Annotated in this window: 196 protein-coding genes, 2 tRNA genes, 4 pseudogenes and 1 riboswitch (1 of these 203 running past the window's edge); of the genes and pseudogenes, 114 read left to right on the top strand and 88 right to left on the bottom strand. The window is 71.2% G+C overall.

Annotation, left to right across the window (positions count from 1 at the left end; genetic code table 11):
- Positions 1–84: 84 nt before the first annotated feature.
- Positions 85–1,197, top strand: coding sequence for an epi-isozizaene synthase (cyc1, locus tag ACF062_RS13580; protein ID WP_392138845.1), 1,113 nt, complete (start codon positions 85–87; stop codon positions 1,195–1,197).
- Positions 1,194–2,573 (top strand): cytochrome P450, encoded by a 1,380-nt coding sequence (locus ACF062_RS13575; RefSeq protein WP_392137907.1) that lies wholly within the window; start codon positions 1,194–1,196, stop codon positions 2,571–2,573. Before cyc1 ends, ACF062_RS13575 begins: the two co-directional genes overlap by 4 nt.
- Positions 2,574–2,624: 51 nt before the next feature.
- On the opposite strand, the gene ACF062_RS13570 is transcribed toward ACF062_RS13575, so the two are convergent.
- The 8 genes from ACF062_RS13570 to ACF062_RS13535 all read right to left on the bottom strand — a co-directional run bounded on the left by ACF062_RS13570 (position 2,625) and on the right by ACF062_RS13535 (position 12,184).
- On the bottom strand, positions 2,625–3,647 hold the full coding sequence (locus ACF062_RS13570; protein ID WP_392137906.1) for a ribonucleotide-diphosphate reductase subunit beta: 1,023 nt from the start codon (positions 3,645–3,647) through the stop codon (positions 2,625–2,627).
- Positions 3,647–6,046: a ribonucleoside-diphosphate reductase subunit alpha gene (locus tag ACF062_RS13565; RefSeq protein WP_392137905.1), complete on the bottom strand. Its 2,400-nt coding sequence runs from the start codon at positions 6,044–6,046 to the stop codon at positions 3,647–3,649. Before ACF062_RS13565 ends, ACF062_RS13570 begins: the two co-directional genes overlap by 1 nt.
- 133 nt (positions 6,047–6,179) lie before the next feature.
- Positions 6,180–6,320, bottom strand: a riboswitch (cobalamin riboswitch).
- Between the two features lie 51 nt (positions 6,321–6,371).
- The gene (locus tag ACF062_RS13560; protein WP_392137904.1) at positions 6,372–6,875 is read right to left on the bottom strand and encodes a GNAT family N-acetyltransferase; all 504 of its coding nucleotides are present in this window, start codon (positions 6,873–6,875) and stop codon (positions 6,372–6,374) included.
- Between the two features lie 78 nt (positions 6,876–6,953).
- A complete protein-coding gene (gene mctP / locus ACF062_RS13555) occupies positions 6,954–8,582 on the bottom strand; it encodes a monocarboxylate uptake permease MctP (protein ID WP_392137903.1) in 1,629 nt (542 codons plus the stop codon).
- Positions 8,579–8,833: a DUF3311 domain-containing protein gene (locus ACF062_RS13550; RefSeq protein ID WP_223776675.1), complete on the bottom strand. Its 255-nt coding sequence runs from the start codon at positions 8,831–8,833 to the stop codon at positions 8,579–8,581. The genes mctP and ACF062_RS13550 overlap by 4 nt, the downstream gene beginning before the upstream one ends.
- 121 nt (positions 8,834–8,954) lie before the next feature.
- Positions 8,955–9,152: a YbdD/YjiX family protein gene (locus tag ACF062_RS13545; protein ID WP_263303356.1), complete on the bottom strand. Its 198-nt coding sequence runs from the start codon at positions 9,150–9,152 to the stop codon at positions 8,955–8,957.
- The gene (locus ACF062_RS13540; RefSeq protein WP_392137902.1) at positions 9,149–11,287 is read right to left on the bottom strand and encodes a carbon starvation CstA family protein; all 2,139 of its coding nucleotides are present in this window, start codon (positions 11,285–11,287) and stop codon (positions 9,149–9,151) included. The genes ACF062_RS13545 and ACF062_RS13540 overlap by 4 nt, the downstream gene beginning before the upstream one ends.
- A 114-nt stretch (positions 11,288–11,401) precedes the next feature.
- Positions 11,402–12,184: a GntR family transcriptional regulator gene (locus ACF062_RS13535; protein ID WP_356574716.1), complete on the bottom strand. Its 783-nt coding sequence runs from the start codon at positions 12,182–12,184 to the stop codon at positions 11,402–11,404.
- 286 nt (positions 12,185–12,470) lie between these two features.
- On the opposite strand from ACF062_RS13535, the gene ACF062_RS13530 reads away from it, so the two are divergent.
- The 4 genes from ACF062_RS13530 to ACF062_RS13515 all read left to right on the top strand — a co-directional run bounded on the left by ACF062_RS13530 (position 12,471) and on the right by ACF062_RS13515 (position 17,162).
- The gene (locus ACF062_RS13530; protein ID WP_392137901.1) at positions 12,471–13,745 is read left to right on the top strand and encodes an extracellular solute-binding protein; all 1,275 of its coding nucleotides are present in this window, start codon (positions 12,471–12,473) and stop codon (positions 13,743–13,745) included.
- Between the two features lie 97 nt (positions 13,746–13,842).
- On the top strand, positions 13,843–14,832 hold the full coding sequence (locus ACF062_RS13525) for a carbohydrate ABC transporter permease (RefSeq protein ID WP_392137900.1): 990 nt from the start codon (positions 13,843–13,845) through the stop codon (positions 14,830–14,832).
- The gene (locus ACF062_RS13520; protein WP_392137899.1) at positions 14,829–15,659 is read left to right on the top strand and encodes a carbohydrate ABC transporter permease; all 831 of its coding nucleotides are present in this window, start codon (positions 14,829–14,831) and stop codon (positions 15,657–15,659) included. Before ACF062_RS13525 ends, ACF062_RS13520 begins: the two co-directional genes overlap by 4 nt.
- Positions 15,660–15,665: 6 nt before the next feature.
- Positions 15,666–17,162: a glycoside hydrolase family 3 protein gene (locus ACF062_RS13515; protein WP_392137898.1), complete on the top strand. Its 1,497-nt coding sequence runs from the start codon at positions 15,666–15,668 to the stop codon at positions 17,160–17,162.
- 65 nt (positions 17,163–17,227) lie between these two features.
- On the opposite strand, the gene nagB is transcribed toward ACF062_RS13515, so the two are convergent.
- Positions 17,228–18,013 (bottom strand): glucosamine-6-phosphate deaminase, encoded by a 786-nt coding sequence (nagB, locus tag ACF062_RS13510; protein WP_223776681.1) that lies wholly within the window; start codon positions 18,011–18,013, stop codon positions 17,228–17,230.
- A 194-nt stretch (positions 18,014–18,207) separates the two neighbouring features.
- On the opposite strand from nagB, the gene ACF062_RS13505 reads away from it, so the two are divergent.
- Positions 18,208–19,281, top strand: coding sequence for an SIS domain-containing protein (locus tag ACF062_RS13505; protein ID WP_392138843.1), 1,074 nt, complete (start codon positions 18,208–18,210; stop codon positions 19,279–19,281).
- 94 nt (positions 19,282–19,375) lie between these two features.
- Here ACF062_RS13505 and ACF062_RS13500 read toward each other — a convergent pair whose 3' ends face one another.
- Positions 19,376–20,146, bottom strand: a complete 771-nt coding sequence (locus tag ACF062_RS13500; RefSeq protein ID WP_392137897.1) for an SDR family oxidoreductase — start codon at positions 20,144–20,146, stop codon at positions 19,376–19,378.
- Between the two features lie 94 nt (positions 20,147–20,240).
- On the opposite strand from ACF062_RS13500, the gene ACF062_RS13495 reads away from it, so the two are divergent.
- Together ACF062_RS13495 and ACF062_RS13490 are read left to right on the top strand one after the other, a co-directional pair.
- Positions 20,241–20,858, top strand: a complete 618-nt coding sequence (locus ACF062_RS13495) for a TetR/AcrR family transcriptional regulator (protein WP_392137896.1) — start codon at positions 20,241–20,243, stop codon at positions 20,856–20,858.
- A 306-nt stretch (positions 20,859–21,164) separates the two neighbouring features.
- The gene (locus tag ACF062_RS13490; RefSeq protein WP_392138841.1) at positions 21,165–22,631 is read left to right on the top strand and encodes a sensor histidine kinase; all 1,467 of its coding nucleotides are present in this window, start codon (positions 21,165–21,167) and stop codon (positions 22,629–22,631) included.
- Positions 22,632–22,856: 225 nt separating this feature from the next.
- Here the strand turns inward: ACF062_RS13490 and ACF062_RS13485 are convergent, their stop codons facing one another.
- Positions 22,857–23,114, bottom strand: a complete 258-nt coding sequence (locus ACF062_RS13485; RefSeq protein ID WP_016639615.1) for a WhiB family transcriptional regulator — start codon at positions 23,112–23,114, stop codon at positions 22,857–22,859.
- Positions 23,115–23,431: 317 nt separating this feature from the next.
- Positions 23,432–24,400 carry a diacylglycerol kinase family protein gene (locus ACF062_RS13480; RefSeq protein WP_223776685.1) on the bottom strand — a complete coding sequence of 323 codons (969 nt, stop codon included), beginning with the start codon at positions 24,398–24,400 and terminating at the stop codon, positions 23,432–23,434.
- Positions 24,401–24,480: 80 nt separating this feature from the next.
- Here ACF062_RS13480 and ACF062_RS13475 point away from each other — a divergent pair, with 80 nt between their 5' ends.
- Positions 24,481–24,939, top strand: coding sequence for a hypothetical protein (locus tag ACF062_RS13475; protein ID WP_223776686.1), 459 nt, complete (start codon positions 24,481–24,483; stop codon positions 24,937–24,939).
- An 18-nt stretch (positions 24,940–24,957) separates the two neighbouring features.
- Here the strand turns inward: ACF062_RS13475 and ACF062_RS13470 are convergent, their stop codons facing one another.
- From ACF062_RS13470 to ACF062_RS13460, 3 genes are all read right to left on the bottom strand, one after another.
- Entirely contained in the window at positions 24,958–25,989 is a 1,032-nt protein-coding gene (locus ACF062_RS13470; RefSeq protein ID WP_392137895.1) for an RNA polymerase sigma factor SigF, read from the bottom strand.
- Positions 25,986–26,399 (bottom strand): anti-sigma regulatory factor, encoded by a 414-nt coding sequence (locus ACF062_RS13465; protein WP_030780840.1) that lies wholly within the window; start codon positions 26,397–26,399, stop codon positions 25,986–25,988. The genes ACF062_RS13470 and ACF062_RS13465 overlap by 4 nt, the downstream gene beginning before the upstream one ends.
- A gap of 247 nt (positions 26,400–26,646) precedes the next feature.
- On the bottom strand, positions 26,647–26,907 hold the full coding sequence (locus tag ACF062_RS13460; RefSeq protein ID WP_205035363.1) for a UBP-type zinc finger domain-containing protein: 261 nt from the start codon (positions 26,905–26,907) through the stop codon (positions 26,647–26,649).
- 46 nt (positions 26,908–26,953) lie between these two features.
- On the opposite strand from ACF062_RS13460, the gene ACF062_RS13455 reads away from it, so the two are divergent.
- Positions 26,954–28,552 carry a Na+/H+ antiporter gene (locus ACF062_RS13455; RefSeq protein ID WP_392137894.1) on the top strand — a complete coding sequence of 533 codons (1,599 nt, stop codon included), beginning with the start codon at positions 26,954–26,956 and terminating at the stop codon, positions 28,550–28,552.
- Here ACF062_RS13455 and ACF062_RS13450 read toward each other — a convergent pair.
- The 3 genes from ACF062_RS13450 to ACF062_RS13440 form a co-directional block, all read right to left on the bottom strand.
- Positions 28,531–29,475: a 1-aminocyclopropane-1-carboxylate deaminase/D-cysteine desulfhydrase gene (locus tag ACF062_RS13450; RefSeq protein ID WP_392137893.1), complete on the bottom strand. Its 945-nt coding sequence runs from the start codon at positions 29,473–29,475 to the stop codon at positions 28,531–28,533. The genes ACF062_RS13455 and ACF062_RS13450 overlap by 22 nt on opposite strands.
- A 52-nt stretch (positions 29,476–29,527) precedes the next feature.
- The gene (locus tag ACF062_RS13445; protein WP_392137892.1) at positions 29,528–30,118 is read right to left on the bottom strand and encodes an N-acetylmuramoyl-L-alanine amidase; all 591 of its coding nucleotides are present in this window, start codon (positions 30,116–30,118) and stop codon (positions 29,528–29,530) included.
- Positions 30,119–30,257: 139 nt separating this feature from the next.
- Entirely contained in the window at positions 30,258–30,494 is a 237-nt protein-coding gene (locus ACF062_RS13440; protein ID WP_127911453.1) for a hypothetical protein, read from the bottom strand.
- Between the two features lie 260 nt (positions 30,495–30,754).
- Between ACF062_RS13440 and ACF062_RS13435 the strand changes: the two genes are divergently transcribed.
- From ACF062_RS13435 to ACF062_RS13415, 5 genes are all read left to right on the top strand, one after another.
- Positions 30,755–32,161 carry a family 2B encapsulin nanocompartment shell protein gene (locus ACF062_RS13435; RefSeq protein ID WP_392137891.1) on the top strand — a complete coding sequence of 469 codons (1,407 nt, stop codon included), beginning with the start codon at positions 30,755–30,757 and terminating at the stop codon, positions 32,159–32,161.
- A gap of 72 nt (positions 32,162–32,233) precedes the next feature.
- Complete coding sequence (locus ACF062_RS13430) at positions 32,234–33,325, top strand: family 2 encapsulin nanocompartment cargo protein polyprenyl transferase (protein WP_392138840.1); 1,092 nt, start codon at positions 32,234–32,236, stop codon at positions 33,323–33,325.
- Between the two features lie 289 nt (positions 33,326–33,614).
- Positions 33,615–34,229: a GNAT family N-acetyltransferase gene (locus ACF062_RS13425; protein WP_392137890.1), complete on the top strand. Its 615-nt coding sequence runs from the start codon at positions 33,615–33,617 to the stop codon at positions 34,227–34,229.
- Positions 34,230–34,933: 704 nt separating this feature from the next.
- Complete coding sequence (locus tag ACF062_RS13420; protein ID WP_392137889.1) at positions 34,934–35,893, top strand: hypothetical protein; 960 nt, start codon at positions 34,934–34,936, stop codon at positions 35,891–35,893.
- A 235-nt stretch (positions 35,894–36,128) separates the two neighbouring features.
- Positions 36,129–39,362 carry a BTAD domain-containing putative transcriptional regulator gene (locus tag ACF062_RS13415; RefSeq protein WP_392137888.1) on the top strand — a complete coding sequence of 1,078 codons (3,234 nt, stop codon included), beginning with the start codon at positions 36,129–36,131 and terminating at the stop codon, positions 39,360–39,362.
- Positions 39,363–39,385: 23 nt separating this feature from the next.
- On the opposite strand, the gene ACF062_RS13410 is transcribed toward ACF062_RS13415, so the two are convergent.
- Positions 39,386–40,150 (bottom strand): ABC transporter permease, encoded by a 765-nt coding sequence (locus ACF062_RS13410; RefSeq protein WP_392137887.1) that lies wholly within the window; start codon positions 40,148–40,150, stop codon positions 39,386–39,388.
- The gene (locus ACF062_RS13405; protein ID WP_392137886.1) at positions 40,147–41,085 is read right to left on the bottom strand and encodes an ATP-binding cassette domain-containing protein; all 939 of its coding nucleotides are present in this window, start codon (positions 41,083–41,085) and stop codon (positions 40,147–40,149) included. The genes ACF062_RS13410 and ACF062_RS13405 overlap by 4 nt, the downstream gene beginning before the upstream one ends.
- A gap of 114 nt (positions 41,086–41,199) precedes the next feature.
- Here ACF062_RS13405 and ACF062_RS13400 point away from each other — a divergent pair, with 114 nt between their 5' ends.
- Both ACF062_RS13400 and ACF062_RS13395 read left to right on the top strand, forming a co-directional pair.
- On the top strand, positions 41,200–41,841 hold the full coding sequence (locus ACF062_RS13400) for an HAD-IA family hydrolase (RefSeq protein ID WP_392137885.1): 642 nt from the start codon (positions 41,200–41,202) through the stop codon (positions 41,839–41,841).
- A 92-nt stretch (positions 41,842–41,933) separates the two neighbouring features.
- Positions 41,934–42,878, top strand: coding sequence for a sigma-70 family RNA polymerase sigma factor (locus tag ACF062_RS13395; RefSeq protein WP_392137884.1), 945 nt, complete (start codon positions 41,934–41,936; stop codon positions 42,876–42,878).
- Between the two features lie 12 nt (positions 42,879–42,890).
- Here ACF062_RS13395 and ACF062_RS13390 read toward each other — a convergent pair whose 3' ends face one another.
- From ACF062_RS13390 to ACF062_RS13380, 3 genes are all read right to left on the bottom strand, one after another.
- The gene (locus ACF062_RS13390; protein WP_392137883.1) at positions 42,891–44,978 is read right to left on the bottom strand and encodes a GTP-binding protein; all 2,088 of its coding nucleotides are present in this window, start codon (positions 44,976–44,978) and stop codon (positions 42,891–42,893) included.
- Positions 44,979–45,178: 200 nt separating this feature from the next.
- A complete protein-coding gene (locus ACF062_RS13385; RefSeq protein WP_392137882.1) occupies positions 45,179–45,916 on the bottom strand; it encodes a TSUP family transporter in 738 nt (245 codons plus the stop codon).
- 144 nt (positions 45,917–46,060) lie between these two features.
- Entirely contained in the window at positions 46,061–47,158 is a 1,098-nt protein-coding gene (locus ACF062_RS13380) for a CPBP family intramembrane glutamic endopeptidase (protein ID WP_392137881.1), read from the bottom strand.
- Positions 47,159–47,285: 127 nt separating this feature from the next.
- Between ACF062_RS13380 and ACF062_RS13375 the strand changes: the two genes are divergently transcribed.
- Positions 47,286–49,364: a sensor histidine kinase gene (locus ACF062_RS13375; RefSeq protein WP_392137880.1), complete on the top strand. Its 2,079-nt coding sequence runs from the start codon at positions 47,286–47,288 to the stop codon at positions 49,362–49,364.
- Positions 49,364–50,020 (top strand): response regulator, encoded by a 657-nt coding sequence (locus ACF062_RS13370; RefSeq protein WP_392137879.1) that lies wholly within the window; start codon positions 49,364–49,366, stop codon positions 50,018–50,020. Before ACF062_RS13375 ends, ACF062_RS13370 begins: the two co-directional genes overlap by 1 nt.
- A 96-nt stretch (positions 50,021–50,116) precedes the next feature.
- Here the strand turns inward: ACF062_RS13370 and sodN are convergent, their stop codons facing one another.
- The gene (gene sodN, locus ACF062_RS13365) at positions 50,117–50,512 is read right to left on the bottom strand and encodes a superoxide dismutase, Ni (protein ID WP_205038491.1); all 396 of its coding nucleotides are present in this window, start codon (positions 50,510–50,512) and stop codon (positions 50,117–50,119) included.
- 145 nt (positions 50,513–50,657) lie between these two features.
- Here sodN and sodX point away from each other — a divergent pair, with 145 nt between their 5' ends.
- Positions 50,658–51,092: a nickel-type superoxide dismutase maturation protease gene (gene sodX, locus ACF062_RS13360; RefSeq protein WP_392138838.1), complete on the top strand. Its 435-nt coding sequence runs from the start codon at positions 50,658–50,660 to the stop codon at positions 51,090–51,092.
- Here the strand turns inward: sodX and ACF062_RS13355 are convergent.
- A complete protein-coding gene (locus ACF062_RS13355; RefSeq protein ID WP_392137878.1) occupies positions 50,975–51,625 on the bottom strand; it encodes a CGNR zinc finger domain-containing protein in 651 nt (216 codons plus the stop codon). The genes sodX and ACF062_RS13355 overlap by 118 nt on opposite strands.
- 91 nt (positions 51,626–51,716) lie before the next feature.
- Here ACF062_RS13355 and ACF062_RS13350 point away from each other — a divergent pair, with 91 nt between their 5' ends.
- Positions 51,717–52,502 (top strand): class I SAM-dependent methyltransferase, encoded by a 786-nt coding sequence (locus ACF062_RS13350; protein ID WP_392137877.1) that lies wholly within the window; start codon positions 51,717–51,719, stop codon positions 52,500–52,502.
- Between the two features lie 129 nt (positions 52,503–52,631).
- Here ACF062_RS13350 and ACF062_RS13345 read toward each other — a convergent pair whose 3' ends face one another.
- The 3 genes from ACF062_RS13345 to ACF062_RS13335 are packed head-to-tail and all read right to left on the bottom strand — an operon-like array spanning position 52,632 to position 55,327.
- Entirely contained in the window at positions 52,632–53,393 is a 762-nt protein-coding gene (locus ACF062_RS13345) for an amino acid ABC transporter ATP-binding protein (protein WP_276573906.1), read from the bottom strand.
- Entirely contained in the window at positions 53,393–54,331 is a 939-nt protein-coding gene (locus ACF062_RS13340; RefSeq protein ID WP_223776712.1) for an amino acid ABC transporter permease, read from the bottom strand. The genes ACF062_RS13345 and ACF062_RS13340 overlap by 1 nt, the downstream gene beginning before the upstream one ends.
- Before the next feature lie 39 nt (positions 54,332–54,370).
- Positions 54,371–55,327 (bottom strand): ABC transporter substrate-binding protein, encoded by a 957-nt coding sequence (locus tag ACF062_RS13335; RefSeq protein WP_223776713.1) that lies wholly within the window; start codon positions 55,325–55,327, stop codon positions 54,371–54,373.
- 552 nt (positions 55,328–55,879) lie between these two features.
- Between ACF062_RS13335 and ACF062_RS13330 the strand changes: the two genes are divergently transcribed.
- The 4 genes from ACF062_RS13330 (at position 55,880) to ACF062_RS13315 (ending at position 59,027) form a co-directional block, all read left to right on the top strand.
- Positions 55,880–57,103, top strand: coding sequence for an NADP-dependent malic enzyme (locus ACF062_RS13330; protein WP_223776714.1), 1,224 nt, complete (start codon positions 55,880–55,882; stop codon positions 57,101–57,103).
- 120 nt (positions 57,104–57,223) lie between these two features.
- A complete protein-coding gene (locus tag ACF062_RS13325) occupies positions 57,224–58,186 on the top strand; it encodes a zinc-binding dehydrogenase (RefSeq protein ID WP_392137876.1) in 963 nt (320 codons plus the stop codon).
- An 80-nt stretch (positions 58,187–58,266) separates the two neighbouring features.
- Positions 58,267–58,476 (top strand): helix-turn-helix domain-containing protein, encoded by a 210-nt coding sequence (locus tag ACF062_RS13320; protein WP_127912196.1) that lies wholly within the window; start codon positions 58,267–58,269, stop codon positions 58,474–58,476.
- On the top strand, positions 58,476–59,027 hold the full coding sequence (locus tag ACF062_RS13315; RefSeq protein ID WP_392137875.1) for a Clp protease N-terminal domain-containing protein: 552 nt from the start codon (positions 58,476–58,478) through the stop codon (positions 59,025–59,027). The genes ACF062_RS13320 and ACF062_RS13315 overlap by 1 nt, the downstream gene beginning before the upstream one ends.
- Positions 59,028–59,107: 80 nt before the next feature.
- Here ACF062_RS13315 and ACF062_RS13310 read toward each other — a convergent pair whose 3' ends face one another.
- On the bottom strand, positions 59,108–60,217 hold the full coding sequence (locus ACF062_RS13310) for a helix-turn-helix transcriptional regulator (RefSeq protein WP_392137874.1): 1,110 nt from the start codon (positions 60,215–60,217) through the stop codon (positions 59,108–59,110).
- A gap of 1 nt (position 60,218) precedes the next feature.
- Entirely contained in the window at positions 60,219–61,157 is a 939-nt protein-coding gene (locus ACF062_RS13305; RefSeq protein ID WP_392137873.1) for a DUF4097 domain-containing protein, read from the bottom strand.
- Positions 61,158–61,338: 181 nt separating this feature from the next.
- On the opposite strand from ACF062_RS13305, the gene ACF062_RS13300 reads away from it, so the two are divergent.
- Positions 61,339–62,163: a hypothetical protein gene (locus ACF062_RS13300; RefSeq protein WP_392137872.1), complete on the top strand. Its 825-nt coding sequence runs from the start codon at positions 61,339–61,341 to the stop codon at positions 62,161–62,163.
- A 196-nt stretch (positions 62,164–62,359) separates the two neighbouring features.
- Here the strand turns inward: ACF062_RS13300 and ACF062_RS13295 are convergent, their stop codons facing one another.
- The gene (locus ACF062_RS13295) at positions 62,360–63,073 is read right to left on the bottom strand and encodes a TetR/AcrR family transcriptional regulator (RefSeq protein ID WP_392137871.1); all 714 of its coding nucleotides are present in this window, start codon (positions 63,071–63,073) and stop codon (positions 62,360–62,362) included.
- 185 nt (positions 63,074–63,258) lie between these two features.
- Here ACF062_RS13295 and ACF062_RS13290 point away from each other — a divergent pair, with 185 nt between their 5' ends.
- Positions 63,259–64,182 carry a TIGR03620 family F420-dependent LLM class oxidoreductase gene (locus tag ACF062_RS13290; RefSeq protein WP_392137870.1) on the top strand — a complete coding sequence of 308 codons (924 nt, stop codon included), beginning with the start codon at positions 63,259–63,261 and terminating at the stop codon, positions 64,180–64,182.
- 21 nt (positions 64,183–64,203) lie between these two features.
- On the opposite strand, the gene ACF062_RS13285 is transcribed toward ACF062_RS13290, so the two are convergent.
- Positions 64,204–64,386, bottom strand: a complete 183-nt coding sequence (locus ACF062_RS13285) for a DUF6104 family protein (RefSeq protein WP_003961784.1) — start codon at positions 64,384–64,386, stop codon at positions 64,204–64,206.
- Between the two features lie 209 nt (positions 64,387–64,595).
- Between ACF062_RS13285 and ACF062_RS13280 the strand changes: the two genes are divergently transcribed.
- The 7 genes from ACF062_RS13280 to fxsT all read left to right on the top strand — a co-directional run bounded on the left by ACF062_RS13280 (position 64,596) and on the right by fxsT (position 76,582).
- A complete protein-coding gene (locus ACF062_RS13280) occupies positions 64,596–64,982 on the top strand; it encodes a CU044_2847 family protein (RefSeq protein WP_392137869.1) in 387 nt (128 codons plus the stop codon).
- Complete coding sequence (locus ACF062_RS13275) at positions 64,975–66,993, top strand: trypsin-like peptidase domain-containing protein (RefSeq protein ID WP_392137868.1); 2,019 nt, start codon at positions 64,975–64,977, stop codon at positions 66,991–66,993. Before ACF062_RS13280 ends, ACF062_RS13275 begins: the two co-directional genes overlap by 8 nt.
- A gap of 268 nt (positions 66,994–67,261) precedes the next feature.
- Positions 67,262–68,263 (top strand): AAA family ATPase, encoded by a 1,002-nt coding sequence (locus ACF062_RS13270; RefSeq protein WP_392137867.1) that lies wholly within the window; start codon positions 67,262–67,264, stop codon positions 68,261–68,263.
- Positions 68,264–68,267: 4 nt separating this feature from the next.
- Positions 68,268–72,203: an SAV_2336 N-terminal domain-related protein gene (locus ACF062_RS13265; RefSeq protein ID WP_392137866.1), complete on the top strand. Its 3,936-nt coding sequence runs from the start codon at positions 68,268–68,270 to the stop codon at positions 72,201–72,203.
- The gene (locus tag ACF062_RS13260) at positions 72,200–72,385 is read left to right on the top strand and encodes a hypothetical protein (RefSeq protein WP_223776725.1); all 186 of its coding nucleotides are present in this window, start codon (positions 72,200–72,202) and stop codon (positions 72,383–72,385) included. The genes ACF062_RS13265 and ACF062_RS13260 overlap by 4 nt, the downstream gene beginning before the upstream one ends.
- Positions 72,382–73,599: an FxsB family cyclophane-forming radical SAM/SPASM peptide maturase gene (locus tag ACF062_RS13255; RefSeq protein WP_392137865.1), complete on the top strand. Its 1,218-nt coding sequence runs from the start codon at positions 72,382–72,384 to the stop codon at positions 73,597–73,599. Before ACF062_RS13260 ends, ACF062_RS13255 begins: the two co-directional genes overlap by 4 nt.
- A 94-nt stretch (positions 73,600–73,693) precedes the next feature.
- Positions 73,694–76,582, top strand: a complete 2,889-nt coding sequence (fxsT, locus tag ACF062_RS13250; RefSeq protein WP_392137864.1) for an FxSxx-COOH system tetratricopeptide repeat protein — start codon at positions 73,694–73,696, stop codon at positions 76,580–76,582.
- Between the two features lie 82 nt (positions 76,583–76,664).
- On the opposite strand, the gene ACF062_RS13245 is transcribed toward fxsT, so the two are convergent.
- The 4 genes from ACF062_RS13245 to ACF062_RS13230 form a co-directional block, all read right to left on the bottom strand.
- Entirely contained in the window at positions 76,665–80,477 is a 3,813-nt protein-coding gene (locus ACF062_RS13245; protein WP_392137863.1) for a multifunctional oxoglutarate decarboxylase/oxoglutarate dehydrogenase thiamine pyrophosphate-binding subunit/dihydrolipoyllysine-residue succinyltransferase subunit, read from the bottom strand.
- A gap of 275 nt (positions 80,478–80,752) precedes the next feature.
- Positions 80,753–81,841 (bottom strand): cell wall metabolism sensor histidine kinase WalK, encoded by a 1,089-nt coding sequence (locus ACF062_RS13240; RefSeq protein WP_223776728.1) that lies wholly within the window; start codon positions 81,839–81,841, stop codon positions 80,753–80,755.
- 13 nt (positions 81,842–81,854) lie between these two features.
- Positions 81,855–82,595, bottom strand: coding sequence for a response regulator transcription factor (locus tag ACF062_RS13235; RefSeq protein ID WP_055701842.1), 741 nt, complete (start codon positions 82,593–82,595; stop codon positions 81,855–81,857).
- Positions 82,596–82,660: 65 nt separating this feature from the next.
- Positions 82,661–83,359 carry a spermidine synthase gene (locus ACF062_RS13230; protein ID WP_392137862.1) on the bottom strand — a complete coding sequence of 233 codons (699 nt, stop codon included), beginning with the start codon at positions 83,357–83,359 and terminating at the stop codon, positions 82,661–82,663.
- Positions 83,360–83,540: 181 nt separating this feature from the next.
- Between ACF062_RS13230 and ACF062_RS13225 the strand changes: the two genes are divergently transcribed.
- Entirely contained in the window at positions 83,541–84,470 is a 930-nt protein-coding gene (locus ACF062_RS13225; protein WP_392137861.1) for a rhomboid-like protein, read from the top strand.
- Here the strand turns inward: ACF062_RS13225 and ACF062_RS13220 are convergent.
- Positions 84,415–85,479, bottom strand: coding sequence for a methyltransferase (locus ACF062_RS13220; protein WP_392137860.1), 1,065 nt, complete (start codon positions 85,477–85,479; stop codon positions 84,415–84,417). The two genes, ACF062_RS13225 and ACF062_RS13220, sit on opposite strands and share 56 nt — an antisense overlap.
- A 189-nt stretch (positions 85,480–85,668) precedes the next feature.
- Between ACF062_RS13220 and lon the strand changes: the two genes are divergently transcribed.
- On the top strand, positions 85,669–88,107 hold the full coding sequence (lon, locus tag ACF062_RS13215) for an endopeptidase La (RefSeq protein ID WP_392137859.1): 2,439 nt from the start codon (positions 85,669–85,671) through the stop codon (positions 88,105–88,107).
- Between the two features lie 74 nt (positions 88,108–88,181).
- Here lon and ACF062_RS13210 read toward each other — a convergent pair whose 3' ends face one another.
- Positions 88,182–89,024 (bottom strand): lysozyme, encoded by an 843-nt coding sequence (locus ACF062_RS13210; RefSeq protein ID WP_392137858.1) that lies wholly within the window; start codon positions 89,022–89,024, stop codon positions 88,182–88,184.
- Between the two features lie 259 nt (positions 89,025–89,283).
- On the opposite strand from ACF062_RS13210, the gene ACF062_RS13205 reads away from it, so the two are divergent.
- Entirely contained in the window at positions 89,284–89,772 is a 489-nt protein-coding gene (locus ACF062_RS13205; protein WP_392137857.1) for a MarR family winged helix-turn-helix transcriptional regulator, read from the top strand.
- Between the two features lie 31 nt (positions 89,773–89,803).
- Here the strand turns inward: ACF062_RS13205 and ACF062_RS13200 are convergent, their stop codons facing one another.
- Positions 89,804–90,649, bottom strand: a complete 846-nt coding sequence (locus tag ACF062_RS13200; RefSeq protein WP_392137856.1) for a protein phosphatase 2C domain-containing protein — start codon at positions 90,647–90,649, stop codon at positions 89,804–89,806.
- 478 nt (positions 90,650–91,127) lie between these two features.
- Between ACF062_RS13200 and ACF062_RS13195 the strand changes: the two genes are divergently transcribed.
- From ACF062_RS13195 to ACF062_RS13175, 5 genes are read left to right on the top strand one after another with little or no spacing between them, the layout of a single operon-like run.
- On the top strand, positions 91,128–94,430 hold the full coding sequence (locus ACF062_RS13195) for a nitrate- and nitrite sensing domain-containing protein (RefSeq protein ID WP_392137855.1): 3,303 nt from the start codon (positions 91,128–91,130) through the stop codon (positions 94,428–94,430).
- A gap of 8 nt (positions 94,431–94,438) precedes the next feature.
- The gene (locus tag ACF062_RS13190) at positions 94,439–94,945 is read left to right on the top strand and encodes a roadblock/LC7 domain-containing protein (protein WP_392137854.1); all 507 of its coding nucleotides are present in this window, start codon (positions 94,439–94,441) and stop codon (positions 94,943–94,945) included.
- A complete protein-coding gene (locus tag ACF062_RS13185; RefSeq protein ID WP_392137853.1) occupies positions 94,942–95,370 on the top strand; it encodes a DUF742 domain-containing protein in 429 nt (142 codons plus the stop codon). The genes ACF062_RS13190 and ACF062_RS13185 overlap by 4 nt, the downstream gene beginning before the upstream one ends.
- Positions 95,351–95,971: an ATP/GTP-binding protein gene (locus tag ACF062_RS13180; protein WP_223776740.1), complete on the top strand. Its 621-nt coding sequence runs from the start codon at positions 95,351–95,353 to the stop codon at positions 95,969–95,971. Before ACF062_RS13185 ends, ACF062_RS13180 begins: the two co-directional genes overlap by 20 nt.
- Positions 95,972–96,030: 59 nt before the next feature.
- Positions 96,031–97,269, top strand: coding sequence for a styrene monooxygenase/indole monooxygenase family protein (locus ACF062_RS13175; RefSeq protein WP_392137852.1), 1,239 nt, complete (start codon positions 96,031–96,033; stop codon positions 97,267–97,269).
- Here the strand turns inward: ACF062_RS13175 and ACF062_RS13170 are convergent.
- The 4 genes from ACF062_RS13170 to ACF062_RS13155 form a co-directional block, all read right to left on the bottom strand.
- Positions 97,239–98,390: an NlpC/P60 family protein gene (locus tag ACF062_RS13170; RefSeq protein WP_392137851.1), complete on the bottom strand. Its 1,152-nt coding sequence runs from the start codon at positions 98,388–98,390 to the stop codon at positions 97,239–97,241. The genes ACF062_RS13175 and ACF062_RS13170 overlap by 31 nt on opposite strands.
- A 444-nt stretch (positions 98,391–98,834) precedes the next feature.
- The gene (locus ACF062_RS13165) at positions 98,835–99,107 is read right to left on the bottom strand and encodes a hypothetical protein (RefSeq protein ID WP_392137850.1); all 273 of its coding nucleotides are present in this window, start codon (positions 99,105–99,107) and stop codon (positions 98,835–98,837) included.
- A gap of 24 nt (positions 99,108–99,131) precedes the next feature.
- Positions 99,132–99,857, bottom strand: a complete 726-nt coding sequence (locus ACF062_RS13160; protein WP_392137849.1) for a TetR/AcrR family transcriptional regulator — start codon at positions 99,855–99,857, stop codon at positions 99,132–99,134.
- 56 nt (positions 99,858–99,913) lie between these two features.
- The gene (locus ACF062_RS13155) at positions 99,914–100,852 is read right to left on the bottom strand and encodes a diiron oxygenase (protein ID WP_392137848.1); all 939 of its coding nucleotides are present in this window, start codon (positions 100,850–100,852) and stop codon (positions 99,914–99,916) included.
- A 138-nt stretch (positions 100,853–100,990) separates the two neighbouring features.
- Between ACF062_RS13155 and ACF062_RS13150 the strand changes: the two genes are divergently transcribed.
- Positions 100,991–102,097 carry a ferritin-like domain-containing protein gene (locus tag ACF062_RS13150; RefSeq protein ID WP_392137847.1) on the top strand — a complete coding sequence of 369 codons (1,107 nt, stop codon included), beginning with the start codon at positions 100,991–100,993 and terminating at the stop codon, positions 102,095–102,097.
- Between the two features lie 11 nt (positions 102,098–102,108).
- Here ACF062_RS13150 and ACF062_RS13145 read toward each other — a convergent pair whose 3' ends face one another.
- From ACF062_RS13145 to ACF062_RS13115, 7 genes are all read right to left on the bottom strand, one after another.
- Complete coding sequence (locus ACF062_RS13145) at positions 102,109–103,584, bottom strand: penicillin-binding transpeptidase domain-containing protein (protein WP_392137846.1); 1,476 nt, start codon at positions 103,582–103,584, stop codon at positions 102,109–102,111.
- Positions 103,581–104,948 carry an FtsW/RodA/SpoVE family cell cycle protein gene (locus tag ACF062_RS13140; protein WP_392137845.1) on the bottom strand — a complete coding sequence of 456 codons (1,368 nt, stop codon included), beginning with the start codon at positions 104,946–104,948 and terminating at the stop codon, positions 103,581–103,583. Before ACF062_RS13140 ends, ACF062_RS13145 begins: the two co-directional genes overlap by 4 nt.
- A gap of 93 nt (positions 104,949–105,041) precedes the next feature.
- The gene (locus tag ACF062_RS13135) at positions 105,042–105,497 is read right to left on the bottom strand and encodes an SH3 domain-containing protein (RefSeq protein ID WP_392137844.1); all 456 of its coding nucleotides are present in this window, start codon (positions 105,495–105,497) and stop codon (positions 105,042–105,044) included.
- A 96-nt stretch (positions 105,498–105,593) separates the two neighbouring features.
- Positions 105,594–106,898: an ATP-binding protein gene (locus ACF062_RS13130; RefSeq protein ID WP_392137843.1), complete on the bottom strand. Its 1,305-nt coding sequence runs from the start codon at positions 106,896–106,898 to the stop codon at positions 105,594–105,596.
- The gene (locus ACF062_RS13125; RefSeq protein WP_356574427.1) at positions 106,895–107,641 is read right to left on the bottom strand and encodes a hypothetical protein; all 747 of its coding nucleotides are present in this window, start codon (positions 107,639–107,641) and stop codon (positions 106,895–106,897) included. The genes ACF062_RS13130 and ACF062_RS13125 overlap by 4 nt, the downstream gene beginning before the upstream one ends.
- Positions 107,642–107,693: 52 nt before the next feature.
- A complete protein-coding gene (locus ACF062_RS13120) occupies positions 107,694–108,353 on the bottom strand; it encodes a class F sortase (protein WP_392137842.1) in 660 nt (219 codons plus the stop codon).
- Positions 108,354–108,403: 50 nt separating this feature from the next.
- Complete coding sequence (locus ACF062_RS13115; RefSeq protein WP_392137841.1) at positions 108,404–108,892, bottom strand: hypothetical protein; 489 nt, start codon at positions 108,890–108,892, stop codon at positions 108,404–108,406.
- A gap of 195 nt (positions 108,893–109,087) precedes the next feature.
- On the opposite strand from ACF062_RS13115, the gene ACF062_RS13110 reads away from it, so the two are divergent.
- Positions 109,088–109,897 (top strand): nuclease-related domain-containing protein, encoded by an 810-nt coding sequence (locus tag ACF062_RS13110; RefSeq protein ID WP_392137840.1) that lies wholly within the window; start codon positions 109,088–109,090, stop codon positions 109,895–109,897.
- A gap of 27 nt (positions 109,898–109,924) precedes the next feature.
- On the opposite strand, the gene ACF062_RS13105 is transcribed toward ACF062_RS13110, so the two are convergent.
- The 3 genes from ACF062_RS13105 to ligD all read right to left on the bottom strand — a co-directional run bounded on the left by ACF062_RS13105 (position 109,925) and on the right by ligD (position 112,300).
- On the bottom strand, positions 109,925–110,353 hold the full coding sequence (locus ACF062_RS13105; RefSeq protein ID WP_356574421.1) for a nuclear transport factor 2 family protein: 429 nt from the start codon (positions 110,351–110,353) through the stop codon (positions 109,925–109,927).
- 166 nt (positions 110,354–110,519) lie between these two features.
- Positions 110,520–111,407 (bottom strand): ATP-dependent DNA ligase, encoded by an 888-nt coding sequence (locus tag ACF062_RS13100; RefSeq protein WP_392137839.1) that lies wholly within the window; start codon positions 111,405–111,407, stop codon positions 110,520–110,522.
- Positions 111,404–112,300: a non-homologous end-joining DNA ligase gene (gene ligD, locus ACF062_RS13095; RefSeq protein ID WP_392137838.1), complete on the bottom strand. Its 897-nt coding sequence runs from the start codon at positions 112,298–112,300 to the stop codon at positions 111,404–111,406. Before ligD ends, ACF062_RS13100 begins: the two co-directional genes overlap by 4 nt.
- 124 nt (positions 112,301–112,424) lie before the next feature.
- On the opposite strand from ligD, the gene ACF062_RS13090 reads away from it, so the two are divergent.
- The 9 genes from ACF062_RS13090 to ACF062_RS13050 all read left to right on the top strand — a co-directional run bounded on the left by ACF062_RS13090 (position 112,425) and on the right by ACF062_RS13050 (position 134,576).
- A complete protein-coding gene (locus tag ACF062_RS13090; protein ID WP_392137837.1) occupies positions 112,425–113,663 on the top strand; it encodes a Ku protein in 1,239 nt (412 codons plus the stop codon).
- A 210-nt stretch (positions 113,664–113,873) separates the two neighbouring features.
- Entirely contained in the window at positions 113,874–114,080 is a 207-nt protein-coding gene (locus ACF062_RS13085; protein WP_392137836.1) for an MbtH family protein, read from the top strand.
- A gap of 1 nt (position 114,081) precedes the next feature.
- Complete coding sequence (locus ACF062_RS13080) at positions 114,082–115,494, top strand: MFS transporter (RefSeq protein WP_392137835.1); 1,413 nt, start codon at positions 114,082–114,084, stop codon at positions 115,492–115,494.
- The gene (locus ACF062_RS13075) at positions 115,487–119,110 is read left to right on the top strand and encodes an amino acid adenylation domain-containing protein (RefSeq protein ID WP_392137834.1); all 3,624 of its coding nucleotides are present in this window, start codon (positions 115,487–115,489) and stop codon (positions 119,108–119,110) included. Before ACF062_RS13080 ends, ACF062_RS13075 begins: the two co-directional genes overlap by 8 nt.
- Positions 119,095–120,258, top strand: a complete 1,164-nt coding sequence (locus ACF062_RS13070; RefSeq protein WP_392137833.1) for a MupA/Atu3671 family FMN-dependent luciferase-like monooxygenase — start codon at positions 119,095–119,097, stop codon at positions 120,256–120,258. Before ACF062_RS13075 ends, ACF062_RS13070 begins: the two co-directional genes overlap by 16 nt.
- A 17-nt stretch (positions 120,259–120,275) precedes the next feature.
- Positions 120,276–124,967 carry an amino acid adenylation domain-containing protein gene (locus ACF062_RS13065; protein ID WP_392137832.1) on the top strand — a complete coding sequence of 1,564 codons (4,692 nt, stop codon included), beginning with the start codon at positions 120,276–120,278 and terminating at the stop codon, positions 124,965–124,967.
- Entirely contained in the window at positions 124,964–129,019 is a 4,056-nt protein-coding gene (locus ACF062_RS13060) for an amino acid adenylation domain-containing protein (protein ID WP_392137831.1), read from the top strand. Before ACF062_RS13065 ends, ACF062_RS13060 begins: the two co-directional genes overlap by 4 nt.
- A 5-nt stretch (positions 129,020–129,024) precedes the next feature.
- Complete coding sequence (locus ACF062_RS13055; protein WP_392137830.1) at positions 129,025–132,390, top strand: amino acid adenylation domain-containing protein; 3,366 nt, start codon at positions 129,025–129,027, stop codon at positions 132,388–132,390.
- Entirely contained in the window at positions 132,387–134,576 is a 2,190-nt protein-coding gene (locus tag ACF062_RS13050) for a beta-ketoacyl synthase N-terminal-like domain-containing protein (protein WP_392137829.1), read from the top strand. The genes ACF062_RS13055 and ACF062_RS13050 overlap by 4 nt, the downstream gene beginning before the upstream one ends.
- Positions 134,577–134,604: 28 nt before the next feature.
- Here the strand turns inward: ACF062_RS13050 and ACF062_RS13045 are convergent, their stop codons facing one another.
- The gene (locus tag ACF062_RS13045) at positions 134,605–135,369 is read right to left on the bottom strand and encodes a thioesterase II family protein (RefSeq protein WP_392137828.1); all 765 of its coding nucleotides are present in this window, start codon (positions 135,367–135,369) and stop codon (positions 134,605–134,607) included.
- Between the two features lie 187 nt (positions 135,370–135,556).
- On the opposite strand from ACF062_RS13045, the pseudogene ACF062_RS13040 reads away from it, so the two are divergent.
- A pseudogene (locus tag ACF062_RS13040) lies at positions 135,557–135,976 on the top strand (SRPBCC family protein); the annotation flags it as partial.
- A 107-nt stretch (positions 135,977–136,083) separates the two neighbouring features.
- Positions 136,084–136,587 (top strand): hypothetical protein, encoded by a 504-nt coding sequence (locus tag ACF062_RS13035; protein ID WP_392138918.1) that lies wholly within the window; start codon positions 136,084–136,086, stop codon positions 136,585–136,587.
- A 20-nt stretch (positions 136,588–136,607) separates the two neighbouring features.
- On the opposite strand, the gene ACF062_RS13030 is transcribed toward ACF062_RS13035, so the two are convergent.
- Together ACF062_RS13030 and ACF062_RS13025 are read right to left on the bottom strand one after the other, a co-directional pair.
- Positions 136,608–139,202, bottom strand: a complete 2,595-nt coding sequence (locus tag ACF062_RS13030) for a DUF262 domain-containing protein (RefSeq protein WP_392137827.1) — start codon at positions 139,200–139,202, stop codon at positions 136,608–136,610.
- Between the two features lie 332 nt (positions 139,203–139,534).
- Positions 139,535–139,604: transfer RNA gene (locus ACF062_RS13025), tRNA-Arg, on the bottom strand.
- Positions 139,605–139,885: 281 nt separating this feature from the next.
- Between ACF062_RS13025 and ACF062_RS13020 the strand changes: the two genes are divergently transcribed.
- The 3 genes from ACF062_RS13020 to ACF062_RS13010 all read left to right on the top strand — a co-directional run bounded on the left by ACF062_RS13020 (position 139,886) and on the right by ACF062_RS13010 (position 142,358).
- Positions 139,886–140,248, top strand: coding sequence for a hypothetical protein (locus ACF062_RS13020; protein WP_392137826.1), 363 nt, complete (start codon positions 139,886–139,888; stop codon positions 140,246–140,248).
- Positions 140,249–140,806: 558 nt separating this feature from the next.
- Complete coding sequence (locus ACF062_RS13015; RefSeq protein ID WP_392137825.1) at positions 140,807–141,955, top strand: hypothetical protein; 1,149 nt, start codon at positions 140,807–140,809, stop codon at positions 141,953–141,955.
- 40 nt (positions 141,956–141,995) lie between these two features.
- A complete protein-coding gene (locus tag ACF062_RS13010; RefSeq protein ID WP_392137824.1) occupies positions 141,996–142,358 on the top strand; it encodes a mCpol domain-containing protein in 363 nt (120 codons plus the stop codon).
- Between the two features lie 213 nt (positions 142,359–142,571).
- Here the strand turns inward: ACF062_RS13010 and ACF062_RS13005 are convergent, their stop codons facing one another.
- The gene (locus tag ACF062_RS13005) at positions 142,572–144,173 is read right to left on the bottom strand and encodes a restriction endonuclease (RefSeq protein ID WP_392137823.1); all 1,602 of its coding nucleotides are present in this window, start codon (positions 144,171–144,173) and stop codon (positions 142,572–142,574) included.
- A gap of 646 nt (positions 144,174–144,819) precedes the next feature.
- Here ACF062_RS13005 and ACF062_RS13000 point away from each other — a divergent pair.
- Entirely contained in the window at positions 144,820–144,942 is a 123-nt protein-coding gene (locus ACF062_RS13000) for a hypothetical protein (protein WP_392137822.1), read from the top strand.
- A 920-nt stretch (positions 144,943–145,862) separates the two neighbouring features.
- Here ACF062_RS13000 and ACF062_RS12995 read toward each other — a convergent pair.
- The 4 genes from ACF062_RS12995 to ACF062_RS12980 all read right to left on the bottom strand — a co-directional run bounded on the left by ACF062_RS12995 (position 145,863) and on the right by ACF062_RS12980 (position 149,155).
- On the bottom strand, positions 145,863–147,452 hold the full coding sequence (locus tag ACF062_RS12995) for a hypothetical protein (RefSeq protein WP_392137821.1): 1,590 nt from the start codon (positions 147,450–147,452) through the stop codon (positions 145,863–145,865).
- 443 nt (positions 147,453–147,895) lie between these two features.
- Positions 147,896–148,276, bottom strand: coding sequence for a hypothetical protein (locus tag ACF062_RS12990; protein WP_392138836.1), 381 nt, complete (start codon positions 148,274–148,276; stop codon positions 147,896–147,898).
- Positions 148,276–148,701, bottom strand: coding sequence for an ATP-binding protein (locus ACF062_RS12985; protein WP_392137820.1), 426 nt, complete (start codon positions 148,699–148,701; stop codon positions 148,276–148,278). The genes ACF062_RS12990 and ACF062_RS12985 overlap by 1 nt, the downstream gene beginning before the upstream one ends.
- 46 nt (positions 148,702–148,747) lie before the next feature.
- Positions 148,748–149,155 carry an NUDIX hydrolase gene (locus tag ACF062_RS12980; RefSeq protein WP_392138835.1) on the bottom strand — a complete coding sequence of 136 codons (408 nt, stop codon included), beginning with the start codon at positions 149,153–149,155 and terminating at the stop codon, positions 148,748–148,750.
- 107 nt (positions 149,156–149,262) lie between these two features.
- Here ACF062_RS12980 and ACF062_RS12975 point away from each other — a divergent pair, with 107 nt between their 5' ends.
- The 4 genes and pseudogenes from ACF062_RS12975 to ACF062_RS12960 form a co-directional block, all read left to right on the top strand.
- Complete coding sequence (locus tag ACF062_RS12975; RefSeq protein ID WP_020274970.1) at positions 149,263–150,051, top strand: GntR family transcriptional regulator; 789 nt, start codon at positions 149,263–149,265, stop codon at positions 150,049–150,051.
- 176 nt (positions 150,052–150,227) lie between these two features.
- A pseudogene (locus ACF062_RS12970) lies at positions 150,228–150,332 on the top strand (SpdA protein); the annotation flags it as partial.
- A gap of 11 nt (positions 150,333–150,343) precedes the next feature.
- Positions 150,344–150,469: pseudogene (locus ACF062_RS12965) on the top strand (mobile element transfer protein); the annotation flags it as partial.
- A 17-nt stretch (positions 150,470–150,486) separates the two neighbouring features.
- Positions 150,487–150,869: pseudogene (locus ACF062_RS12960) on the top strand (site-specific integrase); the annotation flags it as partial.
- Between the two features lie 72 nt (positions 150,870–150,941).
- On the opposite strand, the gene ACF062_RS12955 reads toward ACF062_RS12960, so the two are convergent.
- Both ACF062_RS12955 and ACF062_RS12950 read right to left on the bottom strand, forming a co-directional pair.
- Positions 150,942–151,238: a hypothetical protein gene (locus tag ACF062_RS12955; RefSeq protein ID WP_392137819.1), complete on the bottom strand. Its 297-nt coding sequence runs from the start codon at positions 151,236–151,238 to the stop codon at positions 150,942–150,944.
- A gap of 360 nt (positions 151,239–151,598) precedes the next feature.
- Positions 151,599–151,670: transfer RNA gene (locus ACF062_RS12950), tRNA-Arg, on the bottom strand.
- 155 nt (positions 151,671–151,825) lie between these two features.
- On the opposite strand from ACF062_RS12950, the gene ACF062_RS12945 reads away from it, so the two are divergent.
- From ACF062_RS12945 to ACF062_RS12825, 25 genes are all read left to right on the top strand, one after another.
- Positions 151,826–152,350: a response regulator gene (locus ACF062_RS12945; RefSeq protein ID WP_392137818.1), complete on the top strand. Its 525-nt coding sequence runs from the start codon at positions 151,826–151,828 to the stop codon at positions 152,348–152,350.
- 401 nt (positions 152,351–152,751) lie between these two features.
- Positions 152,752–153,912 (top strand): ArgS-related anticodon-binding protein NrtL, encoded by a 1,161-nt coding sequence (gene nrtL / locus ACF062_RS12940; RefSeq protein WP_392137817.1) that lies wholly within the window; start codon positions 152,752–152,754, stop codon positions 153,910–153,912.
- 139 nt (positions 153,913–154,051) lie between these two features.
- Positions 154,052–155,443, top strand: coding sequence for a diaminopimelate decarboxylase (gene lysA / locus ACF062_RS12935; RefSeq protein WP_392137816.1), 1,392 nt, complete (start codon positions 154,052–154,054; stop codon positions 155,441–155,443).
- Positions 155,444–155,546: 103 nt separating this feature from the next.
- Positions 155,547–156,839 carry a homoserine dehydrogenase gene (locus ACF062_RS12930; protein WP_223776769.1) on the top strand — a complete coding sequence of 431 codons (1,293 nt, stop codon included), beginning with the start codon at positions 155,547–155,549 and terminating at the stop codon, positions 156,837–156,839.
- A gap of 6 nt (positions 156,840–156,845) precedes the next feature.
- On the top strand, positions 156,846–157,904 hold the full coding sequence (gene thrC, locus ACF062_RS12925; protein ID WP_392137815.1) for a threonine synthase: 1,059 nt from the start codon (positions 156,846–156,848) through the stop codon (positions 157,902–157,904).
- Between the two features lie 251 nt (positions 157,905–158,155).
- Positions 158,156–159,073 (top strand): homoserine kinase, encoded by a 918-nt coding sequence (gene thrB / locus ACF062_RS12920; RefSeq protein WP_392137814.1) that lies wholly within the window; start codon positions 158,156–158,158, stop codon positions 159,071–159,073.
- Between the two features lie 382 nt (positions 159,074–159,455).
- On the top strand, positions 159,456–161,558 hold the full coding sequence (rho, locus tag ACF062_RS12915; protein WP_392137813.1) for a transcription termination factor Rho: 2,103 nt from the start codon (positions 159,456–159,458) through the stop codon (positions 161,556–161,558).
- 307 nt (positions 161,559–161,865) lie between these two features.
- Positions 161,866–162,993 (top strand): LCP family protein, encoded by a 1,128-nt coding sequence (locus ACF062_RS12910; RefSeq protein ID WP_392137812.1) that lies wholly within the window; start codon positions 161,866–161,868, stop codon positions 162,991–162,993.
- Positions 162,994–163,174: 181 nt separating this feature from the next.
- On the top strand, positions 163,175–163,396 hold the full coding sequence (gene rpmE, locus ACF062_RS12905; RefSeq protein WP_030792109.1) for a 50S ribosomal protein L31: 222 nt from the start codon (positions 163,175–163,177) through the stop codon (positions 163,394–163,396).
- Positions 163,397–163,524: 128 nt separating this feature from the next.
- The gene (gene prfA, locus ACF062_RS12900) at positions 163,525–164,601 is read left to right on the top strand and encodes a peptide chain release factor 1 (RefSeq protein WP_223776774.1); all 1,077 of its coding nucleotides are present in this window, start codon (positions 163,525–163,527) and stop codon (positions 164,599–164,601) included.
- A 38-nt stretch (positions 164,602–164,639) separates the two neighbouring features.
- Complete coding sequence (gene prmC / locus ACF062_RS12895; protein ID WP_223776775.1) at positions 164,640–165,485, top strand: peptide chain release factor N(5)-glutamine methyltransferase; 846 nt, start codon at positions 164,640–164,642, stop codon at positions 165,483–165,485.
- A gap of 46 nt (positions 165,486–165,531) precedes the next feature.
- The gene (locus ACF062_RS12890; RefSeq protein ID WP_223776776.1) at positions 165,532–166,179 is read left to right on the top strand and encodes an L-threonylcarbamoyladenylate synthase; all 648 of its coding nucleotides are present in this window, start codon (positions 165,532–165,534) and stop codon (positions 166,177–166,179) included.
- On the top strand, positions 166,176–166,829 hold the full coding sequence (locus ACF062_RS12885; protein ID WP_223776777.1) for a protein-tyrosine-phosphatase: 654 nt from the start codon (positions 166,176–166,178) through the stop codon (positions 166,827–166,829). The genes ACF062_RS12890 and ACF062_RS12885 overlap by 4 nt, the downstream gene beginning before the upstream one ends.
- A gap of 50 nt (positions 166,830–166,879) precedes the next feature.
- Complete coding sequence (gene glyA, locus ACF062_RS12880) at positions 166,880–168,151, top strand: serine hydroxymethyltransferase (RefSeq protein WP_392137811.1); 1,272 nt, start codon at positions 166,880–166,882, stop codon at positions 168,149–168,151.
- A 130-nt stretch (positions 168,152–168,281) separates the two neighbouring features.
- Positions 168,282–169,607, top strand: coding sequence for an MraY family glycosyltransferase (locus ACF062_RS12875; protein WP_392137810.1), 1,326 nt, complete (start codon positions 168,282–168,284; stop codon positions 169,605–169,607).
- A gap of 281 nt (positions 169,608–169,888) precedes the next feature.
- Entirely contained in the window at positions 169,889–170,302 is a 414-nt protein-coding gene (locus ACF062_RS12870; RefSeq protein WP_356574372.1) for a hypothetical protein, read from the top strand.
- Between the two features lie 222 nt (positions 170,303–170,524).
- Positions 170,525–171,334: a F0F1 ATP synthase subunit A gene (gene atpB / locus ACF062_RS12865; RefSeq protein ID WP_392137809.1), complete on the top strand. Its 810-nt coding sequence runs from the start codon at positions 170,525–170,527 to the stop codon at positions 171,332–171,334.
- Positions 171,335–171,408: 74 nt separating this feature from the next.
- A complete protein-coding gene (gene atpE / locus ACF062_RS12860) occupies positions 171,409–171,657 on the top strand; it encodes an ATP synthase F0 subunit C (RefSeq protein WP_205036302.1) in 249 nt (82 codons plus the stop codon).
- Positions 171,658–171,698: 41 nt separating this feature from the next.
- The gene (locus ACF062_RS12855) at positions 171,699–172,244 is read left to right on the top strand and encodes a F0F1 ATP synthase subunit B (RefSeq protein WP_356574369.1); all 546 of its coding nucleotides are present in this window, start codon (positions 171,699–171,701) and stop codon (positions 172,242–172,244) included.
- Entirely contained in the window at positions 172,241–173,065 is an 825-nt protein-coding gene (locus ACF062_RS12850) for a F0F1 ATP synthase subunit delta (protein ID WP_392137808.1), read from the top strand. Before ACF062_RS12855 ends, ACF062_RS12850 begins: the two co-directional genes overlap by 4 nt.
- Positions 173,066–173,176: 111 nt before the next feature.
- Positions 173,177–174,769, top strand: a complete 1,593-nt coding sequence (gene atpA / locus ACF062_RS12845) for a F0F1 ATP synthase subunit alpha (protein WP_223776785.1) — start codon at positions 173,177–173,179, stop codon at positions 174,767–174,769.
- 20 nt (positions 174,770–174,789) lie between these two features.
- A complete protein-coding gene (locus ACF062_RS12840) occupies positions 174,790–175,707 on the top strand; it encodes a F0F1 ATP synthase subunit gamma (RefSeq protein WP_392137807.1) in 918 nt (305 codons plus the stop codon).
- Positions 175,707–177,149: a F0F1 ATP synthase subunit beta gene (gene atpD, locus ACF062_RS12835; RefSeq protein ID WP_223776787.1), complete on the top strand. Its 1,443-nt coding sequence runs from the start codon at positions 175,707–175,709 to the stop codon at positions 177,147–177,149. The genes ACF062_RS12840 and atpD overlap by 1 nt, the downstream gene beginning before the upstream one ends.
- A 132-nt stretch (positions 177,150–177,281) precedes the next feature.
- Positions 177,282–177,656 carry a F0F1 ATP synthase subunit epsilon gene (locus ACF062_RS12830; RefSeq protein WP_205036291.1) on the top strand — a complete coding sequence of 125 codons (375 nt, stop codon included), beginning with the start codon at positions 177,282–177,284 and terminating at the stop codon, positions 177,654–177,656.
- Positions 177,657–177,800: 144 nt separating this feature from the next.
- Positions 177,801–178,250, top strand: coding sequence for a DUF2550 domain-containing protein (locus ACF062_RS12825; protein WP_392137806.1), 450 nt, complete (start codon positions 177,801–177,803; stop codon positions 178,248–178,250).
- Positions 178,251–178,389: 139 nt separating this feature from the next.
- Here the strand turns inward: ACF062_RS12825 and ACF062_RS12820 are convergent, their stop codons facing one another.
- The 3 genes from ACF062_RS12820 to ACF062_RS12810 form a co-directional block, all read right to left on the bottom strand.
- Complete coding sequence (locus ACF062_RS12820) at positions 178,390–180,204, bottom strand: glycosyl hydrolase family 18 protein (protein WP_392137805.1); 1,815 nt, start codon at positions 180,202–180,204, stop codon at positions 178,390–178,392.
- A 235-nt stretch (positions 180,205–180,439) separates the two neighbouring features.
- On the bottom strand, positions 180,440–181,090 hold the full coding sequence (locus ACF062_RS12815) for a response regulator (RefSeq protein ID WP_392137804.1): 651 nt from the start codon (positions 181,088–181,090) through the stop codon (positions 180,440–180,442).
- Complete coding sequence (locus ACF062_RS12810) at positions 181,087–182,289, bottom strand: sensor histidine kinase (protein ID WP_392137803.1); 1,203 nt, start codon at positions 182,287–182,289, stop codon at positions 181,087–181,089. Before ACF062_RS12810 ends, ACF062_RS12815 begins: the two co-directional genes overlap by 4 nt.
- A 153-nt stretch (positions 182,290–182,442) precedes the next feature.
- Between ACF062_RS12810 and ACF062_RS12805 the strand changes: the two genes are divergently transcribed.
- On the top strand, positions 182,443–183,015 hold the full coding sequence (locus tag ACF062_RS12805; protein WP_392137802.1) for a hypothetical protein: 573 nt from the start codon (positions 182,443–182,445) through the stop codon (positions 183,013–183,015).
- Positions 183,016–183,021: 6 nt separating this feature from the next.
- Here the strand turns inward: ACF062_RS12805 and ACF062_RS12800 are convergent, their stop codons facing one another.
- Both ACF062_RS12800 and ACF062_RS12795 read right to left on the bottom strand, forming a co-directional pair.
- Positions 183,022–183,594, bottom strand: coding sequence for a cob(I)yrinic acid a,c-diamide adenosyltransferase (locus tag ACF062_RS12800; protein ID WP_392137801.1), 573 nt, complete (start codon positions 183,592–183,594; stop codon positions 183,022–183,024).
- Between the two features lie 61 nt (positions 183,595–183,655).
- The gene (locus tag ACF062_RS12795; protein WP_392137800.1) at positions 183,656–183,898 is read right to left on the bottom strand and encodes a DUF6411 family protein; all 243 of its coding nucleotides are present in this window, start codon (positions 183,896–183,898) and stop codon (positions 183,656–183,658) included.
- A 172-nt stretch (positions 183,899–184,070) separates the two neighbouring features.
- On the opposite strand from ACF062_RS12795, the gene ACF062_RS12790 reads away from it, so the two are divergent.
- On the top strand, positions 184,071–185,294 hold the full coding sequence (locus tag ACF062_RS12790) for a phosphatidylserine/phosphatidylglycerophosphate/cardiolipin synthase family protein (RefSeq protein WP_392137799.1): 1,224 nt from the start codon (positions 184,071–184,073) through the stop codon (positions 185,292–185,294).
- Between the two features lie 46 nt (positions 185,295–185,340).
- Here ACF062_RS12790 and ACF062_RS12785 read toward each other — a convergent pair whose 3' ends face one another.
- Both ACF062_RS12785 and ACF062_RS12780 read right to left on the bottom strand, forming a co-directional pair.
- A complete protein-coding gene (locus tag ACF062_RS12785) occupies positions 185,341–186,096 on the bottom strand; it encodes an ABC transporter permease (protein ID WP_392137798.1) in 756 nt (251 codons plus the stop codon).
- 18 nt (positions 186,097–186,114) lie between these two features.
- Positions 186,115–186,906, bottom strand: a complete 792-nt coding sequence (locus ACF062_RS12780; RefSeq protein ID WP_392137797.1) for an ATP-binding cassette domain-containing protein — start codon at positions 186,904–186,906, stop codon at positions 186,115–186,117.
- 71 nt (positions 186,907–186,977) lie between these two features.
- On the opposite strand from ACF062_RS12780, the gene ACF062_RS12775 reads away from it, so the two are divergent.
- From ACF062_RS12775 to ACF062_RS12760, 4 genes are all read left to right on the top strand, one after another.
- The gene (locus ACF062_RS12775; protein WP_392137796.1) at positions 186,978–187,619 is read left to right on the top strand and encodes a TetR/AcrR family transcriptional regulator; all 642 of its coding nucleotides are present in this window, start codon (positions 186,978–186,980) and stop codon (positions 187,617–187,619) included.
- A 158-nt stretch (positions 187,620–187,777) separates the two neighbouring features.
- Positions 187,778–188,626: a 3-hydroxyacyl-CoA dehydrogenase family protein gene (locus ACF062_RS12770; RefSeq protein ID WP_127909439.1), complete on the top strand. Its 849-nt coding sequence runs from the start codon at positions 187,778–187,780 to the stop codon at positions 188,624–188,626.
- 204 nt (positions 188,627–188,830) lie between these two features.
- Positions 188,831–189,154 (top strand): STAS domain-containing protein, encoded by a 324-nt coding sequence (locus ACF062_RS12765; protein WP_030792181.1) that lies wholly within the window; start codon positions 188,831–188,833, stop codon positions 189,152–189,154.
- Between the two features lie 216 nt (positions 189,155–189,370).
- A complete protein-coding gene (locus ACF062_RS12760) occupies positions 189,371–191,851 on the top strand; it encodes an ATP-binding protein (RefSeq protein ID WP_392137795.1) in 2,481 nt (826 codons plus the stop codon).
- 66 nt (positions 191,852–191,917) lie between these two features.
- Here the strand turns inward: ACF062_RS12760 and nucS are convergent, their stop codons facing one another.
- On the bottom strand, positions 191,918–192,589 hold the full coding sequence (gene nucS / locus ACF062_RS12755; RefSeq protein ID WP_125515138.1) for an endonuclease NucS: 672 nt from the start codon (positions 192,587–192,589) through the stop codon (positions 191,918–191,920).
- A gap of 254 nt (positions 192,590–192,843) precedes the next feature.
- Here nucS and ACF062_RS12750 point away from each other — a divergent pair, with 254 nt between their 5' ends.
- Positions 192,844–193,236: an SCO5389 family protein gene (locus ACF062_RS12750; protein ID WP_392137794.1), complete on the top strand. Its 393-nt coding sequence runs from the start codon at positions 192,844–192,846 to the stop codon at positions 193,234–193,236.
- Between the two features lie 84 nt (positions 193,237–193,320).
- On the opposite strand, the gene ACF062_RS12745 is transcribed toward ACF062_RS12750, so the two are convergent.
- A complete protein-coding gene (locus tag ACF062_RS12745; protein ID WP_392137793.1) occupies positions 193,321–194,355 on the bottom strand; it encodes an LLM class flavin-dependent oxidoreductase in 1,035 nt (344 codons plus the stop codon).
- A 314-nt stretch (positions 194,356–194,669) separates the two neighbouring features.
- Between ACF062_RS12745 and ACF062_RS12740 the strand changes: the two genes are divergently transcribed.
- Complete coding sequence (locus ACF062_RS12740) at positions 194,670–195,002, top strand: ATP/GTP-binding protein (protein ID WP_392137792.1); 333 nt, start codon at positions 194,670–194,672, stop codon at positions 195,000–195,002.
- 190 nt (positions 195,003–195,192) lie between these two features.
- Here the strand turns inward: ACF062_RS12740 and ACF062_RS12735 are convergent, their stop codons facing one another.
- From ACF062_RS12735 to mce, 7 genes are all read right to left on the bottom strand, one after another.
- Positions 195,193–196,035: an ABC transporter permease gene (locus ACF062_RS12735; RefSeq protein ID WP_392138833.1), complete on the bottom strand. Its 843-nt coding sequence runs from the start codon at positions 196,033–196,035 to the stop codon at positions 195,193–195,195.
- 122 nt (positions 196,036–196,157) lie between these two features.
- Positions 196,158–197,354 carry an ABC transporter ATP-binding protein gene (locus tag ACF062_RS12730; RefSeq protein ID WP_392137791.1) on the bottom strand — a complete coding sequence of 399 codons (1,197 nt, stop codon included), beginning with the start codon at positions 197,352–197,354 and terminating at the stop codon, positions 196,158–196,160.
- Between the two features lie 131 nt (positions 197,355–197,485).
- Positions 197,486–198,256, bottom strand: a complete 771-nt coding sequence (locus ACF062_RS12725; RefSeq protein ID WP_392137790.1) for an ABC transporter permease subunit — start codon at positions 198,254–198,256, stop codon at positions 197,486–197,488.
- A gap of 3 nt (positions 198,257–198,259) precedes the next feature.
- Entirely contained in the window at positions 198,260–199,258 is a 999-nt protein-coding gene (locus tag ACF062_RS12720; protein WP_392137789.1) for an ABC transporter ATP-binding protein, read from the bottom strand.
- A 122-nt stretch (positions 199,259–199,380) separates the two neighbouring features.
- Positions 199,381–200,316 (bottom strand): cellulose-binding protein, encoded by a 936-nt coding sequence (locus ACF062_RS12715; RefSeq protein WP_320589918.1) that lies wholly within the window; start codon positions 200,314–200,316, stop codon positions 199,381–199,383.
- A 182-nt stretch (positions 200,317–200,498) separates the two neighbouring features.
- Positions 200,499–204,536, bottom strand: a complete 4,038-nt coding sequence (gene scy, locus ACF062_RS12710; RefSeq protein ID WP_392137788.1) for a polarized growth protein Scy — start codon at positions 204,534–204,536, stop codon at positions 200,499–200,501.
- Between the two features lie 270 nt (positions 204,537–204,806).
- The gene (gene mce / locus ACF062_RS12705) at positions 204,807–205,247 is read right to left on the bottom strand and encodes a methylmalonyl-CoA epimerase (protein ID WP_392137787.1); all 441 of its coding nucleotides are present in this window, start codon (positions 205,245–205,247) and stop codon (positions 204,807–204,809) included.
- A 136-nt stretch (positions 205,248–205,383) separates the two neighbouring features.
- Here mce and ACF062_RS12700 point away from each other — a divergent pair, with 136 nt between their 5' ends.
- Together ACF062_RS12700 and meaB are read left to right on the top strand one after the other, a co-directional pair.
- Positions 205,384–206,586, top strand: a complete 1,203-nt coding sequence (locus tag ACF062_RS12700) for an acetyl-CoA C-acetyltransferase (RefSeq protein WP_392137786.1) — start codon at positions 205,384–205,386, stop codon at positions 206,584–206,586.
- 45 nt (positions 206,587–206,631) lie between these two features.
- The gene (gene meaB / locus ACF062_RS12695) at positions 206,632–207,588 is read left to right on the top strand and encodes a methylmalonyl Co-A mutase-associated GTPase MeaB (RefSeq protein ID WP_392137785.1); all 957 of its coding nucleotides are present in this window, start codon (positions 206,632–206,634) and stop codon (positions 207,586–207,588) included.
- 209 nt (positions 207,589–207,797) lie between these two features.
- Here the strand turns inward: meaB and ACF062_RS12690 are convergent, their stop codons facing one another.
- Positions 207,798–208,490 carry a PepSY domain-containing protein gene (locus tag ACF062_RS12690; protein ID WP_392137784.1) on the bottom strand — a complete coding sequence of 231 codons (693 nt, stop codon included), beginning with the start codon at positions 208,488–208,490 and terminating at the stop codon, positions 207,798–207,800.
- A gap of 176 nt (positions 208,491–208,666) precedes the next feature.
- Between ACF062_RS12690 and ACF062_RS12685 the strand changes: the two genes are divergently transcribed.
- Both ACF062_RS12685 and ACF062_RS12680 read left to right on the top strand, forming a co-directional pair.
- Positions 208,667–209,386, top strand: a complete 720-nt coding sequence (locus ACF062_RS12685; protein WP_392137783.1) for a response regulator transcription factor — start codon at positions 208,667–208,669, stop codon at positions 209,384–209,386.
- Positions 209,383–210,813, top strand: a complete 1,431-nt coding sequence (locus ACF062_RS12680; protein WP_392137782.1) for an ATP-binding protein — start codon at positions 209,383–209,385, stop codon at positions 210,811–210,813. Before ACF062_RS12685 ends, ACF062_RS12680 begins: the two co-directional genes overlap by 4 nt.
- A 31-nt stretch (positions 210,814–210,844) precedes the next feature.
- On the opposite strand, the gene ACF062_RS12675 is transcribed toward ACF062_RS12680, so the two are convergent.
- The 4 genes from ACF062_RS12675 to ACF062_RS12660 all read right to left on the bottom strand — a co-directional run bounded on the left by ACF062_RS12675 (position 210,845) and on the right by ACF062_RS12660 (position 213,534).
- A complete protein-coding gene (locus tag ACF062_RS12675; protein WP_392137781.1) occupies positions 210,845–211,321 on the bottom strand; it encodes a MarR family winged helix-turn-helix transcriptional regulator in 477 nt (158 codons plus the stop codon).
- A 119-nt stretch (positions 211,322–211,440) separates the two neighbouring features.
- Positions 211,441–212,247, bottom strand: a complete 807-nt coding sequence (locus ACF062_RS12670) for an AIM24 family protein (RefSeq protein WP_392137780.1) — start codon at positions 212,245–212,247, stop codon at positions 211,441–211,443.
- A complete protein-coding gene (locus ACF062_RS12665; protein ID WP_356574319.1) occupies positions 212,244–212,894 on the bottom strand; it encodes an AIM24 family protein in 651 nt (216 codons plus the stop codon). Before ACF062_RS12665 ends, ACF062_RS12670 begins: the two co-directional genes overlap by 4 nt.
- 1 nt (position 212,895) lies before the next feature.
- Positions 212,896–213,534, bottom strand: a complete 639-nt coding sequence (locus ACF062_RS12660; protein WP_392137779.1) for an AIM24 family protein — start codon at positions 213,532–213,534, stop codon at positions 212,896–212,898.
- 166 nt (positions 213,535–213,700) lie between these two features.
- On the opposite strand from ACF062_RS12660, the gene ACF062_RS12655 reads away from it, so the two are divergent.
- The 7 genes from ACF062_RS12655 (at position 213,701) to ACF062_RS12625 (ending at position 221,021) form a co-directional block, all read left to right on the top strand.
- Entirely contained in the window at positions 213,701–214,045 is a 345-nt protein-coding gene (locus tag ACF062_RS12655) for a DUF3817 domain-containing protein (protein ID WP_392137778.1), read from the top strand.
- A complete protein-coding gene (locus ACF062_RS12650) occupies positions 214,042–214,335 on the top strand; it encodes an MTH1187 family thiamine-binding protein (protein ID WP_223776818.1) in 294 nt (97 codons plus the stop codon). The genes ACF062_RS12655 and ACF062_RS12650 overlap by 4 nt, the downstream gene beginning before the upstream one ends.
- A gap of 153 nt (positions 214,336–214,488) precedes the next feature.
- Positions 214,489–215,199, top strand: coding sequence for a hypothetical protein (locus ACF062_RS12645; RefSeq protein ID WP_392137777.1), 711 nt, complete (start codon positions 214,489–214,491; stop codon positions 215,197–215,199).
- On the top strand, positions 215,196–215,876 hold the full coding sequence (locus tag ACF062_RS12640) for a DUF4166 domain-containing protein (protein ID WP_392137776.1): 681 nt from the start codon (positions 215,196–215,198) through the stop codon (positions 215,874–215,876). Before ACF062_RS12645 ends, ACF062_RS12640 begins: the two co-directional genes overlap by 4 nt.
- A complete protein-coding gene (locus ACF062_RS12635) occupies positions 215,873–216,520 on the top strand; it encodes a TetR/AcrR family transcriptional regulator (RefSeq protein WP_392137775.1) in 648 nt (215 codons plus the stop codon). Before ACF062_RS12640 ends, ACF062_RS12635 begins: the two co-directional genes overlap by 4 nt.
- Positions 216,521–217,178: 658 nt before the next feature.
- Positions 217,179–219,041, top strand: coding sequence for a glycosyltransferase family 2 protein (locus ACF062_RS12630; protein WP_392137774.1), 1,863 nt, complete (start codon positions 217,179–217,181; stop codon positions 219,039–219,041).
- Between the two features lie 12 nt (positions 219,042–219,053).
- On the top strand, positions 219,054–221,021 hold the full coding sequence (locus ACF062_RS12625; RefSeq protein ID WP_392138831.1) for a galactose oxidase-like domain-containing protein: 1,968 nt from the start codon (positions 219,054–219,056) through the stop codon (positions 221,019–221,021).
- Between the two features lie 30 nt (positions 221,022–221,051).
- Here ACF062_RS12625 and ACF062_RS12620 read toward each other — a convergent pair whose 3' ends face one another.
- Entirely contained in the window at positions 221,052–222,089 is a 1,038-nt protein-coding gene (locus ACF062_RS12620) for a glycoside hydrolase family 6 protein (RefSeq protein ID WP_392137773.1), read from the bottom strand.
- A gap of 200 nt (positions 222,090–222,289) precedes the next feature.
- Here ACF062_RS12620 and ACF062_RS12615 point away from each other — a divergent pair, with 200 nt between their 5' ends.
- From ACF062_RS12615 to ACF062_RS12600, 4 genes are all read left to right on the top strand, one after another.
- Positions 222,290–222,799, top strand: a complete 510-nt coding sequence (locus tag ACF062_RS12615) for a MarR family winged helix-turn-helix transcriptional regulator (protein ID WP_223776824.1) — start codon at positions 222,290–222,292, stop codon at positions 222,797–222,799.
- Positions 222,800–222,865: 66 nt separating this feature from the next.
- Positions 222,866–223,198 (top strand): DUF3817 domain-containing protein, encoded by a 333-nt coding sequence (locus ACF062_RS12610; protein ID WP_392137772.1) that lies wholly within the window; start codon positions 222,866–222,868, stop codon positions 223,196–223,198.
- Positions 223,199–223,272: 74 nt separating this feature from the next.
- On the top strand, positions 223,273–224,973 hold the full coding sequence (locus ACF062_RS12605) for a methylmalonyl-CoA mutase (protein ID WP_392137771.1): 1,701 nt from the start codon (positions 223,273–223,275) through the stop codon (positions 224,971–224,973).
- 159 nt (positions 224,974–225,132) lie between these two features.
- A complete protein-coding gene (locus ACF062_RS12600; protein WP_392137770.1) occupies positions 225,133–226,224 on the top strand; it encodes an alpha/beta fold hydrolase in 1,092 nt (363 codons plus the stop codon).
- Here ACF062_RS12600 and ACF062_RS12595 read toward each other — a convergent pair.
- Entirely contained in the window at positions 226,214–227,611 is a 1,398-nt protein-coding gene (locus ACF062_RS12595; protein ID WP_392137769.1) for a sensor histidine kinase, read from the bottom strand. The two genes, ACF062_RS12600 and ACF062_RS12595, sit on opposite strands and share 11 nt — an antisense overlap.
- Positions 227,608–228,342, bottom strand: coding sequence for a response regulator transcription factor (locus ACF062_RS12590; RefSeq protein ID WP_392138829.1), 735 nt, complete (start codon positions 228,340–228,342; stop codon positions 227,608–227,610). Before ACF062_RS12590 ends, ACF062_RS12595 begins: the two co-directional genes overlap by 4 nt.
- Positions 228,343–228,415: 73 nt before the next feature.
- Here ACF062_RS12590 and ACF062_RS12585 point away from each other — a divergent pair, with 73 nt between their 5' ends.
- Complete coding sequence (locus tag ACF062_RS12585) at positions 228,416–229,561, top strand: glycosyltransferase (protein WP_392137768.1); 1,146 nt, start codon at positions 228,416–228,418, stop codon at positions 229,559–229,561.
- The gene (locus tag ACF062_RS12580; RefSeq protein ID WP_392137767.1) at positions 229,558–230,562 is read left to right on the top strand and encodes a GDP-mannose 4,6-dehydratase; all 1,005 of its coding nucleotides are present in this window, start codon (positions 229,558–229,560) and stop codon (positions 230,560–230,562) included. The genes ACF062_RS12585 and ACF062_RS12580 overlap by 4 nt, the downstream gene beginning before the upstream one ends.
- A gap of 41 nt (positions 230,563–230,603) precedes the next feature.
- Here the strand turns inward: ACF062_RS12580 and ACF062_RS12575 are convergent, their stop codons facing one another.
- A protein-coding gene (locus tag ACF062_RS12575; RefSeq protein WP_392137766.1) for a TetR/AcrR family transcriptional regulator crosses the window boundary here: on the bottom strand, positions 230,604–230,686 show its 3' portion. 556 nt of this gene lie beyond the right edge of the window; the window shows 83 of its 639 coding nt (coding positions 557–639); the start codon falls outside the window, past its right edge; it ends in the stop codon at positions 230,604–230,606.

Below are 230,686 nucleotides of genomic sequence, written 5' to 3'. Positions count from 1 at the left end.
GAAAGCGCGGGGATACACGACGGCGCGCGCCCGGCACGTGCGGGAGGGGTGTGCGCCACCCAGGCGGCTGAAAGGGGTTTGTCCGTGCCTGCATATTCCGGAAGCACTTCTCAGACACAGCCACACACGCGGAAGGTATCGGTCCCACCGGCGTTCGCCGTTCCGATGGTCGAGGCCGCGTTTCCTCGCCGTCTGCACCCGTATTGGCCAAAACTTCAGGAGAAGTCCAGGACCTGGTTGCGCGAAATGCGGCTCATGCCGTCGGACAAGGTCGAGCGCTACGCGGACAGCCTCTGCTACACCGATCTGGTGGCCGGCTACTACATCGGCGCGCCGGACGAGTTGCTCACCGCGATAGCCGATCTCAGCAGCTGGTTCTTCGCGTGGGACGACCGGCACGACCGCGACTCGGTGCACGGCCGGGCGGAGCAGTGGTGGCGGCTGTGCCGAGGCCTGCACGGCGCGCTCGACGCCCCCCGGCAGTATCTGCACCACTCGGACCCGCTGGTCGCGGGCTTCGCGGACTGCGTCCGCCGCCTGTACTCCTTCCTGGGCCCCAGCTGGAACGCCAGGTTCGCCCGGCACTTCCACCCCGTGATCGAGGCCTACGACCAGGAGTTCCACAACCGCCGCGGCGGCACGGTGCCCACCGTCGAGACATACGTCGAGCTGCGCCGCCTCACGTTCGCGCACTGGGCCTGGATCGACCTGCTCGAACCCACCGCGGGCCGCGAACTGCCGCACGGCGTACGCAAGCACCCCGCGTACCGGCGTGCGGCGCTGGCCACCCAGGATTTCTCGGCCTGGTACAACGACCTGTGCTCACTTCCCAAAGAACTGGCGGGAGATGAACTGCACAATCTCGGGATCAGCCTCATCCACCACGAGGGACTGACGCTCGAAGAGGCGGTGCGTGAAGTTCACCGGCGGGTCACGCAATGTGTCACGGATTTTGTCCAGGCCGAGGAAGAAGTACTGCTGTTCGCCCGTAGATTGGCCGGCGGGAACACGCGCGGAAAAGAACTCGCGGAAGCATTGGAATCCTGCGTCTTCAACATGCGGAACTGGTTCTCTTCCGTGTACTGGTTCCACCACGAATCCGGTCGTTATCGGGTGGACAGCTGGGACGACCGGTCCATGCCCCCGTATGTCACGGAAGACGCCCTGGCGGAAAAGGAACTGGTGGGTGAGGAATGAGCGTCGAGTCCACGACAACCGTACCGGCGGCCTCCGGGCCGGACCCGCTGCGCACCCCGCCGCTCGTGGCGGGCGGCGCACCCCTGCTCGGCCACGCCTGGAACCTCGTGCGCGACCCGCTCGGCTTCCTCGCCGCGCTGCGCGACCACGGGGATCTCGTAAGGATCAGGCTGGGCCCGAGGACGGCGTACGCGGTCTGCGATCCGGAGCTGGTCGGCGCCCTGCTGAAGAGCCCCGAGTACATCGTCGGCGGGCCGCTCTGGGACACCCTCGAAGTCCTCCTCGGCAAGGGCGTGGCGACCAGCAACGGCCGACTGCACCGGCGCCAGCGGCGGATGATGCAGCCCGCGTTCCGCCCCGAGCGGATCGCCGACTACGCCAGGGTGATGGAGGAGGAGGCGCGCGCCACGGCGGCCCGCTGGCGGCCCGGCGAGACGGTCGACGTGAGCACGGAGATGTTCCGCACGGCCGTGCGCATCGTCTCGCGCTCCCTCCTGGAGGTCGACTCGATCGGCGAGAAGGCGGACCGCGTCGCCGACTCGCTGCACACCGTCTTCGAGGGCCTCTACCGCCGGATGGTGCTCTCGGTCGGGCCGCTCTACCGCGTGCCGACGCCCGCCAACCGGCGCTTCGAGAACGCGCTCGCCGACCTGCACGCGCTCGTCGACGAGATCGTCGCGGAGCGTCGGGCGGCCGCCGGGCCCGGCGGCCCGCAGGACCTGCTCGCGGAATTGCTGCGTGCCACGGACGAATCCGGGCGGCCACTGGCCGACCAGGAGATCCACGACCACGTGGTTTCCCTCGTCGTGGCCGGCGCGGAGAATGTCGCGTCGACGCTGGCGTGGACGTTCCATCTGCTCACCGAACACCCCGAGCAGGAAAGGAAGTTGATTGAAGAAGTAAATTCCGTGGCCAGGGATCGCGCGATCACATTCGCCGACCTGGGCGACCTGCCGCACACCCGCAATGTCATCACCGAGGCCATGCGGATACGGCCTGCCGCCTGGATATTCACGCGCCGGTCGGTGGCCGAGACCGAACTGGGCGGCTATCGCATTCCGGCCGACGCGGACATCGTCTACAGCGTCTACGCGATGCAGCGCGACCCGCGTTCCTTCGAGCGGCACCTGGAGTTCGACCCGGACCGGTGGCTGCCCGAACGCGCGGGGCAGGTCCCGGAGTTCGCCATGATGCCGTTCGGCGTCGGCAACCGTAAGTGCCCCGGCGACCACTTCAGCATGGCCGAACTGGCCCTGATCCTCGGCACGGTGGCCCCGAAGTGGCGCCTGGAGCGGGTACCGGAGACCGACACCGGCACCCGCGTCGGCATCACCCTGCATCCGAAGCGGCTGGTCCTGCGGGTTCAACCGCGCTGAGCGTGCGGGTGTGTCCGCCCCGCCCCCGTGGCGGGGCGGACACACACGTTCTCAGAACTCGTCGTCGAAGGAGACCGAGCCCTCGACCGCGACCTGGTACGCCGACGGCCGCCGCTCGAAGAAGTTGGTCAGCTCCTGCACGCCCTGGAGCTCCATGAAGGAGAACGGGTTCGACGAGCCGTAGACCGGCGCGAAGCCGAGCCGCTGGAGGCGCTGGTCGGCGACGCACTCCAGGTACGCGCGCATCGAGTCGGTGTTCATGCCCGGCAGACCGTCCCCGCACAGGTCACGCGCGAACTGCAGCTCCGCCTCGACGGCCTCCTTCAGCATGTCCGTGACCTGCGTCTGGAGCGCGTCGTCGAAGAGCTCGGGCTCCTCCTTGCGGACCGTGTCCACCACGTCGAAGGCGAAGCTCATGTGCATCGTCTCGTCGCGGAACACCCAGTTGGTGCCGGTGGCCAGGCCGTGCAGCAGACCTCGGCTGCGGAACCAGTAGACGTACGCGAAGGCACCGTAGAAGAAGAGCCCCTCGATGCACGCGGCGAAGCAGATCAGGTTGAGCAGGAAGCGGCGGCGGTCGGCCTGCGTCTCCAGCCGGTCCAGCTTCTCGACCGAGTCCATCCACTTGAAGCAGAACTGCGCCTTCTCCCGGATGGAGGGGATCTCCTCCACCGCGTCGAACGCGGCCGCCCGGTCCTCGGGGTCGGGCAGATAGGTGTCGAGCAGCGTCAGATAGAACTGGACGTGCACGGCCTCCTCGAAGAGCTGACGGCTCAAGTACAGCCGCGCCTCGGGGGAGTTGATGTGCTTGTAGAGCGTCAGCACCAGGTTGTTGGAGACGATCGAGTCACCGGTCGCGAAGAACGCGACCAGGCGGCCGATCAGGTGCTGCTCCTCGGGCGTCATCTTCGCCAGGTCGGCGACGTCCGAGTGGAGGTCGACCTCCTCCACCGTCCAGGTGTTCTTGATCGCGTCCCGGTAGCGCTCGTAGAAGTCCGGGTAGCGCATGGGGCGCAGGGTCAGCTCGAAGCCCGGGTCGAGAAGGTTCTTCTCGCTGTTCGTCGTCGTGCTCATTACTGGCAGGCCTCGCAGGACTCGGGGTTTTCCAGGGAGCAGGCGACGGCCTCTTCGGCCGTGACCTGCGCGGGTACGGGGGCGGCTGTGGCGTTCGAGCCACCGGCCGCGCGGGCGATGCGCGTGGCGGGGCGCGAGCGCAGGTAGTACGTCGTCTTCAGGCCCTGCTGCCAGGCGTACGCGTACATCGAGGAGAGCTTGCCGATGGTCGGCGTCTCCAGGAACAGGTTCAGGGACTGCGCCTGGTCGAGGAACGGGGTGCGCGCGGCGGCCATGTCGATCAGGCCGCGCTGCGGGATCTCCCAGGCCGTGCGGTAGAGCGCGCGGACGTCCTCGGGGATCCAGCCGAAGCCCTGCACCGAGCCGTTGGCCTCGCGCAGCGCCTCGCGGGTCTGCGTGTCCCAGACGCCGAGCCGCTTCAGCTCGTCCACCAGGTAGGCGTTGACCTGGAGGAACTCGCCGGACAGCGTCTCGCGCTTGAAGAGGTTGGAGACCTGCGGCTCGATGCACTCGTACACGCCCGCGATGGACGCGATGGTGGCGGTCGGCGCGATCGCGAGCAGGAGCGAATTGCGCATGCCGGTCGTGGCGATACGGGCGCGCAGGGCCGCCCACCGCTCGGGCCAGGTCAACTCGACGCCGTAGTGGTCGGGGTGCAGGACGCCGCGCGCGGTACGGGTCTTCTCCCAGGCGGGCAGCGGGCCCTCGCGCTCGGCGAGGTCGGCCGACGCCTCGTACGCGGCGAGCATGATCCGCTCGGCGATGCGGGTGGACAGGGCGCGCGCCTCGGGGGAGTCGAACGGCAGCTTCAGCTGGAAGAAGACGTCCTGGAGGCCCATCGCGCCGAGGCCGACCGGGCGCCACTTGGCGTTGGAGCGCCCGGCCTGCTCGGTCGGGTAGAAGTTGATGTCGACGACGCGGTCGAGGAAGGTGACGGCGGTGCGGACGGTCTCGTCGAGCCGGTCCCAGGCGAGGTCGCCGTCCTCCACGAAGGCGCCGAGGTTCACCGAGCCGAGGTTGCAGACCGCCGTCTCGCCGTCGTCCGTCACCTCCAGGATCTCGGTGCAGAGGTTCGAGGAGTGCACGGTGTGGCCGGGCTCCGCCGTCTGGTTGGCGGTGCGGTTGGCGGCGTCCTTGAACGTCATCCAGCCGTTGCCGGTCTGCGCGAGGGTGCGCATCATGCGGCCGTACAGGTCCCGGGCCGGGATGGTCTTCTTCGCGAGCCCGGCGGCCTCGGCCCCGCGGTAGGCGGCGTCGAACTCCTCACCCCACAGGTCGACGAGGTCGGGCACGTCGGCCGGGGAGAACAGCGACCAGTCCTGGTCGGCGGCGACCCGGCGCATGAACTCGTCCGGGATCCAGTGCGCGAGGTTGAGGTTGTGCGTGCGGCGCGCGTCCTCACCGGTGTTGTCGCGCAGTTCGAGGAACTCCTCGATGTCGGAGTGCCACGTCTCCAGGTAGACCGCGGCCGCGCCCTTGCGCCGGCCGCCCTGGTTCACGGCGGCGACCGAGGCGTCCAGGGTCTTCAGGAACGGCACGATGCCGTTGGAGTGCCCGTTCGTGCCGCGGATCAGCGAACCCCGGGAACGGATGCGGGAGTACGAGAGTCCGATGCCGCCCGCGTGCTTGGAGAGCCGCGCGACCTGGTGGTAGCGGTCGTAGATCGAGTCCAGCTCGTCGAGCGGGGAGTCGAGGAGGTAGCAGGAGGACATCTGCGGGTGGCGGGTGCCGGAGTTGAAGAGCGTCGGTGAGGACGGCAGGTAGTCCAGGCGGCTCATCAGGCCGTACAGCGCGGCGACCTCGTCCACGGCCGCGGCGCCCTCGTCCTTGGCCAGGCCGCTCGCGACGCGCAGCATGAAGTGCTGCGGGGTCTCGATGACCTGCCGGGTGATCGGGTGGCGCAGCAGATAGCGGCTGTGCAGGGTGCGCAGGCCGAAGTACTCGAAGCGGAAGTCCGCGCCGGCGGCGAGCGCGGCGTCCACCAGCGCGTCGAGCCGGGCCGCGTGCGCCGTCACGAACTGGGCCGTGCGGTCGGCGATCAGGCCCTCGCGGTGGCCGACCGCCACGGAGTCGGTGAAGGAGCGCACGCCCTGCGTCGCCGCCTCCTCGCGGATGCCGATCGACAGGAGCCGGGCCGCCAGCTTCGAGTACGCCGGGTCCTCGGCGATGAGCCCCGCGGCCGCCTCGGTCGCGAGCTCCCGCAGCTCCGACGCGTCGGCCCTGGCCGAGCGGCCGCGCAGCGCGGCGGCGGCGACCCGGCCGGGGTCGGCGTCGGGAAGGTCGGCGGTGAGATCGGTCAGGGTGCGCAGCAGCGCGGCCCCTGGCCCGTCGGTTCCCTCGGCACCCTGGGCGGTGGGCGTCGACGGCGCTGACGCGGGTTCGGCAGGCGCGATGGTCACGTGGGGGCACTCCCTCGCTCGGCTCTGGGCCAGGAGGAGGGGGGCGGGCACACACGGGCGCACCCGGGCAGGGCGGCGTACCGCGTCCACCGGCCCACTCCACGAGGCCCGGACGGTCGGCACCCGGGCCGGACGGCACGGGTGCACTGTCGGCAGGTCCTCGGACTCCGCGTACGCGCAATACGTACACATGCACCGTTGCGGGACAGTTCCGGACTTGCACCGGATTCCCCTGCGGCGACAGCGAGCACGAGCATACATCTTGTGTCGGGTTCCTGAGGCGGCCCCACATCTTGTGTCGGTGCGCAGGGGGAGTCGGGTGGGCTCAGAGAGTCAACGCGTAGGCGAGCAGCGGCACGGTCTCGATCGGCCGCCAGTCGCGCTCGGGCGTCCGTACGAAGCCGAGGCGCCCGTACAGCCGGTGGGCGGCGTGCATCGACGTCTGCGTGGACAGGACGAGCCCGGTGCGGCCAGCCTCCTTGGCGCGCCGCACGCACTCCCGTACGAGCGTCTCGCCGGCGCCCCGGCCGCGCGCCTCGGAGGAGACGGCCAGCATGCGGATCTCCGCCTCGCTCTCGCGCGCTATGTCGGCCATGGGCCCGCCGGAGGGGACGTAGGTGACGCAGCCGAGTACGGTCCCGTCCGCCTCCGCCACCAGGACCTCCGCCGCGGCCGCGCGCGCCGCCACGTCGCGCAGCACGTCCAGATAGGGGTCCTCCGCCCCGAAGTCCAGGTGTTCGTCGTCGAGATAGGCCTGTGCGGTGAGGGCGCCCAGCGCCTCGTACTCCTCGGGGCGGGCCTGCCTGATCGTGATGGTCGTCGTATCCATGAGGCGCAGTGTGCAACACGGGTACGACAAAGGCCGCCGGTTTTCCGGCGGCCTTTGTCGGTGCGGGTGGGGAAGGGCTCAGTGCCCGGCGCCCGCGGTCGCCTTGGGCAGTTCCTGGATGACGCCCGGGTCGCCCGCGTCCGCGGTGTAGTCACCGGGCGAGGTCTCGTCGATGCCGTCCGGGGCCTTCAGCGCCTTCAGGACGAAGGTGAGGACCACGGTGACGATGACGTTCAGGACGAACGCGGTGAGGCCGATGTAGCCGATCTCGCCGATGCCAGGGATCGTGTCGGAGGAGCCGCCGAAGTGCTTCTGCGTCGGAGACGCGACGCCGTACGCCGCCAGCGTGCCGTAGACCATGCCGACCGCCCAGCCGGCGAGGAGCGCCCAGCGGTGGAACCACCGGGTGAACAGGCCGCCGACCAGCGCGGGCATCGTCTGGAGGATCCAGATGCCGCCGAGCAGCTGGAAGTTGATCGCGACGGTCTTGTCCATGGTGAGGACGAAGGCGAGCGCGCCGACCTTCACCAGCAGCGAGACCAGCTTGGAGACCTTGGTCTCCTGCGCGGGCGTCGCGTCGGGCTTGAGGAAGTCCTTGTAGATGTTGCGGGTGAAGAGGTTCGCGGCCGCGATCGACATGATGGCCGCCGGGACCAGCGCGCCGATGCCGATGGCCGCGAAGGCCACGCCCGTGAACCAGTCCGGGAACATGGTCTCGAAGAGCTGCGGGATGGCCAGCTGGCCGTTGTCCACCTTGATGCCCGCCGCGATCGCCATGAAGCCGAGCAGCGCCAGCAGGCCGAGCATCAGTGAATACAGCGGCAGGATGGTGGTGTTGCGGCGGATCACGTTGCGGCTCTTCGAGGAGAGCGTCGCCGTGATCGAGTGCGGGTACATGAACAGCGCGAGGGCCGAGCCGAGCGCGAGCGTGGCGTACGTCCACTGCCCGGCCTCGGCGGGCGCGAGCGCGCCACGCGGCTTGTCGGTCGCCGGGTTGGTCTGCGCGAAGGCGTCACCGGCCTTGGCGAAGATGTCGTCGAAGCCGCCCAGTTTGATCGGGATGTAGATGATCGCGACGACGATGACGAGGTAGATCAGCCCGTCCTTCACGAACGCGATCAGCGCGGGCGCGCGCAACCCCGACGAGTAGGTGTACGCGGCGAGCACCGCGAAGGCGATCAGGAGCGGCAGGTCCTTGATGAACCAGTTGGTGTCCGGGCCGCCGCCGACGCCCATGACGTCGAGGACGGCCTGGATGCCGACGAGTTGGAGCGCGATGTAGGGCATCGTGGCGAGGATGCCGGTGACCGCGACGGCCAGCGAGAGCCCCTTCGACCCGAAGCGCCCGCGCACGAAGTCCGAGGTGGTCACATAGCCGTGCTTGTGCGAGACCGACCACAGGCGCGGCAGGAAGGTGAAGATCAGCGGGTAGACGAGGATGGTGTAGGGCACCGCGAAGAACCCGGCCGCGCCCGCCGCGTAGATCGCCGCGGGGACGGCCACGAAGGTGTACGCGGTGTAGAGGTCGCCGCCGAGCAGGAACCATGTGACCCAGGTGCCGAACGACCTGCCGCCGAGGCCCCATTCGTCCAGGCTCTGGTCGTTCTCGGCCTTGCGCCAGCGGGCGGCCAGGAAGCCCATGACCGTGACCGCTATGAAGAAGAAGATGAAGACGGCGAGCGCGACGCCGTTGACTCCGCCGTTCATGACCGCGCACCTTCCTTGCGGGCGCGCTGGTCACGCTGCCACAGCTTGTACGCGATCATCGTGAGCACCGTGGAGATGACGACCCACAGCATCTGGTACCAGTAGAAGAACGGGATGCCGATGAGGGTCGGTTCGATCCTGGCGTAGGAACTCACCCAGAGCATCGCCACGAACGGCGCGACAAGGCAGACGGCGACGACCACGCGGACCGGCGTGACCACCGGTCTGTTCACTTCAGGCGCATCTGACATATCGCGGCTCCGTTCCCTCACTTATCCCATGCTTAACGTGCGGGAAATCTAAGCGAGAGTCTCGCGGTATGGAACCCCTGTCCGAATAACGGACGGGACTCGAAGTGCCCGACGTGCCTGCTCAGCAGCAGCGGAACCCCTGGCGGGGGTCCGACTCCTGGCGGTCCGTCCGCATCCGCTCAAAGGCGCGGCGACTGGGGACGGTTGCGGCCGGATGGTCCTTGCGCACGTGCGCCACGTACCGCTCGTACGCCGACTCGTCGGTCAGCTCACGGACGTACCACCGCATCCAGCGCACCCCGCGCAGCAGCCAGGTCATCGCACCGGCTCCCGCTTCTCGTCCCGCCGCGCTTCCCGCTTCTCCTCGGCGGTCGGGAAGAGTCCGGCCGGGGCCGTCAACTTCGACTCCACGTACGGAGCCTCGCTCAACCGGGAGGCCTCGGGGTCGCGGAGGTGCTTGAGGCAGACCCGCGCCGCGTCGGCGATCACGATGACGATGAGCAGCGCCAGCGCCGCCGAAAGGACGCCGTCCACCGTGGAGTTGGTGACGACGGTGTGCATGTCGTCCATGGACTTGGCGGGCGGCAGGACCTTGCCGTCGTCGATGGCGTCCTGGTAGATCGAGCGCTGCGTGAAGAAGCCCACGCGCGGGTCCCCGGAGAAGACCTTCTGCCAGCTCGCGGTGAGCGTCACGGTGGCGTCCCAGGCGAGCGGGACCGCCGTGATCCAGGCCCACTTGAGGCGCCCGGACTTCACGAGCAGCGTCGTGCAGACGGTGAGGGCGACGGCGGCGAGGAGCTGGTTGGCGATGCCGAAGATCGGGAAGAGCTGGTTGATCCCGCCGAGCGGCTCGTGGACGCCGACCCACAGGAAGTACCCCCACAGACCGGTGACGGCGGCGCTGGTCAGCACCAGGCCCGGCTTCCAACTCACCCTCTTGAACGGCTTGTAGACGTTCCCGAGCATGTCCTGGAGCATGAAGCGGCCCACGCGCGTGCCCGCGTCGAGCGCGGTCAGGATGAACAGCGCCTCGAACATGATCGCGAAGTGGTACCAGAAGGCCCGCATCGAGCCGCCGGTGACCTGCGAGAAGATCTCCGAGACGCCGACCGCGAGCGTGGGCGCCCCGCCCGTGCGCGAGAGCAGCGAGGACTCCTCCACGTTCTTGGCGGCCTGCGCCAGGTCGGCGGGGGAGATGCTGTACCCGAAGTTCGCGACGGCCTTCGACGCCTCCTGGACGGTGTCGCCGACGACACCCGCCGGCGCGTTCATCGCGAAGTACAGCCCGGGGTCGATGATCGAGGCGGCGACGAGCGCCATGATCGCGACGGCCGACTCCATCAGCATGGAGCCGTACCCGATCATCCGGACCTGCGTCTCCTTCTGGATCATCTTCGGCGTCGTGCCCGAGGAGATCAGCGCGTGGAAGCCGGACAGGGCTCCGCAGGCGATGGTGATGAAGACGAAGGGGAAGAGCGAGCCGGCGAAGACGGGCCCGTCGCCGCGCGAGGCGAAGTCGGTCACCGGGTCCATCTTCAGCGTCGGCAGGGCGATGACGACGCCGAGCGCGAGCAGCAGGATGGTGCCGATCTTCATGAACGTGGAGAGGTAGTCGCGCGGCGCGAGCAGCATCCACACCGGCAGGATCGAGGCGATGAAGCCGTACGCGACCAGCCAGATGACCAGCGTCGAGGGCGCGAGCGTGAAGGTGTCCGCGAGCGAGGACTCGGCGACCCAGCGCCCGGCGACCAGCGCGACGAGCAGCAGCGCGATGCCGATGAGGGAGACCTCGCTGACCCGCCCCGGACGCAGCACCCGCAGGTAGAAGCCCATGAGCAGGGCGATCGGGATGGTCATCGCGATGGAGAAGGTGCCCCACGGCGACTCGGCGAGCGCGTTGACGATGACGAGCGCGAGCACCCCGAGCAGGATGATCATGATGGCGAACGCGGCGAGCAGCGCGGCGGCCCCGCCGAACGGCCCGATCTCGTCCCGCGCCATCTGCCCGAGCGACTTGCCGTCCCGCCGCGTCGAGAAGAACAGCACGACCATGTCCTGTACGGCGCCCGCGAAGATCACGCCGACGACGATCCAGATGGTGCCCGGCAGATACCCCATCTGGGCGGCGAGCACGGGCCCCACCAGTGGCCCCGCGCCCGCGATCGCCGCGAAGTGGTGGCCGAGCAGCACGCGCCGGTCGGTCGGATGGAAGTCGATGCCGTTGTCGAGCCGCTCGGCGGGCGTGGCCCGGGTCCGGTCGACCTTCAGGACCTTGTACGCGATGAACTTGGAGTAGAAGCGGTACGCGATGGCGTACGAGCCGAGGGCCGCCGCCACCATCCAGGCGGCCGACACCTCCTCGTCGCGCGCGAGCGCGAGGACGGTCCAGCCCGCGGCGCCGACCAGCGCGACGAGGGTCCAGACGACGATGGATCGGGGTTCTGCTCTGCGCACCGGGTCGTCCTCCCGTTCACCATGCGATGACGTTCATCGTGCGAAGACGTTCACGCGATGACGGGAGGAACGTAGAGCAGTGAGGTGATCCGCGCCAGACCCCCGGTGCGCGGGTCAGTCCGTGGGGCGCTTGAGGCGGGCCACGAACTTGTAGCGGTCGCCGCGGTAGACCGAGCGCACCCACTCCACCGGCCGGCCCGCGGCGTCCAGCGAGTGCCGGGACAGCAGCAGCATCGGCAGGCCGACGTCGGTGCCGAGCAGGCCCGCCTCGCGCGGGGTGGCCAGCGAGGTCTCGATGGTCTCCTCGGCCTCGGCGAGACGCACGTCGTACACCTCGGCGAGGGCCGTGTAGAGCGAGGTGTACTTGACCAGGGACCGGCGCAGCGCCGGGAAGCGCTTGGCCGACAGGTGCGTGGTCTCGATGGCCATGGCCTCGCCGTTGGCCAGACGCAGCCGCTCGATGCGCAGGACGCGGCTGCCCGCGCCGATGTCGAGCAGTCCGGCGAGGGTGTCGTCGGCGGTGATGTAGCCGACGTCCAGGAGCTGCGAGGTGGGCTCGAGGCCCTGCGCCCGCATGTCCTCGGTGTACGAGGTGAGTTGGAGGGCCTGCGACACCTTCGGCTTGGCGACGAAGGTGCCCTTGCCCTGGATCCGCTCCAGGCGGCCCTCGACGACCAGCTCCTGCAAGGCCTGGCGGACCGTGGTGCGGGAGGTGTCGAACTCGGCGGCGAGCGTCCGCTCCGGGGGGACGGGGGTGCCGGGCGGCAGCGTCTCCGTCATGTCGAGCAAGTGCCGCTTCAGGCGGTAGTACTTGGGCACGCGCGCGGTGCGGCCGACGCTGGGGGCCTCCGAAGAAGTGCCCCCGTCGGTCCCGGTACTGCCCGCTTCGGTGCCCATGGCCACCCTTCCCGGCTCCTGTGCTGCTGCCGTCACCGGCTCCTCCGTCTGTCGCGGCTCACATCGTGGCACGGTACGGGCCGAGCAAGTCTTACTCGCTCAGGTGTCGGTCCGATAACGGACGCGACAGCCCTTCTTATACACCCTTGACACCCCTAAAGGTCTAGGCCAAGCTCCCCGTACTGGTCTACACCATTAAAGACCAGGTTCCAGTCCCACGGGCAGATCTCGGTCCATTAGGTCGCTGCGGGTGGGGGGTTGACTGGCATCCCTTGAGGAGGGTGACGTGAAGCGCAAGCTCATAGCGGCCATCGGTGTCGCGGGCATGTTGGTCTCGGTCGCGGCCTGCGGCAGTGACGACGGGGACAAGAAGTCCGGCGGGGCCGACGGCTTCAAGGGCGAGACGCTGACGCTCTGGGCGATGGACGGTTCGACGCCGGACAAGTGGCAGAAGGATGTCACGGCGGCCTTCGAGAAGAAGACCGGCGCGAAGCTGAAGTTCGAGGTCCAGCAGTGGAACGGCATCCAGCAGAAGCTGACCACGGCCCTCTCCGAGGAGAACCCGCCGGACGTCTTCGAGATCGGCAACACCCAGACCGCCGCCTACGCCAAGACGGGTGGCCTCGCCGAGCTGGGTGACCTCAAGGAGTCGATCGGCGCCGACTGGACCGAGTCGATGAACAAGGCCTCGGTCATCGACGGCAAGCAGTACGCCGCCCCGTGGTTCGTCCTCAACCGCGTCGTGATCTACAACAAGAAGATCTGGGCCGAGGCGGGCATCAAGGACACCCCCAAGACCCGCGAGCAGTTCCTGAAGGACCTCAAGCAGATCGGCGCGAAGACCGACGCCGAGCCGATCTACATGCCGGGCCAGTTCTGGTACCACTTCGTCGGCCTGACCATCGGTGAGGGCGCCGAGCTGGTCAAGAAGGACGGCGACAAGTACGTCTCCAACCTGGCCGACCCCAAGGTCGCCAAGGCCATGAAGACGTACCAGGAGTTCCAGAAGCTCTCCAAGGCCCCCAAGAACAAGGATGAGGCCACCCCGCAGCAGGGCGAGGTCTTCGGCAAGGGCAAGACGGCCACCTTCATCGGCATGCCGTGGGAGGCGGACCTCGCGATCAAGACGGACAAGAAGATCGCGAAGGACATCGGCTACTTCACGATCCCGGGTGCCACGGCGGACAAGCCCGAGGGCGTCTTCCTCGGCGGCTCCAACCTCGCCGTCGCCGCGACCAGCAAGAAGCAGGAGCTGGCCAAGGAGTTCCTGAAGATCGCGCTGTCCGACAAGTTCGAGGGTCAGTTCGCCAAGGAAGGCGGCGTCATCCCGAACAAGGAGTCGCTGGAGTCCGCCCTCAAGGGCAACCCGGCCGCCAAGGCCATGACCCCGGCCACCCCCGGCGGCGGCATCACCCCGCTGATCCCCGAGTGGGGCGCGGTCGAGAACCCGCCGAACCCGATCAAGAACTACATGACCGCGGTGCTCAACGGTAAGTCGCCTGCCGAGGCCGCCAAGCAGGTCGAGGGCGAGCTGAACAAGCGCCTGTCGCAGAAGCAGTAAGGACGCTCCTCTTGCCGGGGGCGGCGGGTGACACGCCCTCGCCGCCCCCGGCACACCTCTGCGTACCGCCGCGATGCCCACGAAAGAGATGGCGAGCATGACCGTGCAGAAGACCGAACGGCCGCCCTCCGGCCCGACGGAGGTGCAGACACCTGACGGCGGACCACGACCACGTGGCCCGCGCGCGGCCCCGGGGCGTCTCGCCGGCCTGACGCCCTATCTGCTCCTGGCCCCCGCGATCGTCGCCACCCTGCTGCTGCTCGGCTGGCCGCTGGTCAGCAACGGGATCCTGTCGTTCCAGAACCTCAACATGAGGCAGTTCATTCTGCACCTCACGGAGTGGAACGGATTCGACAACTACAAGGAGGTCCTCACCGGCGAGGACTTCTGGCGGGTCACCGGCCGCTCGGTGGCCTTCACCGCCGCCAACGTCGTACTGATCATGATCCTCGGCACGCTGGTCGGCCTGCTGCTCGCCCGGCTCGGCCGGAAGATGCGCACGCTGCTCCTGGTCGGGCTCGTGCTCGCCTGGGCGATGCCCGTCGTCGCCTCCACCACCGTCTACCAGTGGCTGTTCGCGCAGCGTTTCGGCGTCGTCAACTGGGTACTCGCCAAGGTCGGCTTCGAGTCGATGGCCGACCACGACTGGCTGGCCACGCAGTACTCGACCTTCTTCGTGGTCCTGCTGCTCATCGTCTGGCAGTCGATCCCCTTCGTGGCGATCAACCTCTACGCCGCCACGACGACCATCCCCAAGGAGCTGTACGAGGCCGCCTCGCTGGACGGCGCAGGTGCCTGGAAGCAGTTCACCTCGGTGACCATGCCGTACCTGCGGCCCTTCCTCTACGCCACGACGTTCCTGGAGATCATCTGGGTCTTCAAGGCGTTCGTCCAGGTCTTCACCCTCAACGAGGGCGGCCCGGACCGGCTCACCGAGATCCTGCCCGTCTACGCCTACATCGAGGGCATGGGCAACCAGCACTTCGGCATGGGTGCCGCGATCGCGATGCTCACCATCGTCATCCTGCTGGCCATCACCTCGTACTACCTGCGGATCGTGCTCAAGCAAGAGGAGGACGAGCTGTGAAGCGCTCGCCGCTGGGCCGGATCTGGCCCAATCTGACCGCCGTCGTTCTCTTCCTGCTCTTCACCTTCCCCGTCTACTGGATGTTCGCGACGGCCTTCAAGCCGACCGGCGACATCATCAGCGAGGACCCGGTCTGGTTCCCGACCGACGCCACGTTCGAGCACTTCAGGACGGCCATGGCCGCCGACCACTTCTGGACCATGGTCGGCAACTCCATCACCGTCACGGTCTGCGCGGTCGTCTTCTCGCTCATCATCGGCGTCACCGCGGCGTTCGCCCTCGCCCGGATGCGCTTCAAGGGGCGGCGCGGCTTCATCATCGGCTTCATGCTCGCCCAGATGGCGCCCTGGGAAGTCATGGTCATCGCCATCTACATCATCGTGCGCGACGCGGACATGCTGAACAGCCTGATCCCGCTCACCCTCTTCTACATGGTGATGATCCTGCCCTTCACTCTCCTGACGCTGCGCGGCTTCGTCGCCGCAGTGCCCAGGGAGCTGGAGGAGTCCGCGATGGTCGACGGTTGCACCCGCATGCAGGCCTTCCGCCGGGTGATCCTGCCGCTGCTCGCGCCGGGCCTCATGGCGACCTCGCTCTTCGGCTTCATCACCGCCTGGAACGAGTTCCCGCTGGCCCTCGTGCTCAACAAGGAAGCGGACGCCAAGACCCTGCCGATATGGGTGTCCAGCTTCCAGACCGCCTTCGGCGACGACTGGGGCGCCACCATGGCCGCGGCCTCCCTCTTCGCCATCCCGATCCTGATCCTCTTCGTCTTCCTGCAACGCAGGGCCGTCAGCGGCCTGACCGACGGCGCAGTGAAGGGATAACGCCTGATGACGACACTCACGACGCCCGCCGGTGACACCCTCACCCGCAACGCCCTGGCCGTCCTCCAGCCCGGCTTCGACGGCACCACCGCGCCGGACTGGCTGCGCCGCAGGATCGGCGAGGGCCTCGCCTCGGTCGGCCTGTTCGGCCGCAACGTCGAGACCGCCGAGCAGGTGGCCGCCCTCACCGCCCAGCTGCGGGCCGAGCGCGAGGACCTCCTGGTCGCCATCGACGAGGAGAGCGGCGACGTCACCCGCCTCGAGGTGCGCACCGGCTCCTCCTACCCCGGCAACCACGCCCTCGGCGCCGTCGACGACACGACGCTGACCCGTGAGGTGGCCGCCGACCTCGGCCGCCGCCTCGCGGCCTGCGGCATCAACTTCAACTGGGCGCCGTCGGCGGACGTCAACGCCAACCCCGACAACCCCGTCATCGGCGTACGCTCCTTCGGCGCCGACCCGCGGCTGGTCGCCCGGCACACCGCCGCCTACGTCGAGGGCCTCCAGTCCTCCGGCGTCGCCGCCTCCACCAAGCACTTCCCGGGGCACGGCGACACCGCGGTCGACTCGCACCACTCCGTGCCGGTCATCGACGTCGACCGGGACGTGCTGAACTCCCGCGACCTCGCGCCGTTCCGCGCCGCCCTCGCCGCCGGCACGCGAGCCGTCATGAGCGCCCACATCCTCGCCCCCGCCCTGGACCCGGAGAACCCGGGGACGGTCTCCCGCCGCATCCTCACCGACCTGCTGCGCGGCGAGTTCGGTTACGAGGGCCTGATCGTCACGGACGGCATGGACATGCAGGCCATCGCGGGCCGGTACGGCTTCGAGCGCGGCTGCGTCCTCGCCGTCGCCGCGGGCGCCGACGCGATCTGCGTGGGCGGCGGGCCCTCCGACGAGGGCACGGTGCTGCGGCTGCGGGACGCCTTCGTCGCCGCGGTGCGCTCGGGCGAACTGCCCGAGGAGCGGCTCGCCGACGCGGCGGACCGCGTGCGGGCCCTTGCCGCCTGGACTTCGGTGTCGGGCGCGGCCGAGCGTTCGGGGGGCGTGCCCGACACCGGAATCGGCCTGATCGCGGCCCGCCGTGCGCTGACGGTCACGCGCGGCGAGACCTACACCGCCCCGGTCACCGAGGCGCCCTACGTCGCCACCTTCACACCGCTCCCGAACATCGCGGTCGGCGACGAGACCCCGTGGGGTGTCACCGCCGAGCTCGAACGCCGGCTCCCCGGCACGGCCTCGGGCAGCTTCTCCGGCGACGGCGCGGGGGCGCGGGCCCTCGCGGCGGCGGGGGAGCGCCGCATCGTGGCGGTGGTCCGCGACGCGCACCGCCACGCGTGGATGTCCTCGGCCCTGGAGACGCTGGTGGCGTCCCGCCCGGACACCGTGGTGGTGGAGATGGGCGTCCCGCAGTCCGCCCCGGTCGGCGCCCTCCACATCGCGACGCGCGGCGCCGCGCGGGTCTGCGGCGAGGCGGCGGCGGAGGTCATCACCGGCGCCTGACCCCGCTGACCGCATGTCGAAGGGGCGCCCCCGGCCGGGGGCGCCCCTTCGACATGCGTCATGAACTACAGCCCCTGCCACCCCGGCTTGTTGGCGTAGGTGTGCCGGAAGTAGTCGGCGAGCTTCAGCTTGGACGCGGCGGCCTCGTCCACCACGACCGTGGCGTGCGGGTGCAGTTGCAGGGCCGACGCGGGGACGACCGAGGCGACCGGACCCTCCACCGTCGCGGCCACCGCGTCCGCCTTGCCCTCACCCGTGGCGAGCAGCACGAGGTGCCGCGCCTCCAGGATCGTGCCGATCCCCTGGGTGATGACGTGGTGCGGGACCTGCTCGATGTCCCCGTCGAAGAAGCGCGCGTTGTCCACCCGCGTCTGCTCGGTCAGCGTCTTGATGCGCGTGCGCGAAGCGAGCGACGAACACGGCTCGTTGAACCCGATGTGCCCGTCGGTGCCGATGCCGAGCAGCTGGAGATCGACGCCCCCGGCCTCGGCGAGCGCCTTGTCGTACGCCTCGCACGCCGCCTGGACGTCCTCGGCGCTGCCGTCCGGGCCCATGAACGCCGCCTCGCTCAGCCCGAGCGGCTCGACGACCTCGCGGAGCACCACGGAGCGGTACGACTCCGGGTGCCCGACCGGCAGCCCCACGTACTCGTCGAGCTGGCAGATCCGCGCCCGCGAGGCATCCACGGCACCGGCGGCGACCTTGGCGGCCAGCGCTTCGTAGATGGGCAGCGGGGTGGATCCGGTGGCGACACCGAGCAGGGCGTCAGGCTTACGGCGCACCAGGGCGGCCATGGCCTCCGCGATGAGCTCGCCGCCTGCCTTGGCGTCCGGGACGATGACAACTTCCACGCTGGGCCTGCCGATCTGGAGAGGAACTCAAGGGACCGTGGTATAGACCAATCTAGCAGAGCCCCGCCACCGGACCAGTCGTTTCCCGCCGTCCATGCTCCCTCCGGCGCCCGCCCGACGCCCACCGGGCAGACCCGCCCCGCCCGCAGAGGCGCCCCGCCCCGACAGCGGGGAAAGTAGAAGGCATGAGCGCCATGACTCCGCAGGACGCGCAGGACCCGCAGAGCGAGCGGCCCGGGCGGATCATGGCCCGGGAGATGGCCGAACAGCCCGAGGTCCTGCGCCGCATCCTCGACACGGGCGCCCCGACGATCCACGAGATCGCCCGGCGGGTGGCCGAGCGCAGGCCCCGCTTCGTCCTGCTGACCGCACGTGGCACCTCCGACCACGCCGCGCTCTACGCGAAGTACCTCCTGGAAATCCGCCTCGGCATGCCCTGCGGCCTCGCCTCCATGTCCACCATCACTGCGTACGGCGCCAAGCCCGACCTGCGCGACGTCCTCGCCGTCACCGTCAGTCAGTCCGGCGGCTCGCCCGACCTGGTGGCCTCCACCCAGGCCGCCCGTGAGGCGGGCGCGATCACCCTCGCGGTGACCAACAACGCCGACTCGCCGCTGGCCGCCGTCTCCGAGCACCACATCGACATCCTCGCGGGACCGGAGAGGGCGCTCCCGGCCACGAAGACGTACACCGCGTCGCTGCTCGCCCTCTATCTGTTCGTCGAGCGGCTGGGCGGCTCGGACGGCGCGGCCGCCGCCTCGCTGCCCGCACTGGCCGGCGACCTCCTCGCCCGCCAGGCCGAGGTCAAGGCCCTGGCCGCGCGCTACCGCTTCGCCGAACGCATGGTGATCACCTCCCGTGGCTACGGCTACCCGACCGCGAAGGAGGCGGCCCTCAAACTGATGGAGACCAGCTACATCCCGGCCCTCGCCTACTCCGGCGCCGATCTGCTGCACGGCCCCCTCGCGATGGTCGACAACATCTCGCCGGTGATCGCGGTGGTGCCGGACGGCCGGGGCGGCGAGGCGCTGAGGCCCGTCCTCGACCGGCTGCGCGGCCGGGGCGCCGACCTGGTGGTCATCGGCCCGAAGGCCCAGGTCGGACAGGCCTCCGCCGGCTTCGCGCTCCCCACGGACGGCGTCCCCGAAGAGGTCCAGCCGATCCTGGAGATCATCCCCCTCCAGCTCCTCGCGTACGAGGTCACGATCGCCCGCGGCCAGGACCCCGACGCACCGAGGGCCCTCGCGAAGGTGACCGAGACCCACTGACGGGACGCCGCACGGTGCACCGCCCGTGGCCACGGCGCCGCACGGTGCACCCGCCCGTGGCCGCGGCGCCGCACCCCGGAGCCGTCGTGGCCGGCTACGGGAGCGAACCGCCGGTCGCGTCTATCCATTGCCCGGTGATCCACCGGCCGTCGTCCGACGCGAGGAAGGCCACCACATCGGCGACGTCCGACGCGGCGCCGACGCGGCCGAGCGCCGAAAGCCGCGCGGAGCTCTCCCACGCGGCGCGGTTCTCCTCGCCCCGGAGCCAGGCCGCGTTGATGTCCGTGTCGATGATCCCGGGCGCCACCGAGTTCACCGTGATCCCGCGGGGGCCGAGCACCTTCGACAGGTTCCGGGTGAAGACGTCCAGGGCGCCCTTCGTCATCGCGTACGTCATGATCTCCGGCATCAGCGCGGCGCGCGAGAGGCCGGACGAGATGTTGATGACCCGGCCGCCGTCCCGCAGCCGCTCCGCACCGAGCTGCGTGATGAAGTACGGCGCCTTCGCGTTCACGGCGAACAAGCGGTCGTACTCCGCCTCATCCGTCTCGCCGAAGGGGCGGGAGGTGCCGATCCCGGCGTTGTTCACCAGGATGTCGAGCCCCTCCGCGTGCGCGTCGAACCGGGACCACAGCGCCTCGGCGTCCCCCGCGACGCCCAGCTCCGCGCCGACCGCGAAGGCGGAGCCGCCCGCCGCCTCGATCACGTCCACCGTCTCCTTCGCGGCGGTCTCGTTGCTGCCGTAGTGCACGGCCACCCGCGCCCCGTCCCGTCCGAGCCGCTCGGCGATGCCCCGTCCGATGCCCCGGCTCCCGCCCGTGACCAGCGCCGTCTTCCCCGCGAGCCTGCCCGTGGATGCAGCCATGTCAGGCGCCCCCTCTTTCTCTAGTGGTCGCTACAGAAAGAAACCGTACCCGACCCCCGACCGATTTTCTAGTGCCCGCTATACAATTCAGCCCATGGCGACGAAACAGCGCGGACGCCCTCGCTCATTCGACCGCGAGACGGCCCTGGAGCAGGCGGTCCGCACCTTCTGGGAGCATGGGTACGAAGCGACCTCCGTCTCCGACCTGACGCGCGTCATGGGCATCGGGGCGCCCAGCCTGTACGCCGCGTTCGGCGACAAGCGGACCCTCTTCGACGAGGTCGTCGTGCGGTACGGCGTCACGCACGGCGCCTTCAGCGGGCGCGCCTTCGCGGAGGAGCCCACCGTGCGCGGCGCCGTCGAGCGGATGCTGCGCGAAGCCGCCGCCGAGTACACCGATCCGGCCCACCCGCCCGGCTGCCTGGTCATCTCGGCGGCCACCAACTGCACGACGCCCGAGGTCGAAGAGTCCCTGCGTGAGCGCCGGAACGCCAACGTGGCGGACATCGAGTCCCGCATCCGCGCGGCCGTCGCGGCGGGCGAGCTGCCCGAGGACACCGACCCCGCCGCTCTCGCGCGCTACACGGCGGCGGTCCTCCAGGGCATGTCCCAGCAGGCCAGGGACGGCGCCACCAGGCAGGACCTCGAAGCGGTGGCGGATCTCGCGATGACGGCGTGGCCGCGGCCCCCGCGGCCGCACAATGGAGTGTGATGGTCAGGCCCGAACAAAGATCTGCCGACGCATAGACATGACAGAATGGTCTAGTCCACAATGCGTGGGTAAAGCCTCCGCTCTTCCCGCACAGGAGAGCGGACCGAGGACCCGGCGCTCTCTGCCCTGACCGCGTCGGATCCTCACGATCGGCCGGCCAGTACCGCACATTCTGGCGGCCGATGCACCTGAAGGGCTGCGGTGCCGTGGGCGGGTTGAGGGTCCCGCCCTGGCGCCGCGGCTCGTCGGGAATCTCCCCGGCGTGGCACGCCACACGCGGCGGGTACGCTCGCACACGTGCCCTCCATGAACGACCTCGTACGCCAGCACACCGCCCTCGGCGACTCCGACCTCGAGTGGCTGCATCTGCTGGTCTCGGAGTGGCAGCTGCTCTCCGACCTCTCCTTCGCCGACCTCGTGCTGTGGGTCCCCACACGCGACGGCACCCGCTATGTCTCCGTGGCGCAGATGCGGCCGAACACCGGCCCCACCTCCTACCAGGACGACATGGTCGGCCACCTCGTCCCGCGCGGCCGGCGCCCGCTCCTGGATGCCGCCCTGGACGAGGGCCGCATCGTGCGCGAGGGCGACCCGGAGTGGCGCGAGGAGGTTCCGGTGCGCGTCGAGTCCATTCCCGTACGCAGGGAGGGACGCGTCCTCGGTGTGATCGCCCGGAACACCAATCTGCTGACGGTGCGCACCCCTTCGCGGCTTGAGCTGACCTACCTCCAGTCGGCGTCGGACCTCGCACAGATGATCGCCGCCGGGTCCTTCCCGTTCCCGGGGCAGCAGGTCGACATGGACGCCTCCCCGCGCGTGGGGGACGGTCTGCTGCGGCTCGACGCCGACGGCATCGTGCAGTACGCGTCGCCGAACGCGCTCTCCGCGTACCACCGTCTGGGTCTCGCGTCCGATCTGGTGGGCCATCACCTGGGCAGGGCCACGGCCGAACTCGCCCCGTCCCGCGGCCCGGTGGACGAGGCCCTGGCCAAGGTCGCCAGCGGCTGGGCGCCGCGTGAGTTCGAGATCGAGGGTGGCGACGGCGTGATCCAGTTGCGCGCGATCCCCCTCAAACCCAAGGGGCCGCGCATCGGTTCGCTCGTACTCCTGCGCGACGTCACGGAACTCCGCCGCCGCGAGCGGGAGTTGATCACCAAGGACGCGACCATCCGGGAGATCCACCACCGGGTGAAGAACAACCTCCAGACGGTCGCCGCGCTGCTGCGCCTGCAAGCCCGCCGCATCGACTCCGCCAAGGGCCGGGAGGCGTTGGAGGAAGCCGTGCGCCGGGTGGGTTCCATCGCCATCGTCCACGAGACGCTCTCGCAGAACCTGGACGAGCGCGTGGAGTTCGACGAGATCGCCGACCGGGTCCTCGCGATGGTCGCCGAGATCTCGCCCGGCAAGGTCACGGGCCGACGCACCGGGCGCTTCGGCATCCTCGACGCGGAGGTGGCGACCCCGCTCTCGATGGTCCTTACGGAGATTTTGCAGAACGCCCTGGAGCACGGCTTCCGTGAAGGGGACACCGGCACCGTCGAGGTCTCCGCGGTGCGCGGCGGCACGAGCAAGGACGCGCGGCTGCTGATCACCGTCCAGGACGACGGCGTCGGCCTGCCCGAGGGCTTCGACCCGCACCGCTCCGGCAATCTCGGTCTGCAGATCGTGCGCACCCTGGTGGAGGGGGAGCTGGGCGGCACCTTCGACATGGTCCCCGCCCCGGAGCACGGCACCCGGGTGATCCTCGACGTCCCGGTCAGCGCGGACAAGTAGCGGCGCGGACGAGTAGCGGCGAAGGTCACACACGGCTACGACGGTCGCCGCACGCGGCGGTGAACCGCCGCCGCACACAGCAGTGAGCCCCGGACCGCTGTGGTCCGGGGCTCACTGCTCACGTTGCGATGCGCATCGGGGGTACTGCGCGGCTGCGGCTCGGGGGCGGGAGATGCGTACTCGCTGTACGCGCCGCCAAGCTTGGGCTCGTGGGGGGCGTGGGCGTCAGGCGCTGGCCTGGCGAGCACGGTTGCGAGCGGCGCGGCGCTTCATTGCGCGGCGCTCGTCCTCGCTGAGGCCACCCCAGACGCCGGAGTCCTGGCCGGACTCGAGCGCCCACTGCAGGCACTGCTCCATGACGGGGCAGCGACGGCAGACGGCCTTGGCTTCCTCGATCTGCAGCAGCGCAGGACCGGTGTTGCCGATGGGGAAGAAGAGCTCGGGGTCTTCCTCGCGGCAAACGGCGTTGTGACGCCAGTCCATGGCTGCTACCTCTCCTTGGTATTACATGCAGGTTGCTTGTGAATGTGAACGCTTTCACGAATCCCCCCGCACGGGAAGGGTCGACGCCCAGTCGCCTGGTGTGGACCTGTGGTGGAGGAGGGGTTCTGGCTCTCTGTTGGGGCCGATGTTGCGGGCCGTCCCGATCGCCATGTAGAGATTCGCAAACCTCGGCGGCGGATACAACCCCTTCCGGAAAGTTTTTTTTGATTCCTCAGTGTCGGCTGGGTCACAGCCGTACTTCCATGGGGTGGACCCTGGCCTAAACGTTCGAGTGAAAGGACTTTGGGCCCTTCCACTCACACAATCACACGCAGTGCACGGCGAACGCCTGTGAACGTCACGCTGGTGCGCAGTCCCAGGTGGTCACCGTCCATCTGGAGGGGGAGCGGCACCTTGGAATGCAAGGTGAAGTCGGTGAGGTCGTGGAGCGTGACCGCGTGCTTACCGTGAGGTCCGCGCTCCGGCGTCGACATCAGGAGCTGCGTGCCGTAGCGCGCCACCGCGGCCGTGGAGAGCTTCTTCAGACCGAGCACGTCCAGACCCGTGTCGAAGGAGGCCCGCGGGGACGCGTACAGGGGGCGATTGCCCAGGTAGGAGTAGGGCGAGGTGTTGCAGACTATGGACATCACCAGGTCCGTCACCGGGTCCTCCCCGGGCCGCTCCACCGTGATCATCCCGTGCCGCCGGTGGGGCTCGTCGAGGAACTGGCGGAGCACCTGGCGCACATAGAGGGCGTGTGTCGAGCGCCTGCCGAGTTCACGCTGCTGTTCGACTCTGCCGACCACGCCGCCGTCGAAGCCGAGGCCGGCGCAGAACGTGAACCAGCGCGAGGGCACGGCCTCGTCCTCCGTGCCCGGTGTGCCCCCCGCGATGCCGAGGCCGACCGTGCGCTCGCTGCCCTCGCGCAGGGCGTCGAGCAGGGCGCCGGTGGCCTCCACGGCGTCGTTGGGCAGCCCCAGGGCGCGCGCGAAGACGTTGGTGGAGCCGCCGGGGACGACGGCGAGGCGGGGGAGGCGGTCCGGGTCGGGGCCGTGGTGCAGCAGGCCGTTCACGACTTCGTTGACCGTGCCGTCGCCGCCGAGGGCGACGACCAGCTCTATGTCCTTGCTCTCCGCGGCCTGCCGGCCCAGGTCTCTGGCGTGCCCGCGGTACTCGGTGGTGACCGCCTCGAGCTTCATTTCGCTCGCCAGCGCGTGGACCAGTACGTCACGCGTACGCGCACTGGTGGTGGTTGCCGCCGGGTTGACCACGAGGAGTGCACGCATGCGCAGCAGACTACCTAGCGCTCTTTACCTGGCCTAGACCGAGGTGCCGGGGCGCGGCTACGCGGAGCTACCCTGCTGGGGTGAGCACTGAGCGGAAATCCACCCCCGAAGCCCTGGAACCGGCCGCGTCGGGTCCGCGTCCCGCACGGCTGACCGCCGCTGCCGCCCTGACCGCGCTGGAGGGCCTCGCCCTGCTCGCCGGGGGTGCCTACATGCTCGTGATGGGCCTCGCGGGCTCACCGGACAATCCGCGCCAGGCGGAGACCGGCGGCATCACCCTGATCGTCCTCGCGCTGCTCCCGCTGCTTGCCGCGAGCGGCCTGATGAAGCTGCGCCGCTGGAGCCGCGGCCCCGCGATCATCACGCAGATCATGGCGCTGCCGGTCGCCTGGCAGCTGCTCCAGGCCGACAGCGCGGCGATCCCGGGAGGGATCGTCCTCGCGATCGTGGCGGTCACGTCGCTGGTGCTCCTGGTCAACCCCACGACGACCGAGGCCCTCGGCATCCGGGGCCCCGGCAACGTACAAGACCAGAAGTAACCGCTACTCCCGCTCCCGCTACTCCTCCACCAGGAGCTTCTCCCGCAGCTGGGCCAGCGTGCGGGCGAGCAGGCGCGAGACGTGCATCTGCGAGATGCCGACCTCCTGTGCGATCTGCGACTGGGTCATGTTGCCGAAGAAGCGCAGGAGCAGGATCCGCTTCTCGCGCGGAGGCAGGTCTTCCAGGAGTGGCTTGAGGGATTCGCGGTACTCGACGCCTTCCAGGGCCTCGTCCTCGGCACCCAGGGTGTCGGCGACGGCCGGGGACTCGTCGTCCGTGTCGGGGACGTCCAGGGAAAGCGTGGAGTAGGCGTTGGCCGACTCCAGGCCCTCCAGGACCTCCTCTTCGGAGATGGCCAGCTTCTCGGCGAGTTCGTGCACCGTGGGGGAGCGGCCGTGCAGCTGGGACAGCTCCGCCGTGGCCGTCGTCAGCGACAGGCGCAGCTCCTGCAACCGCCGCGGGACGCGGACCGCCCACCCCTTGTCGCGGAAGTGCCGCTTGATCTCACCCACGACCGTGGGGGTCGCGTACGTGGAGAACTCCACGCCGCGCTCCGGGTCGAAGCGGTCCACGGACTTGATCAGCCCGATCGTGGCGACCTGGGTGAGGTCGTCCAGGGGCTCGCCGCGGTTGCGGAAGCGGCGGGCCAGGTGCTCGACGAGCGGCAGGTGCATGCGGACCAGCTGGTTGCGCAGCTCCGCGTACTCCGGACTGCCGCTGTCCAGGCCGCGCAGCTCGATGAACATCGCGCGTGCGCCGCTGCGGTCCTGGGGATGGTGCCGGCTGTGCTCGTGCTCGCTCATGTTTCCCGCCCGTCGCCCGCCGCCCCGGCCGGAGAGCTGCCTCAGCTCGTCCTTGGCGGTCGGCTCTGCCTGCTCCGACACATCGGGCACCGTCAGCGGACCCGGCTGTCCGGGGTCCTCCGGGTGCGGTTTGGCCTGCTGTTCGGGGATCCCGGTGGCCATGCGGCGCACCCCCTCCCTGCCGTCGGCGGGCAGACTCTGTGTGCCGCGCTCTTCGTCCCGCACCGGCCCGTCCCCGTTCCTCACGCCGGCCCGGGTCCCGCGCCGCGCTTCTTGTAGAGGCTGATCGAGACGGTGTTGTCCTCGGCGACCGTGGAGTCCACCTGGCCCGCGAGGGCCGACAGCACAGTCCAGGCGAAGGTGTCCCGCTCCGGGGCCCGGCCGTCGGTCGTGGGCGCCGAGACCGTCACTTCCAACGAGTCGTCGACGAGTCGGAAGACGCAGCTGAGCACGGAGCCCGGCACGGCCTGCTGGAGCAGGATCGCGCAGGCCTCGTCGACCGCGATGCGGAGGTCCTCGATTTCGTCGAGAGTGAAGTCCAAACGCGCCGCGAGACCGGCCGTGGCCGTCCGCAGCACCGACAGGTAGGCACCCGCAGCCGGAAGGCGGACCTCCACGAAGTCCTGATTTCCGGGCTCGCCTGCGATCTGGGACACCCTCACCTCCAAGGTGGTACAAGCATTTTCGGGGCTCCAGAACCGCCGTCCAGCGGCGGTCCGGACTGCGTCACACGGGTAACGCGCCACGTGGTTCTGCGGTGACGCTACCGCGCTCCGCAGCTCCGTGTCCCGGAGACCCCGCCCCGTTGCTGTCACTCATAGTAAGCATATGAGTACGCACAGTGGCTAGGGGTCTCGCAGGCCCAATTGGAAAGAACAGGCGTCGGGTTGACGTACCCAGGCGTCAGACGATCGAACCGTCCACGAAGCACCATCGCCAGCTCTCGCCCGGCTCGAAGGTCCTCATCACTGCGTGTGAGGTCTCTTTGAAGTGCGCCGTCGCGTGCTGGAACGGCGAGGAGTCGCAGCAGCCCACGTGGCCACACTCCAGGCACAGCCGCAGCTGGACGGGGTGGCTGCCGGCCGCCAGGCACTCAAGGCACGTCTCGCTGAGCGGGGCCACCTCGGGGTGCGGCAGCGCCGCGACGTGCGGGCACTCGTTCATGATTGCCAGGTTACGACGCGAACGTGGAAGGCGGAGGGGTCTGCCGATGGACGTACTGCCCCTGGTGGCATTGATCGCGGCGAGCGCCGTGGTGGCGGGGGCCGCGCGCAGGACCCCCGTCCCGGCGCCGCTGCTCCTGGTCGGGGCGGGGCTCATCGCCTCGTACCTGCCCGGAGTGCCGGACTACCACCTCGACCCGCACATCGTGCTGCCGCTGATCCTGCCGCCCCTGCTGCACACGGCCGCCCTGGAGAGCTCCTATCTGGACCTGCGCGCCAACATCAGACCCGTCGCGCTGCTCTCGGTCGGCTATGTCCTGTTCGCCACGCTCGCCGTCGGCTGGCTCACGTACCTGCTGATCCCGGACCTTCCGCTGACCGCCGCGCTCGTGCTCGGGGCCGTGATCGCGCCTCCGGACGCGGTCGCGGCGACCGCCATCGCGCGGAGGGTGGGGCTGCCCTCACGGATCACCACGATCCTCCAGGGCGAGTCGCTGGTGAACGACGCGACCGCGATCACCGCCTACAAGGTGGCCCTCGCGACGGCCGTCGGGGAGGGCGCGAGCTGGTCGGGCGGCATCGAGGAGTTCCTGGTGGCCGCGGTCGGCGGCGTCGGTGTGGGACTGCTCCTGATGGTCCCGATCCACTGGCTGCGCACCCACCTGAAGGAGGCGATGCTGCAGAACACCCTGTCGCTGCTGATCCCCTTCGTCGCGTACGCCGCCGCTGAGCAGGTGCACGCCTCCGGAGTGCTCGCCGTGGTCGTGGTCGCCCTGTACCTGGGGCACCGCTCCTGGCAGGTCGACTTCGAGACGCGGTTGCAGGAGGCCGCGGTGTGGAAGGTCGTCGCGTTCATCCTGGAGTCGGCGGTCTTCGCGCTCATCGGTCTCCAGCTGCCGATCGTGCTCAAGGGGCTCGGGGAGTACAGCGTCGGCCAGGCGGCCTGGTACGCGGCCGGGGTCTTCGTCTTCGTCGTCGTGGTGCGCTTCGTGTGGTCCTATCCGGCGACGTATCTGCCACGGGCCCTGTCGGCGCGGATCAGGGAGCGCGAGGACGACATGGACTGGCGCAGACCGCTGATCGTCAGCTGGGCCGGCATGCGGGGCGTCGTGTCGCTGGCCATCGCCTTCTCGATCCCGCTCGTCATGGAGGACGGTGAACCCTTCCCCGCGCGCAACCTTGTCCTGTTTCTTACCTTCACCACCGTCATCGGCACGCTCGTCGTGCAGGGGCTCTCGCTGCCGTGGCTGATCCGCGCCCTGAAGCTGCCGGGCCGCGACGCGCAGGCACAGACCCTCGCCGAGGCGCAGGCGCAGAACGCCGCCTCGCAGGCCGCGGAGGCCCGGGTGGAGGAACTCATGCGGGACGAGCGCAACTGCCTTCCACAGCCCCTCCAGGACCGTCTGCGCACCGTTCTGGAACGGCGCCGCAACTCCGTGTGGGAGCGGCTCGGTCAGCCCAACCCCGTGACGGGCGAGTCGGCCGACGGCACCTATCGCCGGCTGGCGCGCGAGGCGATCGCCGCGGAGCGCGAGGTGTTCGTGAAGATGCGGGACGAGCGGCGCATCGACGACGAGATGATGCGGACGCTGCTGCGCAAGCTGGACCTGGAGGAGGCGGCCGCCTACCGGGAGGCCGAGGACTGAGCCGGTGCCTCGCGGGTGCCGGTGATCACCGCGGTCAGGCGGGTGCCGGGCCGGAAGGCGCCCTCTTCGGAGAGGGCCGTCAGGGCGTAGAGCAGTTTGGCGACGTAGAGGTGCTCTACGGAGAGGCCCGTTTCCTCGCCGTGCCGGTGCTCGAAGTCCTCCGCGAAGGCGAGGAGTCCGGCGGGCGTGCGGGCGTAGCCGCCGCAGTGGAAGCGCTCGTCCAGGCGCCAGTTGGCGGTCGGTCCGCCGAACGTCTCTTGCTGGAGGGCTCTTATGTCGTCGCCCAGGAAGCCGCCCTTGAGGACCGGTATGCCGAGGGCCTGCCGGTCCGGGCCGAGGCCGGCGGCCAGGCCCGCGAGTGTGCCGCCGGTGCCGCAGGCCACGGCGGCCACGTCGGTGTGCTCGCGCAGTTCCTCGCCGAGGGCCGTGCAGCCCTGGACGGCGAGGGCGTTGCTGCCGCCCTCGGGGATCACGTACGCGTCCTCGGTGCCCGTCTCGCGCCGGATCGCGGCCAGCGTTCCCGGCTCGGCCTTCTCGCGGTACGTCGACCGGTCGACGAAGTGCAGGCGCATGCCGTCTGCCGCACACCTGGCCAGGGACGGATTGAGGGGGCGCCCGGCCAGTTCGTCGCCGCGCACGACACCGACGGTGTCGAGGCCGAGGAGGCGGCCCGCGGCGGCGGTGGCGCGCAGATGGTTGGAGTAGGCGCCACCGAAGGTGAGCAGGGTGTGGTGGCCCGCGTCAGCCGCGGCGCGGAGGTTCAGGACGAGTTTGCGGTACTTGTTGCCCGGCAGGTCCGGGTGGATCAGGTCGTCCCGCTTGAGCAGCAGGCGCACGCCGTGACGGCCGAAACGGTCGTCCTCTATGCGCTGCAAAGGCGACGGGAGCCGGGGGCGCAGGCCGGTGGGCGGGGTGGGGTGCACCCCGCCATTGTCCCCCGGGGCGCGCTGCCCGGCGGGGGCCGGTACGGACGGGTTACTTGAGGCGCTCCTCGATGCGCTCACGCATGTGGTCCATCGTGAAGCCGCGCGGATCGATCTTGCCCGGCTGCCACTCCAGGTGGCCGATCACCGAGCGCTCCGTCCAGCCGTGCACACGGCAGATCGCTGCCGAGGCCCGCTCGATCGCGTCCAGCTGGGCTTCGGGCCACGGGTCCTCGCCGTCGCCGAGGTTCTCGCACTCGAAGCCGTAGAAGTGGCGGTTGCCGTCGATGTTCGTCTCGTTGTCCGGGGGCAGGCGCTTCTCGGCGATGACCGCGCGCAGCACGTCGTCGTCGCCCATGCCCGCGTGGTTGGCGCGGCCGTAGCCGACGAGGTGGACGCGGCCGTCCTTGGTGATCACGCCGTGGCAGAGCGGTCCGGGCAGCGACGGGTGTCCGTCGCGGCAGAGCTCGACCGTGTGCTCGCTGCCCGACGTCACGGTGTGGTGGATCATGACGCCGTGCACGGGGCCCCAGGGCCCCTTGTGGTTGCGGTTGTGGTGCTCCCAGTCGCCGACTTCGACGACGGTCACACCTTCGTCTCGCAGTGCGTCCAGGAAGCGTCCCGCGGACATGGGTGAGGCCATGACCGCCTCCTTTGCGGGGCGCGACGGCCGCCGGTCGCGGACCGCCTCGTACGCCCTGCTTGTACCGGAACGGCGGTGCCCGGACCAGCTGTTCGGAAGCGATCCGAGGCTTGTTCGGGCACCGTGCGAGCCGATCCGGTCAGTTGCCGTGCAGGAAGGCGTCGCCGTTCGTCGCGATGTGGGACTCCAGGGCCTGGAGTGCCTGCTGCGTGGCCTGCGGGGAGCCGGTGCCCCGACGCTCCGCGTAGTACGCGGCGCCGAGCTTCTTCAGGAGGGCGTCGCCCGCACGCTTCTCCTGGACCTCGTCGAGCTTCTGCTTGCCCTGCGTGAGGCCCCGCTGCGCCTGCTCTTTGGCGCGATCCAGGAAGCCTGCCATTGCTGTCTCCTGCCGGTTGAAGCGAAGGGTGCGGGCGGTGCGATGCCCCGCGACGGATCCAACGGACGCCAGGATCTTGAAGTTCCCCGGCGCTCCCGAGTGGGGCCGAACGGGTGGAAATGCGGCCTACTGCCCCACCTCGGCATGATCCATTCCCGCTCGTTCGTGTAATGGCGCGGCCACGGTCCGTGCTGGAAGGCTGACCCGTGCAGATCACCGCTGGCAGCGGGTCACGCAGGTACTCGGGAGGGCACAGTCACATGTCGGTAGGCGAAGAGGTTCGCGCAGAGTCGCAGGAGCCGCAGCGGAGCCTCGGGACATCGGCCGCGCGGAATCTGGCCACCACCACCAAGTCGGCACCGCAGATGCAGGAGATCAGCTCGCGCTGGCTGCTGCGGATGCTGCCCTGGGTCCAGGTCCAGGGCGGTACGTACCGCGTGAACCGCCGGTTGAGCTACGCGGTCGGTGACGGCCGGGTGACCTTTGTGAAGACGGGCGACCATGTGGAGGTCATCCCGGCCGAGCTGGGCGAGCTGCCTGTGCTGCGGGGCTTCGACGACCAGGAGGTGCTGACGAGGCTGGCGCGGCGCTGCCGGCAGCGGGAGTTCGCCGTCGGCGACATCCTGACCTCCTTCGGGAGCCCGGCGGACGAGGTGTTCCTGCTCGCGCACGGCCGTGTGGAGAAGGTCGGCACGGGCCCGTACGGCGGTGACGCGGTGCTCGGGACGCTCGCCGACGGCGCCTACTTCGGCGAGCAGGCGCTCCTCGACTCCGAGGCCATCTGGGAGTACACCGCGCGTGCCGTCACGGCGTGCACCGTCCTCACTCTGCCGCGGCAGGACCTCGAAGAGGTCGCCGGGCGCAGCGAATCACTGCGCGCCCACCTCCAGCGGCTGCGGTCCATCCCGGCCCAGCGGACCAACAAGTACGGCGAGGCGGCCATCGACCTCTCCGCCGGGCACGTCGGCGAGGCGGTGCTGCCGGGCACCTTCGTGGACTACGAATCGTCGCCCCGTGAGTACGAGTTGAGCGTCGCCCAGACCGTGCTGCGCGTCCACACGCGCGTGGCCGACCTCTACAACCAGCCGATGAACCAGACCGAGCAGCAGCTGCGGCTCACCGTGGAGGCGCTCAAGGAGCGTCAGGAGCACGAGCTCATCAACAACCGCGAGTTCGGGCTCCTGAACAACTGCGAGTACGACCAACGGATCCAGCCGCACGACGGTGTGCCGGGCCCCGACGACATGGACGAACTGCTCAGCCGCAGGCGCGGATCGAAGCTCTTCCTCGCCCATCCGCGCGCGATCTCCGCGTTCGGCCGCGAGCTGAACAAGCGCGGACTCGTCCCCGAGACCATCGACATGGGCGGGAACAGGATCCCGACCTGGCGCGGGGTGCCGATCTTCCCGTGCAACAAGATCCCGGTGACCGAGGCCCGCACCACCTCCATCATCTGTATGCGTACGGGCGAGGAGGAGCAGGGTGTCGTCGGCCTGCGGCAGAGCGGCATCCCGGACGAGATCGAGCCGAGCCTGTCCGTGCGGTTCATGGGCATCAGCGAGCAGGCGATCATCTCCTACCTGGTGTCGACCTACTACTCCGCCGCGGTGCTGGTGCCGGACGCGCTCGGTGTCTTGGAGAACGTCGAGATCGGCCGCTGGACGTGAGCCCTGGACCGTGCCCGTCGCCACCGTCCGCGGTCCTTCCGGGGTGAGTCCGTGACCGACACGACGACGGACATGCCGGACACGACGGCAGGTGTGACGCCGGCCCATGGCTCCGGCGACGGGCACGAGGCCACGGAGATCCTCGCCGCGGCGCGCGAGTGCGTCGATCCCGAGCTGCGCAGGGCGGTCGACTCCCTGCCAGGCTCCCTGCGCAGGGTCGCCCGCTACCACTTCGGATGGGAGGGCGCCGACGGCACACCGACCGCGGGGAACGCGGGCAAGGCCATCAGGCCCGCGCTCGTACTCGCCGCGGTGCGGGCGCTCGGCGGGGAGCCCGCCACGGCCGTGCGGGCCGCAGCGGCCGTGGAGCTGATCCACAACTTCACGCTCCTGCACGACGACGTGATGGACCGCGACACCACGCGCAGGCACCGGCCCACCGCCTGGACCGTGTTCGGCGACGCCGACGCGATCCTCGTCGGTGACGCCGTCCAGGCGCTGGCGCAGCGGCTGCTCGCCGAGGACACCCACCCGGCGGCCCCGGCGGCGGCCGCCCGCCTCGCCCGCTGCGTCGTGGAGCTCTGCGCGGGGCAGCACGCGGACTGTGCCCTGGAGCGGCGCGGTCCCGACGAGGTCACGCTCGACGAGTGCCTGGCCATGGCCGAGGCCAAGACCGGCGCGCTGCTGGGCTGCGCGTGCGCGATCGGGGCGCTGTACGCGGGCGGGGGACCGGAGGAGGTCGACGCGCTCGACGGGTTCGGCCGCGAGGCCGGGCTCGCCTTCCAGCTCATCGACGACGTCATCGGCATCTGGGGCGATCCCGGCCGCACGGGCAAGCCCGCGGGTGCCGACCTCGCGGTCCGCAAGAAATCGCTGCCGGTGGTCGCCGCGCTCGCCTCGGGCACGCCGGCCGCGGCCGAGCTGGCCGAGCTGTACGGCGCTCCGCCCGGCGCTCCGTCCGGCGACGGCACGGGGGAGGGGGAAGGCGAGCTGGAGCGGGTGGCCCGTGCGGTGGAGCGTGCGGGCGGGCGTGACTGGGCGCAAGGGCACGCGGCCGACCGGATGTCGAGGGCGATAGGCCAGCTGGCCAGGGCGGTCCCCGACCCGGAGGCGGCGGGAGGGCTGCTGGCGCTGGCCGAGTTCGTGACGCGGCGTACGCATTGAGGGTGAGGGCTTACGCGGTGGGGGCCGCGTGGGGGGGGCATACGCGGGGAGAAGTGCGCGGGCAGGTGTGCCCGGCGGGAAGGGAGGCCGGATAGGGGTGAAGTGACGTGAGGTGAGGTGATGGCGGGAGGGTCCCGGGGCCGTAGTGGTCAGTGGGGTCCCGGGAGCCTTCCGCGGGTAACAGGGGGGCGATCGCTTAGGCTGCAACCGGCGGATGAGGGCGCGGAGTTGGGTGTGCGCCTGATGCTCCGCCGTCAGTCGTGGCGAGTGGTGAGGGGCGGGCGGAGCTGTGGGCGTGGCGATCCGTAGGGCTGGGGAGGGGGACCGGGCCCATGTGATCCGGTTGCTCGACGAGGCGTTCATGTGGGACCCGGTGAGCACGTGGGTCTTTCCCGATGAGGAGCACCGCCGGCGCAGGCACGGCGCGCTGATGGACGCCTTTTTCGACCTCGCGCTGGGCGAGGGCCATATCGACATCACCGAGGACGGCGCCGCCGTGGCCCTGTGGTGGTCCGTACGGGCGGCGTCAGAGGCCGACGCGGAGAGCGCGGCGGCGGCCGACGGTCCCGCGCTGCTGCGCCAGGCCGTCGACCCGGAAAACGAGCGGATTGAACTGATCGGCCGGCTCACGGAGGCGGCCCACCCGACCGACCGGGCGCACCAGTACCTCCACATGATCGCCGTGCGGCCGGACCGGCAGGGGGAGGGGCTCGGCACGGCGCTGATCGCCCCCGTGCTCGAACGCTGCGACAAGGACGGCCTGCACGCCTACCTGGAGGCGAGCAGCGCGCGGAGCCGGGGTCTGTACGAGCGGCTTGGTTTCGCCGTGACGGAGACGCCGCTTGACCTGCCGGACGGCCCGCGGATGTGGCCGATGTGGCGTGAGCCCAGCGGGACCGTCTGAGGGCGGTGAGCCGGACGCGGAGGCTTGGAGCCGTGACATTGGGCCGTGGCATTGGTGCTCGCGGCATTGGGGCCCCCGGGCTTGGGGCAGGCCCTCGGGGCGCGCCTCGGCCGGAGCCTGGTCGAGGCGGAGCGTCCTGGGGCTGCCGGGCGGAGCCGATCAGGAATACGCTGTCCGGTATGGGCAGCGAAGGGCTCCGACCCGGCCCCGGCCCGCAGGAGGAGCCCGTGTGCGAGGCCTGTGGACAACCGGTCGGTACGGTCATCCGGCGGCGCAAGGTGCTCGGGGTGTTCGTCCCCGTATGGGGCCCCGGGCCATGTCGCAACGGGCGGTGCGAGGCCTGTGTGGACGACGCCGACGCCGCCCGCTCCTCGGCCGAGCGGCCCGTCGGCAGGCGATTCCGGTCGCGGCACGGCAGAAGGACCACGGCGTCATCGGCTCCTGGGGAGCGGGACGCCTCGGAGGGGCGGGCGGGCCCAAACGCGCCACCGTCGGCTGTTGATGACGACATCAAGTGAGCGGCGCGCACCAGTGAGCGCCACGCACCAGTGAGCGGCACGCCCAGTGAGCAGCACGCCCAGGTGAGCGGTACGCCCCAGTGAGCCGTGCGTCCCGATGAGGTGTGCGGTCACCCCGTTGTCTGTCGGGCGGCGGAGGTAAGGTCCCACGGTCGGCGCGGGCGCGGCCGTCAGGGGAGGGGTGCGATGAAGGCGCGGTGGGGTGGACTCGCCCTGGTGGGGCTGGCGTTGGCGGGGTGCGGCCACGGATTCGAGCCGGGGGCGGATGACCTGCCCGGTTACGCGCGGGAGGCCGGTGTGCCGCGGGTGAAGAGTGAGCGGGATCTGCCCGAACTGCCGTTGGATCGGTATGAGTTCAGCGCCCGTGACCACAAACGGATGGATCGGGCGCGGGCGCGTCTCGTGCGGCAGTGCATGCGTTCCTTCGGGTTCGCCGACTTTCCGCTCCATCCCGGACGTGGCCCTCAGATGAGCGAGAAGTTCATCGCGACGGCCGTATCGGTCTCCCCGTACGGAATTCTCGACGTCGGTCAGGCCCGTCGGTGGGGCTACGGCTTCGATCCCGAACGCGCGGCGGCCTGGAACGAGAAGGCCGAGCCGAAGGGGCGGGTCCCCACCCAGCGGGAGTACGAGGTGCTGCACGGCTTCGGCACGGAGGACGGCGGCGAGAAGGTGGTGCGGGGCCGCGAAGTGCCCGACGGTGGCTGTGCCGCGGAGGGGGCGCGACGGTTGATGGAAGGCGTGGGGGACCAGGAGCGCCTGTGGGGGTATGTCTCCGGGCGCACCCAGAAGATCGACAAGGCCGTGGCCGGGGACGAGCGGGTGCGGCGGGCTTTCCGGGACTGGTCGCGCTGTGTCATGGGCAGGGGTTTCAAGGAGTACGAGAGCCCGGTGGCGGCCTTCCGCGACAAGGCGTGGAGTGCGGGGCGCAAGGACGGTGACGTCCCGCCCGGCCAACGGGAGTTGGGCACGGCCGTCGCCGATGTCGAATGCAAGAAGAAGTTGAACACCGCTGGCGTGTGGTGGTTCGTCAGCGACGAGAAGCAGCGCGCCGACGTGCGCGCCAACAAGGCCGGGTACGCGGCCGTGCGGGAGGACCTGGACCGGGTGCGGGCCACCGTCCGCGAGGTGCTCGGCGAGAAGTGAGGCGCGCACCGGGGCGGACGGTCGCGCCGGATGCCGGATGCCGGATGCCGGGTGGTGGTGTGCACCGCCGCCGTCCTGCTTCGTGGCCCGACCGCGGCGCCTCTGGGGCATGACCGCGACCGCTTCGACTGCCGCGTGGGTCCGCGTGGGTCCGCGTGGGTCCGCGTGGGTTCGCGTGGGTCCGCCAAGGTCCGCGTAGACCGGACCGGTACGGGCGCCGTGGCAAAATCAACGGATGCAGATCAGGATGCTGGGTCCATTCGAAGTGCGCGCGGACGACGGCAACTTGGTCGACGTACCGGGGGCGCGGCTGCGCGGGCTGCTCATCGCTCTCGCGCTCAAGCCGGGGCACGCGGTCCCCAAGGCGACGCTGGTGGACTGGATCTGGGGGGAGCAGCCGCCCGCCGACGCGACGAACGCCCTTCAGCGCCTGGTCTCCCGGCTGAGGAAGGCGCTGCCGGACGGGGCGATCGAGGGGCGGACGGACGGCTACCGGCTGATGGTGGAGCCCGACGCCGTCGACGCCGTACGGTTCGAACGTCTCGTCACCGCGGGCCAGGACCGCACGGGGGACGCCGCCCGGCGGGTGCGGCTGTTGCGTGAGGGCCTTGAGCTGTGGCGCGGGGCGGCCATGCAGGACGTCGGGCTGCCGGATAGCGGCGCGTTCGACGCCGCGGTCGCCCGGCTCGACGGGTTGCGCCTGACCGCCACCGAGGAGCGGTTGGACGCGGAGATCACCGTCGGGCGCGGCGCCGAGGTGGTCACGGAGCTGACCGACCTCGTGGCCGCGCACCCCATGCGGGAACGGCTCGCCGCCGCGCTGATGCGCGCTCTCGTCGCCGCCGGCCGCGACAGCGAGGCGCTGCTGGTGTATGAGCGGGCGAAGGAGGCCCTGGCCGACGCGCTGGGCGTCGACCCCTCGCCGGAGCTGGCCGCGCTCCATGTCGCGCTGCTGCGCGGCGAGCTGGGGCGGCGGGAGACGAACCGCGGCTCCAATCTCCGCGCCGAGCTGACCACCTTCGTCGGCAAGGACGCCGATGTCGCCGCGGTCCGCGGGCTCGTCGCCGAGCACCGGCTCACCACCGTGACCGGGCCGGGCGGCTCGGGCAAGACCAGGCTCGCCACGGAGACCGCGCGCACGCTGCTCGGCGAACTGCCGGACGGCGCCTGGCTGGTGGAGCTCGCCGGCATAGGAGCCGACGACGACGTCGCGCACGCGGCGCTCGCCGGGCTCGGCCTGCGGGAGACCCTGCTCGGGGGGACCCCGAACGCCGAGCCGACGGACCGGCTCATCGCCGCCATCCGCGAGCGCGAGACGCTGCTGATCCTGGACAACTGCGAGCACGTGATCGAGTCCGCGGCCGTCTTCGCCCACCGGGTGCTCGGGGAGTGCAGGCGGCTGCGGATCCTCGCGACGAGTCGGGAGCCGCTCGGCATCACCGGGGAGGCGCTGTGGCCGGTCGAGCCGCTGGCCCTGCCCGGCGGTGACGCGGACCCGGGCACGATCGAGTCCTCGCCCGCCGTCCAGCTGCTGCGGGACCGGGCCACGGCGGTGCGCCGGGACCTCCCGGGCGACGCCCGCACGCTGGCGACGATGGCGCGTGTCTGCCGCGCCCTGGACGGGATGCCGCTGGCGATCGAACTGGCCGCGGCACGGCTGCGCACCATGTCCGTCGACCAGCTCGCCACCCGGCTCGACGACCGGTTCCGCCTGCTGACCGGCGGCAGCCGCACCGCGCTGCCGCGCCACAAGACGCTGCGCGCGGCGGTCGACTGGAGCTGGGAACTGCTCACCGACGCCGAGCGGATGGTCCTGCGCAGGCTCTCGGTGTTCTCCGGCGGGGCGAGCCTGGAAGCGGCCGAGCGGGTCTGCGCGGGCCACGTCACCGACGTAACCGCTGTCACGGACGCCGCCGACGCCACCGACGCCGCCGACGCCACCGACGCCGCCGATGCCGCCGATGCCATCGAGCAGGAGCAGGTGCTCGAACTGCTCACCGCCCTGACCGAGAAGTCGCTGCTGCGCGCCGACGATGACGGCACCCCGCGCTACCGCATGATGGGCACGATCAAGGAGTACGCCGCGCACCGGCTGGCGGAGGCGGGGGAAGCCGAGCTGGTGCGCCGCGCACATCTGGCCTACTTCACGGAACTCACCGAGACCGCGGAGCCGCACCTGCGCCGCGCCGAGCAGCTCGACTGGCTGGCCAGGCTGGAGGCCGAGCACGACAACATCAGCGCGGCGATGCGCGGCGCCCTCGCGGCGGGCGAGGCGCAGGAGGCGATGCGGCTCGCGGGCGGCGCGGGCTGGTACTGGTGGCTCAGCGGGCGCAGGGCTGAGGGCATCGAACTGATCACCGCGGCGACGAGGGTTCCCGGCGAGGTGACCGACGAGGCGCGGGCCATGGCGTACGCGCTGGTCGTGCTGTTCGTCAGCTCCGGGCGGGCCGACGAGCAGCAGGCGGAGAAGTGGATCCGCGAGGCGGACCGGTACGGCCGGCGCAGCCGGGGCCGCAACCCGCTGATGGGGCTCGTCACGGCGATGGTACGGCTGCTCGACGGGCCCGACGCGGCCCTGACGGCGTTCGAACCGCTGCTCGACGCCGAGGACCCCTGGGTGCGCGCGCTGGCCCGGCTGCACCTGGGCAAGATGCGGGTCCAACTCGGTCTGGGCGGGGCAGAGGCGGCGGCCGCGGACGCCTACCTGGAGGGGGCGCTCGCCGAGTTCCAGGTGCTCGGTGAGCGGTTCGGGATCTCGTTCGCCCTGACGGAGCTTGCGGAGCGGTTCGCGGTGCGCGGGGAGTTCGCCGCCGCGTGCGCGTACCTGGAGGAGGCGATCACGGCCGTCTCCGAGGTGGGTGCCACCGAGGACCTCATCCAGATGCGGGCGCGGCAGGCCCAGCTGCACTGGCTGCTCGGGGACAAGGACGCCTGCGCGGTGGCCCTCGCCGAGGCGGAGCGGCACGCGGAGCGGGTCAGCTGGCCGGACGCGCTGGCCGAGCTGGCCTTTGTGAAAGCGGGGCTCGCCCGGGGGGCCGGCAACACCGAGGAGGCTCGTCGGCAGGTCGGTGTGGCGACCGCTCTGTTGGGCGAGGAGGCGGAGTGGGCGCAGATCCGCGCGGCGCGGCACGACATGCTCGGCTACCTCACCGACGACCTCGCGGAGGCCCGTGCGCACCGCGCGGCGGCCTGCGAGGCGGCGGCCGAGGCGGGGCACCCGCTGGGGATCGCCTACGTGCTCGTGGGAGTCGCGGACCTGGCGCTGCGCCGCGACGAGCACGAGCAGGCCGCGCGGCTGCTGGCGGCGAGCGCGGGCGTACGGGGGCTGCGGGACCAGTCCCATCCGGACGTGGCCCGCATCGAGCGGGCCGTGCGGCACCACCTCGGCGACGCGCGCTTCGCCGAGGTGGCCCGGGAGGGAGCGGAGGCCGACTGGTCCGAGCTGGTCCAGGTCACGCTCGCTTCCTGAACGCGGAGGCGAGCCGGCCGGGGTCACGCCCGCTTCTTGAAGGTGGCGACCGACCACACGTACCCGAGGACGGCGATCCCGACGCACCAGGCGACGGCGGCGATCGCGTCGCCCCTGGACAGATCGCCCAGCAGCAGCCCCCGCAGTGTCTCGATGATGGGCGTGAAGGGCTGGTACTCCACGAACTGCCGCACACCGGTACCCATCGTGTCCGCGGGTACGAAGGCGCTGCTCAGGAACGGCAGCATGATCAGCGGTACGGTGCCGAGCCCGGCCGTCTCCGGGGTCTTCGCGGCGAGCCCCAGGGCGACGGTGAGCCAGGCGGCGGCGAAGCTGAGCAGCAGGATCAGACCGATGGCGCCGAGCCAGTCGAGGGCGCTCGCGGCCGGGTCGAACCCCATCGCGAAGGCCACCCCGATGATGGCCGCGCAGCCCACCAGGCAGCGCACCGTGGTGACGACGACGTGCCCGTTCAGCACGGCGCCTCGGGAGACGTCCATGGTCTTGAGCCGGTTGATGACGCCCTTCGACATGTCGGAGTTCACGGCCGCTGAGGTGGCCCCGAGGCCGTAGCTGATGGCCATCACGAGCAGGCCGGGCGTCGCGTAGTCGATGTAGGCGGCGCCGCCAACGTCGAACGCGCCGCCGAAGACCTTGACGAACAGGAGCATCATCACGATCGGGAACAGGATCGCGTTGAACACCGTGGTGGGGTTGCGCAGGGTGTGCTTCAGATTGCGGCGCAGCATGATCGCCGAATCGGTCAGGGTGGTCGCGACGGCGCTCATCGGGTGATCGTCTCCTTGGTGGTGTGCTCGGTGAGGGCGAGGAATACGTCGTCGAGGTCGGGCGTGTGCACGGAGAACTCCGCGGCGTCGATCGCGTGCTCGTCGAGCCGGTCGAGCAGGGCCCGCAGCGACCTCGACGCACCGTCGCTGGGCACCCGCAGGGTCAGCTCCTCGTCGTCCCGCGTGGAGGAGGCGAGGACCCGCGCCGCCGCGTCGAGTCCGTGGAGGTCGGCGAAGCGGAGCCGGACGTGGGTGCCGGGGATCTGGCGCTTCAGCTCCTCGGGGGTGCCCTGGGCGACCAGACGGCCTTCGTTGAGCACCGCTATCCGGTCGGCGAGCTGGTCGGCTTCCTCCAGATACTGGGTGGTGAGGAAGATGGTGGTGCCCTCGGCGACCAGCTCGCGGACGATTCCCCACATCGTGCGGCGGCTGCGCGGGTCGAGGCCCGTGGTCGGCTCGTCGAGGAAGAGGATCCGCGGCTTGCCGACCAGCGTCATCGCCAGGTCCAGCTTCCGGCGCATGCCGCCGGAGTAGGTGGCGGCCAGCTTGTCCGCCGACTCCTCCAGGTCGAAGCGGTCGAGCAGCTGCGAGACCACCTGGCCGGCGGAGCGCACGCGCTTCAGGTCCGCCATCATGCGCAGGTTCTCCCGCCCCGACAGCAGATCGTCCACCGCGGCGAACTGGCCGGTCACGCCGATGACGGAACGCACCTCCTTGGTCCGGGACGCCACGTCATACCCGGCGACGCGGGCTGTCCCGGTGTCGGCGTGCATCAGCGTCGTCAGGATGTTGACCGTGGTCGTCTTGCCCGCGCCGTTCGGACCGAGCAGGGAGAAGACCGATCCCGAGGCGACCTCGAAGTCGATGCCGTCGAGCACGGCCTTGTCCCCGTACGCCTTGCGGAGCCCTGTGACTGCAATGGCTGAACTCTTCATGCCGCTACCTTCGCCACCGGCCCTGTCAGCCCCCTGTCACACCCCTGACACGGCCGCTGACGGCACTGACACGGGCACCGAGAGCCCGCGTGACAGACGTGATAGACACATGCGATGACGATCTCCGGCCAGGTGTTCGACGCCGTACTGAGTGACCTCGACGGCGTGATCCGCTTCTACGACATGGCGGAACTGGAGCAGCTGGAGGCCGAGTCAGGGCTGCCGCGGGGCAGCACCGCCGAGATAGCCTTCGCGCCCGCGACCGACCTGCCGCTCATGCGCGGCGAGATCACCAAGGAGCAGTGGATCGACTCCATCGCCCGCGGCCTCGCCGACCGGGTGCCGTGGGAGCGGGGGCGCGCGCTCGGGACGACGCTGGCGGAGACCAAGTTCCGGGCGGACGACGCGGTGGTCGGACTCCTCCGGCAGGTCCGCGCGGCCGGGCTCCCGGTCCTGCTGGTGACGAACGCGACGCCATGGCTCGCCGACGACCTGGCGCTGCTCGGCCTCACCGGCCCGTCCGGTGTCTTCGACGCCGTGATCAGCAGCGCCGATCTCGGCGTCACCAAGCCCGGCCGCCGCATCTACGAGGTGGCGGCGGAGCGGGCCGGGGTGGCCCCCGGTCGCTGCCTGTTCGTGGACGACCGCCAGGAGAACGTCGCGGCGGCCGTGGCGCTGGGCATGACCGGCCTGCTCTACCGCGAACCGGCCGATCTGCGCGCGGTGTTGGCGCCGCTTCTGGGGCAGCCCCGGTAGCGCGAGGGCGCCCTCGGACAGGGGCGTGGCGCGGGCGTTCATTACTGTTCTGCCCAGGCATCACGTGGGTGCGGGGAACGGGAGAATGTGCAGTGGACGTCAACGCATCGGCCGAGGCCGACCTGGCCGCGCGTTTCGAGGAGCACCGGCCCCGGCTGAACGCGGTCGCGTACCGCATGCTCGGTTCGCTGAGCGAGTCCGAGGACGCGGTCCAGGAGGCGTGGTTCCGGCTCAGCCGCACCCAGGCGGCCGCGGCGTCGGGGCCCGGCGGCGCGGGCGAGGTGCGCAACCTCGGCGGCTGGCTGACGACCGTCGTCGGCCGGGTCTGCCTGGACCTGCTGCGCTCGCGGCAGTCACGGCGCGAGGAGTCCCTGGACGTCTCCCTGGAGACGCACGTGCCGGACCCGGTCGTCAGCCGCGCGGACGTCGTCGACCCCGAGCAGGAGGTGCTGCGCGCCGACTCGGTGGGCCTCGCGCTGCTCGTCGTGCTGGACACGCTCGCGCCCGCCGAGCGGCTCGCGTTCGTGCTGCACGACATGTTCGCCGTGCCGTTCGACGAGATCGCGGTCATCGTGGAGCGCACGCCCGCCGCGACCCGGCAGCTGGCCAGCCGGGCCCGCCGCCGCGTGCAGGGCTCGGCGCCGGCCAAGGAGACGGACGTCGCCAAGCAGCGCGAGGTCGTGGAGGCCTGGACGGCCGCCACGAAGGCGGGCGACTTCGACGCGCTGCTCGAACTACTGGACCCGGACGTCGTGTTGCGCTCGGACACCGGCGAGCTGTCCTCGGGCCTGTCGAAGCTGGTGCGGGGCGCGGCGACGGTGGCCGCGCAGGCGGCGATGTTCGCGCGGCTCGCCGTGCACCAGCACGTGGTGCTCGTCAACGGCCTGCCGGGCCTGGTCGCGGCCCCGGGCGGCGAGGTGTTCTCCCTCGGTTCCTTCAGCGTCGTGGACGGCAAGATCGTGGAGATCAACATCATCGCCGACCCCGAGCGGCTGCGGAACCTGCGGCTCCCGCCGCTGCCGCCGCTCGGGGAGTGACCCACCGGCCCCTCAGGCGGACGTCCTGCGCACCACCCGCAGCAGGTACTCCTTGCGATGGAGCGGATCGTTGTCGGTCCGCTCGCGCACCGGGGCCGGGCCGCGCACCGGCTCGTAGTGGTCGAAGGCGGACTCCAACTCGCCCTCGCCGCGCGTGAGTGTGGGCAGCAGCTGCTCCAGCGCGTGCACCCGCTGCGCCGGGATGTCCCCTTCCAGGCGGTACGAGGCCCCGCTCGCCGCCTGGGTGTGGGGGACCGCCCGCAGCCGGGCCAGGGCGGGCAGCACCGCCCCGACCGTGTCGGCGGGCACGTCGAGCCGGAAGCGGTGCATCGGCTCGTGCACCGCCGTACCCGCCTCGCGCAGCGCGTCCATCAGGACCAGCGGCGTCAGGTTCCGGAAGTCACCGGCGGTGCTCGACATGCTCTTGTCGAAGGTGCCGTGCGCGTGGCTCTGGCGCGGCCAGTAACCGGCGCGCGTCATCGTGACCGCGCAGTCGGGGACGCGCCAGCCGTACAGGCCCTGGTGCAGCGTCTCCCGGACGGTCTCCTCGACGGCCCGGAAGAACGCGTACGGCATCGAACCGAGCTCGACGCCCAGCCGGAACGTCACCCCCGCGCCCACCGGCGCGGGCCCGACGCGCAGCCCGACCGTGGCGAGGAACGGATTGGGCTCCTTCTCGCCCACCTCGAACGCCTCGCCCGTGCCGATGACCCGCTCCACGCAGATGGTCGTCGTCTCGCGGAAGGAGACGTCGAGGCCGAACTCCTCGGCCAGCGTCGCCTGGATGACCTCCTTTTGCACCTCTCCGTAGAGCGACACCGACACCTCCTGCCGGACGGCGTCCTGCCGCAGGTCGATCAGCGGGTCCTGCTCGGCGAGCTGCGTGAGCGCGACGTGCAGGGCGCCCCGGTCGGCGGGGCGCAGCGGGGTGACGACCGTCTCCAGGGTGGGCGGCGCGAAGAACCGGTCGCCGGGTCCTGACCCCTTGGGCGGTACGCCGATCACGTCGCCGATCCGGACGTCGCCGAGCCCCCACAGCTTGCCGATCCGCCCCGCGCGGACCTCCGCGCGGCGCACGTCCGTGCCCCGGTCGAAGACGCTGACGGCGGTGACCTTGCCTTCGCGGCGGCCGTCGGTCCCGTCGCCCGCCGCGCCGTCGGTGATGCCGGTGACGCCGGTGATGTCGACACGGTCACGCGTGCGGACCGTGCCGGAGAACACGCGTACGTACGCGATCTTCTCCCCGGCGTTCCCACGCTCGACCTTGAACACGCTCCCGGAGAGCGGGCCTTCGGCGTCCCCGGCGGACGACGGCAGCAACTCCCGGATTCCTTCCGTCAGTTCGGCGATCCCCACGCCCGTCGCCGCCGAGCCGAAGAAGACGGGGTGCACCAGGGCCTGCCCGGTCTGCCGGGCCAGCTCACCGCGCAGGCGGTCGTATGAGAGGGACGAGGCGTCGTCCACGTAGGCCGCGAGCAGTGTGTCGTCGTGCCCGGCGAGCAGTTCGGTCAGCCGGGTGGTGAAGCCCCTGTCCTTGGCGCCACCCCTGGTGAAGGGTGTGAAGCGTGCCTCGCGTGTGCCGATGTCCGTGACCGTGCCCATCGGAACGATGTCGGGGGTGAGCCGCTCGGTGATGTGCGCCAGGACGCCGTCGTACCGGGCGCCGGCGCGGTCCGCCTTGTTCACGAAGATCAGGGTGGGGATGCGCAGCCGCCGCAGGGTGCGCAGCAGGACGCGGGTCTGCGCCTGGACGCCCTCCACCGCGGAGATCACGAGCACGGCGCCGTCGAGCACGCTCAGGACGCGCTCCACCTCGGCGATGAAGTCCGGGTGGCCGGGGGTGTCGATCAGGTTGACCGTGACGCCCTCACCGGCGCCCCGCGGGGCCTCGACGGTGAAGGAGACGACCGCGGATTTGATCGTGATGCCGCGCTGCCGCTCCAGGGCGAGCGAGTCGGTCTGCGTGTTTCCGTCGTCGACGCGGCCGATCTCGTCGATGACACCGGCGGCGTGCAGGAGCCGCTCGGTCAGGCTGGTCTTACCGGCGTCGATGTGGGCGAGGATGCCCAGGTTCAAGGTGTGCGGAGCAGGTGAATGCACGTACCGTCATGTCCTTTGAAGAGAGGTGACTTCCTTCCGGTCGGGACATGCACGAACGCCGCATCTGCTGCTCCTTCGTCGACTGCGCCGGTCTCTCACCGGCTCCCGCAAGTGCAGCAGGGGGCCGCCGCACGCGGCAAGTGATTAACCCGGCCGGCGTACGGCTGATCGGCCGCACGGCGCCGTGGTGCGCGGCGGCTTCACGTCGCCGTACCCCACAGTCCCTTCGCGAGGGTCACCGCGCCCCCGGCGAGCGCGAGCAGCAGCACGAACATGCGGGCCCGCTGTTCCGGCACCCGGTCCGTGAGGGCCCCGCCGATCAGCGCACCCGCCGCGAGCCCCGCCCCTGCCAGTGACCAGACGGGCGTACTCAGGTGGGGCAGGCCGTTGGAGAGTACGGAGACGGCGTTCACGGCCACTCCGTAGAAGAGGGCGTTCGGGACGAACTCCCGCATCGACCAGCCCGCGTTCACCGCGTACAGGGACATCGGCGGGCCGCCCACCCCGGCGGAGGCGTTCATGAACCCGCCCGCGGCCCCCGCCGCCACCGCCCCCTTGGCCCCGCGCAGGGCGGGCACCCGGGCGCCCCGCAGCACCAGCAGCACCGCCGAGCACACCAGCGCCCCCACGCCGGTCATCAGCACCGGCTCCGGCAGCCGCGCGGCCACCCAGGACCCGGCGGGCACGGTGCACATCGCCGCGCCGACCAGCGGGAGCATCACCGCGGGCCGCACTCGGCGCCAGCCGCCGACGAGCCCCACCGCGCTGATCGCACCGGCCGCGCAGTTGGCGAGGACGACGCCCTGCGCGGGGCCCAGCAGCAGCGCCAGGGCGGGGACCGTGACCAGGGCGAAGCCCATGCCGGTGAGGCGCTGCACGGACGAGCCCGCCAGGACGATGGTGCCGATGAGCAGCCCGGCCGCCCAACCGCTGCCCATGGGCGGCTCCTCGCAATTCCCGGCGGGGACACGGCGCCCCCGCCAAGCCTCACCCGCCGGGCACCGGCGATCAAGACCGCCCGCGCGGCTCCGCGTACCGCACCCACAGCCCGAGGCCCCCGGCGAGCCCGAGCATCAGGGCGCTCACCGGCGGGCCTGCGCGCCCGTACCGACCGCCTGGATCCCGCGGCGGCCCGCCGCCCACAGCACGAGCGCCGCGTACCCGCAGAGCATCACGACGTCGACGCAGACCGACATCCACTCCATGTCGGCGGCCGTCTCGTCGGAGGCGAGCGCGCCGACGACGGCGGCCGAAACCCCCATGGCCAGCAGGTTGTTGAGCACGTGCAGCGCGATGGCCGCCTCAAGGCCGCCCGTACGCACCGTCAGTGCGCCCGCGACCAGACCGAACACCAACAGGTCCGCGAACCCCCACGGCGTACCCCAGCCGTGGGCCGCCGCGAACAGCGCCGCCTGGGGCAGGATCGCCGGCCACGGGGAGCGGAGCCAGGCGCCGACCGCCTGCGTGAGCCAGCCCCGGAACACGTACTCCTCGGCTGCCGCCTGGAACGGCACGAGTACGCACACCATCGCGAGGCCGAGCAGGAAGTCGGGGAGCCCGACCCACCGCATGTCGTCCGCGCCGTCGCCCGCCGGGACGGGCAGCAGCATCATCACCCCGAAAGCCCCCGCGACCAGGGGCAGTCCCATCGCCATGCACCGCCCGAGCCAGGCCCACCGGAGCCGCCCGGCGACCGATGACACCGTCCCGGCCGGACGCCGCTGGGCCCAGCGGGCGGCGAGCAGCACCACGGGGAGCAGCAGCGCGAGGGAGAGCAGGGCGAGGCCGGTCTCCGCGACGCCGCCCCACACCCGGAATCCGTCCGCGTCCACCGGCCGGTCGAGCAGCGCGCCCGTCACCTCGGCGCCGAGCAGCACGAGCAGCGTCACGGCGACACCACCGGCCAGCACCAGGCCCGTGCCCGCCAGGGGGCGCCACCAGCGGTGCCGGCCGCTGATCATGGCGAGGCGGTGGTAGGGGAGTGGTGGCGGGGCTTCCACGGGGTGCGGGTGGTGCGGGTGGTGCGGGTGGTGGGCGTACGGGGTGGGCGCGCCGTACGGGATGAACTGGGCGTACGGGCCGGATGCGTATGGAGGGGCGGCGGGGGATGGCGCGTGCGGTGGCGGGGGCGGTGCGTACGGATCGTGCGGAGGCCCGGCCGGGGAGGGCGTCGTGGTCATGTGCCCCAGCATTCCGGCCGAGCCGGGCCATGACGTCGGCCGTCGGCAGGATCGCGCTCTCCACCCTGGGATAGAGAGGTACCGCCCCTCCGTATCATCGGAGCCCATATGGAGGGGATACGTACTGGTGGAGGGGATACGTAACTGGCTGCTGCCCGCCTTGCTGGCGATCCAGCAGCTGGCCTACTGGCCGGGGCGCGCGCTGCGGGACGGGGACCAGACCGGCGCCGCGCAGCTCACGGCGGCGCTGATCGTCGCGGTCGTGATCACCGCGGGGCTCGGCGTGCGCCGGAGCCGTCCGGTGGCCGCCGCGCTCGTCGTGGAGACGGGCCTGGTGGTCGGGTCGTTCCTGCCCGAGGACGCGACACTGCTGCACTCGGTGGCCGTGCTCGTGGCCCTGTACTCGGTCGTGGTGCGCCGACCGGTGCGGACGGCCGCCCTGGTCGGGGCCGTCCTGCTCGTCGCGGAGGCGGTCCGCGCGGCGGTGCTGTTCGACTCCGTGGTCGAGGTCGGCGGCGAAACCCTCGTGAACTGCGCGCTCTTCCTGACCGTCGTGGGGCTCGGCCGCAGCCGCCGCCGCTGGCTCGCCGGACGCCGGGCCGCCGCACGGGACCTGGCGCGGGCGGAGGCCGAACGGAACCGGGCAGCCGGGACCGAACGCCTGCGCCTGGCCCGCGAACTGCACGACGTCAGCGCCCACCACCTCACCTCCGTCGTCGTCACCGCGGACGCGGCGCTGCGGCTCGGCGACCGCCGACCGGAACTGACCGCACAGGCGCTCGAATTCGCGGCGGACAGCGGACGCGAGACGCTGGAGGCGCTGCACCGCCTGGTCGCGATGATGCGCACCCGCGCCGCTGGCGAGGAGAGCGGCATCGAGCAGCGCGTCGGTGAACTGGCCGACGGCTTCGCCCGCCTGGGCCTGCGCCCCGCCGTGGACGTGGCGCCGGACCTCGCGGCCCTGACAGGCCCGGTCGCGGACGCGGCCTTCGGCATCGTCCGCGAGGCCCTCACCAACGCCCTGCGCTACGCCCCCGGGGCCGCCGTACGCGTACGGATCGGCGTCTTCGAACGGGACGGCGCGGTCGACCTCAGGGTCGAGGACGACGGGACGGCGAGCGCGGCGCCACCCGACGCGTCCTCCTCCGGGGCTCGGCAGCGGCTCGGGGCGGGCCGGGGCACCGCGGGCATGCGGGAGCGCGCCGCCGCGCTGGACGGCACCCTGGAGGCGGGGCCGCGCTGCGACGGCCCCGGCTGGTCGGTGCGCGCACGGCTGCCGCGCACCACGGCCCCGCTGCGCCGCCACGCCTCACGCCACCGGGCCCTGCGCGGCCTGGATCCGGCCGACGGGGCGACCGTGCTCGCCGTCGCCTCGCTCCCGGTCTTCGCCGTCCTCGCGGAGAGCCCCGGCGACACCGCCCTGACCTGCGGGCCCGCCCTCGTCCACGCGCTGCCGCTGCTGTGGCGGCGCCGGGCGCCCTGGGCGGTGCTCTGCGCGGTCCTCGCCACGGCCTGGCTCGCGCCGCTCGGGGTCGCCTTCGGGATCGTGTCGCCCGCGGTGGCGTTCTGCCTGGCGGTGGGCGGGGGAGTGGCGCAGTGCGTGGCCGTGCACGCCGTGGGCGCCTTCGCGGGGCCGGCGCGCGTCACCTGGCCGGCCATGGCGGTGGGAGCGGCCGGGCTGTCCCTGTCGTCACTCGCCCTGGCGGCGGCCGACGGCATGGCGGACCTCGACCAGGACGGCGGCTTCGGCGCGGTCGTCTTCATGGCGTGCGCGCTCGGGGTGCTGTTCCTGTTCCCCTTCGCGGTGCCCTGGACCGTCGGGGCGGTGGTCCGTGCCCGGCGCGAACGCATCAGGGCGATCGAGGACCACGCGCTCACCGAGACGGTCCGCGCCGCGGTCTTCGAGGCGTACGAGGAGCGCCGCCGCATCGCCGTGGAACTGCGCGGCGAGGTCGTACGGCACGCGGGCGGAGTGGTGGCGCGGGCGGAGGCGGGCGACCTCAAGGGCGTGGCGGACGAGGCGAGGGCGGGCCTGTCGTCCATGCGGGACCTGCTGGCGGCGCTGAGAGAGGTGACGGACCCGGGTAACGTACGCGGGCCGCGTCGGCACCCGACGACGGCCGGTGTCCGGACTGCACCCGAGAGCCCGGAGAAGGAGGTACCACCATCACCACCGAGAACGCGGACGCCGGAGCCGTCCGAGTGATGGTCGTCGACGACCAGGCCGTGGTCCGCGCCGGATTCGCGGCGATCGTCGACGCGGAACCGGACCTGCACGTGGTGGCGGAGGCGCGGGACGGCGCCCAAGCCGTGCGGCTGGCCCGCGAACTCTCCCCGGACGTCGTCCTGATGGACATCCGCATGCCGGGCATGGACGGCCTGACGGCGACCCGGCTGCTCACCGCGGACGCGGGGGCGGCGGCCCCGCGTGTCCTCGTCCTGACCACCTTCGATCAGGACGCCTACGTCCACGACGCCCTGCGCGCCGGGGCCTCCGGCTTCCTCCTGAAGGACGCGCTGCCGGAGGAACTCCTCGCCGGCATCCGGGTCGTGGCCTCGGGCGAGGCCATGCTCGCGCCCACCGTCACCCGCCGCCTGATCGACGCCTTCGCCGACACGGCCCCCGCCCCGGACCCCGAACTCCTCACGTCGCTCACGCCCCGCGAACGCGAGGTGCTGACCCTGGTGGCCGCGGGCCACACCAACGCGGAGATCGCCGAGACCCTCGGCGTGACCACCGGCACGGTGAAGTCCCACGTCAACGCCCTGCTCGGCAAGTTGGACCTGCGCGACCGGGTCCAGGCCACGATCCTCGCGTACGACCTGGGCCTGGCCCGCCCCCGCCGGCCGCACCGGGGGTGAGCGGCACGGCCGCAAACGACCGCACCCGGACCGTCACGGACGCCATGTTCGGCGACCGGCGGACCGGGTGCGGTCGGGAGACAGCGCGGCCAAGGATCAGGCCTTCTTGGTCTCCCAGAAGATCTTGTCGATCTGGGCGATGTAGTCCAGCGCCTTCTGGCCCGTGGCCGGGTCCGTCGACGCCTTGGCGGCCGAGAGGGCCTTCAGGGTGTCGTTGACCAGCTGGTGCAGCTCCGGGTACTTCTCGAAGTGCGGGGGCTTGAAGTAGTCGCTCCAGAGCACCGACACGTGGTGCTTGGCGAGCTCGGCGCGCTGCTCCTTGATGACCGTGGCGCGCGCCTGGTAGTGGGCGTCGTCGTTGCCGGCCATCTTCTCCTGCACGGCCTTGACGGACTCCGCCTCGATGCGGGCCTGGGCCGGGTCGTACACGCCGCAGGGCAGGTCGCAGTGGGCGCTGACCTTCACCTTGGGGGCAAACAGGCGGGAAAGCATGTAGCTGTCCTTCCTCGTGATCGTCTTCTCAGGTGGGACATTACTCCGTGAGAGGCCGGTTTTCGCGAGTGCCCCCATGGGCTTAGGACAAAAGTCCAGGGTCAGACTGGGACCGGTGGAGGATAGGACCGGGGAGGTGGCGGTGATGCCGGAGCTGTCGCAGGAGAGCGAGCGCGGGAGGGCCGTCGTGCCGTGGGGCGCGGCCGAGGTGACGGGTCCCTCGATGGTGCCCACGCTGTATCACGGGGACCGGCTGCTCGTCCGGTGGGGCGGTCGCGTCCGCCCGGGTGACGTGGTGGTCCTGCGCCACCCGTTCCAGCAGGACCTGTTGGTCGTCAAGCGCGCCAAGGAGCGCCGTGAGGGCGGCTGGTGGGTGCTCGGCGACAACGCGTTCGCGGGCGGGGACAGTACGGACTACGGCGTCGTCCCCGAGGAGCTCGTCCTGGGCAGGGTGCGGTTCCGCTACCGGCCGCCCGCCTCCGGGCGGCGCTCGCCGTTGGCGCTGGTGCGCTGGGCCGCCTCCGCGGTGCGGCCGGTGCTCGCCGAGCGCTCCGTCTCCAGGCGCTTGCGGGCGCGGTAGGCGGCGACGTTGGCACGGGTCGCGCAGCGGTCCGAGCAGTAGCGCCGGGAGCGGTTGGTCGAGGTGTCGAGGTAGGCGTTGCGGCACGGCGCCGCCTCGCAGAGCCCGAGGCGGTCCACGCCGTGCTCGGTGAGGTGGAAGGCGAGGCCCATCGCGGCGATGGCGGCGTACCCCGCGGTGGCGTTCGAGGGGTGGTCCGCCAGGTGCATGTGCCACAGCGGGCGCCCGTCGTCGTCCCGGTGGTCGTGGCCCGAGATCTGCGGGCTCACCGGGAACTCCAGGAGCAGTGAGTTCAGCAGGTCGACCGCGAGCGTCTCGTCGCCGCCGTCCGCCGCCTCGAAGACCGCCCGGAGCCTGCCCCGCACGGAACGGAAGCGCGTGACGTCGGAGTCCGTGGCGCGGCGGGCCATCTGCGTGCTCGTCCCGAAGAGCTCCCGGATCGCTTCGACCGAGGTCAGCGCGTCCTTGTTGCGGCCCGGCTCCTCGCTGTTGACCAGGCGTACGGCGTAGTCCGAGTAATAGGCCAGTTCCACTTGTAGTCCTTACGAGGGCGGGCTAGGGTCATCTCGTCGGCGGGTAATGGCCGATTGCGGTACCAGGGTATTACGGAGTGGAGGGGTTCTGATGACGGAGACGGGGACCGGAGCCGAGACCGCGGCCACGGCCGGCACCGACTGGCGCGCCTGGCAGGACAGCTGGGACCGGCAGCAGCAGTGGTACCTGCCCGACCGCGAGGAGCGGTTCCGGATCATGCTCGACATGGTCGAGGCCGTGGTCGGCCCCGCGCCGCGCGTGCTGGATCTGGCGTGCGGTACGGGAAGTATTACGGACCGGCTGCTCAAGAGGTTCCCGGACGCGACGAGCGTCGGCGTCGACCTCGACCCCGCGCTGCTCACCATCGCCGAGGGCACCTTCGCGGGGGATGACCGGGTCACGTTCGTCACCGCCGACCTGAAGGACCCCGACTGGGCCGCCGCGCTGCCGCACGACTCGTACGACGCCGTGCTCACCGCGACCGCCTTGCACTGGCTGTTCAGCGAGCCGCTCGCCACGTTGTACGGGCAGGTGGCCGGGCTCGTCCGCGACGGCGGCGTCTTCATGAACGCCGATCACATGCCGGACCCCGCGACGCCGCGGCTGAACGCCGCCGAGAGCGCCTTCCGCCATCGGCAGATGGACCGGGCCAAGGCCGAGGGGGTGCTGGACTGGAAGGAGTGGTGGCAGCTCGCCGCGCAGGATCCGGTCCTGGCGGGGCCCACCGCCAAGCGGTTCGAGATCTACGGCGATCATGCGGACGGGGACATGCCGTCCGTGGAGTGGCATGCGCGAACCCTCCGGGAGGCGGGGTTCTCGGAGGCTCGGGCCGTGTGGGCCTCGCCGTCGGACGCGGTGGTTCTGGGGCTGAAGTAGCGTCGCGTCTTCGGCTGCGGGCCGGTGGGGCTTCTCGCGCAGTTCCCCGCGCCCCTGACGGGGCACGCCGAAGGGGCCGGTACGTGATCCGTACCGGCCCCTTCGATGACGGTTCAGCCCAGCGGAGCGCTACAGCACCTTGGACAGGAACGACTGCGTCCGCTCCTGCTGCGGGTTGGTCAGGACGTCGCGCGGGTTGCCGGACTCGACGACCACGCCGCCGTCCATGAAGACGAGGCTGTCACCGACCTCGCGGGCGAAGCCCATCTCGTGCGTGACGACGACCATCGTCATGCCGGACTCCGCGAGGTCGCGCATGACGTCGAGGACGTCACCGACCAGCTCCGGGTCGAGGGCCGACGTCGGCTCGTCGAACAGCATCAGCTTCGGGTCCATCGCCAGCGCGCGGGCGATCGCCACGCGCTGCTGCTGGCCGCCGGAGAGCTGCGAGGGGTAGTTGCCCGCCTTGTCGGCCAGGCCGACGCGTTCGAGCAGCTGTCCGGCGCGCTCCCTGGCCTCGCTCTTCGCGATGCCCTTGACCTGGACCGGCGCCTCCATGACGTTCTCCAGCGCCGTCATGTGCGGGAAGAGGTTGAAGCGCTGGAAGACCATGCCGATGTCACGGCGCTTGAGGGCGACTTCGCTGTCCTTGAGCTCGTACAGCTTGTCCCCCTTCTGCCGGTAGCCGACCAGTTCGCCGTCGACGTACAGCCGGCCGGCGTTGATCTTCTCCAAGTGGTTGATGCAGCGCAGGAACGTCGACTTGCCGGAGCCGGACGGGCCGATGAGGCAGAAGACCTCGCCCCCCTTGACCTCCAGGTCGATGCCCTTGAGAACCTCTACGTGACCGAAGGACTTGTGGACGCCCTCGGCCTTCACCATGGCGGTCATCAGCGCACTCCCGAGCGGTTGCCCAGCGACAACAGGTTGGCCTTGATCTTCTGGAACGGGGTGTCCGGCAGGGTGCGGGACGAGCCGCGCGCGTAGTACCGCTCCAGGTAGAACTGACCGACGCTGAGGATCGACGTCATGATCAGGTACCAGCAGGCGGCGAGCAGCAGCGTCTCCACCGTCGCGCCCGACGAGGTGCCGATGTCCTGGGCGTACTTGAGGAGCTCGTAGTACTGGACGGCCGCGACCAGCGACGTCGTCTTCAGCATGTTGATGAACTCGTTGCCGGTCGGCGGCACCACGACACGCATCGCCTGCGGCAGCACCACGCGGCGCAGCGTCTTGTTGTGGCTCATGCCCAGCGCGTGCGCCGCCTCGGTCTGGCCCTCGTCGACCGAGAGCAGACCGGCGCGGCAGATCTCCGCCATGTACGCGGCCTCGTTGAGACCGAGGCCGAGCAGCGCCGTCAGGAACGGCGTCATGAAGTCCGACCACTCGTCCTTGTAGACCGGACCGAGGTTGATGTAGTCGAACACGAAGCCGAGGTTGAACCAGACGAAGAGCTGGACCAGGACCGGCGTACCGCGGAAGAACCAGATGTAGAACCAGGCGATCGACGAGGTCACCGGGTTCTTCGACAGGCGCATCACCGACAGGATCACGCCACCCACGACGCCGATGAGCATCGAGAGGAAGGTGAGGATCAGGGTCTCGCGGACGCCCTTGAGGATGCGCTCGTCGAAGAAGTTGTCCGGGATCGCGTCCCAGCGGATGTCGCCTTGCGAGAAGGCGTAGACGATGGCGGCGAGGATGCCGATCGCGAGGACCGCCGCGACGTAGCGGCCGAAGTGCCGCACGGGGATGGCCTTGATGGCCTCCGCCTGCCGCGCCTTCGGGACGTCGTCCTCGGGGCCCTTCTTGGAGATGTCGGTGGTCACGTGCGTGGCCTTTCAGCGACTAGGGGGAGAGGGACGCGGTCACTTGCCGCCGTTGATCTTGGCTTCCTTCACCGCGCCGTCCTCGACGCCCCACTTCTTGATGATCTTCTCGTAGTCGCCGTTGGCGATGATCGCGTCGAGCGCGGCCTTGATCGCGTCGCGCAGCTCGGGGTTCTTCTTGGAGACGGCGATGCCGTACGGCGCCGCCTCGACCTGCTCGCCGACCAGCTGGAAGTCCTTGCCGCCACCCGAGGTCTTCACCGCGTACGCGGCCACCGGGAAGTCGGACGAGCCCGCGTCGGCGCCGCCGGAGCGCAGTCGGGTCTGGGCCTGCTGGTCGTTGTCGAACTGCTCGATGGCGATCTTCTTGCCGCCCTTGCACTTCTTCGACTCGGCCTTGGCCAGGTCGTGCGAGACGGTGCCGCGCTGGACGACGATCTTCTTGCCGCAGAGGTCGGTCCAGGTCTTGATGCCCTGGTCGTCGCCCTTCCTGGTGTAGATCGAGACGCCCGCCGTGAAGTAGTCGACGAAGTCGACGCCGTCGCCGACCTTCTTGCCGGTCTCCTCGTCGATGCCCTCCTGGCGGTTCTTGGTGTCGGTCATGGCCGACATCGCGATCTGGTAGCGCTTGGAGCGCAGACCGCCGAGGAGGGTGTCGAAGGTGCCGTTCTCGAACTCGAACCGCACACCGAGCTGCTTGCCCATCGCCTCGCCCAGGTCCGGGTCGATGCCCACGGTGTTGCCGGACTTGTCCTTGAACTCCACCGGCGGATAGGCGATGTCCGACCCGACCTTGATGACGCCCTTGTCGCGGATGTCCTTGGGCAGCTTGTCGGCGAGCGGCGCGTCGACGACCGCGTTGCTCTCCTTGTCGTTGGTCTGGTCGCCACAGCCGGACAGCAGCAGCGCGCCGGCGACCGCGATCGTGCCGACCGCGGCAATCCGGGACTTCGCGGACTTGGCTGCGGTCTTACGACAAATGGAGCTTGCGGTCATGGTGGGTCCTCCGGCGGATGAGGGAGTTGCCGATGAGTCGTGCACACACCTTCGGGTGTCGCGACCTCGTGTGATGACGGCATCTTGCCATTCGGACCGTCCGATTCTGGGTGCCGGAGATGTCAAAATCGGATAACGGGCCAGTGCCGGATGCCGGCGGCCCGGCAGGGCCCGGTGCGGCACGGCCGTATGGAGCGCAGAGCGAATCACCGTTAACCGAGTGATATCCCGCGAATCTCGCCATGTGGACTCCCGGGCGCGGCTCGGCCGCCTCGCGCCGGTCGGCCCGCGGCCGCCCGCCCCTACCCTGTCGCGCGTCCGGCGGACCCCTTTCCGGCGCGTACTGCAACCAATGTCACTCGCCCGGGCCCACCGCCTTCGGGTAGAAAGGTGGGCTACACCCCTCATCCGGGGCTCAGGGCGCGTGTGCGGCGCGCCCGCGTGTCCGTACCTCCCTCCGCCGACAGGCGGGGAACGGACGCGGTGCCCGCCCACTTCTCAACCAGGAGTGGACACCCTCAACGAATGATTAAGACTTAAGGGGTCAGACAAGTGGCAGCGGAGATCGTCAATCCTCGCAGCGACAGCAGTACGGATCACGAGGGCCCTGCCGGTGCGGCCGAGCCCTTTGATCCGGCGTTTGCGCTGCACCGCGGCGGCAAGATGGCCGTGCAGGCCACCGTGCCGGTCCGCGACAAGGACGACCTGTCCCTCGCGTACACGCCCGGCGTCGCGAAAGTGTGCAGCGCGATCGCGGAGCGGCCGGAGCTCGTCCATGACTACACGTGGAAGTCGAACGTCGTCGCCGTCGTGACCGACGGAACCGCCGTGCTCGGCCTCGGGGACATCGGCCCGGAGGCCTCGCTCCCCGTCATGGAGGGCAAGGCCATCCTCTTCAAGCAGTTCGGCGGTGTCGACGCGGTGCCGATCGCGCTCGCGACGACCGACGCCGACGAGATCGTCGAGACCGTGGTGCGCCTCGCCCCGTCCTTCGGTGGCGTCAACCTGGAGGACATCTCGGCGCCCCGGTGCTTCGAGATCGAGCGCAAGCTCCAGGAGCGGCTCGACATCCCGGTCTTCCACGACGACCAGCACGGCACGGCCGTCGTGACGCTGGCGGCGCTGCGCAACGCGGCGAAGCTGACCGGGCGCACCCTCGGCGAGCTGCGCGCCGTGATCTCCGGCGCCGGCGCGGCCGGTGTCGCCATCGCCAAGTTCCTGCTGGAGGCGGGGCTCGGCGACGTGGCGGTCGCCGACCGCAAGGGCATCGTGAGCCGGGACCGGGACGACCTCACGCCGGTCAAGCGGGAGCTTGCCGAGCTCACCAACAAGGCGGGGCTGAGCGGTTCGCTGGAGTCCGCGCTCGCCGGTGCCGACGTGTTCATCGGCGTCTCGGGCGGCACCGTGCCGGAGCCGGCCGTCGCCTCCATGGCGCCGAACTCCTTCGTGTTCGCCATGGCCAACCCGAACCCGGAGGTCCACCCGGACATCGCGCACAAGTACGCGGCCGTGGTGGCGACCGGACGGTCGGACTACCCGAACCAGATCAACAACGTGCTGGCCTTCCCCGGCATCTTCGCCGGCGCCCTCCAGGTGCGCGCCTCGCGGATCACCGAGGGCATGAAGATCGCCGCCGCCGACGCCCTCGCGGACGTCGTCGGGGACGAGCTCTCCGCCGCGTACGTGATCCCGTCGCCGTTCGACGAGCGCGTCGCCCCGGCCGTGACCGCCGCGGTCGCCGCCGCCGCCCGCGCGGAGGGCGTCGCCCGCAGCTGATCGCCCGCCCGGCACCGACCCCGCGCCCCCTGGCCTACCTCGCGTACGGCAGGGGGCGCGGCGCGTGTCACAGTCGTACGTGGTTCCGCCGCGGCCCGGCGGCGGCCTATGGTCGGCGGCATGTTCGCTGCATACGCCGCCCGTATCGACCGTGACCAGCCGCTCTCCGGCCTTGAGTTGGGGGAGCGTCCCGCCCCCGAGGCACGCCCCGGCTGGTCGACCGTGAACGTCAGAGCCGCCTCCCTGAACCACCACGACCTGTGGTCGCTGCGCGGGGTCGGTCTCGCCGAGGACAAGCTGCCGATGATCCTCGGCTGTGACGCGGCCGGGATCGACGAGGACGGCAACGAAGTCGTCCTGCACTCCGTCATCGGCCAGTCCGGGCATGGGGTCGGGCCCCGCGAGGGCCGCTCCATCCTCACCGAGAAGTACCAGGGCACCTTCGCCGAGCAGGTCGCCGTCCCCACCTGGAACGTGCTGCCCAAGCCGAAGGAGCTCTCCTTCGCCGAGGCGGCCTGCCTGCCGACCGCGTGGCTGACCGCGTACCGCATGCTCTTCACCAACGCCGGGGTGCGCCCCGGGGATTCGGTCCTCGTGCAGGGCGCCGGTGGCGGCGTCGCCACGGCCGCGATCGTGCTCGGCAAGGCGGCGGGCCTGCGGGTCTTCGCCACCAGCCGGGACGAGGCGAAGCGGAAGCGGGCGCTGGAGCTCGGGGCGGTGGAGGCGGTCGAGTCGGGCGCCCGGCTGCCGCAGCGGGTCGACGCCGTCATCGAGACGGTGGGCGCGGCGACCTGGTCGCACTCGGTCAAGTCGCTGAAGCCGGGCGGCACCGTGGTGATCTCTGGCGCGACCAGCGGCGACCGGCCCTCGCACGCCGAGTTGACCCGGATCTTCTTCCTGGAGCTTAAGGTCGTCGGCTCGACGATGGGGACCAAGGACGAGCTGGAGGATCTGCTCTCCTTCTGCGCCGCCACGGGCGTACGGCCCGTCATCGACGAGGTGCTGCCGCTGGACCGGGCCAGGGAGGGCTTCGAGCGGATGGAATCCGGGGACCAGTTCGGCAAGATCGTGCTGGAGGTCTGAGCGGCCCGCTGCCTCCGCCTCCACACCCCTTCCGTCAACCATGGTTGACGGAAGGGGTGCGTCAACGTAAGTTGACATGTATGACCGAAGCTACGGATCTCGCCGAGCGAGCGGGTGATCAGGACCCACGGGTCGGGCTGCGCGCCGTCTCCGCGCTGCGGAAGCTGGTGGAGCGGCTGGAGGCCGTGCAGGTGCGCAGTGCGCGCCGGCAGGGCTGGTCGTGGCAGGAGATCGCCACGGAGCTCGGGGTGAGCAGGCAGGCCGTGCACAAGAAGTACGGGAGGCAGTGATGTTCGAGCGGTTCACCAAGGACGCCCGCGCGGTGGTGCTGGGCGCGGTCGAGCACGCCGAGCGGAGGGGCGCCGACTCGGTCGACGACGGGCACATGCTGCTCGCGCTGCTCGACCGCGAGGCGAGCCGGGCGTCCTTCGTCCTCGCCTCGCTCGGGGCGGCGCGGCACCGGGATTCGATCGAGGAGGCGCTGAGCGGGGCGCGCCGGCGCGGCGGCCTGTCGCAGGCCGACACGGACGCGCTGGCCGGGCTCGGCATCGACGTGGCCGCGATCGTCTCCCGGGTCGAAGAGGCCCATGGGGAGGGGGCGTTGGCCGGGGCTCGGGGGAAGGCGGGCCGGGGAGGGCAGCGTTGGCTCGGGCGGGTGCCCTTCTCCCGCGAGGCCAAGGATGCCCTGGTGAAGTCCCTGCGCATCGCCACCGCCCGCCGCGACCGCCGCATCGGTGACGAGCACATCCTGCTGGCCCTCACGGCCGGCCCGGGAGTCGTCGCCGAGGTGCTCGCGGACCACGGGGTCACCCATGCGGGAGTGGACCGGGTGTTGGGGTGAGGTGACGGGAGGGACGCCGGGGCCCCGCCGGGCGGGCTGTCGGTGCCCTCTCTTCGTCCCTCCGTCCCGCCGTCCTGCCGTCAGGTCTTCGGTGGGTGCAAGGTCGCCACGATGTGTGCGGCCGCCGCGGACAGGTGGCCCCGGACCTCCCGCAGCTGGTCCTCCGAGACGCCGTGGTCGCGGGCGGCGTCGCGGATGTCGTCGCGGAAGCGGTCCAGTAGGCGGTCGAGGTCGCGGGCAGGGTTTCCGGTCGGCTCCTCCTGTGCCCAGTCGGGGGTGTAGTCCACGGTCAGGCCTTCGCGGGCACCGGTGAACTTGGGCCCGGCAGGGGAGCCGGGCTCGGAGCCCGCCCTGGCCCCGGCTCCGGATGCCGCCGCCGCCGATGTCGCTCCGGACTCCGTCCCGGAGGCCGGGCGGGGGAAGTGCTTGCCGAAGTCCATGCCGAACTCGCCGAACTCCTTGGCCAGTTCGGACAGGCCTTCCTGTACGCCCGCCGGCCAGTCACCTCGCGCGAAGTGGTCCTGGACCTGCTCCTGGACGCGCCGGGCGATGCGCTGGATCTCCTCCTGGGCGACGGTCCGCGCCTTCTCCTGGGCGTCCTTGGCCTGGCGGCGCGCGCGCTGGGCCTCCTCGCGGGCCCGGCGGCTCTCGTCCTTCGCGCGGCGCGCCTGCTCCTTCCACTCCTGCTTGGCGCGCTTGAAGTCCTCCTTCGCCTGGCGCCAGCCGTCCTTGTCGCCCCAGGCGCCGTCGAGGAAGCCGGTGGGGTCCGGGAAGCCCCGGCCGGTACCCGCGGCGCCCGAGGCGCGTGCCTCCTTGGCGGCGGCCCGCATCTCGCGGCGCAGATCGCCCGCCGCGCCCTGGACGCCCTCGTGGATCTCGGCGGCCAGCTCGGCGAGCGACTCGCGGATCTCCAGCTCCAGGTCGGCCAGCTCACCGCCGCGGCCGGCCAGTTCGGCGCGGCCCGCGTCCGTGATGGCGTACACCTTCCGGCCCCCCTCGGTGGTGTGCGTGACCAGGCCCTCGGCCTCCAGCTTCGCGAGGCGCGGGTAGACCGTGCCGGCCGAGGGGGCGTACAGCCCCTGGAAGCGCTCTTCGAGGAGGCGTATCACTTCATAGCCGTGGCGGGGCGCCTCGTCGAGCAGCTTGAGCAGGTACAGGCGCAGGCGGCCGTGGGCGAACACGGGGGGCATCTCAGAGCACCTTCTTGTCGGTCGGGGCGGCGGTCGGCGGAGGGGGGACGTCGGTGTCGGGGGAGTCCGACGGGGTGACGTCCGGAGGGACCCCGTCGTGGGGATCTTCCTCCATCGGTGGCCTGCGCAGGAGCGCGATGGCTCCGGACACCGTCGTCGCCCGGAGCCTTCCGCTGCCCGCGCCGAGCCGGCCCGTGACGCGTCGGCCGGCCCACCCCCAGGCGTGCGAACCGCCGCCGACCTTCAGCTCCTCGAAGGCGTTCGACACCGCGCCGCTCGTGGTGTCCACCTCCACCTCGACGTCGGCCGGGTGCGGGAGGCGGACCGCGATCTCACCGGAGATGTTCGTGAGGGTGATGTCCGCCGGGGTGTCCGCCGGGGCGAGGTCCACGATCAACGCGCCGCTCACCGAATCCGCCCGGACGGACGAGCCGACGGCCTCGACCATGGTCAGATCGCCCGAGACGGACTGGAACCCCAGGTCGCCGCGGAGGTCCTGCGCCTCCACACTGCCCGACACCGTCTCCGCGCGGACCGGGCCCATGAGGCCGACCAGTGTCGTGTCGCCGGTGACGCTCTTCACCTCCGCGGGGCCCTCGATGCCGGAGACCATGGCGCCCGCGCCGATCGCGCCCACCTCGACACGGGTCCCCGCGGGCACCGCCAGGGAGATCACCGCGCTGCGCTGCCATCCCTTGAGGGCGAGCCCCTTGAGCTTGAGGAAGCCCTTCCATGGCAGGTCGTCATAGGCGACGGACAGGACGCCGTCCTTCTGGGTGACGGTCAGGGGAGGGCCCTCGATCTCGGATACCTCCAGGCGCGCGGAGTCCTCGCCGGTACCCACGACGTGGACCATGCCGCCCACTAGGCGCACGCGGAGGGTCGCCACCGGGGCGTCGAACGTGAGCTTGCGGGGCTCGGCGACGGACCACTCGGGCATGGGCTGACCTCCTTGGCGGGCCCGGTGGGCCGGGCAGGACGCGCCATATCGCGTCTCTGGTATCCACGATATATCGCGGTTGTCGGAAGTCAAGACATGCCCAGGGTGAAGAAGCGTGGGCGACGGCTCGGTGCGTCGCGGCTTATGAGCCGGATCTCCCGATCTGTCCTAGCGTGGGGTCATGTCGTCAGAAGCCCCCGACCACGCCACGGGCGTCGGCGCGCTGCTGCTCAGCCAGGCCGAGCCGGACATCGTGGAGCCCGCCGCCCATCTGCTCCGCGAGCGGATGCTGCTCGCGCCGGCCGGCGGCGGCTGGAGCGTACTCGTGCCCGAGGGCAAGCCGTGGCTGCACGGCGAGGAGCCGGTCGACCGGGTGCTCACCGGCTGGGCCACCGCGCTCGCGGTCGGCTCCGGCCGGCCTGTGCTGGCCCTGTGGTGGGACACCGACCGCTCCGGCTACACCCTCGCGGCGGGCTTCCGGCGCACCGTCGGCTACGAATGGCTGGCGAACGGCACGCCCGTGGGTGAGGACGAGGCGATGCGGACGTTCGCCGCGCGGCTCGGCCTCGATCCCGTCTTGGACATGCAGGCCCTGGAGGCGCTGACCCGGCCCGACACGGAGGCCGACGCGCGCGCCAGGATGCTCGGTCTGCTCGCCGTCCTCACCCGCACGGGCCTCACCCTCCCGCCCGGCCTCGGCCCCGGCGAACCGGCCGACCGGCTGCGGGAGGTCGCGCGGGTCCAGCGGGGCCTGCGCAGGATCGAGTGGTCCGGCTGGCGTGACGCGGTGCGGGCGGAGTTCGACGTGGTCGAGAGCGGACCGCTCGGCCCCTGGGTGCGCGGCCCCAAGGCGCGGGCGCTGGCCGCGGCACAAGTGGCCGCCGGTCTGCCGCTCGCGGTGTGGGCGGTGCGGCGGCGCAGTGGGGGCTGGGCCGTGGCGGCGGGGGTGCTGCTGGTGCAGGGGGTGCTGGGGCTCGCGTATGACCGGATGAGGGAGCGGGGCTGACGGCGCTCCCGGGGGCGGAGGGGGGTGCGGGTGCTGCGATGGCTCGGGTGGTTGATTCGGTGCTGGGGAGGCTCGGTCGGTCGGCCGGGCGCGGCGCTTCAGGTGGTCGATTCGGCGGGCGCACGGCTTCCGGTGGTCGGCCGGTGTTGTGGGTGCCTGGTCGGGGCGACGTCGGTGGCGGTGTCGGGCCGGTGGCTCAGCGGTGGCCGCGTACGGCGTCGAGGACGAGTGCCAGGAGGCGGTCCGGCTGGCTCGGGTCCGCCGTCGTGTGGGCCGTCGAGAGCGCGATGCCCACCACCAGCTGGACCAGGTCGGGGGCCGTGAGGTCGGAGCGGGCCGTGCCCGAGTGCTGGGCCCGCGCCAGGAGTCCGTGTGCCGTGTCCTGGATCCGCTGGTGGCAGTCGAAGCCAAGGGCGGCGTCCTGCCGCTCCAGCTCCTCGATCAGAAGGGCACCGCCCAGCCCTTGGTTCACGCGCGCGTGGGCGAGCAGCGCGCGCAGCCACTCGGCCAGCGCCTCGTCCGGGGAGTCGGCCGCGAGCAGCTCCTCCGCGCGTCCGCACAGGGTGTCGATGCGGTCCTGGAGTACCGCGGTCAGCAGTGCGGAGCGGGCGGGGAAGTGGCGGTAGAGCGTGCCCGGGCCGACTCCCGCGCGGCGGGCGATCTCGTTGAGGGACGTCTCGGGGCCGGACTCGGCGAACGCCTCGCGTGCCGCCGCGACGATCCGCTCGCGGTTGCGCCGTGCGTCCGCGCGCGGCTGCCGGCCGGCGGGAGGCCGGTCCCCGCGGGAGCGCTCGCGCCCCAAGTCAGGAGGTCCGGAAGGCTCCGGCGACGCCGTGGCGGCGACGCGAGCCCCCAGCCGTGCCTCGGGGCGCACGGGCCCCTGTGGGCGCCGTTCCTGGGGTTTCCTCATCGGGTCATCGTCGCGCACCGCGCGGCTGGGGGCTAGCCAAACGGAGAGGTTCTCCATATCGTTGAGCGTTAAGTGGAGAGGCTCTCCGGAACTGGATCCGGAACCGGGACTGGCGCCGGATCCGGAACTGGCGCCGGAAGCGGAACCTCTCCGGAAGCAGGCACGGCAAGGCAAGGGGTGGGCACGTGAGCAGCGCTACGGTGCGGGGCGGACTCGGACAGGTCGGGGTGTGGACCTTCGCCTTCGAGGGGCACCCCGCGGGACGGGTCCGGGAGGCCGCCGCGGAGATCGAGGAACTGGGGTATGGCGCCCTCTGGTACGGAGAGGCCTTCGGGCGGGACACCGTGGGGCAGGCCTGGTTGCTGCTGTCCGCTACACGGCGCATCGTCGTCGCCTCGGGCATCGCCAACATCGCCTTCCGGGAACCGCTGGCCATGGCAGCGGCGGAGCGCACGCTCGGGGAGGCCTTTCCGGGGCGCTATCTGCTCGGTCTGGGCGGCCACCGGGTCGACGACACCGTCGTGGAGGTCGACGGCTACCCCGTTCCCACGCGCGGGAAGGCGCTCGCGACGATGCGCCGCTACCTGGACTCCATGGACGCGGCCCCCGCGCACGGCCCCGTCCCCGACCCCGCCCCGCGCCGCGTCCTTGCGGCGCTCGGCCCCAAGATGCTGGCGCTGGCCGCCGAACGCACCTGGGGCGCCCTCCCGTACTTCGTGCCCGTCGAGCACACGGCGCTCGCGCGAAGGACCATGGGGCCGGACGCCTTCCTGGGTGTCGAACAGGCCGTCGTCCTGGACACGGACGTCGACCGGGCGCGCGAGGTGGCCGCGCGGCACGTGGCGGGCTACATCGCGAGCGCTCCCCACCAGGCGGCGAACGTGCGGCGCATGGGATTCGGCGACGGGGACGTCACGGGCGGGCGGCCCAGCCGCCGTCTCGTCGACGCGATCGTCGCCTACGGAGACGTCGACGCGCTCCACGCGCGCGTGCGGGCCCACCTCGACGCGGGTGCCGATCACGTCTGCGTACAGGTGCTGACCGAGGACCCGGCGGCGCTGCCCCTGCCGCAGTGGCGGGAGCTGGCACCCGCCCTCGTGACCGGGTAGGAGGGGCAGGGAGTGGAGGGGCTACTCGTCCTCGTCCTCGTCGTCCAGCCGCGCCAGCCAGGTCGCCAGGCGCTCGACCGGGACCTCGAAGTCGGGGTTGAGGTCGACGAAGGTGCGGAGCTGCTCGGCGAGCCACTCGAAGGTGACCTCCTCCTCGCCGCGCCGCTTCTCCAGCTCCTCGATGCCACGGTCGGTGAAGTACAACTCATGCTCCTGATGCGGACGGTTTCTTCCGTCTCAATCGTAGGCGGTGGACGGGGGGCGCCGGTCTGGCCGGATTCGTACGGCATACGGCGGCATGCGGGGGTCGCCCTGCAACCGTGCAGGCCATTAACCTCGTCGCAGATCAAACAGCGTGTTCGAAGCGCCAGTTGGCGGAGCTCGGCAGGGCTTGGAAGAGCGGGGGATGGGCTGTGGCGGGGCATGTGCAGCGGATCGAGCTGCCCGGCGGGCAGACCGTGTACGCCAGGATCGGCACGGTCGGCGGACACGGTGCGGACGACGAGGACGTCGGCGTCCTCGACACCGCCGTCGCCAAGGTCGAGGAGCTCGGTGAGCTGATCCGCGGGGTCGGCGGCTCCGTGCTGGACGCCGCGGCCGCCGCGCGGCCCGACGAGGCCAGCGTCACCTTCGGGGTGGAGCTCAGCGCCAAGCCCGGCAAGGTCATCGCCGTCCTGGCCGACGGCGAGGCCAAGGCATCCGTGCAGGTCACGCTCACCTGGCAGCTGGACAGGCACGCCACCCGCCCGGACGGCGCCCCCGACGACCGGCCCGCCGCGGATCCGGCCCCGCATGCCTGAGCCCGCTCCCCGGCTCGACGCCCTCGCGCAGGCAGCCACCGTCCACCTCCTGGCGGCCGACCAGGACGGCGCCGGGGAGGCGCCGATGTGGGGCAGCGGGTTCTTCGTCGCGCCCGGGTGGGTGCTGACCTGCGCCCACGTGCTGCGGCCGCACCTCGTCAGGGACCGCGATCGGCCGTTCGCGGTGCGCGGCGCCGACCTCAACGACGGCATCCCCGTCGAAGCCCGCCTCGCGCACTGGCTGCTCAGCGACCACGAGCGGTCCCTGGTGCCGCCCGACGAGGACCTCGCGCTGGTCCGGCTCATCGGCGACCCCGCCGACCACGAGCACGAGTGCGTGTGGCTCGCCGACCGCGCCGTACGCCCCTTCGGCGCCGTCGTGGCGTACGGCTACCGGCCGGACGAGAACGAGGCGAGCGCGGGGGCCAAGCCCTGGAGCGCCGACGCGGAGATCAACGTCCGCGACGACGGCGCCGGGCTGCGCTTCAAGCCCGACATCGCCTTCCCCAAGGGCGTCTCCGGCGGCCCGCTGCTCGATCCGCGCACCGGCGCCGTGGTCGGCCTGATCAAGTCGCGCCGCAGGGAGCGGGACGGCGGCATGGCCGTCGCGACGCTCGCGCTGCGGCGGTTCGGCGCCGCCTACCGCGAGGTGACCGCCGCCCACGACCGCTGGCACGGCACGGCCCCGCGCGTCATCACCGGCGACAACTGGATCGACGAACAGCAGCGGCTGCTCGGCGCAGGCCGCCACGCCGGCCCCGAGCTGTGGACCCCCAAGGACCGCCGCACCGCCCTCGCCCTCCTCGCCGGGCTGCCCGACCCGGGCGCCGCGCCCTCCGTGGCGAAGATCGTCCGCAAGGTCCGGGGCCGCAGGCCGGCCGGTGCCGCGCCCGCGCTGCTGACCTGGCGCGACGGCCATGGGCTGCTCTACGACGGGGCCCTGCCCGAGGACGCGCTGACGTTCCTGCACTACCTGCGGCTCGTCGCCGCGTACGTACGCAGCCGCGGCGGCGACGCCGAGCGGCTGGAGGCCTGGGTCGCCGAGCGGCTCGGCGAGGACGACCGCACGCATCTGCACGCCCTGATCACCGACGCCCGGCTGCCCGACGAACTGCGCCCCGATCCCGGCGGCCCGGACCGCGTGGCCGTGCCCTATCCGGGGCCCGGCGAGGGGCCGACGGTGACCGTGCTGCTCGACCCGGTGATCAGCGTGACGCCCGCCCGCTTCCACTGGCAGATCTGGGTCAACCACAGCGGCCAGGAGGGCGAGTTCGAACACGGCGACACGGAGATGGCCGCGGAGGACTACTCCGGAGAGGGCTTCCTGCCCGCCGAGCTCGTCCAGGCGCTGCGTGCCCCGCTCGGCCGTACCCTGCACCGGCTGGACGGTGAGGGCGCCCCGGTGCCGCTGGAATTCGCCCTGCCCGCCGAGCACTTCGACACCCAGGTGCACCGCTGGCAGTTCGACGACATGGCGAAGCTTTACGCCGCCGAGCACCTCGGCACCCAGCGGCGCGTCGTCCTGCGCGACCTCGCGCGCCGCGCGGATCCGGACAACCCCGACTGGCACGAGCGCTGGAAGGCGATCGCCTCGGCGCGCGAGCTGGCGCCCGCCCGGGTCCCCGAGCGGGACAGCAGGCCGCAGGCCCGGCACTTCCAGAAGCTGCCGCACACCGTGATCCCGGTGATGTGCCGCCCCGCCGGACGCGGCGCGGGCCGCGACGCCATGCGCCTCGCCCTCGGCAGCGGCCACGGCGTCATGCTGTGGCACATCGAGGGACACGCCACGCGCGGCTGCCAGGAATCCTGCGAGGACCTGCACGCGGGCGTGGAGCGACTGCTCGGCGCGGTGGGCTCGGTGGCCGAACTCCCCGACGTACTGCGGCACATACGGCAGGACATCAGCAGCGGCCGGAGCGACCGGCGCTGGGCGGAACCGCTCGCCCTCCTGTACGACGACCCGCGCAGGCCGCTGCCGCCCGAGGACACGATGCCGGCGGACTCGCCGTGAGGGCGCGGCACGCGCGCGGGGGCGCCGACGGCGCCACGTCGCCACCCGCCCCGCCCCCGCGCACACCCGCCGACAGCCCGCACGCACCCGCCGACAGCCCGCGGACAGCCGCCGACAGCGGCGCACCGCCAACTCCCTGGCCGAAACCCGCTCTTGAGTGCCCCGTGCGTGGGTACATTCCCAAGGGCCCGTTGTGGGCGCGTACCGCCCCCGTCGGCCAGGACGTGGTCAGCCACCGAAGCCACCGACCGTCGACGAGGAGTACGCAGTGAGCGGATGGTTCATCTACGAGGGCGTCGGTGGTCCGGATCCGGACAAGATCGGGCGGCTCCCGGACCCGCCGCCCTGGCGTGCGTTCGACGCCGCGCCGGTGGCGTACGAGGTCCCGGCCATCGACTCGGCGACCCGCCGCCGCCTCGGTGACAGCAACGTCCCGATGTCCGTGCAGGGCTCCGAGGCGCTCGAACTCATCAACGCCGCCCTGTACTTGCGGCGCCCCCTCCTCGTCACCGGCGAGCCGGGGTCCGGCAAGAGCACCCTCGCGCACTCCCTCGCATACGAACTGGGCCTCGGCCGGGTCCTCCAGTGGGCGATCGTCAGCCGCAGCGAGCTCAAGGACGGCCTCTACACCTACGACGCGATCGGCCGGCTCCAGGACAACCAGCTCGGCCGTGACCAGGCCGAGGACATCGGGCGCTATCTGCGGCTCGGGCCGCTCGGCACCGCGCTCATCGCCTCCGACCGGCCGCGCGTCCTGCTCATCGACGAACTCGACAAGAGCGACATCGATCTGCCCAACGACCTCCTGAACGTCCTGGAAGAGGGGGAGTTCGGCATCCCCGAGCTGGAGCGGATCGCCGACCGGCCCGGGCAGGAGACCGTGCACGTCCTCACCGACGACGGCCGTCGTGTGCCGGTCACCCGGGGCCGGGTGCGCTGCCGCGCCTTCCCCGTCGTCGTTTTGACCAGCAACCGCGAGCGTGAGTTCCCCGGCCCGCTGCTGCGCCGCTGCGTCCCCCTCGACCTCGAACCGCCGCGCGACCAACGCCTCGCCGCGATGGTCCTCGCGCACTTCGGGGCCGGTTCCTACGACACCAACCTCGACCTCGTCGACCAGTTCACGGACGCCGAGTCGGACGGCGCGCTGCGCCCCACCGACCAGCTCCTGAACGCCATCTTCCTCGCCCAGCACGCCGCGCGGCAGCAGCCGGAGCGGCGCGAGGAGATCGCCGGGCTGCTGATGCGCCCCCTCGACCGAGGGCCGCAGTGACGGCATGACCTCCGCCCCGCACCGTGCCGACGCCGTGAGCGAAGCGCTCGCGGCGCTCGTCGCGCGCCTGCGGGACGCGGAACTCGACCCCACGGTCCAGGAACTGGCCGACTCCTTGTGGCTCGCCCGGCAGGTCACCGCGGGCGGCGGCGCCGAAGAGGGATCCGCCGCCGACCCGCCGCCGCCCGTACGGCCCGGTGGCGGCGCGCACGACGACGCCGGGCCGCCGCACCGGCACACCCCGCCCGCCCCCGCGCCGAGGGCGGCGCCCCGGGCCGTGCCCCGCGCCCGGCTGGTCGTACCCGGGGAGGGCGGCGACGGCGAGCGGCGCGACGGCGTCCCCGTGCAGGTCCCGGCCGCCGCCGTCCTGCCCGACCCGCTGGCCCTCCAGCGCGCCCTGCGGCCCTTGCAGCGCTACCGGCCGCCCGTGCGCCCCGTACCGCGCGACCTCGACGAACAGGCCACGGCGGAGCGGGCCGCCGACACCGGGCTCGTGGTCCCCGTCCTGCGGCACGCCCGGCGGCGCGAGGCGCGGCTCCTGCTCGTCATGGACCTCTCCACGTCCACGGTCGTGTGGGAGCAGGCGCTCGGCGAGCTGCGGCACGTGTGTGAGCGGGCGGGTGCCTTCCGCGAGGTGCAGGTGCAGTTCCTGCACGAGGGCGAGGACGGCCGCCCCGGATACGCGGCGACGGCCCGCCCCGGCGCAGCCCTCCAGGACCCCGAGCGCCTCAGCGACCCCACCGGCAGCAGGCTGGCCCTCGTCCTGAGCGACTGCGCGGGCCCGATGTGGCGCAGCGGCCGGATGCAGCGGCTGCTGTACCGCTGGGGCTCACTCGCGCCGGTCGCCGTGGTGCAGCCCCTGCCGCAGCGCATGTGGCGGCGTACGCACTTACCCGCGCGGCGAGGCCACCTGCACCGCCGGGAGGGCCCCGCCGGACGTCTGGAGTTCGAGCCCGCGAGCGGGGGCGGATCGCGGCGGCGGGGCATCCCCGTGCCGGTGCTCGCGCTGCGGAGGTCCTCCGTGGAGGGCTGGGCCAAGCTGGTGTCCGGCGCCACCGGGCAGTGCCTGGAGGCGGCCGCGGGCCACGCGGAGGCCGAGCACGGGCCGTCCGGGGCGCCGGTGCGGGCCCGTCAGGAGTTCGGCGGCGGCGAGCGGGTGCGGGCGTTCCGGCGCACGGCGTCGCCCGCGGCCTGGCAGCTCGCCGTGTACCTCTCCGCGGTGCCGACGATCCTGCCCGTGATGCAGCTCGTGCAGCGCGCCATGCTGGCGGGCAGCGGGCCCGAGGTCCTCGCGGAGGTGCTGCTCGGCGGGCTCCTCAAGCGCCGGGAACGCGACGAGGACCCCGAGGTGCTGGGTTACGAGTTCCTGGAGGGCGTGGAGGAGGAGCTGCTCGGCCATCTGGAGCGTGACGACGCGCTGCTGTTGCAGAAGCACTGCTCGGACTATCTGGAGCGGCGGTTCGGACGCAGCGTGCACAACTTCCCCGCCACCGCCGTGGCCCTGCTCGGCGACACCGGGGAGCCCGCGGGCCCGCCGGGCACGGGGCCCGGTGCCGACCACCCCGGGCTGCGCGCCTTCGCCGAGGTCTCCGGAGAGGTCCTGCGGCGCTTCCTGCCGAGTACGCGCGCGCAGGGGCGCGAGCCCGACAGGAACGACCCCGAGGCACTGCGGGAAGCCGCCGCGGAAGCCCGCGAGCGGTACGGGCGGGAGCGCCGGGCACGGGAACTGGACTACGCGGTGGAGCTGCTGGAGGCGGCGGCCGCGCGGTGCGGCGGCGCGCTCCTCGACGGGGTGCTGACCGACCTCGGCGAGACGCTGTTCCTGCGCTGGAGCGCGCGGCACGGCGTGGCGGATCTGCACGAGGCGCTGCGGATCGCCGCCGGGGTCGGGGACCGGTCGGCGCGGGCACGGCTGCTGCTCGGCGGGACGCTCCTCGCGGTCGCCGAGGAGGTGGAGCGCTCCGGCCCGGCGGCGGCCGCGCTGCCGGACGCGGTGCGGGAGCACGCGGAGCGCCTGGGCGGACAGGGCCACCTGGCGGGGTTCTGGGCGGAGTACCTCCTGTTGAACAACGTGACGGAGGTGCTCTCGTCGGTCAGGGCCCACGTGGGCGACGACGCCGCCCACCCGGGCTGGCCGGCGCAGCGGGCCCTCGCGGGAGTGCTCGACCGCCTCGCGGTGGTGGCGGCGCGGCTGGTGGCGGCGGGAGTCGAGGTGGCGGGGACGGGCGCGCGGACCCGGAGCCAGAGCGGCGCGCAGCGCGGGTCGCGCGGCGGTTCCCCGGCCGCGTACGCGCGAAGCGGCCCGGGCGCGCCCCCCTCCCCGAAGCTGGTGCGGCAGTTCACGGATGAGGCCGCTCACCGCGTCGCCGAGCAGCGCCGCATCGACCGGGGCCTGGTCGGCGTCACCCCGATGTCGGACGAGGACGAGCGGCAGTACGCCCGCGCCGTCATCGCGCAGCTCCTGGAGGAGCACGCGCGCGCCCGATCGGACGCCGGGCGCACGCCGTTGGACGCGGAGACCGAGAGGCGGTACGCGGACGCCGTGTACGCGGCGCTGTACGACGCGCGGGGCACGGAGGGCGGGGAAACGGACGGCTCTGTCGTGGAGGCCCACCTGAGGGGCGTGAGCATCACCGGCCCCGGCGGCTACGCCCCACCGGAGAGCCCCGGCCCCCGCGCGGGCCGCCTCGACCTCGCGGACGCCGCCTTCCACGGCAGCACGCTCGGCAGGGCCCGCGCCGACGCCGGGGAGCACCGCTCGCGGGACGCCGGCCGGGGCGCGGACGCGGGACGGGACCGCTCCGCCGCGGAGCCCCGCCCTCAGGACGTCTACGTCGACTTCATGCGCCGCGCCATCAGCACCACCGGCGTCCTCACCCTCGGCCCGGAGCAGGCCGCCGGGTACCTCCAGCGCGGACGGCTGCGCAAGCGGCTGGCACGGCACTACACCGGGCGCGGCGAGATCCCCAGGGACGACCTCGCGGGCCGGTCCGTGCCGGACGCCAGCGGCGTGGCCGTCGACGCCTGCGACGACTTCCGCGAAGCCCTGGCGCGCGACGGCTTCGACGCGGCCGAGCGGACCCGCGCCTGGCTCGACCTGGCCGACGCCCTGCAACTGGCCCGCGCCGACGACCCGGACGAGGGCGGGCAGCGGCTCATCCTCTCCGCCGTGGACGAGGCACTCGCGGCGGCCGACGGCGACCACGACCTGATCCTGGAGTGCCACGTGCGCGGCGCGGACGTGCACTGGGCGCGGTATGTCAGTTCGGGCCGCGACGAGTACCGCCACCTGGCCGTCGAGCGCTGGGAGATGGCGCTCCCCCTGGCCCCGAGGGACGATCCGGCCAGGGCGCTCCTGCTGCACCGCCTGGGCGCCGCCCTCGCGCAGCGCGGCGTCGACACGCACTCGGCGGCCGACACCGACGCCGCCGTGCGCCATATGCGCGAGGCGGTCGAGGCGACCCCGACGGCGGACCCCGAGTTCGACGGGCGGCGCATGCACCTGGCGACCGCCTACCTCGCCCGTTTCGAGGTGCAGGAGGTCCTCGCCGACCTGTACGAGGCGGACTGGCTGCTCGGCGCAGTGACCCGCTCCCTCGCCGCCCCGGACCTCGCCGCGTACAGCTGGCTGCGGCGCGGCGACGTGGCGACCCGGCTCGCCGAACGCACCGACGCCCTCGCACAGCTGCGCCGCGCCGACGAGTACTACCGTCGCGCCGCCGAGACCGCCACCGAGGCGGGACACGCCGACATCACCGCCGAGGCCCACCACTCGCGCGGCGAGACGCTGGAGCAGCTGGAGGAGCCCGAGCTGGCGCTCCTGGAGTACCGCAAGGCCGAGCCCCACCTCCCGGAATCCCCGCCCCCCGCGGTCGCCGCCCGCGCCGAGGAGCTGCGCGCCGCCATCGCCCGCCTAGAGTCCCGCCCGGGCGAGGCGTGAGCGCCCCCGCCGCCGCGAGCGGCATACCCCTGCCCGAGCTGCCGCCCCTCGCCGCCCTCGCACCCCACGCGGACCGCTCCGGCCACCCCGTGTACGCCGCCCTGGTCGCCGACCTCGTCGAGGGCGCGGCAGCGGCGGCCGCCGACGGCCCGGTCGTCGCCCGGTACGAGGACGCGCCGTGAGCCACCCGGCCTGGCCGCACGCCACCCTGGACCCGGCCGCCCACCGGCCCGTCCCCTTCCGCCAGTTCGTCCTGAAGGTCCACGGCCGCTGCAACCTCGACTGCTCCTACTGCTACGTCTACCGCTCCCCGGACGCCAGTTGGCGCGAGCGCCCGGCCCGCGCCGACGCCACCGTCATGCGCCGCGCGGCGGCCCGCGTCGCCGAACACGTCACCCGGCACCGGCTGACCGCCATACGCGTCGAACTGCACGGCGGGGAACCGCTGTTGACCGGCCCCGACGCCGTCATCGCGTACGCCCGTGAGATACGGGAGGCCGTGCCCGCGGGCTGCGAGGTCACTGCCACCGTCCAGACCAACGGCACCCTGCTCACCCGCGGCGCCCTCGACCGCGTCGCCGCCGCCCAGATCCGTGTCGGCCTCAGCCTCGACGGCGGCCGCGCCGCCCACAACGCCCGCCGCACCGACCACGCGGGCCGCCCGGCCTGGCCCGCCGCACGCCACGCGGCGCGGCTGCTCGCCGCGCGCCCCCGGACATACGCGGGGATCCTCTGCACCATCGACCTCGCCGCCGACCCGGCCGACGTGTACGAGTCGCTGCTCGGCCTCCGCCCGCCGGGCGTCGACTTCCTGCTGCCGCACGGCAATTGGGCGGCCCCGCCGCCCGGCATCGCGGCCGAGGAGCGCCCGGGCAGGCACCGGCCGCGCCCCACCCCGTACGGCGACTGGCTCGCCACGCTCTTCGACGCCTGGTGGGACGCGGGACGGCTGCGCACCCGCGTCCGCCTCTTCCGGGAGATCGCCGCGCTCCTGCTCGGCCTGCCAAGCACCGCCGAGGCCGTCGGGCTCTCACCGCTCGCCGCGGTCGTCGTCGACATGGACGGCGCGATCGAGCAGGTCGACTCGTTGAAGTCGGCGTACGCGGGAGCCCCCGCCACCGGCCTCGACGTCTTCCGGCACGGCTTCGACGAAGCCCTGCGCCACCCCGGCGTCGCCGCCCGTCAGCTGGGCCTGGAGGGCCGTTCCGAGGAGTGCCGCGCCTGCCCGGTGGTGCGCGTCTGCGGCGGCGGCAACTACGTCCACCGCTACGCCCCGGGCAGCGGCTTCCTGCACCCCAGCGTCTACTGCGCCGACCTGGAACGGCTGATTCGGCACATAGCCGACCGCCTTTCCACCGCCGCGGCCGCTTCCGATGCCCCAAGTCGTCTATTCTGACGCCCCTTTGACGCACAATTGGATTCCCTGTGCACACACGTGACCGTTTCGCCGTGGCGGGACCCGCCGGCGTCACCGGAGAAGGAGGCCGCGCATGACCGGACAACCCGGGGGTGACCGGCCGCACGTCACCGTGGTCTTCGCCGGCCAGAGCGAGTCCTGGGCCAAGTGGATCGAGCACCAGATCCGCGCCGCGGGACGCGCCACCACGCTGGTCCGCTGGAACCCGCTGCTGCGCCCGCCCGCCGCCGACGCCGTCACCGGCCTCCTCGAAGCCCCCGGCCGCATCCTGCTCCTCATCGACGACTGGTACGAGAGGCTCGGCGCCGACCGCTTCGAGGCCTGGGCCGCGGCCCTGCGCGAGGTGCTGCCCGCCCACCGCGACCGCATCGCCGCCGTCAGCATCACCGCGCAGCCGCTCCCCGAGGCCGTCATAGCCCTGGCCCCCGTCGAACTGCGCGGACTGCGCCCCGAGGCCGCCCGCTCCCGCGTCCTGGAGTGCGCGGGCATCGCCGCCCCGGCCGCCCTCGTCGCCCTCGCCCGCGGTCCCCGCTTCCCCGACGACCTGCCCGAGGTGTGGAACGCGCAGCGCCGCAACCGCCGCTTCACCGGCCGCACCGGCCTCCTGGAGAAGGTCCACGACACCTTCGCGGCGGCGGGCCCCGGAGGCTGCTCCGTCGCCCTGCACGGCCCCGGCGGCATCGGCAAGACCCAGCTCGCCCTCGAATACGTCCACCGGTTCGCGGGCGACTACGACATCGTGTGGTGGGTCACCGCGGGCAGCCGGGTGACCGCGCGCGAGCAGTTCGCCGCCCTCGCGCCACAGCTCGGCATCGAGGCCTCCGGACAGCTCGAACCCGTCATCGACGCCGTACGGCGCGAACTGGCCGGCACCGCACGCCCCTGGCTGCTCGTCCTGGACGGCGCGGACGCCCCCGAGAAGGTGCTCGACCTCCTGCCCGAGGGACGCGGCCACGTCCTGATCACCACCCTGCGCGCGGAGTGGGCGACCTACACCGAGGAAGCCGTCCTCGTACCGCCCTTCCGGCGCAGCGAGAGCGTCGCCTTCGTCGGCCGCAGGGCGGCCCGGCTCACCGAGAACGAGGCGGACGGGCTCGCCGAGGCCGTCGAGGACATGCCGCTGCTCCTCGACCAGATGGCGGCCTGGCTCGACGTCACGCCCACCGCCGACGTGCCGGGCTACATCAAGGACATCCGGGGCGGCAAGCCCGACCGGTTCGGCATCGTGGAGTCCCGCGACTACCCCGAGTCCTTCCAGGTCGCCTGGGCCAAGACCCTCAACACCCTGCGCGACGGCGCCGCCCCCGCCTGGCAGCTCCTGAACCTCCTCGCCTGCTTCTCCCCGGACGTCGTGCCGGTCCGGCTCCTTCAGACCTCGCGCCACGGCGACCTGCCGCGCCCGCTCGCCGAGCTGGTCTCCGAGCCGAGCAGCTGGAACACCGCGCTGCGCAGACTCTCCGAGATCACCTCGATGCGCGTCGAGTACGAACCGGGGCGCATGGACATCCAGCGCGTCAGCACCCTGCGCATGCACCGCCTCTTCCACCGGTACGTCGTCGGCATCCAGTCCCCCAAGGACCGCGAGCGCTACTCCGAGGCGGCCCGCAAGGTCCTCGTCACCGCCGACCCGCGCGACCCCGCGTCCCCCGCGAACTGGGCCCGCTACGCCGAACTCATCCCGCACCTCGGGCCGTCGGGCGCGCTGGAGTCCGAGGACGACGACGTCCGCGACCTCGTCCTCAACTGCATCGACTACCTCCGCATGCGGGGCGAGTACCGCGACGGCTGGTGGCTCAGCCGGCAGGCCGTCGAGCACTGGCGCGCCACCTCGGGCGCCACGCACCGCTCGGTGCTCGTCGCGGTCCACCAGCAGGCCAACATGCTGCGCCGCCTCGGCCGATACGCCGAGGCGGAGGCCGTCGGCCGCGACACCCTGGACCGGCTCACGGCCGAGGAGGACACCCGCCCCATCGAGGTGATCCGCGCCAGGGACGGCCTCGGCGGCACGCTCATGGCCCTCGGGCGGTACGAGGAGGCACGCGGGCTCTTCGAAGCCGCCGCCGACCGGGCGGCGGCGGAACTGGGCGGCGAGAACGTACCGCGCACCCTGACGATCCGCAGCAACCTCGCCGTCTCCCTCGGCCTCCAGGGCCGCTACACCGACGCCCTCGCCCTGCACCGCAGGATCCTGGAGGCCCGCGTCGAACTCCTCGGCGGCAAGAACCCGCTGACCCTGTACTCCGCGCTGCGCACCGCCTGGATGCTGCGGCTCCTCGGCAACTACACCGAGGCCATGGACATCCAGGGCCACAACTCCCGGCTGCACAGCCAGGTCCTGGACCGCAACCACAGCCAGACCCTGCACGCCGAGCACAACCTCGCCCTGTGCGCCCGCCGGACGGGCGACCTCCAGTTCGCCCTGGCCATGATGCGCAAGGTCCGCGAGAAGCTGCTGCGCCGACGGGGCACCCAGGACCCCGACGCGCTCATGGTCTCCTGCGACTACGCCATGCTCCTGCGCCAGCTCGACCGCCCCGACGAGGCCCGCGCGCTGGCCGAGACCACCGCCTCGCTGTACGAGGCACAGCTGGGCGACAGCCATCCGTACGCCATAGGGGCGTGGGCCAACGTCGGCATGCTGCTGCGGGACGCGGGCGAGCTGAGGACGGCGCTCGCCGTGACCCTGCGGGCCCGCGGCCAGATGGCACGGGCGGTGGGCCCGGACCACCCCTGGACGCTCGGGTGCGCCCTGAACGCCGCCGCGACGCTCGCCCTCACCGGCGACACCGAGGCCGCCGCGCAGCTCGGCCAGGACGCGGCGGAGCGCTCCGCCCGCACGCTGGGCGACTCGCACGGCCTGACCCGCGACCTCAGGGCGGGCCTCGCCCTGGACCGTGCCGAGCCGCCGGAGGCCTCCGAACGCGGCCGCCTGTACTGGGACTTCGAGCCCCAGCCCATCTGAGACGCTCCCGCACACGCCGGTGGGCCCGGCCCCGAGTGACGAGCACTCGGGGCCGGGCTCACCTTCGTACGACCGCTGAGGCCTAGGCCTCGAAGACCTCGTTCAGGAGCTGTGCCTGCTCCTGCTCGTGGCGCTTCTTCGAGCCGACCGCCGGGGACGAGCCGTGCGGGCGCGAGATGCGCCGCAGCCGCTCGCCGTGCGGGATGTCGGCGCCGACCGCCAGGTCCAGGTGATCGATGAGGTTGAGGGCGATGAAGGGCCACGCGCCCTGGTTCGCCGGCTCCTCCTGCGCCCACAGGTACTTCTCGGCGTTCGGGTACTTGGAGATCTCCTCCTGGAGCTCCGCACCCGGCAGCGGGTACAGGCGCTCGATGCGGATGATCGCCGTGTCCGTGATGCCGCGCTTCTGCCGCTCGGCGTCCAGCTCGTAGTAGAGCTTGCCCGCGCAGAAGACGACCTTGCGGACCGCCTTCGCCTCCACGGACGCGTCGCCGATGACCGGGCGGAAGCTGCCCGACGTGAACTCCTCCGTCTTGGACGCGGCGGCCTTCAGGCGCAGCATCCACTTCGGGGTGAAGACCACCAGCGGCTTGTGGTGCGGGTTGTGCACCTGCCACCGCAGGAGGTGGAAGTAGTTCGACGGCAGGGTCGGCATGGCGACCGTCATGTTGTTCTGCGCGCACAGCTGGAGGAAGCGCTCCGGGCGGGCGGACGAGTGGTCCGGGCCCTGGCCCTCGTAACCGTGCGGCAGGAGCAGGGTGACGCCGGAGGTCTGGCCCCACTTCTGCTCGGCCGAGGAGATGAACTCGTCGACGACGGTCTGCGCGCCGTTGACGAAGTCACCGAACTGCGCCTCCCACATCACGAGGGACTCGGGACGGGCCAGCGAGTAGCCGTACTCGAAGCCCATCGCCGCGTACTCCGAGAGCAGCGAGTCGTAGGCGTTGAAGCGCGCCTGGTCCTCGGAGAGGTACAGCAGCGGCGTGTAGTCGTCGCCCGTCTCGCGGTCGATGAGGACCGCGTGGCGCTGGCCGAACGTGCCGCGGCGCGAGTCCTGGCCCGCGAGGCGCACCGGGGTGCCCTCCATGAGCAGCGAGCCGATGGCGAGGGTCTCGCCCATGCCCCAGTCGATCATGCCGTCCTCGACCATGGCCGCGCGGCGCTGGAGCTGCGGCAGCAGGCGCGGGTGCACGGTGATGCGGTCGGGGATGTTGACCTGGGACTCGGCGATGCGCTTGACGACCTCCTGGGAGATCGCGGTGTTCACCGCCACGGGGAACTCGGCCTCCGGGCCCGTGACCTCCATCGGCGAGGGCTGCGAGGTGGCCTCGCGGACCTCGGTGAAGACCTTCTCCAGCTGGCCCTGGTAGTCCTGGAGCGCCTGCTCGGCCTCTTCCAGGGTGATGTCGCCGCGACCGATGAGGGACTCGGTGTAGAGCTTGCGCACCGAGCGCTTCTTGTCGATCAGGTCGTACATCAGCGGCTGGGTGAACGCCGGGTTGTCCGTCTCGTTGTGCCCGCGGCGGCGGTAGCAGATGAGGTCGATCACGACGTCCTTGTTGAACGCCTGACGGAACTCGAAGGCCAGGCGGGCCACGCGGACCACGGCCTCCGGGTCGTCGCCGTTCACGTGGAAGATCGGCGCCTCGATCATGCGGGCCACGTCCGTCGAGTACATCGACGAGCGGGACGACTCCGGGGCGGCGGTGAAGCCGACCTGGTTGTTGATGACGACGTGGACCGTGCCGCCCGTGCGGTAACCGCGCAGCTGCGACATGTTCAGGGTCTCGGCCACCACGCCCTGGCCCGCGAAGGCCGCGTCGCCGTGGAGCGCGACGGGCAGGACCGTGAAGTCCGTGCCGCCCTTGTTGATGATGTCCTGCTTGGCGCGGACGATGCCTTCCAGGACCGGGTCGACCGCCTCCAGGTGGGAGGGGTTGGCGGCCAGCGAGACCTTGATCTGCTCGCCGTCCAGGCCGGTGAAGGTGCCCTCGGCGCCCAGGTGGTACTTCACGTCGCCGGAGCCGTGCATCGACTTCGGGTCGAGGTTGCCCTCGAACTCGCGGAAGATCTGCGCGTACGACTTGCCGACGATGTTGGCGAGGACGTTCAGGCGGCCGCGGTGGGCCATGCCGATGACGACCTCGTCCAGGCGCGACTCGGCCGCGGAGTCGATGACCGCGTCGAGCAGCGGGATGACCGACTCGCCGCCCTCCAGGGAGAAGCGCTTCTGACCGACGTACTTGGTCTGGAGGAACGTCTCGAACGCCTCGGCGGCGTTGAGCCGGCGCAGGATGCGCAGCTGCTCCTCGCGCTCCGGCTTGGTGGCGTGCTGGCGCTCGATGCGGTCCTGGAGCCACTTGCGCTGCTTGGGATCCTGGATGTGCATGAACTCGACGCCGGTGGTGCGGCAGTACGAGTCGCGCAGCACGCCGAGGACGTCGCGCAGCTTCATCATCGACTTGCCGGCGAAGCCGCCGACCGCGAACTCCCGCTCCAGGTCCCACAGGGTGAGGCCGTGCTCGGTGATGTCCAGGTCGGGGTGCTTGCGCTGCTTGTACTCCAGCGGGTCCGTGTCGGCCATGACGTGGCCGCGCACCCGGTAGGAGTGGATCAGCTCGAAGACGCGGGCGGCCTTCGTGACGTCGTCGTCGTGCGAGGCGTCGATGTCCTTGAGCCAGCGGACCGGCTCGTAGGGGATCCGCAGCGCCTCGAAGATCTCGTCGTAGAAGCCGTTCTCGCCGAGGAGGAGGTTGGCGACGATCCGCAGGAACTCGCCGGAGGCGGCGCCCTGGATGACCCGGTGGTCGTAGGTCGACGTGAGCGTCATGACCTTCGAGATGCCGAGCTTGTTCAGGGTGTCCTGGGAGGTGCCCTGGAACTCCGCGGGGTAGTCCATGGAGCCGACGCCCATGATGACCGACTGGCCGGGCATCAGACGCGGGACCGAGTGGACGGTGCCGAGGCCGCCGGGGTTGGTCAGGGAGACCGTCACACCGGTGAAGTCGTCCATGCCCAGCTTGCCGTCGCGGGCGCGGCGGACGATGTCCTCGTAGGCCTGCCAGAACTCGAAGAAGTTCAGGGTCTCGGCCTTCTTGATGCCCGCGACCACGAGCTGGCGGTCGCCGTTGGGCTTCACCAGGTCGATGGCGAGGCCGAAGTTGATGTGCTCCGGCTTGACCAGGGTCGGCTTGCCGTCCTTCTCCTGGAAGGAGTAGTTCATCGACGGCATGGCCTTGATGGCCTGCACCATGGCGTACCCGATGAGGTGCGTGAAGGAGATCTTCCCGCCGCGGGCGCGCTTGAGGTGGTTGTTGATGACGATGCGGTTGTCGAAGAGCAGCTTCACCGGGACCGCGCGGACCGACGTCGCCGTCGGGACCTCGATCGAGGCGTTCATGTTCTTCGCGACCGCGGCGGCGGGGCCGCGCAGCGTCACGTACTCGGGGCCGGCCGGGGCCTCCGTCGCGGGCTCCGCCTTGGCGGCGGGCTTCGCGGCGGCGGGCTTGGCGGCGGGGGCCGGAGCGGCGGCCGCGGGCTTCGCCGCGGGGGCGGCGGGCTTCTCGGCGGCCGGGGCCGCCGGTGCGGCGGGCTTGGCGGCGGGAGCCGGTGCGGCGGGCGCGGCCGGAGTGGCGGGAGCACTGGTGGCCGCGGCCCCCGCGGCCGCGTCACCCGCCGGCTGCGCCGGGGCGGCGGCTACGGAAGCGCCCACCCCTGGCTTGTAGTCGGCGAAGAAGTCCCACCAGGCTCGGTCGACCGAATTCGGGTCCTGGAGGTACTGCTGATAGATCTCGTCGACGAGCCACTCATTGGGACCGAAGGCAGCGGCAGGGTCCTTGCCCTGCGCGTCTTGGTCGGTCGAGATGCTCGAGTTACTGGGGGACTCTGGCGACACGGCGGTAACCGCCCTCTTCCGCTTCACAAGGTGATGGACAGCGGAAATAAAGGCTACGCCTCCATCGGCGTGAGGTGCAGACCGGGCCCGTGATCCGTCGCGTAAGTCACACTGGAGGAAGGGTTTCGGGGGTGTAAATGGCGGGAAACAAGCGAGGTTCCGCAACGCGAGATGGCCGCGCGGGTACGCCAGAGGGACGTCTACGCGCGGCGGCGGCTCCCGAGTGCCCACGAGGACGCCGGTGAATCGCTTCCGCTTCGAACCCTACGTCAACTTCACGCTTCGGACAGGCCCGGAAGAGTGACCTGGATGCGACAGCCGCGCGGGGATTCGGCCACCCCGATGTGGCCGCCGTGCAGATCGACGGCCCAGCGCGCGATGGCGAGGCCGAGGCCGGTGCCGCCGTCGATGGCCGAGCCCTTGGCGGGGGCGCCCGCGTGGCCGCCGCGGTTGAACCGCTCGAAGACCCGGTGCCACTCGGACTGAGGGATTCCGGGGCCCTCGTCGAGCACCTCCAGGTCCAGGGACTCGGGGTAGGGGCCGCGCCGGGCCCGCACCGTCACACGGCCGTGCGGCGGGCTGTGCTTGACCGCGTTGTCGATGAGGTTCGCCACGACCTGGTGCAGACGCTCCGCGTCCGCGTGCGCCGTCAGCTCCGGGGGCGAGACGTCCAGGTGCAGGTGGACGTCCGTACGCGTGTGGCTGCCGGAGCCCGAGGCCATGGCCGCGCGCGCGGAGGCCACCATGTTGGCCTCCTTCAGTACGCCCGACAGATACGGCCAGACCTCGAAGCGGCGGGCCTTCAGCGGTACGACGCCGTTGTCGAGGCGGGAGAGGTCGAGCAGCGTCTCCACCAGGCGGCCGAGCCGCTCGGTCTGCTTCAGGGCGGTGCGCATCGTCTCGGGGTCGGCGGCGGAGACCCCGTCGACGACGTTCTCCAGGACGGCGCGCAGGGCCGCGATGGGGGTGCGCAGCTCATGGCTGACGTTGGCCACGAGCTCCTTGCGCTGGGTGTCCTGGGCCTCCAGGTCGTCCGCCATGGCGTTGATCGTGGTGGCCACGTCGCCCAGCTCGTCGCGCCGGTCGGCGCCGCGCACCCGGCGCGTGTAGTCGCCGTGGCTCACGGCGCGGGCCACCGCGTTCATCTCGTCCAGCGGCGCGGTGAGGCTGTGCGCCACGAACTGCGTGATCAGCAGCGTGGCGATCACCGAGAAGACGGTGATGAAGCGCAGCTCGGTCTGGGTCTTCATGGCCACCAGGAGCAGGCCCGTGGTGATGAAGACGGAGACGACCACGAGGGCCCCGAGCTTCGTCTTGATGGAGAACGGCCGCAGCCCCTGAAAAGACCCGAAAGGCCCGCTCATGGCAGGACCGGCCTCACGGCGTCGGGGTCTCTAGGGCGTAGCCCACGCCGTGCACCGTCCGGATCCGCTCGGCGCCGATCTTGCGGCGCAGCGCCTTGATGTGGCTGTCGACGGTGCGGGTGCCGGAGGCGTCGGCCCAGTCCCAGACCTCGGCGAGCAGCTGCTCGCGGGAGAGGACGGCGCGCGGGGTGTTGGCCAGGCAGACCAGCAGGTCGAACTCGGTGGGCGTCAGATGGACGTCCTCGCTGCGCACGCGCACACGCCGCTGGGCGTGGTCGATCTCCAGTTCGCCCAGGCGCAGGATGCCGCTGCGGGGCGTGGTCGCGGCGAGCGCGGCCCGCTCGACCCTGCGGAGCAGGACGTGCACGCGGGCCGCGAGCTCCCGCATGGAGAACGGTTTGGTCATGTAGTCGTCGGCGCCCACGCCGAGTCCGACCAGCATGTCCGTCTCGTCGTCACGTGCGGTGAGCATGAGGACCGGGACGGGCCGCTGGGCCTGGACCCGGCGGCACACCTCCAGGCCGTCGAAGCCCGGCAGCATGATGTCGAGGATGAGCAGGTCGGGCTGCCAGGCCTGGGCCGTGTCGACCGCCGAAGGGCCGTCCCCGGCCGTTTGCACAACAAAACCCTCGGCACGCAGCCGGGCGGCGATGGCGTCGACGATCGTCGGGTCGTCCTCGACCACCAGGACCCGGCGCTGGGCGCCGGGTGTCGCCGCCGTCGCGCCGTTGTGGGAGGTGTGTGTCTGCTCCATCGCCCGCCCCTGACACTGATCGCTTGTGTTCGGTCAGCAGGGTACGGGTCGCGAAGGCACCTCGGCTACGCAGCCCTTACGCCGAGATGCACGACGTCGGGGACGCCTCGGGCAACGGCGATCTCTTCGGTGCGTACCTGATGGAATCCGGCATTCCGTAGAGCGTCGTCGAAAGCGGACGAGGGCTTGGCGGACCACACGGCGAGCACTCCGCCGGGGGTGAGACGGGCTTTGCAGGCGGCCAGACCGGCAGGTGAGTAAAGGGAGTTGTTGCCCTCCGTCACCGTCCAGTCGGGTCCGTTGTCGATGTCCAGACAGAGTGCGTCGTACGTCTCCGGGGTGCCGGAGAGCGGTTCCGCCGCACCGTTGATGTAGGTGACGAGGTCGGTGTGAAGAATTCGCGTACGCGGATCCGCGAGCGCGGCGGCGGACAGCTCGGCGAGCGGTCCCGACCGGTGCCAGTCGATGATGGCGGCCTCGCGCTCGACCACGGTGATGCGGCCCCAGCGGGGGTCGGCGGCGGCGTGCGCGAGGGAGAAGCCGACGCCGAGGCCGCCGATCAGCACGGCGGGTTCCGGACGGCCGTCGAGAAAGTCCCGCGCCGCGTCGACGAGCAGCCGCTCGGAGCGGCCGTCGGAGGTGTCCATCAGGAAGCAGCCGTTGGCGATGATCTGGAGCAGCTCACCGTGGCGCCGCAGTACTACCTCGCCGTACGGGCCCTCGCGCCGGTCGAGGACGACGGGGGCGGTGGTGTGGGTGCGCATGGGCACAGCGTAGAAGCGGCGGGGCGGGGCGCGGGCGGCTTTTCGGCGGCTCGGGAGGCCGCCGGTGACGCGGAAGTGACCCCTGAGGTTGCTGTGAATCGCGTCCCACGTGGCGCCGGTCAATGGACAGCACTCGAAAAATGGGCAGAGGGTAGGGCGGGACGGAAGGAGCGCCTCACCCGTGAACCAGAGCGTCGAGCCCCTGGGCACCGCCGGCACCACCGGCACCACCGACGTCGCCCGCGCGCCGGGGGACCGGGAGCCGCCCGCCCTGAACGCGATCCCCCGGCAACCGGACCCGCACCCCCGGGCCGCGGCCGGGCCCGCTGTCACCGCCTCCCCGCCCGCTGCCAAGGCCTCCCCGCCTGCTGCCAAGGCCGCCGCGCCGATTGTCGGCGGGCCTGTGCCCTCTGTCACCGCCGCCGCGGCCACCGCGTCGGTCGGCGTGCCCGCCGTCACACGCCCCCGGCCGCGCCTCTGGCGGCTGATGCCCGGCCCGCGTCGTACGCCCTTCACCTTCGGGTACGCGCTCGTTCTCACCGCCACCTCGTTGCTCGGGCGCTACGCCGACCCGGAGCTGGTCGACGCGTTGCTGCGCGGCTCGAGCACTGATGTCGCCCACCTCGCGCACAACCCCCTCCTGGTCCTGGTCGCCAGCGCCCTGTGGATCGCGGGCGGCATCACCTCGCCGTACGCCATCGCCTTCCTGCTGGTCCTCACCGCGCTGGAGCGCCGCATCGGCGGCCTGCGCACGGCCGGGGTCTTCCTCCTCGGGCACGTCGTCGCCACCCTCGCGACGGAGGTCCCGGTCGGTCTGTCCGTCCTCGCGGGCCATCTGCCGGGCAGCTCGCTGCACCGCCTCGACTACGGGATCAGCTTCGGCGTGGCCGCCAGCGTCGGCGCCCTCGCGGGACTGCTCACGCCGTGGCTGCGGTGGGCCGTCCTCGCCGGCTTCGGCTGGATGCTCGTGGAGGACCTGATCGCGTTCACCGACCCCATGACGGACTGGGGGCACCTGCTCGCGCTCGCGGTCGGCGTCTGCACCTGGCCCCTGCTCAGGCGCGGCCGTCCGTTCCTGACTCCCGCGCGGCCGGCCCCGCGCCGCCGCTGAGCCCGGCGGGCACCGCCTCCAGTACGGAAGGCCACGCCGCCGTCGGCACGATCCGGGCCAGCGTGAACCCCGCCGCCGAGAGCAGCGCGGTGAACTCGGCCTCCGTCCGCTCCCGGCCGTCCACGATCGCCGCCATGGCGACGTCCAGCGTCTTGCCGGGGTGCGGATCGTTGCCCTCGGGCAGCACCGCTTCGACGATCAGGAGGCGGGCGCCGGGCGCCATCGCCGCCCGGCAGTTGCGCAGGATCCGCAGACAGGCGTCGTCCGGCCAGTCGTGCAGGACGTGCTTGAGGACGTAGAGGTCACCGCCCTTGGGGACCTCGGTGAAGAAGTCCCCGGACTCGGCGCTCCAGCGGCCCCGCACGGCCTCGTCCCCGCTCAGCAGGTGCGTGCTGATCGCCGGGGTCTGGTCGAAGAGGACCCCGGTCAGGCCGGGCCGCCCGCGCAGCAGCGTCCTCAGGAGGTTGCCGCGCCCGCCGCCGACGTCCACCACCGTGCCCTGCTCGGGAAAGGGGTACGTCCCGGCGACCGCCGCGTCGATCGGCCCCGAGAGCGACGTCATGCCGGCGTCGAACAGCTCCCGCAGCCGCGGGTCCCCGGCCAGATACGCGAAGAACGGCTGCCCGAAGGTCCGCTCGAAGGACGGCCCCTCCTTGCGCACCGTCTCCTCCAGGCCCGCCGAAGTCCGCTGGAACGCCTCGTCGGTCAGCATCACGACCGCCGCGTGCTGCGAGTGCGGCACGTCCGTGCGCAGCGGTTCCGCGAGCGGCGTGAGGTGGAAGGCGCCCGCCTCGTCCTCGCGGAAGACGTCACGCGTGGCGAGATAGCGCAGGACGCGGCGCAGATGCCCGGCGTGGGTCTCGGTCAGCCCCGCCAGCTCCTCGGCGGTGCGCGGCCCGGCCGCCAGGTGGTCGGCGACGCGGCAGCGGGCCGCCGTACGCAGCGCGGCGGAGAACAGGTGCCCGAGCGCGTGCTCCATGAGCTGCCCGGTGAGGTCGGGTGTGTCCACCGTGGATCTCCTCCGTGAGTGTCGGAAGCCTCCACGGTCCCGAGGGAACGCCGGTCCGTACAGAGGGCGATCCGGGCGGGGGCGCTGGGTGGCGCCCTGATCGCTGAGAGCGAACAACGCTTGGGGAACATTGTGGCGCTCATGAGCATTGAGTCGGTACAGCTCAACTTGAATGCCGAAAGGGAGATCATGGCTACTGAGTCCACCTCGTACAGCTCGAACACAACGCTCACTCTGCCTGTGCTGCCGCTCGACGACGAGGTGGTCCTGCCCGGCATGGTGGTCCCGTTCGACCTCTCCGACGCCGAGGTGCGCGCCGCGGTGGAGGCCGCCCAGGCCGCGGCCCGCTCCGAGGGCGACAGCAAGCCGAAGGTGCTGCTTGTTCCGCGCATCGACGGCACGTACGCCGCGACGGGCGTCCTCGGCACCGTCGAGCAGGTCGGACGGCTCTCCGACGGCGACCCCGGCGCCCTCATCCGGGGCCGGAGCCGCGTGCGCATCGGCGCCGGTACGACCGGGCCCGGCGGCGCCCTGTGGGTCGAGGGCCAGAAGCTCGACGACTCCGTCCCCGAACCCCTCCCCGGCGCCGTCACCGAGCTGGTCAAGGAGTACAAGGCGCTCGCCACCAGCTGGCTGAAGAAGCGCGGCGCCTGGCAGGTCGTCGACCGTGTCACGCAGATCGACGATGTCTCCGCGCTCGCCGACAACTCCGGCTACTCACCCTTCCTCACCGTCCAGCAGAAGATCGAACTCCTGGAGACCGAGGACGCCGTCGCCCGCCTCAAGCTCGCCACCGCCCAGCTGCGCGAGCACCTCGCCGAGCAGGACGTCGCCGAGACGATCGCCAAGGACGTCCAGGAGGGCGTCGACAAGCAGCAGCGCGAATTCCTGCTGCGGCGCCAGCTGGACGCCGTACGCAAGGAGCTGCGCGAGCTCAACGGCGACAGCAAGGACTCGGCCGAGGAGTCCGACGACTACCGGGCCCGCGTCGAGGCCGCCGACCTGCCCGAGAAGGTCCGCGAGGCCGCTCTCAAGGAGGTCGACAAGCTGGAGCGCGCCAGCGACCAGTCGCCCGAGGGCTCGTGGATCAGGACGTGGCTCGACACCGTCCTGGAACTGCCCTGGAACGAGCGCACCGAGGACGCGTACGACATCAAGGGCGCCCAGGAGATCCTCGACGCCGAGCACGCCGGGCTCCAGGACGTGAAGGAGCGCATCACCGAGTACCTGGCGGTGCGCAAGCGCCGCGCCGACCGCGGCCTCGGGGTCGTCGGCGGGCGCCGCGGCGGCGCCGTGCTGGCCCTCGTCGGTCCGCCCGGCGTCGGCAAGACCTCGCTCGGCGAGTCCGTCGCGCACGCCATGGGCCGCAAGTTCGTGCGGGTCGCGCTCGGCGGCGTACGCGACGAGGCGGAGATCCGCGGCCACCGCCGTACGTACGTGGGCGCGCTGCCCGGCCGGATCGTGCGGGCCGTCAAGGAGGCCGGATCCATGAACCCGGTCGTGCTCCTCGACGAGATCGACAAGGTGGGCTCGGACTTCCGGGGCGACCCGGCCGCCGCCCTCCTCGAAGTCCTCGACCCGGCGCAGAACCACACCTTCCGGGACCACTACCTGGAGGTGGAGCTGGACCTGAGCGACGTCGTCTTCCTGGCGACGGCCAACGTCCTCGAAGCCATCCCGGAGGCCCTGCTCGACCGCATGGAGCTGGTCCGTCTCGACGGCTACACCGAGGACGAGAAGATCGTCATCGCCCGCGACCACCTGCTCCCGCGCCAGCTGGACCGGGCGGGCCTGGAGAAGGATGAGGTGACCCTCGACGAGAGCGCGCTGCGCAAGCTGGCGGGGGAGTACACGCGCGAAGCGGGCGTACGCAACCTGGAGCGCTCGGTGGCGCGGCTGCTGCGCAAGGTGGCGGCCCAGCACGAACTGGGCGAGCGCGAGCTGCCCTTCACCGTCACGGACGAGGATCTGCGCGACCTGATCGGGCGGCCGCACCACGTGCCCGAGTCCGCCCAGGACCCGGCCGAGCGCCGCACGGCGGTGCCGGGTGTGGCCACCGGGCTCGCGGTCACCGGGGCGGGTGGCGACGTGCTGTTCGTGGAGGCGTCCCTCGCCGACCCGGAGACCGGGGCCTCGGGGCTCACGCTCACCGGCCAGCTCGGCGACGTGATGAAGGAGTCGGCGCAGATCGCGCTGAGCTTCCTGCGCTCGCACGGAGCCGAACTGGAGCTGCCGGTCGCCGACCTGAAGGACCGGGGCGTGCACATCCACTTCCCGGCGGGCGCGGTGCCGAAGGACGGGCCGAGCGCGGGCGTCACGATGACGACGGCCCTCGCCTCGCTGCTCAGCGGCCGGCTGGTCCGCACCGACGTGGCCATGACCGGTGAGGTCTCGCTCACCGGCCGGGTGCTGCCGATCGGCGGCGTCAAGCAGAAGCTGCTGGCCGCGCACCGCGCCGGCATCACCACGGTGATCATCCCGAAGCGGAACGAGCCGGACCTCGACGACGTCCCGGCCGAGGTCCTGGAGAAGCTCGACGTGCACGCGGTGACCGATGTGCGCCAGGTGCTCGAACTGGCCCTCACCGAAGCCACGGTGGGCGAGGTGAAGGTGCCGGTCGCGGCGTAGCGCGGGGGAACGGCGGCCGTCCCGGTCCACGGGGCGGCCGCCGTTCGCGTGCCCGGGCATGGGCTTTCGTGGGCTCAGCCGTTGGCGAGCGCCTGGACCCTGTCGTAGGCGCCGTTGAACTTGTTGTGGTCACCGACCGTCGGCCCGGAGGAGGTGTACTGCCACATGGTGTGGAAGCCCCAGCCGGCGGGGAGTTCGCCCGGACTGGTGTTGTAGCGGGCGATCCACAGCGGGTTGCTGGCGCCGAAGCCGCCGTAGTTGCCGGTGCACTGCTTCCACCAGCTGGTGGCGGTGTAGATCACGGCGTCGCGGCCCGTGCGCGCCTTGTACGTGTTCAAGAAGTCCCGGATCCAGCTGACCATGCCGGACTGCGTCTTGCCGAAGCAGGCCGCCCCGTACGGGTTCCACTCGATGTCCAGCGCGCCGGGGAGCGTCCTGCCGTCGCGGGACCAGCCGCCGCCGTTGTCCACGAAGTAGTTGGCCTGGGCGGCGCCGCTCGCGGTGTCGGGCGTCGCGAAGTGGTACGCGCCGCGGATCATGCCCACGTTGTACGAACCGTTGTACTGCTGGGCGAAGTAGGGGTTCTCGTAGTACGTGCCCTCGGTGGCCTTCACGTAGGCCCACTTCACGCCGCTGTTCCAGAGCGTGGACCAGGCGACGTTGCCCTGGTGGCTGCTGACGTCGACGCCCTCGGTCTGGGTGGCGCCGCCGCCGGTGGGCAGACCGCCCTGGCCGTCGTGTTCGATGACGCCCTGGCCGAGGCGGGCGGAGCCGCGCGGGGGGACGTCGTCCGCCTGGGCCGCCGTGGGGAGCGTCAGGAGGAGGGAGAGGGCGGACAGGACTGCGAGGAGGACCGCCGCCGGCGAGAAGCGGGCGGGGCGGGAGCGGCGGGAGGGGCCGGGTCTGTGCACGGACATCTGCGTGCCTCCGAAGGCCTCGGTGGTGCTCTGGGGGGACCTTGCGACAGGTTCATGGTGTGAACATGTCACTTGAAAAGCTACGCACGTAGACCGCCGCGGGGGAAGGGGGACAGAGTGGTGCCGTTGGTCCACTCCTGTGGCGGTGCCGTGGGAGCGGCACGGTTCCGACCTTGCGAAATACTGGTCAGGCCGCTGGCGCCGCGCCCGCGGCGCGAGAGTCTTCCGGCGATAACTTTCAGAATCGGGAAAGCGGGACATGGGTGCTGCAGAGAAGGGCGTGAAGGACGGGGCGTACGGTGACGCCGAACCGGGGGTGGACCGCGAGTTCCTCTCCCTGGAGCGGGAGTTGTCGCTCCTGATGCGCCGCGCGCGGGCCTCCTCCGGCGAGATGGCGCGCCAGGTCCACCCCGACCTGGAGCCCGCCGCGTACGGCCTCCTCGTCTGCCTGGACGACTCGGGGCCGCAGCGGGCCACCGACCTCGCCGCGTACATCGGGGTCGGCAAGGCGACGATGAGCCGTCAGCTGCGGGCCATGGAGGAACTCGGCCTGGTCTCCCGCGAACCCGACCCCGCCGACGGCCGCGCCTGGCTCATCCGGCTCACGCCCGACGGCCGCACCCGCTTCCGCACGGTGCGCGCCGCCCGCCGCGCGCGGTACGTGCGCCAACTCCAGGGCTGGGACCGGGCGGAGGTCGCCGAACTGGCCCGGCTGCTCGGCCAGCTGAACGCGAGCGCCGAGTCGTGAGCCGGGGGCGTCCGTGAGCGCGTGAAGCCGGTCACAGCTCCACGTACACCGCCGCGGCGTCGTCGTGGCGCTTGCCGCGCGGGAAGGCGAGGCGGTCGGGGTCGGCGTGCTCCAACTCGCGCACCCGGTCGAGGAGGTGCTGCGGGCCCTCCTTGCGCAGCAGCGCGAAGCACTCCGCCCAGTCGCCCTCGCGGAAGGTCTCGACCCAGCGCGCCGCCCCGTCGGTGAGCGCCGCCACCGCCGTCACGTCCGCCCGCGGCGTCTCGCCGGTGACCGCGCGCGCCGCGGCCGAGGGGTCCGCCGCGGCCGTGAAGAAGCCGTCCTCGGCGTTGCGCAGCGCCTCGACCGCCGCTCCGTAGGCCCGGCCCGCCACCTCCCGCTCGGCCGAGCCGCGCGGCAGGGCGCGCACCTGGTCGCGCAGGGCCTGGACGGCGGGCGGCAGTTCGGCGAGGCGGCGGTCGAGGACGGCGGTCACCTCGCCGCCCTCGCCCGTCATGAGGAGCGCCGAGTCGGACAGGACCAGATGCTCGACGCGCTCGGCGTCCCACCGCATGAGCACCACCGTTGCCTGAGGTGTACGCGGGTGAGAAAGGTCACAGGTTGAACTATGTGCGTCGGCGGTACGCGTGATGGCGGTCGCCAGGACCTCAGGGAGCGTCATATCCCGCCGCGAAACGGACAGTTCGCCCAGTGCGCCGCCGAGTCGCGCCGTGAACCAGGGAACGGAATGCAGACAGCCCATGGACCCCTCCGGTGGGGTCACGCCGTCCAGGAGGACGAGCGATCCGCCCTGTCCGGAAGCGGGAAGCGCGACCGACGCGTAGTCCTCGTTGGGGCGTGCGGGGTCTCCGGGCTCAGTGGCGAGTTCGATACGCATTCAGCCAGTCTGCACGAGCCCTTCACGGGAGCAGGTGAGAACCGGAAACGGGCCCGGCGTTGGCCCGGACCAGCAGGTCACGCGCCGGAATTGGACCGGAATGATCAACTCCGCCGGGGTGTGGCGGCGCATCCTGCCAAAGCCGGTCGGCGACGTCCAACCGGCGCACCGCATATGCCCCGTGATCCGCACGCCGGGACTTGCCCGCCAACTCCCCGCCGATGTTCACTCCTTCGGGTGGCCAGGCATGCGATGCGCGACCGCCACTCACCGGCACTGGAAGGGTCAGGGGCCGTACCGGGGGCGCGCTCGTGTTGACGGATCGTCACCCGGGCACATGGGCAGACGAAAAACAGGAATGCGAGCACCGGTGCAGAAGATGCGGCCTCGGCGCAAAGGCAAGCAGACGGCCCCGGAAGGGGCCACGCCGGGCGCGCCCCATCCGACCGAGCGTGCGGAGGGCCCCGGAGGGCCTGACATGACGGTGCCCACGACGCCCGACGGGCAGGCTTCGGCGCCCGGCGGTGCCGCGGGGCCCGCGGCACCGGGAGCTGCCGCCGAGCAGGTCGCGGGGTCCGGCGCGTCCGCGACGTCCGGCGGGCTGCCGGGTATGCCCGGCGCGTCCGCGGGGCAAGCGGCGGCCCAGGGAACCCCCGCGGGGCAGACGGCGGTGCCCGGTGCCTCCGGCGGGCGGGCCGCGACGCCGTCGGCCGAGCAGACCACCCCCGCCGGGGACGCCGCCAAGGCCGCCGCCGCGGCTGCCGCCGGCGTGCACAAGAAGCCCACCGCCCGTGTGCGCAACCGGCTGATCGTCTCCGTGGCGGTGGTGGCCGCCGCCATCGCCGGAGCGGGTGCACCCGCCATCGTCGCCGCCTCCGGCCGGCTGAACGACACGCAGAGCCTCGTCACCCTCGCCGAGCAGACCCAGCAGGCCGTCTCCCTCGGCCACTCGCTGGCCGACGAGCGCGACGAGGTCACCTCCTTCATCGCCGCGGGCCGCCCCGGGGGCAAGGGCCTGTCCGAGAGCCGCAGCGCCCGCGTGGACCGGCAGATCGACGAGCTGCGCGGCGCCGACGCCCCCGCCGGGCTGCGCGACGACCTCGCCGACATCGCCGGCGTCCGCCGCGCCGCGCTCACCGGCAAGAGCACCGCCCTCGAAGCGCACGAGGCGTACACGAAGGTCATCACCGAACTCCACGGCCTCACCCGCGACCTGGCCGAACAGCTGCCGCCCGAGGCCAACAAGGGCGCCCTCGCCCTCGCCGACCTCGACCACGCCGTCGAGCAGGCCGCCGCCGCCCGCGGCCTCCTCCTCGCCGCCCTCGCCGTACGGCCCTCCGCGTCCACGTCCACCACCGTCGACCCGGTCACGGGACTGCCGACCACCGTCACGGGCGAATCGCCGGCCGACGGAAAGCGCCGCGACGGCCTGAGCGCCGCCGCCCAGCAGGCCCACCTCCGGGAGAAGGCCGCCCTCGCGGACTTCCGCGACGCCGCCGACGACCCGGCCCGCGTCACATACGAGTCGACCGTCACGGGCGCCGAGGTCACCGCCGCCGAGAAGTACCTCGCCCGGCTCACCGACCAGCCCACGCTCTCCGCCGCCGAGCGGGACCTCGACCCCAAGAAGGTCGACGCCGCGCTCTCCGCCCGCATCGAGACGATGCGCGGCGCCGAGTCCGCGCTCGGCGTCGAGCGCACCAAGCACCTCGCCCAGCTGCGCGACGACGACGTCACGGCGCTGGAGATCCGCGTCGCGCTCGTCGGCGTCTGCCTGCTCGTCGCGGTCGGCGTCTCCATGGCGATGGCCCGCTCGCTGACCCGTCCGCTGGCCGTCCTGCGCCTCGGCTCGGCCCGCCTCGCCACCGAGCCGGCGCCCCAGGAGCCGATCCGCTTCACCGGCCGCGACGACGAGTTCGCCCAGGTCGTCCGCTCCGTCAACGCCCTGCACGGCCACGCCGCAGCCCTCACCGAGCGCCTGACGACCCTCGAGGCGGACCGCAAGCACCTCATCGGCAAGCGCCAGGCCATGGCCGACGAGCGCGAGGCCCTGCGCGCCGAACTGGCCGAGGCCTCGGCGCACCTGGACCGCGTACGCCAGTCCATCCACGGCACCTTCGTCAACCTGGCCCTGCGCACCCTCGGTCTCGTCGAGCGCCAGCTCGCCGTCATCGAGAACCTGGAGGACCGCGAGCAGGACCCCGACCGCCTCGCCACGCTCTTCAAGCTCGACCACCTCGCCACGGTCATGCGCCGCCACAGCGAGAACCTCCTGGTCCTCGCGGGCGCCGAGCACGGCCACCAGCACCCGGGGCCGGTCCCGCTCGTCGACGTCGTGCGCGCCGCCGTCTCCGAGATCGAGCGGTACGAGCGGGTGCGCATCGCCACGCTGCCGCCGCACGCGCACGTCGCCGGTTTCGCCGCGGACGACATCAGTCACCTCGCCGCCGAACTCCTGGAGAACGCCACGTCGTTCTCGCCGCCGGACGCCTCCGTCGAGGTCTCCGGGTGGCTCCTGGAGAGCGGCGAGGTCATGCTCTCCGTCCAGGACGAGGGCATCGGTGTCACCAAGGACCGCATGGAGGAGCTGAACGCGCGCCTCGCCGACTTCGACCCCGACGCGGCGTACGACCAGGAGAGCGGGGACGGCCTCGGCCTCGGTCTGTACGTCGTGGCCCGGCTCGCGGCGCGGCACGGCGCGCGGGTGCGGCTGCGGGAGCAGAAGCAGGGCGGTGTCGCGGCGGTCGTGGTGCTGCCCAAGCCGATCCTGGCGCAGGCGCCCTCGACGACCGCGGTGGTCCCGCCGCCGCGGGGCGGCGAGCCCGTGACGCACCTGCCCGGCTCGGAGGCCGAGGCCAACTCGAACGTGCTGCCGGGCCGGTCGGCCGCCGCCCCCGGCGAGGACCCGCTGATCGCGGCGGCCGAGCGAACCGTGGAGTCGGCCCTGCCGAAGCTCCAGGAAGCGCCGGCGGCCGGATCCGCCCCCGAGACCGCCCCGCAGCCCGGCGCCGGTGCCGAGCCGCAGCCCGATGCCGAGGCCGAGCCGCGGCCCGACGCCCACGCCGAGGCCGAGCCGCGGTCCGATGCCCATGCCGGTGCCGAGCCGCAGCCCGAGGCCGAGCCGCAGTCCGACGCCCATGCCGATGCCGAGCCGCGGTCCGGCGCCGACTCCGAGCCCACGCCGCCGCCGTCCGCGGAGACGACCATGGAGCTCATGGTCCCCGCCGCCCCGGAGGCGGACGGGGACGCCGGCCCGGAACCCAAGGCCGGACCCGCCCCGGAGCCCGCCCCCGAGGCGGGGCCGCGGGCCGAGAGCGAGCCCCGGTCCGAGGCCGGCCGCAGGCTCGGAGCCGAAGCCACGGCCCTGGCCGGGCGGCAGCCCGGAAGCGTGCCCGAGGCCGCGGCCGAGGCTGGGCCGCAGCCCGGAAGCGAGACCCAGGTCGACGCCGGGCGGCAGGCCGAGGCCGATGCCGTGCCCGCGCCGCCCAAGTGGGAACGCGTCACCGACAAGGGCCTGCCCAAGCGCACGCCGAAGATCACCGCGCCCGCGAGCACCGCGCCCAAGCCGCGCGGTTCCGTGGACGCCGAAGCACTCCGACGCCGCCTCGGCGGCTTCCACCAGGGCGCGCAGAGCGGCCGACGGGACGTGGAGGCCGAGATCGCCGGGGAGGCGAACCCGTCGGACCCGAAGGACCAGCCGGGTCCATCTGACGAACGTAACGAAAAGACCGCAAACGCCGCAGACGTAATGGGGGACTCAGTCGAGGAGGCAAGCAGTTGACTGCGCCCATGCGCACGCCCAGTTCTTCCGCCGGACCCGCCACGCCCGCTCCATACGGCCTGAGCAGCGAAGCCCGCAATCTGCACTGGCTGCTGACGAACCTCGTGGAGGAGGTGCCCGGGATACTCTCCGTCGCGGTGGTCTCCTCCGACGGACTGCTGCTGCTCTCCTCCGACCCCGGGCGCAACGCCGAGCGCCCGGCGGCGACCCCCAGCGGTCCCAAGGGTTCCAGCGCCGACCTGGCCACCATCGTCTCGGGGCTCGGCTCCCTCACCATCGGCGCCGCCAAGCTGATGGACGGCGGAGGGGTCAAGCAGACCGTGGTCGCGATGGCGGAGGGCAGCCTCTTCGTCATGTCGATCAGCGACGGCTCGCTGCTCGGCGTGCACGCCACCCCGGACTGCGACATGAGCGTCGTCGCGTACCACATGGCGCTCTTCGTCGGTCGCGCCGGGCACGTCCTCACCCCCGAACTCCGCAGCGAGCTGCGCCAGTCGATGGAGAGCGCCCGATGAGCAGCAGCAGCCGCAGCAGCAAGACGCCGAAGCTGCCGCAGCGCGGCGGCGACCGAAAACCCGCTCGCGTACGCCCCTACTCGCTGACCGGCGGCCGGACCCGGTTCGGTCACGTCCTGCTCGTCGAGACCTTCGTGGCGAGCAACCCCGAGCTGGAAGCGGCCGAGGAGCGCCTCGAACTGCCCAAGGGCGACCTCTCCACCCGTGTCATGCCGGAGATGCGCGCGATCGTCGAGATCTGCCGCCGCATGCGCACGGTCGCGGAGATCTCGGCCCTTCTCAAGATGCCGCTCGGCGTGGTCCGCGTACTCCTCAGCGACCTCGCCGATCAGGGAAAGATCCGCGTGTACGGTACGGGCCACGGCCCGGGACAGCCCGACCGCGCACTGCTGGAAAGGGTGCTGAGTGGACTCCGCCGTCTCTGAACTCCTCGTCGAGGACGAGAGTCAGTTGCAGGCCTGGCAGACGGACAGGTCACGCGCCCCGATCGCCACGAAGATAGTGGTGGCGGGCGGCTTCGGCGTCGGCAAGACGACACTGGTGACCGCCGTCTCCGAGATCACGCCCCTCCAGACGGAGGCGCTGATGACGCAGGCGAGCGCCGACACCGACGACCTGAGCGGCACGCCGGACAAGACGACCACCACGGTCGCCATGGACTTCGGCCGCATCACGCTCGACGACGACCTGGTGCTTTACCTCTTCGGCACGCCCGGGCAGCAGCGCTTCTGGTTCATGTGGGACGACCTGGTGCGCGGCGCGATCGGCGCCGTCGTGCTGGCCGACACCCGCCGCCTGTCCGACTGCTTCCCCGCGCTCGACTACTTCGAGAGCTGCGGGCTGCCGTACATCGTGGCCGTCAACCACTTCGACGGCAGCGAGAGGTTCGAGGTGCCCGATGTGCGCGAGGCCCTGACGGTGCCGCCGCACATACCCGTACTGATCATGGACGCGCGGCAGCGGATCTCGGTCATCGAATCGCTGCTCGCCCTGGTGGGCCACGCGCTGGACGCCACCCCCGAGTAGCCGACGCCACCCCCCACAGCCTCAGCCTCTTTGAGAACGTACGTAGGAGAAGTGCCCCCATGCGGAAGATACTTGTCGTAGGAGCCGGTCAGTCCGGGCTCCAGATCGCCCTCGGGCTCCAGGCACAGGGGTACGAGGTCACCCTGATGTCCAACCGCACGGCGGACGAGATCCGGTCCGGTCGGGTCATGTCCACCCAGTGCATGTTCCACACGGCGCTCCAGCACGAGCGCGACATCCAGGCGAACTTCTGGGAGTCGCAGGCCCCCAAGATCGAGGGCCTCGGCGTCTCGGTCGCCGGACCCGACGGCTCCCGCGTCATCGACTGGGTCGGCAAGCTCGACGGGTACGCCCAGTCCGTCGACCAGCGCGTGAAGATGGCCGGCTGGATGGAGACGTTCGCCCAGCGCGGCGGCCAGCTCGTCATCCACGGCGCGGCCGTCTCCGACCTCGACTACTTCTCCCGCGCCTATGACCTGGTGCTCGTCTCGGCGGGCAAGGGCGAGCTGGTGTCGATGTTCGAGCGCGACGCGTCCCGCTCGCCGTTCACCGAGCCGCAGCGCGCGCTGTCGGTCGCGTACGTCCACGGGCTCGGCCCGCGCCCCGAGCACCCCGAGTTCGACGCGGTGCGCTGCAACCTCGTGCCCGGCGTCGGCGAGCTCTTCGTCATGCCGACGCTCACCACCTCCGGCCGCGCCGACATCCTCTTCTGGGAGGGCGTCCCCGGCGGCCCCCTCGACGTCTTCCAGGGCGTCAAGGACCCGAGCGAGCACCTGGCGCTGACCCTCGAACTCCTGGAGAAGTTCCTGCCCTGGGAGTACGCGCGCGCCACGAAGGTCGAACTGACCGACGCGGGCGGCACCCTGGCCGGGCGGTACGCCCCCACCGTCCGCAAGCCCATCGGGCGGCTGCCCGGCGGCGGCCTGGTCCTCGGTGTCGCGGACGTCGTCGTCGCCAACGACCCGATCACCGGGCAGGGCTCCAACTCGGCGTCCAAGTGCGCCGCCTCGTACATCTCCTCCATCGTCGAGCACGGCGACAAGCCGTTCGACGAGGCGTGGATGCAGTCGGCCTTCGACCGCTACTGGGACACCGCGCAGTGGGTCACCAAGTGGACCAACGCCATGCTGGGCGCCCCGCCGGAGCACGTCCTGAACATCCTCGGCGCGGCCGGGCAGCTCCAGCCGGTCGCCGACCGGTTCGCCAACGGCTTCAACGACCCGTCCGACTTCGAGAACTTCTTCTACGACCCGGACAAGGCCGCCGCCTACCTGGAGTCGGTCGCCCCCGGCGCCTGATCTCCGCCATGGCCTAGGTCGCTGCCCGAGGTCGCGCCCTCGGGCAGCTTCGGCGGGGTGTAGCGGCGCAGGGGCCGGCTCTCGGGGTCGGGCCGCACCGCGCCGAGTACGGGGTTGGCCGCGACCGGTGACACCTTGACGCGGGCGCCGGGGCGCGGCGCCTGCACGACCATCCCGTCACCGAGGTACAGCGCCACGTGCGTGGCCTTCGGGAAGTAGACGACGAGATCGCCGGGGCGCAGCTTCGACAGCGGGACGCGGTGCAGCTTCGCCCACTGCTCCTGGCTGGTCCGGGGGATGTCGCGGCCCGCGTGCCGCCAGGCCTTCGACGTCAGCCCCGAGCAGTCGTACGCGTCCGGGCCCTCGGCGCCCCACTTGTAGGGCCGTCCGATCTGGCGCACCGCGAAGTCGAGGGCCTTGTCGCCCCGCCGTGAGGGCGCGCGCGTGGCCGGGCTGCCGCCGAGGGCGCCGGACGCCACGAACTCCTCCTGGGCGCGGGCCGTCCCCGCGTCCTCCGCCTCCCGCAGCGCGGCGAGCTGGTCCGGGGTGAGCGCGGAGAGCAGTTCGTGGACCTCCTTGAGCTGCCCGCCGACCTTGTCCCGCTGCTCCTTCTGCCGGGCGGCCAGGGCGCTCTGGGCGTCCAGGGCCCGCTGTGCCGCGCCCGCCAGCTCCTCGGCCCTCTTCTCGCCGCCGGTCAGCCGCTCGATGACCGCGGCCCGCCCGGCGGCCACGCGCTGGATGACGTGGCCCTGGTCGAGGGCGCGCTGCGGGTCTCGGGCGAGCAGCAGGCGTACGTAGGGGGAGAGCCCGGCGGCGTCCTGGTACTGCTGGCGGGCGAAGCGGCCGGCGTCGCCGCGGCTGTCGCTCAGCGAGGCGCGGGCCTGGCTCAGCTTCCGTTTCAGGTCGGCGGCCTTGGCGCGTTGTTCCTTGAGCTGCACCTCGGTGGCGTTGTAGGTCTCCGTGGCCTCTTCGGCCAGGCGGTAGCGCTGCTGAAGGTCTGTCAGCAGAGCGGCCACGGAGCGGTCTTCCGGACCCGGGGCCGCGTGGGCGGGGGGTGCGGTCGTGCACAGGGCGCCCAGGGCGGCGCCCGTACAGATCCAGCGCAGCAGCCTTGCTGACACGTCATCACCTCCGGTGCGGGGGGCGGGACTTCCGCCGCGCATCGTGAGCGTGAGGGGTCAGCGGGAGGTGCGCCTCTCGGAGGTGGGCGGTCGGCGCAATGGGGTCACTCGTATGGGGGGTGGCGGCGTGGGGGGTTGTGTTTTGGGTGCGGGTGCGTTTCGGCTGGTCGCGCAGTTCCCCGCGCCCCTGACGGGGCCGGTGGGTGGTCCGGGGGCTGAGCGCGCCCGCGCGGCGGAGCCGCATATGTCGCAGCCCCGCGCCCCTGACGGGGCCGGTGGGTGGTCTGGGGGCTGAGTGCGCCCGCGCGGCGGAGCCGCATATGTCGCAGCCCCGCGCCCCTGACGGGGCCGGTGGGTGGTCCGGGGGCTGAGTGCGCCCACGCGGCGGAGCCGCATGTGTCACAGCCCCGGGCCCCTGACGGGGCGCCCCGTACCCGGCGGCTCCTACCTGCCCCCCGGCTTCGACCACGGCCACTTCAGGCCGGTGTTCTTGTCGCCGGCCGGGTCGTACTCGTACCGCCACTTCGGGGTGAGGGCGAGGCGGCGGCCGGGCTCCGCGGGGGTTCGGCGGTAGACAAAAACCTTCGGGGGGCCGCCGGTGTCGTCCGGGACGGGCACGCGGTAGACCTTCGGCGGGTGTCCGGTCGGCCCGAGCAGGACCGGGAGGACACGGCCGTCCAGGGGGCCACCCACGAAGGGGGTCTCTTCGCTCTTCACGCCACCAGTGTCACACCGGAGCCGTCACAGCAGGTGGCCCGCGTCGGCGACCACCGGCAGCACGCGCCGCGCGAGGCCGCCCACGGGGCCCTCCGGCGTCTCCATGCCCAGGGCCCACCGCACGACCTGCGCCGTCTGCGGGTCACGCCCCGCCGTCGTCACGAGGACCGACATGAACTGTTCGACGAGCATGTCCCGCAGCTCGTCCAGGGGCGGCTGCTTCTCCTCGTCGAGCCAGATCAGCGAGGCAGCCTCCACCGCGGTGATCCACATCCGTACGGTCATCCGCAGCCGGGGCCCCGGCTGCGGCACGTCCAGGTGGGCGAGGATGTGCTCGGCGGCGGCCCTGCGCACGCCGTCCACTATGGCGGTGGTCCGGGAGGTCTCCACCACGCTGCCGCCCTGGAGCAGCGCGCTGAACCCCGCGTCGTGCTCGTCGACGAAGGCCAGGTACCGGTCGAGTGCCCGGGAGAGCCGCTGGGTGAGCGGGCCTTCCGGGGGCTCGGCGAAGCACTGCTCGAGCTCGTCGGCGGCGGACCGCAGCGCGGCCTCGTACAGCTGCTGCTTGCCGCCCGGGAAGTAGCGGTAGACGAGCGGCCGGGAGACACCGGCGGCCTCGGCCACGTCGTCGAGGTTGACCTCCTCGGGCGCGCGGTGCGCGAAGAGGGAGAGCGCGGACTCCAGGAGCTGCCGCCGCCGCGCCTCGACGCTCAGGCGGCGGTACGCGGGGGCGGTGGCAGGCGAGGTCATGCCTCGCAGCGTAACCGCCGCGCGCCCCCGAGGGGCGTGGGCCAGCGGCCGGGGAGCTACGCCAGCAGCCCCGAGGACCTCCACAGCCGCCGCCCTACCCCCCGCATCACCCCTATGTCGTCCAGGAAATCCGTCAGCCGCTTCGCCCCGGTCTGCATGACCTCCCTGCGGTGTCCGCTCGCCTTCACCTGCGCGACGGCCTCGCGGCGGTCGAGGCCCACATCCGAGTACACCTTGGGGTTGACGAAGGCGAGCGAGAAGACCCGCGCGGCCTCGCCGCAGCTCAGCCGCGTCAACTCCCGCTCCCAGCGCGGCGCGGTCACCATCTGGCGCCGCAGCTCCTCGCGGGCGTACCGGACGTGGCGGGCCTCCTCGACGACGTGGATGCGGGTCACGCCGCGGACGATGGTCTGGACGCGCTCGTCCGGGAAGGTGAGCCGCTGCATCCAGTCAAGGATCTCCTCGCCGAGCAGCGTGCAGGCGAAGGAACCGGGCGTGGTGGAGACCGTCTTCAGGACGCGCGCGAGGTTGTGGTTGAGGCGTGTGACGGGGTACGTCGGGGCCCCGCCCTTGTGGATCATGCGCGCGAACATCATCGAGTGCCGGCACTCGTCGGCTATCTCGGTCAGCGCGTAGCGTACGTGCGCGCTGGTCACCGACTTGTCGTAGATGTGCCGTACGAGCAGCTGCATGAGGATGATCTCGAACCAGATGCCGAGCGAGGCGAGGGAGGCGGCCTCGTGACGGGCGAGGTCCATCCGCTGTTCCTCGGACATCTTCTTCCACAGCGGGGTGCCGTAGAGCGAGACGAGCTCCGGCGGCCAGAACCACTTGCCCTCCTCGACGGGGGCGTCCCAGTCGAGTTCCTTGTCGGGGTCGAAGGAGTGCTTGGCGGAGGACTCCAGGAGCCGGACGGCCACCTGCTCCCGGTCCTTGAGCAGGCCGAGCGCGTCCCGCAGACCCTGGAGCGAAGCGTCTTCCGTCACGGTCGTCATGACTGTTCCTGCCTTGTCGCGGGTTGCCGGCGGTACTGACGGGCGGTCATCACTTATGAGACTGCTTGTCAGCAAGGCCGTCAATCCCTTGCGCACGACTTGTTGACCCCTTGTCCAGCAGCGTGTGAGCCTGCCCCTATGTCGACGCACGAGCTTTACACCACGCCCCCTGGTGAGCCCGACTGGCAGGTACCGTCGGCCGGTTCGGCCCGCTTCAGCTGGGAGTACGACGAAGGGCGCGACCGCCTCCTCGCTCTCTACCAGAAGGGCAAGGACAAGCAGTGGGACGGCGCCAGGCGCATCGACTGGGAGCTGGAGGTCGACCCGCTCGACCCGCTCGGCACCCCCGACGAGTCGCTGGCGCTGTACGGCACCCCCCACTGGGCGAAGCTGACCGAGAAGGACAAGGGCGAGCTGCGCAAGCACTACGCCTCGTGGCAGTTCAGCCAGTTCCTCCACGGCGAGCAGGGCGCGATGGTGTGCGCGGCGCGCATCGTCGAGTCGGCGCCCGACCTGGACGCGAAGTTCTACTCCGCGACCCAGACCATGGACGAGGCGCGGCACGCCGAGATCTACGGCCGCTTCCTGCACGAGAAGGTCGGGATGCTCTACCCGATCAACGACAACCTCCAGTCGCTCCTCGGCGACACCCTCCGCGACTCTCGCTGGGACATGCCCTACCTCGGCATGCAGGTCCTCATCGAAGGCCTGGCACTGGCCGCCTTCGGCATGATCCGCGACACCACCGACAAGCCCCTGCCGAAGCAGATCCTCGCGTACGTCATGCAGGACGAGGCCCGCCATGTCGCCTTCGGGCGGATGGCCCTGCGCGACTACTACAAACAGCTCACCGACGCCGAGCTGCGCGAGCGCGAGGAATTCGTCATCGAGGGCTGCTACTTGATGCGCGACCGGCTCCGCGGCGACGAGGTCCTGGAGAACTTCGGCTTCCCCAAGGCACAGGCCGAGGAGTACAGCGAACAGTCCGAGTTCCTCGCCCTCTTCCGGCAACTGCTCTTCAGCCGCATCGTCCCCTGCGTGAAGGACATCGGCCTGTGGGGCAAGCGGCTCCAGCAGGCCTATGTCGACATGGGCGTCTTCGAGATGGGCGACGCCAACCTCGACCAGCTCATGGCCCAGGACGAGGAGATCGCCGAGAAACTGGACGGGGAGCGCTTCGCGGCGGAGGAGCGGGAGCGCGTGTCGGAGGTGGAGGACGCGATCGCGGCGGGCGAGAGGACCTGAGGCGGCCGGGGTCAGAGCCCGTCCCGCCGCGGGGACTTCAGCACCGCCTCCATCACCGCCTTCGCGACCGGTGCCGCGCTGCCGCCTCCGCTGATGTCGCCGCGGTCCGCCGACGCGTTCTCGACGACCACCGCCACCGCCACCGAGGGCTCGGGGTCCTTCGGGGACTGGGCCCAGGAGACGAACCAGGCGTACGGCGTGCCAGCGTTGTCGATGCCGTGCTGGGCGGTGCCCGTCTTGCCGCCCACCGTCGCTCCCGGCACGGCGGCGTTGGCACCGGTGCCCTTCTCGACGACCTCCCTCATCATCTCGCGCAGCCGCGCCGCCGTGCCCGGACTGATCGCCTGGCGCACGGTCCGCGGGCCCGTGGCGGCCACCACGTCGCCGTCGTCCGTGGTCGTCCTCTCCACCAGGTAGGGCGTCTTGAGGGAGCCGCCGTTGGCGACCGCCGCCGCGACCATCGCCATCTGGAGGGGCGTCGCCCGGGTCTCGTACTGGCCGATGGCGGAGAGCGCGAGCTGCGCCTTGTCCAGGGACGTGTCGAAGTGGCTGGCGGAGACGGGTGAGGGGATGCGCGGCCCGCTGTCGTTGAAGCCGAACTTCCGCGCGGTGTCCGCCATCGGGCCCAGCCCCGTGTCGACGCCGAGCTTCGCGAAGACCGTGTTGCAGGACCACTTGAAGGCGTGCCGCAGGGAGGCGTCGGTACAGCCCTCCACCTCGTTGTTCAGCTTCGTGTTCGTGCCCGGCAGGGTGTACGGGGCGGGGGACTTCGTCGGCGCGTCCACATCCGTCACCGTCCCCGAGTCCAGCGCGGCGGCCGCCGTGACCACCTTGAACGTCGAGCCGGGCGGATACGTCCTGCGGATCGCGCGGTTCAGCATCGGCTTGTCGCGCCCGCCGTTCAGCGTCGTCCACGCCTTCGCCACCGAACGGCCCGTCCCGGAGAGCCGCTCGGGGTCGTAGCTTGGCGTGCTGACCAGCGCGAGGATCTTCCCGGTGGCCGGCTCGACCGCCGCCACGGCTCCCCGCTTGCCGCCGAGAGCGGAGTAGGCGGCCCGCTGCGCCGCCCCCACGATGGTCGTCTCCACCTTGCCGCCGGGATTGCGCGCGCGCGTGAAGTCGTTCCACAGGGGGAGCGGGGCGAGCATCGGGTCGGTGCCGGAGAGGACGCCGTCCTCGGCGTTCTCCAGGAAGGTCGTGCCGTAGAGCTGTGAGGCGAAGCCGGTCACGGGGGCGTACAACGGCCCGTTGTGGTACGTACGTTCGTACCGCAGCTGCTCCCCGGTGTCCTTGGAGCCGGTGACCGGACGGCCGTCGACCAGGATGTCGCCGCGCGGCTGTGCGTAGCGGGCGATGGCGTCCCGCCGGTTGGCGGGGTTGCCGTCGAGGGCCGCGGAGTCGACGACCTGCACGCGGGCGGCGTTGACGAGCAGCGCGAGCAGCAGCAGCGCGCAGAAGGCGGAGGCGTGCCTGATGTACCGGGTCACCGGGAGGCCCCGCCGGCGAGCGGGGCGCGGGCCGAGCCGCTGAGCCGGATGAGCAGCGCCACGATGATCCAGTTGGTCACGACCGACGAACCGCCCTGCGCGAGGAACGGCATCGCCATGCCGGTGAGCGGGATGAGCCCCGTGACACCACCGGCGATCACGAAGACCTGGAGCGCGATGATCGAGGCGAGCCCGATCGCGAGCAACCGCCCGAAGGGGTCCCGCAGCGCGAGGCCCGCGCGGTAGCCGCGCTCGACGAGGAGAGCGTAGAGCAGGAAGATCGCGCAGAGCCCGGCGAGGCCGAGCTCCTCGCCCGCCGTCGCCAGGATGAAGTCGGACTTCGCGGCGAACCCGATGAGGATGGAGTGCCCGAGCCCGAGCCCGGTGCCGAGCAGCCCGCCCTCCGCGAAGGCGAAGAGGGACTGGGCGAGTTGGTTCGGGCCCTGGCCCGCGTCGATGGAGGCGAAGGGGTGCAGCCAGTCCTGGACGCGGCTGTGCACATGCGGTTCGAGCGAGCCGACCGCGAAGGCGCCGAGCACGGCGAGGAGCAGGCCGACCGCGATCCAGCCGATGCGGCCCGTGGCGACGTACAGCAGGATCACGAAGAGCCCGAAGAAGAGCAGCGAGGTGCCGAGGTCGCGCTCCAGGACGAGGACGCCGACGCTCAGCAGCCAGATCGTGACGATGGGGCCGAGGACGCGGCCGGTGGGGAGTTGGAGGCTCCGGAACCGCCCCAGGGTGCGGCCCGTGCAGGCCAGCGCGTTGCGGTTGGCGGCGAGATAGCTGGCGAAGAAGACCGCGAGCAGGACCTTGGCGAACTCGCCCGGCTGGATGGACAGCCCGCCGAACCTGATCCAGATCCGGGCGCCGTTCACGGCCGGAAAGAGGACCGGCACGATCATCAGGAGCAGCGCGGTGACCACCGAGAGGTAGGCGTACCGCTGGAGCACGCGGTGGTCGCGCAGGGCCAGCACGGCGGCGATGAACAGAGCCACGCCGATGGTCGACCAGATCAGCTGGGCGGGCGCGGCCTCGTCGTGCGGGGTCTGAAGGTCGAGGCGGTAGATGAGTACCAGGCCGAGGCCGTTGAGGAGGACCGCGATGGGCAGCAGCAGCGGATCGGCGTACGGGGCGCGGAAGCGGACGGCGAGGTGCGCGAGGAGGGCGAGCACGCCGAGCCCGGCGCCGTAACCGGCGGCGCCGGGCGGGACGGTGCCGTTCTTCGCGAGGCCGACATCGCAGTAGCCGTACACGCAGAGCAGTACGGCGACGACGAGCAGGGCGAGCTCGGTGCCGCGGCGCCGGGGGACGCGGACGGCGGGGACCGCGGGAGGTGCGGCGGCGACCGCTCTTGTTCCGGTCATGCCGGGAACGTAGCAAGCAACCTGCCCTGAAGTCTGCTTATGCCGTATATGTCGGCTATGTCGACGATGTGGGCCATGCGGGGTAACGCGGCGTCAGCACCAGCGCGGTGCCTTTCCGATGGCGGCGATGTAGTTCGCGGAGCCCCAGGCCCAGGTCCCGTCGGTGAGGAGGTACCAGTGGTTGGTGCGGCCCACGCGGTCACCCTTGGTCTTGCAGTAGATGGTGACGACCTTGCCGTGGGGCTCGCTGCGGACCACGCGGCTGCCGCGGTGGGGCGAGTCGCGCAGCAGGAGTCCGCTCTTGGCGGTCACCCGGCCCTTGTAGACGGGGGCCTTGTAGTCGGTGACGGGCGTCTTGTGGCCGGTGGCCGGCGTCTTGTGGCTGGTGGCCGGCGTCTTGTGGCCGGTGGCGGGTGTCTTGTGGCCGGTGGCGGGCGCCTTGGGGTCGGGGTCGTCGTGCGCCGCGGCGGGGCCGGTGAGGCCGAGCGTGGCGAGGGCGCCGACGGCGACGAGTGCGCCGAGCCGGGTGGTGGTGGTCCGCAGGGACATGGGGCCTCCTCGGAGGAAAGGGGGGACGCGCGGCTTCTGACGAGTGCTCAAAGGCCGCAAGTCACAGTAAAAGCGGCACAGTGCGTACGCGAAAGCTCACGTGGTGCTTTCGGGTCCCTCCGCCGCGTCCCCGCCGGGCGCCTCCGTGAAGGGCAGCCGCAGCGTCGCCACCGCCCCGCCGTCCGGGGCGTTGGCGAACGTCAGCCGGGCGCCGAGGACCGCCGCCTGGCCGAGCGCGATGGTCAGCCCGAGGCCGTGCCCCTTGCTGGTGCCCTCGGTACGGAAGCGCTGCGGGCCGTGCTCCACCAGGTAGCCGGGGTAGCCGTCGCCGTGGTCCCGCACGGTCACGACCGGCCCGTCGACCGTCACCACCACCGGCGCCCGCCCGTGCTTGAGCGCGTTGGCGACCAGATTGCCGAGCACCCGCTCCAGGCGCCGCCGGTCGGTCTCCACGCACACGTCGCGGACGACGACCAGCTCCACGCCCTCGCCGCAGCCCCGCACCACCCGCTCCGCCAGTGGAGCGAGCCGGTGGGCGTCCAGGTCCACCCGCTCGCTCCTCGCGTCGAGCCGGGAGATCTCCAGGAGGTCCTCGGTCAGCGTGCGCAGCGCGGCCACCCGGTCCCGCACCAGCTCGGTGGGGCGCCCCGGTTCGAGGAGCTCGGCCGCCGCGTGCAGCCCGGTCAGCGGGGTGCGCAGCTCGTGCGCCACGTCGGCGGTGAACCGCTGCTCGCTCAGCAGCTTGCCCTGGAGCGAGGACGCCATGGTGTCCAGCGCCCCGGAGACGGCGGCCACCTCGTCCTGGCGGCGGGGGGGCCCCTTGGTGCGCGGGTCGTTGACGCGCGCGTCGAGGTCGCCCGCGCTGATCCGCCGGGCGACCTGCGCCGTCTGGTGCAGCCGCCGCGTCACCCGCGTCACGGCGAACGCCCCGACCAGCAGCGTCGCCCCGATCGCGAGGACGGAGGAGCCGAGGATCGCCCGGTCGAGCCCGTCGATGGTGCGGGCGCCCTGCGCGTAGTCGACCTGGACGGCGATGGCGCGGCCCCCGTCGGCGGGCCCGGCCGCCCACATCGTCGGCCGTGACTCGTGGGCGGCGACCATCGTGCCGCGCTCGCCGCTCAGCGCCAGCTCGCGCAGCGGCCCGGGCAGGCCCTCCGGGTCGACACCCGCGCCGTACCCGAGGCGGTCGCCCGCCTCGTAGCGCTCGGTGGCCTCCGTCAGCCGGTCGAGGGCCCGCTCGCGGGCCTGGCCGACGGTCTGGTTGGTCACCGAGACATGGACGAGCATGCCGAGCAGCGCGGCCAGCGCGCAGCACATGACGGTGATGAAGACGGCCGCCTTCCAGGTGAGCGTCGCCGTCCAGGCGGGAAGCCGCGGTCCGCGCGGCCGGTGCCGGCTCATCGGCCGTCGCTCTCGGAGGGCGTGCCGGACCCGCTTGCGGAGGGCGAGGGCCGGGGCGTCTTGAGGCGCGGCGCGTTCGCGGAGCGGACGATCTCGTCGCGCGTCGGCAGCATCGTCTTCTGGTGGGAGTCCCAGGACCAGACCGTGTGGTACTCGTACCCCGGCAGGCTGGAGACGGCGCGGATGATCAGATCGCGCCCGGCCAGCTCGACGCCGAGCACCGCGTCGCTCATCTCCATGATCTGCGTCAGCCGCCGCTTCTGCTGGGCGTAGACCCGGATGTCGAGGTTGTCATCGGGCGTCGAGACGCCGACGATCAGGTCCTCCTCGCCGTCGCCGGTCAGATCGCGGTAGTACGCCTTGAGGACCGGGCACCGTTCCCGCGCGCCGGAGTCGTCGTCGGCGCAGTCGTCGAGCCGCTCCACGGTCTTCTCGTACACGGAGTCCGAGGTGTCGTACGTCCCCGGGTTCTGTTCGAAGTCCGCGCGGACCACGTCGGCCGGGTCCACCTTGCGCAGGTCGTCGCCGGGGACCTTGACGCCGGTGACCCGCACGCTCTCTATGGCGCCGTAGTCCTCGGCGGGCGCGGACGGGGGCGGCAGGTCGGGCCAGAGGTGCGTGGGGCCCTGGGCGCTGGGTGTCGCGCCCGCCCCGCGCAGCCCGCCGGGGTCGCCGCAGCCGCCGGCCAGGGCCGCGGCGAGCGCGGCGAAGGCGGCGGTGAGCGCGAGCCGGCTGCGGTTCACTGCACTCCTGCCTGCCGCGGGTGCGGCCTGTCGTACGGCGGCCGGCCGGACGTCATGAGACCAGGTCGGCGTAGAGGATGATGTTGTCAGACCGGTGACCGCCGACGATCGGCCCGCCACAGGTCACCAGGCGCAACTCGGGCCGCCCGGTCGCCCCGTACACCTTATGGGTGGGGAAGTCCTCCTTGTCCACCTGCTGGATCTCGCGCACCTCGAACCTCGCCGTGCCGCCGTCCGCACGGGGCACCTCGACGGCGTCGCCGACGCCGATCCTCGCGACGTCCCGCATCAGCGCGGGACCGTTCACCGTGTCGTAGTGCGCGACGATCACGGCGGCTCCCTTCTCGCCGGGCGTGACCGAGCCGGTCCACCAGCCGGGCTCCGCCGCCTCGTCCACCGGCGGCACCTGGAGCTCCCGGTCCGCGTCCAGGCCGAGGCGGAGCATCGATGACGTGTCGACGCCCGCCGCCGGGATGCGCAGGCCGGTCGGCTCGGAGGGCTTCAGCGGGGCGGCGGCCCGGCCGGTGCGGGGCGTGGCGGCGTCGTCGGCCATCTCGATGTCGGGCGCCGGGTGGACCGTGCCGCCGCCGCCCTGGCCGCAGGCGATCAGGGCGATGCCGACGGCGGCGGTCACGGCGGAGGCGAGCGCGACGCGGGGGCTGTGCCGGCGCGGGCGGTCCGGGCAGGACCCGGCTGTGGGGGAGGTCGGCACGGGGCTCCTCATGAGAGCGGGGGGAAGGACGGGAGAGCGTGGCCCCCCGGTCAGGTGTCCGTGCGGCCGCGGCGCAGCATCGCGAAGCCGAGACCCGCGGCGCCGGCCGCCGCCATGCCGCCGCCCGCCACGAGGAACGCCGGGCTGCCCGCGTCCCGCACCCCCTCGGCGCCGGCTCCGACGCCGCCGCGCGGCGTGGCGGTCACGGCGTCCTGCCCGCCGTCCAGGCGGGTGACGCCGATGTGTCCGTTGGACGGGTACAGCTCGTACCGCACGCCGCTCTCGGTCACCGTGGGGTGCCTGGCGGAGAGGGTGGCGATCTGCTGGTCCCGCACCGAGAGCGTCGCGACGTAGGAGCCGTCGCGGTTGCGGACCTCGGCCTTCGCGCCGTGGCCCAGCGTGACCTCGTGGACCGCGGCTCGCGGCGTCCGGCCCGGCGCCGGTGCGCCCGCGAAGGCCCCGGCGGCCGGCGCGAGCAGCGCACCGCCGACGAGCGCGGTGACGGCGGCGGCGTGCAGGGCGTGGCGGCGGGTGCTCACGGGGTGTTCCTTCGGTCGGTCTGCCGGTCCGGTCTCGCTGGTCCGGGTGGATGCCACCGAAGCTAGACGTCCGTCATTGCGGCCCACCCTCGGCCGTGTAACAGCGCGCCATACCTGAGCGTGCGGTGCGGTTACGGAACCGGGTTCTTGCCCCGGCGGCCCACGGCCTGTTCCCATGGTCGGGGGTGATGCGGCATGAGCGGACTGCGCGTCGTACCGGCCCGGCGGCACGGGAAGGAGCGGCTGTACGTCTGCCGCGCGGACGGCGGGAGCGTGGCCTGGTACGACCGGGAATCCGCCCGGGTGAACCTGCTCAGCGAGGACCGCGAGGCCGAAGTCCTGCGTGTCCTCGCGCCGTTCCTCGCCGGTGACGTCACGGTGGGCCCGCCGCCGGTCCCCACCCCCGCCGAGCTGTCCCGGCTCGCCCTGCACCCCGACGACGACCTCGCCCCGAACCGCCCCGGCGAGGCCCTCCACATCGCCCTGGAGCGCGACCCGGCGCCCCCGCGCAGGCTGCGCGCCGACCCCAGGCACCGCGCGCTCGCCGCGGAACAGGCGGTCGGGGAGGCCCTGGACGCCCTGGAGGGCGCGGGCTGGCGGGCGCTGCACTCCCTGCCGCTGCCCGGCGGCGCCCGCATCCAGCATCTGCTGATCGGGCCCGGCGGCCTGTTCTGCGTGGCAGCCCTCGCCGTCCGCAAGCAGCGCGTGCGCATCGCCGACCCGATGGTGACCGTGGGCCGCCGCGACCCCGTCCCGCTGCTGCGCACGCTCCGCTCCGACGCGAGCCGCGCCTCGTTCGCGCTCACGGCGGAGGTCCGCCCCGTCCTGGCGCTGGCCGGGCCCGGGACGGCGGACCTGGCCGCGGCGGAGCACCCGCGCGACGTACGGGTGCTGCGCGCGGAGGGTCTGGCGGCCCTGGCCCGGCTGGGCGGCGTACTGAAACCGGCCGATGTGGAGGCCCTGCACGCGCTGGCCAGGGACCGCCACACCTGGCGGCGGGTCTGAGCCGCCGCCGGCCGGCCTGGGGTCGCGTCAGAGGTTGTCCCCCCAACCGCCCTGGATCATGGTCTGGAAGGCCCACGATCCACCGCGCCTGATCAGGATGTCGGCGTAGCGCAGCCGCTGCGTCTCGCCGCCCGCCGTCATCACCGAGTCGGTGAAGACGACGGCCATCGCGGGGGAGAGGAAGACGGGCGTACGCGTGGACTCGAAGCCGATGTCCTCGCCGCCCTCTCCCATCACGTGGGTCATCGTCGCGACGAACCGCTCCCGGTCCCACTGCGCGGCCCGTCCGTCGCCCGCGGAGTCGTCGCTGACCAGGTTGAGCGGGAAGACGGCCAGGTCGGCCATGCGCTCCACATCGCGCTTCGCGCTGTGCGCGTCGTACTCGGCGAACCAGGCGTCCAGGCTCGCGCGGTCCTCGTCGGTCGGCACGTATCCGGTCTCGGGCAGGAAGGTCACTCGGTCTCCTCGTCGGAAGGCTCATCAACTTTGACTACTGACGGAGAAGGTATGCCTCTGAGGGTTTCTAGTCAAACTTGATTAGAGGTGATGCCGGTCACATCCGGCCGCAGCCGGTCGCGCGCATGCGGCGCCGAGCCGGTCGGTCCCGTTCACCGTTCACCGTTCACCGGAACCGGACCACGACCGCCGTCGCGTGCCGCGTGGTGTTCTGCCGTACCTCGACCATCACCACCGGCTCGGCGGGCAGCGCCGCGTACGTCAGGTCGCCGATGCCGATCGCGTTCGCCACCCCCTCGCCCACCGGCTCAGGCAGCGCCTGCGCGGCCGCCGACCGCACCGCGGGGGACAGCGGTGACGACACCACCGGGGTGCCGTCACCGGGCAGGGCGAGGACCAGCGCCTGGGGGCGGGCGGGGTTCCCGGTGCAGCCGACCACGACGGCGTCCCGGGTGTCGCTGTGCCGCAGCTTCAGCCACGCGCGGGTGCCGCCCCGGTACGCCGAGTCGAGCCGCTTGATCACCAGGCCCTCGACGCCGGTCGCGGGCAGCGTCTCATACCAGGTCAGGGCCAGCTCCCGGTCGGTCGTCGACGGCACCGCCTGGAGCGGTGGCCCCCAGGCCGCGAGCAGCCGTACGAGGCGCGCGCGCCGCTCCGTGTACGGCAGCCGGCGGCAGTCCTCGCCGCCCTCCGTGAGCAGGTCGAAGGCGGCGTACGAGGCGGGCAGGGTGCGCGCGAGGACGCCGGCACGCGCGCGGGTGGCCGCCGCCCGCCGCTGCACGGCGGCGAAGTCGATGCGGCCACCGGACCAGACCACGACCTCGCCGTCGAGCACGGTGCCCTCGGGCAGCTTGACCGCGGCCTCGGCGAGGTCGGGGAAGGCACTGGTGACGGTCCTTCCCGAACGGGCCTGGAGCGTCACCTCGCCCCGCTCGTCCCGGAGCACGACCATGCGGTGCCCGTCGAACTTGGGCTCGTACGCCCAGCCGCCGCCCTCCGGCAGCGCGCTCACCGCCTCCGCGAGGGCGACCCGTACGGGCCGCGTCAGGCTCATCGCGCGGCCCGGGCGGGCAGGGGTCTGGCCCCGTCGTGGGTGACGAGGGGGCCGAGCAGGTCGCCGTGGTCCCGCAGCCGGGGCGCGATGTCGCCCGCGGTGAAGACGAGCTGCTCCGGGTCCTCGCAGGTCTCGACCTCCTCCCAGGTCACGGGGGTGGAGACGGTCGGCTCGGCGCGGGCCCGCAGGGTGTAGGGCGCGGCGGTGGTCTTCGCGGCGGCGTTCTGGCTGAAGTCGACGAAGACCTTGCCCGGCCGCAGGCTCCGCGTCATCCGGTGCACGATGAGCGCGGGCAGCTCCTGCTCGGCCTCGACGGCCAGGGACTTCGCGTACGCGCTGACGCGTTCCGAGGGCGTCGGCTCCAGCGGGACGAGCAGGTGCAGGCCCTTGCTCCCGGACGTCTTCGCGTACACGTGGAAGCCGTCGGCCGCCAGCCGCTCGCGCAGCCACAGGGCGGCGTGGCAGCACTCCACGACGGTGGCGGGCGGGCCGGGGTCCAGGTCGAACACCAGCCGGTCGGCCCGCGCCGGGGCGTCGGCCCGCCACTGCGGCGTGTGGAACTCGGTCACCAGATTGGCCGACCACATCAGCGACGGCAGGTCCTGTACGAGGATCTGGCGCGTCGGCCCGTCGGAGCGGGGCACCTCGGCGGTCCGCACCCATTCAGGGGTGCCCGGCAGCACGTTCTTGGTGAAGAAGCGCTGGCCGTCGGGCCCGTCGGGGTAGCGCAGGAAGGACAGGGGCCGGTCCACGAGGTGCGGCAGGAGGGCGTCGGCGGTGCTGGCGTAGTAGTGCAGCACCTCGCCCTTGGTGAAGCCGCTCGCGGGATAGATGACCTTGTCCAGGTTGCTGAGCGAGATCCGTCGCCCCTCCACCTCTGTGATCGGCGTCATACGATGAGACTCCCATAAAACGCTCAGAACGCCATAAACCCCTGAAAAGCGGGGCAAGAACCGGCGCATGGCGCCCCGGCCCCGCGCCCCAGTCCCCCCAGCTCCCCAGTGAGAGGTCCCGGACGTGCGATCCATATGGAACGGTGCGATCTCCTTCGGCCTGGTCAGCATCCCGATCAAGCTCGTGAACGCCACCGAGAACCACTCGGTCTCCTTCCGCCAGATCCACACGGAGGACGGCGGCAGGATCCGCTACCGCAAGGTGTGCGAGCTGGAGGACCGCGAGGTGACCTCGGCGGAGATCGGCAAGGGGTACGAGGACGCGGACGGGTCGATCATCCCGATCACGGACCAGGACCTGGCGGCGCTGCCCATCCCGACGGCCAAGACGATCGAGATCGTGGCCTTCGTCCCGGCCGACCGCATCGACCCGCTCCAGATCGACGCCGCGTACTACCTCGGGGCCAATGGCGTCCCGGCCGCCAAGCCGTACACGCTGCTGCGCGAGGCCCTCAAGCGGAGCCGGAAGGTGGCCATCGCGAAGTACGCGCTCCGGGGCCGGGAGCGGCTCGGCATGCTGCGCGTGGTCGACGACGTGATCGCCATGCACGGGCTGCTGTGGCCGGACGAGATCCGCGAGCCCGAGGGGGTGGCCCCCGACTCCCACGTCACGGTCCGCGACGCCGAACTCGACCTGGCCGACGCCCTGATGGACACCCTTGGCGAGGTCGACATGTCCACACTCCATGACGACTACCGCGCGGCGGTCGAGGAACTCATCGCCGCGAAGGTCGAGGGCGGGGCCCCCGCCGAGAAGGTCCCGGCCGGCGAGGCGGGCGGCGCCAAGGTCATCGACCTGATGGCCGCCCTGGAGAACAGCGTCCGGGCGGCCCGCACGGCCCGGGGCGAGTCCGCCGGGGCGGGGGAGCCCGCCGAGTCCGGTGAGGGGGTCGGGGAGGCGGAGGTCACCCGGCTCGGGGACCGCCGCGCCAAGACGGCCTCCACCTCCCCGCGCAAGACGGCTTCGGCGCGCGGGTCGGCCCCCGCGGCCCCCAAGGAGGTCGGCGGCAAGAAGTCGACGTCGACCGCGGCGAAGAAGAAGGACGCGCCCGCCAAGAAGACGGCGACGAAGTCCACGGCGACGGCCCGTAGATCGACGGCGGGCAAGGCGGACGCGGGCAAGGCGAGCGCGAGCAGGGCGACCACGGGCAAGACGGCGGCCAAGACAGCGGCCAGGACGGCGACCAGGACCGCAGCCAAGAAGACGACCGAGAAGACGTCCAAGAAGACGGCGCAGAAGGCGGCCGGGGAGAAGACGGCGTCGGCGCAGAAGACCACGGCCAGGCGCCGCGCCTCGGCGTGAAGAAGCGAGCGGCAGTTCCGGATTCCGTCCGCGGTTGACGCGGAAGGGAAAATTGCAAAGTTCGTCCGCCGGACGGGCCAAACCGCACCCTCTTGCCCCTTTTGCGGTCTGTGATCTATATCACAATGGCTTGATGGAATTAGATATTCCGCGCAATGATCCCTGCGGACACAATGGGATTCTTTGGGATTTCCGGGGGGTTTAAGGTATATGGCAAGTAATCCATTCGAAGATGATGGTGCGGAATACCTGGTACTCGTGAACGACGAGAATCAGCACACCCTCTGGCCCGTCGGACCCGAAATCCCGGCCGGCTGGACCGTCGCACAAGAGGCGAGTTCACGGGCGGATTCCCTGGCCTACGTGGAAGAGCACTGGACCGATATGCGTCCGGCGAGCCTTATATCCGGCTCCTGACGTGACCGGTCGCGAAAAAGCGGCGGGGAAAGCGGCGCCGCAGGGTGGGCAAAAGCGGCGGACGGGCCCCTTCAGTGATACGGGTCCCTTGCTGCTCGTCTGGTCGGGGCAGGCCGTCTCACTGGTCGGAAGCGCCGTTCTCAGATTCGCTTTCATCATCGAGGTGTGGTCCACCGGAGAGCAGGCGTCCGCCGTCACCGCGCTGTCTCTGTGCGCGGTGCTTCCGCAGGCACTGTTCAGCCCATTCGCGGGCGCGATTATCGACCGCATTCGTAAACGGTCGGCGCTCCAGATCGCGGACGCCGGTGGAATCCTGGCCGTCGGCCTGCTGGCCCTCGTGCACTTCTTCGGCGGCGGCCTGGAACCGTGGCAGGTCTATCCCGCCACCGTGCTGCTGGGCATCTCCGCCGCGTTCCAGCTGCCCGCGCTCACCGCCGCCGTCCCGCTGCTGGTGCGCAAGGACCAGCTGGGCCGCGCCAACGGCCTGCTGGCGGGCGCCCGCAGCGCCGCGGGGATCTGCGGCCCGGCGCTCGGCGGCATCATGATCGCCCTCACCGGGATCGGCGCCATCCTCGTCATCGACCTGGCCAGTTACGCCTTCGCGCTGATCGGCATCCGCATCGTGCGGATGCGGGGCGACAAGGTCCCGGAGGGGGCCGGCGCCCCGCGCGCGAAGATCACGGCCGAGGCCGTCGAGGGCATGCGCTACCTCTTCCGGCAGGCGAGCCTGCGCGACATGACCGTGAACTTCTGCGTGGTCAACCTGGTGATGGTCTTCGGCTTCGCCGTCGTCCAGCCCATGGTCCTTCTCAAGTCGGGCAACGGCGCGCTCGCCGCGGTGAACAGCGCGATCGGCATCGGCGGGGTCCTCGGCGGCCTGGTGATGGCCGCGTGGGGCGGCCCGAAGAACCGCGGCCGGGGCATGATGCTCGGCATCCTCGGCATGTGCCTGTCGGCGCAGCTCGGCACGTCCCTGGTCGGCGGCGTCGTCGGCTGGTGCGCGGCCATGCTGGCCGGCGCGGTGCTCATGACGGTCGTCAACACCTCCATGCAGTCGATCGTGCAGACCAAGGTGCCCCACGAGTGGCAGGGCCGGGTCTTCGGCGCGGTGATGTTCCTGTCGCAGATCTCCGGGCCGCTGGCCATGGCGTTCTCCGGGCCGCTCGCCGACGGCGTCTTCGAGCCGCAGGCCGCCGACGGGAGCGGCGTCTTCGTGGTCCTCGGCCCGCTGTTCGGCGACGCCCCGGGCAGCGGCATGGCGGCGATGCTCTTCCTCGCCGGTGTCGCGGGCATCGCGGTCGCGCTCTGGGGTCTGGCGAGCCGGTCGATCAGGGACATCGACGTGCTGCTGCCGGACATCGACGACGAGACCGAGCGCGAGGGCGGTGAGAAGGATGACGCGGTGCGTGCATGAACTCTTCGAGGAGCGGGCGTCACGGGCGCCCGACGCGACCGCCCTCGTGTACGAGGACGAACGGCTGACGTACGCCGAACTGGACGCCCGCGCCGACCGGTTGGCGGGGCTCCTCACGGCGCGCGGGGTGCGGCGCGGCGACACCGTCGGGGTGTATCTGGAGCGCTCCGTGGAGCTGGTCGTGGCGGTCCTCGGCACGCTCAAGGCCGGTGCCGGGTACGTGCTGCTCGATCCGGGCTTCCCGGCCGGGCGGCTGCGCGGCATGGCGGGGGACGCGGGCATCACGGCGGTGCTCGCGCGGCGCGGGGCGGAACCGGAGCCGCTGCGTGCCGAGGCCGCGCCGGTGCTGCACGTCGAGGACGCCGGGCGCGCACGGCCGTTGCCGCGCGGCGCGGTACGGGTGGCGGCGGACGACGTGGCCTGCGTGATGTTCACCTCCGGGTCGACGGGGCGGCCGAAGGGCATCGTGGCCCCGCACCGCGCCGTCACCGAGACGCTGACCGGCCAGGACTACGCCTCCTTCGGGCCGGGCGCGGTGTGGTTGCAGTGCGCGCCCGTGTCGTGGGACGCCTTCGCGCTGGAGCTGTGGGGGCCACTGCTTGGCGGCGGGACGTGCGTCCTGCATCCGGGGCGGCGCCCCGACCCGGTCGTGATCGCGCGGCTCGTCGCCGCGCACTCGGTCACGTCCATGTACCTGTCCGGTTCCCTCTTCGACGTCATCGTCGACGAGTACCCGCGCGCCCTCACCGGACTGCGCGAACTGATCGTCGGCGGAGAGGCGTTGTCGCCCCCGCACGTGGCCCGCGCCCTGGAGCGACGGCCGGGCCTGCGGCTCAGCAACGGCTATGGCCCCGTCGAGTGCATGGTCTTCCTCACCGTCCACCGCGTCACTCCGCAGGACGTACGCGACGGCCGTCCCGTACCGATCGGCCGTCCGCTGGCGGGTAAACGGCTGTACGTCCTCGACGACCGCCTGCGGCCGGTCGCGGACGGCGTCACCGGCGAGCTCTACGCCGCCGGGGCGGGCGTCGCGCGCGGCTACTGCGACGCGAGGCTGACGGCGGAGCGGTTCGTGGCGTCGCCCTTCGGTGATGCGGCGGGGCGTGCGGGTGGCTCCGCCGGCGGCACACGCATGTACCGCACCGGTGACCTGGCGCTCAGACGCCCCGACGGCACCTTCGAGTACCGGGGCCGGGCCGACGACCAGGTGAAGATCCGCGGCTTCCGGGTGGAACCGGCGGAGGTCGAGGCGGCCCTGACCCGCCACCCGGGGGTCGACCGCGCCGCGGTGGTGGCCACCCGCGCGGAGCGGGACGGTGAGCGGCAGCTGGTGGCGTATGTGGTTCCGGGGGCGCGGGCGGCTCAAGACGGCCAAGACGCCCACCGCGGCCAGGCCGGGCCGGTGCGATCCGCCCTCTCCGAAGCCGGCCTCCGTTCCTACGCCGAGCGGGAGCTCGCCGACTTTCTCGTGCCCGCCGCCTTCGTCCTCCTGGACGCGCTTCCGCTGACGGCCGGCGGCAAACTGGACCGGGCCGCGCTGCCGGTGCCGCTGCCGCGGGGCGGGGCTCAGCGAGGGGCGGGTGATGCCTCGCCGGGTGGGGACGGTGAGACGGCGCGCGCGCTGTGCGGGCTGTTCGCCGATGTGCTCGGAGGCGGCCCGGTCGGCGCTGACGACGACTTCTTCGCCCTGGGCGGCCACTCGTTGCTGGCCGCGCGTCTGCTCGGCCGTGTGCACGCCCGGCTGGGCGCCGAGCTCGACCTGCGGACGCTCTTCGCGGCGGCCACCCCGGCCCGGCTGGCCCCGTACGTCGACCAGGCCGCCAAGTCCCCGGTGCGGCACGCGGATCCGGCATACGGGAACACCGCCCCCCTCCCCGTCTCGCCCGCCCAGCACCGCCTGTGGTTCCTCGACCGGCTCGGCGCGGGAGTCGCGTACAACCTGCCCATGCTGGTGCGGCTGCGCGGCGCGGTCGACCCGGACGCGCTGGCCGACGCCCTCGGGGACGTCGTGACCCGGCACGAAGTGCTCCGTACCGTCTTCGACGAGGTGGACGGCGCACCCGTGCGGCGCGTGCTGGACGGGGCCGAGGCCCGGCCGCCGTTCTGTCACGTCACCGTCGCGGAAGCCGAGGTGACGGACGCCGTGGAGGCAGCCGCCCGGCACCGCTTCGAGCTCAGCCGTGAACTTCCCCTGCGCGCCGCCCTGTTCAGCGTCCGCGAGCGGCCCGGCGAGCACGCCCTGCTCGTCCTGGTCCACCACATCGCCGGGGACGGCTGGTCCCTCGCCCCGCTCTTCCGCGACCTGTCACGCGCCTACGCCGCGCGGGCCGAGGGCGGAAGGCAGGCCGCGCAGCCACCCCTGCCCGTCACCTACGCCGAGCACGCCCGCCGCCACGCGGCACGCCTCGGCCCACCCGAAGACCCCGCCTCGCTCACCGCCCGCCAACTCGCCTACTGGAGGCGGACACTGGGCGGAGCCGACCCCGAGGGGCCGCTGCTTCCGCGCCGCCCTGACCGGCCCGCCGTACCGGGGCCGACCGCCGCGACCGTGGTGCGCCGCCTCGACGAGGTGGCCCACGCCCGCCTCCTCGACGCCGCCCGCGCCGAGGGCGCCACCCTCTTCATGGCCCTGCACGCCGCGCTCGCCGCCGCCCTCACGCGGGCGGGCGCGGGGGAGGACCTCACGATCGGCGCACCCGTGGCCGGGCGCGCGGGAGACGGCGGCGTCGAGGACGCCGTCGGGTTCTTCGTGAACATGCTCGCGCTGCGCACCGACGTGTCCGGCGTCCCGAACGCGCGGGAACTGCTCGCCCGGGTCCGCGGATGCGACCTCGGCGCCTTCGCCCACCAGGACGTGCCGTTCGAGCAGGTCGTGAGCGAGCTGAACCCGCCGCGCGCGCGGGGACGGCAGCCGTTCACCGACGTCGTCCTCGCCCTGCAGAACAACGCGCGCGCCGAGGTGGACCTGCCCGGCGCCGAATTGGGCGTCGAGGTGGTGCGCACCGGCGAGGCCCGCTTCGAACTGCTCGTCGACGTCACCGAGGCGACCGGACCCGGCGGCGCCCCCGAGGGCCTCACGCTCACCTTCGAGTACCGCGCGCAGTCCCTGGAGGAGCGCTTCGTGACGTGGCTCGCGGACGCGCTGCCGCACGCCCTGCTCACGGCGGCCGAGACCCCGGACGCCCGCCTCGGCGACCTCGTCCCCACCGGGCCCCCGCGCCGCGCGGACGAGCGTGACAGGGTCACCGTCCCGGCCCCGGCCGAGCTCGCCACGGGCCCGGTGACTCCGCTGGAGCGAGAGGTCGCCGCCGTGTGGGCCGACGTCCTCGGCGTCGCGGACGTCGGGCGGGACGACGACTTCTTCGCCCTCGGCGGCAACTCGCTGCGCGCGGTGCGGGTCGCCGCCCGCCTCACCACCGACGCCAGGACCGTGACGGCCGCACAGCTCTTCGCCGCCCCGACCGTCGCCGCCCTCGCCGCGGGACTGGCCAGGGCGCGCGTCACCGCCGGCCCGGCGCCCGCCCCCATCCCGAGGCGGCCGCGCGTACCCCGTCAGCAGGATCAGCAGAGCCACCCCGGCAGAGAGCAGGAGGAGAGGCCGTGGACCTCAGCGTGATGTTCTTCGGCGCGGACAGCGCCACGGCGGCCAGGAGCGACGGCGGTACGGGCGACAGCCCCACCGCGGCCACACGCGATGGGGCCCGGGGCGGCAGCCCCACCGCGGCCGCCGACGGCGGCACCCCCAGCGGCAGCCCCACGTCGCACGCCCGGACCTACGACGACATCCTCACCGTCGCCCGCACCGCAGACCGCCTCGGCTTCCACGCCATCTGGACCCCCGAACGCCACTTCCAGCAGGTCGGCCAGGTCTTCCCGAGCCCGCCCGTGCTCAGCGCGGCCCTCGCCGTCGCCACCGAGCGCATCAGGATCCGCGCGGGCAGCGTCGTCCTGCCCCTGCACCACCCGCTGAAGGTCGCCGAGGACTGGGCGGTCGTCGACAACCTCTCGCACGGCCGCGCCGGCCTCTCCGTCGCCACCGGCTGGCACTCCGCCGACTTCACCCTCGCCCCCGGCCACTACGAGGACCGCAGGCGGCGCACCCTCGAAGCCGTGCCGGAACTGCGGCGGCTGTGGGCGGGCGAACCGGCCACCTACCCGGACGGCACCGGGCAGCCCGTCACCGTCGTCCCGCAACCACGTCCCGTACAGCGGGAACTGCCGCTGTGGATCACCACCTCCGGCAATCCCGAGACCTGGGAGACCGCCGGGCGGCTGCGCGCCGGGGTGCTCGGCGCGACCGTCGGGCAGAGCAGGGACGAACTGGCCGACAGGATCGACCGCTACCGCAGGGCCTGCGCCGCCGCCCCCGACCAGGCGGGCACCGACGCGCACGGGCGCGTGACGCTGATGGCGCACACCTACGTCGGCGCGGACGACGCCGAGGTGCGGCGCCTGGCCGCCGCGCCCCTCAAGGCGTACCTCGGCTCGTACCTGCGCCAGACCGCCGCCAACCGCGCGGCGGACGCCCGCGGGGGCGCCGAGCTGACCGGCGAACAGACCGCGATGCTCACCGAGTTCGCCTTCCATCGCTACCTGAACTGGGGCAGCCTGCTCGGCTCGCCCGGCACCTGCGCCAAGATGCTCGCCGACCTGCGCGACCTGGGCTGCGACGAGGTGGCCTGCTTCATCGACTTCGGCATCGGACGGGACGAGGTACTCGCGGGGCTGCACCGCCTCGCCGAGTTGAGAGAGGCCGCACTGTGACCCCGAACCAGCCTTCCATGGCCGACCGCTTCAGCGCCCTCCGCGGCGAGCAGCGCGTGCGCCTGATGCGCCGTCTCGTCGAAGCCGGCCGCACCCGGGAGATCCCCCACGTCGTCCCGCCCCGCGACGCCGGCGGACCCGTTCCGCTCAGCCCCGCCCAGCGGGACCTGTGGGTGTACGAGTCGCTGTATCCCGGCACCCCGGCCCTCAACCTCTGCTGCGCCTACCACTTCGACGCCGCCGAGGGCCCCGTCGACCCCGCCCGCCTGGAGGCCGCGCTCACCCTCGTCCAGAGCCACCACGACATCCTGCGCACCCGGATCTCCGGCACGGCGGACGACCCGCGCGTCGACTTCCCCGACGAGGGCCCCTTCGTCCTGGAGCGCGAGGACCTGCGCGGCACGGGCACCACCATCGAACAGGCCTTCCGCGCCTTCCGCCGCCGCCCCTTCGACCTCACCGCCGACCGGCTCATCCGAGGCCGCTTCGTCCGCGTCGACGACACCCGTACGACGCTGATGCTGAGCCTGCACCACATCATCACCGACTGGTGGTCCTTCGACGTGTTGCAGAGCGAGTTCGCCGAGGCGTACCGCGCCGTGCGCGAGGGCACCGAGCCGAAGCTCACCCGCCCCGCGATCCAGTACGCCGACTTCGCGTCCTGGCAGGGCGAACTGGAGGCCGCCGGAGTCTTCGACGACCGCCTCGGCTTCTGGCGCCGCTACCTCGCCGACCCACCGGGCCCGCTCACCGTGCCCGGCCACGGCAACCCCCGGGCAGGCGGTGAGGACGGCATCGTCCAGATCCGCTTCCGCGTCGACGCGGACACCACCCGCGCCGTCCGCGCGCTGGCCCGCGAGCGCGGCGCCTCCGTGTACGTCGTCCTCATGACGGCCTTCGCGGTCCTCGCGCACCGCGTCACCGGCGCCGACGACCTGGTGCTCGGCACCCCGGTCGCCAACCGCTCGGCCAAGGGCCTGGAACACGTCATCGGCTATGTGATGAACGCCGTGCCGACCCGCTGGCGCATCGCCGAGGACGACTCCTTCGCCGACGTCCTCGCCCGCTTCGGCGCCGACTTCCCCGCCCTCATGGCGGGCGCGGACCTGCCGGTGGGCCGCATCGTCTCGGCCGCCGCGCCTGAACGCAGCGCGGGCCGCTCCCCCCTCTTCCAGTGGGTGTTCATGCACCTGACGGAGCAGCCGAGCGTTGCCGCCGTACGGGAGTTCGCCGAGCCCGAGCGCATCCACACCGGCGGCGAACACGACCTGGTGGGCGTCGTGCGGGACAACGGCGACGGCATGGACGGCAGCTTCGAGATCCGCACCGACCTGTTCGCCCCGGACGCGGTGACCCGCTGGGCGGACAGTTATCTGACCCTGCTCACGCGCGTCACCGCCGACCCGGCCGCGCCCTTGCGGGATCTCGACGTACTGCCGGATGCCGAGCGCCGCCGCCTGCTCGCCCTGGCGCGCGGACCGGCCGCCCCGGAGCCCGAGTCGCTGCCGGACATGGTGGCCCGGCACGCCGCCCGCACCCCCGACGCCCCCGCCCTCGAAGCCGACGGGCTGCGCCTGTCGTACGCCCAACTGGCGGACCGGGTCGAGCGATTGGCGGGCGTCCTGGTCCGCCACGGCGCGGGGCCCGAGCGGACCGTCGCCCTCGCACTCGGGCGCGGCGCGGACCTCCCGGTGGCCGCGCTGGCCGTGCAGCGGGCCGGGGCCGCGTATCTGCCGGTCGATCCCGACTACCCGGCCGAGCGCGTCCGCCGCGTCCTCGACGACGCGGCGCCCGCGCTCCTCGTCACCGACGCGCGCACGGCCACCGCCGGTGTCCTGCCGCCGACGGACGTGCCCCGCCTCGTCCTGGACGACGACGCGTACGACGACGCGTATGCGGGCGCGCCCCTGACCCCCGCGCCCCTGGGCCCGGCGCACGCCGCCTACGTCATCCACACCTCCGGCTCCACCGGCACCCCCAAGGGCGTCGTCGTCACCCACGCCGGGGTCGCCGCACTCACCCGCGGCCTCGTGGACCGTTTCGCCCTGGACGCCGACGCGCGGGTCCTCCAGCTCGGATCACCGGCGTTCGACATCTCCGTCGCCGAGATGTGCATGGCCTTCGGGCCCGGCGCCACCCTGGTCGTGCCGCCGCCGGGCCCCCTCGCTGGAGACGGACTGGGCGCGGTCCTCGCCGAGCGGCGGATCTCCTGCGCCATGGTGCCGCCGTCCGTCCTCGCGACCGTGCCCGACGCCCCCTACCCGGCGCTGCGCGCGCTCGCCGTCGGCGCCGAGGCCTGCCCGCCCGGCCTCGTGGCCCGCTGGGCCGTCGCCGGGCGCCGCTTCCACAACGCGTACGGCCCCACCGAGGCCACCGTCGCCGCCACCCTGTCCGGCCCCCTGACCGGCGACGGCACCGCCCCGCCCCTCGGCACCCCGGTCCCGGGTACCGCCGCCCACGTCCTCGACGCACGGCTGCGGCCCGTGCCCACCGGGGTCGCGGGCGAGCTGTACCTCTCCTCGGCGGGCCTGGCCCGCGGCTACCTGAACCGGCCGGGCGCCACCGCCGAACGCTTCGTCGCCGACCCGTACGGACCGCCCGGTTCCCGCATGTACCGCACGGGCGACCTGGCGTACCGCGACGACGACGGCACCCTCCACTACCTGGGCCGCACCGACGACCAGATCAAGCTGCGCGGCCTGCGCATCGAACCCGGCGAGATCGCCGACGCCCTCACCCGGCACCCCTCGGTGGCGCGAGCCACCGCGGCCGTACGCGAGGACGCCGACGGCCGCCCCCAGCTGACCGGCTACGCCGTACCCGCCCCCGGCCACACCGTCGACCCGACCGCCCTCCTCGCGTACGCCGCCACGCTGCTGCCCGCGCACATGGTGCCCTCGGACGTCGTGGAGCTGCCCGGACTGCCCCTGACCCGCAGCGGGAAGCTCGACCGGGCCGCCCTGCCCGCACCCCGGGCCGCCGCGGCGACACGGGCCCCCGCCTCCGCCCGCGAGAAGGAGCTGTGCGGCCTCTTCGCGCGGATACTCGGTGTCGGCGAGGTGGGCGCCGACGACGACTTCTTCCGGCTCGGCGGCGACAGCATCATGGCCATCCAGCTCGCGGGCCAGGCCTCGGCGGCCGGCCTCGTCCTCGCACCGCGCGACGTGTTCACCCTGCGTACGCCCGCACAGCTCGCCGTCCACGCGCGGTCGTCGTCGGACGGCGGGGCCCCGGACGCGTCGGACACCGGCGTCGGCCGCTTCCCGCTCACACCCGTCATGCGGTGGTGGCGTGAACTAGGCGGAGACCCTTGGGCGTTCACGCAGTCGATGGCGTTTCCCGTGCCGCCCGGCACGGACCGGGAGCGGATCGAGGCCGCGGTGCGCGGGCTCACGCGGCGCCACGGCGCGCTCCGGATGCGGCTGCTGGCACCGGAGGCCGAGATGGAGGTGGCCGATGAGGTGCCGCCGGGCGTCGGCATCGAACGCGTAGAAGTGGCCGACGAGGCCGAAGCACGCGCCAGAGCGGGGAAGCTGGCGGCCGTGATCCGCCTCGCCCCGGAGGACGGCGAGATGCTGCGCGCCGTCTGGCTCGACGCCGGTCCAGGGCGGCGGGGCCTGCTGCTCCTGACCCTGCACCACCTGGCCGTCGACGGCGTCTCGTGGCGGGTCATCGGGCCGCAGGTGGCGGCCGCGCTCAGCGGCGTCCCCTCCGACGCGGCAGCCGCCCCGGCGACCTCCTTCCACCGGTGGGCCGGGCTGCTCGCCGAGGAGGCCGTGCGCCCCGAACGCGTGGCGGAGGCGGCGTGGTGGCAGGACCGGCTGGCGGCGGCGGACGACGCGCGGTTCGCCGCGGGCCGGGGCGCCGGATCCCGCCGGGCGGCCGTCACCGTCGAGCTGCCCGCGGCCCTCACCGCGGCCGCGCTCACCACGCTGCCCGCCGCGTTCAACTGCGGACCCGACGCGGTGCTGCTCACCGCGCTCGCCTCGGCGGCCGTACGCCACCGGGGCACCGGCACCGGTCTGCTCGTGCACCTCGAAGGGCACGGCCGGGAAGCGCTGTCGGCACCGGCGGACGTGTCGCGGACGGTCGGCTGGTTCACGACGCAGTACCCGGTCCTCCTCGACACGGCCGCACCCGGCGCCGACGGAACGGGCAAGGGCGCGGCTGTCGAGGCGCTCAAGGCGGTGAAGGAGCAGCTGCGGTCCGTGCCCGACGGCGGCATCGGCTGGGGGCTCCTGCGCCACCTCAACCCGGACACCGCCCGGCTCCTCGGTGAACTCCCCGTCCCGGACGTGCGGTTCAACTATCTCGGCCGGCTCAACGCCCGGGACGCGGGCGGCGGCGAACTGCTCGACGCGGGCCCCGGCGCCGTACCACTCGGCCACGCGGTCGAGATCGACGCCCTCGCCATGGAGGGCCCGGACGGGCTGCGCCTCGAAGCGACGTTCTCGTACGCCGAAGGGGTCATCGCGGAGGGTGAGGTGCGGGAGCTGGCCCGGCTGTGGCGCGAGGCCGTCGCCGTACTCGTCCGGGAGGCGGAGGAGGGCGGTCCGGTCGGCGCCACGCCGTCGGACTTCCCCCTGGTGGACCTGTCGGCTGACCAACTGGCCATGCTGGAGGGCGGCTTGGACGACCTGCCCGAGCCGGGGGCGGAACCGGCGGGCGGTCTCCCCGCGCCGGGGGCGGAATCGGAGGATGGCCGATGAGCGGGCGCATCGCCGACGTCCTGCCGCTCACCCCGGTCCAGGAAGGGCTGCTCTTCCACGCCGTACGTGACGGCGAGGGCCCCGACCCGTACCTGGTCCAAGCCCGCTTCCGCATCGGCCCCGGGCTCACCGCCGAGACGGTACGGGGCGCGCTCGCCGCGCTCCTGGACCGGCACCCCAACCTGCGCGCCTGCTTCCGGCACGAACGCCTCGACCGCCCCGTGCAGGTGATCCCGCACAAGGTCGCGCTGCCCTGGAAGGAGGCCGACCTGACCGGGCGCGCGGCGGCCGAAGCGGCGGCCGCGACGGAGGAGTTGCTGGCCGAGGACCGTACGCGCCGCTTCGACCTGGCACGCCCGCCGGCCGTCCGCGCCCTGTTCGTGCGGCACGACACCGGAGGCGAACTCGTCCTCTCCTTCCACCACATCCTGCTCGACGGCTGGTCCGTCCCGGTCCTGGAGCGGGACCTCGCGGCACTGGTCACCGGCAGGCCCCTGCCGCCCGCCGTTCCCTACCGGCAGTACGCGCTGTGGCTGAGCCGCCAGGACCAGGACCTCGCGGAGGCGGCCTGGCGCGAGGCGCTCGCGGACCTGGAACGGCCGGCACCGCTCGTGCCGCCGCAGTCACCGGAGCCGCCGGAGGCCGGTGGCGAGGAAGGAGTACAGGACACCGCACGGCTGCACCTCACCGCCGAGCTGACCGCCGCCCTCTCCCTGCGCGCCGCCGAGGCGGGCGTCACCCTCAACACCGTCACGCAGGCCGCCTGGGCCCTGGTGCTCGCCCGGCTGACCGGCGGCCGGGACCTGGTCTTCGGCGGCGTCGTCGCGGGCCGCCCGCACGACCTGCCCGGGGCGGGGGAGATGGTGGGCCTGTTCATCAACACGCTGCCGGTACGGGTGCGGCTGCGCGACGGCGAGACGGTCGGGGAGCTGCTGACCCGGATCCAGGACGAACAGTCGCGCCTGGCGCCCTACCACCACGTGCGGCTCGCGGACGTGCGGCGGACAACGGAGGCGGCTGCGTCCGGGGAACTCTTCGACTCGGTCCTGGCCTTCGAGAACTTCCCGCGCGGATCGCGTGAGCCCAGGGACGACGGCCCCGACACCGTGCGCGTCACGGACGTACGCGATGCCACGCACTACCCCGTGACGCTCGCCGTCGTCGCGGGGGAGCGGCTGTTCCTGTCGGTGGGCTGCCGGCACGGCCTCGACGCGGCGGCGGTCGCGGCACGCGTCGTACGGGCCTTCGAACAGCTGGCGGGGGACCTCGCGACGCCGGTGGACCGGATCGACGTACTCCCCGAGGAGGAGCGCCGGCGGCTGCTCGCGCGGTCCGCGGGCGCCCCGGCGGCGCCACTGCCCGGCCCCGCCACCGTGACCGGGCGGTTCGCCGCGCAGGCGGCCCGTACGCCGGACGCGCCCGCCGTCGAGAGCGGCGACGACGTCCTCACGTACGCCGCGCTCGCCGCGGAATCGGACCGCCTGGCGGGCCGCCTCACCGCCGCGGGCGTGACACCGGGCTCCACGGTCGCCTTGCTGCTGAGCCGTTCGCCGTCGCTGGTCGTGGCGCAGCTGGCGGTGCTCAAGGCGGGGGCGTGCTGGCTGCCGCTGGACCCGGCCCAGCCGGCGGAGCGGCTCGCGCGTCTGCTGGACGGGGCGTCGGCGGGGCTGGTCCTGACGGAGGGGGAGCCGTCCGTGCCGCTGCCCGCCGGGGTGCGCCCCATGGCCGTACGCGGCCGCTCGCCGGAGTCCGCTGCACCCCCAGCCGTCGCGCCGCATCCCGAGGCCCCGGCGTGTGTGATGTACACGTCCGGGTCGAGCGGTGAGCCCAAGGCGGTCGTGGTGCCGCAGCGGGCCATCGCGGACCTGGCCGCGGACACGTGCTTCGGGGGCGAGGACGGCTCGGGAGCGCACCACCGGGTGCTGCTGCACAGCCCGCACACGTTCGACGCCGCCACCTACGAGATATGGGTGCCGCTCCTGAACGGCGGCACGGTCGTGCTCTGCCCCGCCGGGCCGGTGACCCCCGCCCTGCTGGCGCGGGTCCTGCCCGAGCGGCGCGTGACGGCGCTGTGGCTCACGGCGGAGCTGTTCCGCACGGTCGCGGAGCTGGCGCCCGGGTCGCTGCGCGGGCTGCGCGAGGTGTGGACCGGCGGTGACGTCGTGGACGCCGAAGCGGTGCGCCGCGTCAGGCGCCACTGCCCCGGCACGGTCGTCGTGAACGGCTACGGCCCCACCGAGGCCACGGTGTTCGCGACCGCCCACCGCGTCACCGGGCCCGGTCCGAGCGGCCCGCCGCCCATCGGCCGCCCGCTGGACGGCACCCGCGTCCACCTCCTCGACGCCCGGCTGCGCCCGGTGCCGGACGGCTGCGCGGGGGAGGTGTACCTCGCGGGAGCCGGACTCGCCCACGGCTACCTCGGACGCACCGCCGCCACCGCCGAACGCTTCGTGCCCGACCCGCACGGAGCGCCCGGCACCCGCATGTACCGCACGGGCGACCTGGCCCGCAGAACCCCCGAGGGCATCCTCGTCTTCGCGGGCCGCGCGGACGACCAGTTCAAGATCCGCGGCTTCCGCGTCGAACCGGCGGAGGTGGAGGCGGCACTGACGTCCTGCCCCGGAGTAACCCGCGCGGTGGTCGCCGCGAGGCCCGCCCCGGGGGGCGGCAAGCGGTTGGTGGCGTGGGTGGTGCTGGGGGAGGAGCGGGGCCGGGCGGTCCTGGACCCGGCCTCGGGCCTGGCGGAGGACGGTCAGTCGGCTTCGGAGCCGGGGGAGTGCGGCCGTGTGGCTTCGGGCCCTGCCCCAGCCCCGGCGGGCGGTGACCCCGACCCTGGATCCGGCCTCGACCCCGACCCGCTCGCGCACGTGCGGGAAGCCGCCGCCCGCCTCCTGCCCCCGCACCTGCTCCCCACCGCCTGGGCCCGCGTCGACGCCGTGCCGCTCACCCCGCACGGCAAGGCCGACCGCGCCGCGCTGCCCGAGCCCCCGGCCGGCCCCGCCACGGCGACGCGTGCGCCGCGCACCGCCCGGGAGAAGGAGCTGTGCGCCCTCTTCGGCGAGGTGCTCGGCGGTACGGAGGCCGGGCCCGACACCGACTTCTTCGCGTCCGGCGGCCACTCGCTGAGCGCGCTGCGCCTGGCCGGGCGGATCGAAGAGGCCTGGGGCGTACGGGTCCCCGTGGCCGCCCTCTTCGCGGCACCGACGCCCGCGCGGCTCATCGCCCGCCTGGACACGGCCGGGCCCGGCGATTCCGTACGCGGGCACCTGGCACCCGGCGGCGCGGAGAGCCTGGCCCCGCTGCTCGCCCTGCGCCCGGACGGCGACCGCGCCCCCCTCTTCTGCGTGCACCCGGGGCTCGGCGTGAGCTGGGCGTACACGGCGCTGCTGCCCCACCTCGCCCCGGACCGCCCGGTCTACGCCCTCCAGACCCCGGCCCTCTCGGCAGCCGGGGAGGGCGCCCCCGCACAACTACCGCGTTCCGTGGCCGAGTTGGCGGGCCAGTACCTGAACCGCATCCGTACCGTGCGACCCCACGGCCCCTACCTCCTCCTCGGCACGTCCTTCGGTGGCCCCGTGGCCCACGAGATGGCGGTGCGGCTGCGCGCGTCCGGCGAGGAGGTCGCGCTGCTCGCCGTGGTGGACGCCATGCCGAAGCCGCCGGAGGCCGTCCGCACCCCGCTCGCACCGGCCGTCGTCGAGGCGGAGGCCCGGCGCATCCTCCGCGAGGACGGAGCCGCGCTGGCGGGTATGGGCGACCACCGCCTCGCCGCGCTCGCCGAAGCGATCGCCAACCACGTGGCCATCGGCAGGAGTTGGGTCCCGTCCCCCTACGACGGCACCGTGACCCTCTTCGCCGCCACCCGCGACCCCGAGGCCATCCCCACGGAGGAGAAGGCCGCGGCCTGGCGCCGCGCCGCCACGGCGGTCGACGTCCACGAACTGGCCTGCGCCCACGCCGAGGTGCTCCACGCGGCCCCGGCCGCACACATCGCCGCCACCCTCGAATCCACCCTCACCGGCCGCCCCCAAGCCCCCCTCCAGGGAGAGTGAACCCAGTGGACGCACCGCACCCGGCCGACACCACCCCCGAGCCCGTACCGACGGCCCCCACCGGCGAGGAGTACGAGTTCCCCCTCTCCGACGCCCAGAGCCGCCTGCTCGTCCTGGACCGGATGAACCCCGGCACCGCCCAGTACAACGTCCCCGCCGCCTTCGCCGTGCACGGCCCCTTCGACCTCGGCGCCCTCACCCGCGCCCTGGACGCCGTCGTGGCCCGCCACGAAGCCCTGCGCACCGTCTTCCGCACCGCCGCCGACGGCACACCGGCGCAGATCGTCTCCGCCACGGGCCGCGCGCACCTCACGGTCGAGAAGGACGTGCCGGTGTCCGAGGCGGACGCACGGATGCGTACCGACGCGGCCCGCCCCTTCGACCCGGCGACAGGACCGCTGCTGCGCTGCACGGTGTACGCCGTCGACGACGGCAGCCACCGCGTACTGCTCGTCGCCCACCACTTGATCTGCGACGGCTGGTCCCTCGGCGTCATCCTGCGGGACCTGTCGACGGCGTACGAAACCGCGACAGAGGCGGCGGCAGGTGCGGCGGTCCCCCTGCCCGAACTCCCGCTTCAGTACCCGGACTTCGCCGCCTGGCAGCGCGAACGCCAGGCCGAAGGCGCCTACGCCGATGCCGTCGCCCACTGGGCCGGGCGGCTGCGCGGCGCCTGTGAGGTCGTCTCGCTACCCCTGGACCGGCCGCGCCCGGCGGTGCGTTCGGCGGCGGGCGGCAGCGAACGGTTCCTGCTCGACGCGGGGCTCCGGGCACGCCTGGCCGAGGCGGCGCGGGCCCGGAGCGCCACACCGTTCATGGCGCTGTTCGCCGCGTACGCCGCGTTCCTCGGTCGCCTGACGGGCCGCGACGACCTGGTCATCGGCTTCCCCGTCTCCGGGCGCGACCGCCCCGAGCTCCAGGAGATGGCCGGCATGCTGACCAACACCCTGGCGCTCCGCGTCGACCTGTCAGGCGACCCCTCGTACGGCGAGCTGATCGGCCGGATCCGCGCGGAGCTGCTTGCCGGACAGCCGTACCAGGACGCGCCGTTCGAGACCGTCGTGGACACCCTCGCCCCGGCCCGCGACACGAGCCACGACCCGGTGGTGCAACTGGTCTTCGCCTACGACGACGACACGGAACTGTCCCTCGCGCTGGCGGGAGCCCGGGTCGAGCGCCTCGAACTGCCCCTGGACGCGGCGAAGTTCGACTTCCACCTGCATGTCGAACGCTGGGGAGGGACCGCAGGGCAACTGGCCCCACTCGCCGCCCAGTTCATCTACCGCAGCGACCTCTTCGAGGCCGCCACCGTCCGCGCCTGGGTACGCACCTTCCGGACGCTCCTCGACGCCGCCCTCACCCACCCCGATGCCCCGCTCCGCACCCTCGACGCGGTCCCGGCGGACGAGCGCCGCCGCGCCGTCACGGCCGCCGACCGCACCGCCGAGGCCGCGCCCACCGACCGACTGGTGCCCGACCTGATCGCCGACGTCGCCGCCGCCCGGCCCGACGCCACCGCCCTGGTCTGCGGCGACGTACGGCTCACCTACCGCGAACTCCTCGCCAGGGCGGACGCGTTGGCGGACCGGCTGCGCGCGGCGGGCGTACGCCCAGGCTTCCGGGTCGGCCTGCTGCTGCCCCGCTCACCCGAGATGGGCATCGCGGCGCTGGCCGTCCTGCGCGCGGGCGGCGCGTACGTCCCGCTGGACCAGGCCCACCCACACGCCCGCCTCGCACACATGACCGAGACGTCCGGCACGGGACTGCTGATCACGGCGGCGGAGACGGAGTCCCAAGGGGAGAAGCTGGGCATCCCGCGCCTACGCGCGGACGCCCCCGAGGACATGGGGCCCGCCCCGTCACCGGCATTGGCCCCGGCCTCCTCCCCGACAGCCACCCCCACCCCCCAAGACCTCGCCTACGTCCTGTTCACCTCAGGCTCCACCGGCGTCCCGAAGGGCGTCGCCGTGGAGCACCGCGCGCTCGCCAACCTCACCGGAGCCGTGCGCCACGCGTTCCCCGTCACCGCCGAGGACCGCGTCCTCCAGTTCGTGTCCTTCGGCTTCGACGTCGCCGTGTCCGACCTGTTCTTCCCCTGGGTCGCGGGCGCCGAACTGCACATCGCCCGCGACGACGAACGCCTCGGCGACGCCCTCCACGCCCGCCTGCGGGACTCCCGCATCACGTACGTGGTCCTTCCGCCGTCCGCCGTGATGCTGCTGCCGGACACCCCAGGCGGCCCCGCCGCCGACGGACGGCTGCCCCACCTCCGTACGCTCGTCGTCGGCGGCGAGCCCTGCCCCGCCGAACTCGTCGAGCGGCTCAGCGCGCCGGGCCGCCGCATCGTCAACGCGTACGGACCGAGCGAGGCCACCGTCTACGCCACCACCGCCGACCTCGAACCCGGCGAACCCGTGGTGATCGGCACCCCCGTGCCGGGCGCCCGCGTCTACGTCCTGGACGCCCGCCTGCGCACGGTGCCCACCGGCGTGACGGGCGAGGTCTACATCGCGGGCGCCCCCCTGGCCCGCGGCTACATCGGCCGCCCCGCCCTGACCGCCGAACGCTTCGTCGCCGACCCGTACGGCCCGCCGGGCGCCCGCATGTACCGCACGGGCGACCTGGCCCGCGTCGACGCGCGGGGCCGCCTCCACTACCTCGGCCGCTCGGACTCCCAGGTGAAACTGCGGGGCATCCGCATCGAACTCGGCGAGATCGAGGCCCTGCTCGCGGGCTCCCCGGACGTCGCGGTCGCGGCCGCGGCCGTCCACGGCGACGGCGCCGAACAGCGCCTCGTCGCGTACGTCGTCCACCGGCCCGGCGCCACCGCCTCCGACGAGGACCTCCGCGCCCACCTCGCCGAACGCCTCCCCGGCTACATGCTCCCCGAGGTCTACGTCCACCTCGACGAGCTGCCCTTCAACCGCTCCGGCAAGATCGACAGGGCCCGCCTGCCCGCACCGGGTGCTCAGCGGCGCGCGTCACGGCGTACGTACGTCGCCGCGCGCACCGCCACCGAGCGGCGCGTGGCGGGCGTATGGGCCCGCGCGCTGACCCTGGACCAGGTGGGCGTGGACGACAACTTCTTCGAACTGGGCGGCAATTCGGTGCGGCTGCTGAGCGTCCTGGACGCCCTGCGCGCCCCGGCCGCCGAGGGGCACGGGGCCGCCCCGGACCTCACCCTGGTCGACCTCTTCCGCCACCCGACCGTCGCCTCGATCGCGGCCCACCTCGACCGGGCCTCCGACAGGGCCACGGCAGACGCCACCGCCACGGCGGCCGAGCGCCGGGGCGGCGAGCGCCGTGCCCGTCAGAACGCCGCCGCACAGCGGCTCCGCTCCAGTCGCTCCAGAAAGGGCACGTCACGATGACCGAGCCAGCACGCAAGGACGACGAGCTCGCCCTCGACCCCGACCTGGGCTTCGACGCCGACGCCGACGCCGACTCGGCGATCGCGATCGCGGTCGTAGGGATGAGCGGCCGCTTCCCCGGCGCCCCCGACCTGCACACGTACTGGGCGAACCTCCGCGACGGCGTCTGCTCCCTCACCGACTTCACGGAAGCCGAGCTGCTGGCCGACGGCGCCGACCCCGAAGAACCGCGCCGCCCCGAGTACGTCCCCGCCAAGGGCTACCTCGCCGGCGCCGACCGCTTCGACGCCGACCTCTTCGGCTTCAACCGCACCGAGGCGGCCGCCCTCGACCCCCAGCACCGCCTCCTCCTGGAGACCGCCTGGGCCGCCCTGGAGGACGCGGGCCAGGACCCGCTCGCCGTCACCGCCCGTACCGGCGTGTACGTCGGCGGCAGCCTCACCGAGCACATGCTGGCCGCCCAGACCGACCGCGCCCTCGCCGCGTCCCTCGGCGCGATGCAGGTCCGCATCCTCACCGACCGGGAGTTCCTCGCCCCCTGGATCTCCTACCGCCTCGGCCTCGAAGGCCCGAGCCTGACCGTGCAGTCGGCTTGCTCGACCTCGCTGACCGCCGTACACCTCGCCGCGCAGGCGCTGCTCCTCGGCGAGTGCGACACGGCGCTCGCGGGCGGCGTCAGCGTCGACACCGTACGCAGGCAGGGGTACGTCCACCACGCGGGCGGCATCTTCTCGCCCGACGGCCGCTGCCGCCCCTTCGACGAACGGGCGGGCGGCACCGTGCCGGGCAGCGGCGTCGGCGTCGTCGTGCTGCGCCGCCTGTCGGACGCGCTCGCCGACGGCGACCCGGTCCGCGCGGTCCTGCGCGGCAGCGCCCTGACCAACGACGGCGCCACGAAGGTCGGCTTCACCGCCCCCGGCGTCGAACAGCAGACGGCGGCGATCGTCGAGGCCTGGTCGGCGGCGGGCCTCGCACCCTCGGCGGCGCAGTACGTGGAGACGCACGGCACGGCCACGGAGCTGGGCGACCGCATCGAACTGGCGGCGGCCACCGCGGCGTTCACGACGGGCGGCGCGCCGGACATCCCCATCGGCATCGGCTCCGTGAAGTCGAACATCGGCCACCTGGACGCGGCCGCGGGCGTCGCCTCGTTCATCAAGGCGGTCCTCATGCTGGAACACGCCACACTGGCCCCCACCGTCAACCTCACCACGCCCCACCCCGAACTCGCCCTGGACACCACGCCGTTCCGCGTCGTGGACCGCACGGCCCCCTGGCCACGCCCCGCCGAAGGCCCGCGCCGCGCGGGAGTGAGCTCCCTCGGCATCGGCGGTACGAACGTCCACGTCGTCCTGGAGCAGGCCCCGGACCGCCCCACACCCACCGCCCCGCAGGCACCGCGCCCCGCGACGGCGGAGCTCCTCCCCCTGTCGGCCCGCACGGAGGAGGCGCTCACCACCCTGGCGGCCCGGCTCGCGACGGCTCTGCGCGCCCCCGACGCCCCCTCCCTCACCGACACCGCGCACACCCTCCGCACCGCCCGCACCCCTTTGGACGTACGGGTGTACGTCCTGGCCGCGCACCCGGAGCAGGCGGCCGACCGGCTGACGGCGCTCGCGGAGGGCCGCCCAGCGGACAACCGGGAGGAGGACCCCGAAGCGGACGGGCTCCGCGAACTGCGCGAACTGGGCGAGCTGTGGCTGAAGGGCGGCTCGGTCCCGTGGCCGGAACCGGCGCCCGGCGCGCGCCGGGTGAGCCTGCCGACGTACCCGTTCGAACCCCGGAGCTTCGGCGCCCTCACGCTGCCGCGGCCGGGCACGACGGCCCGCGCCGACACGCCCGAGGACACCGGGCCGGCGGCTTCCGCCCGGAACGACCTCACCCGAGCCGTCTCCGCCCTGCTGGCCGAGGCGCTGGGCCTGGACGACAAGACCCCGCCGGCCCCGGAGACGACGTACTTCTCGGCGGGCGGCGACTCACTGACGGCCGTCCACCTGGTCGGCAGGCTCCGCGACGACTTCGGCATCGACGTACCGATCACGCTGTTCCTGGAGGAACTGACCCTCCAGGAACTGGCAGCACGCGTCGTCGAGTCGAAGGAAGCGGAGGAAGCCGACGAAGCCGACGAAGGGGCCGGGGCGGAGGACTCCCTGGGCGCGCTTCTGGCGGAGTTCGAGGCGGAGTAGCCGCGGGGCCGGGCCCCGCGGCTGACGGCTACGGAGCCGTCATCGTCTCCCGATCGGACAGCGAGGAGGCGACGACACCGGCGACGTAGGGCAGATGGGCGTCCAGGAAGAAGTGCCCACCGGCCAGCACATGGCAGGAGAAGCCGCCCCGCGTCTCGCTCTCCCAGGCGCGGGCCTCGTCGGGAGTGACGCGGGGATCGTCGTCACCGGTCAGGACGGTGACGGGACAACTCAACGGGGGCCCTTCGCGATAGACGTAGTCGTCGACGATCTGGTAGTCGGCACGCATCGGCGGCAGGAAGATGGACAGCAGCTCGGGGGAGGCGAGGAGTTCGTCGGCCGTGCCCGCCAACTTCCGCATCTCCTCGATGAGTTCCGTGTCGTTCATGTCACGTACGGCGCGCTTGGCGGCGGTCCGCCCGGGCAGCGAGGGAGCCGCCCTGCCGGAGAGGAACAGGGCCACCGGAGGCCGCCCCTCGCTCTCCAGTCGCCGCGCGGCCTCGAACGCCAGGAGGGCGCCCATGCTGTGCCCGAACAGGGCGAGGGGCGCGGTGTCCGCCTCCGAGGCCAGTTCGCCGAGCACGGCGTCGACGATCTCGTCCGCCCCCGCGGCGAACGGCTCACCGAACCGGTCCTGACGCCCCGGGTACTGCACGATCAGCGGCTCCACGCCTCCCGAAACGGCGGCCGACAGCGCGTGATAGGCGCTGACGGAACCCCCGGCGTGCGGGAAGACGATCAGACGGGCCCCGGCGTCGGGTGCGGGATGGCAGCAACGTATCCAGTCGCCCACGAGCGCGCCCTCCTTTCCTGTACCGCGGCGAACCGCCGACCGGTCCACCGCCGCGGGCCAGCATGCCGGACGAACGCGGCGGAGGACGAGGTTTTCCGGGAGGCCCCGGGGTACCGGAACGAGAACAGGGCACCCCACCGCGAACCGCACACACCATCCACACCACAACCGAAGGAGCGGAAACCCGATGGCATCCTCACTGCTAGAAGCCGTCGACATCAAGGCACCCGTGGCTGTGAGCTGGGCACTTTGGGAAGACGTGGAGCGCTGGCCGGTATTCCTGAGCCACGCGAAGCACGTGAAGCGCATCGACGGAAGCACCTTCGCCTGGCAGGTCTCGCTGCCCGGCGCGGACAAGAGCTTCGTGGCCGAACTCACGGAGGTCATCCCGGGCGAACGGATCGCCTGGCGCACCACGGAGGGCGTCCACCACGCGGGCGTCGTCACCTTCCACCGCCTCAGCGACACGGAGAGCCGAGTCACCCTCCAGATCGAGTACGACCCCCAGGGCTTCGTGGAACACCTGGGAGCCCTCACCAACCTGGACTCGACCTTGGCCAACTACGACTTGGGCGAATTCCAGCGCATGGCGGAACGACAGGCCGCGACGCCCTGCCGGCGTCAGGACCACGAACGAACGGCCCTGTTCCCTGGACCCGGCAGCCCTGAGATCATGAGCGTGACTGCGCGTCGGAGCGGCCTGAGGGGGAGCTGGTGGCCCAGTCCGAGATACCGGTGGCGTGGATCGGCCTGGGCGGCATGGTCATCGGGGCGGTGGCAACCGCGGTGGGGGCGCGCTACACGACGCTCGGCGGCGTCAAGGCGGCCACCATCGACCAGCTGGTGCCCCTCCAGACTGAACTCCACTCCTTCACCTCACCGTTCGTGGAGGCAAGGCACCGCCTGGTTCCGTTACTGGGCGGCCTGACCCCCTCCGACCCCTGGACAAGAATCGCACCGAGCCTGCCGCGCCACCCCCCGACCTGGTGCTCCATGACGCCGAATCCCCTGGCGCTGTACGACAGACCGGAAACGGTACGGCGCAGCGCCAGCCAGGTGGACGACCACATCCGCTCCCACCAGGCCCGCGGCGCGCGAACCCTGGCCCCGGACGCCCACATCTCGGTCCGCGCCCTGTACAGAGAACTGGGCGACGCGGTGGACGACTTCACCCGAGCCCTGAAGCGCCTCGCACGCCGCGGTCTGGGCGTCATCTAGCCGCTTGGCCACTGGTGGCGTCAGAGGGAGAACTTCTCCTGCTCTTCGGACGGCTCGTGCGCGGTGACTTGCTGGACAAACCAAGACATGACGTCGAGAAGTACCTCGGGCCGGTTCGCCAGCACCTCAAGAGGGAACGACGGCCGCAGTTCGAGCTTCGCCTCCGCCAGTTCGATGCCCGGGATGGCATTCAGCCGGGACATGAAGTCCTGGCGCAGCCCGCTGTCGTCGAAAGGCGGCCTGGAGCGCATGTACTGGAATACGACTTCAACCGTGCCGAACACGGGATAGAGCGTGAACGGCCAGATGGCAGCGGCACGGGACGAGGACTTCTTGCGCAGCATCAGGAAGCAACTGGTCTCGGTCGCCTTCCCGTAGTCGAGATGGCATCCGGGGGCGAGCCCTTCCCACGCCCTGAGGAAGGCCAGGATGGCTTCCGCGGCGTCAGGTCGGTTCGCCCGGAGCAGTTCGGTGAAGCGCGTGCCGCGCGCGTCGATCGTCATGTTCGTGGCCGCCGCATTCGAGGAGCCACTCGATGTCTCGGTCTCGGGCACCTCCTTGCCCAACAGCGAAGCGAGATCTTCCGCGGTCAGGCGGTGGGAACCGCGCGCTTTGCCACTGGCGTCGAACGGCACCCCCTCCGCGTGCAGGAGTGAGAGAGGGTTGCCGCCATGTTCGTCCTTCGACCAGCGGAACGACCCGGAGACCCGGCCCGCGGCGGTCAGGACCCGGTACGCCCCGTGCACCCCGGATTTCGTGGCGAGAAAGTTGCCGACCGGCACGGGATGGCTGCCGATCAACTCGGCGATGTCCCCGTAGGTGGTCCACGTACCGGCCGGCATGGCGATCAGCGCGGCACGCAGATCGGCCCACCCCGACCACTCCTCGCTGTCCACGCGCTGCTCCCCTTGGGGGCCGGGCCACAGGGAGATGGCCCGCGTCGCCAGGTTGCCGGCACGTCTCAGGATCTCCTTGCGGCCCCACCGGGGCGTGGCAGCGATCTCCTGGTTCATGCGGAGCGAACTCGCCTCCAGGATCTGCTGCTTTCGCTCGAAGGGGTGGTTGGACAGCTTGGAGTTCTCGGCCGACAGCGTCAGGTTCCCCAAGGTGTGCACGAGCAGATCGTGCAGGTCCTGAGGCGTCTGGCCGTCGTCCGCGTCCTCGGCGAGGATGTCGAGCCAGGCCTGAGCCGGCCGCTGCGGGAGCACGTGTTCCACCGTGAGCTTGGCCTTGTCGAAGTCGACGGGCTCCGTCGAGCCGTAGCTCTCCTCCAACCGCCGCAGAACGTATGCGCGCTGCTGAGCCTGCCCGTTCCAGTAGAACGGCTTGCTGCGGATCCCCTCGGCGACCTCGGCGTCGGTGGGCCAGCCGCGGCGCCGGCCCAGGAGGTAACGCTGGACCGCCTCGGCGGGCGACCGGTCGGACTCCATGTCGCCGGGCATCGACATGAAGAGCCGGTTCAGACTCTGGGTGCTGGCCTGACACAGCATGCGGCGGACGAGGAAGCCCTCCACGTACGAAAGGGCCTCCGCGACCTCGCCGGCCTCGGCACGCCCCGAGTCCACGAGGTCGAGCAGGTGGAGTGCGATCGGATAGTGAATGCGGCCGCCCCAGTCGGCGAGGTGGCGCAGCTGTCGGCGCAGTTCGTCATGCGGCTCCAGGCCGGGGTCGAGGATCCGCCGCAGCAGCTCTGCGCGCCGAGCGAGCTCGCCGACCTCTTTCTCCAGCGCCTCTTCGTTCCCCGCCAGCGGCTCCAGCCGTTGCTGCTGGACACGGTAGATGTCGGTCTGCTTCGTCTTGCTCTCACCGCGGACAACGAGGTCGAGCCAGACGAGGAGCTCCAGGTTCTTCGGCCCGAGCTGCTGCTGCATGGGCAGCCACAACTGTGCGTACACGCGCTCGCCCCGGCCGGGGAGCAGCATGAACACGTAGTTCCGGAGCAGATCACTCTGGCTCAGACCGACGCCGGTGTTGTTGATCGACTCGAAGATCCGGTAGACGTTGTCGCCGCGCTCGGCGGTGATCTCCACGATGGAGAGCAGGTCCCGCAGGACAATCTCCACCGAGGCCGTCCACCCCTCGCCGTACTGGTCCTGCCCGCTCGCCAGCACGCCCCGGAAGAAGCGGTAGGAGGCCCCGATGTTGTCGGCGCCGCCCGAACGGGGGCTGTTGGAGATGCAGGCCCCGAAGGAGGCACGGTCGGCTTGCGTAGGAAGCAGCCGGAAGTGCTCGTCCCCCTCCAGGAACTCATTGACGAGGTACTGGCGATGGATGCGGTCGGCAATCCGGGCGGAGCCCTCGGCTGCCGAATCCCTGATGTGGTCGCGCAAGGCGGCAAAGGCCAACATGAGGGTGGTGAGCCGCTGTTGCCCGTCCACGACGAGCCAACGCTGTACCCCTCCGGCCTGCAACTGCCCTGGGGCAAGCACGACCGAGCCGAGGAAGTGGGAAGCGGGACTGCCTCCTTCGAGCTGCTGCTCGGTCAGGTCGATCAGGTCATCCCACAGCCGTTCCAACTGCTTCCGTGTCCAGCTGTAAGTCCGCTGGTAGAGAGGAACCTGAAACTGCTTCTCCCCTTGAACGAGCTTTAAAAAGGTGATCTCTTGCGCGCGCAAGGAGCGGCCCCCTCCGATGTGAACGTCTTACTCGTCGGCCTCGCGACCTGTGACGTCTCCCCACGGGAATCGTAGTCCGCGGCTCCACCACTCATGACGCTGTCGGCGAGGACCCCCGTCTGCTGTGTCTCGGCCGCGTGCTGCCGACCTCCGGTCGGGCAGTCCCGCTGCCCTGACTGCGGGCTGCCGCAGGACCGGGTGCCGACACTCGGCCCGCCTGCCTCACAGGGGCGGGCGTGATCTTCGACGAGAACGCCCAGGACCGCACACGCGAAGACCCCGTCCTCAGCGAAGCCGCTGATGGCGGGGTCTTTGGGCACCTTAATCCAAGGTGCCCCCGGCAGGATTCGAACCTGCGCACACGGCTCCGGAGGCCGGGCGAGGGCGATCGTCGACAGGGCCTTTGATCTGCGGCGCAGCGCTGCCGGGTCGGTTTCGTGGCCAAGGCCATCACGTCCCCATTACGTGGACGCCCTGTCCCGAGGTGGGGTGGCCAGGAGCAGGAGATGAACGACCGGACGTGCAGGGACTCGGTGAGGGGATGTCGTAGCTTGACGCCTTGCAAGCGTCGCTGAAGGGGCTCCGGAGGCATCTGGGGCCCCTTCAGCACGTCCTGCCGCCCCAAAGCAATGCTGTGGCGCTGGAGTGCCAAAATGTCTCCAGTGAAAGAAGCAGGGGGGAAGATGCAAGATCGGCGTGCCGCCATTCTGAGTGAGCTTGAGGCAGACCATGGCGTCACCGCGGTGACCATGGGATGGCTTCGGGAGCGTTACGACCCGGAGTGGGGGCGCCTCAGCACCAGTCGGGCCGCCGAGATCAGCCGTTGGCTTGCGAAGCAGGAGATCGCGCACCTGCCATCGCCTTTGCCTTCGCGAGAAGTGGAAGAGGTAGTGCTCTACAAGCCGTCCTCCCCCGTCGGCGTGTACATCAACGCGGCGCGCTTGGAGGGCCCGTTTGAGCACCGCCCAGCCGCTGCCGCGTTCTTCCTGCAAGACATCGCCCAGAGGCTGACCAGCGCGGCGCAGGCAGAGGCGGAACTCGACTGACGACGTCTCTGAACCTCGGGATGCGCTTCAGCTCCCGAGAGTGAGCCTGAAGCCTCCGAGTCGAAGCAATGGCGCTTTACAGGGAACCTGACCTGCACAAAGGCCATCAAGATCATTAAGCCGTCATTACGTGATCACTGGCAAACGGCTGCTTCCGGCGGCATTCGCCTGCACATACGCGAAGACCCCGTCCCCAGCGAAGCTGCTGGTGGCGGGGTCTACAGGCACCTAATCCAAGGTGCCCCCGGCAGGATTCGAACCTGCGCACACGGCTCCGGAGGCCGCTTGCCACGCAGCCAGCGCAGCAGGTCACGGTCCTGTGTATGGCAGATCAGGCCGGACGAGTCCACGGACAGTCCACGGTCCACCAAGCACTGCTCTCGGAGGATCAACAAGCCTTCTGAGCATGAGGTGGGTCCGCTGCAGGCTGCTCGTGGCTGCTGCCGTACGACGTCGTTGATGTCCAGCCTCGATGTAGAAGCGGCGCCCGGTGGGCTCGATCCATGTCCGTTCCGACGCGCTGGCGTCCGCCCTGTGCTGCACACAAGCTCGAGCAGCATGCTTCTGGGCTGGGCTTGGTCAAAGCAACACGCGCCGCTGGCCGGTACCTTGAGCCTCAAGCAAGATGCGGGAGCGTCGCGGAGGGTGCTGGTGGCTGGTCGGATCCGCAGGGGATACCGAAGGATCAACGAAGATCGGGCAATTGTATCTGCCCTATTTGCCGCTCTGGGGTCAGCCATGGTGGCCGGAACGTTCCCTGAGTTGCTGAAGTTGATCCCAGGGAAGACGGCGACACTTACGGTAATATTGATCGTCGGATTTCTAATCCTGGCAACAAGTTGGCTGAACCTTCATGGTCGCACTGGAGTCGGCGTGGCTGTTTTTCTGCAACCCACGCCCACATCGGGGTGGTCCGATACCAGGCTAATCGAGCATTCTTCAGCGGCTAAAAGTCGCCACATTAGCTTTTTCTATGTGAATGTGGACGAGTTGCATCCAGGTCTCACTTCTGATGCGCGAGCAAGCCTCACCCAACGGGCGATTGAAGCGAGATTGAAGGAAGAGGAGGCGAAGAATTCAAGCCACATCTCCTTCTATCTTGCCTGCGGCCTAGCCAACGCATTTCGGCTAGGGCAGCGAATTTTCAAGGCGCAGGGCGCCCAGTTGCGAGTGTTCGAGTTTCAGGAAATCTCAGTCCATCAGGTGTCAAGTTCGGGGCCGAACTTGACGCTTCCGCCGCTAGTCTTAGAGGGAACCCCAAGCGGACCGCAGACTACACAGGCAAGCTATCAACTTGCGTCAATCATGCGTCGCGACACAGTTTCACTGCATCCAGCCGGCGGGCAGAGTCCAAATAGGCATGCATTGATTCTCAATATCACCAATAACCCGAACATGATTACGGAAGCTCAAGAAGCAGCACAAGGCACCCAAGGTCAGAACGGCAGATATGCAGTAGGGGCTCACGACATCTGCAGCAGCGCACTCGTCTATCAGTGCATGGCACCGACCTTCCCAGATGATCGATCCGCATACAATGAACTATTGAAAGACATCGTTCAATATTGGGATTTCTATCTGTCCGCTCAGGCGAGCACCCATGGATCTGCTCCTGAAGGCCGCCTGTTCATCTCGGCTCCAAGTTCGTTGGCATTTTCGCTTGGAGCCCTTCTGTCTACCTCGACATCAGTGGTCGACTATATCTAACGCACCTCTGAGAAGTGCTTTGGGAGAAAGGGTGCACCCCTTGCTATTCGCCATCGTCGATGGTGACGATGTAGGTAATAAAATCGAGTCCCATCTCTTGGCGAATGATGTCGCTGGCTTCGTGCAGACCTCCAAGATGATTTCCCTCACCATGGAAACAGTAGCTGGTAGTGCATCTAGAGTTCCCGGAGTGGCAGTAATATCGACGGGAGGAGATAGTATTCTGCTTCAGCTGGGTGAAGACTCCATTACTCGATTGACTGATGCGCTCGAAGTATTGCAGCAGCCTGGACAGTTTACATTTTCTGTCGGCGTTGGGAGAACGCTGCGAGAAAGCTTCATCGCCCTGCGTATGGCCAAGTCCTCTGGAAAATGCAGGGTTTCAATTTACCCAGAGCGCTAACGGCGAAGCGATGAAGCTAATAGTTAGGCGGGCAAGACCTGTCTTCTTTCCCTGGGTGTTGTCGGGGATCTTGGGGAGCTGGGTTTTTGCAGCTCAGGAGTAGTGGGCCCGTGCGCCTGGTGGTCGTCGTTGGTCATCATTGGCCACTGCTGAGCGACCTCGGACGGCCTAGGGACGGCCCAGCTCCTCGGTCTGAGTGGGTCGCCCGCAGCCTCAGCGCGAGGGGCGCCTCTTCGGGGGAACCGGGCCCGGGATCACGTCCTTGCCAAGGTGTTCCTTGATCAGGTACTTGAGTTCCGGCCCTTCGATGAGCTGGAGCCGACCATGTTGGCGGGCAAAGTCGTGGCTGGCCCTGCCGAACCACGATGTGGTGATCAAGACCCCCTTGGCAGCACGCTTGTGCTCGACCACTCCGGCAAGCGCCTGGACGGACTCAACACCCACGAGCTTGCTGTAGCGCTTCGCCTGAATGATGCACTCACCGTTGAAGACCGGGTCCTTGCTGACGGCCACCGCGTCAACCCCCTCGTCTTTGGACGCCTGGGTGTTCCAAGCCTCCATGCCGATCGCCTCAAACAGTTGGCGAATCAGGTGCTCGAACTCGGTGGGCGTCAGCTTCACCAGCACGGGCCTGCTGTCCAGGCCGGCGACTACATCCATGCTGTCCATGAGCCGGTACTTCGACAGGTCGAACTCGACGATGGGACGAATCGGTTCGAGATCGTAGGGGTTGGGCGACACCAGGGCGTTAAGCCCTCTGAGGCACTGCGCTGGATCAACCTGACTGAGACGGAGCTTCCCGAACTGCTCCCTGCTGGCGCTGAGCGTCACCAGACAGGGCGAGACCTCCTGACCGGTAGCCCGGTCGATGGTTTTCACATGGCCGTTCAGGATCACGCCGTTGACGACCCGGTCCGGATCGCTCGTCAGGACCTCGTGGACTGTCCTCAGAGCGACTTGGGCCAGGACAGAGGCGTAGATCTCCTTGCGCTCCTTCTCCGGGCGAGGCAGCACGGTCGTCTCGTCTCGGTTCTTCACGTACCGGTAGCCCCGCGCGGTAGGAACGATCGCCTCAGGAGGCAAATGGATCTCAACGAGTACGTCGCCGGTTGCAGGGCGAAAGGCGATTCGATGCTCGTGTGGGAAGCCCACTGGATACACCGACGCATCCAGAACAGCCCCTAGATGAGCCTCGACCGCCGCGGGCTCCCCTGCCCTGTATGCCTCACGCTCTTCATCCAACTTCCCGTTAAAGGTCGCCACCTCATCAAGGGCCTTCGCTTCGGCCTGGCGGTGCTCGGCACGCTTCCGCTCCAGCGTTGCCAGCCGCTTCCCTTCCGCCCGCCTATGGCGATCCTGTGCTTCGCCGAACCGCACACGCGCCTCGGCAACCTCAGCTTCATAGCGCTTCCTGCCAAGACCCAGGACAGCAGCCAGACCACCGGGCTCCGGTGGTGCGAACTCCTCCCATCGCGGGGAAGGCTCCGGACGAGACCAAGGACGCTCGTCTAACTTCCTCGGCGTGTGAGTCCTCCGCCGGCGCTCAAAGGTCGTCGGCGGATCCCCAACCAGCGCGTCACGGAGCAACTGCCCAAGCTGCTCGACCTCGTGCTCTACCCCGATCGTGCGAACCCGCGCCTGCTCGGCCTGCTGCTCCTGATACGCGGCCTTCCGCTCGCGTTCCTGCCGCTTGCTGGCCGTCTCAGCAGCCTTGCGTTCCCGCTCCGCTTGTCGTGCCCGTTGCTCCTGGGCACGTCGTAAAGCTTGCTGCTGCCGCTGATAGTCGTTACCTCGGCCGCTGCCCCGTTGCGCCACCTGTTTGCCCCTCCCCTGGCCTACTCCGCCACAGGGCTGCATTCCCCTTCCACATCGCAGAATCACGCCCAGTAGGGACGTCACGCGGGTTTGCCGACCGTCAGGCGCGCGTGCATCGCTGCGCCCCTACTGCCGTCAGCCACGCTGTCGAGGTGTCGTCGGCCGGAGGAACTTAGGACGCCCGGCCCGTGAGAACACTGCTGAGCCATCAGCTTGGGAAGCTTGGGTCTTCTGGGGGTCAATTGCCGCATCGACCTGCGACGGAGCCGGGGCTACGCTCCGGAGGTTGCCAGCTCGATTGCCCGTGTTTCCCGTGGTTCCCCGCACGATCTGGCACGGGTCTGGCACGCCGCCAGCGGTGGGTTAGGGTCCAAGTCGCTCAGCCGCTACAGGGCGGTCGCGGTCAACACGGCAATGCACCTATTGCGAAGCCGGGCCGCAACTGATCTCATCTCACCAGACGCTTACGCATTCTCTGGGAACATGGAGCCAGCGGCCTGGACAACGAGGAATGTCCGTGCAAATTGAACGGGAAATATCTCACGAAGAATTTTTGGCGTACGCAGATGTCATCAATTCTTACGAGTCATTGGTCGAGAGGAGCGCCTACTCGCTAATTAACAGGAGCTACTCTAACATCAAGGCAATGATTGACGCATTCGCGAACGTCGAAAGATATGGGGGCGAATTTCGCCACGCCAGCAGAGATATCGTGAAGAAGTCCCTGATGGCCGAGCTGACCAACTGGCTGGCCGCCACCAGGTTGTAATTGGAGAACGAGAGAGACTTCGTCCTGACGGAGTTCGGCGCCGCCAGCGATGAGATGGCAGAGTACAAGACCGCCACATCTTCATCGTTTGACAGGTATGAGGGTTACCGATTTCTGTATAACTTGCGAGACTATACGCAGCACTGCGGGATTCCACCGGGCCATCTTAACGTGTCAGGGGTTGCCCCCAATCGAAAGGTGCAGTTGACCCTCGACAAGTCTCGATTGCTCACAGCAAGGTTCAATTGGAGTAAGCATGCACAGACCTTGTTGGGCCAGTGGCCTGGGAGTATCCCACTCATTCCCCTCATGGAAGAGGCCATGGAGGGGTATTCTGCGATAGAAGAGCAGATGCTGCGCATTAATCTTCGGCGCTGCAGCGAATCGACCCCTATGCTACTAGAAGCTGTTCGATCTCTCGATCTACCTGAGGGGCATTCGGCTATATTTCGAATGCCGCGAGAGATGCATGGGCAGGAATCCGCAGATTTCGCAATGCGGACTCTGCCTAGCCTGACCGACTTGAATGCTGTGATCTCGGCTTCGGAGACAGAGGATCCTTTCGAAGCATTGCGAGAAACTGAGATAAGTCCGCCCCCTTCCATGCCAACCGATGGGTCGAGGGCGTCTGCCGTGCTGTCTTCCTTTTTTGCGGGAGGGTCTACAGGTGGGACTGCTAGGACGGTGAATCGCATCTTGCAGAATGACGGAGAAGCAGGCCCACTCATCAGTGACCTGATAAATACATCGACCATCTTGGTTCAAATGTTGAGTCAGATGCTAGGCGCTCCTCCATACGCGCTTCTAGGGAGCTTGGGGCGCACAACTGAGGAGCGAGGCGGGGCGGCTTGCAGTTAACTTGTTCGAGAACCGCCAAACGAGAACCGCCAAAGGGCCCAAGTCAAACGGATGAGTAAAAATCACACCCCGAGGCGAAAATCTTCTATTTTCTGCCGAATGAGCTCAACCGGATCGTTTCCAAAGGATTTGTCGGTTAGCATCTGCAGAAGGTCAGCATCCTGTAGGATAATGATCATTTTATCGTGCAAGATCCATTGCTCGCGGATGGTGTGCAGCGCCGACCTGTCTGCTCCATTTCGGCAGACTATTATGCCAAACAGACCTGTTCCGTGTCGCTGTAGGTAGTTGGCTACTTGCAGAACCCTCTCCTTGCCGATCTTCCCGGCGTAGTTTTTGGGATCCACAACAATGTAGTCCGCTCGGTACTCTTTCCTGAGAAAATCCCAATAACCGTCCGAAGAGTAATTGGGGAGAATGAAGTCCCTTCTGTTTACGCCATTCTCATTGCGGCTTTCCCTGATCGGCGTGCGTAGTGGTGGGCAGAAGAGATACTCGAAGATCTCCTGACAGAGGCGCTGGTAGAGAGTCCAATTGTCTCGGCCCGGCGCGAGGTTGGACAGTCGATCTCCAAACGTAAATGCGTCTGCGTTGTCGCTTACCTCTGTATTTCCGACATATCTCTTGGCTTCATCTTGCAGGCCGAGTCGAGTCGCCTGCTGGTAGATCCATGGGCCATCCCATACCGAAACATCGTTTGAGGCCAGGTAGCGTTGATGCGTCGCTGCGAGTTTCCCAGGTGTAGCAAGGGTAAGTTTTTTCTCTAGCCCCCTATAATGCCCGCTTTGGGCTGATGCGGCGTACCGTTTAATTTGGCCGATAAATTCCTCCAGTCGCGATGAAGTTTGCGGAGCACGTTTCTTGCATTCAATTATCCGCAGTGCGCTGCTCGAAGTTACTGCGATGTCAATCATTGCATCGTGGGAGAGGCGGACTCCGGATTCCACTCGGCCGACCCCTGCTCTTTCGAGTAGGGTGGTCAAAAATTCTACGAACTCCGATTCTCTGAAGTCACTTCCTACTACAGATGACTTGCCGGAAATGAACCTCTCTGGTGTGAGGATGATGGGTTGCCCGTCACGATCAATGGGGAGCTCGCGGAAGTCGCTTACCCACTCATTAGTGGCGACATCCCAATCAAGGTTGAGAACTGCAACCTCTTGCATAGGGACATAGTGGCGACGAGCTATCGACTGGGTGTATTGAATCAGCGGCTCTTTAAGGGCCACGCATGTCATGTCGCTGATGCGGTCGAATGAACCGAGGTGTCGCAGAAAGTCTCGGGTTACCCCTGCCTCCCACGGCCCTTGCATGTCGGGCACCGGGAGCTTTATTCCACCAAGTGGATTCCGTAGTCCTCGTCCGGCTGACCGTGGGTATTTTCCCGCTCCCAAGCGAAATTCTCGCGGCTCGGCCATGTTTAGAATTTTTGGGGGTGCCGGGTTGTCAAGGGATGCATCAATTGACGCAAGTGCTGAATGTACTTTTGCATAGAATCCATGCAGACGCATTCTAGCTTCTGCCCATTTCGGGCTCTCGTCCCGGAGTATCAGATATGGGTCCAGGAAATACGGCAGGTTTACTTCAACGTCTACGTCGAACCAATCATCATCGTCGTGACGGTTGATCTTGAAGTACTCGCTGAATCGCACGGCGTCCCCTTGGTCGCTGAGTAAGAGATCATCTCACTGATGGGCGCAATACTGCACCCCATATGAAGAGGCCGTTGAGGCCAGGGCATGATCGAGACAGAAGGTCGACGGGGCGGCTTTGGGCTGGAGCTGCTTCGGTGCGAGTGATCATGGCCCCGTAAGCTTCCGGCGCGTCGGGCAGTCTGTGGACCTGCCCGGTAAAGCACGACGTTGGGGCCATGATCTTCGAGGCTCGCGCCAAAGTGGCTGCCTAAAGCCGTGGAGTCGACCGCCCAAGCCACGACGCACCCCTTCTCTGGCACCAGGCGGCTGATTGCTGTGTGCGGGGCACGGGCGCCGGCCGGGCTGGAGCGGGGCGGAGACAGGAGCGCAGGCCCGGCCGGGGGCCGGCCGCGCGCGGTGAGCGGAGCGAGCCGCCTTGAACCAGTAGAGAAAGTTGTAACTCAGTCTGTGGCGCGGGGCGTGAAGTCGTATGCGCAGGCTGGGAGATCGACGCCTTGACGGTGGGTCATCGGTAGGAAGACCACTGGCCGGATCGTCCATGTGATGCGGGTGCTGGCGTGGGTCAGAGAGACCGTGCAGGGTTCCATGCGTAAGAGGGCTCGTCGCGTGTCGATGCGGCCGTCGTAGAGCCAGGCCCAGGCCTCGTCGGAGGCGTCCGGGTCGAGTGCAGGTGAGATCGTGCGTAGGGCGACCGCTACCCATCTGTCCGCCTGAGGTGCCGAGTAGGCGTCGAAGGATGCCCGGAGTGCCGGCCACCCTGCCTCGTCGTTGATGTCTTGCGTCCAGCACTCGCACCAGAAGCCGCGCTGGGGCTTGTCCATCAGCACGGGTGTCCTCCCGGCTGGGTGTCCGTGAAGAGTTCGGCGGTGACGGTGTAGCCGCTGTGGCTGCCGTGGACGAGGACCCGGTGTGCGATGACGCTGACCATGCCCAAGCCGCGGCCATGCACGGCATCCTCGCTCGGCTGCTCGACCTTCGGGGCGGTGCCCGTCCCTCCCTCGTCGGTGACCGACAGGGCAACCACCTTGGGGGAGACCGCAAGGGCCAGGTGAAAGCTGCCTACCCTGCCGCTCGCGGTGTGGAGGATCGCGTTCGCGCTCAGCTCGCTCACGATCAGTTCGGCGTCGTCGGCCAGGGGAGATCCGCGCAGGATGTCCCGGGTCCAGCGTCGGGCCCGGCTGACCTCTTCCGGAAAACCTGGGCAAGTGAGTCCCCAGACCCGGGCGGTGCTCGTATACTCGTGCATACAAGTTCCTTTGTGCTGGTAGGCCGCCATGTGCAGCGGGTTCGGGCTAGACGAGTTTCACGCCGTCGTGGGCGCGGATGGCCGGCGGGGATACCGCGTCGAGTGCGTCCAGGACGCGGATCGCGTACGCCTCGTCGGCGAGTTGGATGACCTCTTCGCGGGTGGCCCAGCGCAGTGCGCGGGTCTCGTCCCCGGTGGTGGGTGTGCCGTCGACGGCCTCACAGCGGAAGACCATGGAGACGATCAAGCCCTTCATGTTCTTGTAGATCCCGGTCAGCATCGCGGGAAGCGCGATCTTGATGCCGGTCTCTTCGAGAACTTCGCGCTGGAGGGCCTCGGGGATGGTCTCCTCGCGTTCGAGGACTCCGCCTGGGGGTTCCCAGTGGCCGTTGTCGCGGCGCTTGATCAAGAGGGCGCGGTCCTGGTCGTCGACGATGACTCCGGCGACGCTCACGGAGTGCGGACGGTCGGTGCTCACGTTCCTCTGCCCTCTCGGATGGCTAGGCTCTCCACCGTAGCAACAAAGCTCGCCCACTCGTCTAGATACCTAAAGGAGTACACGTGCCCTCTCTTTCCTCCGGCCTCCTCGGCGATCTCGACCCCACGAGCGATCGTGCGGTCTTCCGGCAGATCGCCGACCAGCTGCGCGAGGCCATCGACCGTGGGCGATTCAAGGAGGGCGAAAAGCTGCCCTCCGAGGCCGAACTCGTCGAGCATTACGGGGTTTCCCGTATGACGGTTCGAAACTCCTTCTCCGTCCTTCAGGGCGAGGGCCTGGTGCACGCCGAGCATGGCAAGGGCGTCTTCGTGCGACCACGACCGCCTGTCAGGCGGCTCGCCTCCGACCGGTTCGCCCGGCGCCACCGCGAGCAGGGCAAGTCCGCGTTCATCGTCGAGGCCGACGCCGCCGGCAGTCACCCCCAGGTGGACAGCCTGGAGGTCAAGGAAGAGAAAGCCAGCCAGGACGTCTCTACTCGGCTCGGTTCCGTGCGGCGAGTGCTGGCCCGGCGTCGCCGGTATCTGCTGGACGGGCGGCCGGTGGAGTTCGCCACCTCGTATCTGCCGCTCGACATCGCGCGGGGCACGCCGATCGCCGAGCCGAACCCCGGGCCCGGTGGCATCTACGCCCGGCTTGAGGAGCTAGGTCACCGCCTCGACCACTTCGAAGAAGAGATCCGTGCCCGGATGCCCTCGCCCGATGAGGTGCGCACGCTGCGGCTGGCCTCCGGTGTGCCGGTCATTCACCTGATCCGGACCGCGTTCGACCAGGAGGGGCGGGCCGTGGAGGTCTGCGACACGGTTATGGCGGCGGACGCGTACGTCCTGTCGTACCAGCTCCCGGCGACGTGAGCGTCTGACCGGTGGTGGTGCGCGGGGAGGTTTCTCCGAACTCGCACACCCCAACAGGCTCACTCATATAGACGAGCGGGCAAGTTGTGTGGCAAGGTGGTTGCCGTTCCCGAGAGATCGGGTTCGAACGCCGCATCTTGTATAGACGAGTAGATGGAAAGGAGTCTTGCGCACCATCCCGCACCGGAACACCCATCGACACCCCGACCCTCCGAGCCCGCCTCGGAGTGCCCGAACCCATGGCCGAACCCATGGCCGAAGCCATCGCCACCCACCTCTGAAGGAGACCTGCGTGACCGCCAACCGCCGCTTCCGCAACGTCGTCCGCATCGGCCCCGTCCGGGTCGGCACGTACTACGACGGCCGGGGCCGGGAGAAGCACACCGCCGCCTGCACCGCCCCGCGCTGCGGCTCCGCATGCTCCTCGCCCACATCGAGGAGTTCGGCACCGCCAAGGACGGGCGGCTGTTCGCCAACGACCGTGGGGGAGTGGTCGCCTCCACTACGTACTGGCGCGTCTGGGACGAGGCCCGGCACCTGGCGCTCACGCCGGAACAGGTGGCTTCGCCGCTGGCCGCTCGGCCGTACGGCCTGAGGCACGCCGCGCTCTCCTCCTGGCTCACGCCGGCGTCGACCCCACCGAGGTCGCAGAGCGCGCGGGCAACAGCGTCGAAGTGCTGCTGAGCCGGTACGCGAAGTGCCTCGACGGTCGCCAGGACATCGCCAACCGCCGCATCGCCGAGCTCCTTGGTGAGGACGACGGCCAGGAGGACGAGCCCAGCCACGGGGTGGCGGAGCACTCCACGCTTCCTAGTTGAGCCGGGGAAGACTGGCTGTTACGGCCGGGGCCTGCTTCGGACGGGCCCCGGCTGGTCGCGACCTTCGATGTCCTACAGGTGTCGCCCACCGGTCGGCAGCGTCACGTCCCGGTCCTCGGGATGTGGGTAGTAGATGGTTGTTTCCCCGGTGCGCGGATGATCCCGGAAGAGAGCGTGATCGAGGCTCACTCGAGCCTGGTTGAGTGCTTGTTCGGCCGCCCTGAGCCTGCGATAGGGCTCGCCCTCGACGCCGCTCCTCGGGTAGGCGTTGGCGAGCTGAGTGACACGGTGGACGAGTTCGGTGTGGATGGCCGCGAGAGTGCGGCCGAGGTCCTCGTGTTCTTCGAGGGACAGGCGTGGCTTGGTCACGGTTTCTTTTTCCTCCCGTTCGGCATGGCGCTGGCCTGTGTGGTGACGGTACGACCGGGGAGGGCGCTCCGTCCGGGAGTTGGATCAGACGGCGGTGATGGTGATAGTGGGCGAAATGATCCGAAGGAAACGGCCTAACCCCCACACGCGTGCCTGCGGCATGATGGCCCCTGGACTACGGTCCGGGGGCCTCGGCGTTTTCCGGCCCTGACCTGCGGATTCCTGGCCTGTGGCCAGTCCACGGATAGTCCACGGCACCCGACATACAGCCGCTCCGAGCGGCATACGGCTGCACATACGCGAAGACCCCGTCCTCAGCGTTTGCGCTGGTGGCGGGGTCTTTAGGCACCTTCTTCGAGGTGCCCCCGGCAGGATTCGAACCTGCGCACACGGCTCCGGAGGCCGTTGCTCTATCCCCTGAGCTACGGGGGCGTATCGTCGCGGTTGCGCGGCGACGGGTAGAACCCTACCAGCTCTCCGGGGCTCTCCATGAACAGGTATTTCGGGGCCCCGGGCGGCCGCGGCGGGGCCGGCCCGGACCTCGCGGATCCCGGGCCCGCGGCCCCCGCGCCTCGCACGGGGCGGAAGTGGGGAAAACCGGGACGCGGCGGTGGGCGTGGACCTACTCTCGAGTTGTGTCAGGCGCGCCCGGCCGTGTGCTTGTTGTGGACGACAACAAGGTCATTCGGCAACTGATCAGGGTCAATCTCGAGCTGGAGGGCTTCGAGGTCGTGACCGCGGCTGATGGTGCCGAGTGTCTGGACGTCGTGCACCAGGTCCAGCCCGACGTGGTCACCCTCGACGTCGTGATGCCCCGCCTCGACGGTCTGCGGACCGCCGCTCGCCTGCGTGCCGACGCTCGGACCCGGCATCTGCCCATCGTCATCGTCAGCGCGTGTACGCAGTACGAGGTCGAGAGCGGCCTCGAAGTCGGCGTCGACGCGTTTCTCGCCAAGCCTTTCGAGCCCGGCGAACTGGTCGGGACCGTCCGGCAGTTGCTGGAGCGCGTGGGGCGGCGCGGGTCGTTGGGCGACGACGGTTGCCGCGGTGGGGACGGCGACGGTACGGGTCTTGTCGGCGAAGCGGAGCGGGCCACGCAGCCCGGTGCCTGAGACCCACCCCATGCAGACCTGGACCGTCGGGCCGTCCGGCCGTATGGGGGGCGGGCTGACCATTCGGGTTCGGGTCGGGTTCGGGTCGGATGATGATTCGCGTCGGATGATCAGGGTGCGCCGCTGCCCTGCCCCCCCGCTCGAGTACCTCCCCCCGCCGGCCACGCCCCAGCCCCCGCTCGCCAGGCCCCCGCCCCGCTCGACAGGGCACCATCACCACCGCCTCGCGGCACGCATGTGCCTGGCCCGATCACCCCGCCACCCGAAGCCGGCCCTGCACACCGCCGACGAAGCCCCCGCCCCCTCACACACACCCAGGCGAAGCCCACCCCCGTCCACATCCCAAGACCACCGGGAAACCAAGTCGCCGACCCACCCCCCTCCTCCCCTACGCTTGACCCGTGACCCCCGCCGAACTCTCCCGCACCGTGCTGCGTGCCACGCGTCATGCCGTTGACGCGGGCGAGCTCAGCGTGGCCGTGCCGGAGAAGGTGGGGGTGGAGCGGCCCCGGCCAGGAGGCCGCGGGGACTACGCCACCAACGTCGCCCTCCAGATCGCCCGCGCCGCCGGCCGCACGCCCCGGCAGGTCGCCGAAGCCGTGGCCCCGCGGCTCGCCGCCGAAGCAGGGATCGCGGGGGTCGACATCACCGGGCCCGGGTTCCTCAACATCACTCTCGCCGAGTCGCCCGCCGAAGCCCTCGTACGCGATGTCCTCGCGTGCGGCCGCTGCTATGGACACGTCCACCCCGGCACCGGGCAGCTCGCCCAGATCCACGCCCCCCACGAAGTCCGCGCCGTCGTCGTCGCCGACGCCGCCCGCCGCATCCTGCGCTCCCAGGGCGCCCTCGTCCGGGTCACCTGCGACGCCGCCCCCGACCCGCGGTGGGTGGACATCCTCGGGGTGCGCGTCGACGCGTACGGCATCCCGCCGCAGCCGCTCCCCACTCTCCGGCCCGTGCCCGCCCCCGCCGACCCCCTCCCCCTCGGCCGCGACGCCGCCCGCTGGGCCCTGCTGCACCCGGCCGCCCATGACCGCCCCCGCATCACCCCGGCCGCCCCCGTTCCCCCCAGTGATGACGCCGGGCGCCGCCACCCCCGCCCCACCCCCGACCACGACGACGCCGCCGGACACCTCACCCAGCGCGAGAGCAACCCCCTCTTCCGCGTGCGGTACGCCCACGCCCGCTGCCGCGCCCTCACCCGCAACGCCGCCGCCCTCGGCTTCGACGCCCACCCCGGGGACGTGCAAGGCCAGGCACAGAGCGACGCACAAGGCCACACACGAGCCGGCGCGCCGAACCCGCACCGCCTCCTCGCCGCCCTCGCCGACCACCCCCCGGTCCTCGCGGCCGCAGCCCACCACCGCGCCCCGGACCGCCTCGCCCGGCATCTCGTCGTCACCGCCGACGCGCTGCTCGCGTACCAGCACGCCGTTCTGCCCCGCGGTGACGAGAAACCCTCGGCCACCCACCGCGCCCGGCTCGCGCTCGCCGAAGCCGCCGGGGCGGTGCTCGCCGGTGGCCTGTCCCTGCTCGGCATCAGCGCACCTGAACACCTGTGACATCTGTGACACCCATGACATCCGTGACCCCCGCGACGCCAGCGCCACCCGCGACGCCACCCGCGACGCCAGCGCCACCCGCGACGCCCGCGAGCCACGAGTCCCGCGTGTCACCCGTGAGAGACGAGACATACGAGCCATGAGCCGCTCCGCACACCCCGCAGGTCCCCGCCACGCCGACGTGCTGCCCGAGGGCCACTACAGCGCGCCGCCGACCGATCTCAACGCCCTGGACGCCAAGGTCTGGTCCCGCACCGCCACCCGTACCCCCGAGGGCGTCCTCAGCATGGGCGGCATCGAAGTGACGCGCCTGGCCGAGGAGTTCGGCACCCCCGCGTACTTCGTCGACGAGGCCGACTTCCGTGCCCGCTGCCGCGCCTGGCGCGACGCCTTCGGCACCGACGCCGATGTCTTCTACGCCGGCAAGGCCTTCCTCTCGCGGGCCGTCGTGCGGTGGCTGCACGAGGAAGGGCTGAACCTCGACGTGTGCAGCGGCGGTGAGCTCGCCACCGCCCTCGGCGCCGGCATGCCCGCCGAGCGCATCGCGTTCCACGGCAACAACAAGAGCGAGGAGGAGATCGAGCGGGCCGTCGGGGCCGGCGTCGGCCGCATCGTGCTCGACTCCTTCCAGGAGATCGTGCGCGTCTCGCACATCGCCGAGCGGCTCGGCCGGCGCCAGCCCGTGCAGATCCGCGTGACGGTGGGCGTCGAGGCGCACACCCACGAGTTCATCGCCACCGCGCACGAGGACCAGAAGTTCGGGATCGCGCTGGCCGGGGGGCAGGCCGCCGAGGCCGTGCGGCGTGCCCTCAAGCTCGACGGGATCGAGCTGATCGGGATCCACTCCCACATCGGGTCGCAGATCTTCGACATGGCCGGCTTCGAGGTGTCCGCGCGGCGCGTCGTGCAGCTGCTCGCCGAGGTGCGCGACGAGCACGGCGTCGAACTCCCCGAGATCGACCTCGGCGGCGGCCTCGGCATCGCCTACACCTCGGACGACGACCCGCGTGAGCCGCACGAGATCGCCAAGGCGCTGAACGAGATCGTGACGCGCGAGTGCGCCGCCGCGAACCTCCGCACGCCCCGCATCTCCGTCGAGCCCGGCCGCGCCATCGTCGGCCCGACCGCCTTCACGCTCTACGAGGTCGGCACCATCAAGCCGCTCGAAGGACTGCGTACGTACGTCTCCGTGGACGGCGGCATGTCCGACAACATCCGTACCGCGCTCTACGACGCCGAGTACACCGTCGCCCTGGTCTCCCGCCGCTCCGACGCCGAGCCCATGCTGGTGCGCGTGGTCGGCAAGCACTGTGAGAGTGGTGACATCGTCGTACGTGATGCCTTCCTGCCGGCCGATCTCGCGCCCGGTGACCTGATCGCCGTGCCCGCGACCGGCGCGTACTGCCGCTCGATGGCGAGCAACTACAACCACGCTCTTCGCCCGCCCGTCGTCGCCGTCAACGAAGGTGCGGCGCGGGTGATCGTCCGGCGTGAGACGGAGGAAGATCTCCTGCGTCTCGACGTCGGATGACGAAAAATATGGAATAGATGTCTCACCATCCGGACAATGGACGGAAAGTCCGTTCCGGTGGGTGAGACTGGTCCCACTGTAGATGTATGAGAAGTGAGGTCGGATGATGCGTACGCGTCCGCTGAAGGTGGCGCTGCTGGGCTGTGGGGTTGTCGGCTCAGAGGTGGCGCGCATCATGACGACGCACGCCGACGACCTCACAGCGAGGATCGGCGCCCCGGTGGAGCTCGCCGGGGTCGCCGTCCGGCGCCCCTCCAAGGTGCGCGAGGGAATCGACCCGGAGCTCATCACCACCGACGCGACCGCGCTGGTCAAACGCGGTGACATTGACGTCATCGTCGAGGTCATCGGCGGCATCGAGCCCGCCAGGACCCTCATCACCACCGCCTTCGAGCACGGCGCCTCCGTCGTCTCCGCGAACAAGGCGCTCATCGCGCAAGACGGCGCCGCGCTGCACGAGGCCGCCGTCGAGCACGGGCGTGACCTGTACTACGAGGCCGCCGTCGCCGGCGCCATTCCGCTGATCAGGCCGCTGCGCGAGTCGCTCGCCGGTGACAAGGTCAACCGCGTCCTCGGCATCGTGAACGGGACGACGAACTTCATCCTCGATGCCATGGACACCACCGGTGCCGGGTATCAGGAAGCGCTCGACGAGGCCACCGCGCTCGGGTACGCCGAGGCCGACCCCACCGCCGACGTCGAGGGCTTCGACGCAGCCGCCAAGGCCGCGATCCTCGCCGGCATCGCCTTCCACACGCGCGTACGCCTCGACGACGTGTACCGCGAGGGCATGACCGAGGTGACCGCCGCCGACTTCGCGTCCGCGAAGCGCATGGGCTGCACCATCAAGCTCCTCGCCATCTGCGAGCGGGCGGCCGACGGCGGCTCCGTCACCGCGCGCGTGCACCCCGCGATGATTCCGCTCAGCCACCCGCTGGCGTCGGTCCGCGAGGCGTACAACGCCGTCTTCGTCGAGGCGGAGGCCGCGGGACAGTTGATGTTCTACGGGCCCGGCGCCGGTGGCTCGCCCACCGCCTCCGCCGTCCTCGGCGACCTCGTGGCCGTCTGCCGCAACAAGCTCGCCGAGACCACCGGACCCGGCGACTCCGCGTACACGCAACTGCCCGTGGGCTCCATGGGCGAGGTCGTCACGCGCTACCACATCAGCCTCGACGTGGCCGACAAGCCGGGCGTCCTCGCCCAGGTCGCGACGGTCTTCGCCGAGCACGGCGTATCGATCGATACGGTCCGTCAGACGGGCAAGGACGGCGAGGCCTCCCTCGTCGTCGTCACCCATCGCGCGCCCGACGCCGCCCTCACCGGTACCGTCGACGCGCTGCGCAGACTCGACACCGTGCGTGGTGTCGCCAGCATCATGCGGGTTGAAGGGGAGTAGGCAGTAATGAGCCACCAGTGGCGCGGAATCATCGAGGAGTACCGGGAGCGTCTGCCGGTCTCGGACACCACGCCGGTCGTGACGCTTCGCGAGGGCGGCACGCCGCTCGTGCCCGCGCAGGTGCTCTCGGAGCGCACGGGCTGCGAGGTCCACCTCAAGGTCGAGGGCGCGAACCCCACCGGGTCCTTCAAGGACCGCGGCATGACCATGGCGATCACCAAGGCCAAGGAGGAGGGGGCGAAGGCCGTCATCTGCGCCTCCACCGGCAACACGTCGGCCTCCGCGGCCGCCTACGCCGTACGCGCGGGCATGGTCTGCGCCGTCCTCGTGCCGCAGGGCAAGATCGCGCTCGGCAAGATGGGCCAGGCGCTCGTCTACGGCTCGAAGATCCTCCAGGTCGACGGCAACTTCGACGACTGCCTGAACCTCGCGCGCGCCCTCTCCGAGAACTACCCGGTCGCGCTCGTCAATTCGGTCAACCCGTTCCGCATCGAGGGCCAGAAGACCGCCTCGTTCGAGATCGTGGACGCTCTCGGCGACGCCCCCGACATCCACGTCCTTCCCGTCGGCAACGCCGGCAACATCACGGCCTACTGGAAGGGCTACAAGGAGTACGCCGCCGACTCGGTGTCGACCCGTACCCCCCGGATGTGGGGCTTCCAGGCCTCCGGTTCGGCGCCCATCGTGCGCGGCGAGATCGTCAAGGACCCCTCGACGATCGCCACCGCGATTCGCATCGGCAACCCCGCGTCGTGGCAGTACGCACTCGCCGCGCGCGACGAGTCCGGCGGCTTCATCGACGAGGTGACGGACCGTGAGATCCTGCGCGCCTACAAGCTGTTGGCGTCCCAGGAGGGTGTCTTCGTGGAGCCCGCGTCGGCCGCCTCGGTCGCCGGTCTGCTGAAGGCCGCCGAGCAGGGCAAGGTCGACCCGGGGCAGCGCATTGTCTGCACCGTGACCGGAAACGGCCTGAAGGACCCCGACTGGGCCGTCGCCGGCGCCCCGCAGCCGGTCACCGTCCCGGTCGACGCGGCCACCGCCGCCGAGCGCCTCGGCCTGGCGTGACCCGCCGGCCGCGGGCGTAAGCCTCCGGCCGTATACGAGGGGTGGCACAGGGGGCTTACGACACGCATCGTGCGCCTCCTGTGCGCCCTATGTCGCCACAGAACCTTCCTTCGATAGGCTGTACCGAACCCGCCCCGCCGCATATGCCGCGGAGCCGCCGTAGTTCGCGGCCTTCGGGTGTTCCGTACATGTGGCACGTACCGAAAATACGCAGCCTCGAAAACACGCAGCTCAAGGAGAGTCATCGAGCGATGGCCGGTCCAGCGTTCCGCGCCGCCGCCGTCCGGGTGCGCACCCCCGCCACCAGCGCCAACCTCGGTCCGGGCTTCGATGCCCTGGGCCTGTCGCTGGGTCTGTACGACGACGTGGTCGTCCGGGTGGCCGACTCCGGCCTGAACATCGACATCGCGGGGGAGGGCAGCGACACCCTGCCGCGCGACGAGTCGCATCTGCTCGTACGATCCCTGCGCACCGCCTTCGACCTGCTCGGCGGACAGCCGCGCGGTCTTGAGATCGTCTGCGCCAACCGCATCCCGCACGGCCGCGGCCTCGGCTCCTCGTCCGCCGCCATCTGCGCGGGCATCGTCGCCGCACGCGCCGTGACCATAGGCGGCGAGGCCCGGCTCGACGACGCGGCGCTGCTCGAACTCGCCACCGAGATCGAGGGCCACCCCGACAACGTCGCCGCCTGTCTGCTCGGCGGCTTCACGCTCTCCTGGATGGACGCGGGAGCGGCGCGGGCGATCAGGCTGGAACCCGCCGATTCCATCGTTCCAGTGGTTTTCGTGCCCGGGAAGCCCGTCCTCACCGAGACCGCGCGCGGCCTGCTGCCGCGCACCGTCCCGCACGTCGACGCCGCCGCCAACGCGGGCCGGGCGGCCCTGCTCGTCGAGGCCCTCACCAGGCGCCCCGAGCTGCTGCTCCCCGCCACCGAGGACCGACTGCACCAGGACTACCGCGCCCCGGCCATGCCGGAGAGCGCCGCCCTGGTGGAGCGGCTGCGCGCCGACGGCGTGCCCGCGGTGATCTCCGGCGCGGGACCCACGGTCCTCGCGCTGGCCGAAGACAGTGCGGCCGACAAGGTCGCACGCCTGGCGGGCGAGGGCTGGGCGGCCAACCGCCTGGCGCTCGACGCCGGGGGAGCGAGCGTGCTGCCGCTCGCGCCCTAGTGAAGGCAGGGATTTCGGGGCGACCCGATTTCGAGAGGGGGAATGTTTGTTGGATCCGGTAGTGTTAATCTCAAGTCTGCACCCGACCTCACCATGGCGAGGTGCTTTGTGTCCCCGTCCGGGACAACCATTCTTCCGGGAGCCTCCCAAACTGCTTCGTGCCCCGCACTGAGCGGTCCTGAGCACGCTCCGGAACCGGCGTGACCGTGCCGAGTGACACCGCACATCAGTGGCACCGCATCGCAATCGCCATCACCAATGAATTCTTCCGCCTCGTTGGCGGACCACCGCCCCGGCACGGTCCATACGCATAGGACCGCCGGACAGCACAACCGGTCGCCGAGCCAGACAGGCCGACGTCCGCTCCAGGGAAGGACCCTTCGTGAGCGACACCACCGATCTGATGGGCGTGACTGCCGACACGCCCGCCACGGACGCCTCCGCGGCGCCTGCCACCGGTGCTTCGGCCGGGTCCCGGCGGCGCCGTGGCACCGGCCTTGAGGGCATGGTGCTGGCGGAACTGCAGCAGGTCGCCTCGGGCCTTGGGATCAAGGGAACCGGGCGCATGCGCAAGAGCCAGCTGATCGAGGTCATCAAGGAGGCGCAGGCAGGGGGCGGAGCCCCGGCCAAGAGCGCCGCGCCTTCCGCGGACACCACCGAGACCAAGCCCAAGCGCCGGGCCACCTCGAAGGCCCGTACGGGCGAGGCCGAGGGTGCCGGCAAGGCGAGCAAGGCCGACAAGACCGAGAAGGCCGACAAGGCCGAGGGCGGCAAGACCGAGAAGGCCGTCGCCCAGCAGCAGATCGAGATCCCCGGCCAGCCGGACGGGGGCGCCGTCCGCGCGAGCGAAGCCGAGCGCGGGGCAGACGACCAGCCCGCCGGTGAGCGTCGCCGGCGCCGGGCCACCGCCGACGCGGGCAGCCCGGAGACGGTCACCGCCGAGGCGAAGGCCGACACCAAGACCGAGGTCAAGGCCGACGCGGCCGAGGCCAGGGGTGACAGGGGCGGGGACGGCTCCGGCGACGGCGCCGAGGGCCGCCGCGAGCGCCGCGACCGCCAGGGCCGCGGCCGTGACCGCGACCGCCGCGGCAACAGCGGCAACAAGGGCGACGACCAGCAGGGCGGTGGCCGTCCGGACCGCCAGGAGCGGCAGGACCGCCAGCAGCAGGGCGGCGGCCGTCCGGACCGCCAGGACCGTCAGCGTGACAACGGCCCGCAGGATGACGGCTACGACGATGAGGCGGGTGGCCGCCGCGGCCGCCGGGGCCGTTACCGCGACCGCCGTGGCCGTCGGGGCCGCGACGAGCAGGGCTTCGGCAACGAGCCGCAGGTCTCCGACGACGACGTCCTGATCCCCGTCGCGGGCATCCTGGACATCCTCGACAACTACGCGTTCATCCGTACGTCGGGCTACCTCCCCGGTCCCAACGACGTCTACGTCTCGCTGGCCCAGGTCCGCAAGAACGGCCTGCGCAAGGGTGACCACGTCACCGGCGCGGTCCGCCAGCCCAAGGACGGCGAGCGCCGCGAGAAGTTCAACGCGCTCGTGCGCCTGGACTCCGTCAACGGCATGGCGCCCGAATCCGGGCGCGGGCGCCCGGAGTTCAACAAGCTGACGCCCCTTTACCCGCAGGACCGGCTCCGCCTGGAGACCGACCCGGGCGTGCTCACCACCCGCATCATCGACCTCGTGGCGCCCATCGGTAAGGGCCAGCGCGGTTTGATCGTGGCCCCGCCGAAGACCGGCAAGACCATGATCATGCAGGCGATCGCCAACGCGATCACGCACAACAACCCCGAGTGCCACCTGATGGTCGTCCTGGTCGACGAGCGTCCGGAAGAGGTCACCGACATGCAGCGGTCGGTGAAGGGCGAGGTCATCTCCTCGACCTTCGACCGCCCGGCCGAGGACCACACCACGGTCGCCGAGCTGGCCATCGAGCGCGCCAAGCGCCTGGTGGAGCTGGGCCACGACGTCGTCGTACTGCTCGACTCGATCACGCGTCTGGGCCGTGCGTACAACCTCGCGGCCCCGGCCTCGGGCCGCATCCTGTCCGGTGGTGTCGACTCGACGGCCCTTTACCCGCCGAAGCGCTTCTTCGGTGCCGCGCGCAACATCGAGGACGGCGGCTCGCTGACCATCCTCGCGACCGCGCTCGTGGACACCGGGTCCCGCATGGACGAGGTCATCTTCGAGGAGTTCAAGGGCACCGGCAACGCCGAGCTCAAGCTCGACCGCAAGCTCGCCGACAAGCGCATCTTCCCGGCGGTGGACGTGGACGCGTCCGGCACCCGCAAGGAAGAGATCCTGCTCGGCAGCGACGAGCTCGCCATCACCTGGAAGCTGCGCCGTGTGCTGCACGCGCTCGACCAGCAGCAGGCGATCGAGCTGCTCCTGGACAAGATGAAGCAGACGAAGTCGAACGCCGAGTTCCTGCTCCAGATCCAGAAGACGACCCCGGCGCCGGGCAACGGCAACGACTAGTCGTCCCGGCACCGAAAAGGGCCGCCCCGTCACTCCTGTGACGGGGCGGCCCTTTTGGTGCGGGCGAGACCTTCGCCACACGCATAAGAGATTCTCACGGTCACCGCTGGTAGCGCCGCTCCGTATGAAACCGCAGGTGAAAGGCGGAAATCAGGCGGTGGTACGAACGGTGCGTAATGGTCGCGTACCGGGGCGCACACAGGGTGCCGTGCAACCCTTCTTTCGGCTTTCACGTCTGACAAGTGACGGAAAGCCGCGCCTGACCCTGAAAGCAGGGGGTAACCGACCGACGAGGACTGAGGAGCCCATGACTGACGAGAGCACCCCGGCGGGCCCGGCCGATACGCGGCCCAGACGTCCCCGCGGCGGAGGCGGCAGGCGCCGCAAGCCGCGCCGGCGCAGCAAGGCGCTCGTCATCACGGCATGGGCCGCGGCCTCGGTGGTCGTCCTCGGTGGTACCGGACTCGGTGTCGTGTACTACAAGCTCAACGGCAACATCAAGGGCGTCGACATCAACGCCGCGCTCGGCACCGACCGCCCCTTGGACATCGACAACGGCTCCCAGGACATCCTCGTCCTCGGCTCCGACTCGCGCTCCGGCGACAACGCCAAGTACGGCAAGGACGAGGGCGCCGCCCGCTCCGACACGGCGATGATCGTGCACGTCTACAAGGGCCACAAGAAGGCCAGCGTCGTCTCCATACCCCGCGACACGCTGATATCCCGCCCCGAGTGCAAGACGGACGACGGCACGACCGACCCCGGCGGGCAGCGGCAGATGTTCAACACGGCGTACGAGGTCGGGGGCCCCGCCTGCGCCGTCAAGACCGTCGAGAAGATGTCCGGCATCCGGATGGACCACTACCTCGAAGTGGACTTCACGGGCTTCAAGAAGCTCATCGACACCCTCGGCGGCGTCGACATCACCACCAAGAAGGCCATCCGCGACAAGGACAGCCACCTCGACCTGGACGCGGGCACCCACACCCTGACCGGCGAGCAGGCGCTCGGCCTGGTCCGCACCCGGCACGGCGTCGGCGACGGCAGCGACCTCGGCCGCATCCAGCTCCAGCAGGCCTTCATCAAGGCCCTGCTCGACCAGGTCAAGGAGGTCGGGGTCTTCAGCAACCCCAAGAAGCTCTACGACCTGGCGAACGACGCGACCAGCGCCGTCACCACGGACTCCGACCTGAACGACGTCAAGAGCCTCGCGAGCTTCGCGGGCGGCCTCAAGGGCATCGGCGCGGGCGACATGAAGATGGTCACGATGCCGGTCCAGTACGACCCCGCCGACCGCAACCGCGTCCTTCCCCTCGAAGAGGCCGACCAGAAGGTCTGGGACGCGCTCAAGGCCGACAAGCCCATCCCGAAGTCCGCCACCGAGAAGTCCGCGGGCGACAAGGGTGACGTCGGCGGCGTGGTCGCCGGTCACTGAGGGTCGCGGGAACAGAGCCGGAACAGAGCAGGTACAGCTCCGGACCAGAGCCGGAATAGATCGGCCCCTACCCCCGTTTTGGGAGATACGGCCGGTCCTGGCAGACTGGTACGTCGGCCCCGGTTCACGTACGAGCAATCCGCGCGTACGACCCGGCGCCCTCCCGAAACTAGGAGACACCTTGAAGCGCGACATCCACCCCGAGTACGTCGAGACCCAGGTCAGCTGCACCTGTGGCGCCGAGTTCACCACCCGCAGCACGATCTCCAGCGGCACCGTCCGTGCCGAGGTCTGCTCCGAGTGCCACCCGTTCTACACGGGCAAGCAGAAGATCCTCGACACCGGTGGCCGCGTGGCCCGCTTCGAGGCCCGCTTCGGCAAGGCCGCGGCTGCCAAGAAGTAGCGAGCCACTGCGCCGGTCATCGGCCGCCCTCGCCAGGGGGCGGCCGGGACCGGCGCTTTTGCCGTCCCGCAGCCGATTCGCGTAGAACGCTCGCGTAGAACCTTCGCGTAGAAAACCAGGAGCCCCCGATGTTCGAGGCGGTCGAGGAACTGATCGGCGAGCACGCCGATCTGGAGAAGAAGCTCGCGGACCCGTCGGTCCACGCCGACCAGGCCAACGCGCGCAAGCTCAACAAGCGCTACGCCGAGCTGACCCCGATCGTCGCGACGTACCGCAGCTGGAAGCAGACCGGGGACGACATCGAGACCGCCCGCGAGCTGGGCGCCGACGACCCGGAATTCGCCGCCGAGGTCAAGGACCTGGAGCGCCGCCGCGACGAGCTCACCGAGAAGCTGCGGCTGCTGCTCGTGCCCCGGGACCCGTCCGACGACAAGGACGTCATCCTGGAGATCAAGGCGGGCGCGGGCGGCGACGAGTCCGCCCTGTTCGCCGGCGACCTGCTGCGCATGTACCTGCGGTACGCGGAGCGCGTCGGCTGGAAGACCGAGATCATCGACTCCACCGAGTCAGAGCTCGGCGGCTACAAGGACGTCCAGGTCGCCGTGAAGACCAAGGGCGGCCAGGGCGCCACCGAGCCCGGCCAGGGCGTCTGGGCGCGGCTGAAGTACGAGGGCGGCGTGCACCGCGTGCAGCGCGTGCCCTCCACCGAGTCGCAGGGCCGCATCCACACCTCCGCCGCCGGCGTCCTGGTGACGCCCGAGGCCGAGGAGATCGACGTCGAGATCCACGCCAATGACCTGCGCATCGACGTCTACCGCTCCTCCGGGCCCGGCGGCCAGTCCGTCAACACCACGGACTCCGCGGTCCGCATCACCCACCTGCCGACCGGCGTCGTCGCCTCCTGCCAGAACGAGAAGAGCCAGCTCCAGAACAAGGAGCAGGCCATGCGCATCCTGCGCTCCAGGCTCCTCGCGGCGGCCCAGGAGGAAGCGGAGAGCAAGGCCGCGGACGCGCGCCGCAGCCAGGTCCGCACCGTCGACCGCTCCGAGAAGATCCGGACGTACAACTACCCGGAAAACCGGATCTCGGACCACCGCGTCGGCTTCAAGGCGTACAACTTGGACCAGGTGCTCGACGGCGAACTCGACGCGGTCATCCAGGCCTGTGTCGACGCGGACTCCGCGGCCAAGCTCGCGGCAGCCTGACGCCCCCATCCCTCGTACGACGCCCCCGGAGGACCAGCGTGAACCTGCTGCTCGCGGAAGTGGCCCAGGCCACCCAGCGGCTGGCCGACGCCGGCGTGCCCTCGCCGCGCAACGACGCGGAGGAGCTCGCGGCCTTCGTGCACGGCGTGAAGCGGGGCGAGCTGCACTCCGTCAAGGACTCCGACTTCGACGCCCGCTACTGGGAGACGATCGCGCGCCGTGAGGCCCGCGAGCCGCTCCAGCACATCACCGGACGGGCCTACTTCCGCTACTTGGAGCTCCAGGTGGGCCCCGGCGTCTTCGTGCCCCGCCCGGAGACGGAGTCGGTCGTCGGCTGGGCGATAGACGCGGTGCGCGCCATGGACGTCGTCGAGCCGCTCATCGTCGACCTGTGCACCGGCTCGGGCGCCATCGCGCTCGCCCTCGCCCAGGAGGTGCCGCGCTCGCGCGTGCACGCCGTGGAGCTGTCCGAGGACGCCCTGAAGTGGACGCGCAAGAACGTCGAGGGGTCCAGGGTCAAGCTGGTCAAGGGCGACGCCCGTGACGCCTTCCCGGAGCTGGACGGCCAGGTCGACCTGGTGGTCTCCAACCCGCCGTACATCCCCCTCACCGAGTGGGAGTACGTCGCTCCGGAGGCCCGTGACTACGACCCCGAGCTCGCCCTCTTCTCCGGCGAGGACGGCCTCGACCTGATCCGCGGCATCGAGCGCACCGCCCACCGGCTGCTTCGCCCCGGCGGTGTCGTCGTCATCGAGCACGCCGACACCCAGGGCGGCCAGGTCCCGTGGATCTTCACCGAGGAGCGGGGCTGGGCCGACGCCGCCGACCACCCCGACCTGAACAACCGGCCGCGCTTCGCGACCGCCCGCAAGGCGATGCCGTGACGACCAACATTTCAACGCAGCAGTACGTGTACGAGGAGGCCCGCTGATGGCACGGCGATACGACACCAACGACGCGACCGACCGCTCGACCGGTCTGCGCGAGGCCGCGTCCGCCGTCCGCCGCGGCGAGCTGGTCGTGCTGCCCACCGACACCGTCTACGGCATCGGTGCCGACGCCTTCAGCCCGGAGGCGTGCGCCGACCTGCTCGACGCCAAGGGCCGCGGCCGCAACATGCCGACCCCCGTCCTCATCGGCTCGCCGAACACCCTGCACGGCCTGGTCACCGACTTCTCCGAGATGGCCTGGGAGCTGGTCGACGCCTTCTGGCCCGGCGCCCTGACCCTGGTCGCCAAGCAGCAGCCGTCCCTCCAGTGGGACCTCGGCGACACCCGCGGCACGGTCGCCATCCGCATGCCGCTGCACCCCGTCGCCATCGAACTGCTCACCGAGGTCGGCCCCATGGCCGTCTCCTCGGCCAACCTCACCGGGCACCCCGCCCCCGAGGACTGCGACGCCGCACAGGAGATGCTCGGCGACTCCGTCTCCGTCTACCTGGACGGCGGCCGGACCCCCGGCATCGTCCCCTCGTCGATCGTCGACGTCACGGGCAAGGTGCCGGTCCTGCTCCGCGCGGGCGCCCTGGACGCGGACGAGCTGCGCAAGGTGGTACCCGACCTCGAGGTGGCGAATTGACAGCCCCTGAGACGGGGCGTGGCATAGCGGGCTTCCCGGGCTCTGCGGGCACCTTCCGCATCCTCCACGTCAGCACCGGCAACGTCTGCCGCTCGCCGATCACCGAGCGGCTGACCCGGCATGCCCTGGCCGACCGCCTCGGCGACCCCCTCACCGGCGGCCTGATCGTGGAGAGCGCGGGCACCTGGGGCCACGAGGGCGCCCCCATGGAGACCAACGCCGAGACCGTCCTCGCGGACTTCGGGGCGGACGCCAGCGGCTTCATGGGACGCGAACTCCTCGACGACCACGTGATCCGCGCCGACCTGGTCCTGACCGCCACCCGCGACCACCGGGCGCAGGTCATCTCCATGGGCCACTCGGCGGGCCTGCGCACCTTCACCCTCAAGGAGTTCACCCGGCTGGTGCGGGCCATAGACCCGACGACCCTGCCCGAGCCGGACGGCAACGGCGTGGTGGAGCGCGCCCGCGCCCTGGTGCGGGCCGCCGCCGCCCTGCGCGGCTGGCTCCTCGCCCCCAACGTGGAGGCCGACGAGGTGTACGACCCCTACGGAGCGCCCCTGCCGTTCTTCCGCTCCGTGGGCGACGAGATCAACCAGGCGCTCGACCCCGTGGTGACGGCGCTGACCGGGGTGCCCGCGCACACGTAGCGGCCTACATTGGACCTGAGGTCACCCCCCGCCAGGCCTCGGAGCCCACGATGTCGCTCAGCACGGTCAGCACCGCACCCTCCGCCCCCGAGGCGTCGTACACCGACCTCGGCGCGCTGCGCAGGCAGGACCCCGAGCTGGCCGAGGTCATCGCCGCCGAGGCCGACCGGCAGTCCGGCGGCCTCCAGCTGGTCGCCGCCGAGAACTTCACCTCGCCCGCCGTCCTGACCGCCCTCGGCTCCCCGCTCGCCAACAAGTACGCCGAGGGCTACCCCGGGGCCCGCCACCACGGCGGCTGCGAACTCGTCGACGTCGCCGAGCGGATCGCCGTCGACCGCGCCAAGGCCCTCTTCGGCGCCGAGCACGCCAACGTCCAGGCGCACTCCGGCTCCTCTGCCGTCCTCGCCGCGTACGCCGCGCTGCTGCGGCCCGGCGACACGGTCCTCGCGATGGGCCTGCCGTACGGCGGCCACCTCACGCACGGCTCGCCCGCGAACTTCTCCGGGCGCTGGTTCGACTTCGTCGGCTACGGCGTCGACGCCGAGAGCGGCCTCATCGACTACGACCAGGTGCACGCCCTCGCCCGCAGCCACCGCCCGAAGGCGATCGTCTGCGGCTCGATCTCCTATCCGCGGCACATCGACTACGCGGCCTTCCGCGCCATCGCCGACGACGTGGGCGCGTATCTCATCGCCGACGCGGCCCATCCCATGGGCCTGGTCGCCGGGGGAGCGGCGCCGAACCCCGTGCCGTACGCCGACGTCGTCTGCGCCACCACCCACAAGGTCCTGCGCGGCCCCCGAGGCGGCCTCCTGCTGTGCGGGGCGGACCTGGCGCACCGGATCGACCGGGCCGTCTTCCCGTTCACGCAGGGCGGCGCACAGATGCACACGATCGCCGCCAAGGCGGTGGCCTTCGGCGAGGCGGCGGCCCCGGCCTTCACCGCGTACGCCCATCAGGTGGTCGCCAACGCGCGGACGCTGGCGGACGGCCTGGCCGCCGCCGGGTTCGCGATCATCACCGGCGGCACCGACACCCATCTGATCCTGGCCGATACGGCACCCCTCGGCGTCGAGGCGCACACCGCCCGCGGCAGGCTCGCGGCCGCCGGGATCGTCCTCGACACCTGCGCCCTGCCGCACGGCGACGCCCGCGGACTGCGCCTCGGCACCGCCGCCGTCACGACCCAGGGCATGACCGGTCCCGACCTGGTGCGCGTCGCCGGCCTGCTGGCCGACGCGGTCCGCGGCACGGGAGAGCCCACGGACGTACGGAACGAGGTGCGCGAACTGGCGGGCAGATTTCCGCCGTATCCGGGATAGGACGGGGTAGGCGCGTCAGGGACGCACACGTACTCGTGCAACCATCGTCGCTACCCGTAAGTCCCCAACCGTATGCGCGCAAAGCTAGGGTGTGGGGCTGAGATGGCCAGCGATACCTGTGGGGAAGCCCGTGCGTGAATACCTGCTGACGCTCTGCATCACGGCCGCGGTGACCTATCTGCTGACCGGGCCGGTGCGGAAGTTCGCGATCGTGGCCGGCGCCATGCCGGAAATCCGCGCCCGCGACGTACACCGGGAGCCCACGCCCCGGCTCGGCGGGATCGCGATGTTCTTCGGCCTGTGCGCGGGTCTCCTGGTCGCCGACCACCTGCCGAACCTGAACGCGGTCTTCGAGAACTCCAACGAACCGCGCGCGCTGCTCTCCGGAGCGGCGCTGATCTGGCTCATCGGCGTCCTCGACGACAAGTTCGAGATCGACGCCCTGATCAAGCTCGGCGGCCAGATGATCGCCGCCGGCGTCATGGTCATGCAGGGCCTGACGATCCTGTGGATCCCGGTCCCCGGCGTCGGCACGGTCTCGCTGACCTCCGGCCAGGGCACCCTCCTGACGGTCGCGCTCGTCGTCATCACCATCAACGCCGTCAACTTCGTGGACGGCCTCGACGGCCTCGCCGCGGGCATGGTCTGCATCGCCTCCGCCGCGTCCTTCATGTACGCCTACCGGATCTGGTACGGCTACGGCATCGAGGCCGCCGCGCCCGCCACGCTCTTCGCCGCCATCCTCATGGGCATGTGCCTGGGCTTCCTGCCGCACAACATGCACCCCGCGCGGATCTTCATGGGCGACTCCGGGTCGATGCTCATCGGCCTGATCCTCGCGGCGGGCGCCATCTCGGTGACGGGACAGGTCGACCCGGCGGCGATGAAGCTGAACTTCGGCGGCACCCGCGACGCCACGCACGCGATGCTGCCGGTCTTCATCCCGCTGCTCATGCCGCTCACGATCATCGCGATCCCCTTCGCCGACCTGGTCCTCGCCATCGTGCGCCGCACCTGGAACGGCAAGTCGCCCTTCGCCGCGGACCGCGGGCACCTCCACCACCGGCTCCTGGAGATCGGCCACTCGCACAGCCGCGCGGTGCTGATCATGTACTTCTGGTCGGCGCTCATCGCCTTCGGCACCGTCGCGTACTCGGTGCACTCCACGAGCGTGTGGATCCTGCTGCTCATCGTCGCCCTCAGCGCGCTGGGCCTCGTCCTGCTCCTGCTGCCGCGCTTCAGGCCGCGTACTCCCCGCTGGGCCGAGGCCTTCGTGCCGCCGCGCTACCGGCGCCGCCGGGCGGAGGGCGTCGAGGCGGAGACGGCCCAGGAGGATGTCGCCCGGCCCGCCGACCCGAGCCCCGCCCCCGTGCCCGAGCTGAGCGGAGCCATGCGCCCGCACGGCAGTACCGCGCTCTCCGAGCGGCCCCGTGTACGGTCGCATGAGCGTGACTAGGCGCGGCTATCACCGCGAGGCCTTCACGACCAACACGAAACGCGCATGGTGGACCGATCGTGTGATGGTCGGCACACTTTCAGGTAAAGACTGCATCAAATAGTTTGTGATACGGTTCACGAGAACCCGAGATATATTGGGGCGGCCCCGACGAGACCGGCCGCCCTGGTGAGGTGCGCCTCTTCGTCTCCGTGCGCCTCGCGTCCGGATCAGGGCCATCGCTCGACGATCGCAATGCCGCAATGCCACGTCCCCCAAATTCCGCCGGAGGAGCTGCCGCCATGCAGTCCAACGACGCCCGCACACTGCTTCACTGTGCCCTGCCCACCGCTGCCGCGGGTGTGGCGGGAGTCGCGGTCAGTGCCGCCGTTGCCGGCGGCAAGGGTGCGCTCGGTGCCACCTTCGGCGCACTTCTCGTCCTGCTGTTCATGGGTGGCGGGCTTGTGGCGCTCCAGCGAGGCGCGCGTTCCTTCCCCCATCTGTTCCAGATGATGGGCCTGCTGGTCTACACCGTGCAGATCCTGATCCTGATGGTGGTGCTGAGCATGATCAGCGGCACCTCGGCGTTCAACTCCAAGTGCTTCGCGTTCACGCTGCTCGCCGCCACTTTGGTGTGGATGGGAGCGCAGGTGCGTTCCCATATGAAGGCCAAGGTCCTCTATGTGGAGCCGGATTCCGCCCGGCCGCAATCGTGAGCTGTAGGGCCAGCGTAAGGAGACCTCCGCTCATTTGCTATGGTCTCGCCACAACTGCGGCAGAGCTGGCGCGGGAGGCGGCCGTGCCTGTGAAGCCATACGGCTCGGAGCCCAGCCGCCGCCCCCAAATCCGCAAGTCCAGTCCAGTGCCGCTCCGCGGACATCGACCGCGCCGACACATCGAGGTTGCCGTACCCATGCGCCACGTTGAAGGAGCTCGCGGTGAGTAACGCCCAGACGCTCGCCTTCGAGACCGATTGCCACATTTTTGAAGGGTGCGGTTTCCCGACCCCCGGCCTGCACTCCTTCCTCTTCGAGCCGATTTTCACCGTTGGCGGCTTTGAGTTCAACAAGCCGATGCTGCTGGCCCTGGTGAGTTCGGTCGTCGTCATCGGCTTCTTCTGGGCCGCTTTCAATAAGCCGAAGCTGATCCCCGGCAAGCTCCAGATGGTCGCCGAGATCGGCTACGACTTCGTGCGCCGCGGGGTCGTCTACGAGACGCTCGGCAAGAAGGAGGGCGAGAAGTACGTCCCTCTCATGGTCTCGCTGTTCTTCTTCATCTGGATCATGAACCTCTGGTCGATCGTTCCGCTCGCCCAGTTCCCGGTGACCTCGGTCATCGCCCTTCCGGCGGGTCTCGCGGCCATCGTCTACGTCCTCTGGGTGAGCGTGACCTTCAAGAGGCACGGCTTCATCGGTGGCTGGAAGAACATCACCGGTTACGACCGCTCGCTCGGCCCGGTCTTCCCGATGGTCATGTTCTTCGAGTTCCTCTCGAACATGATCATCCGGCCCTTCACCCACGCGGTGCGGCTCTTCGCCAACATGTTCGCGGGCCACGTCCTGCTGGTGATCTTCACCATCGCGAGCTGGTACCTGCTGAACGGCATCGGTATCGCCTACGCGGGTGTCTCGTTCGTGATGGTCATCGTGATGACGATCTTCGAGCTGTTCATCCAGGCGCTCCAGGCCTACGTCTTCATCCTGCTGGCCTCCAGCTACATCCAGGGCGCGCTCGCCGAGCACCACTGAGTACGCCTGGCCTCTCCCCCCGATACATCCGGTGGCCAACCCCCACCGGCCCGTAAAAAGAAGGAAGTTACGGCATGTCCGCTCTCGAGACCCTCGCCGCGGTCAACGTCCAGGGCAACTTCGGTGCGATCGGCTACGGCCTCGCCGCCATCGGCCCCGGCATCGGCGTCGGCATCATCTTCGGTAACGGTACGCAGGCCCTCGCCCGCCAGCCCGAGGCCGCCGGCCTCATCCGCCAGAACCAGATCCTCGGCTTCGTGCTCTGTGAGGCCCTGGCGCTCATCGGTCTGGTCATGGGCTTCGTTTACCCGGTTCCTTCCTGATCCGGTCTCGTTGACGAGAAACTTCAACGGAAGGCACTGATGTGATCTCCCTGGTACAGCTGGCGTCGGAGGAGCCTCAAAACCCTCTGATCCCGGCAATCCCCGAGCTCGTCATCGGCCTGATCGCGTTCGTCATCGTCTTCGGCTTCTTCGCCAAGAAGTTCCTCCCGAACATCAACAAGGTTCTGGAAGAGCGCCGCGAGGCGATCGAAGGCGGCATCGAAAAGGCCGAGGCCGCTCAGACCGAGGCCCAGAGCGTTCTTGAGCAGTACAAGGCTCAGCTCGCCGAGGCACGGCACGAGGCCGCGCGTCTGCGCCAGGAGGCGCAGGAGCAGGGCGCTCAGCTCATCGCCGAGATGCGGGCCGAGGGCCAGCGTCAGCGCGAGGAGATCGTCGCCGCGGGCCACGCCCAGATCGAGGCCGACCGCAAGGCCGCCGCGCAGTCGCTGCGTCAGGACGTGGGCCAGCTGGCCACCGACCTGGCCGGCAAGCTCGTCGGCGAGTCCCTTGAGGACAGCGCCCGGCAGAGCCGCACCATCGACCGCTTCCTCGACGAGCTCGAGCAGAAGGCAGAGGCGGCTCGATGACAGCGCACGGAGCCAGCCGCGAGGCACTGGCCGCCGCGCGTGAGCGTCTGGACGCGCTGACCGACAACACGTCGGTCGACGCCAAGCGGCTCGCGGACGAGCTGGCCGCGGTCACCGCGCTGCTGGGCCGCGAGGTCTCGCTGCGTCGGGTCCTGACCGACCCGGCGCAGTCCGGTGAGGCCAAGGCCGAGCTGGCCGGGCGCCTGCTGAGCGGCCAGGTGGGCGGCGAGGCCGCCGACCTGGTGGCCGGCATGGTCCGCTCGCGCTGGTCGCAGTCGCGGGACCTGGTGGACGCTCTGGAGGAGCTGGCCAACCTCGCCGACCTGACCGGCGCGCAGCAGGCCGGCGCGCTGGACAACGTCGAGGACGAGCTCTTCCGGTTCGGCCGGATCGTCTCCTCCAGCACCGGGCTGCGGGCGGCACTGACCGACCGCGCCGCCTCGCGCACGGCCAAGAGCGAGCTGCTGCGCAGCCTGCTCGGCGGTCGCGCCGAGGACGTGACGGAGCGCCTCGTCGAGCGCCTTGTGACCGCGCCGCGCGGACGTAGCCTGGAAGAGGGACTCGAGTCCCTCTCCAAGCTGGCCGCGGACCGACGCAACCGCATGGTCGCCGTCGTCACTTCCGCTGTTCCGCTCACGGACCAGCAGAAGCAGCGTCTCGGCGCCGCGCTGGTCAAGATGTACGGACGGCAGATGCACCTCAACCTCGACGTGGACCCCGAGATCCTCGGCGGGATCAGGGTCCAGGTCGGCGACGAGGTCATCAACGGCTCCATCGCGGACCGCATCGAGGAAGCCGGCCGCCGCGTGGCCGGCCAGTAACTCAACACGCACGAAATACGGCCCTAGTTGGGCCGTGCAGAGGATTCCTGGGGGCTGACCCCAGACCCCCCAAGAAAACTTCGGGCCCAACAAGGAGAGCAGGGAACCCAGATGGCGGAGCTCACGATCCGGCCGGAGGAGATCCGGGACGCGCTGGAGAACTTTGTCCAGGCGTACAAGCCGGACGCGGCCTCGCGCGAGGAGGTCGGTACGGTCACCGTCGCCGGCGACGGTATCGCCAAGATCGAGGGTCTGCCCTCGGCCATGGCGAACGAGCTGCTGAAGTTCGAGGACGGATCTCTCGGCCTCGCGCTGAACCTCGAAGAGCGCGAGATCGGCGCGGTCGTCCTCGGCGAGTTCAGCGGTATCGAGGAAGGCCAGCCGGTCAGCCGTACCGGCGAGGTCCTGTCGGTCGCCGTGGGCGAGGGTTACCTCGGCCGCGTCGTCGACCCGCTCGGCAACCCGATCGACGGCCTCGGCGAGATCGAGACCAGCGGACGTCGCGCCCTCGAGCTGCAGGCACCGGGCGTCATGGCCCGTAAGTCGGTGCACGAGCCGATGGAGACGGGCTACAAGGCCGTCGACGCGATGACCCCGATCGGCCGTGGCCAGCGTCAGCTGATCATCGGTGACCGCCAGACCGGCAAGACCGCCCTGGCCGTCGACACGATCATCAACCAGCGCGACAACTGGCGCACCGGTGACGTGAACAAGCAGGTCCGCTGCATCTACGTCGCCATCGGTCAGAAGGGCTCCACCATCGCCTCCGTGCGTGGTGCGCTCGAAGAGGCCGGCGCGCTGGAGTACACGACCATCGTCGCCGCCCCGGCGTCCGACCCGGCCGGCTTCAAGTACCTGGCGCCGTACACCGGCTCGGCCATCGGCCAGCACTGGATGTACGAGGGCAAGCACGTCCTCATCGTCTTCGACGACCTCTCGAAGCAGGCCGACGCCTACCGCGCCGTGTCCCTGCTGCTCCGCCGCCCGCCGGGGCGCGAGGCCTACCCGGGTGACGTCTTCTACCTGCACTCGCGTCTCCTCGAGCGTTGCGCGAAGCTCTCCGACGAGCTGGGCAAGGGCTCGATGACGGGTCTGCCGATCGTCGAGACCAAGGCGAACGACGTGTCGGCGTTCATCCCGACCAACGTCATCTCCATCACCGACGGCCAGTGCTTCCTGGAGTCGGACCTCTTCAACGCCGGTCAGCGCCCCGCGCTGAACGTCGGTATCTCCGTCTCCCGAGTCGGTGGTTCCGCGCAGCACAAGGCGATGAAGCAGGTCTCCGGCCGCCTCCGCGTGGACCTCGCCCAGTTCCGTGAGCTGGAGGCGTTCGCCGCCTTCGGTTCCGACCTGGACGCCGCGTCGAAGGCGCAGCTGGAGCGCGGTCAGCGCATGGTCGAGCTGCTCAAGCAGCCGCAGTACGAGCCGATGGCCACCGAGGACCAGGTCGTCTCCGTGTGGGCCGGTACCACCGGTCGCATGGACGAGGTGCCGGTGAACGACATCCGCCGCTTCGAGAAGGAGCTCCTGGAGTACCTGCACCGCAAGGAGCAGGGCCTCATGACCTCCATCAAGGAGGGCGGCAAGATGTCGGACGACACCCTCCAGGCCGTCGGCGACGCCATCGCGGAGTTCAAGAAGCAGTTCGAGACCTCGGACGGGAAGCTTCTCGGCGAGGACGCTCCGGCCGCCGCCGGCAAGTGACGACGGAAGGGACCTGACTCATGGGAGCCCAGCTCCGGGTCTATAAGCGTCGCATCAAATCCGTCACCGCGACCAAGAAGATCACCAAGGCGATGGAGATGATCGCCGCCTCGCGTGTCGTCAAGGCGCAGCGCAAGGTGGCGGCCTCCACGCCGTACGCGACCGAGCTCACCCGCGCGGTCACGGCGGTCGGTACCGGTTCGAACACGAAGCACCCGCTGACGACCGAGGCCGAGCAGCCGACCCGCACCGCGGTTCTGCTCCTCACGAGCGACCGCGGACTGGCCGGCGCCTTCAACTCGAACGCCATCAAGGCCGCGGAGCAGCTGACCGCGCGCCTGGAGGCAGAGGGCAAGGAGGTCGACACGTACATCGTCGGCCGCCGTGGTCTGTCCCACTACAACTTCCGCGAGCGCAAGGTCGTGGAGTCGTGGTCGGGCTTCACCGATGAGCCCACGTACGCGGACGCCAAGAAGGTCGCGGCGCCGTTGATCGAGGCGATCGAGAAGGAGACGGCGGAAGGCGGCGTGGACGAGCTCCACATCGTCTACACCGAGTTCATCTCGATGATGACGCAGACGGCCATCGACGGCCGCCTGCTGCCGCTCAGCCTCGAAGAGGTCGCGGAGGAGAAGCCCGCCAAGGGCGAGATCCTTCCGCTGTACGACTTCGAGCCGTCGGCGGAGGACGTCCTCGACGCCCTGCTGCCGCGGTACGTCGAGAGCCGTATCTACAACGCGATGCTCCAGTCGGCTGCCTCCAAGCACGCCGCCACGCGCCGCGCGATGAAGTCGGCCACCGACAACGCCGGGGATCTGATCAACAGCCTCTCCCGGCTTGCCAACGCGGCCCGCCAGGCCGAAATCACCCAGGAAATCAGCGAGATCGTCGGCGGCACAGCAGCGCTGGCCGACGCGACCGCGGGGAGTGACAAGTAATGACGACCACTGTTGAGACGGCCGTTGCCACGGGCCGCGTCGCCCGGGTGATCGGCCCGGTCGTCGACGTGGAGTTCCCCGTCGACGCGATGCCGGAGATCTACAACGCCCTGCACGTCGAGGTCGACGACCCGGAGACCGCGGGCGGCCGCAAGACGCTGACCCTCGAGGTCGCCCAGCACCTGGGTGACGGCGTGGTCCGCGCGATCTCGATGCAGCCCACCGACGGCCTGGTCCGCCAGGCGCCCGTCACCGACACCGGCCGCGGCATCTCGGTGCCGGTCGGCGACGTGACCAAGGGCCGTGTGTTCAACACGCTCGGTGACGTGCTGAACGACGACCCGTCCGTGGTCGCCGACGCCGAGCGCTGGACGATCCACCGCAAGGCCCCGGCCTTCGACCAGCTCGAGTCCAAGACCGAGATGTTCGAGACCGGCCTGAAGGTCGTCGACCTTCTCACCCCGTACGTCAAGGGTGGAAAGATCGGTCTGTTCGGTGGTGCCGGTGTCGGCAAGACCGTGCTGATCCAGGAAATGATCGTCCGTGTGGCCAAGCTGCACGACGGTGTCTCCGTCTTCGCCGGTGTCGGCGAGCGCACCCGTGAGGGCAACGACCTCATGGTCGAGATGGAGGAAGCCGGCGTTCTGGACAAGACCGCGCTGGTCTTCGGCCAGATGGACGAGCCGCCGGGCACGCGTCTGCGCGTCGCCCTGGCCGGTCTGACCATGGCGGAGTACTTCCGCGATGTGCAGAAGCAGGACGTGCTGTTCTTCATCGACAACATCTTCCGCTTCACCCAGGCCGGTTCCGAGGTCTCGACCCTGCTCGGCCGCATGCCCTCCGCGGTGGGCTACCAGCCGAACCTGGCCGACGAGATGGGTCTCCTCCAGGAGCGCATCACCTCGACCCGTGGTCACTCGATCACCTCGATGCAGGCGATCTACGTCCCCGCGGACGACCTGACCGACCCGGCCCCGGCCACCACGTTCGCCCACCTCGACGCGACGACGGTGCTCTCCCGTCCGATCTCCGAGAAGGGCATCTACCCGGCCGTGGACCCGCTGGACTCCACGTCCCGCATCCTGGACCCGCGCTACATCGCGCAGGACCACTACGACGCCGCCATGCGCGTCAAGGGAATCCTGCAGAAGTACAAGGACCTCCAGGACATCATCGCGATCCTCGGTATCGACGAGCTCAGCGAGGAAGACAAGCTCGTCGTCGCCCGCGCCCGTCGCGTGGAGCGCTTCCTGTCCCAGAACACCCACGCCGCCAAGCAGTTCACCGGCGTGGACGGTTCGGACGTGTCCCTCGACGAGTCGATCGCGGCGTTCAACGCGATCTGCGACGGCGAGTACGACCACTTCCCGGAGCAGGCGTTCTTCATGTGCGGTGGTCTCGAGGACCTCAAGAAGAACGCCAAGGAGCTCGGCGTCTCCTGAGCCCCGTAGCTCGACCGCACGGAGGGGCGGGTTGCACCCCGCGGGGGCCGTGTCCCGCCCCTCCGTGTACGCCCACTAGAATTTGACCCAACACCCGGCGAAGCCGCCGGGTGGTGACCCGAGGAGCCACCCTTGGCTGCTGAGCTGCATGTCGAGCTGGTCGCCGCGGACCGCAGCGTCTGGTCCGGCGAGGCCACCCTGGTCGTCGCGCGCACCACGTCCGGCGACATCGGCGTCATGCCCGGTCACCAGCCGCTGCTCGGTGTGCTGGAGTCGGGCCCGGTGACCATTCGTACGAGTGGCGGCGGCACCGTCGTCGCCGCCGTCCACGGGGGATTCATCTCCTTCGCGGACGACAAGCTGTCGCTGCTGGCCGAGATCGCGGAGCTGTCCGACGAGATCGACGTCCAGCGTGCGGAGCGGGCGCTGGAGCGCGCGAAGTCGGAGGCCGACGCCTCCGCCGAGCGGCGCGCCGACGTCCGACTGCGTGCGGTGGCGGCGCGCTGACCCCAGCGCGCGGCGTAACGTGACTCAGCCGCGGCCAGGTCCGGGAACATTCCGGACCGGGTCGCGGCTGAGGCAATGCGGGTGCAATGTATTGGTCCGTTGTCGGTCCGCTGACCGACAGTAGAGGCGAGGAGGTCGGTGCCGATGATCCTCACTCTGCTCGTGTGCGGACTTGCGTTGATCGCGCTGGTATTGGTGGGGCTCTTCGTCTTCGGGCTGCGGCGCCGGCTGATCCAGCGGTCCGGCGGCACCTTCGACTGCTCCTTGCGCTGGGAGGCCCCGGAGAAGGGGGACACCTCCGGCAAGGGCTGGGGGTACGGGGTCGCCCGCTACAACGGTGACCGTGTCGAATGGTTCCGCGTCTTCTCCTACGCTCCCCGGCCCCGCCGCGTCCTCGAACGCTCGGCCATCGAGGTCGTCGACCGCCGCGCGCCGGACGGCGAGGAGGAGCTGGCACTGCTCTCCGACGCCATCGTCCTCGGCTGCCTGCACCGTGGCGTCCGCCTGGAGCTGGCGATGAGCGAGGACGCGCTGACGGGTTTCCTGGCCTGGCTGGAGGCGGCGCCTCCGGGGCAACGGGTGAATGTGGCGTAGCGCTTACAACCCCCGTAAGAGGCGCCCCGTAAGGGGCGCGGGGAACGGCGCGACCAGCCACAAACAACCCGCAGAACACAGAGAAGCCGGGGAGACAGGGGGCGATCCTGTCTCCCCGGCTTCGTTCCGTGGACGGCGCTTACTTCAGGCCGTCATTGATGGCGCTCACCAGCTCACCGTTGCTGGTGTCCCCGCTGAACTCCCAGAAGAACGCCCCGCCCAGACCCTGCTGCTTGGCCCAGGCCATCTTGGAGCGGATGGTCTCCGGGGTGTCGTACGACCACCAGTTGCTGCCGCAGTGGGCGTACGCCGTACCGGCCACCGTCCCGTTCGCGGGGCAGGAGTTCTTCAGGACCTTGTAGTCCTCGATGCCCGCCTCGTAGGTGCCCGGCGCCGCGCCCGTCGCCGTGCCGCCCGGCTCCTTCTGGGTGACGCCGGTCCAGCCCCGCCCGTAGAAGCCGATGCCGAGCAGCAGCTTCGCCGAGGGCACGCCCTTGGCCTTCAGCTTGGAGATCGCCGCCGCGGAGTTGAAGCCCTCCTGCGGGATGCCGGCGTAGGAGGTGAGCGGGGAGTGCGGGGCCGTCGGTCCCTTGGCCGCCCACGCGCCGAAGAAGTCGTACGTCATCACGTTGTACCAGTCGGCGTACTGCGCCGCGCCGCCGTAGTCGGCCGAGTCGATCTTGCCGCCGTTGGAGGCGTCCGCGGTGATGGCCGCGGTGACGAGGTTCTTGGCGCCGAACTCGTTGCGGAAGGCCTGCATCATCGTCTTGAAGACGGCCGGGCCCGAGGTGTCGCAGGACAGGCCGCAGGCGTTCGGGTACTCCCAGTCCAGGTCGATGCCGTCGAAGACGTCGGCCCAGCGCGGGTCCTCGACGAGGTCGTGGCAGGACTTGGCGAAGGCCGCCGGGTTCTTCATGGCGTCGGTGAAGCCGCCGGACCAGGTCCAGCCGCCGAAGGACCAGAGGATCTTGATGTTCGGGTACTTGGCCTTGAGCTTGCGCAGCTGGTTGAAGTTGCCGCGCAGCGGCTGGTCCCAGGTGTCGGCGACGCCGTCGACGCTCTGGTCGGCGGTGTAGGCCTTGTCGGTCGCCGCGTAGGCGTCGCCCATGGTGCACTTGCCGCCCTGGACGTTCCCGAAGCTGTAGTTGATGTGGGTGATCTTGCCGGCGGAGCCGGAGGTCGCGATGTTCTTCGCGTGGTAGTTGCGTCCGTAGACGCCCCACTCGGTGAAGTAGCCGAGCTTGACCTTGTCGCCCGGGCCGGGGCCCGGGTCGCCGCCGCCGGTGGTGCGGACCTTGACGGCGCCGCTCGCCGGGCCGTTCTGGCCGGCGGTGTCACGGGCCTGCACGGTGTACGAGTAGTCGGTGCCGGCGGTCAGGCCCTCGTCGGTGTACGCGGTGTCCGTGACCGTGGCGACCTTGGCGCCGTCGCGCAGGACGTCGTAGTTCTTGACGCCCTTGTCGTCGGTCGCGGCCTTCCAGGCCAGCTTCACCGACGTGTTGGTGACGTCGGAGGCCGTCGGGGTGCCGGGCGCGGAGGGCGGCTCGTCGCCGGGGACGCTGCCGCCGTCGCAGCTGCCGCCGTTGAGCGTGCACTGGGACGGGGCGCCGGAGCCGGTGCCGTTGAAGCCGAAGGAGACCGAGGCGCCGGGGGCGAGCGTGCCGTTCCAGCCGAGGTTCTTCGCGGTCCAGCGGGTGCCCGAGTTGGTGACGGTGGCGTCCCAGGCGGAGGTCACCTTGGTGTCGGCGGGGAAGTCCCACTGGACGTTCCACGCGCTGAGCGTCGTGGTACCGGTGTTCTTGATGGTCCACTTGCCCTCGAAGCCGCTGCCCCAGTCCTGGGTCTTGGCGTACGTGGCGGTGGCCTCGGGAGCGGCTTCGGGGGCCGCCTCGGCGGGAGCGCCGAGGGCGACCAGGGTGGCGAGCGGGAGCAGGAGCGTGGTGAGTCCGGCCACGGCTCTGTGTCTGATTCTGAGTCTCGAGCGGGTGTCGCTCTGTGTGAAGCGCACGAGGTGCTCCTCGGGTGAGATCCGGGGGTCTTAGGGGTGGGACCCTGCGCCGCCCGTGAGCACGTGGACACGTGGGGGAGTGCTCACCGCAGTGCGGTGAGAATAGAAAGGTCTGGACCAGCGGTCAAGAGGTCTGAACCAATGGCCGAATTGTGCCGGTCCGGCGCGATCGCATCCCCGTTCAGACCCCCAACTCCTGCGCGAGCACGGCCGCTTGCACCCGGCTGCGCAGCTCCAGCTTGCCGAGGAGGCGGCTCACATGCGTCTTCACCGTCGCCTCCGCCATGGCGAGGCGGTCCGCGATCTCCGCGTTGGACAGCCCCTCGCCGATGCAGGACAGGACCTCGCGCTCGCGGCGCGTGAGACTGTCCAGGACGGCGGGGTCCGGCGCGTTCTCCCTGCGTACGGGCTTCGCGGGGGCGGCGAACTCGGCGATCAGGCGGCGGGTGACGGCCGGGGCGATGAGGCCCTCGCCGCGCGCGACCGTGCGGACGCCCTCGATGAGGTCCTTCGCCTCGGTGTTCTTCAGGAGGAAACCGCAGGCGCCCGCGCGCAGCGCCCCGAAGACGTACTCGTCGAGATCGAAGGTGGTCAGGACGAGGACGTCCGCAAGACCCTCGGAGACGACCTGGCGCGTCGCCGACACCCCGTCAAGGCGTGGCATCTGTATGTCCATCAGGATCAGGTCCGGGCGCAGCTCGCGGGCGAGGGCCACGGCCTGCTCGCCGTCCGCCGCCTCGCCGACCACCTCGATGTCGGGGGCGCTGCGCAGGATCAGGACGAGTCCCGCGCGTACGGCTGACTGGTCCTCGGCGACCAACACCCTGATCATTCCTTGGCTCCTTCGTCTGCGGGGTCGACGGGCAGGGTCACGGAGACGGTCCAGACCTTGCCGCCGGCCTCGCTCTCCGGGCTGGTCTCGGGGCCCGACTCGAAGGTGCCGCCGAGCAGTTCGGTGCGCTCGCGCATGCCGACGAGGCCGGCGCCCGAGCCGGGGGCGCGGGGCCCGGCGGGATCGTCGTACGGGCTGGTGACACGGACCTTCAGGGCACGCGGCTCCTGGACGAGGCTCACGGTGACCCGGCCGGGGGAGGCGTGCTTGAGGGCGTTCGTCAGGGACTCCTGGACGATGCGGTACGCCGCCAGCTCGACCGGCGCGGGCAGCTTCGGGTCGTCCGGGGCTCGGGCGTCGTCGAGCGTGACGTCGAGGCCGTTGGTGCGGGCGCCGTCGAGGAGGGCGGTGAGGCCGTCGAGGGTGGGGGCGGCGGCCGGTTCCAGGTCGCCGCTGTCGTCGCGCAGGATGCCGATGAGGCGGCGCATCTCGGCGAGGCCCTCGACGCTGTTCTCCCGGATGACGCCGAGCGCGTCCTTGCTGGTCTGCGGGTCGTCCAGGGAGAGCGCGGCCGTGGAGTGGATGGCGATCGCCGAGAGGTGGTTGGCGACCATGTCGTGCAGCTCCCGGGCCATCCTGGCGCGTTCGGCCGTGACGGCCTGGGCACGGTCCATCTCGGCGAGCAGCGCGGTCTGCTCGGCCCGCAGCTTCGCCGCCGCGGCGGCCTCGCGGTGGTTGCGCACCAGGACACCGGTGGCGGCGGGCCCGAACGACACGATGCCGGTCAGCACACCGACGAGCACGGCCTCGGGCTCGCGCCACCACGCGAGGAGCCCGAGCGTCACCGCGACCGTGATGGCGCCCGTGGTCAGCGGGATGCGCCGGGCGGCGGCCGGGGTGCCGTAGACGACGGCGGCGTACATGATGTCCGTGAACATCATCACGGAGGCGAGGCTGCCCGCCGTGAACTGGTCGAACACCAGCGCGCACGTGGCGAGGACCAGGGCGGCCTGCGGCCTGCTGCTGCGGAGCAGTTCGAGCGCGGCGAGGACGAAGAGGGGGATCAGCGCCCAGTCGGCGCCGAGCAGCCGGTCCGTCTGCATGTGCAGCCCGAGCGCCCACAGCGCGAGCCCGCTGAGCAGGCTGACGACGGAGATCTGCACGTCGACGCGTTGCGGGCGGGGGAGGGCCAGGACCATGGCTCCATCCAACACGCAGCGGGCGCCGTACGCCTGATCCTGAGGGAGGAACCGCCCGCTACATCGAAGGATGCAGTCCCACTTCGTCACTGGCGACGATGATCCGCGCCCGGTCCGGCGGGAGCCTTGAGGGGTGACCGAGAGGAGCGAGCCGTGATCGTCACGCTGATCGTCATCTGTGAGGTCGGATTCTGGGTGCTGCTCGCGGCAGGCCTCGCCGCCCGCTACCTGCTGCGCAAGCCGGGCCTCGGCCTCGCGCTCCTGCTGTGCGAGCCGCTGCTCGAAGTCCTGCTGCTGGTCGTGACCGCCGTCGACCTGAAGAACGGCGCCGACCCGAGCTGGAAGCACGGCCTCGCCGCGGTCTACATCGGTTACACCGTGGGCCACGGCCACCGCACGGTGAAGTGGCTCGACGGCCACGCCGCGCACCGCTTCGACGGCGCGCCGCTGCCGCGACCGCCGCGCTACGGCCGGGCCCGCGCCCTGCACGAGGCGAAGGTCTGGCTCGGCACCCTGGTCGCGGCGGCCGTCGCCAGCGCACTGCTGCTGCTCGCCATGTGGTACGTCGACGACCCGGGCCGCACCTCGTCGCTGGAGGGCTGGATGCACATCGCCTGGCGGGCGGCGACCATCCACGGCGTGGTCGCGCTCACCTACGCGCTGTTCCCGAAGCGGGCCCCGGCCCCGCAGGAGCGGGACGAGGACCGGCCCCTGACCAAGGTCTGACGGCGCCTAGCGCTCGCCGCCCGGCACCCACAGCACGTCCCCGACCTCCTTGTTGGCCGTACGGGCCAGGATGAACAGGAGGTCGGAGAGGCGGTTGAGGTAGGTGGCCGTCAGCGGGTTCATGGTCTCGCCGTGGGTCTCGAACGCGGCCCACGTGGAGCGCTCGGCCCGCCGCACCACCGTGCACGCCTGGTGCAGGAGCGCGGCGCCCGGCGTGCCGCCCGGCAGGATGAAGCTGCGCAGCTTCTCCAGCTCTTCGAGGAAGCGGTCGCAGTCGGCCTCCAGCTTGTCGATGTACGACTGCTCGACGCGCAGCGGCGGGTACTTCGGGTCCTCGACGACCGGCGTGGAGAGGTCGGCGCCCACGTCGAAGAGGTCGTTCTGGACCCGGACCAGGACCTTCACGACCTCCTCGGTGAGCCCGCCGAGGGCGACCGCCGTGCCGATGGCCGCGTTGGCCTCGTTGGCGTCGGCGTACGCCGCGATCCGCGGGTCGGTCTTGGCGGTGCGGCTCATGTCGCCGAGGGCCGTCGTGCCCTGGTCGCCGGTCCTTGTGTAGATGCGCGTCAGATTGACCATGCGGGCCAGCGTAGAGGGGGACGCCGATGAGGTGAGTGCCGAGGAGCCGCCGCCCGGGGTGTCAGAAGGGCATGCGCCCGCGCGCGCGTCGGCCGGCGGACCCGCTGCGGCCCACCGCCTTGGAGCTGCTGCGGAAGGGCTTGCTGAAGAGGCGGCCCAGGATTCCGGGGGCCTTGCCGCCGGCGCGTGAACCGGCTCCCAGGGTGCGCTGGGTGCCGCGTTCGGGGTGCCGGGACATGCGGGGGACGAAGAAGGCCAGGACGGCCAGGACGACGCAGACGGCGACGATACCGACAACCATCATGAGGGGCTCCCTGAGGTGGGGTACGCCTCCCGTCTGCCCCGGCAGCCATGGCCCATGCGCCGACCGCGGCCCGCTCATGGGGGCGGGGGTACAGTCGGCTCGCCGCTCAGCCCGTGCCGGACCGGGCGCCGCGGCCCGACGTATCCTCGTCGTGCTCCGGCCAGGGAATGCCATGACCGGTACGCAGGAGTCCCCCGAGCTGACCTCGGACGTCACCGGAGGGCCGGGTCGCCCGTCCGCGACGGATCGCGTCGCGCGGATACGGCGGCGTCTGGAGCGGCTGATCGGCATCGCGGCGACCGAGGGCAACGCGCTGACCGTCCTGCGCAACGGCGACGAGATATTCGCCGCCATGCTGGCCGCGATCCGGACCGCCGAGCACACGGTCGACATGATGACCTTCGTCTACTGGAAGGGCGACATCGCCCACCGGTTCGCCGACGCCCTCGCGGAGCGGGCCCGCGCCGGGCTGCGGGTGCGGCTGCTGCTCGACGGCTTCGGCAGCCGGTTGATCGAGGCCGACCAGCTGCGGGTGATGGAGCGGGCCGGGGTGCAGGTGGCGTGGTTCCGCAAGCCGCTGCATCTGTCGCCCTTCAAGCAGAACCACCGCTGCCACCGCAAGGTCCTCGTCGTCGACGAGGAGACCGCCTTCACCGGCGGGGTGGGCATCGCCGAGGAGTGGTGCGGCGACGCCCGTAACCCCGACGAGTGGCGCGACACCCACGTCGAGGTACACGGCCCCGCGGTGGACGGCATCGCCGCGGCGTTCGCGCAGAACTGGGCCGAGTGCCACGGCGAACTCTTCGACGACCGGGACCGGTTCATCGGGCACCGCCCGCAGGGCGACGCCGTCGTGCAGGTGGTGCGCGGCTCGGCCAGCTTCGGCTGGCAGGACATGCAGACCCTGATCCGCGTCATGGTCGAGTCCGCGGAGGACCGCTTCCGGCTGGCCACGGCCTACTTCTCGCCGGACGCGTACTTCGTCGAGCTGCTCTGCGCCGCCGCGCGGCGCGGCGTCGAGGTGGAGATCCTGCTGCCCGGCCCGCACACCGACAAGCGGGTGTCCCGGCTGGCCGGGCAGCACCACTACGAGGACCTCATCCGCTGTGGGGCGAGGATCTACGAGTACCAGCCGACGATGCTGCACGCCAAGGTCATCACCGTCGACGGTGTCGCCGCGCTGATCGGCTCGACCAACTTCAACCGGCGCTCCCTCGATCACGACGAGGAGGTCATGCTCGCCGTCCTCGACCAGGAGTTCACCGCGACACTGGACGCGCACTACGACGAGGATGTCAGGGCCAGTGAACTGATCCGGCGTGGCCGGTGGCAGAGACGCTCCCTCGTTCAGCGGGCCCGTGAGATGAGCGTCCAGCCCATGCGCCGGTTCCTGTGACGCGCCCACGGCGCCGTGGGCGCGTGCCGGACGCGACGCGTTCTCGTCACGCCCCGGCCTTCTTGAAGACGCGTGTGCCCACCGTCACGGACAGCAGCACGAAGGCGAGCGCCATCAGGACGCCGTACAGCATGGTCGTGGAGGCGTAGTCGCCCACGTAGCCGGCCCGCACCGCGTCGACGAGGTAGCGGAACGGCATGAAGTGCGAGAGCACGTCCAGCCAGGCCGGCGCGAGCGCCATCGGCAGCATCAGGCCAGACAGCAGCACCGAGGGCAGGCTGATGGCGTTCACCGCGGGCCCGAACTCGTGCGCCTTGGCGACCTTCATGGCCAGCGCGTACGAGAGCGCGGCGAGCGAGGCGCTCAGCAGCGCCACGAAGGCGAACCCGATGAGGATGCCGCCGAGCGGCGCCCTGAGCCCCATCAGCAGCGCGGCGAGCACCAGCAGCACCGCCTGGAAGACGAAGAGCGTGGCGTCGCGCAGGACCCGGCCGAGCAGCAGCGCGAGGCGGCTGACGGGCGTCACCCGCATCCGCTCCACCACGCCGAACTGCTTCTCGATGATGAGCGCGAAGCCGCTGAACGAGGCGCCGAGCAGCCCGAGCTGGAGCAGCAGGCCCGGCACGAGCACCTGCCAGGAGTCGCCCTCGGGGCCGAGCGGCAGATCGGTGAGGAGCGGTCCGAAGAAGAGCAGGTAGAGCAGGGGCGTCAGGACGCCGAAGAAGATCTGGAACTTGGAGCGCAGGGTCTGCCGGGCGTACCGCCCGAAGATCAGCGCGGTGTCGGAGAGCAGTGCGGGCATCGGTGGGGTCCTGGGGTCTCAGACGGCGAGGGGAGCCGTGTCGGCGGTGTGATGGGGGTCGATGTCGCGCCCGGTGATGGCGAGGAAGGTGTCCTGGAGCGAGGCGTCGATCGAGCCGCCGTACTTGAGCTTGAGCGCGCTCGGCGTGCCCTCGGCGACCACGACGCCCTTGTCGACGACGACCAGGCGGTCGGAGAGCGCGTCGGCCTCGTCGAGGTAGTGCGTGGTGAGGAAGACCGTCGTGCCGTGCTCGTCGCGCAGCCGCCGCACCAGCGCCCACAGGTCGGCCCGGCTGCCCGGGTCGAGTCCGGTGGTCGGCTCGTCGAGGAAGAGCACCTCGGGCCGGTGGGTCAGCCCCATGGCGATGTCGAGCCGCCGCCGCTGACCACCCGAGAGGGCGGCGCAGGGCCGCTCCATCAGCTCGGTGAGACCGAGGTCCCGCGCCAGTTCGTCGGCCCGGGCGGCGGCCTGATCTCTCGTCAGGCGGTAGAGGCGCCCCTGGGTGATCAGTTCCTCGCGTACGGAGATGCTGAGGTCGACGCCGCCGGACTGGGCGACGTAACCGATCTTCTCCCGTACGCCGGCGGGGTCCTTGAGCAGGTCGTGGCCCGCGACGGTGGCGGCGCCGCCGGTGGGCGCGAGCAGCGTGGTGAGCATGCGCAGCGTGGTCGTCTTGCCCGCGCCGTTGGGCCCGAGGAAGCCGAGGATCTCGCCGGGCTGCACGGTCAGGTCGATGCCGCGCACGGCCTCGACGGCGCCGTTCTTCGTCGCGAAGGTCCGGGCGAGCCCGGCGGTGCTGATGATTGCCATGGCGACCACAAAAACAGAGTCACTGAAAATTTGCAATGCCACCAAGTTTTCAGGGCGCCTAGGATGGCGGCATGGCTGAGGGGCTCAGGGAGCGCAAGAAGCGGCAGACGAAGCAGCGGATCTCGGACATCGCGACCGGGCTCTTCCTGGAGCACGGCTTCGTCACGGTCACCATCGCCGACATCGCCGAGGCCGCCGACGTCTCCGTCAACACGGTCTACAACTACTTCCCGGCCAAGGAGGACCTCTTCCTCGACCGGGGCGAGGACGCCGTCGACCGGCTCTCCCGCTACGTGCGCGGCCGCCGCGACGGCGAGTCCGCCGCCGCCGCGGTCCTGCGCGAACTCCGCGCCGACGTCGAGGGGCTCTCGCCGGGCGTCGGGCTCTTCCCCGGCTGGGCCGACTTCATGAAGGTCATCACCGAGGCGCAGCCGCTGCGCTCCCGCCTCTGGGCCATCCAGCAGGAGGCCCTCGACCACCTCACAAGGACCCTCGCCGAGGAGACGGGCGCGGCCGAGGGCGACCCGCTGCCCGCGCTCGTCGCCGGACAGCTCTCCTGGATCCACGGCACCCTCATGGGCTGGATCGGCGACGAGATGACCAAGCGCCGCGAGGCCGCCGAGGTCTCCCGCGAGGCGCTCGGCCTGCTCGACGAGATGGAGGAGCTCCTCGGCGAGAAGGTGCTCAACTACGCGGTGCGGGGCGCCGGGTGACACGTGAGCGGCGCGTACGGGTGTGATGTCCGTCAGTTGAGACGTGACGCGCATCTCTTCACCGCCACAGGCGCCCTCACGGCCGCTAATGTCCGCTCCAGAGGCATACGTAAACAGCGTGCAGGCCAAGCGTGACAAGCGGTAGGGGAGTCGGAACAGTGGCACGGAAGCTCGCCGTCATCGGAGCCGGACTCATGGGGTCCGGCATCGCTCAGGTCTCCGCCCAGGCGGGCTGGGACGTCGTCCTGCGCGACGTCACCGACGAGGCACTGACCCGTGGCACCGACGGGATCAAGGCGTCGTACGACAAGTTCGTGGGCAAGGGCAAGCTCGCCGCCGACGACGCCGAGGCCGCCCTGGCCCGCATCACCACCACCACCGACCTGGACGCCGTCGCCGACGCGGACATCGTCGTCGAGGCCGTCTTCGAGAAGCTCGAGGTCAAGCACGAGATCTTCCGCACGCTGGACAAGCTCGTGCGCGACGACGCGGTGCTCGCCTCCAACACCTCCGCCATCCCGATCACCAAGATCGCGGCCGTGACGGAGCGTCCGGAGCGTGTCGTCGGCGCCCACTTCTTCTCGCCGGTCCCGATGATGCAGCTGTGCGAACTGGTGCGCGGCTACAAGACCAGCGACGAAACCCTCGCCCGCACCAGGGAGTTCGCCGAGTCCGTCGGCAAGACCTGCATCGTCGTCAACCGCGACGTCGCCGGCTTCGTGACGACCCGTCTGATCTCCGCGCTCGTCGTCGAGGCCGCCAAGCTCTACGAGTCGGGCGTGGCCACCGCCGAGGACATCGACATCGCCTGCAAGCTCGGCTTCGGCCACGCCATGGGCCCGCTCGCGACCGCCGACCTCACCGGCGTCGACATCCTGCTGCACGCCACGAGCAACATCTACACGGAGTCCCAGGACGAGAAGTTCGCGCCCCCGGAGCTGATGCGCCGGATGGTTGACGCCGGTGACATCGGGCGCAAGAGCGGGCAGGGCTTCTACAAGCACTGAGCCAAACCCACGTCTGCCACGGATGCCTTCTGACGCCTCGTCCGACGGTTCGTCGCTTCCTTGGGTCACTCCTCGGAGTGAATTCGGTATCGGTTCGCTTACAGACGGCAACTTCCTTGCCCATGCGGCAGTCAGTTGCAGTGACATACGCAGACGACTCACGGATCAGACGTCACAGCAGACACGGCACTCTCGGGAGCGCATATGCACATCAGGGGCGACCAGGCCCAGCTGGTCGTCGGGGGCCGCCTCGACGTACGCAGCGCGGCGGACGCCCGTACGGTCCTGCACTCGGCCGTCGACGACGGCGCCGGCGACCTGGTGCTGGACCTGTCCGAACTCGACTCGTGGGACGCCACGGGACTCGGCGTCATCATGGGCGCCCACCGCCGCGCCGGGCGGTGCGGACGCAGGCTCGTCCTGCGCCACGTGCCGCCGCAGATGCAGCGCCTGCTCGTCGCGACGAGGCTGCACCGCATCCTCGCCATCGAAGGCGGCATCGGCGTCGAATCGCTCCCCAGGGCCTGAACCGGCACCTCACGCGCAATCCTCACGAGACTGTGACGTCTCGGGCGGAGCGGTACCCCGCCCTCTCGTAGATACTGGGCGAAGGCCTAGGGTTCGGTCGCCCACCGATAGACGAACCCGCGCGGGGGCACCGGACCAGAAGCGACAGCACAGTGTGCACGAAGGCCGGAGGGGGCTCTGCACACACGCATCTGGGGGGCTTTGACCATGAACCCGATGGACCCGACGACCCCGATGGGCCACGGTCCCGAAGAGTACGGCCACGACCACGGTGGCGACGGCCATGACGACCACGACGGGCCGGCGCGCCCGCCGCGTCCACGTGATCCTCTGACGCCCGACTTCGGCCAGCCCGCACCCGCGCTGGCCCGCACCGTCCAGCTGGTCTCGGGCGACTTCCTGCTCACCGTCAACCCCGTCGACGGCAGCGAGATAGAGCCCTGCCCGCCCGGGGAGCGGCCCGAGCGCCCCACCAAGCGCACCGCCGCCGAACGCGCCGAACTGCGCCGCGCCGCCATGCCGCCCGTCCCGCCGGGCCCCGCCCTGCCGAGGCTCCCCCTCCTGGAACGCCAGGAAGAGCGTGAGCGCCTCGTACGGCTCCTCGCGCGCGGCCGCTCGGTCCGGCTCACCGGGCCCGCCGGATCGGGCCGCACAGCGCTCCTCAACGCCGTCGCCGACGACTGCGCGGACCTCGCACCCGACGGCGTCGTCCGGCTCTGCGGCTACCGCAAGACGCCCGGCGAACTGCTCCACGACCTCTTCGCCACCGTCTACAACGCGCCCCTGCACCGCCCCGAGCGCTCCCTGCTGCTCGAACTCGTCCGCGACATCGGCGCGGTCGTCGTCCTCGACGACCTGGAGTTCGGCGGGGAGGCCCTCGACGAACTGCTCGACGCGACACCCGAGTGCGCCTTCCTCCTCTCCACGACACCCGACGTCGCCGCCCCCTCCGTCGACTCCCGCCTCGAAGAGGTCTTCCTCGCCGGCCTCGGCCGCGGCGGCGGCCTCGAACTCCTGGAGCGCGCCGTCGGCCGTGTCCTCGACGACGAGGAGGCCAACTGGGCGGGCGACCTGTGGTTCGAGTCCGAGGGCCTGCCCCTGCGCTTCGTCCAGGCGGGCGCCCTGCTGCGCCAGCGCGACCAACTCCGCGCCGACCCGCACGCCTTCGAGGAGAACGGCCACTACGTCCAGGCCACCGCCCAGACCTTCGCCGACGCGCCCTTCGACGCCGACGCCGCCGAGGTCCCGCTGCCCTCGCTCGCCGACGGGGCCGCGCCCGCCGCGCTGCTCGCCTCACGGCTCAGCCCGTCCGCCCGCGACACCCTGAAGTTCGCCGTCGCCCTCGGCGGCGAACTGCCGCACCAGGCCCACCTGCCCGCCCTGGTCGGCGACACCCACGCCGACGCGGCCCTCGCCGAGCTCGTCGGCTGCGCCCTGGTCACCGCCGTCGGCTCGCGCTACCGCCTCGCCGCCGGAGTCCGGGCCCAGCTGGAGGGCTCCGGGTACGCCGACGGGGCCGCCGAGCACGCCAGGACCGCCGGCCGGCACTACGCCTGGTGGGCCGGGCACCCCTCGGTCACCCCGGAGCGGGTGGCCGCCGAGGCGGACGCCGTGCAGGCAGCCCTCGCCGCCCTGGTCGCCTCCGAGAGCGGCGCCGCCGTACTGCTGGCCCGCACCGCCGCACCCGCCTTCGCCGGAGGGCTCCACTGGGGCGCCTGGGAGCGTGCCCTGCGGTCCGGCCAGGAAGCGGCACGCAACGCCGGAGAGGTCGCCGAAGAGGCTTACTTCCACCACGAGTTGGGGATCCTCGCGCTCTGCGGCGGGCAGCTGGACCGGGCCCGCGCCGAGCTGGAGGCCTCCATCGGGCTGCGCGGCGCCCTCGCCGACAAGCGCGGCATGATCTCCGGGCGCCGGGCCCTCGCCCTGGTCGCGGACCGCTCCGGCGGCACACCGCCCGGCGGGCGCACGGCCGCGGGCGAGGAGGTCCCCGACGCGCGCTACGAGGAGTCGGCGTCGCCCCCCGGCGGCGTCCCCGCGGCCTTCGCGCTGCCCGAGCCGCCCACCGAGCCGGTCACCCTGGTCGCCGACAAGGCCGTGCCCGGCGCGGGCCCGGCGCCGAGCCGCCGCTCCATCCTCGGCGGCACCCGGCGCAACCTCGTCGCCGCGGGCGCCGGAGCCCTGCTCGCCGCCGTCCTCGGCACCGTCGTCACGCTCGGCGCCACCTCCGACAACGACCGCCCCGAGAGCGACCGGGTCAAGACGGAGCAGTCCGCCGAGGAGGACCGCGACGGCGGCGGCCTGAGCGCCGACGAGCCGCAGGAGGACTCCACGAGCCGCCCCCGCGACCCCGGCAAGGACGGCGTCGTCGGCACCGCGGACGACCCGAAGCCGTCCGCGACCGGCGAGCCATCGGGCAGGCCGAGCGGCAGCGCGGAGCCGTCGGACAAGCCCACGGACGAGCCGACCGGCAAGCCGCCGGACAAGCCGACCGACAGGCCCACGGACAAACCGACGGACAAGCCCACCGACAAACCGACCGACAAGCCCACCGACAAACCGACGGACAAGCCGACCGACAAGCCGACGGACCCGCCGACCACACCCCCGACGGTCCCGCCCACCACCGAGGCCCCGCCGTCCTCGCCCGACATGTCGAGCTCGGCGGGTGGCCCGGCCGCCTCGTCGTCGGCCGCCTGACCGTCCCCACGCGTGAGGGGCCGGGTCCAGCTGGACCCGGCCCCTCACGCGTACGTGTGATGTCTCTCAGAACAGCCGCAGCTTGTCGTCCTCGATGCCGCGCAGCGCGTTGTAGTCCAGGACCGTGCAGCCGATGCCGCGGTCCGTGGCCAGGACGCGGGCCTGCGGCTTGATCTCCTGGGCGGCGAAGATGCCCCTGACGGGCGCAAGGTGCGGGTCGCGGTTCAACAGCTCCAGATAACGCGTCAGTTGCTCGACGCCGTCGATCTCGCCGCGCCGCTTGATCTCCACCGCGACGGTCTGCCCGTCGGCGTCCCGGCAGAGGATGTCGACCGGGCCGATCGCCGTCATGTACTCGCGGCGGATGAGGGAGTATCCCTCACCGAGGGTCTCGATCCGGTCGGCGAGGAGCTCCTGGAGGTGCGCTTCCACGCCGTCCTTGATGAGCCCGGGGTCCACGCCCAGCTCGTGCGAGGAGTCGTGCAGGACTTCCTCCATCGTGATGATGAGCTTCTCGCCCGCCTTGTTCACGACGGTCCACACACCGGCGTCGTCCCCTGATCCCTCCTTCAGCGTGCAGGGCGGGGACATCCAGTTGAGGGGTTTGTAGGCCCTGTCGTCCGCGTGGATCGAGACGCTGCCGTCCGCCTTCACAAGGATCAGACGGGGGGCCGACGGGAGATGGGCGGTGAGCCGGCCCGCGTAGTCCACGGAGCATCGGGCAATGACGAGACGCATGGGGCGCAACGCTACTCGACTCGGGGTGGTGCACGCGATTCGCCCGTCGGGGGCCGGTGGGCACCGCGGGGATCGTGTGACTTGTCCGCCGATGGACCCGTTCGATCCTGGCCGGTTATGCGCCCAATCTCCTGGTGCGGTCACCGCCCGTTGCCTACCGTAGAAGCGGGAGGTCGCGATCCGTGCACGCTGCGTATGCGGACTCCATCCCTGTCCGTAAGCCCTCGCTCGACGGGGGTGCGAGAGGAGAACCCATGTCGCTCGACGTCTCACCGGCACTGTTGGAACAGGCCGAGCGAGGCGAGGTGGACGAAGCAGCTTTCGTCGACTGCGTCCGGACCTCCCTGCCTTACGCATGGGAGATGATCAGCTCCCTGGTGGCCCAGCTGAAGGTCGACGGCGGAGAGTTCGCCGACAACCAGACGCCGCCCCCGGACGAGCAGGCACGTGGACAGCTGCTGCGCGCGCTCGCGAGTGACGCGATTCGCGGCGCTCTGCAGCGGCACTTCGGAGTGCGTCTGGCATTCCAGAACTGCCACCGTGTGGCGGTCTTCCCGCTGGATTCCTCGGTGGACGACAGGCTTGCCCGCTTCACCTCGATCCGGGGCCAGCTGCTCAACCAGTCGCCCGGACTGCGGGACTGCTGACGCTTGTCGCTGCCGCTCCGTACGCGGGAGGTGTATCAGTCCGGAGCGGCAGCTCCCGGCCCGGCCCGGTCACCGGGTCGGCCGTCACGCCAGTTGGGGCAGCACCTCGGCTCCCAGCCGCCGTACGTTCTCCTCCGTGGCCGCGAGGTCGCCGGAGCCCTCCACGAGCAGCGCGAAGCGCGTGATGCCCGTGCGCTCCGCCGTGGCCGCGAGACGGTCCGCGCACACCTGCGGAGTCCCCACGGGGTGCAGCCCGCAGAGCAACTCGGTGTACGCCAGCGGGTCCCGCATGGGGCGGCGGCGGCCGTCGACCGTCAGATGGGCGTCCAGGCCCTGCTTGAGCCAGCCCGGCATCGCTTTCTGTAACGTCTCGGCGGCCTCCAGGCGGCGGTCCCCGATCTGCACCACCCCGGCGGACACGTGTGAAGCCGCGGCGATTACCTCCGGCGTGTGCCCGGCGGCACGTGCGTGCCGTTTCCACAAGGCCACCATTTCGGCCTTCTCGTCGTCGCCCACGTGCATGCCGAGCAGCATCGGCAGACCGCGCTGCGCGGCGAGCCGCACACTGGTCGGCGAGGTGCAGGCGAGGACCACCTCGGGACCGCTGTCGCCTTCGCCGCCCAAGGCCTCCTGCGGGCGCGGCACGACGGTGACCTCCCGGAAGGGGAACCGCCCGCCCGTGCTCTCGACCCGCGGCTCGGTCAACCACCGCAGCAGCAGGTCGAGGGAGTCGGGGAACCCCTTTTCGTATGCCTCCAGGCCCGCGCCGAAGACCTCCAGGTCCACCCACGGCCCGCCCCGGCCGACGCCGAGCGAGAAGCGGCCGCCCGAGGTCACGTGGAGCAGGGCCGCCTGCTCGCCGAGTGCGACGGGGTGCACGGTGGGCAGGACGCTCACGGCCGTGCCGACGCGGATCCTCTGGGTCCGTCCGAGGAGCAGCGCCGCCAGGGTCACCGCCGAGGGACATGTGCCGTACGGCACGAAGTGGTGCTCGGCGAGCCAGACCGAGTCCAGCCCCGCCTCCTCGGCCACCTCGGCGGACCGCACCGCCCGGTGCAGTGCCTCCCCCTGCCCCTGCCCGGGGAACTGGGCGGCCAGAACAAAACTACCTACACGCATCGAACTCCTGCCTCCTTGGCACCGACGCAGGCACTCCCCAAAGGGCAACAACGCATGACACGTGCCAAAGGCACGGCCTGGCATGAAGATTGTTGGATTTTCCGTGCAGAGTTCCTGTCCAGAGTTTCTGTCCAGAGTTTCTGTCCAGAGTTCCTGTCCAGGGGTTCCGTGCGGTGTTCCGTGTGGTGTTCCGTGCATGTTCAACGCGGTGTGTGTGGGGGGGCGCTGCGGGAGTAGGTACGCGACGAGTACCCCGCGGCGCGGCGCGTAGGCTGGTCACACCCCTGACCGTCGTACAGCCAGCGAGGTGTCCCGTGTCCCCGCGTCGCAACCGCCCCAAGGGCGCCGGAGAGCCGAGGGCGTCCGCGGACGCGGAGCCGTCGGGCCGCTACGGCGGGTTCCAGAACGCCGAGACCTGGCAGGGCGAGCGGTGGAGCGTACGCCATGTCGCGGGGGCGAGTTCGGCGGGCAAGCGCTACCGCTGCCCCGGCTGCGACCAGGAGATCCCCTCGGCGCTCGCGCACGTGGTGGCCTGGCCCGAGCACTCAGGGGTGGACGAGCGCAGGCACTGGCACAAGGCGTGCTGGAACGCGAAGGACCGCCGCACCACGCGGGTGCAGCGGTCCCGTAACGCGCCGCGGTACTAGGGCCTGTCTGACACTTCCCGCCTGCCTCGCGACGCCATGCACGCACTCTCGCCGCACCGGGCGCAGAGCCAAGTACATCCAGTACGAGGCCCTACGCCCGGCACGCCGAGAGCACGCACCTGACGCCGCGAGGCCGCCCTCCGGGCGACGACGCGAATTGTCAGACAGGCCCTAGCGGCCCTCGCGCGCGTCAGACGTCGCGCTTCTCCAGCAGGGCGAAGGCGCCGGCGATCGCGACGGCCGTCACGACGACGAGCACGAGCAGCTGGGACGTGCCGCCGGAGCCGTCCACGCCGTCCGCGCCGAAGATCTTGGCGAGCGAGTTGATGGCGTTGTAGTCGGACATCTTCTCGGCGAGCGTCTGCGTGCTCTCCCAGATCATCAGGAACACGGGCATGATCGCCGGTACGAGGACCAGGCCGAGCATCGCGGTGATGGCGCCCGCGGAGTGCCGCAGCATGGAGCCGACGGCGAGCGCGAGGACGCCGAGGAGCGAGACGTACAGGCCGCCCTTGAGGACCGTGCCCGCCCACGGCAGGTCGCCCGAGCCGGGACCGCTGTTCATCGACGACGTCACGAGGCCCACCAGCAGGATGGAGCCCGCGGAGACGACGAAGGCCGTGACGAAGAAGACGATGATCTTCGCGGTCAGGACGCGGTAGCGCTGCGGGGACGCCGTGAACGTCGTACGGATCATGCCCGTGCCGTACTCCGACGACGTGACGAGGACGCCGAGCGTGATCAGGCAGATCTGGCCCAGCATCAGGCCGAAGAAGGCCGGCACGGTGTACGGCATGTCCGAGTAGTTCTCGGGCGTGGTGTTCGCGGCGGCGAGCAGGCCGATGCCGATCACCAGGAGGAGGAAGATGCCCAGCGTCCACATGGTGGAGCGCACCGACTTGATCTTCGTCCACTCGGAGGCGAGGGCGTTGCCGAGGTGGGTCTTCCTGACCGGGATCGGCGAGGTGTAGGCGTTGGCCATCGCCTGCTGCCAGGCGGAGGGCGGCGCCGGGGCGGCGGGCGGGGGAGCCATCGGGGTGGCCATGGGAGCGCCCATCGGGGCACCCTGCGCGGGAGCGCCGGCCTGGGCGTACGCCTGCTGGGGCTGGGGGGCCTGCTGCGCCTGCGGCTGCTGCTGCGGAGTCTCAGGCGTGGTCATCGGGGAGCGTCCTCGTTGTCGTTGGCGCGCTTGGTCATCTCGGGCGCGGGAGCGGGAGCGGGTGCGGGTGCGGCCTGTGGGGGCGCGGCGGCGTACGGGTTCGGCGTCCCGGCGCCCTGCGGCTGCGGCATCGCGAAGGGCTGACCGCCCTGCTGGGGCGGCGGCGGCGCGTACCAGCCGGGCTGGTCCTGGCCGGGCACCGGCAGCTGGCCCTGCGGCGGCACGCCGGGCATGGCGCCGGGCTGCATCGGCTGCTGGAGGCCCGCGCGCTGGTCGACCGTGGAGCGGTAGTCGACGGCGCCCTGCGTCATCCGCATGTACGCCTCCTCCAGCGAGGCCTGATGCGGCGAGAGCTCCCACAGGCGGACGTCCGCGCCGTGCGCGAGGTCGCTGATGCGGGGCAGCGGCAGACCGGTCACGCGCAGCGCGCCGTCCAGCTCGGGCAGGACCTGGCCGCCCGCCTCGGTCAGCGCGGCCGTCAGCTTCTCGCGCTGCTGGGGGTCGGTGTCCGGCGTACGCACCCGCGCGAAGTCGGCGGAGTTGTGCGAGATGAAGTCCTTGACGCTCATGTCGGCGAGCAGCTGGCCGCGGCCGATCACGATCAGATGCTCGGCGGTGAGGGCCATCTCGCTCATGAGGTGCGACGACACGAAGACCGTGCGTCCCTCGGCCGCGAGTGACTTCATGAGGTTGCGGACCCAGAGGATGCCCTCGGGGTCGAGGCCGTTGACGGGCTCGTCGAAGAGCAGCACCTGCGGGTCGCCGAGGAGCGCCGCCGCGATGCCGAGGCGCTGGCCCATGCCGAGCGAGAAGCCCTTGGAGCGCTTCTTCGCCACGTCCTGGAGGCCGACGACGCCGAGCACCTCGTCGACCCGGCGGGCCGGGATGCCGGAGAGCTGCGCGAGGCAGAGCAGGTGGTTGCGGGCGTGCCGGCCGCCGTGCACCGCCTTGGCGTCGAGCAGCGCGCCGACCTGGCGGGGGGCGTTGGGCAGCTTGCGGTACGGGTAACCGCCGATCGTCACCTGCCCCGTGGTGGGGGTGTCGAGCCCGAGGATCATGCGCATCGTCGTCGACTTGCCGGAGCCGTTGGGCCCGAGGAAGCCGGTGACGGTCCCGGGCCGCACCTGGAAGGAAAGGTTGTACACGGCTGTCTTGGCGCCGTAGCGCTTCGTCAGGCCGACTGCCTCGATCATTCTCCGCACCCATCGAATGGTTCAGGACGTCGGGGCACACGCCCCCGTAAGGGTTAGGAGGATATCGGGGAGCTGACGGTTCCAGCCAAGAGCGAGTAAAGAGAACCGAACGTGCGGAGCGGGGGCGCGGCCTACGCGTCCCGCTTCTTCAGCACCGCGTACCCGCCCACCAGCGCCACCACGACCCACGCCACCATGATCGCCAGGCCGCCCCAGGGCCCGTACGGGGTGTCGTCGTCGAGCGGTGACCTGACCTGCATGATCTTGCTGCCGGCCTGGTCGGGCAGGAAGCGGCCGAGCTTCTTCGTGGCCGACACGTTGCCGAGGATGCTGGAGATCAGGAAGAAGAAGGGCATCAGGATGCCCAGCGACAGCATCGGGCTGCGCAGCATCGCCGCCACGCCCATCGAGAACATCGCGATGAGCGTCATGTAGAGGCCGCCGCCGATGACGGCCCGCAGCACACCGGGGTCGCCGATCCCCGCCCGGTAGGGGCCGAGCATCGCCTGCCCGACGAAGAACGCGACGAAGCTGGTGGCCAGGCCCACGGCGAAGGCGAGCAGCGTGGCCACGAGGATCTTGCCGAACAGGAACGTGCCGCGCTGCGGGACCGCCGCCAGGGAGGTGCGGATCATCCCGGTGCTGTACTCGTTGGAGACGACGAGCACCCCGAAGACGATCATCGCGAGCTGGCCGAGGGACATCCCGGCGAAGCTGATGTACGTCGCGTCGAAGGTCAGCCGGTCCCCGGCGTCGAGGCTGTCGTAGTCGTTCCTGGACAGGATGCTGATCAGCGCCCCGAGCGCGACCGTGACGACACCGGCGAGGCCGAGCGTCCACACCGTCGAGGAGACCGAGCGGATCTTGGTCCACTCCGATCGAAGTACCTGCGCCGCGGCCATCGCTCAGGCTCCCTTCCGCCGCTGCTGCCAGCTCTCGCCCCAGCCGGGGGCACGGTCGGGCGGGAGCGGGCCGGGGTGGTCCGGGTGGCCGGTGTGGTCGGAGTGCGCGTGGTACTCGACCGACTCGGCGGTGAGCCGCATGAAGGCCTCCTCCAGGGAGGCCTGCTGGGGGCTCAGTTCGTGCAGGACGACCCGGTGGCTCGCGGCCAGCTCACCGAGCTCCTCGGCCGCCGTGCCGTCCACTTCGAGGACGCCGTCGCCCGCTTCGGTGACGGTGACGCCCGCGCGGTGCAGCACATCGAGGAGCCGCTCGCGCTCGGGGGAGCGCAGCCGGACGTACGAGCGTGAGTTGCGCCGGATGAAGTCGGACATCGACGTGTCCGCGAGGAGGCGGCCCTGGCCGATGACCACGAGATGGTCGGCGGTGAGCGCCATCTCGCTCATCAGATGCGAGGAGACGAAGACCGTGCGCCCCTGGGAGGCGAGGGACTTCATGAGGTTGCGGATCCAGTGGATGCCCTCGGGGTCCAGGCCGTTGACCGGCTCGTCGAACATCAGGATCTCGGGGTCGCCGAGCAGCGCGCCCGCGATGCCGAGGCGCTGGCCCATGCCGAGCGAGAAGCCCTTGGCCTTCTTCTTGGCGACGGCGGTCAGCCCCACGGTGTCGAGGACCTCGCCGACGCGGGCGCGCGGGATGCCGTTGCTCTGCGCGAGGCAGAGCAGATGGTTGAAGGCGCTGCGCCCGCCGTGCATGGCCTTGGCGTCGAGGAGGGCGCCGATGCACTTGAGGGGGTCCCTGAGCTGGGAGTAGTGCTTGCCGTCGATGCGGACCGTGCCGGCTGACGGGTTGTCGAGCCCGAGCATCATGCGCATCGTGGTCGACTTCCCCGCGCCGTTCGGACCGAGGAAGCCGGTGACGACGCCGGGGTGCACGGTGCAGGTGAGGTTGTTGACGGCCACCTTCTCGCCGTACCGCTTGGTCAGCCCCTCGAGCTCGATCATGCGGCAACGCTAAAACGGGTGAAAGTCCCCTGCCACTGGAGAGCAGGGGACTCAGGTGTGCCCCAAAGGGGCGCGGGGAACTGCGCGACCAGCCACAGCGGACCGGCAGATCCCCACGGACCTCAGCGCGTTTGCTGCGCGGGCACCCCGCGGCTGATCGGCTCGTCCTCCGCAGGAGTCCCCGCGGCAGCCACCGCCGCACCCGTGAGCGTCGCCAGCATCTCCCGCACATTGGTGAGCTGCGCGTTGATGCTGTCCCGGCGGTTGGTGAGCGCCGCGAGCTCCCGCTCGGATTCGCTGCGGATCCGGTCCGCCTTGGCGTTCGCGTCCGCCACGATGTCCTCGGCCTGACGCTGCGCCGTCTCCACCGTCTGGCGGGCGCGACGCTCCGCGTCCGTGCGCAGCTTCTCCGCCTCGAGACGCAGCTGCTCCGCGCGGTGCTCGATCTCCGCGAGCCGCTTCTCCGCCTTGGCCTGACGCGACGCCAGGTCCCGCTCGGACTGCTCGCGGCGCTTGGCGAGGTTCGTCTCGAAGTCGGCGGCGGCCTGGGCGGCCTTGGCGCGCGTCTCCTCGAAGAGGGCGTCCGCTTCCTCACGCTTGGACTGCGCGTCCTTCTGGGCCTCGGCGCGCAGGGCGTTCGCCTCGCCCTTGGCCTTCTCGACGATCCGAACGCCCTCGTCCTCGGCCTTCGCCTTGCGCTCGGACGCGAACGACTCGGCGTCGTTGCGCACCTGCTGCGCGGCGGACTCGGCGAGCTCGCGGTGCTGTTCGGCCGCGCGACGGGCCTCCTCGCGCAGGTCCTTCGCCTCCTCCTCGGCGAGGCGGAGGATCTTCTCGACGCGGGCGCCGAGCCCGGCGTACGACGGCTCGGCGTCGGCGACCTGGGCCTGCGCGTTCTGCGTCTCGAGGTGCAGCTCCTCGATGCGCTTTTCCAGAGCAGTGATACGAGCAAGAGCGTTGTCACGGTCGGAGACGAGCTTGGAGATACGTTCGTCCACCTGAGCGCGGTCGTACCCACGCCGCACAAGCTCGAAGCCGTAGGGGGAAGTGTCGCTCATGGGGTTCCTGTCGAATGAGACCGGTGAGGTGATAGAGGGAATCCTAGGGGTCCAGGCGGCGTGTCATCGAGCAGATGCCCGTTTGATCTGGAGAATGACACCCCTTTTGAGTGGCAAGACGTCAGAGGCCTTGCCAGGGACAGGGCCGAAGGTCCTCACTCAGCACGGTAAGCCCTCTTTGGCTAGCCCTCTGACGTCTTGCCACCCGATCGAGTAGATCCGGCCGCCGCGCCGGCCTTGACACCGCCCGCGCCGGAACCGCCGCCCGACGTCGACTTCCCGCCGCCCGTCGGCGCCTCGAAGGACTCCAACGCCTCCAACACGTCCTGGACACGGGAGATCTCCGCGTTGATGTCCGCCCGGCGCCGCACCAGGACCTCCAGCTCGCGCTTGCCCTCCTCGACCATGCGCGTCGCCTCGGCCTCGGCCTCCGCCTTGATCCGCTCGGCCTCGGCGACCAGCGACGCCTTCTTCGTCTCGGCCTCCTTCAGGAGCCCCTCGGCCTTCTTCACCGCGGCGATCCGGACCTTGCCCGCCTCGGAATCGGCGTCCGAGACCAGTGCCTTCGCCTTCGTCTGCGCCTCGGCGAGCTGCGTCTCGGCAGCCTTCACCAAAGCGTCACAGCGCTCGCCCGCGGTCTTCATCGCCTCCGCCGACTCGCGGCGCGCACGCTCGTGCAGCTCCTCGATCTCCGTCGTCAGCCGGTCACGCTGCTCCTCGGAGCGCTCCCTTATGGCCGTCGCGTCCCGCCGGGCCCCGATGAGCAGCTCGTCCGCGTCCGTACGGGCCTTCTCCACCAGGGAGTTGCCCTCGATCGTGGCCTCGGTGACCAGCCGCTCGGCCTCCTTGCGCGCCGCGCCCACCATCGTGTCGGCCTGCGCCTCGGCGTCCGTGGTCGCCTTCAGCGCCTTCTCCTGGGCGTCCGCCGTCAGCTTCTCGGCCTCGGCCGCGGCTTCCGTGATGAGCGTGTCGACCTGCTCGGCCGCCTCCTGACGCTTCTTGTTGGCGGCCTGCCGGGCCTCGTCCAGGGTGCGTCCGGCCTCCTCACGCGCCTCGGACGTGAGCCGCTCGGCCTCCGCCGCCGCCTCCGCCTTGACGCGCTCGGACTCGCTCCGGATCCGCTCGGCGTGCTGCTGGGCGGAGTTGACCGCCTCGGCGGCCTCCGCACGCAGCCGCTCCGCGTCGCCGGAAGCGTCCGAGATGAGCTTCTCGGCCTTGGCCACGGACTCCGCGCGCACCCGCTCGGCCTCCGCGGCCGTCTCGGCGAGCAGCCGCTCCGCCTCCGCGGTGGACTCGGCGCGCACCCGCTCCGCCTCGGCCGTGGACGTGGCGCGCAGCCGCTCGGCCTCCGCGGTCGACTCCGACTTGAGGCGCTCCGCCTGCTCCGTCGACTCGGCACGAAGGCGCTCGGCCTCCGCGATCGTCTCGTTCTGCAACCGCTCGGCCTCGCTGCGGGCCTCGCCGATCAGCGTGTCGGCCTGACCCGCCGCGTCACTGCGGATGCGGTTGGCGTCCTCGCGGGCGTCGGCCCGCGTGCGGGCCGCGTCCTGCTCGGCCTGCGCGATGGTGTCGGAGGCCTCCGTGCGCACCCGCTGGGCGTGCTCCGAGGCGTCCGAACGCATCCGCTCGGCCTCCGCGATGGCGTCCGAAACCGTGCGCTCCGCAAGGGCCTTGGCGGCCTCCGAGGCCTCCGCAGCCTCGCGCCGGATGCGGCTGGCGTCCTCGGCGGCGCGTTCCCGCTCGGCGTACGCGTCGGAACGGACGCGGTCGGCCTCCTCCTGCGCCTCCGTGCGCGTACGCTCCGCCGCGTGCTCGGCGGCCGAGCGCAGGCCAGCCACCTCTTCCTGCGCCGCCTCGTGCAGGCCGGCGACGGAATCGCGTACGGACTGAGCGGTCTGCTCGGCCGCCGACACCATCTCCGTGGCGCGGCGGTCGGCCTCCTCGACCAGACGCAGGGCCTCGGCCTGCGCCTCCTCGACCCGCTTGCGCGCCGAGGCGAGCAGCTCCTCGCTCTGCTCGCGGGCCCGCTCACGCTCCTGGTCGGCCTCCGCGCGCGCCGACCCCAGCGTCTCCTCGGCCTCGCGGCGGCGGCGCGCCGCCTCCTCCTGCGCGGCGGCCAGCGCCTCGGCGGCCTCCGTGCCGACCCGCTCGGCGGCCGCGGCCGCCTCCGCGCGCACCCGGTCCGCGGACTCCTGCGCCTCGGTCTTCAGCCGCTCGGCCTCCGCCGCCGCCTCCGAACGCAGGCGCACCGCGAGGGTCTCGGCCTCCGCGCGCGCCTGCGAGGCATCGGCGGCGGCCTCGTCGCGCAGCCGCTCGGCCTCCGCCTCGGCCTGCGCCTGGAGCGCACGGATCCGCTCGGCGGACTCGGCCCGCAGCCGGTCGGTCTCCTCCGTGGCCTCCTTGCGCATCCGCGCCGCTTCCGCGCGGGCGTCGCTCAACGCCTGCTCGGCGGTGGCGAGGCGCTCCTCGGCCTCCGCGTGCAGCCGCGTCAGCTCCTCCGCGGCCTCCGCCTGCCGGGCGGCGATGGCACGCTCGGTCTCCTCGCGCAGCGCCCGCGCCGCGTCCTCGGCCTCCGACCGGGTGGCCGCCGCCTGCTCGTCGGCCTCCTCACGGTGCCGCTCGGCCTCCGCGCGGGTGCGCTCCAGCGTCTCCTCGGCCTGCTTGCGCAGGGTCGTGGCACGCTCGACCGCCTCGGAACGCAGCCGCTCGCTGTCGGTGGCCGCGGCAGTCCGCAGCTCCTCGGCGTCCGCCTTCGCCTTGGCGAGCAGCTCCTCGGCGGACTTGGCCGCCTCCTCGATCTCCTTGACGGCCTCGCGCCGCGCCTCGCCCCGGATGCGCTCACCCTCGGAGACGGCTTCGGCCCGCAGCTGCTCGGCCTCGCCGCGCAGCCTGCGCGCCTCCTCCTGAAGCTCGACGGTCTTGGCGCGATACTCCTTGGTGTCGTCCTTCGCCGCGCCCTTGAGCTCCTCGGCGATGTCGTGCGCCTCGGCGCGCAGCCGGTCCGCCTCGGTCTCCGCCTCCGAACGGATCCGCTCGGCCTCCTCGGTGGCGGCCTTCGTGGTCTCCTTGGCGTTCTTCGACGCCTTGTCGAGGACTTCCTCGGCCGTCCGCGCCGCCTTCGCGAGCTGCCCCGCGGTCTCCTCGGCGGTGATCGTGCGCGCCTTCTCGGCGGCCTCCGCGATCAGCTTCTCGGCCTCGGCCCGGGCGTCGGCGATCAGCTGCTCCGCCTCGGACTTGGCGGACTCCGCCTCCTTGGTGGCCTCGCCGACGAGGCGCACCACCTGCTCCTTGGCGGTACGCGTGCGCTGCTCACCCGCGGCCTCCGCGGCCGCGAGCTGCTTGGCCGCCGTCTCCTTGGCCTCGCCGAGCACCTTCTCGGCCTCGGCCCGCGCCGCACGCAGCGCGGTCTCCGCCTCGGTCATGCGCTGCTCGGCGGCCCGGCTCGCCTCCGCGGCCTGACGGCGCGCCTGCTCGGACTCGGTCGCCGTCGTCGAGCGCAACTGCTCGGCGTGGTCGGTGGCCTCCTGGGCCTGCGTGGATGCGGCGTTCAGCAGCCGCTCGGCGTCCGAACGGGCCCGGCGCAAGATGGCCTCGGCCTCGGCGCGCGCCGACTCGGCGTCGTTCGCGAGACGCTGCCGCGCCTGTGCCGCGATCCGCTCCGCCTCCGCGCGGGCGGCGGCCAGCGCCTGCTCCGCCTCGGCGCGCGACTCGTCGAGCAGACGGCGCGCCTGCTGTTCGGTACGGGCCCGCAGCTGCTCGGCCCACGCCACATTCTCGTTGACGTGCGACTCGACGGTCTGGCGGCGCTCGGCGAGCTCCTGGTCCAGCTGCTGACGGCGTGAGACGGCCTCGGCGTGCAGCTCCGACTGGAGCCGGGCCTGCTGCTCCGCGTGCTCCTGAAGGATGCGCTGCGTCTGCGCACGGGCCTCGCGCAGCTCGCGCTCGGCGTCGGCACGCAGCTGCTCGGCCTGGATCTGCGCGTTACGCAGCAGCTGCTCGGCCTGGTAACCGATGTCCGCGCTGTCGTAGGCAGGGCGGGACGCGAGGTTGCGGCGCGCCTCGTGCAGCTTGGCGCGCAACACCTCGACCTGATAGCCGAGGTCCTCGGCGTGCTGGACGGCCTTCTCCCGCTCGGTCTTCAGCCGGTCCATCTCGGCCTCGAACCGCGAAAGACTGTCGGTCTCAGCCCGCGAGTTCTCCTGGCGTTCGTAGCCCCGCACTGCGCGGTCCCATCCTTCCCCGAGCTCTTGGCTGCGCTCGAGCAGGGGACGCCCCACTCCTGGTCGCAAGTCTCTCCAACGAGCCCCGTCCATCCGCCGAACGGTGCCCCCGGGGGAATGGTGTCAGATCAACGGCGGAGCATGGGTTGCTGCCCCGACGCTCGTCCCCCGAAACCCGGACCCCGGCACGCGGCCGCCCAGCGTACGGACAGCCTGCCGCCCCGACTTCGGACGGCCGCCCCTAACCCTACCGGCCCAGATATACGGAGGTCAGTGCTGCGGTGACTCGGAGGGCGCCGAAGTGACGAGTTCCGTCAGGACACCGTGGCAGTCCTTGGGGTGGAGGAACGTGATGCGTGACCCCATCGAGCCGATCCGCGGCTCTTCGTACAGGACCCGCACGCCCTTGTCCTTGATGGCCGCGGCGTCACCGTCCACGTCCGCGGTGCCGAAGGCGATGTGGTGCACGCCCTCACCGTTCTTGGCCAGCCACTTGCCGACCGCCGAGTCGTCCCGGGTCGGCTCCAGGAGCTGCAGGTACGAAGCACCTCCGTCGCTCGTATCATTGATCTTGAGCATGGCCTCCCGCACACCCTGCTCCTCGTTCACCTCCGTGTGGAAGACCGTGAAGCCGTACGTCTCCCGGTAGAACTCGACGGTCTTGTCGAGGTCGAAACAGGCGATCCCGATGTGGTCGATTCGCGTCAGCATGGTTCAAGTGCAGCGCTTCATGCGGTGATTACGCAACGTGCGCGCGATCACACTCGCCGCCCGATGACGCGCGACGTACCGCTCAGTACATTCAGATAAACCCTCGTTAACTCCTCCTCCCAAGGGGCCGTGGCACATGTCTCGAACGTCCGGTACCACCTCAGTGATCGTCGCGGGCGCGCGCACGCCCATGGGCCGCCTCCTCGGCTCCCTGAAGTCCTTCTCGGGTGCGGACCTGGGGGGCTTCGCGATCAAGGCCGCGCTCGACCGCGCCGGCATCGGCGGCGACCAGGTCCAGTACGTGATCATGGGCCAGGTGCTCCAGGCCGGGGCAGGGCAGATCCCGGCGCGCCAGGCCGCCGTCAAGGCGGGCATCCCCATGAACGTCCCCGCACTCACCGTGAACAAGGTCTGCCTCTCGGGCCTCGACGCCATCGCGCTGGCCGACCAGCTCATCCGCGCGGGCGAGTTCGACATCGTCGTGGCGGGCGGCCAGGAGTCCATGACCAACGCGCCGCACCTGCTCCCCGGGTCCCGTGAGGGCCACAAGTACGGCGCCATCGAGATGCTCGACTCCATGGCGTACGACGGCCTGACCGACTCCTTCGAGGGCGTCGCCATGGGCGAGTCGACCGAGAAGCACAACGGCCGCCTCGGCATCGCCCGCCCCGAGCAGGACGAGATCGCCGCCCTGTCGCACCAGCGTGCCGCCGCCGCGCAGAAGAACGGCCTGTTCGAGGCGGAGATCACCCCGGTCGAGATCCCGCAGCGCAAGGGCGACCCGGTCCTTTTCGCCAAGGACGAGGGCATCCGCCCCGAGACCACCACCGAGTCCCTCGGCAAGCTGCGCCCCGCCTTCGCCAAGGACGGCACGATCACCGCCGGCTCGGCCTCGCAGATCTCCGACGGCGCCGCGGCCGTCGTGGTCATGTCCAAGGCCAAGGCCGAGGAGCTCGGCCTGCACTGGATCGCCGAGATCGGCGCCCACGGCAACGTGGCGGGACCGGACAACTCCCTCCAGTCCCAGCCGTCCAACGCCATCCGCCACGCCCTGAAGAAGGAGGGCCTGGACGTCTGCGACCTGGACCTCATCGAGATCAACGAAGCGTTCGCCGCCGTCGCGGTGCAGTCAATGAAGGACCTCGGAGTTTCCTCCGAAAAGGTGAACGTCAACGGCGGGGCCATCGCCCTCGGCCACCCGATCGGGATGTCCGGCGCGCGCCTCGTACTCCATCTGGCCCTGGAACTGAAGCGGCGCGGCGGCGGCGTCGGCGCGGCCGCGCTCTGCGGTGGCGGTGGGCAGGGCGACGCGCTGATCCTCAAGGTGGCCAAGGGCTGAGACCACCGGCCGCCCTGTCCCGTACGTAGCGAACGGAGCTGTTTCATGCAGGACGTCCCCTCCCTGGTGGCGCAGGCCCGCGAGGGCAGGCCACGGGCCGTGGCCCGGCTGATCTCACTGGTCGAGGGGGCGTCACCGCAGCTGCGCGAAGTGATGGCCGCGCTTGCTCCATTGGCGGGACACGCGTACGTGATCGGGCTCACGGGATCACCCGGTGTCGGCAAGTCGACGTCGACGTCGGCGCTCGTGAGCGCCTACCGGCGGGCCGGCAAGCGGGTCGGCGTGCTCGCGGTCGACCCGTCGTCACCCTTCTCCGGCGGCGCCCTCCTCGGCGACCGGGTGCGCATGTCGGACCACGCGTCCGACCCCGGGGTCTACATCCGCTCGATGGCCACGCGCGGCCACCTCGGCGGGCTCGCCTGGGCCGCCCCGCAGGCTATCCGCGTCCTGGACGCGGCGGGCTGCGACGTGGTGCTCGTGGAGACCGTCGGCGTCGGCCAGTCCGAGGTCGACATCGCCTCACAGGCGGACACCTCGGTGGTCCTGCTCGCGCCCGGAATGGGCGACGGCATCCAGGCGGCGAAGGCCGGGATCCTGGAGATCGGCGACGTGTACGTCGTCAACAAGGCGGACCGCGACGGCGCGGACGCCACCGCCCGGGAGCTGAACCACATGCTCGGCCTCGGGGAGTCCCGCGGTCCGGGGGACTGGCGCCCGCCCATCGTGAAGACGGTCGCGGCGCGGGGCGAGGGCATCGACGAGGTCGTCGAGGCGCTGGAGAAGCACCGGGCGTGGATGGAGGAGCGGGGCGTCCTCGCCGAGCGGCGTGCCGCAAGGGCGGCGCGCGAGGTGGAGACCATCGCGGTCACCGCGCTACGGGAGCGGATCGGGTCCCTGCACGGGGACCGGCGGCTGTCGGCGCTGGCGGAGCGGATCGTGGCCGGGGAGCTGGATCCTTACGCGGCGGCGGACGAACTGGTCGACGGAGTCACCGAGGGGTGACCTGTAGCGCCGCTTCCGGCGCGGCACGTGTCACTCGCCAGGCACGAGAACGCCTCAGGGGCGGCGTCCGTGGGGCGCCGCCCCTGAGGCGGATGCGTGCGGTTGCCTGCGTGCGGCTGCCGGCCAGTGGCTGCCGACCAGCGGCTGTGAGCCAGTGGTCGTCGGTCAACCCGGCTGCCGACCAGTGACTGTGAGCCAGCGGCTGCCGGTCAGTCGTCGGAGGCGTCGTCCTGGTCGTCACGGTCGTCGTGGCTGTCCGCGCGGTCCGCGGTGACCTTGCCGTTCTTCAGGTCGACGTGCCACTCGGACTCGGCGCCCTTGGCGCCCGTCGTCTCCACGCCCCAGGCGCCCGCCGTGCCGTCGTCGTCCAGGTCCACGGAGGTCACCGTGCCCTTGGCGGCGGCGGTGCGCGCCGCGTCCTCGGCGCTGGTGGACGCGCCCTTCAGGGCGGAGTTCACCCGCGCGGCGTCGGCGGCGTCGTCGCCGTCGTCATCCTTGTCCACCCAGGTGCCGAGCACCTTGCCGGTGCCGGGGTCGACCTCGACCTCGTGCCAGGTGTTGCCCTTCAGGATGTCGACGCCCCAGACCAGGCCGCCGTCCTCCTCGTCGAGCTCTGCGGAGACGGCGGTGCCGGGCGTCTTCGCGAGGGCCGCCCTGATGGCGTCCGCGGCCGTCACCTTGGCGGCCTTGGCCTCCGCGGTGTTCTCGGCGTCGTCGTCGCGGTCGTCCTTGCCGTCGTCGTCACTCTTGTGGTCGTCGTCCTTGCGGTCGTGGTCCTTCAGCTGGACGCTCGACCGGTTCGCCGCGCCCTCGTCGTCACCGGTGGTCGCGAGGGCGGTGGCGGTACCGCCGGTGATCAGGGCCGCGGCGGCGACGGTGGCGATGACGATGTTGCGCTTCATGAGGGGTTCCTCCCGGGACGGTGGGCGTGTGCGGCGGCCGGGGGGCCGCTGCCGTTCGCTTTCGACGAGGACCAATCTGGCCGAACGTTCCTGAACCGAAGCTGAAGCCGCCTGAAGACTTCTTCAGCTTCGGCCTCCTGAAGAACTCTTCAGGTTCGCTCTGCCACCCTTGACGCATGCGCCCACCCGTCTCCCACCACCACCCTGCCGGAGGCGCTACGCGCCACACCTATCGACTCCTGATCGTGGAGGACGAGAAGCGACTGGCCCTGTCACTCGCCAAGGGCCTGACCGCCGAGGGCTACGCCGTCGACGTCGTCCATGACGGCATCGACGGACTGCACCGGGCGAGCGAGGGCACGTACGACTTGATCGTCCTCGACATCATGCTGCCCGGCATGAACGGATACCGCATCTGCTCCACCCTGCGCGCCGCGGGCAACGACGTGCCCATCCTGATGCTCACCGCCAAGGACGGCGAGTACGACGAGGCGGAGGGGCTGGACACCGGCGCCGACGACTACCTCACCAAGCCGTTCTCGTACGTGGTGCTCGTGGCCCGCGTGAAGGCGCTGCTGCGCCGCCGCGGCAACGGCGGCCCGTCGCCGCTCCACACCCTCGGCGACCTCAGGGTCGACACGGCCGCGCGCCGCGTTTTCCGCGGTGAGGGCGAAGTGGTCCTCACCACCAAGGAGTTCGCGGTTCTGGAGCAGCTGGTGCTGAGGGCCGGGGAGGTCGTCTCCAAGGGCGACATCCTGGAGCACGTCTGGGACTTCGCGTACGAGGGGGACCCGAACATCGTCGAGGTGTACGTGAGCACCCTGCGCCGCAAGCTGGGCGCCGGCCTCATCAAGACGGTGCGCGGCGCCGGCTACCGCCTGGAGGCCCCGCGATGAGCCGGCTCCTCGGCTCCGTGCGGGCCCGCGCCACGCTCGGCGCGAGCCTGGTCGTGGCCCTCGCCCTGGTGGCGGCGGGCGCCGCCGTGCTCTTCTCGCTGCGCGCCAACCTCACCGGCCAGGCGGACGGCCGGGCGAACGCCGCCGCCCGCGAGGTCGCCTCGCAACTCGTGGCCAACCGCCCGTACGGCGATCTCGACCTGCCGGACGGCGACGAGGCGCCGGTCCAAGTCGTCGACGAGAACGGCAAGTTGGTCGCGGCCAGCGAGGACCTGGAGCGGATCAGCGGCACCGGGTCCGACGCGGTCAAGCCCGGCCCCGCGGCCCGCCCGGCCGGCGGTGGGAGTGACGGGGAGAGGCCCGAGCCGGGCGAGACCGGCGAGATCGACGACGAGGCCGAGTACACCGACGGCTCCGCCACCGTCGACGGCGAGAGCGGCGACTACCGCTTCGCAGCCGTCGAGGTGAGCACGGAGGACAAGGGTGACCTCACCGTCTACGCCGGCGGCTCCCTGGCCGACGAACAGAGCGCGGTGTCCACGGCGCTGACGTCCATGCTGATCGGTTTCCCCCTGCTGCTCGGTGTCGTGGCGGGCGTCACCTGGCTGGTGACGCGCAGGGCGCTGCGCCCGGTGGCCGCCATCACCGCGGAGATGTCCGCGATCACGGCGTCGGAGGACCTCGCGCGCCGCGTGCCCGAGCCGGACACGCACGACGAGATCGCCCGGCTCGCCCGCACCACGAACGAGACGCTCACCGCCCTGGAGACCTCCGTGGAGCGGCAGCGGCGCTTCGTGGCGGACGCCTCGCACGAGTTGCGCAGCCCCATCGCCTCGCTGCGCACGCAGCTCGAAGTGGGCGCGGCGCACCCGGAGCTGCTGGACGTCGAGGGCGCGGTCGAGGACACCGTGCGGCTCCAGGGGCTCGCCGCCGACCTGCTCCTGCTCGCCCGCCTCGACGCGGGCGAGAAGCCCGGCGGGGCGCGCGTGGATCTGGCGGCCTTCGTCCGGGAGGAGCTCTCGCAGCGCACCCGTGACCGTGTGGACGTGCACACGGATCTCAAGAGCGTCGAAGTGGCTGGCTCCCGCGGTCAGTTGGCGCGGGTGCTCGGCAATCTGTTGAACAACGCGCAGCGGCACGCCCGCTCCCGCGTCACGGTCACCACGCGGACCGATGGCATGTGGGCGGTCCTTGAGGTGTCCGATGACGGGAGCGGGGTGCCCCCGGGCGAGCGGGAGCGGATCTTCGAGCGGTTCGTCCGTCTGGATGACGCGCGGACCCGCGACGAGGGCGGGGCCGGTCTCGGCCTCGCGATCGCGCGGGACGTGGCGGCGCGGCATGGCGGCACGCTCGTGGTCGGTGAGGCGCCGTCGGGAGGTGCGTGCTTCGAGCTCCGGCTGCCCAGCCCTCAGTCGTCGGCGGATTGAGGGACGGTACGGCCGGTCGCCGCGGCGTGCGTCAGGGCTTGCCGCGCTGGGAGCGCAGATGTTCCGCGATCGGGGTCAGGGCCTTGTGCAGCTCGCCGAGCGCCTCGGGGGAGACGAGGTCGACGAAGTGCCGCCGCACGGAGGCGACGTGGTGCGGGGCCACCTTCTGCATGGTCTCCATGCCCTCCTCGGTGAGGACGGTGTAGAGGCCGCGCCGGTCGGACTCGCAGTTCTCCCGGCGTACCAGGCCCGCGTTCTCCATACGGGTGATCTGGTGGGAGAGGCGGCTCTTGGACTGAAGAGTGGCTGCGGCGAGGTCGCTCATGCGCATCCGCAGGTCTTCCGATTCGGAGAGATGCACGAGAATGTCGTAGTCGTTCATGGTCAGGTTGAACGGCTGAAGGTCCTTTTCGAGCTGATATGTCAGCATCCTGTTGACCTCCACGTGGGTGCGCCAAGCGCACTGTTCCTCGTCGGTCAGCCACTGCGGGGCCGTCTCGGTCTCCATGGAATCGATTCTACCTAAGAAGTTGAAAGGTGAACGAATGGTGGGATGTGACGCGCCTCGCATCCCCTGGTCATGGGGAGGGGCACAGGCGTTCGCCGTCACACTCCGCAGACTACCGCTCACAGCCCGAAGCGACGCTGGAGGTCTCCCAGTTGTCCGGGAAGGCGCGGTGCCCCCGACGGCTGACCCGATTGAGTGGGAGCGCTCCTCCCTCCCGGCACCCCCTCCTGGTCCGGCGCCCCTCCCGCCGCCCGCTCGGGCATGAGTGCCTCGGTGGACTGGAGCAGCACCGTGCCGGCGCCCACGAACTCGAACTGATGCTCCTCGCCGGAGGTGCCACCGACGCCGGTCAGTGCCCGCACGCCCCCAATCACCCCTGTGAGGTAACCGTGGTCGTAGTGGTGGCACGGTGAAGGGCAGTCGGCCCACCCCACGAGCGCCTGTGGATCAACGCGGATCGGCGGCTCCATGAACACCACGGGGCCGTTCGACGCGGCCACGAACTTCCCGGTGCCGATCAGCGTCAGGAACCCCGGAACGATCGACTGCTTCAGCGCGAGAGTTGGCTGAAAAGCGAGGAGGTTGCCCGAGCGAATGGTCAGGTTGCCCTCATTCAAGTCATACGAATTCACGTCGAAGGCCCGGTCGGCGAGGAGCATCTTGCCCTGGCCGTCCGCCACGACCCAGTCACTTGCGTGCAACGGCGAATGAAAACTGGTCCGGACCAGCCGGTCGAGGCGGCCGTGCCCGATGCCGTTGAAGTCGATCCGCCCGTAGTAGGCGATCATCTTTCCCTTCTGGAGGAACCACTGGTTTCCCTTGAGCTCCACGCAGAAGATGTACGCGTTGACGTTGTCGTCGCTCGGCAGCGTCAGGGGGTCGAAGACCGCGGGCGCGCCCGCCGGGGTCGAGACGTTGGGGTTCACAGCTTCTCCTCCGAGGCCTGGACGTACACCGCGCCGCTGCCCGACAGCTCCAGCTGGAACGCCTCGCCGGAGCCGCGGCCCACCATGTCGCGCCAGCCGAGCGCAGTGGAGAGTCTGTTGCGCACGTCGCCGTGGTGTGCCACGTACGCCTGGGGGTCCACGTGGACCGGGCGCTGCGGGGTGATCGGGACCTCGATGACGCCGCCGTGCGCCATGACGGCGACCGCGCCGTGCCCCTTGAGGGTCGTGGTGAACAGGCCCTGACCGGTGACCTGGCCGCGCACCATGCCCATGACGCCGCCCTGGGAGCCCATGAACATCGTGCCCTGCTGGAGCGTGCCGTCGAAGGCCAGCAGGCGGTCCGCCTCCACGTACAGCGTGTCTCCGGAGAGGCCGATCACCTGGATGTGGTGGCCGCCGTGCCCGAACAGGACCGTCCCGCTGCCTTCGACGGTCATCAGAGGCGTCGCCTCGCCCGCGACCCGGCGGCCGATCATGGAGGCGAGGCCGCCCTGCCCGCCCTGGACGTTGGGCGTGAACGAGACGTCTCCCTTGTAGGCGAGCATGGCGCCGCGCTGACTGAAGATCTTGGCGCCCGGCTGGACCGTCGCCTCGACCATCTTCGCGTTGATCTCCCGGAAGGGCATGTCAGACGTCCCCCGCGATCGTGGTGCGCTCACTGGGCTGTACGTAGACGAGGCCGTCGCCCTCGAAGCGGATCTGGAAGGCCTCGCCGCCGCCCTCGCCCATGAAGGTGCGGAAGGTGACGCCGGACTGGAAGCTCTGGCGGACGTCCCCTTGGTGCGCGATGTACGCCCCCGGGTCGACCGTCAGCGGATACTGCCGGGAGACCCGCAGCGCCACGGCCGGCCCGTCGGAGACGATGGCAGCCTGGCCCGTGCCCTCGACGGTGGTCGTGAAGAGGCCATTGCCCTGCGTCGCCCCGCGCAGCCCCGTGAAGCTGGTGCCGGTGCGCAGGCCGGCATCCGCGCACAGCAGATTACTGGCCTCCACGTACAGCTTCTCGCCGCTCAGCCGCACCAGATTGATCTCGGTGGCGCGGTCGGCGAACCAGCAGGTGCCGTGTCCCTTCACCTCCATCACCGTCATCTGCTCGCCGGTGACGCGGCGGGTCACCATGCCGCGTATGCCCTCACCGCCGCCGGACATCTTCTTGAAGGCCATCTGGCCGTCGTAGGCGACCATCGAGCCGTTCTTCGCCTTCACGGCGTCGCCGGTCATGTCGACGGCGAGCACTCTGCTCCCTTGGAGCCGGAACGTAGCCACGAATCGACGGTAGCCGCCGCGTACCCACCCAGAACAGGGTGAAGTCCCCTGAGCGAACCCGGAGAGCACCCCGATGTCACAATGGGGGTCGCTTGTGCGCGCGTTCACAAGATCGGCGCCGCCCGAGCCCGCCCCCGCCCGCTGCCCCACTCACCGAAGGTGACCCGTGGACATCAAGACCGCTTCCGCACTCCGCCGCCTCCGCCTGGTCTCGGCCCCCGAGGCCGTCTCCTTCCTGCTGCTGCTCGTCTGCTCGGTGCTCAAGCGGACCACGGAGTTCAACGCCGTGCCGGCGATGGGCATGATCCACGGCGTGCTCTTCGTCCTGTACGTGCTCTTCTGGCTGGATGCCTGGAACCGCACGAAGTGGGACGTCAAGACCGGTGCCCTGTACTTCGTCCTCTCCGTCCTGCCGACCGGCGGCTTCTTCGCCGAGCGCAAGCTGAAGCGGGAGGCCGAGGCCGCGGTGATCGCCTCGCGCGCCCGCAAGGAAGGGATCGTCAACGCATGATCGTCGCCTTCTCCGTGACCCCGCTCGGCGTCGGTGAGGACGTCGGCGAGTACGTGGCCGACGCCGTCCGGGTCGTCCGCGAGTCGGGGCTGCCGAACACGACCGACGCGATGTTCACGTCCGTCGAGGGCGAATGGGACGAGGTGATGGACGTCATCAAGCGTGCCGTCGCCGTGGTGGAGGCGCGGGCGCCGCGCGTCTCGGTCGTCATGAAGGCCGACATCCGCCCCGGCGTGACGGACGGCCTCACCTCCAAGGTCGAGACCGTGGAGCGCCACCTCTCCGCATAGCCGTCGCGCATACAGGCAGAGCCCCCGCCTCCCGGCGGGGGCTTTTTCTGTCGCCATAAAGAGGATCCGGACCGCGACTTGAGCGACTGCTCAACCACCCGCTACCTTTCTCTTGAGCACTCGCTCAAGAACAAGCTGACGTGGGGGTTTCGGATGAGCTTGTACATAGAGACACGGATACGCGCCGACCTCGACGACCTCTGGGCCCGCACTCAGGAACCCGGCCAGCACCAGCGCTGGGACCTGCGCTTCACCGAGATCAGCTACCTGCCGTGCGCGGAGGGCGAGCCGCAGCACTTCCGGTACGCCACGCGCGTGCTGCCCTTTGTGACCATCGCCGGCACCGGGATCAGCGCGGGGGAGAAGCGGCGCTCGGACGGCACCCGCACCTCCGCCCTGCGCTTCGCGTCCCCGCATCCGCTCTCCCTCCTCGAAGAAGGCAGCGGCTACTGGCGCTACGTGCCCGAGCCGGACGGCGACGGCATCCGCTTCCTCACCGGATACGACTACCGCCCGCGCTGGGGCCGCCTCGGTGCCCTCGCGGACCGCGCGGCCCTCCGCCCCCTGATGGGCTGGGCGACGGCCTGGTCCTTCGACCGCCTCAGGCTCTGGCTGGAGCGGGGCATCACCCCCGAACGCGCCCTCGTCCACGCCGCCGCCGAGGTCGCCCTGCGCGCCCTGCTCGTCGCGGCGGCGGTCCTCCTCGCCCCCATGACGGCCCTCGCGGCAGCGGCGCTCGCGGTGATCCTGCCGCCGCTGCCCATCACCCCCGCCGCCCGCCGCTGTCTGCGTACCCCGCCGGCACGCGCGCGTGCCCCACGCGTCCTGTCCACCCTCGCCACCGCCAAGGAGCCGCGCTCATGACATCGATCTTCGAAACCGTGATGGGCGCCGACTTCGAACGCCTGCACCCGCAGCTGCGCCGTCGCTTCTCCGTGGGTCTCGCGAGCGGCGAGGCCTGTACGGGCAGGGGCGTGATGGACCGCATCTGGCACGGCGGGGGCTTCGTGAAACCGTTCCTCGCGGTCGGCGGCACCCGCAACATCCTCGTCCCGCGCCAGGGTCGCGCCGTCCCCTTCATCATCGAGAACGTGCCATACGTCGACACGTACGGCCGTGAGACGGTGACCTTCGTGCGCACCTTCGACCTTCCCGGCGGGCCCCGCCGCTTCGACGCCCAGATGGTCCTGAGCCCCAAGGGGGACCGCGTGCTCGACTACCTCGGCACGCACCAGCACCTCGCCAGCGACCTCCACTTCCGGGCCGAGCCGGACGGCTCGCTCGTGATCCGCTCCGGAGAGCACCGGTTCCGGGAGGGCCCCGTGGACTGCCGGGTGCCCGCACTGATCGGGGGTGACGCCGAGGTCCGCGAGTCGTACGACGACGAGAGCGGGCGCTTCCGTATCCAGGTCCGGGTCGTCAACCGGCGCTTCGGGCCGCTCTTCGGATACGAGGGGTCGTTCGAGGCGACGTACACCGACGTCCGTACGTGTGGGGTGCGGCCAGGGTTGCGGCCCGTCCGCGAGGAGGCGCGCGCGTGAGTGCCGCCAAGGATCCCGCGAAGGGGCAGGAGACCCGCGAGAAGCTGCTCGACGGGGCGTTGCGCACGCTCACGGAGCAGGGCATCGCCAAGACGTCCGCGCGGACCATCGCGGCGGCCGCCGGGGTCAACCAGGCGCTGGTCTTCTACCACTTCGGCTCGGTCGACGAACTCCTCTCGGCGGCCTGCCGCCATGGCACCGAGCAGCGGGTGGCCCGCTACCGGGACCGGCTGGCGTCGATCGGCTCCCTCTCGGAACTGCTCTCCTTCGGGCGTGAGATGCACGAGGAGGAGCGGGCGGCGGGGCATGTCGCGGTCCTCGGGCAGTTGCTGGCCGGCGCGCAGACGCAGCCTCGGCTCGCGGCGGCGACGGCGGCGGGGCTCGCGCTGTGGATCGAGGAGATCGAGAAGGTCCTGACGCGGGTGCTCGGGGCGTCGCCGCTCGGGGAGTTCGCGGATCCGGTGGGGTTGGCGCGGGCGGTGGCGGCGTCGTTCGTGGGCATGGAGCTGTACGAGGGGGTGGACTCGGCGGGTACGGAGCGGGCGCTGGTGGCGCTGGAGCGGCTGTCCCTCTTGGTGACCGCGGTCGAGGACCTGGGGCCCCTGGCCCAGCGCGCGGTCCGCCACCGCCTGCGGCGCCTCTGACCTGCCGGTCGCCCGGCGGTGTCCCTGGCGGGTGGGTGGCCTGGCGGTACCCCTCCTGCCCCGCCGCGAACGGGTGCCCGGCGGTATCCCCTATCCCGCCGCTCCGCGCCGGACGTCTCCCACCCACCCGCCCGTTACTCGGCGTCGAGATGTCGGGGTAGGGGCGGGGGGTGGCCGTTGCTCGGCGTCGAGGCGTCGGGGTAGGGGCGGGGGGTGTCCGTTGCTCGGCGTCGGGACGGTGGGGTGGGGGGTGTCTGTTTCTCGGTGGTGAGGTGTCGGGGTAGGGGGCGAGGCGGGTGCCTGGTTTCTCGGCCGTGAGACGGCGATGGAGGAGCAGCAGGGCAGGTGACGACGGCCCGCAGCCGCGTACGTGCCGGAGGGGACGTGGGGGTATGTGCGCGCGGAGCACAGTGGTGGTCGTCAGGGCCCCGAAGCAGCGAGACGCCCGCGCCAAGATGGCGAGCACGGACATACCCCCGCGGCCCCGTCCCCACAGACGAACCCAAGGCGACCAGCAGACACACACCCAGCCGCCCCCGCCCAACCGACGGAGTCACCAGCAGACCCCCCGCCCCACCGCAACCCCACCAAACCCCCCCACCCCAAAACCGCCCGCACGGACGCACCCGGTTCGACACGTCATGGAAACTCCACTTTGGTGGGGGTATCGGCTCGTTCGATCACCAGTCACCAGAACCTGGAGGGCGCTGTGCGGCAGCCGGAGGGTTACGACTACGACACCCACAGCACGCTCGCCGGCCCGCTCACCGAGCCGCGCAGCGGCGAGGACGGCGGCGGCAACGGCGGCGGCTATCGGGTCCAGTACCGCAAGCTTCTCTCCTCGGAGCCCCATCGAATACGGGCCGTGTTCCTGATGACGCTGGCCCCCGTGCTCACGGGCCTCCTGCTCGTCTACCTCGTATGGCCCACCCACTGGACCGAACGCGAGGGCGGCGAACGCTGGCTGATCGGCCTCGACGTCACGATGCTCGTGGCCATCGGCCTGATCGAGCTCTTCATGCTCGTCAACGTCATATCCATCGCCCACGCCACGCTGGTCGCGAGGGACCCGATCCCGGTGACACCGGAGGCAGGCACCCGCGTCGCCTTCCTCACCACGTACGTGCCGGGCAAGGAGCCCCTCTCCATGGTCCGGGCCACCCTTGAGGGCGCGGTCCGGATACACCACCCGGGCCCCCTGGACGTATGGCTCCTGGACGAGGGGAACGACCCCGACGCGAAGGCCCTCTGCGAAGAGCTGGGCGTGCGCCACTTCACGCGCCTCGGCATACCGGAGTGGAACCGCGAGAAGGGCCCGCACAAGGCCCGCACCAAGCACGGCAACTACAACGCCTGGCTGGCGATGCACCACGCGGAGTACGACTTCTTCGCGTCCGTCGACACGGACCACATCCCGCTCCCCAACTTCCTGGAGCGGATGATGGGCTACTTCCGTGACCCGGACGTCGCGTTCGTCGTCGGACCGCAGGTGTACGGCAACTACGAGACGCCGGTCACCAAGGCCGCGGAGTCCCAGCAGTTCCTCTTCCACGCGCTCATCCAGCGCGCGGGCAACCGCTACCGGGCGCCCATGTTCGTCGGCACCAACAACGTCGTACGCATCAGCGCGCTCACCCAGGTAGGCGGCCTGTACGACTCGATCACCGAGGACATGGCGACCGGCTTCGAACTGCACCGCCGCCGCAACCCGGCCACCCACAACCACTGGCGCTCGGTCTACACCCCCGACGTCCTGGCGGTCGGCGAGGGCCCGGCCTCGTGGACGGACTTCTTCACCCAGCAGATGCGGTGGTCGCGCGGCACGTACGAGACGCTGTTCAAGCAGTTCTGGAAGGCGCCGTTCACGATGCCTCCCGGGCGCCTCTTCTCGTACACGCTGATGCTCGTGTACTACCCGATGACGGCCGTCAACTGGCTGCTCGGCATCCTCAGCTGCATCCTCTTCCTGTGGTTCGGCGCGTCCGGCACCCAGGTGGCGGCCTCGGTGTGGCTGATGCTCTACAGCGACGCGGCGGCCCTCCAGATCGGCCTCTACCTGTGGAACCGCCGTCACAACGTCTCCCCGCACGAGCCGGCGGGGTCGGGAGGCCTCGCCGGCATGGCGATGTCGGCGCTCTCCGCACCCATCTACGCCAAGTCCCTCGGCGCGGCCGTCATGCGCCGCCCGTGCCGCTTCGTGGTCACACCGAAGGGCAACGACGCCAGCCCGGACCGGCTGCTGACCTTCCGCATCCACCTCTTCTGGGCGGTGCTGCTCGCCACCTCGCTGGTCGTCTCCGTCGTACTCGGCCACACGCATGTGGCGATGCGCACCTGGGCGGTCCTCGCGATGGCCATCTCGCTGGCCCCGGTCGCGGTGTGGACGTTCACCGTCACCAAGGAGCGCAGGCAGGCCAGGCAGGAGCGGGAGGCGCGCCGGGAGGCCGGACATCCGGTCCCGGAGGCGGAGGGCGAGCCTGAGCCGGCGTTCGCCACCGGCACGACGACAGGAGGGAACTGACACATGGCACCCATGGCCTACCGGCCCTCTAGGCGTACGAGGAAGACGTTCATCGGAGTCGGCGCGGGCGCGCTGCTCGTGGGGCTGAACGCCCCCGCCGCGCTCTCCTTCGCCGAGGAGCAGTACCACGAGTACAAGATCTCCCGGCCCGGCTACAAGGCGAAGTACGGCTCCTGGAAGATGGTCGACATCCCCAAGGAGTTCCGCACCAACGCCATCCACGCCGCGCTCCTGCACACCGGCAAGGTGCTGATCGTGGCGGGTTCGGGCAACGAGCAGAAGAAATTCGACGCGGGGTCGTTCGACACGGTCCTGTGGGATCCGAAGAACAACACCTTCAAGAAGATCGCCACGCCCGAGGACTTCTTCTGCTCCGGCCACGCCCAACTGCCGGACGGGCGGCTCCTGGTGGCCGGTGGCACCGCGCGCTATGAACTGCTCGACGGCGAGGTGGAGCGGGCCGGCGGCGGCATGCGGGTGAAGAACGAGAACCCGGACAAGGCGGTGTTCCTGAAGAAGGGCACCAAGTTCCGCTCACCGTCCGGCATCGAGTACGTCAGCAAGTTCGACGTCCAGGTGCCGAAGGCCCAGCGGGACTTCAAGATCTCGTACTCCAAGACCGGTGAGATGGAGCCCTGGAAGACGCAGATCAAGGCGAGCGAGGCGCGCGTCTTTGTCGAGGCGCTCGAGCCGGGCGAGCAGTCGGTCAACGAGACGACGGCGCAGTACGAGATCGAGGGCCTGACCGGCGACGAGGCCGACAACACGTACGGCATCGCCGAGAAGATCGACATGGAGAAGCAGGATTTCCAGGGGATCAGGGCGGCGTACGAATTCGACCCCAAGGCCGAGAGGTACGTGCCGGTCCAGCCGATGAAGAAGGCCCGCTGGTACCCGACGCTGGTCGGCCTGGAGGACGGCAAGGTGCTCGCGGTCTCCGGTCTCGACGACGTGGGCGTGATCGACCCGGGCGACAACGAGATCTACGACCCGAAGACGAAGAAGTGGACGGACGGCCCGAAGCGGTACTTCCCCACCTACCCGGCGCTCTTCCTCACCAAGGGCGGCAAGCTCTTCTACCCCGCGTCCAACGCGGGCTACGGGCCCGCAGACAAGGGGCGCGAGCCGGGGCTGTGGGACCTGGAGACGAACAAGTTCGAGAAGGTCCCCGGGCTGACCGACATGGACCAGACGGAGACGTCGGCGTCCGTGCTGCTGCCGCCCGCGCAGGACCAGAAGGTGATGATCCTCGGCGGCGGGGGAGTGGGCGAGTCCGACAAGGCGACGCGCCGCACGGCCGTGATCGACCTCAAGGAGGAGAACCCGTCCTTCAAGACCGGACCCCAACTGCCCGAGGGAACACGCTACTTGAACAGCGTGATCATGCCGGACGACTCGGTGTTCACCTCGAACGGCTCCTCCGACTACCGGGGCCGCAGCGCCAGCAACATCCTCAGGGCGCAGTTCTACGACCCCAAGCAGAACGTCTTCCGTGAGGCGGCGGCACCCAAGGTGGGCCGCAACTACCACTCCGAGGCGCTGCTCCTGCCCGACGGCCGCGTCGTCACCTTCGGCTCGGACCCCCTCTTCGACAACCAGCAGAACACCAAGCTCGGCCACTTCGAGCAGCGCATGGAGATCTTCACGCCGCCGGCGCTGCACAGGGGCGGCAAGAACCGGCCGGTGCTCGGCGAGGGCCCGGAGCAGCTGGCGGCGGACGGCCGCGCGACGTTCGCCGCCGACCGTCCCGGGGACATCGTCTCGGCCCGCCTGATGCGGCCGAGCGCGGTGACGCACACGACGGACGTCGAGCAGCGCTCCATCGCGCTGGGGGTCACCAAGGGCAAGGGGTCGGTGACGGTGGAGGTCCCGGTGCGCGACGCGGCGCTGGTCCCGCCGGGCTGGTACATGCTGTTCGTCACCGACAAGGACGGCACGTCGTCCGAGGCGAAGTGGATCCACGTGGGCCGGGAGGGCTGACGGGCGCGAAGGCCGCGGGGGGAAGGCGGCTCACGCCTCCTTGGCGTTGCGCGCGAGCCCCAGCGCGTAGTCCGGCCACCACTGCCCCGCCGCCGGGCCGCCCCGGCACGGGCCGTCCGAGTCGCCCGGCCGCTTGATCCACAGGACGGCGTCGAGCAGCGGGTCGCCCGTGCGGTCGGTGGGCGGTGTGCCGAGGCCGCGGCCGGGCGGGTTGCACCAGGCGTCCTCCCGGTCGCCGGCCAGCGGGCCCCTGCCGTTGCGGCTGGTGTCCATGACGAAGTGCTTGCCGTCGACCGTCGCCGACAGGGTGCGTCCGTACGCCTTGGTGACCTCGTCGCTCTGGAAGTTGGAGACGTTCAGCGAGAAGCCGTCGGCCCGCGCGATGCCCGCCTTGATGAGCGGCTCGGAGAGTTTGTGCGCGTCGGTGATCCAGCCGGGGTTCCCGGCGTCGAGGTACACCTTCACCTTCGGCTGGCGCTTGAACCGCTCGATCGCCTCGGAGAGCAGCTGGTAGCGGTCGGCGTGGTACTCGGCGGGGGTGCAGCCGTCCACGATATGCGGGATCGCGTCGGGTTCGAGGACGACCACGGCGGGGGCGTCGCCGATCGCCCCGGCGAAGGCGTCCACCCACTGCCGGTAGAAGGCGGAGCTGTGGGCGCCGCCCGCCGAGTGCTGGCCGCAGTCGCGGTGCGGGATGTTGTACGCGACGAGCACCGCCGTACGGCCGTCCTTGGTCGCGCCTTCGGTGGCCGCCCTGACGTCGGGCGCCGGGTCGTCGCCGGCGGGCCACACCGCCAGCGGCTGCTCGGAGATCCGCTTGAGGGCCTCGGCGTCCTGGGTGCGGCCCTGCCGCTCCCACTTCTCGACCTGGCGGGCGGCGGGGCTGTCGGGGTCGACCCAGAACGTGCCCGGGGCCTTCGCGGCGTCGGTCGAGGGCCCGGCGGCGACGTCGGCGGCCGGTGACCTGGCGGGGTCGGCCGTGGAACCGGATCCCGAGGAGCAGCCCGCCGTGAGCCCGATGGCGGTGAGAGCCGTGAGTGCCGTGAACGTGCGGAGCAGCCGGTACATCCAGACCCCTTGGGCGACGGTGACGGTCAGTCAGCCCGGCAATCGTTGCATATGGGGCTAATCATCCCCTTGTGCGACACCGGCTCCGCCCGCACGGCATATCGGGCGGTCAGCGGGTCGGCCCAGGGCTTCGAAGGAACGTACGCCCGAATTGCGAGACGGTGCTGACCAGCATGTGACCGGCGGGTAAGGTCTTTGGCGTGCCGAAGCCGCTCAGCCTTCCCTTCGATCCGATCGCCCGCGCCGACGAGCTCTGGAAGCAGCGCTGGGGATCGGTCCCGGCCATGGGCGCGATCACCTCGATCATGCGCGCGCACCAGATCCTGCTCGCCGAGGTCGACGCGGTCGTCAAGCCGTACGGACTGACCTTCGCGCGCTACGAGGCGCTGGTACTGCTCACCTTCTCGCAGGCCGGCGAGCTGCCGATGTCGAAGATCGGCGAGCGGCTCATGGTGCACCCCACCTCCGTGACCAACACCGTCGACCGGCTCGTGAAGTCCGGCCTCGTCGACAAGCGCCCGAACCCCAACGACGGCCGCGGCACCCTCGCCTCCATCACCGACAAGGGCCGCGAGGTCGTCGAGGCGGCCACGCGCGAGCTGATGGCGATGGACTTCGGGCTCGGGGTGTACGACGCCGAGGAGTGCGCGGAGATCTTCGCCATGCTGCGGCCGCTGCGGATCGCCGCGCGGGACTTCGAGGAGAAGTAGAGGCCCGCGTTCCGCTCGGGCGGGGGCGGCGAAGATCACGCGAGACGGGCCGTTACGCTCGTACGCATGAAGCGAAGCGTGCTGACCCGCTACCGGGTGATGGCCTATGTCACCGCCGTCATGTTGCTCGTGCTGTGCGCCTGCATGGTGTTCAAGTACGGCTTCGACAAGGGCGAGGGTCTGACGCTCGTCGTGTCGCAGGTGCACGGCGTGCTGTACATCATCTACCTGATCTTCGCCTTCGACCTGGGCTCCAAGGCGAAGTGGCCGTTCGGCAAGCTCCTGTGGGTGCTGGTCTCCGGCACGATCCCGACCGCCGCCTTCTTCGTCGAGCGCAAGGTCGCCCAGGACGTCGAGCCGCTGATCACCGACGGCTCTCCGGTCGCCGCGAAGGCGTAACAGCTGCCGCCGTACGGATTCGTACGGCGGTTGCCCATCGACTTTTACTAGGACGTCCTAGTAAATTCGGGGGTATGGACGCTGACGCGATCGAGGAAGGCCGCCGACGCTGGCAGGCCCGTTACGACAAGGCCCGCAAGCGCGACGCGGACTTCACCACGCTCTCGGGCGACCCGGTCGACCCCGTCTACGGGCCGCGCCCCGGCGACACGTACGACGGGTTCGAGCGGATCGGCTGGCCCGGGGAGTACCCCTTCACGCGCGGGCTCCACGCCACCGGGTACCGCGGCCGGACCTGGACCATCCGCCAGTTCGCGGGCTTCGGCAACGCCGAGCAGACGAACGAGCGCTACAAGATGATCCTGGCCAACGGCGGCGGCGGGCTCTCCGTCGCCTTCGACATGCCGACGCTCATGGGCCGCGACTCCGACGACCCCCGCTCACTCGGCGAGGTCGGGCACTGCGGCGTCGCCATCGACTCCGCCGCCGACATGGAGGTCCTCTTCAAGGACATCCCCCTCGGCGACGTGACGACGTCGATGACGATCAGCGGGCCCGCCGTGCCCGTCTTCTGCATGTATCTCGTCGCCGCCGAGCGCCAGGGGGTCGACCCGGGCATCCTCAACGGCACGCTCCAGACCGACATCTTCAAGGAGTACATCGCGCAGAAGGAGTGGCTCTTCCAGCCCGAGCCCCACCTGCGTCTCATCGGCGACCTGATGGAGCACTGCGCGCGCGACATCCCCGCCTACAAGCCGCTCTCCGTCTCCGGCTACCACATCCGCGAGGCCGGGGCGACGGCCGCGCAGGAGCTGGCGTACACCCTCGCGGACGGCTTCGGGTACGTGGAGCTGGGGCTCAGCCGTGGCCTGGACGTCGACGTCTTCGCGCCCGGCCTCTCCTTCTTCTTCGACGCCCACGTCGACTTCTTCGAGGAGATCGCCAAGTTCCGGGCCGCCCGCCGCATCTGGGCCCGCTGGCTGCGCGACGAGTACGGCGCGAAGACCGACAAGGCCCAGTGGCTGCGCTTCCACACCCAGACCGCCGGTGTCTCCCTCACCGCCCAGCAGCCGTACAACAACGTGGTACGCACCGCCGTGGAGGCACTCGCCGCGGTGCTCGGAGGCACGAACTCCCTGCACACCAACGCCCTCGACGAGACCCTCGCCCTGCCGAGCGAGCAGGCCGCCGAGATCGCGCTGCGCACCCAGCAGGTGCTGATGGAGGAGACCGGTGTCGCCAACGTGGCGGACCCGCTCGGCGGCTCCTGGTACGTCGAGCAGCTCACCGACCGCATCGAGGCCGACGCCGAGAAGATCTTCGAGCAGATCAGGGAGCGGGGACGGCGGGCCCGCCCCGACGGCCGGCACCCGATCGGCCCGATCACCTCGGGCATCCTGCGCGGCATCGAGGACGGCTGGTTCACCGGCGAGATCGCCGAGTCCGCCTTCCAGTACCAGCGCTCCGTCGAGAAGGGCGACAAGCGCGTCGTCGGTGTGAACTGCCTGGAGGGCTCCGTCACCGGTGACCTGGAGATCCTGCGGGTGAGCCATGAGGTCGAGCGGGAGCAGGTGCGGGAGCTCGCGGAGCGCAAGGGGCGGCGTGACGATGCGCTGGTGCGGGGCTCTCTCGACGCCATGCTGGCGGCGGCGCGGGACGGGTCGAACATGATCGGCCCCATGCTGGAGGCGGTGCGGGCGGAGGCGACGCTCGGGGAGATCTGCGGGGTCCTCCGGGACGAGTGGGGGGTCTATACGGAGCCGCCGGGGTTCTAGGCGCCGGGGTGTTCCGGTGAGTGGGGAGCCGCGGGTCTGATGTGGCTGGGCGCGCGGTTCCCGGCGCCCCTTTCGGGGCGGCGCCGGAATCCGCAGGTTTAGATATCTGGGGATGGGTAGGCGCGGCGCGTCCCCGTGTTCCCTGCCCTGGAGTCGTCCGTGACCTCGACCGGCCACGCCCGCACCGCCGCCATCGCCATAGGAACCGCCACCCTCACCGTCCTCGGGGCGCTGCTGGTGGGCGGGTCCGGTGAGGTCAGCGCGAGCCCGCCGCCCGAGCCCAAGGTGCAGGACGACTTCGACTCGCTCGGCCCCGAGGTGCGCGCCGCGAAGCCGGCCGGCGGCCGCACCGTCCACTACATCGACCAGGGGCCGCGCGACGGCCGGCCGGTGCTGTACATCGGCGGCACCGGCACGAGTGCCCGCGCCGCGCACATGACGGACTTCTTCCGCAGCACGCGCGAGGACCTCGGCCTGCGGCTCATCTCCGTCGAGCGCAACGGCTTCGGCGACACGGAGTTCGACAAGGGCCTCGGCAAGGCCGACTTCGCCGAGGACGCCCTCGCGGTCATGGACCGGCTGAAGGTGAAGGACTTCGCCGTCGTCGCGATCTCGGGTGGCGGCCCCTACGCCGCGGAGCTCGCCGCCAAGGCCCCGGACCGCGTCTCGGCGCTGCACCTCGCCGCGGCGCTCCCGCCCTACGGCGCCAGGCCCGCGTTCTGCGACCTGTCCGACGACACGCTGACCGCCGCCGTGCGGGACCAGATCAAGGACCCCCGCAAGTGGTGGGCCTTCCCCGACGACAGCGCCGTGAAGTCGATCCCCGGCTTCGCCGACACGGCGTACGAGGAGGGGGCACGCACCTACAACCAGCGCGGCCAGCGGTCCGACCCGGCGCCCCAGGTGCACGAGCAGCGGCTGTACTGCGAGCGTCCCGGCCCCGACCTGTCGGAGTTGGACGCGCCGGTCTACCTCTACGCCGGGAAGAAGGACACCACCGTGCCCCCGTCGACGATCGAGACGTGGCGGCGGGAGCTGCCGGGTACGCCGAAGGTGCGGACGTACGACGACTCCGGGCACGACGTGCAGTACCGGCACTGGGACCAGATCCTGGTGGACCTGGCGGGGCACGGCGAGCGGACGGTCGTCTGCAAGGGCAAGCACACGCGGGTCCTCGTCGCGCGCGAGGCGGACCGCCTCGTCGCCAAGGGCAGCGCCACGCTCGGCAGCTGCGCGTGGGCTAAGGAGTAGGCAGCGCGAGGCGGAACAGCGCGCCGCCGCCCGGCGCCCGCTCGGCCGTCAGCTCCGCGCCGTGCGCGTGCGCGATCTGGCGGGCCATCGCGAGGCCGAGGCCCGAACCGGGCAGGGCGCGGGCCTTCTCGGCGCGGTAGAAGCGGTCGAAGACGTGGGGCAGGTCCTCCTCCGCGATGCCCGGACCGTGGTCGCGCACCGTCAACTCCCACGGCGTCAGGGAGAGTTCGACGGGAGCGCCCGGCGGGGAGAACTTGGCCGCGTTGTCCAGGAGGTTCGTCAGCAGCCGGGACAGGCGCGCCGGTACCCCCGGGACGCTGAGGTCCGCCGCCTCCGGCGCGACCTGGAGGGTGAAGGGGACGGCGGGCCAGTGGCCGCGCGCCGCGTCCACCGCGTGGGCGGCCAGCGGGGCGAGCCGCACCTCCTCGAGCAGCGGCTGCGGCTCCTCCTCCCTGGCCAGCTCGATCAAGTCGTTCACCAGGCCGGTGACTTCCCGCAGCTGGCGGCCGAGCGCCCCGGCCGCGCGCTCCCGCTGCGCCGCGGTGAGACGGTCCGCCTTGGCGAGGAGCTCGGCGTTCGTACGCAGCGCGGTCAGCGGAGTGCGCAGTTCGTGGGAGGCGTCGGCGACCAGGCGGCGGCGGGCCGCGACGGACTCCTCCAGCTCGGCGAGCATCGTGTTGAACGTGGCGGCCAGGCGCGTGACCTCATCTTGGCGGCCGTCACCGCCCTCCCGGCCCGGCGGCAGCTCGATGCGGTGCCGGGCGTCACGCGTGGCGGCGATGCGCTCGGCCGTGGCGGTGAGCCGGGTGATCGGGGCGAGGCCGGTGCGCGAGACCCAGTAGCCGCCGACCGCCGAGAGCAGCACGCCCGCGCCGCCCACCGCGGCGAGCAGTGTCGCGGCCTGGCGCACCCCGCGCTCGGCGATGTCGGCCCGCAGGGCGACCTGCACGGCCTCGCCGTCGCCGAAGGTGGTGGTGTACATCCGGCCCGGCCTGCCGCCGGGGAGTGTGAAGCTCGCGTAGTACGGGGCCCGCCGGCCGGCGGCGACCTCACGTGTTGCCCCGCTCACCGGCAGCAGATACGGCTTCGCCGGATCGTCGGCGGAGTCCGCCGGGACGATCTGGGAGCAGGCGGGCGCCCCGAGGAACCGGCACTCGCCCGCCATCACGCCGGGGCCCTCGTCGCGGTGCTGCTGGACGGTGAGCGTCGCCGACTGGGCGAGGTTCTGGTCCAGCTGCTGGTACAGCTTGAAGCGGATCACGAAGAACGCGGCGGCGCACACCCCGACCGCCACCAGCGCCACGGCCGCCGCCGCGGCCACCGCGAGGCGGGTGCGCAACGGCCTGCGGCGCCGCCAGCGCGCGCCGAGCCCGCGCCGCGCGCTCACGGGGAGCCCAGGCGGTAGCCGACGCCGTGCACGGTGTGGACGAGCCGCGCCTCGCCGCCAGACTCCAGCTTGCGGCGCAGGTAACCGACGTACACGGCGAGGGAGTTGGAGTCCGGGCCGAAGTCGCGGCCCCACACCGTCTGCTGGATCAGCTCGCGCGGCAGCACCTGCCCGGCGTTGCGCAGCAGCAGTTCCAGGAGGGCGGCCTCGGTGCGGCTGAACTCGATCCGGCGCCCGCCGCGTCGGCCGGTGCGGGTGGCGGGGTCCAGGACGAGATCACCGTACGCGAGGTCGTCACCGGAGTCCGTGGCCCGCTCCGGGCTCGCTCGGCGCAGCAGGGCCCGCACGCGGGCGACCAGTTCGTCCAGGGCGAAGGGCTTGACCAGGTAGTCGTCGGCGCCCGCGTCCAGGCCGTCGACGCGTTCGCTCACCGAGTCCAGGGCGGTCAGGACGAGCACGGGGGTGCGGTCGCCCGCCGCGCGCAGCTGACGGCAGACCGCGAGGCCGTCCATGACGGGCATCAGCACGTCGAGGACCACCAGGTCCGGCTGCCAGCGGGCCACCGCCGTGAGCGCGCGGTGGCCGTCCTCCGCGCCCCGCACCAGGTGCCCCTCGACGGTCAGGGCGTCCTCGACGGCGGCGCGGACCTCGGGGTCGTCGTCGACGACGAGGATCTTGTGCGGTACGGGATCGGGCCCGCCGCCCCTGCCGGTCAAGCTCGTGCCGCTCATGAAGCTCATGGACCAAAGGTGCCAAACGCGGCTCTTAAAACCCTCTTAGACCCCCGCGCGAAGCTCCACTGCCATGCGAACCTCTCTCTCCGTCGTCATCGGCGCGGGCGGCACCGGCGGCCACATCTATCCGGGCCTCGCCCTCGCCGACGCGCTGCGCCGCGCCGTGCCGGGCGCGGTGATCTCCTTCGTCGGCACCGAGCGGGGCCTGGAGACCCGGCTGATACCGGACGCCGGGTACCGGCTGCACACCGTCGACATGATCCCCTTCGACCCCTCGCTCGGCGCCCGCCGCTATCTGCTGCCCGCCGCGCTGCTGAAGTCCGGGGCCCAGTGCCGGGCCATCCTGCGCGAGCAGGGCGCCCAGGTGGCCGTCGGCATGGGCGGCTACCCCAGCGCCCCGGTCATCGTCGGCGCCCGCATGGCGGGCCTGCCGAGCCTCATCCACGAGTCCAACGCCGTGCCGGGGCGCGCCAACCGCTTCGCCGCCCGCCTCACCCCGAACATCGCGGTGGCCTTCGACCGCAGCCGCGCGCACCTGCCGGGCGGCGACCGCGCGCACACCACCGGCATGCCGATCGCCGCGCCGCTGGCCGCGCTCGACCGGGCCGCGCTGCGCACCGAGGCGCGGCGCGCGCTCGGCGTGCCGGACGGGGCCCGCCTGGTCCTCTTCAACGGCGGGAGCCTCGGCGCCACCCGGCTCACGGAGGCCGCGGTCGGGCTCGCGCGACGGTGGCGGGACCGGGCGGACGTTCAGCTGCTCATCAAGACCGGCCCCGCCGCGCTGGTGGAGACATGTGCCCGGCTCACGGCCTCGGGCGGAGCATCGGTGGCCCGCGCCGTCCCCTACCTCGACCGCATGGACCTGTCCTACGCCGCCGCCGACCTGGTCGTCTGCCGCGCGGGCTCGGCGACCGTCGCCGAGCTGGCCGCCACCGGGGTCCCCGCCGTCCTCGTGCCCTACCCGCACGCGCCCGGCGACCACCAGACCCACAACGCCCGCGTCCTGACCGACGCGGGCGCCGGCCTCCTGCTGCCCGACGCCGAGACCACCGCCGACCGTCTCGCGGAGCTGGTCGGCCCGCTGCTCGCCGACCCGGCCCGGCTCACCGCGATGAGCGGCGCCGCCGACCCCGGACCGCACGCCCGCGCCGCCGGCCTGCTCGCCGAGCGGGTCCTTCACCTCGCCCACGTCACCCCTCACCTGGAGTACGCATGACCACGCCCACCGCCTTCTCCTGGCAGCACCGCACCGTCCTCGTCATCGGAGCCGAGGGCTTCATCGGCTCGACCCTCGTCGACCTGCTCCTCGAAGCGGGCGCGAAGGTCCGCGCCTTCGTCCACTACAAGCCGTACGCGGAGAAGGGCCACCTCGCGCATCTCCTCGGTGACCCGCGGGTCGAGATGATCGCCGGGGACGTGCGGGACGCGGGGCGTGTGATGGACGCGGTCGCCGGGTGCGACACCGTCTTCCACCTCGCCGCGCTGATCGGCATCCCGTACTCGTACGACTCCCCGGGCGCGTACGTCCAGACGAACGTCGTCGGCACCGAGAACGTCGCGGAGGCCTGTCGGCGGCACGGTGTGCGGCGGCTCGTGCACACCTCCACCAGCGAGGTGTACGGGACGGCGCTGACCGCGCCGATCAGTGAGGACCACCCGCTCCAGCCGCAGTCCCCGTACTCCGCGTCGAAGATCGGCGCCGACATGATGGCGCTCTCGCACTGGCATGCCTTCGAGCTGCCCGTGACGGTGGTGCGGCCCTTCAACACGTACGGCCCCCGGCAGTCGGCCCGGGCCGTGATCCCGACGATCCTCGCGCAGCTGCACGCGGGTGCGCGGGAGATCAGGCTGGGGTCGCTGACGCCCACGCGGGACTTCACGTACGTGACGGATACGGCGCGGGGGTTCATGGCGATGGCGGTGTGTGACCGGGCGCTCGGGCACGCGGTGAATCTGGGGGTGGGGCGGGAGATCTCCATCGGGGAGCTGGCGCAGGCGTTGATCTCGGCATCGGGGCGTGAGGCGTCGGTCGTGGTCGACCCGGCGCGGCTTCGGCCCTCGGGCAGTGAGGTGGAGAGGCTGCTGTCGGACAACTCCCGGGCGCGGGAGTGGGCGGGGTGGGTTCCGGAGGTGTCTCTTACGGAGGGGCTGAAGCGGACGTCGGAGTGGGTCGCGGGGAACCTGCGGTTGTTCGCGCCGGAGCGGTATCAGGTGTGAGGCGCGGTTGTGGGGTGCGGGGTGGTGGGGGGTTGGGGCGACTACGGGGCGGTCTGTGCCGCCGCCAAGCCGCCCAGCAACAGCAACGTGAAGCGGCGGGCCCACTCCGCGTCCACCGGTTCCG

The sequence above is a fragment of the Streptomyces sp. NPDC015345 genome, from assembly GCF_043078805.1.
In the GTDB taxonomy this organism is placed as follows: Bacteria; Actinomycetota; Actinomycetes; order Streptomycetales; family Streptomycetaceae; genus Streptomyces.
The sequence above is the reverse complement of the archived record's forward strand: the minus strand, read 5'-3'. Positions and strand labels throughout refer to the sequence as shown.

What these genes read in the sequence shown, in the direction of transcription:
- ACF062_RS12680 (WP_392137782.1), top strand. Translation starts at nt 209,383, where the DNA reads ATGAGCCGGCTCCTCGGCTCCGTGCGGGCCCGCGCCACGCTCGGCGCG.
- ACF062_RS13480 (WP_223776685.1), bottom strand. Translation starts at nt 24,400, where the DNA reads ATGCGTGCACTCCTCGTGGTCAACCCGGCGGCAACCACCACCAGTGCG.
- ACF062_RS13405 (WP_392137886.1), bottom strand. Translation starts at nt 41,085, where the DNA reads ATGAAGAGTTCAGCCATTGCAGTCACAGGGCTCCGCAAGGCGTACGGG.
- ACF062_RS12765 (WP_030792181.1), top strand. Translation starts at nt 188,831, where the DNA reads ATGCACATCAGGGGCGACCAGGCCCAGCTGGTCGTCGGGGGCCGCCTC.
- ACF062_RS13550 (WP_223776675.1), bottom strand. Translation starts at nt 8,833, where the DNA reads ATGTCAGATGCGCCTGAAGTGAACAGACCGGTGGTCACGCCGGTCCGC.
- ACF062_RS12590 (WP_392138829.1), bottom strand. Translation starts at nt 228,342, where the DNA reads ATGAGCGGCACGAGCTTGACCGGCAGGGGCGGCGGGCCCGATCCCGTA.
- ACF062_RS13000 (WP_392137822.1), top strand. Translation starts at nt 144,820, where the DNA reads ATGATTGACGCATTCGCGAACGTCGAAAGATATGGGGGCGAATTTCGC.
- ACF062_RS12985 (WP_392137820.1), bottom strand. Translation starts at nt 148,701, where the DNA reads ATGCACGAGTATACGAGCACCGCCCGGGTCTGGGGACTCACTTGCCCA.
- ACF062_RS13545 (WP_263303356.1), bottom strand. Translation starts at nt 9,152, where the DNA reads ATGACCTGGCTGCTGCGCGGGGTGCGCTGGATGCGGTGGTACGTCCGT.
- ACF062_RS13130 (WP_392137843.1), bottom strand. Translation starts at nt 106,898, where the DNA reads ATGAGCCGGCACCGGCCGCGCGGACCGCGGCTTCCCGCCTGGACGGCG.
- ACF062_RS12760 (WP_392137795.1), top strand. Translation starts at nt 189,371, where the DNA reads ATGGACCCGACGACCCCGATGGGCCACGGTCCCGAAGAGTACGGCCAC.
- sodN (WP_205038491.1), bottom strand. Translation starts at nt 50,512, where the DNA reads ATGCTTTCCCGCCTGTTTGCCCCCAAGGTGAAGGTCAGCGCCCACTGC.
- ACF062_RS12685 (WP_392137783.1), top strand. Translation starts at nt 208,667, where the DNA reads ATGCGCCCACCCGTCTCCCACCACCACCCTGCCGGAGGCGCTACGCGC.
- ACF062_RS12585 (WP_392137768.1), top strand. Translation starts at nt 228,416, where the DNA reads ATGCGAACCTCTCTCTCCGTCGTCATCGGCGCGGGCGGCACCGGCGGC.
- ACF062_RS13350 (WP_392137877.1), top strand. Translation starts at nt 51,717, where the DNA reads ATGACGGAGACGGGGACCGGAGCCGAGACCGCGGCCACGGCCGGCACC.
- thrB (WP_392137814.1), top strand. Translation starts at nt 158,156, where the DNA reads ATGGCCGGTCCAGCGTTCCGCGCCGCCGCCGTCCGGGTGCGCACCCCC.
- ACF062_RS13315 (WP_392137875.1), top strand. Translation starts at nt 58,476, where the DNA reads ATGTTCGAGCGGTTCACCAAGGACGCCCGCGCGGTGGTGCTGGGCGCG.
- ACF062_RS13535 (WP_356574716.1), bottom strand. Translation starts at nt 12,184, where the DNA reads ATGGGCACCGAAGCGGGCAGTACCGGGACCGACGGGGGCACTTCTTCG.
- ACF062_RS13500 (WP_392137897.1), bottom strand. Translation starts at nt 20,146, where the DNA reads ATGGCTGCATCCACGGGCAGGCTCGCGGGGAAGACGGCGCTGGTCACG.
- ACF062_RS12640 (WP_392137776.1), top strand. Translation starts at nt 215,196, where the DNA reads ATGACATCGATCTTCGAAACCGTGATGGGCGCCGACTTCGAACGCCTG.
- ACF062_RS13335 (WP_223776713.1), bottom strand. Translation starts at nt 55,327, where the DNA reads ATGACCGCAAGCTCCATTTGTCGTAAGACCGCAGCCAAGTCCGCGAAG.
- ACF062_RS13235 (WP_055701842.1), bottom strand. Translation starts at nt 82,595, where the DNA reads ATGGAGCAGACACACACCTCCCACAACGGCGCGACGGCGGCGACACCC.
- ACF062_RS13135 (WP_392137844.1), bottom strand. Translation starts at nt 105,497, where the DNA reads ATGTCCCTGCGGACCACCACCACCCGGCTCGGCGCACTCGTCGCCGTC.
- ACF062_RS13015 (WP_392137825.1), top strand. Translation starts at nt 140,807, where the DNA reads ATGCTTCTGGGCTGGGCTTGGTCAAAGCAACACGCGCCGCTGGCCGGT.
- ACF062_RS13065 (WP_392137832.1), top strand. Translation starts at nt 120,276, where the DNA reads ATGGCCGACCGCTTCAGCGCCCTCCGCGGCGAGCAGCGCGTGCGCCTG.
- ACF062_RS13420 (WP_392137889.1), top strand. Translation starts at nt 34,934, where the DNA reads ATGAAGGCGCGGTGGGGTGGACTCGCCCTGGTGGGGCTGGCGTTGGCG.
- ACF062_RS13300 (WP_392137872.1), top strand. Translation starts at nt 61,339, where the DNA reads ATGTCGTCAGAAGCCCCCGACCACGCCACGGGCGTCGGCGCGCTGCTG.
- ACF062_RS13460 (WP_205035363.1), bottom strand. Translation starts at nt 26,907, where the DNA reads ATGAACGAGTGCCCGCACGTCGCGGCGCTGCCGCACCCCGAGGTGGCC.
- ACF062_RS13200 (WP_392137856.1), bottom strand. Translation starts at nt 90,649, where the DNA reads ATGCGTATCGAACTCGCCACTGAGCCCGGAGACCCCGCACGCCCCAAC.
- ACF062_RS12620 (WP_392137773.1), bottom strand. Translation starts at nt 222,089, where the DNA reads ATGTACCGGCTGCTCCGCACGTTCACGGCACTCACGGCTCTCACCGCC.
- ACF062_RS12745 (WP_392137793.1), bottom strand. Translation starts at nt 194,355, where the DNA reads ATGCGTGTAGGTAGTTTTGTTCTGGCCGCCCAGTTCCCCGGGCAGGGG.
- ACF062_RS13155 (WP_392137848.1), bottom strand. Translation starts at nt 100,852, where the DNA reads ATGACGACCGTGACGGAAGACGCTTCGCTCCAGGGTCTGCGGGACGCG.
- ACF062_RS13410 (WP_392137887.1), bottom strand. Translation starts at nt 40,150, where the DNA reads ATGAGCGCCGTCGCGACCACCCTGACCGATTCGGCGATCATGCTGCGC.
- meaB (WP_392137785.1), top strand. Translation starts at nt 206,632, where the DNA reads ATGCAGGACGTCCCCTCCCTGGTGGCGCAGGCCCGCGAGGGCAGGCCA.
- mce (WP_392137787.1), bottom strand. Translation starts at nt 205,247, where the DNA reads ATGCTGACGCGAATCGACCACATCGGGATCGCCTGTTTCGACCTCGAC.
- ACF062_RS13495 (WP_392137896.1), top strand. Translation starts at nt 20,241, where the DNA reads ATGGCGACGAAACAGCGCGGACGCCCTCGCTCATTCGACCGCGAGACG.
- ACF062_RS13455 (WP_392137894.1), top strand. Translation starts at nt 26,954, where the DNA reads ATGGACGTACTGCCCCTGGTGGCATTGATCGCGGCGAGCGCCGTGGTG.
- fxsT (WP_392137864.1), top strand. Translation starts at nt 73,694, where the DNA reads ATGACCGGACAACCCGGGGGTGACCGGCCGCACGTCACCGTGGTCTTC.
- ACF062_RS12850 (WP_392137808.1), top strand. Translation starts at nt 172,241, where the DNA reads ATGACAGCGCACGGAGCCAGCCGCGAGGCACTGGCCGCCGCGCGTGAG.
- lon (WP_392137859.1), top strand. Translation starts at nt 85,669, where the DNA reads ATGGCTACTGAGTCCACCTCGTACAGCTCGAACACAACGCTCACTCTG.
- ACF062_RS13100 (WP_392137839.1), bottom strand. Translation starts at nt 111,407, where the DNA reads ATGAGCCTGACGCGGCCCGTACGGGTCGCCCTCGCGGAGGCGGTGAGC.
- ACF062_RS12725 (WP_392137790.1), bottom strand. Translation starts at nt 198,256, where the DNA reads ATGGCCGCGGCGCAGGTACTTCGATCGGAGTGGACCAAGATCCGCTCG.
- ACF062_RS12790 (WP_392137799.1), top strand. Translation starts at nt 184,071, where the DNA reads ATGACCGGTACGCAGGAGTCCCCCGAGCTGACCTCGGACGTCACCGGA.
- ACF062_RS13440 (WP_127911453.1), bottom strand. Translation starts at nt 30,494, where the DNA reads ATGGCAGGCTTCCTGGATCGCGCCAAAGAGCAGGCGCAGCGGGGCCTC.
- ACF062_RS12675 (WP_392137781.1), bottom strand. Translation starts at nt 211,321, where the DNA reads ATGGAGACCGAGACGGCCCCGCAGTGGCTGACCGACGAGGAACAGTGC.
- ACF062_RS13050 (WP_392137829.1), top strand. Translation starts at nt 132,387, where the DNA reads ATGACCGAGCCAGCACGCAAGGACGACGAGCTCGCCCTCGACCCCGAC.
- atpA (WP_223776785.1), top strand. Translation starts at nt 173,177, where the DNA reads ATGGCGGAGCTCACGATCCGGCCGGAGGAGATCCGGGACGCGCTGGAG.
- ACF062_RS13380 (WP_392137881.1), bottom strand. Translation starts at nt 47,158, where the DNA reads ATGACCACGACGCCCTCCCCGGCCGGGCCTCCGCACGATCCGTACGCA.
- ACF062_RS12690 (WP_392137784.1), bottom strand. Translation starts at nt 208,490, where the DNA reads ATGAAGCGCAACATCGTCATCGCCACCGTCGCCGCCGCGGCCCTGATC.
- ACF062_RS12910 (WP_392137812.1), top strand. Translation starts at nt 161,866, where the DNA reads ATGACTGACGAGAGCACCCCGGCGGGCCCGGCCGATACGCGGCCCAGA.
- ACF062_RS13150 (WP_392137847.1), top strand. Translation starts at nt 100,991, where the DNA reads ATGTCGACGCACGAGCTTTACACCACGCCCCCTGGTGAGCCCGACTGG.
- ACF062_RS12650 (WP_223776818.1), top strand. Translation starts at nt 214,042, where the DNA reads ATGATCGTCGCCTTCTCCGTGACCCCGCTCGGCGTCGGTGAGGACGTC.
- ACF062_RS13325 (WP_392137876.1), top strand. Translation starts at nt 57,224, where the DNA reads ATGTTCGCTGCATACGCCGCCCGTATCGACCGTGACCAGCCGCTCTCC.
- ACF062_RS12815 (WP_392137804.1), bottom strand. Translation starts at nt 181,090, where the DNA reads ATGATCAGGGTGTTGGTCGCCGAGGACCAGTCAGCCGTACGCGCGGGA.
- ACF062_RS12775 (WP_392137796.1), top strand. Translation starts at nt 186,978, where the DNA reads ATGGCTGAGGGGCTCAGGGAGCGCAAGAAGCGGCAGACGAAGCAGCGG.
- ACF062_RS12870 (WP_356574372.1), top strand. Translation starts at nt 169,889, where the DNA reads ATGCAGTCCAACGACGCCCGCACACTGCTTCACTGTGCCCTGCCCACC.
- ACF062_RS13210 (WP_392137858.1), bottom strand. Translation starts at nt 89,024, where the DNA reads ATGTCCGTGCACAGACCCGGCCCCTCCCGCCGCTCCCGCCCCGCCCGC.
- ACF062_RS13020 (WP_392137826.1), top strand. Translation starts at nt 139,886, where the DNA reads ATGCAAGATCGGCGTGCCGCCATTCTGAGTGAGCTTGAGGCAGACCAT.
- ACF062_RS12785 (WP_392137798.1), bottom strand. Translation starts at nt 186,096, where the DNA reads ATGCCCGCACTGCTCTCCGACACCGCGCTGATCTTCGGGCGGTACGCC.
- ACF062_RS13445 (WP_392137892.1), bottom strand. Translation starts at nt 30,118, where the DNA reads ATGGCCTCACCCATGTCCGCGGGACGCTTCCTGGACGCACTGCGAGAC.
- ACF062_RS12800 (WP_392137801.1), bottom strand. Translation starts at nt 183,594, where the DNA reads ATGGTCAATCTGACGCGCATCTACACAAGGACCGGCGACCAGGGCACG.
- glyA (WP_392137811.1), top strand. Translation starts at nt 166,880, where the DNA reads ATGTCGCTCAGCACGGTCAGCACCGCACCCTCCGCCCCCGAGGCGTCG.
- ACF062_RS13320 (WP_127912196.1), top strand. Translation starts at nt 58,267, where the DNA reads ATGACCGAAGCTACGGATCTCGCCGAGCGAGCGGGTGATCAGGACCCA.
- ACF062_RS12645 (WP_392137777.1), top strand. Translation starts at nt 214,489, where the DNA reads ATGAGCTTGTACATAGAGACACGGATACGCGCCGACCTCGACGACCTC.
- ACF062_RS12625 (WP_392138831.1), top strand. Translation starts at nt 219,054, where the DNA reads ATGGCCTACCGGCCCTCTAGGCGTACGAGGAAGACGTTCATCGGAGTC.
- ACF062_RS12730 (WP_392137791.1), bottom strand. Translation starts at nt 197,354, where the DNA reads ATGATCGAGGCAGTCGGCCTGACGAAGCGCTACGGCGCCAAGACAGCC.
- ACF062_RS12580 (WP_392137767.1), top strand. Translation starts at nt 229,558, where the DNA reads ATGACCACGCCCACCGCCTTCTCCTGGCAGCACCGCACCGTCCTCGTC.
- ACF062_RS12605 (WP_392137771.1), top strand. Translation starts at nt 223,273, where the DNA reads ATGGACGCTGACGCGATCGAGGAAGGCCGCCGACGCTGGCAGGCCCGT.
- ACF062_RS12610 (WP_392137772.1), top strand. Translation starts at nt 222,866, where the DNA reads ATGAAGCGAAGCGTGCTGACCCGCTACCGGGTGATGGCCTATGTCACC.
- ACF062_RS13435 (WP_392137891.1), top strand. Translation starts at nt 30,755, where the DNA reads ATGTCGGTAGGCGAAGAGGTTCGCGCAGAGTCGCAGGAGCCGCAGCGG.
- mctP (WP_392137903.1), bottom strand. Translation starts at nt 8,582, where the DNA reads ATGAACGGCGGAGTCAACGGCGTCGCGCTCGCCGTCTTCATCTTCTTC.
- ACF062_RS13230 (WP_392137862.1), bottom strand. Translation starts at nt 83,359, where the DNA reads ATGCGCACCCACACCACCGCCCCCGTCGTCCTCGACCGGCGCGAGGGC.
- ACF062_RS13185 (WP_392137853.1), top strand. Translation starts at nt 94,942, where the DNA reads ATGAGCAGCAGCAGCCGCAGCAGCAAGACGCCGAAGCTGCCGCAGCGC.
- lysA (WP_392137816.1), top strand. Translation starts at nt 154,052, where the DNA reads ATGAGCCGCTCCGCACACCCCGCAGGTCCCCGCCACGCCGACGTGCTG.
- ACF062_RS13205 (WP_392137857.1), top strand. Translation starts at nt 89,284, where the DNA reads ATGGGTGCTGCAGAGAAGGGCGTGAAGGACGGGGCGTACGGTGACGCC.
- ACF062_RS13195 (WP_392137855.1), top strand. Translation starts at nt 91,128, where the DNA reads ATGACGGTGCCCACGACGCCCGACGGGCAGGCTTCGGCGCCCGGCGGT.
- ACF062_RS13190 (WP_392137854.1), top strand. Translation starts at nt 94,439, where the DNA reads ATGCGCACGCCCAGTTCTTCCGCCGGACCCGCCACGCCCGCTCCATAC.
- nucS (WP_125515138.1), bottom strand. Translation starts at nt 192,589, where the DNA reads ATGCGTCTCGTCATTGCCCGATGCTCCGTGGACTACGCGGGCCGGCTC.
- ACF062_RS12735 (WP_392138833.1), bottom strand. Translation starts at nt 196,035, where the DNA reads ATGGCTCCCCCGCCCGCCGCCCCGGCGCCGCCCTCCGCCTGGCAGCAG.
- ACF062_RS13490 (WP_392138841.1), top strand. Translation starts at nt 21,165, where the DNA reads ATGAACGACCTCGTACGCCAGCACACCGCCCTCGGCGACTCCGACCTC.
- ACF062_RS12720 (WP_392137789.1), bottom strand. Translation starts at nt 199,258, where the DNA reads ATGATCGAGCTCGAGGGGCTGACCAAGCGGTACGGCGAGAAGGTGGCC.
- ACF062_RS13570 (WP_392137906.1), bottom strand. Translation starts at nt 3,647, where the DNA reads ATGAGCACGACGACGAACAGCGAGAAGAACCTTCTCGACCCGGGCTTC.
- atpD (WP_223776787.1), top strand. Translation starts at nt 175,707, where the DNA reads ATGACGACCACTGTTGAGACGGCCGTTGCCACGGGCCGCGTCGCCCGG.
- thrC (WP_392137815.1), top strand. Translation starts at nt 156,846, where the DNA reads ATGAGCCACCAGTGGCGCGGAATCATCGAGGAGTACCGGGAGCGTCTG.
- ligD (WP_392137838.1), bottom strand. Translation starts at nt 112,300, where the DNA reads ATGACGCCGATCACAGAGGTGGAGGGGCGACGGATCTCGCTCAGCAAC.
- ACF062_RS13560 (WP_392137904.1), bottom strand. Translation starts at nt 6,875, where the DNA reads ATGGATACGACGACCATCACGATCAGGCAGGCCCGCCCCGAGGAGTAC.
- atpE (WP_205036302.1), top strand. Translation starts at nt 171,409, where the DNA reads ATGTCCGCTCTCGAGACCCTCGCCGCGGTCAACGTCCAGGGCAACTTC.
- ACF062_RS13265 (WP_392137866.1), top strand. Translation starts at nt 68,268, where the DNA reads ATGACCTCCGCCCCGCACCGTGCCGACGCCGTGAGCGAAGCGCTCGCG.
- ACF062_RS12700 (WP_392137786.1), top strand. Translation starts at nt 205,384, where the DNA reads ATGTCTCGAACGTCCGGTACCACCTCAGTGATCGTCGCGGGCGCGCGC.
- ACF062_RS12890 (WP_223776776.1), top strand. Translation starts at nt 165,532, where the DNA reads ATGGCACGGCGATACGACACCAACGACGCGACCGACCGCTCGACCGGT.
- ACF062_RS13485 (WP_016639615.1), bottom strand. Translation starts at nt 23,114, where the DNA reads ATGGACTGGCGTCACAACGCCGTTTGCCGCGAGGAAGACCCCGAGCTC.
- prfA (WP_223776774.1), top strand. Translation starts at nt 163,525, where the DNA reads ATGTTCGAGGCGGTCGAGGAACTGATCGGCGAGCACGCCGATCTGGAG.
- ACF062_RS13160 (WP_392137849.1), bottom strand. Translation starts at nt 99,857, where the DNA reads ATGACCTCGCCTGCCACCGCCCCCGCGTACCGCCGCCTGAGCGTCGAG.
- ACF062_RS13060 (WP_392137831.1), top strand. Translation starts at nt 124,964, where the DNA reads ATGAGCGGGCGCATCGCCGACGTCCTGCCGCTCACCCCGGTCCAGGAA.
- ACF062_RS13085 (WP_392137836.1), top strand. Translation starts at nt 113,874, where the DNA reads ATGGCAAGTAATCCATTCGAAGATGATGGTGCGGAATACCTGGTACTC.
- ACF062_RS13110 (WP_392137840.1), top strand. Translation starts at nt 109,088, where the DNA reads ATGAGCGGACTGCGCGTCGTACCGGCCCGGCGGCACGGGAAGGAGCGG.
- ACF062_RS13400 (WP_392137885.1), top strand. Translation starts at nt 41,200, where the DNA reads ATGACGATCTCCGGCCAGGTGTTCGACGCCGTACTGAGTGACCTCGAC.
- ACF062_RS12840 (WP_392137807.1), top strand. Translation starts at nt 174,790, where the DNA reads ATGGGAGCCCAGCTCCGGGTCTATAAGCGTCGCATCAAATCCGTCACC.
- ACF062_RS13345 (WP_276573906.1), bottom strand. Translation starts at nt 53,393, where the DNA reads ATGACCGCCATGGTGAAGGCCGAGGGCGTCCACAAGTCCTTCGGTCAC.
- ACF062_RS12825 (WP_392137806.1), top strand. Translation starts at nt 177,801, where the DNA reads ATGATCCTCACTCTGCTCGTGTGCGGACTTGCGTTGATCGCGCTGGTA.
- ACF062_RS13240 (WP_223776728.1), bottom strand. Translation starts at nt 81,841, where the DNA reads ATGAGCGGGCCTTTCGGGTCTTTTCAGGGGCTGCGGCCGTTCTCCATC.
- ACF062_RS13515 (WP_392137898.1), top strand. Translation starts at nt 15,666, where the DNA reads ATGACGACACTCACGACGCCCGCCGGTGACACCCTCACCCGCAACGCC.
- ACF062_RS13310 (WP_392137874.1), bottom strand. Translation starts at nt 60,217, where the DNA reads ATGCCCCCCGTGTTCGCCCACGGCCGCCTGCGCCTGTACCTGCTCAAG.
- ACF062_RS13175 (WP_392137852.1), top strand. Translation starts at nt 96,031, where the DNA reads ATGCGGAAGATACTTGTCGTAGGAGCCGGTCAGTCCGGGCTCCAGATC.
- ACF062_RS13275 (WP_392137868.1), top strand. Translation starts at nt 64,975, where the DNA reads ATGCCTGAGCCCGCTCCCCGGCTCGACGCCCTCGCGCAGGCAGCCACC.
- ACF062_RS12795 (WP_392137800.1), bottom strand. Translation starts at nt 183,898, where the DNA reads ATGATGGTTGTCGGTATCGTCGCCGTCTGCGTCGTCCTGGCCGTCCTG.
- ACF062_RS13525 (WP_392137900.1), top strand. Translation starts at nt 13,843, where the DNA reads ATGACCGTGCAGAAGACCGAACGGCCGCCCTCCGGCCCGACGGAGGTG.
- ACF062_RS13370 (WP_392137879.1), top strand. Translation starts at nt 49,364, where the DNA reads ATGGTCGTCGACGACCAGGCCGTGGTCCGCGCCGGATTCGCGGCGATC.
- ACF062_RS13505 (WP_392138843.1), top strand. Translation starts at nt 18,208, where the DNA reads ATGACTCCGCAGGACGCGCAGGACCCGCAGAGCGAGCGGCCCGGGCGG.
- ACF062_RS13140 (WP_392137845.1), bottom strand. Translation starts at nt 104,948, where the DNA reads ATGACCGGAACAAGAGCGGTCGCCGCCGCACCTCCCGCGGTCCCCGCC.
- ACF062_RS12990 (WP_392138836.1), bottom strand. Translation starts at nt 148,276, where the DNA reads ATGGACAAGCCCCAGCGCGGCTTCTGGTGCGAGTGCTGGACGCAAGAC.
- ACF062_RS13305 (WP_392137873.1), bottom strand. Translation starts at nt 61,157, where the DNA reads ATGCCCGAGTGGTCCGTCGCCGAGCCCCGCAAGCTCACGTTCGACGCC.
- ACF062_RS13415 (WP_392137888.1), top strand. Translation starts at nt 36,129, where the DNA reads ATGCAGATCAGGATGCTGGGTCCATTCGAAGTGCGCGCGGACGACGGC.
- ACF062_RS12780 (WP_392137797.1), bottom strand. Translation starts at nt 186,906, where the DNA reads ATGGCAATCATCAGCACCGCCGGGCTCGCCCGGACCTTCGCGACGAAG.
- sodX (WP_392138838.1), top strand. Translation starts at nt 50,658, where the DNA reads ATGCCGGAGCTGTCGCAGGAGAGCGAGCGCGGGAGGGCCGTCGTGCCG.
- ACF062_RS13575 (WP_392137907.1), top strand. Translation starts at nt 1,194, where the DNA reads ATGAGCGTCGAGTCCACGACAACCGTACCGGCGGCCTCCGGGCCGGAC.
- ACF062_RS13295 (WP_392137871.1), bottom strand. Translation starts at nt 63,073, where the DNA reads ATGAGGAAACCCCAGGAACGGCGCCCACAGGGGCCCGTGCGCCCCGAG.
- ACF062_RS13385 (WP_392137882.1), bottom strand. Translation starts at nt 45,916, where the DNA reads ATGGGCAGCGGTTGGGCGGCCGGGCTGCTCATCGGCACCATCGTCCTG.
- ACF062_RS12715 (WP_320589918.1), bottom strand. Translation starts at nt 200,316, where the DNA reads ATGAGCGACACTTCCCCCTACGGCTTCGAGCTTGTGCGGCGTGGGTAC.
- ACF062_RS12665 (WP_356574319.1), bottom strand. Translation starts at nt 212,894, where the DNA reads ATGCCCTTCCGGGAGATCAACGCGAAGATGGTCGAGGCGACGGTCCAG.
- ACF062_RS12810 (WP_392137803.1), bottom strand. Translation starts at nt 182,289, where the DNA reads ATGGTCCTGGCCCTCCCCCGCCCGCAACGCGTCGACGTGCAGATCTCC.
- ACF062_RS12930 (WP_223776769.1), top strand. Translation starts at nt 155,547, where the DNA reads ATGATGCGTACGCGTCCGCTGAAGGTGGCGCTGCTGGGCTGTGGGGTT.
- ACF062_RS13430 (WP_392138840.1), top strand. Translation starts at nt 32,234, where the DNA reads ATGCCGGACACGACGGCAGGTGTGACGCCGGCCCATGGCTCCGGCGAC.
- ACF062_RS12750 (WP_392137794.1), top strand. Translation starts at nt 192,844, where the DNA reads ATGTCGCTCGACGTCTCACCGGCACTGTTGGAACAGGCCGAGCGAGGC.